Raw genomic sequence first — 230686 nt, forward strand, 5'->3', positions numbered from 1 at the left:
CGGACTCCAGGCGTTCATCCACTCGCCCTTCGGAACAAGCAGAAGCTGGCCGGCAGGGGGACAACGTTAGCGGGCGGTCTTCGGATCGCATTATTCATCTACCAAGACGCGCTTCGACGACCGCCCGTCTTCCCACAATGCAAGCAATGGCCAGACTCCGAGGAGGGCGTGGCAAGGGAGACCCTTAACATGGCTCGGACACCTGAAATAAGCCGCCATCCATTGCCACAGGAGCCCCTTTCGCCTACATACGGCGCAAATTCATGTCCCTAAAATCCCGAACATCGGAGTGACGCGCGTTATGGCACGCCAATTCATCTATCATATGGCCGGCCTGAACAAGGCATATGGAACCAAGAAGGTTCTTGAAAACATTCATCTTTCTTTCTACCCCGATGCCAAGATCGGTATCCTCGGACCGAACGGTGCCGGTAAGTCGACGATCCTGAAGATCATGGCCGGTATGGACAGAGAATATACGGGCGAGGCCTGGCTGGCTGAGGGCGCGACAGTTGGTTATCTCGCTCAGGAGCCTGTTCTCGATCCGACGAAGGATGTCATGGGCAACGTCATGGACGGGGTTGCCGACAAGAAGGCCATTCTCGACCGCTACAATGAAGTCATGATGAATTATTCCGACGAGACCGCCGACGAGGGCGCAAAGTTGCAGGATATCATCGATTCCAAGAACCTCTGGGACCTGGAATCGCAGGTCGAGATGGCCATGGAAGCTTTGCGCTGCCCGCCTGGAGACAGCGAGGTAACCAACCTTTCCGGTGGTGAACGCCGCCGCGTGGCTCTATGCCGTCTGTTGCTGTCGCAGCCGGACCTCTTGCTCCTTGACGAGCCGACCAACCATCTGGATGCGGAAACCACCGCGTGGCTGGAAAAGCACCTGCGCGAATACAAGGGTTCGGTGTTGCTGATCACCCACGATCGTTACTTCCTCGACAATGTCACCGGGTGGATTCTCGAACTCGATCGCGGTCGCGGAATTCCCTACGAAGGCAACTATTCGGCCTATCTCGGTGCCAAGGCCAAGCGCATGCAGCAGGAAGGCCGCGAGGACGACTCGCGCCAGAAAGCTCTGGAACGCGAGCGGGAATGGATTTCGGCAAGCCCCAAGGCGCGTCAGGCGAAGTCGAAAGCGCGTATCAAGGCCTATGACGCCTTGGTCGATGCGGCCAATGATCAGCGGCCAGGCGATGCACAGATTCTCATTCCGGCAGGCGAGCGCCTTGGTCAGGTAGTGATCGAGGCCGAAGGTCTCACCAAATCCTTCGGGGATAAACTGCTCATCGAAGACCTTACATTCAAGCTGCCGCCCGGTGGCATTGTCGGCATTATCGGTCCCAACGGCGCAGGTAAAACCACCCTGTTCAAGATGATCACCGGACAGGAAAAGCCTGATTCCGGATCCATCCGCATCGGTGAAACCGTGCATCTTGGCTATGTCGATCAGAGCCGCGATCATCTGAAGGCGGACAAGAACGTCTGGGAAGAAATTTCGGGCGGCAACGAAATCATCAAGCTCGGCAAGTACGAGATGAACTCCCGGGCCTATGTCTCGGCGTTCAACTTCAAGGGCGGCGATCAGCAGCAGAAGGTCGGCAATCTCTCCGGCGGTCAGCGTAATCGCGTGCATCTCGCCAAGATGCTGCAGGCTGGTGGCAATGTTCTTCTGCTCGATGAGCCCACCAACGATCTCGACACCGAAACATTGGCGGCGCTTGAGGACGCGCTGGAAAAATATGCAGGCTGCGCCGTGATCATCAGCCATGATCGCATGTTCCTCGACCGGCTCGCGACGCATATCCTCGCATTCGAAGGCGACAGTCATGTGGAATGGTTCGAAGGCAATTTCGAGGACTACGAGAACGACAAGATCCGCCGCCTTGGCCCGGACAGCGTCAACCCGAAGCGTCCCAGCTACAAGCCGCTAACTCGATAAACGGTAATGGGAGGCGGAGACGTTCTCCCATCACCATTTTTGACGAACCCATCAGGCTTATTTGCTGGTTTTCGTGGCCTGAATTTCTAGTATGCGGGGAATCTTCACGGAGTGGCGCAATGACTGACCTGTTTGAAACCGGAACCGAAATACTCCCTTCACGCAAGCTGAGCGGGCGGGTAAGGGGACTGTTCGAAGCTCTCGCAGGCGACTTTGTTACGACGCCTGCAGCGTCCCTTGAGCTCACGTTCGATGGCATCGTTGGCGATTTTCATGCTGGTCCGACGCGCAAATCCGGCGGGCGTGAGCCCTGGTATCCGCGCGGAACGGAAATGCGCAACGAGCGCCAGCTTTCCATTCTCGCATCGGACGAGCTAGAGGATGTCGCTGCTGGCATGGGATTGTCTGATCTGAAGGCTGAATGGATCGGCGGCAACATGGTCATTGACGGTATTCCGTCGCTTTCGATGCTGCCGCCACGGACGCTGATGTTCTTCGAAGGAGGCGTCACTTTGAGGGTGGACGGGCAGAATGCCCCCTGCAAGGTAGCGGGGCGCTCCATCGGCGAACATGCAGACACCGAAGATCATACGACGACAGCGCTCGATTTCGTCAGGGTCTCGAAACGCCTGCGCGGCATCGTCGCCTGGGTCGAGAAACCGGGCACCATTCGTGCCGGTGAAAAAGTCGATGTACGGGTTCCTGAGCAATGGATTTATCCGATCTAAGGCTTGCGCCAAGAGCTTTTCTATGGCGAATGGACTGAAGGTCCGGTGCCTGCTCGTTGCGGGAGAATCGGGAAGCCGGTGAGAATCCGGCACGTGCCCAACGCTGTAAAGGGGATGGGCCGCGCAGATGCCACGGATATACCGGAAGGCGCGCGGTTCAGATGAACCTCAGTCAGAAGACCGGCCGGACCTCATAGCTTAAACCGCGCGGACAGCGGGGAGAGTTTCCAAGCGTTGTTGGGAGCAAACAATGCGCGATGTTTTATCAGGTCCGGTTGCCGCCAGCAGTTTTTCCGAAAATGAACGCGCTGCAGTTTATAAAGCGATCTATACGAGGCGCGACGTGCGCGACCAGTTCCTGCCGCAAGCTGTACCCGACGAGGTGCTGATGCGGCTGCTGGACGCCGCGCATCACGCGCCTTCGGTCGGCTTCATGCAGCCGTGGAACTTTATTGTCATTCGCGATGACGTGCGAAAGGCGGAGATACATCGCGTCTTCACCCACGCCAACGAGGAAGCGAAGTTGCTGTTCAGCGACGAACGGCAAGCGCTTTATGCTTCGCTGAAACTCGAAGGCATCCTCAAGGCGCCGATCAACCTGTGCATCACCTGCGACCGCACTCGCGGGGGCAAGGTGGTGCTTGGACGTACGCATAATCGCCAGATGGATCTCTACAGTACGGTCTGCGCTGTGCAAAACCTTTGGCTCGCAGCGCGGGCCGAGGGTATTGGGGTCGGCTGGGTGAGCATTTACCACGATCAGTATATGCGCCGTGTCCTCGGCATTCCGGAGCATGTCGAGATCATAGCCTACCTCTGTATCGGTTATGTCGATGAACTCTACGACACGCCGGAACTGCAAAAGCGCGGCTGGGCCAAAAGATTACCTCTAGAGGACCTGATTTTCCAAGATCAGTGGCAGGACACGACCAGCATCAGCTCGGATCTTCCTCATCAGGATCCAGCAGACGCGTCGCCCGCCACTCCGTCAACTTCCGATTGATGGCAGCAAGCACGAAGAATCGCGCACTGTCCTTGTCATACCCTTCATCGCGCAGGGCGTCATAATCCGTGTGCTGGTGGCGGACGTGTGCCACCGCAGCAAGCCACACCGCGATTGGTGGCGGCAATGACCGCAGGTGCGGTGCGCCGGCAGCAGCCCTTATCGGTTCCGAATCCGAATAGGGCACTGCCGGAAGAAGCAGCGTCAGCGCCTTGTTGATCGCGCGCTGGCGATTTGTTCCTGTGCTCATGCGGATTCCTTGCGTGATTCTTCCCTGTATTTCAAACGCGGCAAAATTTGTCGTCAACGGCAAAAACAACTTGCCAAAATTTGATTTCTCACATAAACATATCTTTATGTCTTTTGAGGTGAATGATGGACAAGCGTGATCTCAATCTTGATCTGATGGTTGATACGTTGAAGGCAGCGGCCGAGCCAAGCCGTCTGCGCATTCTGGCGCTCTTGTCGCGCGGCGACCTGACAGTTTCAGACCTTACGACTATTCTCGGCCAGTCACAGCCACGTGTGTCACGCCACCTCAAGCTCCTGTTCGAAGCAAGCCTCATCAACCGTTATCAGGAAGGTTCCTGGGCTTATTTCCGTTTGGCAGAATCGCTGATCGTCGGCGACATCGCGCGCTCTCTTCTGGATCGCCTCGACAATGCCGATCCGCTGCTGGAGCGTGATCTTGAGCGCCTTTCGTCGGTGAAGCTGCAGCGCCGTGAGCGTGCGGCTGCTTACTTCAGCGCCAATGCCACCAGCTGGGACGCGATCCGTTCCCTGCATGTCCCGGATGGCGCTGTAGAAGATGCGCTGATTAAAATCGTCGGTCGCAAGCCTTTCCAGGCCATGCTTGACGTTGGGACTGGCACGGGCCGTCTGCTCGAACTCTTCGCACCGCTTTATGTGCGCGGTGTTGGCATCGACATCAATCGCGACATGCTGACAATTGCCCGTTCAAACCTTGACCGCGATGGGATTACCAACGCGCAGGTTCGCCACGGCGATGTCTACTCGCTGCCGGTCGATCGGGAATCCTTCGATCTCGTAACCATTCACCAGGTCCTGCACTTTCTGGATAATCCGGCGGAAGCAATCCGCGAAGCGGCGCGCGCGTTGCGGGCGGGCGGGCGAATGTTGATCGTCGATTTTGCCCCGCATGAGCTTGAGTTCCTGCGTGATGATCATGCGCATGTGCGTCTTGGGTTCAACAACGGCCAGATGCGCGACTGGCTGACCGATGCCGGTTTGATGCTTGAAGAGAGCCGCGATCTAGAACCGAAGGGCGATGACAAACTGACCGTCAAATTGTGGCTGGCTCGCGACCCACGCCTGCTGATCGCCGATCCCGATTTAACCTCCCGCATCACGGAGAGCGTATAATGAGTATTTTCCGCCAGTCCCGCCGTTCGGATCTTGGGTCAAATATCCGGGTTTCATTCGAATTCTTCCCGCCGAAGACCGAAGTCATGGAAGAGCGGCTCTGGGAAACGGTGACTCGTCTAGCACCGCTCAATCCCGAATTCGTGTCAGTGACTTATGGCGCCGGTGGCACCACACGGGAACGTACTGCCCGTACGATCAAGCGCATTTTGACAGAAACCGACGTCAATGCCGCCGCCCATCTGACTTGCGTCGATGCGACGAAGGAGGAGGTGGATACGGTTGTGCGCGAATTTGCCGCCATGGGCGTCAAGCGCTTTGTGGCGTTGCGCGGCGATCCGGCCGGTGGCGTTGGCGCGCACTACAAACCAACTCCAGGTGGTTATGAGAACGGCGCCGAGCTGGTTGCTGGGCTCAAAGCCTTCGCGGACTTCGACATTTCCGTCTCCGCGTATCCGGAAAAGCATCCGGAAAGTCCAGATTTTGCCACGGATATCGACATGCTGAAGCGCAAGGTTGATAATGGCGCGACGCGGGCGATCACGCAGTTCTTTTTCGAAAACGATCTTTATGAACGTTACGTTGAAAAGGTTCGCCGCGCTGGCATCTATATTCCGATCCTGCCCGGCATATTGCCGATCCATAATTTCACGCAGGTGACCAATTTTTGCTCGAAGGCCGGAACGCATATTCCCGCATGGCTTGCCGAGCGGTTTGACGGGCTGGACAATGACCCGCAGACGCATGCCTTGGTCTCATCAGCGGTTGCCGCCGAACAAGTGCTCGATCTGGTCGAGCGCGGTATCCAGGATTTCCATTTCTACACAATGAATCGGGCTGATCTACCCTTCGCCATCTGTCATTTGATTGGCATTCGTCCTGGTAGCAGCGATACGGTCGAGGCCAATCTGGCTGGCGCTGCCGCCTGAATTCTGCAACGAAAACGGCCCGGTTGCCATAACCGGGCCGCTACCTATTTTATTCGCTTAACGGTCAGAGACCATCTTCGTAGCGCTCTTATTTACAATTAGGGGATTAGTCCTACGACCATTGCACCAATAAATGCGAACGCTGCACAGATCATAAGGACATTCATCGATCGAGTTAGTCCCATCGCTCGTCTCCTGCAGTTAACCCATTTAGCATAGCGCAAATTTGCCACATAAAAAGCCCAAATATTGCGGTCTTGTGACATCGATGATAGAAAATTTTTGCCCTTTAAACCTAAGTTTTTGAATTTAAACCCATTTAGAGTGGAAAAAATATTGAAATCACGATAAAATGTTCGTCTACGCGGTATATTTTTGCAGTGCAGCAAAAAGGTCACACAGTAGGGATTGGCTCGAACTTTGCCACAATTAGGCCAGAATTAAGCCGCGGACCCAGAGCTATAGGACTAACGGTATATTGAAAACTTTAGGCTTTTTGGCGCTTTTGCAAGGCTGCGGGCAGCCTGCCATCAATCGTCAACAATCCAAGAGCGATCAATGCCATGCCAACGAAGTCCTGAAGTGCGAGCTCTTCGTCAAGAAAAATTGTTCCAAGCAGAATAGCGCTGACTGGAACGATCAAAGTGACGAGTGAAGCATTTGTTGCGCCGGCCGTCCGGACGATCGAAAAATAGAGGATATAGGCGAAAGCGGTCGACAGAAGGCCAAGACCGAGAATGGCCAACCATACACCGGTATCGATGTTCGCTACGGCAGGAGCGCCGTCGTAAATGAGCACCACGGGTATCATGATGAGCGTGGATGCGGTCATTTGACCGGTGGACGTTACTGTGGGTGGCACTCCCTTGAAGCGCTTCGCCAGAATGCCGGCAAAAGCATAGGAGAGGGTGGCGCCGATCACAGCAATTTCAGCCCAAAGCGGACCACCGAGACCCGTGAGAACACCAGGGCCGATCATGATGACGAGCCCGCATATGCCCAGGAGAATGCCGACAAGTTTGTTGATCGTGATCCTTTCGTCGACCGTAAGGACGGCGGCGACAACGACCGTCCAGATCGGCGTTGTCGCATTGAGGATCGACTCGACACCTGCGCCGAGAACTGTCTGCCCGATGAAGAGCAGGGAAAAGGGTATGACGTTCATCAGCAAACCAAGACCGACGAACTCAAATGCATGATCCCGGTAGTCCCAAAACCGGACGCCGCGGCCAAGCAGGTAGAGATGAAGTGCTAACGCTGCTATCACCACGCGAAAAAGCACCAACGTTAACGGGGGAACCACCTGAACCGCGACACGCGCAAAAAAGAATGATCCACCCCAGATTGCGCCAAGAAGGAGCAATTGCAACCATGCAAAGCTGGTCATGGCGAGAGGATTGGGCGACGTTGTTTGCGCGGTGGACACGGATAGATCCTTTCGACAGTGCTGTCTGATAAGGTTTTTAGCTGTTCACCGGTATAAAACCACCCGATTCCAGCTACGAGAAACCGACTTTCGTCTGTCACCTGTCCTTGATAAGAGTTTTGCATGACGCAGAACAAAACGATGCAACGATTCGCCTCGGCCCGTGAAGCCGCGCTTACCCTGCGGCCGGATCAGCCAGTCTACTGCTTTCGGCCGCAAGTTCTGATCGATGACGCGCACCAGTTCATGAAGATGTTCCCGGGCGAGACTGCTTATGCGGTCAAGACCAATGGCGAAAATCTTGTGCTCGAAACGCTGGCACGCAATGGCATCAGCGTTTTCGATGTGGCATCCCCGGGAGAGTTCGAAGCAGTGCGCAAGGTCGCACCGGATGCGCAGATGCTCTATATGCACCCGATCAAGGCGCAGTCGGATATTCGCCTGGCTCTCGAAACCTATGGCATTCGTGTTATGGCAGTGGACCATGAGGATGAGATCGCCAAGGTAACCCGAATTGTGCGTGCACTGGATATCGATCCAGCCAGCATAACGCTGTACGTACGGCTGCAAACCAAGGGACATGCGGCTTACGAACTGTCCAAGAAATTCGGCGCGGCTCCAGCACATGCGGTGGAGCTGCTGCAGCGTGCCCACAAGATCGGCTACATGGTTGGCCTGTGTTTTCATGTTGGCAGCCAGATCGAGGATCCCGACACCTATGAGCGCGCCTTGAGCTCGGCTGATTGGGTACGCAACCGCGCCGGGGTTCCTCTGGCGGGTCTCGACGTCGGGGGTGGCTTTCCCGCTGAGTATGGACATGACCCGAAACGCAAGCATGTCGAGATGCCTTCGCTTGGCCAACTGATGTCGCGACTGCGAGGCGATATCAAGGAGTATGGTTTTGGTGATTTGCCCCTCGTGGCAGAGCCGGGCCGGGTCATCGTCGCTCGGGCGTTTTCATTGATCGTGCGTGTTCTTTTACGCAAGGGCAGACGGCTCTACATAAATGACGGAATCTGGGCGTCGCTGTCGGATTCGTGGACCGGCAAGATCACGCTGCCTGCTCGGTTCATCCCCGATCCGGCCAAAAAGCACCGCAATGGCGATCCGAAGGAAATTGTGCCGTTCCGGGTGTGCGGCGCGACGTGCGACTCCGTCGATATCCTGTCACGCCCGTTCTGGTTGCCGGAAACGGTCGACACTGGCGACTGGATCGAGATCGGTAATATCGGTGCTTACTCGCTGTCGCTGCGCACCCGATTCAACGGCTTTTACCCCGACACGTTCGTCGAGGTGGAGACGCCCTTCGATGAAGGCGATCGACCAGAAGGTTTTGCCTCACTCGAGACGATGGCGCCTGCGCAGTAGGATTAGAGCTTGCCGAGAAGCTCCGGGGTCGGCCACGCATCGGCGGGCAGACCGAGGCGAATCTGTTCGTCGCGTACCGCATCGCGGGTAAGAATGCCGAATACGCCATCGATCTTCGGGCCCATGTCGTGGCCGCGCGCTGCAAGTTTGTTCTGCAATTCCTTCATTTGCTCGGGATTGAGCCCGGCTTCAGGATTGGTTGGCTCAAGCGGACCTGCTCCGGCCAGGCGGGTAGCAAAATAGGCTGCTGTCGTGGCGTAGATGATCGATTTGTTCCATTCGACGAAAATGTCGAAATTTGCATAGGAAAGGAAAGCGGGGCCCTTGCGGCCCATCGGAAGTAGCAGCGAGGCATCGCCATCGTCGGGACCGAGCGGTCCTTTCATACCGGTAACGCCCCAAGCGGCCCATTTGGAGTGGGGCAGACGGTTGGTGCGCATGGCATTTTCCCAAGGCAGCTCCTGTGTGAGCTTTACTTCCTCCAGCCACGGCTCACCCTTGCGCCAGCCCAGATCATGCATCACACGAGCAGCGGTCATGATCGCATCTGGTGCGCTGTGCTTCAGATCGACCTTGCCATCGCCATCACCGTCGACGCCGCGCTCGAGATAATCGGTTGGCAGCATCTGCATCTGACCGATCTCGCCAGCCCAGGCGCCGGTCGTCTTGGCGTCGACGACACCGCTGTCAAAAAGCTTTAGAAGCGCGATCAACTGCGGGCGGAAAAGTTCTGGCCGGCGGCAATCGAATGAGAGCGTCAGGAGTGCGTTCAATGTATCGAAATCGCCCTGAACCGCACCGAAATCCGTTTCAAGACCCCAGAATGCTGCGATCACCGGTCCTGGAACGCCGTACTCAGCTTCTGCCTTGGCAAAGGTATCAGCATACTTCTTGAGGTTCGCCGCGCCCTGTTTCAAACGGTAGTCGGACACCATGCGCGAGGAGAAAGTGAGGAAAGTCTGATTGAAGACGCCTTGGGCGCGGTCGCGCTCCAGTACCTTGTCATCCATCGAGGCCTTGAGAAGCTCACCCAAGCCCTTATCGCTTACACCGGCTGCTTTTGCCTCGGCGATCAGTCCATTGAACCACGGCTCCAGATCGCCCCCGCATGCTGGCTTCGCCACTACCGGTTGCGTCGGCGCTACCTGATCCAGGGCACGGGCAGTGCTGGATAGGGCAAAAAGGCTGACGGCAAGTGCAATCGATAGTTTGGTCATAAGGAAAATCTCATTGATAACGGTCGCGTATTCACTACACGCGGGATTTTTCCTGCTAATGCACGAATATATGGATGGCGTGAAGTCAAAGAAGTGCGAGAAAACACTCGCGCTGAGCTTTATCGCACCTTGTTGCGCACCAGCCACTGTTTCCAGCCACTTTCATTGCCCGCGAAAACATTGATATCTGCATCGCCGCGTATGCCAGGGACTGCTCCGGTCCCGGTATATTGCCAGAACGTCCAGGGATGCGGTCCGTACTTCTCATCGGGGTGACCTGCCACCGACCGCAACCAGAATGGATAATTGGCAAGCAGCCTCAGATCGTTGTCGTCGAAGAAATCGACGGTCGTATAAATGATCGGTCGCTTGCCGTAGTGCCGCTCGAGAATATCCAGGAAGGTACGCATTTCGCTGCGGACGACAGCAGCATTTGGCCTGAGCTTGCAGGTTGGAGAAGCGGCGTTCCACTCCATGTCGAGAACCGGGGGCAAGGCGCCGGGATCGTTAGGAACATGCTCGATGAACCAGCGCGCCTGTTCCTTGGCGGTACGGCAGAAATAGTAGAAGTGATAGGCACCGCGAGGGATACCTGCTGCGCGTGCCGCCGCCCAATTCTGGCCAAATCGCTCGTCGAACCTGTCGGCGCCCTCGGTCGCCTTGATGAAGACAAAGGAAATACGGCTGGTGCGAACCGTCTGCCAATCAATTGTGGACTGATATTTCGAGACGTCCGTTCCATGAATGGGATAGCGCCACGGCGTCTTGCCGTTCCATTCGTGAGGATCGCGATCACCGAAACGCGGCGCGCTCACATTGCCTTTCGGGGCGGCAATCTGTTGGACGGCCGAAGTTTGCTTTGGTGCGGAGAAGTCGTAGTCAACCGTCGTGCAGCCGGCAAGCAAGAGGGTCAATATACTGGCTGCAAGTCGTTTCATAGGGGAATTCCGTATCGAATCGTGGATCGTGCATCTTACACATCCCTACTGATGCTTCATTATGCTTAACAGATCATGAGCGCGTGCGCTTCTCAACATTCCAGGTGGCGAATGCGGTATTTTGCTAGCTGCGCGAATTCATGAGGCATGATACTCGTTACAACTCATGATTGGAGCCTAGTGGCGGTACTGGCATTTGAATGAGTCGGGGGACGAAACGTGATCAGAAGACTTGGCTTGCTGGTTTTGCTTGTCGGCTTCGTCGCGTTCGCAAATGCTTTTTTGAGTTCCTGGGTAACGATCGATCGCAATGATCTTGGCGTTTCCGTAGGCCAGACCGGAAGTTGTATCCGCCCTTCAATTCCAAGTTTCTGGCGCAACTACCGTGGCTATCCCGATTACGACAATGAACTGATCTCCGATTATTTCGGCATTTATGCTGCCTATGCGTCGAATGTCTATCAACCGATCCCGCGTGAGCGCTTCAAACTGCAGCCGGACTATTTCGGCTGGGCTCGGCAAGGCGAACCGATTGTAACGCCGGGTGGCTTCTACGCCGAAGTGTATTATCGCCGCGCTGCTGATCGACTGTCTGTGATGATGGTGTTCCGGGGCAAAGATGGTTCGACAAGTCTCAACGATCTCGTCAGTGAAAACACTTATTTTACCCAGATGATCAATCCCTGGGACCAATATCGCACCGCGCGCAAGGAGTTCGCCAAAGTTCGCAGGGAAGCCCAACGGAACGCGGCCGGCCTTCCGGTTGAATACATAATGGTAGGACATGGGCTCGGGGGCGGACTCGCGCGCCACATGGCAGCTGCATTTCCATGTACCGCTGCTATCGTCTTCAATTCGACCTTCATATCCAACAACCGCCGTCTGGCGGAGCCGTATGATGGCCAGGTCGTTGATCTTTTTGCCGATAATTCTCTTCCGTCAAGATTGGCAATCCTGTCCAACCCGCGCGCATTCTTCCGAATTTCACGTGTCCACCAGTGGTATCGCGTGCGAAATGCCGGAAACTTCGACGGGCCGCAGGGCATGCAAAGGGCCGCTGTTGCCATGGCCCGAATCCCGGTCATGTGCCTGCTTCGTGCCGATTGCGAATTGAACAAGACCACGAGCGGCGATGCGCAGGAGTCAAACCCGCAAACCAACCGGACGGCTGCGGACATGTCGATGCTCTATTGCCTCGCAGGTCCGAACTCAGAAGGCTCGAAGAGCGATCTGTGCAAGTAGAGCCTCGTGCGAGCTCTAGGTCTATTTCTTGCGCCGAATGACTGAAATCCAGGCAAAGCCGCGATAGAGCCGCCGCGCTTCGTTTGTGCATCCGGTCTTCGCAGCGACCATACCAGCTACATCGAAGAGATTGTTGCGCGGTGTGACGTGATACCATTCCAGCCATTTATACAGGACAGTCCTGGTGAAACCGGGCAGGTCCTTCAGGTCGCCAAAATCCACGATATGCAAGGCACCGCCAGGTGTCAGATGGCTCACAGCCTCGCGGATCACCTCTTGCCATTGCGGAATCATCGAAACCGCATAGGAAATGAAGATCCGGTCGAACTGACGCCTTCCGAAAAGCGCTTCCGGATCGAAATCCGCAGCATCGGCGTAAGCGAGGTGCGCGCGTTCGTCCAGTCCCGCTGCGTCTATTTTTTTGGTCGCGGTAGCGAGCATTTCATTGGAAATATCAATGCCGTAGAGCGAAGTGTTGGGATAGGCTTCGCCGGCCAGGACAAGATTCCGGCCCGTACCGCAACCAATTTCAAGGATGCTACCTTTCTCCGGGGGGGTGAGGCCAGCAATCATGGGGTCGCGTCCAAGAAGGTAATATTTGCGGGTCGCATCATAGAAATGACGCTGATGCCGGTAGACGCGATCCATCAGCGGACCATGTTCAATCTTGGCGAGCATCAAACTGATCCTTCAGCGTGTACAGATGGAAACCGCCGTAGATCGACGAGCGATCACGGGCGTGAAGGGCAAGTGACTGTTCATCCCGATAAGACCAGCGTTCGAGCAGGGCGTCATCGATACGGCCCGGCAGAATGGTAGGCTCGGCGGCGGTCCGGAATATGACGCGAGCGCCTGGTGCGGCGGTTCGGGTGATTTCGCTCCAAAGTTCGTTAAGTTGGGTGTCGTTCATCCAATCCTGCGCATCGAGGAGGATGAAGCGGTCGACGGATGCGACGGCCTTTGCTGCGAGAAACTCTGTCAGGGAGGCATTCACGACGCTCATCCGACCTGCGCGGTCTCGCACTGTGGCAAAGTTGTTGCGAGAGAGATACGGAGGCAGCGGGCCCGTTTCAGCGTTGTCGCTATAGCCGCGACCGAACGCCTGCCAGGCAAAATAATTTTCCGAAAGGGGGAAGCCACAAGCGAGCTTTTCAAGACGACCGCGCAAGACCTGCGCCATATTGCCGTTTCCGGCCGTTGCAAGAGCATCGTATTGCTGTGGTGGAATGCCGAGGCCAAATAGAGAAGATTTTCGCTTTGTCGCCCAGCGGATTATGCGCTTGTCAAAGAGCGGGGCGAGGGCGCTGTCGAAATAGGCGCGCTGCTCCTCCATGGTCGAGGATTTCAGAATATCACGCGGATCGATGCCGTAAAGTTTTGCCACGCGATGGCCCATGCCGATGAACAGACCGAGCAAGCCATGGCGATAGAGATCGCGTGAGAAGATCGTGATACGCCGGCGCCCGGACAACATGCGTTTTTCCCAATAGGCGCGGCTTGTGGAGTCCAGATGGTGGCGAATAAAGCGTTCATAGGCAGCAAGGTTGACCTTGTCATCGGCTGCGCCGTAGAAGCGATAGAACGCATCGTAGTTGGGCAGGTTTGCCACTGCAGCAAGCTTCAGGCGGTTAAAAGCGACGTGGGCAGTATTCAAATCTACAGCCTCGACGCTCGCAGGGTCAGCCGTCAGGTAGGACATGGCATTGCAACCGCCCGATGCGATTGTGACGATGCGATGTCCAGGGCGGATCTGCAGCGCCTCCATGTCGACTTCGGGGTCTTCCCAGATTTGGGGATAGACCAATCCCTTGAAGACATGAGCGAAAAGCCGCTCTGACATCCCCGCTTGCGATAGAAACCTGTTCTGACGGACCGCCTTGTTCAGCTTCGCGCTGCGTGGGAGAGTGGCATTGGTGGATTGTCGAGCAAACGGCATCTAATCGAATCCCCTTTGTTGGAAATTCCTGCTCGCCTAACATTTCGATGTAACAGAAGGGTGACGGTGCCGGTGCAACGAGTTATCAAATTGATTCAACTTGTAGTGGCAGCCCGTTGGGATTGCTTGTTCGCGCTATATGACATGATGCCGGGTGGGGCAGGAAAAATCTTTCCGGAAATGAATGTCCGCGGCCATTATCGCAGGTCCAACCGCAATAGTTCATCGTCATAGGATTGATCGTTGACGCGCAGGGCATCTTTTTCAAAGCCGAACACGGTGAAGCCGAGCCCCAGGTAAAGCGCGCGTGCCGAAACGTTGGTGGCCATAACCGTAGCGTGCAGCGTATCCACATGACCCCGAGCATATTCGATGACTGCCTCCGTCAATCGCTTTCCGAGGTTATGTCCGCGCCATTCCTTGTCGACGAAGACGCCCCACAGCAACCCCTTGTGTCTTTGTTTACTTTTGGTGTTCATGGCGAACCCGGCAACGCCGACAAGGATATCATCGGCGAATGCACCAAAGGCGGCATTGGGCCGGTCATCGAGGCGCCGGCGGACCTCCTCGATGCCGAGTTCGCGTTCCTCTTCGTAGCTCGAACCGAAAGCCTCTGGCGCACTGCGCAACCCATGCAGGCGCAGCGCGTGAAAGGCTTCGGCATCGCTACCGTCCAAGATCCTTATGATGGGAACGGCGGCGCGCACCATTGTCAGGCTCCGATCTTGCCGTAACCGCCGGGCGTTGGCGTTGTGACAATGACGGCTTCACCTGCCTCGAGCACAGTCTGGTCGCACGCCTTCAATGTTTCAATAGTTCCATCGTTGCGGCGCACTTCGGTTTTGCCAACCTCGCCGTCGCCCCCGCCATCGAGGCCCTCTGGGGGACGATTGCGATGTGATGAAAGGATCGAGCAATCCATCTGCCTTAGAAACCGGATGGTGCGTTTGGTACCGCCACCGCCCGGGAACTTCCCGATGCCTCCGGAATTTGCCCGGATGTGAAAGTCCTCAAGCAGGACGGGAAATCGCATTTCGAGTATCTCCGGATCAGTGAGGCGCGAATTCGTCATATGGGTGTGAACGCCGGAGGTTCCGGCAAAGCCGGCCCCACTATTGAAATGGCCGGCGGGAGACCCTGAACAGATTGTCTCGTAGTACTGGTACTCATCATTGCCAAAGGTCAGATTGTTCATCGTTCCTTGCGAATTCGCCATGGCACCAAGCGCTCCGAAAAGCGCATTGGTAACATGCTGCGACGTCTCGACATTACCGGCCACGACAGCTGCTGGATAGGCAGGCTTGAGCATCGAACCATCGGGAGTGATGATGTCGATCGGACGCAGACATCCTGCGTTCATCGGGATCGCGCCCTCAACCATGACGCGGAAGACATAAAGAACTGCCGCGCGCGCCACCGGTTCTGGCGCGTTGAAGTTGTTCTTCATCACTGGCGACGTGCCGGTGAAGTCGACGGTCGCCCGGCGCTCGCGCTTGTCGACAGTGATCTTGACCTTGATCGTCTGACCCGTATCGGTCTCATAGGAACATTCGGAATGCTCAGGCAATCGGTCGAGAACGCCGCGGACACTTTCGGCTGCGTTGTCCTGCACATGACCCATATATGCTTCGACCACATCGAGACCGAACTGAGCGATCATCTTCCTGAGTTCATTTACGCCCTTTTCATTGGCGGCGATCTGGGCTTTCAGATCGGCAATATTCTGGTGAACATTGCGCACAGGCCATGGATGGTTGGTCAAAAGCTCGGTCAGTTCCTTTTCGCGGAAGCGGCCCCGTTCAACGAGACGGAAATTGTCGATCAAGACTCCTTCTTCGTCCACGGTCGTCGCCAGCGGCGTCATTGAACCCGGCGCCGATCCACCGATATCCGCATGATGACCACGCGACGCCGAATAGAAGAGGATGTTCTTGCCGGCGTCATCGAAAACCGGAGTAACTACCGTGATATCGGGAAGATGCGTACCGCCATTATAGGGTGCGTTGAGCGCGAAAACATCGCCCGGATGGATATCGCCTTCATTTAACTTGATGATCGTTTCGACAGAACGATCCATGGATCCCAAATGCACCGGCATATGCGGGGCATTGGCCACCAGCGCGCCGTGGCGATCAAAAACCGCGCAGGAGAAATCCAGCCGCTCCTTGATGTTGACCGAATAAGCGGTGTTTTGCAGCGTCACGCCCATCTGCTCGGCGATCGACATGAAGAGATTATTGAACACCTCCAGCATGATCGGATCAGCTTGTGTGCCAAGCGCTGCAGCGCGTGTCTTCTTTTCGATCCGCCGCATCAAAACATGATTGAGCGCGGTGATTTCCGCCTGCCAGCCGGGTTCCACGACAATCGTTTGATGTGTCTCGATGATCAACGCCGGGCCACTGACCTTGTGCCCAGGCCTGAGATTGGCGCGCGGGAAGGTGACAGCGTCGTGGAAGGCTCCTCCGGTGTAGACGGTGCAGGTCTCACCGGCCTCGGGCTCCGAATTGTCCTGGAGTTGTTCGGTTTCAATCTGCTTGTGCCCGCGGCTATCGGACCCCTCGACGCCGACTGCTTCCACGACGATACCCTTGTTGTCGTAGATGAAGCCAAATTGCGCCTTGTGTGCAGCTTCAAAGGCAAAACGCGCTTCATCGATCGAGAAATTACTGAAATCGACCGGGATCGTCGTATCGGTGCCGTCATAGCGCAGATGCAGAATCGGGCGTGAAATAATGTGTTCAGGTGGTACGCGCTGTTCGGTGATTTCCGCGATGACAGTTCCGGAGAGACGGTCGGATAGCTGGCGTATGTCGCTCAATGTGTTTGGCGACAAGGCTTTCACCAACGCCTGCTGGCGGGAGGCGAATATGGACGACAAGCCGATACCATAGGCGGAAAGCAGGCCGGAAAAGGGATGGATCAATACGGCTTCCATGCCAAGTGCATCGGCAACGAGGCAGGCATGTTGGCCGCCTGCGCCACCGAAACAATTCAGCAGATACCGGGTGACGTCGTAGCCGCGCTGCACGGAAATCTTTTTCACCGCATTGGCCATGTTTTCGACCGCGATGGTGATAAAACCTTCGGCAACCTCTTCCGGTGTTTTGCCTTCACCAATTTCTGCGGCGAGAGCAGTGAATTTTTGGACCACCACCTCGTGGTCGAGCCGCTCATTCTGCCCCGGACCGAAAATCGCCGGGAAATACTCAGGCTGCAACTTGCCGAGCATGACATTGGCATCGGTCACGGCGAGCGGGCCACCGCGACGGTAGCAGGCCGGCCCAGGATTGGCGCCAGCGGAATCGGGGCCCGCCTGAAACCGGCCAGCGCTATAGTGCAGGATCGATCCGCCGCCCGCCGCCACCGTATGAATGCGCATCATCGGCGCGCGTATGCGCACGCCCGCCACTTCGGTGTCGAAGGCACGTTCGTAATCTCCTTCATAGTGCGCGACATCTGTCGAGGTGCCGCCCATGTCGAATCCGATCACCTTGTCGAAACCGGCGAGCTTTGCGGTTTCAACCATGCCGACGACTCCGCCTGCCGGTCCGGAGAGGATCGCATCCTTGCCTTGAAATAAATCTGCCGCGGTCAAACCGCCAGAGGACATCATGAAAGAAAGCCGGGGGCCGTCATCAGACTTGCCCTCTATGCCAAGCTCGCGCGCAACGTGCTCGACGTAGCGGCGCAGGATAGGCGAGAGATAGGCATCGACAACCGTTGTGTCGCCGCGACCAACGAGCTTGGCCAGCGGCGAGACCTCATGGCTGACGGAGACTTGGCCGAAGCCCATTTCGCGCGCAATTTTGGCCGTTGTTTGCTCATGCGCCGGATAGTTCCAGGCATGCATAAAGACAATCGCGACGGCATCGATGCCCGCCTGCCTGATATCGGTCAATGCGACGCGGATTTGATCGGCGTCGGGAAGGATTTCCACTGTTCCGTCGGTACGGACACGCTCGTCTATTTCGATCACGCGCTCATAGAGCTGTTCAGGGAGAATGATTTCCTTGGCAAAGATGTCCGGTCTCGCCTGATAGGCGATCTTCAATGCGTCACGAAACCCTTTGGTAATCACGAGGGCCGTCCTGTCACCCTTTCGCTCGAGGAGCGCGTTGGTAGCGACGGTCGTGCCCATCTTGACCTCTCCGATTCGCTGAGAAGGGATTGGGTCGTCCTTTTTGACACCAAGCAAATCGCGAATGCCTTGAATTGCTGCGTCTTTATACGCTTCAGGGTTTTCCGAAAGTAACTTGTGGGCTCGTATACCACCTTCAGGATCACGTGCGATGACGTCCGTGAACGTACCGCCACGATCGATCCAGAAATCCCATTTGTCGCTCATAATATTCGTCCGATCTCAAAATTGGTGATTTGCAAAATTTCGGCGAGCTTGCGCGCCGCCTGCCACAATAAACAGGCCCGGTTAGCAAGCGCAATCGGCTGCAGCATCTGGATTAAATTTTCTGCGTATGTATGGTTATCCACACAGGAATTAACCGAAAGCAAAAACAAAAATCGAACTTTGCCTTATTTTCGATAAGGTGGGATCGAGGGGCCATCTAGTAATTTCGGAGAGGAAACTATGAAGAACAAATTTGTTGTTTCGCTGGCAGCGGCTTCGCTTCTGGCGCTGGCCGGTTGCGGTGAGAGCGAGCAGAAATCTGAACAGCCGCCGGCAAAAGCCGAACAGCCCGCACCAGCACCAGCACCAACACCCGCCCCAGCGCCCGCGGCTGCGGAAGCGCCGGCGGCGCCAATGAACGCGGAAGAGACCTTGAAGAAGATCAAGGATCAGGCAGCGACAATGACGGCTGAGCAAAAGCAGGCTGCAGTCGCGACTGCCCGCAAGGCGGCTGAGGATGCCGCGACGGCAGCCGGTCAGACCGCGGATCAGGTGAAGGCTGCTGCGGACTCTGCAGAAAAGGCCATCAAGGACGCGCTCGGCGTTCAGTGAGAGACTATTCCATGAAACGGAGCGGCCAGCCATGCGCTGGCCGCTTTGCCAAAGGCATGCAAATACGTGCGTCAACCGGTCCCGGCAAAACGTGGTTTTCGACACTCGATCGCTCTCGCAATTGCGAAAGAATTTGAATAAAACGAATATATGTCGATTTGGCGCCGTATCAGCGATTTTATTACCAGTACAGCGATCGATGCCTTTTCGAGCATCATCGAAGCTGTGCGCACTGCTTTCGAAGGCGATCCGGAAACGCGGCGGCGCGTGGCATTTTCCATCGCCATGATTGCACTATCGGCCAAGATGGCGAAGGCCGATGGCGTCGTGACGCAGGTGGAGATCAACGCTTTCAACGACATTTTCCATGTGCCGCCACAATATCAAGATCAGGTCACACGCCTTTATAACCTCGCCAAGCAGGATGTGGCGGGCTACGAAGCTTACGCCGCGCAATTGGCGTCGCTGTGCGGTTCGGGCAAGCCCAACTGCAAGATGCTGGAAGACATCCTTGACGGGTTGTTCCACATCGCCAAGTCAGACGGCGCCCTGCACGACGAGGAACTGATTTTTCTCGGGACAGTTGCCGAGGTATTTGCGATCGATGAGGAAAAATTCGATATCATATTGGCACGGCATGTCGGTCGCAGTCAGGCGGATCCATATCTCGTTCTTGGGCTTCCACGGGACGTCAATTTTGAAACCGCACGCAAGCAGTATCGTGCCCTCGTTCGCGAAAACCATCCGGACATGCTGATGGCACGCGGAGTGCCGGAAGAGTTCATCGCCATTGCCAACCAGCGCATAGCCGCCATCAATGCAGCTTGGGATAAAGTCGAAAAAGACCTTAGGGCATATGAGCACGTTTGAGCCTGACCACCCGCGGGCTGACGTTCATGCCTCGCCAAATTTTGGTCCGCGCAAAGACGGCAAGCGTCCCTCCATCCTAATCCTGCATTACACCGGCATGGAAACTGGCGAGGCAGCGGAAAGCTGGCTGGCAAATCCACAAAGTAAAGTGTCCGCTCACTACGTCGTTTACGAGAATGGCCGTATCGTACAGATGGTGCCAGAAAGCGAACGCGCCTGGCATGCAGGGCAGAGTTCCTGGAAAGGCGAGACTGATATCAATTCCTGTTCCATCGGAATCGAGATTGTCAACGGTGGGCCGCTGCTCGGGTTTCCGGATTTCCCCGAACAGCAGATCAAGGCATTGATCGATCTTTGCAGGGGTATCGTGACGCGCCACCACATCCGGTCGGAGAACGTCTTGGCGCACTCGGATATCGCGCCGGCGCGGAAGATCGATCCCGGCGAGAAATTTCCCTGGCCAGCGCTTTACGACGCGGGCGTTGGCCATTGGGTCGGCCCTTCGCCGGTACGTGGCGGAAGGTTCTTTTCGCTTGGCGATGAGGGGCAACCTGTCGAGGCCCTGCAATCAATGCTAGCGCTTTATGGTTATGGTGTGCCTATTGATGGCGTCTTCGGTTCGTCGACACAATTGGGCATTTTGGCCTTCCAGCGGCACTTTCGCCCTGAAAAAGTCGATGGAGTAGCGGACGTATCGACCATTGAAACGCTGCACAGGCTACTTTCTGCATTGCCGGCGGTCTCGTCATAAGTTGTTGAACGAAAAAGTCTTTTCCCGATAGACTTTGTGCGCTGCAGCATATATATTTCAATGGGTTACACAAAGTTATTTGGCCGATCAATATTCGGCTGCATTGCGCCGTCAAATCCTTGGCCAATGTTCCGGGCATCGCCCTTGTGTTTTTTGGCACGGAACGGTCCCGGCGTGCACGTTCGTGCGGCCCAAGCTTCTAGACGGAAAAAGATGACAAAAAAATTTGGTATGATTTTCGCCCTCCTTGGGGCGATGGCCTTCTTCGGCACAAATTCAGCATTCAGCGCTCCAAAGGAGCCGACAAACCTCGCCGACTACATGAAGGCAAAACGAGTCGAAGCGGAAAAACAGAAAGCCGCTAACAAGTCTACGAAGCCAGTGCAGGCAAAGACCCAAGGTAAGCGCAGTGTAGAAAAGACAGTGGTCAAGAAAAGCGCAATCAAGTCGCAGCGGGTAAGCAAAAAGGCCTCGAGCCACAAACGCCCGGTGGTTCATGCCAAAGCGCGGGTCAAAACCGTCGTTCGAAATGAGACCATCAACCGCGTTGATACAATGACTACGGGTGGTGTCCCTTCAGCGATCGGATCGTCGAACTATTCGACGATTATCAATTCCTACGCCTCGTCCTATGGCGTCCCTTTTGCTCTGGCGAACGCGGTTGTCAGGGTGGAAAGCAATTATCGTCCAAACATGACCGGCGCCGCCGGTGAAATCGGATTGATGCAGATCAAGCTCGAGACAGCGCGGGGCCTTGGCTATACCGGTTCGCGGCAAGCGCTCTACAACCCGGAAACAAATATCCAGTGGGGCATGAAGTATCTTGCCGGCGCGCACAAGCTCGGTAACGGCACGACCTGCGGCACCATCCTGCGCTATAATGCCGGTCATGGCGCTACGCGCATGAACCCGGTTTCTGCCAACTATTGCAGCAAGGTGAAGTTGCAAATGGCCTCCATGTAAGGCTGGTCAAACCTCTGTTGAGTTCAAGGCCGGAAAGTCTCCGGCCTTTTTTCATTTGCGTTTTTCCTCCGAAACGCATTTATACGCATCGCCAGCTGGCCGGGCAGCCGCGCATGTCATACGCCGAAAGGCGGCATGTGAGGAAAGTCCGGGCTCCATGGAAACACGGTGCCGGATAACGTCCGGCGGGGGTGACCCCAGGGAAAGTGCCACAGAAAGGAAACCGCCCCGTCTTTCGTTGCGCCGCATACGGCTCGTATTGGACGCAAGGAATGACGGGGTAAGGGTGAAAGGGTGGGGTAAGAGCCCACCGCGCAACTGGTAACAGGGGCGGCATGGCAAACCCCACCGGGAGCAAAACCGAATAGGGACGGCGTGCCGGGCGAAAGTCCGGCGATCAGTTTCCGGGTCAGTCGTCCGGGTGGGTTGCAGGAGGCGGATGGCAACATCCGTCCAAGATGAATGGCTGCCGCGTTGGATGAAAATCCAGCCATACAGAACCCGGCTTACAGGCCAGCTGGCATTTTCAATTCATTGATTTCGCTGCACTCGTTCGGTCCGGTCGTGCGCGCTCGATTTGCGACTAATCCGAGAGTCCTAACTCTTCATTAAGCTTAATGAGCGATAAATTCAGAATCGCCGGAAGTGTGCCGGAATAGCGGCTCATTCCCACTCTGTGTCTTGTAATCCCATTGACGCCCATAGTGCCCCATGATATCGATTGATTTCATCAGTAGCGTTCAGTCGACACGGTGTTTCCCGAAATACGATTTGGCATGCCCAGGCTGGCGTTCGGCTCAGATTGCCGGTGCTTGGACATCTATTGGTGGGGCTCGCGCTTCGAAGCGATCGGAGAGCGAGACAGAGGTAGAGATGATCGAAGCCCAGGGGGCGGAAACGGCGGAGTTGCGTTTTGAACCGGTTCCTCGGACATGTGACGAACAGGATCGATGCGAAGGGGCGGGTGTCCGTTCCCGCGCACTTTCGTTCGATCATCCAGACGGCCGGCCATACGGACTCTATGCGCTCCGTTCTCTGCATCTGCCTGCGCTCGATGCAGGCGGCCCGGAACTTTTGACGCGCTTCGACAATCATCTGGACAGCGAGGATCCTTTCGCGGAGACGGCGGACGACATGTCGTTTTATCTTCACGCGGATGGCGGTTTCCTGAAGCTGGACGGGGATGGGCGGATAACAGTTACGGATTTCATGCGCGAGCATACGGGCATTTCATCGGATGTGACCTTTGCGGGCGCCAACACGCATTTTCAGATGTGGCACCCGGACCGGTTCGAAGCGCATCGGGCAAAGGTCCGGCAGCGACTGGCGGAAAAGCGCCGTCAGGAAAATCTGACCGCGGGGAAGAACTGATGGCGAGTTCGCCAGATGCGGGCAATGGCCGTCATATTCCGGTCCTGCTCGATGAAGTCATTGCCGCGCTCCAGCCGGCAAAGGGCCAGCTGATCATCGATGGTACGTTCGGCGCAGGCGGCTATACCAAACGCATCCTTGAAACAGGCGCTTCCGTAACGGCGGTTGATCGCGACCCGTCGGCTATCCAGGCCGGCCGTGCCATGGAAAAGGAATATGCCGGGCGATTGACCCTCGTGCAAGGTGCTTTTTCGACACTGGATCAGGTCGCGTTACTCGGTGCACCGAATGGCATCGTTCTCGACATTGGTGTTTCGTCCATGCAGATCGATGAGGCCGAGCGCGGCTTTTCGTTCCAGAAGGATGGCCCGCTCGACATGCGGATGTCGAGTACCGGTCCGAGTGCCGCCGACGTCGTCAATCGCCTGAAAATCGGTGATCTGGCGCGTATCTTCAATTTTCTCGGGGAGGAGCGCCATGCCGGGCGCATCGCCCGTATGATCGACAAGCGACGGGTGACCGAACCCTTCACCCGCACACGCGACCTTGCCAATGCCATCGAGGCGCTTGTCGGCAGAAACCCGAAAGTGCCGATCCATCCGGCGACGCGGGTGTTCCAGGCCCTGCGCATCTTCGTCAATGACGAACTGGGAGAACTCGTACGCGCGTTGCATGCGGCTGAACGCGTGTTGAAACCTGGCGGGCGGCTCGTCGTCGTCACGTTTCATTCGCTCGAAGACCGTATCGTCAAGCGCTTCTTTTCCGATCGCTCAGGTACTGGCGGCGGCTCGCGTCATCTGCCGCAACTCGAACAGCGCCTGGCAAGCTTCACCCCGGTCGGCAAGGGCATCGTTGCACCAAGTGAGGCAGAGGCTCTTCGCAATCCGCGAGCCCGCTCGGCGAAACTAAGAGCCGGCATCCGCACAGACAATCCGCCGCTGGCCGAAGATCATTCGATCTATGGCCTGCCCAATCTTCCGATTTTCCATGAAACCCAATCTCTCTTTGATAAAAGAATGGGGAGTTGATCCGTGCTGCGTACATTCGACGTCATTTTGATCGGGCTGATGATCCTGGCGGCCGCCGTGACCTATAAGATCAAGCACGATGCTGAAAAGCAGATGACGCAGGTTACCCGGCTCCAGCGCATGATAACGGATGAGAGGGATACGATCGATCTGCTGAAGGCCGATTGGAGCCTGCTGACCCAGCCGAACCGTCTGCAAAAGCTGGTTGAGACATTTCAAGGCCAGCTCGATCTGCAACAGGTGGAAGCGCAACAGATCATCAACATCGATGAATTACCGCAGCCGAAACCCGTCTCGCAAGATTTGGATGACGTCGCGAACATTATCACCGAAGCGGATGCAGGTGAGAAAATCAAACCAGACACAACCATGACCGGCAGCATCAACAAACCGAAGGCGGCGCCAAAGCCGCCCAAGCGAATTGTTCCGATTGCGGCGCCAAAGGCAGCGGGGCTCTATTGATGGCTGCGATCTGGATCAAACAGAAGAAAGCTGAATTGGTAACGGGTATCTCGCCTGTTTTCGCGCTGGACGCCAAAAAGAATAAATCGGGCAATCGCGCCCGCAATCGCGTCGTCATGGCGATAGCCTGTTTCGTCGGCATATACGGGATCATCGGCGGGCGGCTGGTTTATTACGGGATGCAGGAAGACACGACAGGCTATAATGGCCCGACCGGGGCGGTCCTTGCGTCGCGTCCCGATATTCTCGATCGCAACGGCGAAGTCCTGGCCACCGACATCAAGACCGCCTCGCTTTATGCCGAGCCGCGCAAGATCGTCGATCCGGACGAGGCCATCGAATTGCTTTCGACAGTCCTGCCGGATCTCAATTTCGAACAGACCTATAGCCGCCTCAAGAGCGGGACCGGCTTTGCCTGGCTCAAGCGCGGGCTGACACCGCAGCAGAAGAGCCAGATCATGGCGCTGGGTATTCCAGGCATTGGCTTCCGCACGGAGAAATCCCGTTTCTATCCGGGTGGTCCCACTGCTTCGCATATCCTTGGACTTGTCAATATCGACAATCAGGGTATTGCCGGCATGGAGAAATACATCGACGAACAGGGCCTGTCCGACCTGCGCGATGTCGGTCTTGCCGACGGTCGCTCCCTTGAGCCGGTGAAATTGTCGATTGATCTGCGTGTCCAGCATGTCGTGCGCGATGTGGTCATCACAGCGATGCAAAAATACCGTGCGATTGCGGCCGGCGCGGTAGTGATCAATGTGCGTACCGGCGAAGTGCTTGCGATGGCTTCGGCGCCGGATTTCGATCCGAACAATCCGTTCAATGCGCTGGATAAAGACCACCTCAATCGCATGTCCGCCGGCACATACGAGATGGGTTCCACCATCAAGAGTTTCACCACGGCGATGGCCCTCGATTCCGGCAAGGTCAATCTGCAGAGTACCTTCGATGCGAGACGCCCGATCACCATCGGCCGACAGACGATCCGCGATTTCCACGGGAAAAATCGCATTCTCACCATGCCGGAAGTCTTCATCTACTCCTCGAACATCGGCTCGGCCAAGGAGGCGGACGTTGTTGGCATCGAGGGGCACCGTGCATTCCTCCATCGCATGGGCCTGCTTGATCGAATGCAGACGGAATTGCCGGAAGTCGCACGGCCAATGGAACCGAAGGTTTGGAAGAAAGTGCATTCCATTACGATTGCCTTCGGTCACGGCATGGCAACGACACCATTGCAGACGGCGGTTGGCGCAGCCGCCTTGATGAATGGCGGCAAGCTCATTGAACCAACGTTCCTGCCCCGCACTATCGAAGCGGCAAACAAGGTCGCAAAACAGGTGGTGAGCGAAAAGACCAGCGAGGATATGCGCTATCTTTATCGCCTGAACGCTGAGAAGGGCTCCGGTGGCTCCGGCAACCGGGCATCGGTTCCCGGGTACCGCGTTGGTGGCAAGACCGGTACTGCGGAAAAAGTGATCAATGGCCGCTACTCGAGCGACGTGCGCTTCAACGCCTTTGTTGCAGCGTTTCCGATCGACAAGCCAGAATATGTGGTCCTGACTATTGTCGATGAGCCAAAAGCGGAGGAAGGCAAGGTTGGCGCTACGGCAGGATTTAACGCAGCACCAATGGTTGCAGATATAATTCGCAGATCGGCATCATTCCTCGGCGTTCAGCCTGATTTCCGCGAAGAACAAGAATCCGCTCCATTGATGGTTAATTTTGATCAATAACGATAGAACGCGAATCGTACCGTCGCGTTTTCGATGGTTTTTAAAGTGAAGATGGGTCCAGTCCGGCCATGAAACTGAAAGATCTGAACGGCATTCCAGCCTTGGCTATCTCTGAACTCGGAGAGAAGACAATCCGTGGCCTGACGTCGGACTCCCGTCAGGTCGAACGCGGATTTCTGTTTGCTGCATTGAAGGGTTCGAAGGCCGATGGCGTCGCCTATGCTGCCGATGCGGTGGCACGCGGCGCAGTCGTGATCGTGGCATCGCGCGGAGCAAAGCTTGGCAATGTCTCCGTACCCATCATTTATGTCGATGATCCACGCCGGACATTGGCACTCGCCGCCGCCAGTTTCTACAAACTACAGCCAGATGTGATGGTTGCCATTACCGGCACCAGCGGCAAAACGTCCGTCGCATCGTTCACGCGTCAGATATGGGCGCAGGCCGGCTTCGCCTCGGCAAGCATCGGAACGACTGGCGTCGTCTCACCCAAGCGCGATGACTACGGTTCGCTGACGACACCGGATCCGGTCGAACTGCATAAATTGCTGCGCGAACTGGTGGAAGAGGGCGTAACCCACGCGGCGATGGAGGCCTCCTCTCATGGTCTCGACCAGCGCCGGCTCGACGGCGTCAGGCTTTTTGCCGGAGCGTTCACCAATCTCGGCCACGATCACATGGATTATCACGCGACGGTCGAGGAGTATCATGTAGCAAAGCTGCGGCTGTTCACTGAGCTTCTGCCCAAGGGCGCACCGGCAATCATCTTTGCAGACGATCCGTTCTCAAAGCCCACTATCGCCGCAGCAGAGCAGGCTGGTTGTACGGTTTTGACCGTTGGGCGGAAGGGTGATTTCATCACCCTGAAGCGGGTCGAGCACGAGCGGTTCCGCCAGCACGTTGAAGTGCACATCGCCGGTGAGATCTTTGAGATCACACTACCGCTCGCTGGTGATTTCCAGGTGGCCAATGGTCTGGTCGCAGCAGGCCTTGCGATGGCCTCAGGTGTACCTGCCGCAGCAGCCATGCGCGGGCTTGAGCGGTTGAAGGGTGCGCCGGGACGGCTCGATCTTGTTGGCGCGACGGAAGATGGCGCTCCTGCCTATGTCGATTATGCTCATAAGCCCGACGCGCTCGAGAATGTGCTGACGTCAGTTCGGCCGTTCACGACGGGTCGTGTTATCGTGGTTTTCGGTTGCGGTGGCGATCGTGACAAGGGCAAGCGCCCGATGATGGGCGAAATCGCAACGCGCCTTGCTGATGTTGTCATCGTGACCGATGACAATCCGCGCTCTGAAGTTCCTGCGACCATCCGCGCCGAAATTCTTGCAGCCGCTCCCGGTGCCCGCGAAATCGCAGACCGCCGCGAGGCGATCCAGGAAGCCGTCGCCATGATGAAGACCGGCGATACGCTGATCGTTGCGGGCAAGGGGCACGAAGAAGGCCAGACCATCGGCGATGTTGTGCTCCCGTTTTCTGATCACGTCGAAGTTGCCGAGGCGCTGAGAGCGAGATGAGACCATATTGCACACGTTCTGTTTCTCGGATGACGAGACAATCCACGCGGAAGGTGGCGAGGCCGATGTCTTTCCATCGGACGAAGCTGCCTGACAAAGTGGGTGTCCGCCAGCCGGAAACCCAAAGGGCCGGGCGAATTTGGCCCAAATTCTTCGGGCTTCGGCTTCGTCCGATGCACACACATCGGCCTCGCCAAACCCGTCGACCTTGTTCCAAATTCTCTCCGGCAGAATGGTGCAATATAATTTCATCTCGCTCTCAAGACCGGCTGGCGCGGGAGAAGGGCGCATGAGCCTGCTCTGGACTTCCGATGCAATGGTCGAAGCGATGAATGGAAGGCCCGTCGGCAAATTGCCTGGAGGGATCACCGGAATTTCCATCGATACGCGCACCCTGCAGGCCGGCGAAGGGTTCTTTGCCATCAAAGGCGATGCGCTCGATGGCCATGACTACGCAACGGCTGCCGTTGCGGCTGGCGCTGCACTTCTCGTGGTCGCCGAAGCAAAACTGCCGGCGCTCGGAAAACTGAAAGCGCCGATGATCGTCGTTGATGACGTGTTGGCGGCGTTGACCCGGCTAGGCATTGCATCGCGGGAGCGCTCGCATGCGCAGATCGTTGCCGTCACAGGATCGGTCGGCAAGACAACCACCAAGGAAGCACTGCGGCATGTTCTTGCACAGGCCGGAAAAGTGCATGCTTCCGTCGCATCCTTCAACAATCACTGGGGCGTCCCGCTCACGCTCGCGCGCATGCCGGCGGACACTGATTACGGCATCTTTGAAATCGGCATGAACCATGCCGGCGAAATACGCCCGCTAGTCAAAATGGTGCGTCCGCACGTCGCGTTGATTACCTTGATCGCTGCTGCACATCTCGGGCACTTCAAAAATTTACAGGAAATCGCGATCGCCAAGGCGGAAATCTTCGAAGGAGTTGTACCGGGCGGATATGCCTTGCTCAACCGCGATGACAAGCACTTCAAACTTTTGGAAAAACTGGCGCACAATGCAGGTGTCGAGCACATCAAGAGTTTTGGCGAGAATGCGCGTGCTGACTACCGCCTGATGAAGCTTAAACTCCACGACGAATGTTCCTGTTTGACGGCGCGTCTTGCTGGCGAGGAAGCGGTCGTCAAAATCGGTGCTCCTGGCAGGCATTTCGTCCAGAACGTACTTGCAGTTCTTGGCGCCGCGCACCTGACGGGCGCGGATATGACCAAGGTAACGCTGGCGCTCGCGTCGTTGCGGCCGGAGAGCGGTCGCGGCGCGCGTCATCTCCTTGAGATAGCCAACGGAACGTTCACCTTGATTGACGAAAGCTACAACGCCAATCCTGCATCTATGCGCGCGGCAATCGAACTCTTGGCGGCCGCAACGCCGCACGGAAAGGGCCGTCGCATTGCGGTGCTTGGCGACATGCTGGAACTCGGCAAGCAGGCACCGAAGCTGCACGCCGAGTTATCTTCGGTGATCTTGGCCAATCCAATCAATATGGTTTTTATCGGCGGACCGGAGATGGCAGCGCTGAAATCGGCCATGCCGGTTGAATTTCATGCCGAATACAGGCAGACCGTAGACGAATTGCAACCGCAATTGCTGAACACTATCAGAGCCGGTGACGTGGTCATGGTCAAGTCATCCAAGGGGACCGGCTTCGCGCAGATCGTGAAAACGCTCTTGCAGAAATACAACACCGTAGAGCCGCTCGGTCCTGCCGAATAGCCTGCGTGTATGGGGAATTAACACATGTTGTACTATCTCGCCGGTCTGGCGGAACATATCCAGCTTCTGAACGTGTTCCGCTACATCACGTTCAGGACCGGCGGAGCGCTGATCACATCAGCGCTGATTGTTTTCCTGTTTGGCCCGCGCATCATCGACTCGCTGCGCATTCGGCAGGGACGCGGTCAGCCGATCCGCGCCGATGGTCCGCAGACCCATTTCAAGAAGGCCGGAACGCCGACGATGGGCGGCCTGATGATCATGACCGGCATCGTCCTGTCTTCGCTGCTATGGGCAAACTGGTCGAACGTCTATGTCTGGATCGTTCTTCTGGTCGCATTGTTCTTCGGAGCGATCGGCTTTTACGATGACTATCTCAAGGTAAGCAAACAGTCGTTCAAGGGCTTTTCTGCGCGTGCACGCCTCGGCATCGAATTCCTTGTTGCTGCCATAGCCGGCCTTGCCATCATGCGGGCAGGGCAGGAGCCGTTCTCATCCTCACTGACATTCCCGTTCGCCAAGGAATTCATCCTCAACCTCGGCATATTCTTCATTCCCTTTGCCGCCTTTGTCATGGTCGGCGCCGGCAATGCGGTGAATTTCACCGACGGTCTGGACGGTCTGGCGACAGTTCCGGTGATGATCGCAGCGGCTTCGTTCGGCGTCATCGCCTATCTCGCAGGTAACGCGATTTTTGCCGACTATCTGCAGATTCACTTTACGCCAGGCACGGGTGAACTGGCCGTTGTGCTCGGATCGGTCATCGGCGCTGGGCTAGGTTTCCTTTGGTTCAATGCGCCTCCCGCCGCCATTTTCATGGGCGATACCGGCTCCCTTGCGCTCGGCGGCCTCATAGGTGCAGTCGCCGTTGCCACGAAGCATGAGATCGTCCTCGCCATCATCGGCGGCGTGTTCGTCATGGAGGCAATGTCGGTGATCATCCAGGTGGCATCGTTCAAGATGACGGGCAAGCGCGTCTTCCTGATGGCGCCTATTCACCACCATTTCGAAAAGAAAGGCTGGACCGAGAGCCAGGTCGTGATCCGCTTCTGGATCATTGCCGTGATCCTCGCACTGATCGGCCTTTCCACGCTTAAACTGAGATAGGTTCTTGCATGATCGCTGCCCATTCCATGAAGGACAAGACCGTCGCGCTCTTCGGGCTCGGCGGTTCGGGCATTGCGACGGCGCAGGCGATTGTTGCTGGCGGAGCCAAGGTCATTGCTTGGGACGACAATCCGGAGAGCGTGACGCGGGCACAAAGCGCCGGAATCGAGACAGCTGATCTTCGGCAGGTCGATTGGAAGCAGTTCTCGTCATTCGTGTTGTCGCCCGGCGTGCCGCTCACTCACCCGCGGCCACACTGGGCCGTGGATCTCGCAAGGGCAGCAGCCGTCGAGATCATCGGTGATATCGAGCTTTTCGTGCGCGAGCGCAAGCTGGCTCACAAGCGCAGCCCCTTTATTGCTATTACCGGCACCAACGGCAAATCGACTACAACTGCGCTGATCGCTCATATCATCAAAAGTTCGGGTCGTGACATGCAGCTTGGCGGCAATATCGGCACGGCGGTGATGACACTGGAGCCGCCGACGGACGAACGCTTTTATGTCGTCGAGTGCTCTTCCTATCAGATCGATCTTGCGCCTTCGCTCAATCCGACCGCAGGTATCCTGCTCAATCTGACGCCGGACCACCTCGACCGGCATGGCACGATGCAGCACTATGCCGAGATCAAGGAACGTCTGGTCGCCGGTAGCGAAATCGCAATCGTCGGCGTCGATGACAGCTTTTCAGCGGCAATCGCCGACCGGCTGGAGCGGACAGGCAAATCCGTCATTCGCATTTCAAAACGCTTAGCCCTTCGCGATGGATATTTTGCCAATGGTGAGGAGCTGCTTTTTGCCAGAAAAGGCGACGAAACGGCGGTTGCATCGCTCGCGGGCATCGGGTCGCTGCGTGGCGAACACAATGCGCAAAATGCGCTCGCTGCCTTCGCCGCCTGCCGCGCCGTTGGCCTCTCCACGGAAGAGATCAATGCGGGGCTGAAAACGTTTCCAGGTCTCGCTCACCGCATGGAACAGGTCGCGCGGCTTGGCAGGACCTTGTTCGTCAACGATTCAAAGGCAACAAACGCGGAAGCTGCTGCGCCCGCTTTGTCATCGTTTCCGCGTATTTACTGGATCGCTGGAGGCTTGCCCAAAGAAGGCGGCATCGCTTCGCTATCCGGTTTATTTCCGCGCATTGCCAAGGCATATCTGATTGGCGAGGCGGCGCCGCAATTTGCGGCAACGCTGGGCGACGCTGCACCATTCGAGATATCCGGCACAATCGGCGCTGCTGTGGATCATGCCGCGCGCGATGCAGCCAAGGACGGTTCGAGTGAACCCGTGGTGCTGCTGTCGCCGGCCTGTGCCAGTTTCGACCAATTCCAGAATTTTGAAAAACGCGGCGACGCATTCCGCTCCGCCGTACTCGCGCTTGAAGGCGTATTGCCAATCGGAGGTGCTGCTCATAATGGTTAGTCGCGTTGACCGTGGTCCCGTTGCCGATTGGTGGTGGACGATAGATCGTTTTCTGCTCGCCGCATGTCTGGCGCTGATGGGACTTGGCATTTTGCTATCGTTCGCCGCGAGCCCCGCGGTAGCCGAGCGTATCGGCCTCGACAGCTTTCACTTCGTCAAGCGGCAGGCACTGTTCATGGTGCCGGCGGTCATGGTGATGTTCGCAGTCTCCTTCATGGCGCCAAAGACCATCCGGCGCTTTGCCATGATAATGCTCGGCATTTCGCTCGTGGCGATGGTTGGTGCCCTATTCTTCGGTATTGAGGTCAAGGGCGCCAGGCGCTGGGTCTCGCTTGCCGGCATATCCATTCAACCATCCGAATTCATGAAGCCGGCCTTCGTTATTATTTGTGCATGGCTGTTTGCAGAAAACGAGCGCCGCAAGGACATTCCCGGCAACTTCTTCGCCATGGTGTTGTTTGCAGTGGTAGCGGCATTGCTTGTTGCACAACCTGATCTTGGCCAGACCATCCTGACAGCCGTTACCTGGGGCGCGATGTTCTTCATGGCCGGTGTTCCATGGTTCTGGATTATCCTTCTCGGTGTCCTGGCCGTTGGCGGATTCTTTGGCGCCTATACCGTATTTCCGCACGTGGCTGGCCGCATCGACCGGTTCCTGACCGGCGAGGGCGATACCTTCCAGGTCGATGCCGGCCGTGAAGCGATCGTTCGCGGTGGCTGGTTTGGCCAAGGCCCGGGCGAGGGCACTATCAAGCGCATCATTCCTGACAGCCACACTGACTTCATATTCTCGGTGACCGCCGAGGAATACGGCATTGCCCTTTGTCTGCTGATCGTGCTGATCTTTGGGTTCATCGTTGTCCGTGGTCTGTCGATCGCATTGAAAGAACGCGATGATTTCACCCGGCTTGCTGTATCGGGTCTGGTGATCCTGTTCGGCTTCCAGTCGATCATCAATATGTCGGTCAACCTGCACCTGATGCCCGCAAAGGGCATGACGCTGCCGTTCATCTCCTATGGTGGTTCATCGCTTATCGCGGTTGCAATTTCGACGGGACTTCTGCTTGCGCTTACACGCCGCCGCCCCGAGGCACGTCGTTCTGCGACTTTGGCAAACTCGAAAATGCATCTGATGGCAAGTAGCACCTGATCGATGACCAAGGGGGTTATTTTTCTCGCTGCCGGGGGTACAGGCGGGCATCTGTTCCCGGCTGAAGCGCTTGCACATGAATTGATAGAGCGCGGGTGGGATATCCATCTGGCGACCGACGAACGTGCACAACGCTTCACGGGCGCGTTTCCAGCCGAGCAGATACATGTCGTGAGATCTGCCACGATTGCCGGGCGCAATCCCGTTTCCTTGGCGAAGACCTTCTGGACTCTTTGGCTCGGAAATCTCGATTCCCGCAAGTTTTTCCGGACGTTTCGGCCGAAGCTGGTTGCCGGATTTGGCGGTTATCCAACGCTGCCGCCGCTCTATGCGGCGAGCGGCATGAAAATACCGACACTCATCCACGAGCAGAACGCAGTGATGGGACGCGCCAACAAGGCGTTGGCGTCTCGCGTCAATGCAATTGCTGGTGGCTTCTTGACCGATACCGGTGGACCATTTGCGCAAAAGACAATCGCCACCGGAAATCCGGTGCGCCCGGCGGTCCTGGCAGAGGTGGATAAGCCTTATAGGGCGTCGCAGGCGCACCAGCCCTTTCATTTTCTGATTTTTGGCGGGAGTCAGGGCGCGCAATACTTTTCCACTGCCGTGCCGGCTGCCATCAAACTGCTGACGCCGGAAGATCGGGCACGCCTTGTCGTGACGCAGCAGGCGCGCTCGGAAGACGAGTCATATGTCCGCTCGGCCTATGACTCGCTCGGCATCAAGGCGGAGGTTGCGCCATTCTTTCTCAATATGCCGCATCGCATCGCCGAATCCCATTTCGTTCTGTCGCGTTCGGGCGCTTCCACAGTTTCCGAGATAGCCGCCATCGGCCGGCCAGCCATTCTTGTCCCCTTCCCGCATGCCCTGGATCATGACCAGGCGGCTAATGCAGCGGCGCTCCAGACTGCCGGTGGAGCGGACGTGATCAAACAATCCGAGCTTTCCCCGGAGCGCATTGCGTCCATCCTGACAAGTGCGATGAACGAACCCACCCGTCTGGCATTTATTGCGGAAAAAGCCCGCACCACCGGCAAACCGCAAGCCACAAGGTTGCTTGCGGACCTCGCAGAAGCTATTGCGTCCGGTCAACGGATTGAAGATTTCAAAAAAGGAGTGCGTCCATGAAGATGCCGCTCAATATAGGCCTTGTTCATTTCATCGGTATCGGCGGTATCGGCATGAGTGGTATTGCCGAAGTATTACATAACCTTGGCTACAAGGTTCAAGGCTCCGATCAGGCCGACAGCGCCAATGTGCAGCGTCTGCGGGAAAAAGGCATCGAGATCTTCGTTGGCCACAAGGCGGAGAACGTGGGCGACGCCGAAGTCGTCGTTGTTTCAACGGCCATCAAGAAATCCAATCCTGAATTGATCGCGGCCCGAGAGAAGCTGCTTCCGGTCGTCCGCCGCGCCGAAATGCTGGCCGAACTGATGCGTTTCCGCAAGGCCGTCGCCATCGGCGGCACCCATGGCAAGACGACGACCACCTCCATGGTCGCTACTTTGCTCGATGCGGGCAATCTCGATCCGACGGTTATCAATGGCGGTATCATCAACGCCTATGGTACGAATGCACGCATGGGCGAGGGCGACTGGATGGTCGTCGAAGCAGACGAGAGCGACGGCACGTTCCTGAAGCTTCCGGCTGATGTGGCTGTTGTCACCAATATCGATCCCGAACATCTCGACCACTACGGCACGTTCGACAGGGTCCGCGAAGCTTTCCGGCAATTCGTCGAGAATGTACCGTTTTACGGGTTCGGTGTCATGTGTCTCGACCATCCGGAAGTACAGTCGCTGGTATCGCGGATCGAGGACCGAAGGGTAATCACCTATGGTGAAAATCCGCAGGCAGATGTTCGTTTCGTCAATCTCGTCGTTGACGGCGCTGCCTCGCGTTTCGATGTTCATATCGCCAAGCGTAAGACGGGTGAGATCATCGAGATCACCGGCCTGCGCCTGCCGATGCCGGGACGTCACAACGTTTCCAATGCCACAGCGGCGATCGCCGTAGCCCATGAGCTTGGTATCTCGGCCGACGACATCAAGAAGGGCTTGTCATCCTTCGGCGGGGTCAAGCGCCGGTTTACCCATACGGGAACGTGGAAGGGTGTCGAGATATTCGATGATTATGGCCACCACCCGGTCGAGATCAAAGCGGTATTGAGGGCGGCGCGGGATTCCGCGAAAGGCCGCGTGATCGCTGTCGTTCAACCGCATCGGTTCACACGGCTCGCCAGCCTGTTCGATGAGTTTGCAGCGTGTTTCAACGATGCCGATACGGTTGTCCTGGCTCCCGTCTATTCGGCTGGCGAAGATCCCATTCCGGGAGTGAATTCAGAGGCGTTGGTTTCGCGTATCAAAACCGCCGCACACCGTGATGCGCGCTATATCGCGGGTCCGCAAGAAGTGGCTCCTTTGATCGCCGAGATCGCCAAGCCGGATGATTTTGTGATCTTTCTCGGGGCGGGCAACATTACCCAATGGGCCTATGCCTTGCCAAAGGAACTCGCAGCGCTCTAGATTTGGCGGTTGCTCCGACAGGAATGGTTCGGGCGGGAAGGATACAATGTCTCCACTTATTGACGGCGAAGCCCTGCTGAAAAAGCTGGGCGATAGATTTTCAAGTCTGCGCGGTCGGCTGACACCCAATATGGGCATGGAAAAGGTCACGTGGTTCCGCGCTGGCGGTCTAGCTGAAGTCATGTTCCAGCCTGCGGACGAGGAAGATTTGTCGGCATTCCTCAAAGCTGTCCCGCAAGAATTTCCGGTTCTGACTGCCGGCATCGGGTCCAATCTCCTTGTGCGAGATGGCGGTATTCCGGGCTTCGTTGTGCGCCTGTCTGCCAAAGGCTTCGGCGAGGTGGAACGCGTAGGCGATACGCAGTTGCGCGCCGGCACGGCTACGCCAGACAAACGTGTAGCGGCGGCGGCGCTGGAAGCAGGCATCGCCGGGTTCCATTTCTATCACGGTATCCCTGGCGGGATCGGCGGCGCTCTGCGTATGAATGCCGGGGCTAACGGCGTTGAAACGCGTGAGCGCGTGGTGGAAGTGCGTGCACTTGACCGCAAGGGCGAAGTTCGAGTTCTTTCAAACGCCGACATGGGCTACGCATATCGGCATTCCGGTGCGGCAAGTGATCTGATCTTTACTTCAGCGCTGTTCGAAGGCGTGCCGGGTGATCGCGGGGACATCCAGACAGCGATGGATGCCGTCCAGCAGCACCGCGAAACGGTGCAACCTATCCGGGAAAAGACGGGCGGTTCGACGTTCAAGAACCCTGAAGGCTCCTCTGCCTGGAAAGAGATCGACAAAGCCGGCGGGCGCGGACTGATGATCGGTGGCGCGCAGATGTCACCCATGCATTGCAATTTCATGATCAACACCGGCACTGCCTCGGGGCATGACCTCGAGACGCTTGGCGAAACCATCCGTTCGCGGGTCGTGCAGAATTCGGGTGTTCGCCTGCATTGGGAAATCAAACGCCTTGGGCTTTTCCGGCCCGGTCAAGAGGTCCACGAGTTTATGGGGCAGCTGCTCTGATCTGGATCCAATAGCTTTTTCAAATAATTCATTGCTTAAATTTCGTTGTGAATGGTACTAAAAAATGGTACTCAATTTATGAAGCATAGACACCACATTACCTTGGTGCAGATTTTCGCTCGTCCAGTCAGTGGTTCAGTTCGCTCGGTCGATGTGGAAGCATTGTTTGTCGGTCTCGGGGCTGAAGTCAGCGAAAGAGAAGGCTCGCATGTCGGTGTCGTTTTATTCGGCGAAGTTCGAGTGTTTCACCGCCCGCATCCATCGCCGGATACCGACAAGGGTGCAATTGCGAGCATCAGAAAATGGCTGGAGAGCCATGGAGTGAAGCCATGAAAAATGTGATTGATATCGACGGTCACAAAGCTGTCGTTTCTCTTGATCCGGAAATCGGCATGATCCGTGGAGAATTTCTCGGATTGTCCGGTGGGGCCGATTTTTACGCGAGGAGCGTCGATGATCTGATTGTCGAGGGTCGTAAGTCGCTCAAGGTTTTTCTTGAGATGTGTGCTGAGAAAGGCATTCCTCCATTCCGCGAATTCTCTGGTCGTTTCAATGTACGTCTTGCTGCGGAACTTCACGAAGCTGCCGTCTTGGCAGCTGCTGCAGAAAACAAAAGTCTCAATGAATGGGTAGCCGACGCAATCGAGGCAGCTGCTCGCGCCGCATGATCTGCCTCCTCCTGACATATTTTTTTACCTGAATTTCCATTGTTGAATCATTGGGGACTTGTCAGCGAATCAACTCTCTGATTCTTTAGGGACAAGCGTTAACTGATTTGAGTCGGCTGGTCTTGCCAGTCTCGGGTATCTGCGGTCTTGGCCGCCGGATGTGCCCGGACTCATGTCTGTTTTCAGCTTTGATGGGGAAGAGTGCGAGGGGTTGCCTTCATGGCGAAAAAGCATGTTGCGGTGCTGATGGGTGGCTTTTCATCGGAGCGTCCGGTGTCGCTGTCTTCTGGCAATTCATGCGCCGATGCTTTGGAGGCCGAAGGCTATACCGTAACCCGCGTCGACGTTACTCGCGATATCGCCAGTGTGTTGCGTGACCTCAAGCCCGATGTTGCCTTCAATGCGCTGCATGGTCCCTTTGGCGAAGACGGCACCATCCAGGGCATTCTGGAGTATCTCGAAATTCCGTACACGCATTCAGGTGTGCTCGCGTCTGCTCTCGCGATGCACAAGGAGCAGGCGAAGATCGTTGCCAAGGCAGCTGGTATCCCTGTGGCTGAAGCCAAGACCATGAACCGCCTGGACTTCACCTCAAAGCATCCGATGAAGCCGCCTTACGTCGTGAAGCCCGTAAGCGAGGGCTCCAGTTTCGGTGTCGTCATCGTCAAGGAGGATCAGTCTCACCCACCGCAGATTATTACCTCTGCGGAGTGGAAATATGGCGATAGCGTCATGGTCGAGCGCTACATCTATGGGCGGGAATTGACCTGTGCCGTCATGGGCAATGTGGCCATTGGAGTATGCGAAATCATCCCGGTCGGGCACCAGTTCTACGATTATGATTCAAAATATGTTGCAGGCGGATCAAATCATGTTGTTCCCGCTAAAATTTCACTAAAAATTTACCAAAAAATACAAACACTGGCACTCAAGGCGCATCAGGCAATTGGATGTAAAGGGATTAGCCGGTCGGACTTCCGTTACGACGACCGTTTTTCCGAGGATGGCGAGCTTATCTGGCTGGAAGTCAACACCCAGCCAGGCATGACTCCCACCTCTCTCGTGCCTGATATCGCCAAAGCTGCGGGGCATACCTTCGGTGAATTGTTGAGTTGGATGGTGGAGGACGCATCGTGTTTGCGTTGAAGGGCAAAAATGCGCACCCGCGAGGTGCTGTGCCGGTGTCTTCGGGCAGGTCGGCGACTTTTGGCCGTTTCCGGATCGTCCTGCCAAAAATCCTGCGCAAGCCTGTTCGCGTTCTTGCCCGCACCATCGAAGGCGAAGTTTCCATTCCGAACCATGTTGGGACATTCGGTGCCTTGGCTTTCCTGGCTTTGACCGGAGCTTACGGCGCGATCCTTGGCGGTCATGCGCCCGAAGTGGTCAAGGTTACAACCTCGACATTCGGCTTCGCCATTGAAGATGTGAAGGTCGTCGGCAACAAGGAAACGTCGGAGATCGACGTTCTCGGCGCTCTTGGCCTTGACGGCGAGACATCGCTGGTAGGCTTGAGTGCTGCGGACGCTCAAAAGGCCGTAGCGGGATTGCCTTGGGTCGAATCCGTCGATGTGTTCAAGGTCTATCCGAACACGATCCAGATTTCGATCCACGAGCGCACCGCATTGGCGGTGTGGCAAAATGGCGATCAGCTTTCGGTTATCGATGCTGATGGCCGAATGATCGTATCGTTCAATGGTGGTCGCAGCGCTTCGTTGCCGGTGGTGATCGGCGCTGGTGCTGACAAGCAGGCAAAGTTTCTCCTGACGCAGATGGCCGCCTTCCCGCAAATCGCTGCCGAGGTAAAGGCTTATCAGCGGGTCGGGGACCGCCGTTGGGATCTGGTGCTGAAAAATGGCGTAAGCCTGATGCTGCCGGAATCCCGCATCGACGAGGCCCTGACCGATATTGCCAATATGGACAGCAAGGCAGGGCTTCTGTCTCGCGATATCGCATCGGTCGATCTGCGCCTGACGGACCGCGTGGTTGTCAGGCTGACGCCGGAAGCAATGGTACAGCGCGTTGAGTATTTGAAGGCCCGTGACAAGGCGCCCAAGCGTTCGGAGAAGCGTGTATGAGTATTCTGAACGGAAAAGGTTCATCGACAGGAGCGCCATCCGCCAAGCGGACGCGCTCGTTGACAGTTCTGGATATCGGTTCGAGCAAGGTCTGCTGCATCATCGCGCGTTTGCGTCCGCGTGAGGAAAGCGCACATCTGCCAGGCCGTACACATCGCATCGAGGTTCTGGGAATTGGCCATCAGAAGTCGCGCGGAATCAAGTCAGGAGTCATCGTCAATCTGGATGCTGCCGAGCAGGCGATCCGTCTTGCCGTCGATGCGGCGGAGCGTATGGCGGGCCTCACGGTCGACTCGATGATCGTCAATATTTCGGCGGGACGCCTGAAGAGCGAGAGCTTTTCTGCCAGTATCAATCTCGGCGGCCATGAGGTTGATCAGTCGGATATCCGCCGCGTGCTTGCAGCCGGAGCCAAGCAAGCGCTTGCCGCTGAGCGTCATCTCGTGCATTCGCTACCGATCGCCTATGGCCTCGATGGTGAACGCGGCATTCGCGATCCGCTCGGCATGATCGGCGATACGCTAGGCGTTGAAATGCATGTTCTGACTGCCGACGCGGCGCCACTGCGCAATCTTGAGCTCTGCGTCAATCGCTGTCATTTGTCTGTCGAGGCGATGATCGCAACGCCTTACGCCAGCGGTCTATCGGCACTCGTTGATGATGAGGCCGAGATGGGCGCTGCCTGCATCGACATGGGTGGCGGTACGACGACGATTTCCGTGTTCTCCGAAGGCAAATTCATTCATGCTGATGCAATCGCCATTGGCGGCAACCACGTGACCATGGATGTGGCACGTGGCCTGTCGGCTCATATGGACGACGCCGAGCGGCTGAAGGTCATGCACGGCTCGGCCCTGCCAAGTGCTGCCGATGATCGCGATATGATCAGTGTGTCGCCGCTCGGCAACGATGCGCGCGATGTTCCCAATCAATATCCACGCGCGGTACTGACCCGCATCATCCGTGCCCGGGTTGAGGAAACGCTGGAACTCGCGCGTGACCGCCTCAATCAGTCCGGCTACGGCCAGATTGTCGGCAAGCGTGTGGTGCTTACGGGCGGTGCCAGTCAGTTGGCGGGATTGCCGGAGGCGGCACGCCGCATTCTGGCTCGCAATGTGCGTATTGGCCGTCCTCTTGGTGTCACGGGGCTTCCCGAGGCTGCCAAGGGTCCGGCTTTCTCTGCAGCGGTTGGTCTTCTGATCTATCCGCAGGTGGCAGGAATTGAGGAGCGTTCTGTAAAGGCTGGTTCATCGTCGTTGATGACGGGCACAGGTGGGCGTTTTCAGCGTATCGGCCAATGGCTGAAAGAGAGTTTTTGACTACTGCGCCGCGCGTCCTTCGGGACGCGTAAAGGTCGCAGTAGCGAGTTGAAACAGCCCATTCGTAGAATGGGCAGGCGGGGAAACCCAAAAAAACACCGCAGCGGCGAGGCGGTAGAGACGAAAAGGAACGAAACAAATGAGTATCAATCTGCAAAAGCCGGACATTACCGAGCTTAAGCCACGGATCACCGTATTCGGTGTTGGCGGTGGTGGTGGCAATGCGGTCAATAACATGATCAATGCCGGTTTGCGCGGTGTTGAATTCGTTGTGGCCAATACCGATGCACAGGCGCTATCGCAGTCGAAGGCTGAACGTCTGGTTCAGCTTGGTGCCGCTGTGACCGAAGGCCTTGGTGCAGGCTCGCAGCCGGAAGTTGGCCGCGCAGCAGCCGAAGAATGCATCGACGAGATCAACGATCATCTCCAGGGCACCCACATGTGCTTCGTCACTGCCGGCATGGGTGGCGGCACCGGTACCGGCGCGGCGCCGGTCGTTGCCCGGGCGGCACGCGAAAAGGGTATTCTGACCGTTGGCGTTGTCACCAAGCCTTTCCATTTCGAAGGTCAGCGCCGCATGCGCACCGCCGATATGGGAATTGCTGATCTGCAGAAGAACGTCGATACGCTCATCGTCATTCCGAACCAGAACCTCTTCCGCATTGCCAATGACAAGACGACCTTTGCCGATGCCTTCGCGATGGCCGATCAGGTTCTCTATTCCGGTGTTGCCTGCATCACCGATCTGATGGTGAAAGAAGGCCTGATCAATCTCGACTTTGCCGACGTTCGTTCGGTCATGCGCGAGATGGGCAAGGCGATGATGGGGACGGGTGAAGCCTCTGGCGACGGCCGTGCAATGGCTGCCGCTGAAGCCGCAATTGCCAATCCCCTGCTTGATGAAACCTCCATGCGTGGCGCCAAGGGTCTGCTGATTTCGATCACCGGTGGCCGCGACATGACGCTCTTTGAAGTTGATGAGGCTGCAACTCGTATCCGCGAGGAAGTTGACCAGGATGCCAATATCATCCTCGGCGCAACCTTCGACGAAAGCCTCGAAGGCATCATCCGCGTCTCTGTCGTGGCAACTGGCATCGATAAGCAGATTGGAGAGTCGGCGCCCGCGCCGATCGAATTTCGCCAGCCTCTGAAGCCGATTGCCAAGCCCGCGCAGCAGGCCGCCGCAAGTACGAATGCACGTCCGGTTGTTCAGCAGCCGGCCGCACGGGTAGCGGACCCTGTAGCCGATGCGATCCGCGCTGCGGAACAGGAGGTGGTGCAGCGCGCTCCACAGCCCGCCGAGGAGTTCCGTCCGCAGAGCCGCATTTTCCAGGCGCCAGCGCCAGAAGTGTTCGATGCTCCCTTTGCTGCCGCGCCTCAGGCTCCGGTGCATCAGCCCGCTCCGCAGATGCAGGCTGCACCCGCACCGCAACCGGCTGCCCCACGCATGCCGAATGTCGCTGATTTCCCGCCTGTGGTTCAGGCAGAACTCAACGCCCGCGACATGGGAAGCCGTGAGAGCAATCGCGAACCTTCCTATGACAACCAGGAAGATCGTGGGCCGATGGGTCTTCTAAAGCGCCTCACTGCCGGTTTGACTCGCCGCGAAGACGAGACCGCCCGGCTAGAGCCAGCGCAGCCGCGCGAACCCGCGATGCGTCCGGTCGAACAGCGCCGGCCGCTTTCACAGGACGCGTCGATCTATGCGCCGCGCCGTGGACAGCTCGATGAGCAGGGCCGCGTTCAGCCACACGCGCGCCAGGCGTCCGAAGACGATCAGCTTGAAATCCCGGCTTTCCTTCGCCGTCAGGCGAACTGATCTGATCACGGATTGTTAAAGAATAAGAATTCCGCCATTGCCTCAATGGCGGAATTTTTCTTTCAAGCCATTGAAAGGCCAAAGAAACGACTTAGCTGATGGCGCAGTGGTTTCGTTACAAACGTCGCGAAACCGTGATTTTGCTTCATGGGATGCCAACTGTATCTTGCGGCGCAAAATAACGATGAGCGATGCTGATTCCGAAAAGCGTGCAGCGCCGCAAATTCATACTGAAGACCGGTTGGATAATCCGGGGCGGTACATGGGCACGAGGTTTCAATTGCGCGACTACCAGACAACAATCGCCGAGCGAATAACGCTTTCAGGAGCTGGTGTGCACAGCGGTGCGCCGGTGACGATTGCTTTCGTCCCGGCCGATCCCGATACGGGTATCGTTTTCCACAGGCTCGACGGAAATAGCGCCAGCCACGAAATCAAGGCGCTTGTATCGGAAGTCGGGACGACCGATCTGTCGACCACGCTTGCCAACAGGGCAGGGGTGACGATCAGCACAGTCGAGCACGTCATGGCAGCAATTGCCGGTTCGGGCATCGACAATATGATCATCGAGATCGACGGCCCGGAAGTGCCAATTCTCGACGGAACATCCTTGGTCTTCCTCGACGCATTCGAGCAGGCCGGTTTCGTGCGGCAAGCGGCTAAACGCCGTTTCATCCGGATTCTCAAGACATCGCGCATCGAGGCCGGGGCATCCTGGGCCGAGTTCCGTCCTTATGATGGAACGCGCTATGAGGTAGAAATCGACTTTGAAACGCCGGTCATCGGCCGTCAGAAATTTGCCGCCGATATGGATGAGGCGGTCTTCCGCAAGGAGATTTCGCGGGCGCGCACCTTCGGTTTCATGCGCGACGTGGAAAAGCTCTGGGCTGCGGGCCTGGCGCTGGGTTCATCACTCGATAACTCGCTGGTCATCGGCGATGATCACTCTGTCATCAATCCGGGTGGCCTTCGCTACAAGGATGAGTTTGTTCGTCACAAGGCGCTGGACGCCATCGGCGATCTTGCCCTCGCTGGCGCGCCGTTCATTGGCTGCTTCCGCTCGTATCGCGGCGGGCACCGGCTGAATGCTGCGGCGCTCCGCGCACTGCTCTCCGACCATACGGCGTTCGAGATCGTCGAAATGGCTGGTAAACGCGGCCAATCGCGCGGCGCATCGCTTGTTGCCGTAAACGCTCCTGTTTTTGCACCTTGGGCGATCTGACTCTTATCAGTACGTCGGTATCGCATTGTGCACCGCTTGCAGCATGATCGATGCGAGGCGTGCGGTTGCCGGATCTGATTGCGCTTGCGATCGATGAAGAACAAGCCCGAGAGAAGGTAGCGGTGGTAGTCCGCTGTCAGCCGGTACCAGAGGTTGTACGCTTGGCGGTAGCCCGAACGGCGTGCGAACGGTTACGCCAAGGCCCGCGACGGTTGCAGCCCATAACCCCGCCAGGCTCGGACTGACAAACGACTGCCGCCACGGTATGCCGGCGCGGTCGAGTGCGCTTGTGGCGGCAGTGCGCAAGAGGCAAGGTGCTTCCAGCGACGCCAGAGGTAATGGTTCGTCCGCGGATACTCGCCAGTTCCTTGGCTCGCCGGCCGGGCCAACCCAGCACATTGGTAAATCCTTGATGTGGTCGGAGTGCGGTGTCCTCGCAGACGCGTCGCTCCACGCCAACGCCAGGTCAAGACGATCGGATGTGATGCGATCGATCAATTCGGCATTGCGTGCCACGCGTGCTTCGATCCGCACCTTTGGATGAGCGCGGGCGAACTGTCCAAGGACTTCCGGAAGAATGGTTTCGCCGAAATCCTCCTGCAATCCCAGCCGCACCCACCCTGCAAGCTCGCTGCCATGGATTGCCGTCGCAGCTTCATCGTTGAGGTCGAGCAACCTGCGAGCATAGGCCAGCATTGTCTCGCCGGCTTCCGTTAGCGCCAGCCCGCGCCCCGACTTGACGAAGATCGACGTTTCCGCCTGCTGCTCGAGTTTCTTCAATTGCGCGCTGATCGCCGAGGTGGAGCGGCCAAGCCGGACCGCTGCTTTGGCAAAACTGCCAAGTTCCATGCCGGTCGCAAAGGTGCGCAACACATCAAGATCGAAGGTAATTCGTCGCATGTTAATTATCCATATTTTTGGAATTGTTCGTCAAAAACTTTCTGATTTTCAGGATGATCATGCGGCGTTATAGAAATGACGTCAAGACTTTAAAAGAAAGGATAGTTCCATGCCCTTTACCCGCATTTCGCTTCTCGAAGGAAAATCCCCCGAGTATCTGAAGGCCGTCTCCGATAGTCTGCATCAAGCCATGGTCGAGGCATTCAATGTTCCGCTTGCTGATCGTTTCCAGGCCATTCACAAGCATCGCCCGGGTGAGTTCGTGTTCGACCGCAACTATTTTGGTGGTCCGCGCTCCGACGACTTCATGGTGTTCGCGATTGCCATCGGCAGACCTCGCGATGCCGCGACGAAGCAGGCGTTCTACAAACGTCTGGTCAAGCTGCTCAGCGAGGCGCCCGGCGTTCGACCGGAGGACGTCATGATCATCATCAGCACTTCAAGCCGGGATGAATGGTCCTTTAGTAATGGTGAAGCCCAGTTGCTTGAAAACGCCTAGTTGAAACAAAATAAGCGAATCTTAGGGATTTGCAGTTCATTTTCGGCTCCGCCACAAAATTGGACGATTACATGGCAATAAGATTGCTGATTCTCCTCGCTTGTGGTTTATGACCGCCCAACCGACGGTAGATTGACTATGCCTAGAGTGTGGATCGCAAACGTGATATCGGGTTTGCGATAATTGCTCTCAAATTATTATATGGGGCCGGAAACAGCATGGCGAATAGCAGAATGTCGATAAGTAAAGGCTTTGGGGGCAAGGCCAGGATGGCCTTTCTACTCCTTCCAGTCGCCAGCGCTATAGCCATTTCCGGTTGTGCTTCGAAGGACGACGACATCGATCTCAATGCTTATGTCGACACGATCGAACCTGCAGACGTTCTTTATAACCAAGCTCTGGCCAATCTGAATTCCGGCCGCCTCGATGAGGCCGCCAAGAAATTCGATGCTGTCGACCGCCAGCATCCCTATTCGGAATTTGCTCGCAAATCGCTCGTCATGGGTGCCTTCGCCAATTACCGTGCAGGCAAATATGACGAGGCCGTTGCTATGACCAAGCGCTACATTGCGCTGTACCCAACGCAGCCAGAGGCGGCTTATGCTTATTACATTACCGGCCTTTGCTACTATCGCCAGATCCCGGATGTGACACGCGAGCAAAGCATGACTCGCCGCTCGATTGCTGCGTTCAACGAGGTGGTCGAACGTTACCCCGACTCCGAATATGTCGAAGATTCCAAGCAGAAAATCCGCTTCGGCCGCGATCAGCTCGCCGGCAAGGAAATGCAGGTTGGCCGTTACTATCTCGAGCGCAAGGAATATCTGGCAGCGATCAAGCGCTTCCGCGGCGTTGTCGAGCAATACTCGAACACACGCCAGGTGGAGGAAGCCTTGGCCCGCTTGGTTGAAGCCTACTACGCCTTGGGCATCACCAATGAAGCCCAGACAGCGGCAGCCGTTCTCGGCCAGAATTATCCGGACAGCGAGTGGTACAAGGACAGCTACAAACTGCTGCAAAGTGGCGGGCTTGAACCTCGGCAGAACGCCGGCTCATGGCTATCCAAAGCCGCAGAAGCTATCACTGGTGGTAAAGACGGCGTCTAAAGCAATTCCAGGAAAAGTGGGAACCGGTTTTCCGTCCGGGATTGCGTAAAAACGAAGAAACCCTAACCTGAGCAACCATGCTTTCGCATCTGTCGATCCGCGATATAGTTCTGATTGAACGGCTCGACATCGAGTTTCGCGAAGGTCTGTCGGTGCTGACCGGCGAGACAGGTGCAGGTAAATCCATTCTGCTTGATGCTTTGTCGCTGGCGCTGGGGTCGCGGGGCGATGCCTCGCTGGTGCGTCATGGCGCGGAGCAGGGGCAAGTCACTGCCGTCTTTGATGTCGTGGGAAGCCATCCGGCCCGCACGCTGCTGCGTGAGAACGACATTGAAGACGATGGCGATATCATCCTGCGCCGCGTGCAGAATGCCGACGGCCGCAGTCGCGTTTTCATCAATGATCAGGCGGCAAGCGTCACGCTGCTGAAGGAGCTTGGACGCAGGCTTGTCGAGATTCATGGCCAGCATGACGACCGTGCGCTTGTCGATCTCGATATCCACCGTACCTTGCTTGACGCTTTTGGAGCGCTTGAAATCAAGGCGGCGCTTGTACGCACACTTCACAAGACCTGGCGCGATACGGAACACACGCTGGTCCGTCACCGTGCCAAGGTAGAAGCGGCGACCCGCGAGGCCGATTATCTGCGCGCCTCTGTTGAAGAACTAGCGACGCTCGATCCGGAACCGCTGGAGGAAGAGACACTGGCAATCAGGCGCACGGACATGATGCGTTCGGAAAAGATCGCGGGCGATGTCAACGATGCCAACGAGGTGTTGTCCGGCAACGCGTCTCCCGTGCCCTCGCTTGCCAGCCTCGTCCGCAGGCTGGAACGCAAGGTGCCGGAGGCTCCACAGTTGCTGGAGCCGGTCGTCAAGGCCATTGACGAGGCCCTGAATGCGTTGGCGGAAGCGCAAAACGGTATCGAAGAGGCGATCCGAGCAATCGATTTCGACCCGCGTGTGCTTGAGCAAACGGAGGAGCGGCTGTTCGCATTGCGTGCCGCCGCACGCAAATATTCCGTGGCTGTCGATGACCTTCCCGCGCTGCGTGACCGGATGGATGCGGACCTTGCCGATATCGACGCGGGGGCCGAACGGCTGGCAGCACTCGAAAAAGAGGCGCAGGCCGCGCGCGACGCTTATGATCTGGCCGCGCTCGCACTTTCAAACGACCGTCACGAGACTGCCGAGCATTTGAAACAGGCTGTCATGGCGGAACTGCCCGCCCTGAAACTGGAGCGCGCCGAGTTCATCGTCGAGATGACGACGGATACACAGAGCCGGACAGCGGATGGTATCGATACTGTCGAATATTGGGTGCGGACCAATCCGGGCACGCGCGCCGGTCCCATGATGAAGGTCGCGTCCGGCGGTGAGCTCTCGCGCTTTCTGCTGGCGCTGAAAGTAGCACTTGCCGATCGCGGCTCGGCGCCGACACTGGTGTTCGATGAGATCGATACAGGTGTCGGCGGTGCGGTAGCTGATGCCATTGGCCAGCGTCTGCGGCGGCTTGCGGGCACCGTTCAGGTTCTTTCCGTCACGCATGCGCCGCAGGTTGCTGCACGGGCTCAGACACATTTCCTCATCGCCAAGGCCGCCGCCGGCAATGACCGCGTGGCGACATCCATACGGGCGATGGAAACTGGCGACCGGCAGGAGGAAATCGCCCGCATGCTGGCCGGCGCGAGTGTCACCGATGAAGCGCGCGCCGCAGCGGTGCGGTTGCTCCGGGAAAACGCTCCCGCCGTACCTTAATAGCCGAAGCCCCTGAACGCGCGATATTGACGGCATTCCAGTGGTTTCTCACTGGTCACTTATCCACGCTCACTTTTGCGGCCGTATCATCGTCTCAACGCAACGGGACAAGACACGATGAACCCTCTCATTTCACTGGAATACCGCAAGGCTTTTAACGACTATCTCCGCCGCGGGGTACCGATACGCCTGTCGCTAAAGGCAGAAGACCTGGGCCACCAGACCACACGTTATATCTGGCGCACGCGCGGCGATCCGCAGGTGTGCCCCTCACATATAGAAAATAACGGGAAGCTATTCGCATGGGACAATCCACCGGAAACGGGACATCCGGGCGAGGGCTACGGCTGCCGCTGTACAGCGGAACCCTATGAACTCGGGACAAGCGAATATGCTAACCAGACGATCAGCAGCGATATCAATGACGCGACTCCGCAGTGGAACACAGGTAAGTTCTTGGACTATTTTAGAACTGGTGGCGGCGAGGCGGTCACACTCTCTAAAACAGGCAACTTGGCAGGTTTAATCTTCTACTTTTTCTACGCAGCATTGGTGATCGTATTAACGCGCAGATTATTGACGCAGCGAGAAAGGCGAAATTCGGTCATTTCACCTATGGGTTCGCCGGGACATATCAGTTTATAGGATATGTTTTTGCTTTCGGAAAAAGTGTCGTTAGTGGGCAGTTTGTTGGATCTGTCAAAACTCAAAACGGTATGATGTTCATTGAGGGCAGCATCTCTTACCAATACGCCGATGAATTTACCGATCCTGCAGATTTGCGACAGATGGCGACTGGTTCCTCTGCCTTGACACCCGAATCGTGGCAATGGACAGAACTAAGAGGCACACCGTTCTCGATTACAGATACATGGACCACCAATTTCAAAAGCGAAGCGAAATTGAGTGCGACCGAGAGCATGTATCGATGGCCGGAATGAGTGTCTATTTCCCATAAACGACGCTACGCGTCAAAAGTATGTAGTCGCCAAACGCATAGAAAAAAAATACAAGCGATAGAAAGAGCAATGCGGCAACGAGCGGAAAACATAAGAAGATAAATATGTTGCTTATCAAATGTTTCCTGCAAAATATCGATGTTGTGTCAAGAAGCTGGATGCGCCGAATGATTTCAAGGGAGGTGACATACCCAACGTTTGATATCCACGCAAAGTTTCCTAGAAAAATGTCTCGGACTCCGAGGAAATCATACTTTAATGATAGGCAATTGAAACGCATACGCTTCACCTCTTCACTGGAGGGAATGCGGGCGAGACATTCGGCATAAAACTCGGCTGCAATCCTTTCATCGAAATCCACGACAAGTTTACTAAACAACGCGGCCAGCGCAACTGCGCCGACCAATCGCCCCGTTTTAAGCCAGTCATTTTCCTCTGGTCTTGCGGTGAACACCAAAGCTGGGGGTACAACAACAAAAAGCCAGAACCAATAATTCACCAAGATGCTGGAATCGCTTTCTCTTCCGCCAAAGGATGGATAACGTTGCACGGATGACAATGCGCAACAATTAGACGTTAGATATGGCAGATATTCCCGTAGAACAATTAAGCGAGGCGGATGCCGCTGAGGAACTTGGCCGCCTTGCAGCCGAGATTGCCCAGCACGACTACCGCTACAATACGGAAGACGCCCCGATCATCTCGGATGCCGAGTATGATGCGCTGCGGCGCCGCAATCTTGCAATCGAACAGCGTTTTCCGCATCTGAAGCGTGAGGACTCGCCATCGAACAAAGTCGGTGCCGTCGCATCGGAAAAGTTTGGCAAGGTCACCCATTCAATTCCGATGCTGTCGCTGGATAATGCCTTCCATGATAGCGATGTCGAGGATTTCGTCGGCCGCATCCGCAGGTTTCTCAAGCTTGGAGCCGACGCAAAGATTGGCATCACTGCGGAACCCAAGATCGATGGCCTGTCGCTTTCGCTGCGGTATGAACTTGGTAGGTTGGTGACGGCGGCCACCCGCGGCGATGGCACCACAGGCGAAAATGTCACGCTCAATGCCCGGACAGTTGCCAGTATCCCCAATGTGCTCGGCGGCAAACCACCCGAGGTGCTTGAGGTGCGGGGCGAGGTCTATATGAGCCATGCGGATTTTGCCGCGTTGAACGAGCGGCAGGCCAAGGATGGCAAGCAGATTTTCGCCAATCCGCGCAATGCAGCGGCGGGTTCCTTGCGCCAGCTCGATCCCACGATCACTGCCTCGCGACCGCTACAATTCTTTGCCTATGCCTGGGGCGAGGTCAGCGACATGCCCGCCAAGACGCAAATGGGCATGGTTGAAGCATTCAAATCCTATGGCTTCCGCGTCAACCCGTTGATGCAACGGTTCGAGACGGTAGAAGCGCTGGTAAAGCACTATCACCAGATCGAGGAACAGCGGGCGCTGCTCGGCTACGATATCGACGGCGTCGTGTACAAGGTTGATGATCTGGCGCTGCAGCAACGTCTTGGCTTCGTCTCGCGCAGCCCGCGCTGGGCGATAGCGCATAAATTTCCGGCCGAGCGGGCGATGACCATCCTCAAGGGCATCGACATTCAGGTTGGCCGTACCGGCGCGCTGACGCCGGTCGCACGGCTCGAGCCTGTCACGGTCGGCGGGGTAGTCGTCACCAATGTGACCCTGCACAACGAAGACTACATCAAGGGTATCGGCCAGAACGGCCAGCCTATCCGCGAGGGGCGGGACCTTCGCACCGGCGATACGGTCGTGGTGCAGCGTGCAGGCGATGTCATCCCGCAGATTGTCGATATCGTCGCCGACAAGCCGCGCGGAACGACGCCCTATAAATTCCCGGATATTTGCCCCGCTTGCGGTTCCCACGCAGTGCGCGAGGAGGGCGAGGCGGTGCGGCGCTGCACGGGCGGATTGATCTGCCCGGCGCAGGCGGTGGAGCGCATCCGGCATTTCGTCTCGCGCAACGCCTTCGATATCGAAGGGCTTGGTGAAAAACAGGTGGAGTTCTTCTTCAAGTCGGAAGATCCGGCGCTGCATATCGGCACGCCCGCCGATATTTTCACGTTGAGAAAACGTCAGGCCGACTCGCTAACCAAGCTTGAAAACATCGATGGTTTCGGCGCAACGTCGGTAAAGAAGCTCTATGACGCGATCGACGACCGGCGCGAAGTTTCACTAAGCCGCTTCGTTTACGCGCTTGGTATTCGCCACGTGGGTGAGGTCAATGCCAAGCGGCTCGCCCGTGCCTACCGTTCCTATGATGCGTTGGCCAGTGTGGCTATGGCCGCAGAATCGCCTAGGGACAAAGCTGACAAGGGCAACTATGCGTGGCGCGAGTTGAACGAAGTCGAGGGTATCGGCAGCATCGTTGCCGAGGCGCTGGTTGATTTCTATGCCGAGGAACACAATCGCCATGCTCTCGATGCGCTTCTCGCCGAGGTAACGCCGCTCGATGAAGAAGTCAGAGCCGTGAGCCACTCGCCGGTGGCAGGCAAGACCATCGTCTTCACCGGGTCGCTTGAGAGGATGTCGCGTGACGAGGCCAAGGCAATGGCGGAACGTTATGGCGCAAAGACGGCGGGTTCCGTCTCCAAGAAAACCGATCTCGTGGTGGCAGGCCCCGGCGCGGGGTCGAAACTTGCACAGGCCCAGACTCTCGGCATTGAAGTCATCGATGAGGATTCTTGGTTTACACTGGTGGGCGCATGAGCGACGTGGTTTTCAAAGGCTTTGGCGAAAAGGCGTTGCCCTTTCTGAAAGCGCTCGATTTCCACCAGAACCGCGAATGGTTTCTCGAGAACAAGGATATTTTTGAGTCTCATCTTTACGAACCGCTGGGCGATCTGGTCGAAGATCTGATGGCCCGGTTCGAAAAGGCGGGCCTGCCATTCCGGGGCGATCGCAAGAAGTCGCAGTTCCGTATCAAGCGCGATGTGCGCTTTTCCAAAGACAAGAGCCCGTATAACCGCCATTTGTCCGCGCTTCTTTCGCCAGATGGCACAAAGTGGGCCGAAAGCGGCTGTTTCTACGTCTGCATCGGCCACGAAGATTATCGTGGCTGTTATGCTGCTGTCGCATGGTGGCAGCAGAAGCCGGAACTCCTGCTCGCGATGCGCAAGGCCATTGTCGACAAGCCGGAGAATTATCGCGCCATGGTCAAGGCGCTCAAGAAAAATGGGCTGACGATGAAAGATACGGATGCATTGAAGCGGACGCCACGCGGGTTTGAATCAGTCGCGGATGCTGATTTGATCGAAGCCTTGCGGAACAGAAATTTCGTCGTTCGCTATGCGATCGACCCCACCGATATCACTTCGCCAAAGCTTGCGGATGATCTTCTTGATTTTGCGGTGCGCGCCAAGCCCCTGATCGATTGGGGCAGGGCGATCGAGGGCACTGCAACTCCTTGATCCACCATGCCGTTCACGAAAATGAAATCCCGGTAAAAATCATATTATTAATGTTGACTTTGTTACTCAACTTTTAGTAGTGAACAGTTGTACAGCGTGAACACACGCTTTCATTTGCTCAGCAAGCCACTGACCCACAACGGTATTTTCGTGTGACGTAAGCCAGCCAGGCATTCTCTTTGGGTTTGGGGAACTGGGATATGGCTGGAAAGAATCTGCTTGCACGCCTCGTGTGTGGCGGCGCCGGTACATTGGTGATGGTCGGGCTGAGCGCTGGCGCATCGATGGCGCAAAACACCACAAAAGCTGGCGACAATATTGAACTGGAAACAATCGTCGTAAAAGGGGCGCGTCCGAAAGCCGCCGAGGGTGAAAAATCACCATTGACTACGGTGACTGACCGGCAAGAGATTCAGGAGCGCATGGTCGAGAGTTTCGAGGATCTTGGGCGCCGCGTCGATGCTGGCGTCAATTTCAACACGCAAAACAACAGCATCAACCTGCGAGGCCTCGATGAGAATCGTGTCCTGACGACGGTCGACGGCATACGTGTGCCGTGGCTGACCGACCCGCGGAGCAATTCGGGCGGGCTGAACGCGGTGGATTTCGATGGGCTTTCGGCGATCGATATTACCAAGGGTGCTGATTCCAGCCGCTACGGCTCGGGCGCTCTGGGCGGCGTCGTACAGCTGCAGACGCTCGATCCGGAGGACCTTTTGACGGACGGACGCAATTGGGGTGCTATAACCAAGGGCGTCTATGACAGTGCCGACCGGAGCTGGCGCACGAATGCTGCGGTCGCAGCGCGCGCCAACGATACGGAATTCCTGATCCAGGGCGGCTACAGGCAAGGCCATGAATTCGAAAATATGGGCGACGTTGGCGGTTATGGCGCAACGCGAACCGAGGCCAATCCATTAGACTTCGACCAAGGCAATTTTCTCGCCAAGATTTATCAGAATGTCGATGGCGGCCATCGGTTCGGCATAACCGGCGAATATTTCAAGCGCGATGCGGACATCGATGACAAGATCGGTTCGACGGCAAGCTACGTTCGAGGAAGTCTCGAATCCGGGGACGATGTCGAGCGCAAGCGGATATCTGCGAGTTACGACTATATCTCGCCGGATAAGACGGGCTGGATCGATGAGGCGCATGCCATAGCCTATTGGCAGCAGCAGATCCTCACCAAGACAACAGACGGCGTTCGCCTCCGCGATGGCCGGTCGTTCATCATCCGCGGAGACCCTTTCTTTTACGGCTATCCCTCCGGCATCTACACACGTGACAACGAGCTGAAGCAGGACAGCTACGGCCTCACCGGCAATGTTCTAAAAAGCACCGAGATCGGCAATCTTACACACACGTTCCGTGTCGGCGGAGAAATCTACCGCCAGGACCTGCACCAATATTCCGCGGGCGTCGACAATTGTCCCGATGTCGATTGGTCCACGATCCCACAACCTTTCGGTCCGCAATCGTGCCGGATGCTGCATTCAAATTCATCCGATATGCCAGACGTCGAATCCCTCGCAGTCGGTCTCTATGCCGAGGATGACATCGATGTCCTGAATGGCCGAGTGACAATCACACCCGGCGGACGTTTTGACTGGTATGATCATCGCCCGCAATCGACTGCTGCTTATGAGGCTGGTCCCAATTTCGACGGTACGATACCTTCCTCCAACAGCGACTCGCGCTTCTCTCCCAAGCTCCGCGCAACGTGGCATGCTGCTCCGGACCTCGACTTCTACGCTCAGTGGGCGCAGGGTTTCCGCGCTCCGACCGCGCTTGAACTCTTCCAGAATTACGGTGCGCCCGGCTCCTACGCCAGAATCGGAAATCCTGATCTTAAGCCCGAAACCAGCAATGGATTTGAAATCGGCGCGAAACTCGAAAACGAGACCTATGGTTTTGGCGGAAGCATCTTCAACAATTACTACCGCAACTTCATCGAGGAAGTGACGATCGCGCCGCCTGGCGGTGAATTTCCGGTCGGCGGTATTACGGGTTATGCCAATCTCGACCGCGTCCAGATTTATGGAGCGGAATTGCGTGGCCACGTGAATTTTGCCGATCATTGGCGCACCTGGGCCTCGGTCGCATGGACAGTCGGCAAGGATACCGAGAACGACGAATATCTGAATTCGGTGCCGCCGGTTCGTGCGATCGTCGGGCTTGGATACGCGGTAGAGGATTGGGGTAGCGACGTGTCGCTGACCATGGCCTCGCGCCGTGACAAGGTCAGCGACGGCGGTTTCGTTGCCCCCGGCTATGCGTTGGTCGATACTACCCTCTGGTGGGAACCAACGTTCGCCAAGGGAATGAAGCTTCAGGCGGGCATTTTCAATGTCTTCGACACGAAATACTGGAACGCGCTCGATGTGCCGGATTCAATTTCGCCTGCAATCGCAGATCGCTATACGGAAGTTGGCCGCAGTTTCCGTGTTTCGTTGACGCAGAAGTTCTAGATGCCTCTGATCTCCCCTCCAGGTGGGGGGAGATCAACAAATTTACTCAAGCCATTCGGTTACGAACACCTCGTTGGCGTGGATATCGATTGTCTCCAAAACGCCCGGCCCGAGGTTTTCAAACTTGTGCGGCGTGTTGGCGGGCGAGACGACGATCTGACCTTCATGAGCATCGATGATTTCATCCCCGACAGTAAACCGCGCACGGCCTTTGCGGATAATGAATGTCTCAGTGTAGGGATGTTTGTGCAGCCGCGGCCCTGCGCCAACCCGCTCCTGGTGATTGAAAATCACCGAAACGCTGGCTCCGTAAGGCTTGCCCGTGACCTCTCCCTGCCAATTCTCGGGATCGGTCGCCCAGACATCGCGTTCTATTATTTGCGGCATTTTTGGTCTCCTTGTCTCGCCGATGCAAAATAATCGTGGCACAATCACCTGACAAGAACCGATGTGTTCCCGATCACTGCAGTGACATTGATGGTATCAATCAACAAATGTGACGTGACAGCCAGTTGAAGCTGGCCTAGAGCAGATCAATGGACGAACAAATATATCAACGGCAATCGGTTCCCTCCGATCCAGGCCGTGCGCGCACCCAGTTCTGGGAAGGCTTCGCCAAAGGCCTGCCCATCATGATAGCTTCGGCGCCATTCGGGCTGCTGTTTGGTGCGCTGGCCGTCGATAATGGGTTCACCGTGTTTCAGGCCGTGTTGATGAGCGCCGCGATTTTTGGCGGTGCAAGCCAGATGGTCGGTATCGAACTGTTCGGCCACAATGTCCCTGCCTGGCTGATCGTCTTTTCCATTTTTGCCGTAAATTTCCGCCATGTGCTCTATTCGGCGGCGGTGGGACGGCGCATTGGCCACTTCAAACCGCTCCAGAGCGCTCTCAGCTATTTCCTTTTGACCGATCCCCAGTATGCGGAAACCGAGAAGCGCGCGGAATCCAGGAAGCCGGTGACCTTTATCTGGTACCTTGGCGTCGCCACGCCGATTTACGTAATGTGGGTCACAGAAGCCTGGATCGGGGGTTTATTCGGCAATCTGATATCCGACCCGCATGCTCTTGGAATCGATATGCTGCTGCCGATCTATTTTCTTGGGCTGGTCATGGGGTTTCGCAAGCGCGATAACTGGGCGGCGATCGTCACTGCCAGCGCCTTAGTCTCAATCATTGCCTATAAGACGATTGGCTCGCCCTGGCACGTCAGTATTGGCGCTCTTGCTGGCATTCTGATGGCCGTGGTTGTCGCCAAACCAGAACAAGCCAAGGAGCGGAACTGATGTCCTCGATAACGTGGATCATAATCGCCGGCGCAGTTCTGACGTTCCTGACGCGTATCGGCGGTCATCTGGTGCTCTCGCGCTTCGAGCGCATTCATCCTCGTGTCGAAGTCGCGCTCAATGCGGTGCCTGCCGCGGTTTTAACGACGCTTGTTGCCCCTGCCGCGGCAGAAGCCGACTGGCGCGGATTGATCGCGCTTGCCTTCGCCGGTCTTGTGGCTCTGCGCTTCAATGCGCTGACCATGTTTCTCGCTGGCGGAGCGGTGATTATCCTGCTGCGCCAATTCTCCTGATTACAAACTAGCTCTCATGACCGAAGGGCTCGGTCGCGCTGATCAGCCATTCGCGCGCCGGGCCATTCGTGTGCGGCAGCAAAGCCTCGCGAACCCTCGCGTGATACGCATCCAGCCAAATAAGCTCTTCCCGTATCAACAGGCTGGTATCGATCAGCCGTCTGTCGATCGGGCAGAGCGTAATCGTCTCAAAACCCATCATCGGGATATCGCCACCTTCCGGCACTTCCGGCTCCGTGACGATCAACAGGTTTTCGGTACGGATGCCATAGGCGCCGGGCTTGTAGTAGCCGGGCTCGTTGGAAAGGATCATGCCCGGCAGCAGTTCATGCGTGCCCCGTTTCGAGATACTCTGCGGCCCTTCATGCACAGACAGGAATGAACCCACCCCGTGCCCGGTACCATGGCCATAATCATATCCCTGTTTCCACAGAGCGATGCGGGCAAGCACATCGATATCCATACCGCGTGTTCCCTTCGGAAAGCGCGCAGTCGAAATGGCAATCATGCCCTTGAGCACCAGTGTGAATTTGCGCTTCATATCATCTGACGGCTTGCCGATCGGCAGCGTGCGGGTGATGTCGGTGGTCCCGTCGCGATATTGGCCGCCGCTATCGATCAGATAGAGCTCACCGTCCTCCAATGTGCGGTTTGAAGCTGTGCTGACACGGTAATGCGCAAAGGCTCCATTCGGTCCAGCCCCCGAAATGCTGTCGAATGAGAGATTTTCCAGTGGCATCTGGAAGCTCTCCGCCACAGTCTGGCGGGTTTCTTCCAGTTTCGTCGCCGCGATGATCTCATCGATTGTGCCCGGCGCCTGGCTATCGATCCAGGAAAGGAAGGATACCATTGCCACGCCATCGCGCTCGTGCGATTTGCGTGCGCCTTCAAGCTCGACCGCGTTCTTGAGCGCGCGCGGCAACCGCGCCGGGTCGAGGCCGTCCACTACTTTCCCGCCGGCTTTTTCGATGATCAGACGCAGCTTTTCTGCCGCCAGCGCCGGATCGAGCATCACGGTCTTGCCCTCGGCGGCAAAGCCCGCAACGTCTCCTTCAAGGGTCGACGGTGCGCGCAACGTCGAAAGCTGGGTGAGATAGGCTTCCGTTTCGATCGGCAGCTTGCGCTTGTCGATAAAAAGCAGCGGTTCGCCCGATGCCGGAATCAGCGCGAAGGCGAGGGGAAGGGGCGTGTTGCTGACATCATTGCCGCGAATATTGAAAGCCCAGGCAATAGAGGATGGATCCGTGAGGATCGTCGCATCGGCTTTGGCTTTGGCAACGGCTTCGGCCAGTTCATGCAGCTTCTGGCTTGCCAGCTTGCCTGCATATTTCTCCGGCTGGATCGTGACGGCTTCCAGCGGCGGAGCTGGCTGATCGTCCCAGATCAAGTCGACCAGATTGTCTTTAACCGCAACGAGAGTGCCGCCGTTTTTCTCAAGAGCCTCGCGTAACGCTTTGGTTTCGCTGATCGTGTGCAGCCAAGGGTCAAAGCCCATGGTGAGCTTCTTGTCGACATTGCGCAGCCACACCGAAGGTGGCGTATCGACAAGACTTTCGATAGTGAAAACATTCGGGTCGGTCTGCTCAACGGCCTGCAACGTATAGCGGCCGTCCACGAACAGATAGGCCTTGTATTTCATAATCAGAGCAACGCCGGCAGAGCCGGTAAAACCCGTCAGCCAAGCCAGACGGCGGGCGCGGGCAGGCACATATTCGCCCTGGTGTTCATCGGCGCGCGGCACGAGAAAACCATCGAGGCCAAGGTTTTCGAGTTCAGCGCGCAACTTGGCGACACGGGGCCCTCCGGTAGCAGGATTGCTTGCGACCTCAAACGACTGGAACATGGGAATTTGGACCTCTTTGGCTAGCGTATGACCCCAAAAATCTTTGCGATTTTTTGAACAAGGATCATGCGCCAATGATAGGGTCGAAACCTAGCCTCCCGTTTTCACGCACGCAATGGAGGAGTGCATTTGGCAACCGATTTAATCGGGGTTCAGATGCTTGTCCTGGACGAACATTGGATTGCTATCTCACCATCCAGCGTTCGAGCAAAGTGCGTGCGCCGTCTTGACTGCCGCTAATAATTTCAACCGATTCGATTCAACTAGTGATGTGTAGACAAGCATCGGATTTTCCCGACAATAAGCGCTGATCGGTGGGTTAAGGGATCTTTTTGATGCAAAAGTCATTGTTTAAGTTGATTGTTGCGCTGATCCCGATTTTTCTCCCTATATCGCTGGCTTTGGCCGAAACTACCAATGTGGAAATGCTGCTAGGGTATTGGGGCACCAGTCTACCCAATGGCAAAGGTGTAATCTATCATTTTACTCGAACGAAAATGATCGCTTCTCTCTACGACGAATCTAGAAATTTTGTATCAGAAGAACTGAATACAAGTGTTAAATATATGCCCTTTTTCCAAGTAGCAGGCATAGATCAATCAATTGGTATCAAGTTTGATAACGGCGGCGGCTTTTTGGCAATCTTCAAAGACGGCAATCGTGTATACCTCGACTTCATGGGCACTGCTGCTGATGAACCTGGTAACGCGGGCGGGCATTTCTTGGTCAGGCTCTCAGAAAAATCGCCGCACCGGCCTGTCAAAGATAAGTCGTTTTAGAACCAGCAAAATGGAGAATGCCGCATCGTCTATGCGACATCCGTTTTCTGGGCGGCCAAGTCAATGCTGCCAAGGATGAAATTCACCTTTGCTTTGACGAATGCGGTAACGCTTATTGAGTTCGTTGATTTTTGAGCGGTCTGTGACTTCGATTTGCTTGAGATGTTTGTCCCGTCGTTAGATGCATCGCAACGCTCCGACGTCGAGGGGTAGTTCATGTGCACGTAGTCGTCTATAGCTCCAGTGGAAACGGCGTCTGTTCCCATACTCTTTCGTATTTCAGGTTTTTGACCGTCTTTGCCTCGAGCTCATGCAGGATCCTCGCCAATTCCTGCCGGTCACGGGAAACCAGCGCCGGATAGAATGTAGGGTAGAACACGTCCATGGCCCGCCGAATCTCCATGGGTTTCATCAACGTTGCGTCGATGATTTCGATTGCCTGATCGAGATCGCCGGTCGCAACGGCCATGAGCAGCCGGGCATAGGGATAGACGCTCAATGGCATCAGATTATTCTCGGGCCGCGCGCAAAATGCGATCATCTGGTCAAGCGTAGTGATGGAACGCAGGGTCTCCAACGCAACGTCCATAACTCTTACCAGATGCTCCAGGCTGGGCGGGTTGTCGATCATCCAGTGAATGAATTTTGGGTCCGCCTTTCTCTGTCTCGCCAGATCATCGTCTAGTCCCTCGAACGAAAAATACGCAAGGTCCGTTCCCCAGCCCATGCCCAGTCTGGCGGAAGCATCGAATATCAATGACACACTGGTCGATGGAACGAACAGTTTCGGGTCACTGCCACGGTCGATGACAATGCCGCGGGTGAAGTGATGCACCGGCGTGATAAGGAGATAGCGCCCGACTAGCGCCAGGTCCGCGTGGCGCTGAAGGAGAGGCTGGACGATTTGGCGGACCTGGGCGATCGTCGTCATTCGAACGGTCTCATTCCGACGACAAAAAATTGCATGCCCTCGCCAAAATTGCGGGCCACAATCCCCCCGATTTCGTCGAGTCGGGGGAAGGTAATTTCGTTGTCTCCGGTCTTCGGATCATAGACGCAGACAAGCTTGTCGGACGCCCTGTCATACACGTCGATTCGTATCGTGTCAGGGCCGTGCGGCACCCAGGGCTCCTTCCCGGTCGAACGATTAGTCCCTCCAACCTGTGCAACTCCCGATTTCAGTAGCGACTTCTCCGCCTTCAAATTTGGATTCCCGATACTCCTTACCTTCAGCGCGACTTCATAATGGATGTGTGTGCCCCGATTTGCCATTGAATCAAATTTCGAAACCGCGTCGACCTCCGCGGTCGCCTGATTGAGCAGTTCCTGCACTGTCAAATAGTTCGGACAATGCTTGATTACCTCATCACGTGACAGCGTGCCAACGGCTACCTTCGTCTCATCCTTGTCGAGCGAATAGGAACGGGCGCGCGCCGATATAATGGGTATCAGGGTGGTGTCGGGTCCAATCTCCGTAGCCAGCCGGTTGTATTCCTGAATATGGCTGTCGATGTCATCGGTCCAATCCATGCCGTCGATGATTTCAGAAAGGGCCGATACTCCGGGAATCCTGCGCACACGTGGGCGTACAGCGCGCATCGCCTCGCCAATCCATGAACCGGTCGAAGGCCCCTTCGCGGGAGCGGTTGTGGCAGGCTGGCTATTGGTAGCAGCATCCGCCGTCGCGCCGGTTTTGATCGGATCGACAGATGGGCTGGATCGGCCCGAGCCAAAACCCCCACCGCCATCTGTCCACTGCCCGCCATCGGGATTTCCCGCCGGCACGCGTGGCTGGTCAGGGTGATACCGCCGTAAAATATCCTCCGTGATACGCAGCCTGCTACGCCAGAAATCGTAGCCGAGTTCTGCTCCCCGAATATCCTTCGGCAGATAGGAATTGGGCGGCGCCTGCCGCATCGCTTTCAGTTCAGCGGCGGCTTGTTCAACGCGAAATCTATGATGATAAACTTGGGAAAGGTCATATTCGTAATCTCTCATGAAATAAATCCTTTAAAAAGAATATATTCCTATAATCGATCAAGGCTGTCAATGGGAATGTGAGAATGCCACTCCAAAAAAGCTTCTAGTGCGTTGCTTTAGCCTTCAGATGCAGGGTAACCCAGCCCTCGCGGCGCAGTGTCTTCATATGAAACAGGCCCTGGACGCGGTAGGCGGCGAGGACCTTTTCCCGTTGCGTTTCGAGAATGCCCGAGAGGATGAGCGAACCACCCCAGGCGAGGTGTTTGCGCATCTCGGGAGCAAGCTGCATCAACGGCCGCGCAAGGATGTTCGCGACGATGAGATCGAAGGGCGCGGCGGCGCGCATTGCAGGGTGATGAAACCCCGTTGCGGTTTCGGTCTGTATCCGGGCGGCCACGCCGTTCTTCACCACATTCTCCTGCGCCACCGCGACTGCGACCGGATCGATATCCGTTGCCAGAATACGGATAGGCGCAAGCTTGGCGATGCCGATGGCAAGCACGGCGCTTCCCGTTCCAAGGTCAAGCGCATTGCGCGGATGTTCGCGCCGGATCACCTGGCTGATCATGTCGAGACAGCCGGAAGTGGTGCCGTGGTGGCCTGTACCGAACGCCTGTCCTGCATCGATTTCGATACCAAGCTCATTGATGCGGCGTTTGTCGCGATCATGCGAGCCATGCACGAAAAAGCGTCCCGCGCGCACCGGCTTCAGCCCTTCCAGCGAATGCGCGACCCAATCGATATCCGGCACCTGCTCACGTTTCAATTCAAGGCCGAAGGTGTCGCTGCCCGGAGCAATTCCAGGAAAAGTGCCAAGCGGTTTTCCGTCTGGAATTGCGACAAAACCAAGAGATAAAACATTGCGAATGCGTGGCTCGATTTCGTCGGGCTCGAATGTGTAGACCGACACCTCGAATATTTCACGATCCTCGTCGATTTCGGCGTTGGAGACCGGCAGTCCGTCCTCTTCGAATTCACGTTCGAGCATGGTGAAGATGCGCTCGGCTTCGATCTTGCCGGCGGTAACGAAAAGGCGGGTCTGGGTGGTCATTCAAACAAGTTCTCTGCTCTAGGGTGTGTCGAGTTCATGTCAGGCGTGAATACGACAGACCTAGCTTTTGGCGAGGCGTTTCAGTTTCTCGACAGCCGTATCAGGATTTTCGCCATAGGCAATGGTGCCGAAGAAACGGCCTTTACTGTCGAGAAGAAAGATCGAGGCAGTGTGGTCCATCGTATAGTCGCCGCCTTCAACGGGGACCTTGCGCGCAAAGACGCTATAGCCCTTCAGCATGGCGGCGATCTTGTCGGGATCGCCTGTCACGCCCGTGATCCGGTCAGATACATTGCTGACATAGGATTTCATCACGGGAACAGTGTCCCGCTCCGGATCTACTGTCACGAAATAGGCGTTGACGTACGCGCCCTCGGTGCCGAGTTTCTTGAGCCAGCCGTCAAGCTCGAACAATGTCGTCGGACAGACTTCCGGACAATGGGTGAAGCCAAAGAATATGGCGGATGGCTTTTGCCGGAATGCCGCCTCTGTGATCGGTTCGCCGTTCATCGTCGTAAGCTCAAAAGACGTGCCGAATGGCCCCTGATTGCCGGTCGTCGTCGTCTGGCGTGACGACTGGAAGGTGATCCAGCCCGCAGCCCCGGCAAGAAGTGCAATCGCCACGATCAAAAAAGGCAGCAGACGTTTGTTCATGGATGATTACTCAGGGACTGCCAAGCGTCTACATACACCAGGCCAATCCCGCATTGATGAGGGAAAGGAAGATGGAATCGCCCTTGTTGAACCATGCAGCAAAGGTGAGCCCCGAAGCTACGGATGCCGCAAGCGCAAGGGTCGTATAGAGCATCACTCTCGGTGTACTGATGGACGATGACGTTTTCATTGTTTGATTATAGGATTTCGCTTGGGTTTATGCAAAAGAATTGCCCGAGTTAAAATTTGGGAACATCATGGCCGCTGCTGACGATCCGCGCTTTCAGAATGACCAGCCGCGCATCCATCCGAGCGCGCAGCTAAAAGGCGTCAAGCTCGGCAAATATACCGAAGTGGGCGAGCGCGTTGTGCTGCGCGATGTGACAGCCGGTGATTTTACCTATTTCGAACGGCACAGCGAGGGTATCTATGCCGATATTGGGCGGTTTTGCTCGATTGCAGCGAACGTTCGCATCAACGCGCTCGAACACCCGATGGAGCGCCTGACGACGCACAAGATCAGCTACCGGCCCAACGAGTTCTTCAAATACCAGGGCATCGATAACGTCTTTCGCGCACGCCGGCAAGCGAAACGCGTCGGGATCGGCCATGACGTGTGGATCGGGCATGGCGCGGTGATCATGCCGGCAGTCCAGATCGGTCATGGCGCAGTCATCGGCGCCAATGCGGTGGTGACCAGGAATGTAGCACCCTATACGATCGTCGCGGGCAATCCCGCCCGGCCGATACGCCTTCGCTTCCCCGAAGAGATTGCCGCGCGGCTGCAGCGGCTTGCCTGGTGGGACTGGCCTGCGGAAACGCTATTTGAGGCCATCCCCGACATCCAGTCACTCGCCATCGAGGATTTCCTGGCGAAATGGGAACGTTAGAGCAATTCCAGCAAAAGTGGGAACCGGTTTTGTCCGGAATTGCGTAAAAACAAAGAGTTAGACCGTTGCAGTGACTCGATTGAAAACGGAATGCTCCAAACACCGCCCACCGTTTTGCTTGCAATCGTTCCGCGCAGTGTCCAACTGTGTTTTGCCCCAACGTCAAACCCTCGGGAGTTTTCTGATGAAGCGCACCCTTGCTGCACTGGCCCTTCTAGGCGCCGCAGTTCTTCCTGCACAAGCCGAGGAAGTCGGCAAGGTCGGTGTAGACTGGCTTGGCAATGACATTGTCATCGACGCCGTCACCGATCCGAAGGTGCAAGGCGTTACCTGCCATCTCGCATCTTTCTCGCGGGGTATGATCGACCGGCTGCAGAAAGGCAACTGGTTTGAGGATCCGTCCAATGCCTCGATTTCCTGTCAGCAGACGGGTCCCATAACGATCGCTGATATCGAACTGGGCGAAGGTGGCGAGCGGGTATTCTCCGAGCGCACCAGCCTCATCTGGAAGAAGCTCGTCATTACGCGCATCTACGACAAGCCAAACAACACGCTCATTTATCTTGCCCATGCCACGCAGGTTCAGGATGGCTCTGCCAAGACATCCATCTCGACGATCCCGCTCTTTGCGGGGAACGTGAGTTGGTCCAAAGGCAAGCCGGAGTAATCATTCTGGCTTTGGCGATTTGGTAAATAATCTTATACTATTGGCTAATAGGAATTTAATCTTATTTACGGCAAGGTGGATCGAGCATTTATCTGAAGGTTTGACCATGAATTTTCGCATTAAAAATCACAGACTCGGCACTGGCACATCGAATGTGAATTTCATCGGCTCGCCGAATATTGGCGGCGAATTGAACCCCAGATTTCTGATCATCCATTACACCGCGAGCGGACCGGACGCCGATATCGCCAGGTATTTTTCGCAAGAAGCTGCCAATGTTTCGGCACATCTCGTCGTCCGCCGCGATGGATCAGTCACGCAATGCGTGCCATTCAATGTTGTCGCCTGGCATGCGGGCAAGAGCCAGTGGACGGGGAGGGGCGGTACCAGATATTCGGGGCTGAACAGTTCGGCTATCGGCATCGAGATCGAGAACTGGGGACCGCTTGGCAAGAGTGCTGGAGGCTGGGTGTCGTGGACCGGAGTGGCCGTTGATGGGTCGAAGGTCATCGAAGCCCGCCATAAGTTCGGCGTGCCCGATTGCGGCTGGGAAGTCTTCACCACAGCGCAGATCGAGACCGTGATTGCCATCGCGCAAGCTATCTGTCGCGCATATGCCATCGAGGATATCATGGGTCATGACGATATCGCCCCCCGCCGCAAGTCTGATCCCGGGCCGGCGTGGGACATGGAAGCGTTCAAGGCGCGGGTGAAAGAGAAGACTGAATATAAGAAAACAAATGGTACACGGATGCTGCAACGGACTGAGCGCTAGCTCAAATGCCCTTCACGAAGCTGTCCAGCACACGCTTTTGCCCGGCCTTGTCGAAATCGATCGTCAGCTTGTTGCCTTCGATCGCCGAGACATTGCCATTGCCAAACTTGATGTGGAACACGCGGTCGCCCACATCGAAATTCGAGGGCGTCTCGCTGACGGATTTCGCCACCAGTTCGCCATCGATCGTGCGGCCCTTCACTGAACCGCGCCCTGCGCCGAGGACGGAATCCGTTTCGCCGTAGCCGATGCGCTCCACCTTTGCGCCGGAGCGCGAGCCCCAGTTGTTGCGGGTAGCGTCGGAGCGGTTTTGCTGGGCGCGTTGCCAGCCGGGTGTCGAGTAGGTATTTTCGAACGGATCGGCGCGATCGAAGCGCGACTGGCCGTATCCGCCGCCCCGGCCGCCATAGCCTCCATAGCTATCGCCGCCCGCTACCACATCCACATGCGCTTCCGGCAGCTCTTCGAGAAAACGGGAAGGGATCGTCGATTGCCACAGGCCATGGATACGCCGGTTTGAAACGAACCAGATATGCAGGTTCTTCTTGGCGCGCGTCAGCCCGACATAGGCGAGGCGGCGTTCTTCTTCGAGGCCCGAGCGGCCGCCTTCATCCAGCGCGCGCTGGTGCGGAAACAGGCCTTCCTCCCAACCCGGAAGGATGACCGTCTCAAACTCAAGGCCCTTCGCCGAGTGAAGCGTCATGATATTCACGGCATCGAGGTTTTCGTTCTGCTCGGCATCCATGACCAGTGCCACATGTTCGAGGAAAGAGCGCAGCGACTCGTATTCCTCCATCGAGCGGATCAGTTCTTTCAGGTTTTCGAGCCGCCCCGGTGCCTCGGCGGAGCGATCCGCCTGCCACATGGCCGTATAGCCGGATTCGTCGAGGATTTTCTCGGCAAGCTCCGTATGCGGGGTCGTGTCAATCTGCCCCTGCCAGCGCTGGAAATTTTCCACCACTTCGCGCAAGGCTGAGCGCGGCTTGGGCTTCAGCTCTTCCGTCTGGATCAGGTCGGCCGCCGCGTCGAGCATGCTGATGTCGCGGGCCCGTGCATAATCATGCACCTGCCGGATCGCTGCTTCGCCAAGTCCGCGCTTCGGCGTGTTGATGATGCGTTCCAGAGCGAGATCGTCAGCGCCTTGCGCCACGACGCGGAAATAGGCCAGCGCATCGCGGATTTCGAGACGTTCATAAAACCGCGGGCCGCCGACCACCCGGTAGTTCAGGCCGAGCGTGACGAAACGGTCTTCGAACTCGCGCATCTGGAACGAGGCACGCACAAGGATCGCCATGTCGTTAAGATTGTGGCCCTTGCGCTGGGCTTGTTCGATCTCTTCGCCGACAGCGCGGGCTTCCTCTTCGGAATCCCACGAGGCGTGCACATTGACCTTCGCGTCTTCAGGATTGGCCGCATCGGTGAAGAGGGTTTTGCCGAGACGGCCTTCATTGTGCGAAATCAGGAACGAGGCAGTACCGAGAATATGCGCTGTCGAGCGGTAGTTGCGCTCCAGCCGGATCACAACCGCGCCGGGAAAATCCTTCTCGAAGCGCAGGATATTGTCCACCTCCGCGCCGCGCCAACCGTAAATCGATTGATCATCATCGCCGACACAGCAGACATTCTTCGAACCCTGCGCGATCAGCCGCAGCCACATATATTGCGCGGTATTGGTGTCCTGATACTCGTCGACGAGGATATAGCGAAACTTGGCGTGATATTCTTTCAGCACATCCGGATAGGCGCGGAACATGCGGATCGGATGGCAAAGCAGGTCGCCGAAATCGCAGGCGTTCAGCGTCTTCAGGCGGTTCTGGTAGGCGCTATACAGCTCGCGGCCCTTGCCGTTGGCAAAGGCGCGTGCGTCGCCTTCCGGTATTTCGGAAGGGCCAAGCCCCTTGTTCTTCCAGCCGTCGATCATCAAGGCGAACTGCTTGGCGGGCCAGCGTTTGTCGTCGAGGCCCTCGGCCTGGATGATCTGCTTGATCAGACGGACGACGTCATCCGTGTCGAGAATGGTGAAATCGGACTTGAGGCCGACCAGCTCCGCATGACGCCGCAGCAGCTTGACGCCGATCGAGTGGAAGGTGCCGAGCCATGGCATGCCCTCCACTGCACCGCCAACCAGAACGCCGATACGCTCTTTCATTTCGCGGGCGGCCTTGTTGGTAAAAGTCACCGCCAGGATCTGGCTTGGCCAGGCTTTGCCCAGCGAAAGGATATGCGCAATACGGGAGGTCAAAACGCGCGTCTTGCCCGTACCGGCACCAGCCAGGACGAGCACCGGACCTTCCGTCGTTTCAACCGCCAGTCGCTGTTCAGGATTGAGTCCGCTAAGGTAGGGTGGCGCCCCACGCGCTTGCATAGCGCGCGCAGCTATACCCGAAGGCTGGCGCGGCGGCGCATCAGCTTCGTCGAAAAACGGCATATCGTCAGGTAATCCGGACATTTGAACCCAATGTAGTGATTCGGTACCGAAAAACCAGAAAAATGCGATACAAAAAGAGAACGGCGAGGCTTAGGCCAATCTTCTACACCTAAACTTGAAGTTGAAATATACGCCAAGCGATATTGCGTCCTTTGGATTTACGGCATACCCATTTTGATTGAGACGACTCTTTGACTTGAGCACACCCTGACAACCGCCGGCACGTTCGCAGCCGCGTGTCAGAGATCATTCGATCCTGATTGAGCTTGGAAAAGGACTCCCGCCCCATGGCAATCACTCTGACAGCCCTTGTTTTCCTCCTGATCGGTGCGGCGCTGGGTGCCGGCGGTGTCTGGCTCGCGGTGCTTGGTGGCAGCTGGTATTATATCTTCGCTGGGCTGGCTTTCCTGATCACCTCCTATCTTCTCGTCCGAAAACGCGCTTCGGCGTTGCTTGTTTATGCGATCCTGGTGATCGGTACGCTCGGCTGGGCTATCTGGGAGATCGGCTTCGATTGGTGGCAGCTCGCGCCGCGCGGCGGTGTCATCATCCTGCTCGGGCTATGGTTGCTGACACCTTGGATTCGCCGCGGACTGAATGCTGGCGCTGACGCACAGCGGACTTCGTGGGGTCCGGCCGTTCCTCTGCTTCTCACCGTTCTCGCTGCACTTGTGGTTGCAGGCTACGCTATGATGGGTGATCCGAAGCAAATCACGGGAGAGCTCAGCGAAGAGGTTATCACAACCGAGCCAGATCTTGGCGGCAACGTTCCCGCCGACGATTGGCACCAATACGGTCGCACCCCCTATGGCCAGCGCTATTCGCCGCTGAAGGAAATTACGCCAGACAACGTCAATAGTTTGCAGGTTGCCTGGACCTACCAGACCGGCGATGTGAAACTGCCCGATGATATCGGTGAAACCACCTATCAGGTGACGCCACTGAAAGTGCGCGACACGCTCTATATCTGCACGCCGCACAATTGGGCCATCGCGCTCGATGCCGCAACCGGCAAGGAGAAGTGGAAGTTCGACCCGAATGTCGGGCTCAATCCCGATCGCCAGCACCAGACATGCCGCGGCGTCTCCTACTATGCCGACCCGGCTTTGCAGCCCGGCCAACCTTGTGCTGAACGGGTCTATCTACCGACCTCTGACGCGCGATTGATTGCGCTTGATGCGGCAAACGGCCAGATCTGCCCCTCCTTCGCCGACAAAGGCACCCTGCATCTCGAAAAGGGCATGCCATACAACCCGGCGGGTTATTATTATTCGACGTCACCGCCCGTCGTCGCTGCCGGCAAGATCATTGTCGGCGGTGCGGTCAATGATAATTACTCGATACATGAGCAGTCCGGCGTCATTCGTGCGTACGATATCAATACAGGCGCGCTCGTCTGGAACTGGGATTCAGGCAATCCCGACGTGACGACGCCCTTGCCGGAGGGCCAGACCTATACCCACAATTCACCCAACAGCTGGTCGGTCTCAAGTGTGGATGAGAAGCTCGGCCTGCTCTTCGTCCCGCTCGGCAACCAGACGCCGGACCAGCTTGGCGCGGGACGGTCGGAGAATGTCGAGAAGTTTTCGTCGTCGATCGTTGCGCTTGACCTGAATTCCGGCAAGTTGCGGTGGGTCCGCCAGACGGTTCATCACGATCTCTGGGACATGGATGTTCCCGCGCAGCCAACACTTCTCGATATCAATACCGCAACGGGCGCCATTCCAGCACTCGTCGGGCCGACCAAGCAGGGCGACATTTATGTTCTCGACCGGCGTACTGGCGAGCCTATCCTGCCGGTAGAGGAAGTTCCGGCGCCGACGGGTGCCATAGAGGGGGATCATACCGCTCCGACACAGCCTGTATCTGCTCTCAACTTCATACCGCAGCGTTTGACGGGCAAGGATATGTGGGGCGTGTCGATGTTCGACCAGCTGGCGTGCCGCATCGAGTTCCTCAGGCTACGCTACGAAGGCCGCTACACGCCGCCATCGCTGCAGGGATCGCTGATCTATCCGGGCAATTTCGGCGTGTTCAACTGGGGCGGCATTGCTGTCGATCCCGGGCGCCAGATCATGTTCGGCATGCCGACCTATCTTGCCTTTACGTCAAAGCTGGTTCCGCGTGCCGATGTTCCGCCACCGGGCGACAATACCAAGGGCAGCGAGCAGGGTCTCAATCGCAATGAAGGCGCCCCCTATGCGGTCATCATGGGACCGTTCGTTTCGCCGCTCGGCCTGCCTTGCCAGGCTCCACCATGGGGCTATGTGGCCGGGGCTGACCTGCGCACCGGCAAGATCACCTGGAAGCACCGGAATGGTACAGTGCGGGATTCGTCGCCGCTGCCTTTGCCTTTCAAGGTCGGCGTTCCGGGTATCGGCGGTCCGATGATTACCGCCAGCGGCGTCGCTTTCCTCGGCGCAGCCGTGGATGATTATCTGCGCGCGTATAATGTCACGAACGGCGAGCAGCTTTGGGAAGCACGCCTCCCAGCAGGCGGCCAGTCGACGCCCATGTCCTTCGCTTTGAATGGCAAGCAGTATGTCGTCATGGTTGCCGGAGGGCACGGTTCGGTTGGGACCAAACCCGGCGACTATGTCATTGCCTATACCCTGCCACAATGATCGAAGGTTTCTCAACGTTGCGGGAGCTTCAACGGAGCTCCCGTTTTCACGGTGCGGATGGCGAAATTCGAACGGATGTCCGCAACACCAGGAAGCAATAACAGCTTTTCAGTTAAGAACCGCTCATAGGCGCTGAGATCCTCGACAACCACCTCGGCGAGAAAGTCCGCAGTTCCGGAGATGAGGAATGCGGCTGTCACTTCCGGCATGGCAATCAGCGCCGCCTGTTGCGCGTCCGAATTTTCGCGGCTGTGCTGCCCGACCTTGATTTCGACGAAAACCGTCAAGCCGAGACCGACTTCCTTGCGGTCGATATCAGCGCGGTAACCACGGATGATTCCGGCCTTTTCCAGATTGCGGATACGGCGCAGGCAAGGTGAGGGCGAAAGGTTCACCTTCTCGGCAATCTCGACATTGGTCGCCCGTGCGTCCTCCTGCAGAGCTTCGAGTATTCCGATATCGAATTTATCAAGGTTTGGCATAAACCGCCTCATAGTCCCATTAAACTTACCGAATATTGCTGATAACGTATCAACAGCAGCATCAACTTGCAAGGACATGCTCATGCCATGGGCGCTATCCTGCCTTTCAACCGAAGATGTTCGGGCATTTTTGAAAGGAAGTTCCGATGGTTGCTCTCAGTCCAGAATTCAGAAAATCCAATTCGCTTGCCACGGGCTATGCGGGTGCGCTGGTCACCGTTTTCATCTGGGCGACTTGGATCATTGCCACCCGCCACAGTAGCGGCACGCATCTGGGCACGATCGATCTTGGCCTCATCCGCTACGGTGTTCCCGCATTGGTCCTCGCACCGGTGTGGTTGAAGACGGGACTTGTTCCTCGCGATGTTCCACTCGCCGTTGTAACGATCATGGTTTGTGGTGCTGGTGCGCTGTTCTTTCAGATCACCACCTTCGCCATTCATTCGACGCCTGCTTCGGCAGTGGGTGTTCTCCTCGGCGGTTCCATGCCGCTTGCTGCCGCGCTGATCGGTGTCATTGTGTTCGGCGAGCGGCCGGATTTCACGCGCTGGCTGGGCCTCGGCTCGATTGTCGCCGGTCTTGCCATCCTTCTCGTGCTTGCCCTGAACAGCCATGAAATCACTTGGGTCAGCTTCGTCTTCCTGCCGCTCGGCGCCTTGCTCTGGGCTGGCTATACCCATGCATTCAAGCGTTCCGGTTTGACCGCAATGCAGGGCGGTGCGCTGATCGCGATCTGGTCTTTCCTCATTCACGTTGGCCTCGCGCTTACCTTCGGCTCCACGATTCTCGAGGTTCCACTGCCTGAACTCGGTTTGCAGTTCCTGAGCCAGGGCGTCCTGTCGGGTCTTGCCGCGATGTTGGCATATGGCATTGCCGTCCGTTCCCTTGGTGGCAGCCAAGCAGCCGCCTTCAGTGCACTGACGCCGGTTCTGGCTGCCCTTGGCGGTGCCATATTCCTTGACGAGCCGGTCGGCGTCTGGGAGATTGTGGCAGCATTTATCACCGGACTTGGCGTCGCCCTTTCAGCCGGTATCCTCTCGCATCGCGCCAAGGGCTGATGCGAGGGACGCACGCCTCGTCCTCCACCTTTGGAGAAAACAGTTATGGACAAGCCGACAATCACCCAGGCGATGGTCGAGGCCTACGACGAATATACCCACCTGTCGCTTGACCGCCGCGCCTTCATGGAAAAGCTGACCAAGCTTGCCGGTTCCGGAGCTGCTGCCGCCGTCATCGCCCCGATGCTGGCGGCAAACGCTGCGCAAGCCGGCATCATTGCGGTCGATGACCCGAGGCTTCGCACCAAGGATATCGTTTTTTCGACATCGGCAGGAGACATCAAGGGATATCGGGCAAGCCCGGCCGAACGCTCCGGCAAGCTCCCGGCTGTCATCGTCATCCATGAGAATCGCGGCCTGAACGAGCATATTCGTGATGTTGCCCGCCGCATGGCGCTCGAAGGTTTTGTCGCGTTGGCGCCGGACCTGCTTTCCGCATCTGGCGGAACGCCGGGCGATGAGGACAAAGCGCGGGAGATGATCGGAGCACTCGACCCAAAAACTGCGATTGCAGAAGGCATTGCAACCATCGAATATCTTAAGCAGGACAAAGGGACCACCGGCAAAGTGGGCGTCGTCGGCTTTTGCTGGGGCGGTGGCCTGGTCAATGATCTTGCCGTCAACGCTCCTGATCTCGGCGCCGGTGTGGTGTATTATGGCCGGCAGCCAAAAGCCGAGGACGTTGCCAAAATCAAGGCACCGCTGCTTTTGCAATATGCCGGTCTTGATACACGGATCAATGCAGGTATCGATGCCTACAAGAAAGCCCTCGAACAAAACGGCAAGAGTTTCGAGATCCATATTTATGATGGCGCGAACCACGCTTTCAACAATGATACGTCGGAGGCCCGCTATGACAAGAAAGCGGCGGATCTCGCCTGGAGCCGGACAGTAGCGTTCTTCCAGAAGAATTTAACCTAGTACGAAAAACAAAAGGGAAACCAAAAGCTTGCGGGACAGTTCCAAGGCGATTACTTCTGGCTGAAAGAAGGAATGCCCCGATGCGTATTGCTACTCTTATCCTGAGCCTCGCGTTTTTTCTGCTGGCCGCCGCCCATCCGGGTTTTGCACAGGAACGGGTTTTCCCTGGCGGTTCCGGCGTCGGGCTCGTGCCTCCTCCAGGTCTGGTCCTGTCTAGCAATTTCAGCGGGTTTGAAGATGCCGCCAAAGGTACATCGATCGTCCTGACGGAACTGCCGGTGGACGCCTATGCCGAGCTCGCGGCGAAATTCAATCCCGATGGTCTTCGCGCGACGGGGATCGAAGCTGGCCAACCGGAAGATTGGCCGGTCCAAGGTGCTGTTGTCTCAAAACTCATCCGCGGCAGCCAGGTCGCGGCCGGGGTGAGATACCGGAAGTGGGTGGTGCTGGTCGGTGCCACGACCACAACTGCCATGGTGACGGTACAAATACCCGATGGCGTCCAGGGAGGCTTGTCTGATGCGGATGTCGAGACCGCCCTGCGCACGATCACAATCCGCAACCCGCCAAGCCTCGACGAACAGGTCGCTGCCTTGCCGTTCAAGGTGTCCGATACGGCCGGGTTCCGCCCGGTGCGCGTCATAGCAGGGGCGACTTTTCTTTTGACGGAAGGTCCGAATGATGTCGCGGCAAACTCGGCCCAGCCCATCATCATCATTGCGTCCAATCTCAACACCGCGCCGGAAGCATCGGCGCGGATGTCCTTTGCCAAACAGGCATTCGCATCATTGACCGGCATCAAGGATGTGCAGTCGGACAACGAGACGAGCTCTGAAGAAAATGGCGCCGAATGGGTCGAGATCGACGGGAGTGCCAAGGATGCTGCCAGCGGAGATGCGCTGTACGTCGCGCAAATTGCTCGTTTTGAAACAACCCGTTACGTGCGCGCCATCCTGATCGTGCGGGATAGCGAGAAAGACAAGTTTTCCGATCGTTTTCGAAAACTAGCCAAATCCCTGACGATCAACTAAAATTGGCTATGGAGAAAAGCTACCGACTCACCAAGAACGAGATACGGCCATTGATCCGCAACTATGGCGGTTGCATCGCGACGGATACGATCACGATCGATGGCTATCCGGTGCGCTTCATGTACCGCGAGGATCCCGACAACGAGATGGATAGCGGTTGGCGGTTTCTCTCCGGCTTCGAGAGCGACGACTACATGGAAGACCCGGACAACAGCGGGATCTTCGAGGTCAATACCATCGCCAATTACGATCCCAGCATCATTCCGCTTCTGGACGCCCCTGTCGGCAGTGTGTTCGAAAAGACCGGCGAGCAGGAGCGCTTCATCCCCGTTACCGATTGGCAGCCGGGCGAAGACGATGATGAGGACGACGACGACAATTAGATCCCGCCTTTTCGCGTGCGGGAAGTCGTCACGGTAATCACACAGAGTTACAACTGGACAAGTCGTGTGCATTCCCCGAAAATGCACGCGTGGAAGACGTATATTGAAGGGTGGACACTGGAATGGCATTGGCAGACGCGGGAGCTTTGCTACGCAACGAAAACGGTATCGCGACGGTCGTTTCTATTCTGAAGAAACGCTTCGGCGACAATGCGCAGTCGGGCAAATCCATCCGTGAACAGCACGCGCATACGACGAGTTACGTGCCGAACCAGGCACCGGATCTGGTTGTTTTCGTTGAGTCGGCCGAGGATGTTCAGGAGATAGTGCGCCTGTGCAGCGAATGGGGTGTTCCGGTTATCGCGTTTGGAACGGGCACTTCCCTTGAAGGTCATGTCAACGCGCCAGCCGGCGGCATTTCCATTGATCTCTCGCGTATGAACCGCATTCTCAAGGTCTATAGCGAGGATTTGAATGTCGTTATAGAACCGGGGGTTACGCGCAAGCAGCTCAACGAATATCTACGCGACACGGGTTTGTTCTTCCCCATCGATCCCGGCGCCAATGCCAGCCTTGGAGGCATGGCGGCAACGCGCGCTTCGGGCACCAATGCCGTGCGCTATGGCACGATGCGCGAGAACGTGCTGGCACTGAAGGCGGTGATGCCGGATGGACGCTTGATCACCACGTCGAAGCGGGTCAAGAAGACATCGGCAGGCTATGACCTGACACGTCTGCTCGTCGGCTCGGAAGGCACGCTCGGCATCATCACGGAACTGACGCTGAAGCTTTATGGGATTCCGCAGGCGATTTCCGGCGGCATATGCGCGTTTCCGGATCTTGAAAGCGCCTGCAATGCGGTGATCGAGACCATTCAGATGGGCATACCGGTCGCGCGTATCGAACTGGTCAATCAGCTCGAAATGCAAGCGATGATCGCCTATTCCAAGCTGGATTACGAGCCTGCACCCTATCTCTTTCTCGAGTTCCACGGCAGCGAAACCAGCGTGGCCGAGCAGGCGGAACTCTTCGGTGAAATTGCCGCTGCCAATGGCGGCGGCGAGTTCAAATGGACAGTCAATGCAGAAGAGCGTGAGAAGCTCTGGTCGGCACGTCACAATTCCTATTTCGCATGCATGACGCTCGCGCCTGGAAAGCAGTCGCTTTCGACCGACGTGTGCGTGCCGATTTCGCGTTTGGCGGAGTGCATCGTCGAGACCGAGAAGGATATCGAGGAGTGCGGGCTAATCGCGCCGATCGTCGGTCATGCCGGCGATGGTAATTTCCACGTGCTGGTGCTGTTCGACGAGAAGGACCCGGCCGAGATCCAGAAGGTCGAGGCGTTTGTCGAGCGCCTCAATTTGAGGGCGATCGCGATGGATGGAACCTGCACGGGTGAACATGGCATCGGCCAGGGCAAGATCAAGTTCCTTCGGGCAGAGCTGGGCGGTGCTGTCGACGTGATGGAAGCGATCAAGCGCGCAATCGATCCGGACAATATCATGAATCCCGGCAAGATCTTGCGCCTCTAGGCTCGCAGATTGATTCCGGGCGCTAAACCATCGTGTGAGCGTTGCAAATTGACCAGAAAGACTGTCATGTCTTGCCGCCGCCAAAAACTGGTGCTTATGGTGCCCGGCACGTATCGATCGGAGTAGGACACTGGCACGCCTGTTCGTATTTATCGGCGGATTATTGGTACTGGTGCTGACAGCGGCGCTGGTCGTGCCGTATTTCGTCGATTGGGCCGGTTATCGGTCCTCCTTCGAGCGCGAGGCTTCGGCGCTGCTCGGGCGGCCTGTGACAGTCGCAGGCACTGCTAGTGCGCGGCTTCTGCCGTTTCCCTCCGTGACGTTTTCCGATGTGAAGGTCGGTGACCCGGGTTCCGAGCCGGTGATGACGATCGAGAAGTTTTCGATGGACGCCGAGCTTGCGCCATTCGTACGTGGCGAAATCCTGATCTTCGACATGCGGATAGAGAAGCCGACGGCAAGGGTTGCCATCGACAAGAACGGCGTCATCGACTGGGCGATCCGTCCGCGCGCGCCTTTCCATTCGGCACAGGTCCGGCTGGAGGATATGCGCGTTACAGATGGCTCGGTTGTCATTCGCGATGCCTCGACAGGAACCACCCGGACGATCGAAAACCTTAACGCGTCATTGTCGGCAACCGACCTTTCCGGGCCTTGGAAATTCGACGGCACGCTGTTTTTCAACGGTGCAAAGACGGCTGTTTCCGCTTCGACAGGGGCAGTGAAGCCGGATGGCACGCTGAACGTCCATGCACGCGTTTCCCCCGACCGCATTCCGGCGGCATTTGAGACCGACGGCGAATTGACTGTGAATGAAGGTGTGCTGAAATATGCCGGCAATATCGACATTCGTTCAGCTGACGAGGTGGCTGCCGCCGACGGTGCCAGAAAAGCCGAAAAACCGTTGCTTTCCAGCGTTCGCGTCACCGGGCGTTTTGAAGCCGATCACGCCAAGATCAACATCCCCGAATTTCGCATGGAGCAGGGGACTGTGGACGATCCCTACATCGTCAATGGCAACGCATTTTTCGATTATGGCAATAATCCGCGTTTTGAAATCAAGGCGGACGGGCAGCAGGTCACTTTTGCCAACCAGAATGAACAAGCCAAAGGCACGACACCCAAACCGGCTACCGCATCGGAACGGTTGGGTGTGTTCCGGCGTCTGATGGACCAGCTGCCAATACCAACCGTTCCCGGCACGATCGATCTGAAACTTCCGGCGATCGTTGCAGGCGATACGACGATCCGCTCGGTCACGATCGACGCGGCTCCGTCGAACGGGGCGTGGCAGATCAATCAGGTCAAGGCGGAGCTTCCGGGGCGGACCCAGTTCGAAGCCAAGGGTACGTTGCAGGTCGGAGAGGATTTTGGCTTTGACGGGCGATTATTGATTGCATCGCGTCAGCCCTCGGGACTTGCCGCATGGCTGACCGATTCGGTTGACGAGGCGATCCGCCGTCTGCCGGGAGCCGGTTTTTCCGGTGATGTGAGCCTGCATGACGAGTTGCAAAAGGTCGACAATCTCGAATTGGCGCTTGGCGGTGCATCGCTCAAAGGCTCGCTGGTGCGTAGCGCCAAGGGTGAATCCCTGCCGCTGACGCAACTGACGCTTGAGGGTGGGGCGCTCGACGCCGATGCGCTGGAGGCTTTCGCAGCGATTTTCGGCAATAATGAAGCGCCATCTGCCAATGGTTCGCCGCAGTTGCGCGGCCAGGATCTCGATGTGCATCTGAAGGCGGGACCCGTCACACATAACCGGCTGGTTGCCGAGACTCTGGACACGGCTTTCCGCCTGCGCGATGGCGTTTTCGATATCGATCGGCTGACAATCGGCAACGTTGCGGGCACTACCATAACAGCGACCGGCAAGCTTGAGCCCTTCAAGGCCGAACCTTCGGGGTCGCTCGACTCAACCATCCTTTCCGATAATCTCGCTCCCTTTGTTGCGGCGATGGCTACCCGGTTTCCGGATTTCCCGTTCATCAGGACGTTAAGCGAAAACGCCGCCCGGTTTCCGGGTCTCTTCGAGGAGACCAATCTCAATGTCATTGCCAACACTTTGCATGTCAAAGGCGGGTCCGAGTTTTCATTGAGTGCGGCCGGAAAAACCGGGGGGATGGACGTAACCCTGTCCGGCACGACGACGGAAAACGCTGAAAAGTTGCGCTCGCTCGAGCTGACGATGGATGCGCGCAGCGCACAGGCGGAGACGCTGATGGCGTTGATGGGGCTTCCGGCGCTGCCACTCGGCATGGCGGGTGAGATGGAGGCCGACCTCGCGTTCAAAGGTAATGAAAGAGATGGGCTGCAGACACAGCTTTCGCTGAAATCCTCGGATGGACAGGCGCTCGTCGATGGCAGTTTTCGCAATATCGGCGGCCAGCTGACCGGCGAAGGCCGTGCCTCGATCAAGGCAGCGGACCTCGAATCCTATATCGCAACAGCAGGTTATTCATTGCCCGGCTTTGGCAATGGCATGCCCGTGGACATCGCAAGCAGTTTCCAGCTCTCGAAGGGCAGACTGACCTTGCCAGATTTGAACGGCGAAGTGAGCGACACGAAGATCGCTGGCCGACTGGGCTTCGATGTCGAGAACGGTATACCGACGGCGCAAGGTGATCTGACCTTGGCACAACTCGACCTTCCGTCATTGGCGCAATTCATGCTGGGTGGGAACGCGCTCGAAACTGAAGGTCGCAATGCTTGGCCGAAGGCGAACTTCGCAGCCGCACCGCTTTTTCCGGTAAATTTCAATGTGAAGGTCAATGCCGCTGAAGCCTCTGCGGGGATTCTTGGCACAATGGGTAAACTCCAGACGATTGCTACCCTGAAGGACGGCTCTCTTCGTCTCGACGATGCGAAAGGCGATCTACTTGGCGGCCAGGTCCACGGCATGTTCGAATTGCGCAATACCAGCGGTACAGGTCTTGCGACCGGACAGTTTACGCTCGACCAGACGGCTCTCGAGGCCCTCTACAAGCCGGACGAAGACCAGACGCCGCTGAAGGGCAAGGCGAAGATATCGGCCTCGGTCAATGCGACAGGTACTTCGATAGCGGAAATGATGGAATCTGTCGCCGGTTCGGGCGTGGTTTCGGTCACCGATCTTGTGATCAATGCAATCAACCCCGGCGCGCTGAAGCCCATTCTTCAAGAGGCCGACGCGATGGAAGGTCCCGTCGCTGCCGCAGCCGTGACTGCCACGATTGGCAAATATCTGCATGAAGGCACGTTCAATGCCGGCGCTGCCGAATTTGCCTTCACCATTGCCGGCGGCATGGCGCGGACCTCGACATTCCAGCTTCAAAGCGACGCCGCAACGCTGGCCGCCGATCTGCGGCTGAACTTTTCCGACATGAGCGTTGCATCGCAAGGGCGTTTTGCCTTCGATCCCGGCAAGGCCGTGGTTGCCGGAGCCGACCCGCTTGTCGAGTTCAGTCTGGCCGGTCCATTGGACAATCCAAAATTGGCTTTGAACCGGCAGCCGCTTGAACAGTTCCTGACCCAGCGCACCCTGGAGCGCGAACAACAGCGTGTGGAAACCATGCAGGCCGCGCTTGTCGAAAAGCAGCGTCTGCGGCGCGAGGTGCAACTTTATCAGGCCCGCGCGAATGAGCGTGTGCGGCTTGCCGAAGAAGCCCGGATCAAGGCAGAACAGGAGGCGCGAGCAGCTGCTGAACGCGCCGAGGCTGAGAAGCGCGCGGCAGAGGAGCGGGCTGCCGCGGAAAGGCGTGCGGCCGAGGAGGCGGCACAAAAAGCGATCGAACAATCGCAACCGGCACCAGCCCGGGCTGCGCCACAGATGCAAACGCCACCCGGACCGGGTGGCGCTGCAGCAGCACCGCAGGGGACTGGAGCGCTCGACAAGCAGTCAGTCGACGAGTTCCTGAAAACGCTCGAGCCCAAGTCTCTGGACCCGAAGATTCAGTAACACTGTTAAACGCCGTTATAGGCGTCCTTGATCTTCTGGATGTCGATTTTGTACATCTTCATCATCGCTGCCATGACACGGTCGGCTTTCGCCTGGTCCTTGTCCCGCAGCATTTCGGGGAGAATGGTTGGAACGATCTGCCATGACAGGCCAAATTTGTCCTTGACCCAGCTGCAGGGGCGAATTTGCCCGCCACCGGCGGTGAGTTTTTCGGTCAGTCTATCCACTTCCTCCTGGGTACTGCAGTCGATGGACAGCGAAATACCCTCGGAAAACTGGAATTCCGGCCCCCCGTTCAAGGCAATATATTCCTGGCCTGCAAGCTGGAAAGTGGCGACGAGCAGAGAGCCTTCCTTGGATCCACCCTCTTTGCCCCAGTTGAGTTTATTGATAATTTTGCTGTCCTCGAAAATGGACATGTAAAAATCCATTGCCTCCTGGGCGTTTCCATTGAACCAAAGGCAGGGGGTAATCTTTTGTTTGGCAGGCATCGCTTTTCCCTTTCATAGCGGTTTGCGCTGACTACAAGACGAATGAAGTTTGACCGTTCCGACATTGCAGGATAATTTTTTCGTCGCGATCGATCAATCAAACAGATGGCTGGAGCCGAGGCTCTATCGCCTGTCGTTTCTCACCCAGTCCAGCGCATAGATGCGCAGCGCCGATGACAGGTTGGAATTGCGATCACGGCTTGCGTCGATTTCGGCAATCAGGCCCGCAAGCGTCATGCCGCGGCTTGTCGCGATCGATGCAATGATTTCATAGAACGGATCTTCGAGCGAAAAGCTCGTGCGGTGCCCGCGAATGGCGACAGAGCGCTTACGAACGCCGCTCACTTGCCGTCCGGATGATCTTCTGTGGAGGAAGGGTTCGTTTCGAGGCGGTGGTCGTCAAGAAACCGCTCTCTCTTGCGATCGGCTTCCCGGTCAAACCGTTTTTCGGCCTTGGTCCGTCCAAACAGGATCCTGTTTTCGGCTGCGATCTTCTCAGCAGCCTCCTTGGCCTTGCGCTTCTTGACCAGTCGGAGATTGACGATCTCGGCCATAGCCCAATTATTTCTTCTTGCGAAAAGAATCCAGCGACACCACGGACGCGGTGGCTTTATCTCCGCTCCCCTCGGTATCTGATTTGTCGCCAGCCTTGGCCGGCTTTTTCACGGTCTTCACCGGTGGCTTCGGCTTGGCGCTGGGCGTTGCAAGCTTGGGCTTGTCGGTTTGGGGGACAGGAGCAATGCTGGTTATGCCCTGATCATTGTCGCCAACAGTCTCTTCGACTTCGACATCGAATTCCAGTTCGAAATTCACCGATGGGTCGTAGAAGCCGCGAATCGCCGAGAAGGGGACGACGAGACGTTCGGGTACATCGCCAAAGGAGAGTCCGACCTCGAAAAGCACGTCGGTAACCTGCAGGTCCCAGAACTGATGTTGCAAAACGATCGTCATCTGTTCCGGATATTTTTCGTGCAGACGCGACGATATGCGAACACCTGCCGCACCGGTGAGGAAAGTGACAAAGAAATGATGGTTGCCGGGAAGGCCAGCCTTGGCGACTTCGCCTAGCACCTTCCGGATAACGCCGCGAAGCGCTTCCTGGGCAAGTATATCGTAGCGGATCATATCTTGTGGCATGCACTCTTATCCCATGGACTCACCCCTCCCTGTCAAGCGGAGATGGCTGTCATCATTCACCATTATGGCGCATGGCTAGCGGAATTGCGACCGCTTGTCTGCCGTACAAAAAAATTTAACGTTCGCCGGGAAATTGACGAACGTAAAATACAATTTAAACGTCGTTTGCGGCGAATTTTAAGATGAAAAATATCTCAGCGGGTACTAGCTGACGACAGCAAGGGCAGGCGTTCGCGGCGCCGTTTCGCTCGCAGTCCCTGAATAGGCGCGGATGAAAGTCTGCACTGCGTTGCGCGCAGCATTTTCGAGCTCTTCATCAGTCGGCGTACCGCCGAACAGCGTGATCATCTGCAGATCGGCGTTGACCAGGGCAAGAAACTGCCGGGCAGCAAGGTCGAAATCGTCGATCCGCAGCACGCCTTTGTGGCTGAGGCGCGCAAAAAGAGCACCCAGAGCGGTGCCGATCTTGCCGGGCCCATGCTGGCGCCATGTTTCAAAAAGATGCGGGTAACGCTCGCCCTCGGACTGCACAAGCTTGCGCAGGAATTTGCCGTCTTGATTGCACAGGCAATTTTTTGTGAGACGAACGGCAAAGGCGGTCAGATCGTCCTCAAGACGATCCGACTTGTCGGGAAACGTTGACAATATCGAGTACAGCATGGCGTTGGCACGGTCCATGACATCTTCGACAACCGCCGTGAACAGCGTCTCCTTTTCGCGGTAGTGGTTGTATATGGTCTGGCGGGAGACACCGGCCTCTACAGCAATTTCGTCGATACTAGTTCCCGAAAAGCCTTCACGGCAAAACACCTCGGCGGCGGCATCCAATATGGAAATGCGTTTTGCGCATTGACCGCGCTGGGTGTGGCCCATTCCGGCTCTTGGTTCGCTGCGATTTTTCATGAACTGAGGATAATGCGTCTTGACGTTTTAGACAATGGTGTCTAGTTTGACATCTGTGTCCAAATTTGTTGACACAGCTTTTGCCCTGTTGATGCGCTATCCTCCCAAGCTCGCGCACTCATATCGGCTCCCGAAAATCAGTTTGAACTCCTCCCGAGAGCGAAGTGGCGTGAAGACAATCCGGTTTTTTCGCCGCGGTTTTCTGAAAGATCACCATCATGACAAGCTCCTTCTTTCGTAGTGCCCTTATCCTTGGCCTTCTGACAGCCATTGGTCCCTTTGCGATTGATATGTATCTCCCTGCGATGCCTTCCATCGGACAGGACCTCGGCGCAGAAAACAATGCCGTGCAGATGAGCCTTCTGGCCTTCTTCATTCCATTTGCGGTCGCCCAGCTTTTCTATGGGCCCATCTCCGATATGTGGGGGCGCAAGGCGCCGCTCTATATGGGTATCGGTTTGTTCGCCGTTGCGAGCATCGGCTGTGCGCTGGCAAGCGATGTCGAAACCTTGATCGCCTTCCGCTTTCTGCAGGGTATCGGCGGTGCCGCTGGCATGGTTATTCCCCGGGCTATCGTTCGAGATATGCATACGGGCGTACAGGCCGCACGGCTGATGTCGCTGCTGATGCTGGTTTTCAGCATCTCGCCAATCCTTGCTCCGCTGACAGGCAGCGCCGTCATCGTACTCTTTGGCTGGCGCGGCGTATTCTGGGCGGTGATGATCGCTGCGTTTCTCGGTCTGATCCTCCTGTCGACGCAGTTGACGGAGACGCGGACCAAGGAAGCCCGCTCGGAAAGCGGTTTCGGCACCGCCATGGCGGCCTATCGCCTGCTATTTAAGGACGGCAACTTCCTGACGCTGACGTTCATCGGTGGTCTTGGCCTGTCCAGCTTTCTCGTCTATCTGGCCAACTCACCCTTCGTGCTGATCAACCATTACGGATTGACGCCGACACAGTACAGTTTTGCCTTCTCGATCAACGCCGTGTCGTTCTTTGCTGTCTCGCAGCTGACGGGTTGGCTCGGGGCGCGCTACGGCCTCGTTCGCGTGATGCGCAACGCTGTGACAGGCTTTTCGCTGGCCATGGTTGCCATGGTTGTCGTCATGAGCCTTGGCTTCAATCAGCTGCCGGTCATGGCGACCTTCCTCTTCATCGGCTATGGCTTCCTCGGGCTTGTCCTTCCGACAACCGGTGTGCTTGCGCTTGAAGACCACGGCGAAATCGCCGGCACGGCATCGGCACTGATGGGGACGCTGCAGTTCGTCACCGCCGCTGTCGCCATGGGTATCGCCGGCGCGTTCTTTGATGGTACCGCCTTGCCGATGGCGGCCGGCATTGCCCTTTGCGCCGTCGGTGCATTGATCGTCACGCAGACAACGGTTGCTCGCCGCCGCGTTGTCGAGGCGGAAGCCGCCGCAGAATAACCCTCCATCAGATGCAAAGAGAAAGGCCCGGACGATGTCCCGGGCCTTTTTTCATGTCGAATGTTTGATCGGGAGATCTGTCAGTCCTGCGCGAGCAGCTCTTCCAGCCGATCGAAGGCACTATTCCAGCCTTCCCGGTGACCGTCGCAATCTTCAGGCGTATCGAAGACACTCTGACGGAACGTCATCAGGGTCTTGTCGTTCTGGCCGTCGAAGGTGATGTCAACCAAGGTTTCCAGACCGGGGGTGCCATTCGCCTGATCCCAGGCGAAGGTGAATGCCAGGCGCTTGCCCGGCACGATCTCGCGATAGACGCCGCCATGCCACAGCTTCTCGCCGCTTGCCTGCGAATCAAGGCAAGCGCGCCATTTGCCGCCAACCCGCATGTCCGATTCGACGTAGCTTGCCGGGTAATCGCGCGGGCCGAGCCATTGCAACATGCGTTTTGGATCCGAGAAGGCATCGAAAACCAGCACGGGCGGCGCGCTGAAGATGCGCGTTATGGTTAGAACGCGCCCAGTTGAAGTGTTCGTTTCAACGTTGGTCTGTGCCATCGCTATCTCCATTTGTCTGAACCTCCTGCAGATATTCTTCCAGCCGGTCGAAACTGGTTTCCCAGAAGCGCCGGTAATGTTCGAGCCAGTCTCTGACTTCCTTGAGCGGAGCCGCATCGAGACTGCATGGACGCCATTGCGCCTCGCGGCCGCGAATGATGAGTCCGGCGCGTTCGAGCACCTTGAGGTGCTTCGATACTGCTGGTCCGGACATGCGAAATGGCTCGGCAAGCTCCGTCACCGAGGTCGTGCCCAGTGCCAGACGTGCCAGGATCGCCCTGCGCGTCGGGTCTGCGAGTGCCGAGAAGATGTTATCGAGACGATCAGGTGTCATACTGATAATAAACCATTCAGTTATTTAACTATTTGGTTTTATACACCGCAATAAAGTGCGCGTCAAGCCTGCCTGGAGCCAGGCGGGAAGGGTGAGGGAAGGAGAATGAATGGAGAGGGGGAAAGTGAAGGCTTCTGTTGCCAGGTGCCTCCGAACCCCGCCTAGAAGTGCGAACCCCTAGGACTTGATTTGAAGCTATCGCACCGCATTAAGCGGCGAGACGTGCTTCCGCATAGTTGTCGTTTGCAACTACTAGGTTAGCCCGATAACGGTGGTACAATGCCGGGCAAAAGTTCGATCTTTACACTCTTGTCGATCCTATTTCGCCCCCGCCACAAAGCAGCCAAACCTGCTGCGTTCTGGTGGAGGCGCCGGGTACCGCCCCCGGGTCCAATAAGCTTATTACATCGTCCGTTTATCGCCATAGCTGGCCGAAGCCAGCAGCTCTTATATAGGAGCTGTTTAGCCGAATTGAAAGAGTGGCCGAATTGAAACAGTGATTGACTTGGAACTGATGCTGGGGAATGTTTCGGGTGTCTAAAGGGCCATCGCCTCATGCATCTGCCAGTTTGTGCGATGTCTTCATTGTCAGGGAGGTTGCAATGCCACGCATTGAACCGAGCAATCAGGGGGTTTTTCGATGAGTGACTATCTAAAGGATGTTCGTCATTACGATGCGGCTGCCGATGAGGCGACTGTCGCGAAAATCGTCAAACATCTCGGAATTGCTCTGCGCAACAGGGATTCTTCGCTGGTTTCCTGCACAGATCCGGACGAATTGAAGCGTGTTCGCACCAATTGGGTCGAAAAGAAACTCGGTCTCACCGATACCGCCAAGTCCGATGCCGCCATCGAATCCGTGTGCGCGGCCATGAGCGCGGACAGCTCCAAGAGCCGTGTTACCTTCTATTACCTGACCGCCAAGGCCCTCGGCGCTCTCGGCAAGCTTTGAGCATTGGCGCCAGCGGATCCGAATCATCCCCGGCGAATCACCGGGGATTTTTCATTGAATACATAATTTCATCCACGCGGCCCTGTGGATCACGCACAAGTTCAAGTGTTTCGCCGGGCGAATCTGCTACAAGAAATCATGCGCACTTATCTTGATCTTCAGCATGTGTTCGATCCGGGCGCTGATTGCGGCGACCGGACCTGTATTCGGTCCGTTTTCGGCCGTCAGATGCGTTTCGGCGACACGAACATCGCTTATCTCGAGACTAGCCATTACTTTTAAGTACCACACGGATTTCATATGGCCCGCCACCCGGAATACCAGTATCTCGACCTGTTAGAGCATCTCCTTGAAAAGGGCGATCGTCGTATTGATCGCACAGGCGTCGGCACGCTGTCGATGTTTGGAACGATGATGCGTTTCGATTTATCCGATGGAACCTTCCCCGTTTACACAACGAAGAGGGTGTATTGGAAAACTGCAGTGAAGGAGATGCTGTGGTTTCTCACGGGGCAAACCAACATTCAATCACTCCTTCGCGAAAATGTGCGAATCTGGACTGACTGGCCTTTGGATAAGTACCGCAAGGCAACGGACGAGGCGATTTCGCAAGACGAGTTCGAGTCTCGCATTCTCTCGGACGATGAGTTTGCCTTGAAATGGGGCGATCTGGGTCCGGTGTATGGAAAGCAATGGCGGCACTGGCTCGACGCGAATGGAAACGAGCACGACCAGATCGCTGACGTCATCCAGACACTGAAAACCAATCCGGCGAGTCGTCGCATGCTGTTCCATGCCTGGAACGTAGGCGAGCTTGACCGCATGGCTCTGCATCCGTGCCATATGACCTATCAGTTTTATGCGAGCGAAATGGCAAGCGGCGAGGGCAGCGGTTCGCGTGGTAAACTCTCTCTGCTTGTTGGACAGCGTTCCTGTGACCTCGGCCTGGGGAATGCCTTTAATATATGTCAGCAGGCAGCATTATTGTACATGGTCGCTCAACAGGTCGATATGACGCCTGGCGAGTTGATTTGGGTCGGAGGCGATGTACATCTGTACCTGAATCACATCGAAATGGCGAAGACACTGCTGTCGAGAGAGCCGAGGCCCTTCCCAAAATTGCGGCTTGCAAGACGACCAGACTCCATCGATGGGTATCGGATAGAGGACTTCCAAGTAACGGGATATAACCCCCATCCGCCGCTCGAAGCGCCCGTAGCAGTCTAAAAATCTGCCAACAACACTTTAGTTTGCTTCTTGGGATATCACGAAGATAAGCGGGCAAAAATTTGAGAAGGCGTCAGGAATTCTCATTACAACCTCAATCTTGTTGCGTTACCGATTCCCTTGGCCCGCCCGCAGTTGTCGTCCAATAAGCGCGAACGACATTGCTGCCATTGAACCGATGGCGACGCAAATCAGCAGGGATGGTCCAATGCCCAGCCCATGCATGATGAAGGCAAATACAAAAGGTGCGCCCGACGATGCAACCAGACGGACGGCAGTGGACTGTCCAACTCGCTCGCCGTAACCCATGCTGCCGAACAGCGCCAGCGGAAGCGTCCCCTGCGCAATGCTGGCAAGCCCGCTTCCAAGGCCGAATATAACGGCAAACGCCAACGCCCCCGTTAGCCAACTACCGCTCCACAGCAGGATGGCTATCGCCGATGTCATCAGGGCCGTCGAAATGACTGCCAAACCGAGAGGTTGCAGTCTGTTTCCGCTCATGAGGCTGAACAATCGGCTGGCGACCTGTGCTGGACCGAACAAAGTGCCGACGAGAACATTGACGCTGCCCAGCCCGAGGGCCGTCAGGATTGGCAGCATATGGATCAAAATAGCAGCGTTGATAAAACCGAGAAGAGCGAAACCCGATACCATCAAGACGAATCCCTGACGAAGCCGATCTGTCGGAAGCGTACCCTCGACAATCGGCATCGCTGACGTTGTCGCTTGTTTGTGATGGTTGCGCGAAAGCACTGCCAACCAGAAGTGGATCGGGAGGCAAAGGAGCAAATGGGCTGCCGCGAACACATAGTACACCTCGCGCCAGGTCAGATGTTGATGAAGCGCCGTCGTGACTGGCCAGAATATGGTTGAGGCAAATCCGGCGATCAGAGTGAGATGAGTGATGCTGGTTTTTGCCGTCGCCGGCTTGATCTGTACGAGCAGGGCGAATGCGGCATTGTAAAGCACGAACGTCGATGCGAGCTCGATGACGACAAGGCCGATAACGAAGGCAATTGCATTTTGGGAAAGGGCACATGCCAGTAGGGCAATGGCAGCGCCAATTGAACCCAGCGCCATAACACGGCCCGCGCCAAACCTGTCAATCCATCGACCCACCCAAGGAGATGCCAAGCCGCTTGCAAGGAGTGATGCGGAAAACGCTCCGAACACCCAATCTGATGGCCAGCCGAATTCCCGGCCCATTGAAGCCGCCAACGGACTGAAGCTGTAGTAGAGTGTCCCATAACCGATAATCTGCGTCACTCCGAGCGCGGCGACGATGAGGCGGCTTTGGCTGAGCAGCGGTGCGTTTTGAAACGTCCTCAATTCGTTCCTACGCCTCGCAGGTCTGGGTGCAGGTGTCGGCAGCAGGATCACAGCGTCCCTGGCAGCAGTCCTTCATCAGGAACTCGATCAAACCGGAAAGCGCCGGATAGACAGCACTATAGATGATCGAACGCGCCTCACGACGCGATTGTATAAGCCCCGCCCGCTCGAGATGGCTGAGGTGGAAGGATATCTTCGACGAGGACGCCCCCATGGCATCGCCGACAGCGCCGGCCGGCATGCCGTCTGGTCCGGCAATGACGAGCAGACGGACAATGCGGAGCCGGGTTTCCTGGGAGAGCGACGCAAATGCATCGAGTGCTTGCAATTCGTTCATAAGTACCTCAATATCTCAAAAGATGTTGAAATGAGGATAGATCAACATGAACACCGTGACCAGCCCGGTTTCTCTTGAATTTTATGGTGAGGGTACCCTTTCAGCGATGCTTGCCGCAATGGAACCGCACGCCGACAAATCGTTGGTCATCGAGTATGGCGGACGCACGATCCAATCCGGCTATCATGTTACAGAAGTCAAGGCTGGGTCCTTCGTCACGCTCGATTGCGGTGGCAATCCCGATCAATGGCACGAAACCATTCTCCAGGTGGAAGACCTCCCTTCGGAAAGCGGTCGTGATTTCATGAAAGTGAGCAAATTCCGCGGGATATTAACTCAGGTCGCGAACCAGATCGAACTTGACGCCGGCGCCCGCCTGACATTTGAGGTGGGAACGCCTGACACGCCCATGCAGGTCTTTGATGTCAGCGCGCTGGCAATCGAGTCCCATCGCATTGTACTGGCCCTTGTCGCACGTCTTGCAATCTGCAAGCCGAGGCATCGCGCGGCAAAAGAGGCGGTCGCTGTATCGTGTTGTGGCTCAGCAGCGAAAAGCGCGGGATGTTGTCCCTGAGCGCCTTGACGATTTGACATAATATCGATATATCGCGATATATGGAAAAGAATGGTGCCATCGACGCCTTTTCGGCCATTGCGCAGCCAACGCGCATGGACGCATTCAAGCTCATCGTCATGCACGAGCCGGAGGGTATCGCGGCTGGCGAGGTATCCCGCATCCTCGACGTTCCGCAGAACACGATGTCGACCCATCTGGCGATCCTGTCGCGTGCCGGGCTGATTTCCTCGGAGCGGCAAAGCCGTTCCATCATTTACCGCGCCAGGTTCGAGAACCTGCGTGAAGCAATCAATTACCTTTTGAAGGATTGCTGCGCTGGCCATCCGGACATCTGCGCTCCATTGCTTGCCGACATCGTTCCGTGCTGCCCGCCGAAGGAGAACTTCAATGCATGATCGCATTTATAACGTCCTTTTTCTCTGCACCGGAAACTCTGCGCGCTCGATCCTGGCGGAATCAATCTTGAACACGGAGGGCAAGGGACGCTTTCGCGCGTACTCCGCCGGCAGTCAGCCGAAGGGCGAGGTCAACCCGTTCGCGCTCAAAGTTCTCGATGCTCTCGGTTACCCGGCGGAAGGTTTTCGCTCTAAGAGTTGGGATGAATTTGCCGAGCCGGGCGCGCCGGAATTGGATTTCATCTTCACGGTCTGCGACAGCGCGGCGGGAGAGGCGTGTCCGGTTTGGCCGGGCCATCCCATGACGGCTCATTGGGGCATCGAAGATCCGGCCGCCGTCGAAGGCGCCGACATGGAAAAGGAGAGAGCCTTTTCGCTTGCGGCCCGATACATGAAGAACAGGATCACGGCGTTCCTCAACCTGAGGCACGATTCCGTCGATCGGTTATGGCTGACAACAAGGCTGCAGGCAATCGGCCGCCGTGAGGGGTTGGAGGCGGAAGAAATAAATTCGATCGATACGGACTTCGAGAGGGCTCTTCAAGCGGCATCATTGCCGACCGGCGATCTTGCCGAATCGAACGGCACGTTCTTTCGCTTTGCTGACCGCCAAGGCAATCCCGTCGGATTTGGCGGCGTCGAATTCTACGGAAAGGATGCGCTCTTGCGCTCGATCACAGTGTCACCCGAGGCGCAAAAACATGGCCACGGCAGCGCCATTACACGTCTGTTGCTCCGCTATGCCGATATTCAGGGAGCCGAGACGGGCTATCTACTGACGACCAACGCCGCGCCATTCCAAGGCAAACTCGGCTTCCGCCCGGTCGACCGAAGCCTTGTGCCCGCCGCAATCCTGGCATCGCCGCAGGCATCCAGGCTTTGCCCCGCGACAGCGTCTGTCCTGACGCGGTCGGTTTCCATCTGAGGAAGAGCCATGTCCATCTTTGAACATTATCTCGTTATCGGGCTGGCCTTGCGCAGGGCCGTCGGTGTCGCATTCGGGTCCGGTGAAATTGGCCGCATTCAGGCGGGAATGGGTTAATGGCCGTGACGCCGGACCTGTCCCGTCGCCTCGCGGCAGAAGCGCTGGGCACGGCGATGCTCGTTGCGACCGTCCTCGGTTCGGGAATCATGGCCGACCGGCTGACGAACGATGTGGCGCTTTCGCTGCTTGGCAATACGATCCCCACTGGTGCGATCCTGGTGGTGCTGATCACCATCCTTGGACCGATTTCGGGCGCACACTTCAATCCGGCGGTGACGATGGTCTTCGCGCTTCGGCGGGAGATGGAGCCGAATGCAGCGGTCCTCTACATCATCGCGCAGATCGCGGGGGGTGTAGCCGGATCGCTGATTGCCCACGCGATGTTCGAGCTTCCGATCATCGAGATTTCGGCGAAAGTTCGCACCGGGACGGGACAGTGGATTGCGGAAGTCGTAGCCGCTTTCGGTCTCGTCTTTACAATCCTTGCGGGCCTTCGCTTTCGGCCGGATGCAATTCCCTGGCTGGTCGGACTCTACATCACCGCCGCCTACTGGTTCACCGCCTCGACATCGTTTGCCAATCCAGCCGTCGCGATCGCGCGAGCGCTGTCGAATACCTTCGCAGGTATCCGGCCCGTCGATTTACCTGGCTTTGTCATCGCAGAGATATTCGGGGCATTGCTTGCAATGGCCCTGGCAAGCTGGATGCTGGCGGAACAGACTCCCGCGCCGCAGGCGCCCAACAGATTGAAAGGTGCTGAACAGCCATGACCGTCACCATCTACCACAATCCGTCGTGCGGCACGTCACGCAACACGCTGGCTCTCATCCGAAACGCGGGCATCGAGCCGACGATCATCGAATATCTGAAGTCGCCGCCCGCTCGACAGGAACTCAAGGATTTGATCCGGAGAGCCGGACTGACGGTTCGCGAAGCGATACGCGAAAAAGGCACTCCATACGCCGAACTCGGTCTCGACAACCCGTCTTTGACCGACGAGCAGTTGCTGGACGCGATGGAGGCGCATCCAGTTTTGATCAATCGCCCCTTTGTTGTAAGCGAGTTGGGCGTACGCTTGAGCCGGCCATCGGAGGTCGTCCTGGACATTCTGCCAAACCCGCAAAAGGCGCCATTTGCGAAAGAAGACGGTGAGGTCGTCATCGATGCCGAAGGAAAGCGTGTTGTCTGATCTGCCTAATATTCTTCCCGACGCGCTGCATGTCCCGGAGCGTTCGAAGCTCTCTGCGCCAGAATCCACCCATCGTCCGCGTATCTTGCTGCTCCATGGCTCGTTGCGGAAAGTCTCCTACAGCCGTCTTCTGACGCAGGAGGCGGCGCGGCTGCTCGAGCATTTCGGGGCGGAAACCCGCATCTACGATCCAGCCGGATTGCCGCTGCCTGACGATGCACCGATTGACCATCCAAAGGTGCAGGAACTGCGCGATCTCTCTCTATGGTCGGAGGGCCAGGTGTGGACAAGCCCTGAGCGGCACGGTGCGATGACCGGCGTTATGAAGTCACAGATCGACTGGATACCATTGGCAATGGGAGCGATTCGCCCAACCCAGGGGCGGACGCTTGCCGTCATGCAGGTGTCAGGCGGTTCGCAGTCGTTCAACGCTGTCAACCAGATGCGCGTGCTCGGGCGCTGGATGCGCATGGTCACCATCCCTAACCAGTCGTCGGTTGCGAGTTCGACGAGCACGGCCGTATGAAGCCGTCCGCCTATTATGACCGCGTCGTTGACGTGATGGAAGAACTCGTCAAGTTCACGCTGCTGACGCGTGATGTTTCGGAATATCTCACGGACCGTTACAGCGAGCGCAAGGAAAGTGCGGCCACATTTGAAAAGCGCGCCAATCTCAAGAATGCTGTTTGAATTTCACCCGAGCATCAGGACGCCGATCGCGGTATAGACTCCGCGCGAATGTTTGTTTGAAACGGATGGATACCTGATGATCAGTTTTGTCGTTGCGATTGCCGAAAATGGCGTGATCGGCCGTGAGAATGGTTTGCCATGGCGGCTGTCCTCGGATCTGAAGCGGTTCAAGGCGACCACCATGGGCAAGCCCATCATCATGGGGCGCAAGACATGGGATTCGCTCGGGCGGCCGCTGCCCGGCCGAACCAACATCGTCATCACGCGCGATCCTGCTTTTTCCGTTGAGGGTGTTATCGCCGCCCGGTCTATCGATCAGGCACTGATGATTGCGGGAAGCCATGCCGGTGCCGACAAGGTCGACGAGATCTGCATTATCGGCGGCGGCGATATTTTTCGGCAGACCTTGAACCGTGCCGACAGGCTGTATGTCACCTGGGTGCTCGCCGAAGTCGAAGGCGATGTCGTTTTCCCCCCGATCGATCCGAAGGTATGGACCGAGGTTTCCAGCGAGGATTTCCCGGCGGGTGAAAAAGACAATTATGCAACGCGGTTTGCCATCTACGAACGCGGTTAATTTTGGCGTCCGTCGATATTCACGCCATAGCGAGGCGAAAACGGCGGATTTCGACCAACGAAGCGCAGCGTACATTTGGTACGTGAGCACCGGAGCGCAGAAAAACGTCGTTTGCAGGCCGCTATGACATGAATAAGCGTCCCCACGCGTTGAAAGCGTGCCTCGCCATCCCTATAAACGGGAAGTTGGATTAGCGGGAGGAAGCCACGGGGTGGCGCTTTCGTTCAAATTAAGAGGTAGGAATGCCCTGGAGTAATCAGAACGGTGGCGGCGGCCCATGGGGTGGCGGCGGTAATAATAGTGGCGGCGGTGGCCCTTGGGGTCAAAAGCCGCAAGGAGGTGGAGGCAAGACCCCTCCCGATCTCGAAGATATATTCCGCCGCGGTCAGGATCGTTTGCGCCAGGCGCTTCCGGGTGGTTCCGGCGGCAGTCCGGCGATCTGGGGCCTGGCCGCGCTTGCGCTGGTGGCTTTCTGGCTCTTCCAGTCGATCTATACCGTCCAGCCGGACGAACGCGCTGTGGAGCTGCGTTTCGGCAAACCCAAGCCTGATATCGCCGAGCCGGGCCTGCATTTCCATTTGTGGCCGATCGAATCCTACGAAAAGGTCGAGATCGTCGAAAAGCAGAAGAATATTGGCGGGCAGGGCACTCGCGGCGCCAAGGAAGGCCTGATGCTCTCCGGCGACCAGAACATCGTCGATGTCCAGTTCTCCGTGCTGTATCGCGTTTCCGATCCCGTCGCCTATCTGTTCCATGTCGAAAATCCGGAAAACCTCGTACAGCAGGTTTCGGAAAGCGCCATGCGCGAGATCGTCGGGCGCAGCCCGGCTCAGGATATCTTCCGTGATAACCGTGCTGGCATCGCCAATGATGTGCGCGCCATTATCCAGAAGACGCTCGACGATTACGGCGCGGGCGTTGCGATCAATGCCCTGTCGATCGAAGATGCGGCACCGCCGCGTGAAGTGGCCGACGCGTTCGATGAAGTTCAGCGTGCTGAACAGGACGAAGACCGTTTCGTCGAGGAATCGAACCAGTATTCCAACCAGAAGCTGGGTCAGGCCCGCGGTGAAGGCGCGCAGATCCGTGAAGATGCGGCTGCCTATAAGAACCGTATCGTCCAGGAAGCCGAAGGTGAGGCGCAGCGCTTTACCTCTGTCTATGACCAGTATGTCAAAGCACCGGAAGTCACGCGCAAGCGTCTCTTCCTTGAAACGATGGAGCGTGTACTGAAGGATTCGAACAAGGTGATCGTCGATCAAAGCGGACAAGGCGTCATACCTTATCTGCCGCTGCCGGGTTTGACTCCTAAACCTGCCCCCGCCACCACCACAGAGGGGACAAAGCCATGAACCAGAATCGTGTTCCGCTTCTCGTTGGCCTTATCGCGTTCATCGCCCTATTGGCCTATTCGTCGCTTTTCGTTGTCAGGGCCGGCCAGCAGGCCATCGTTCTGAGGTTCGGTGAGATCGTCGATGTGAAGGCCGACCCCGGCATTTACTTCAAGTGGCCTTTCGGCTTTCTCGAGGCAGACAACGTCCAGATGATCGAAGATCGTCTCCTGAGCTTCGAACTCGACAATATCCGTGTTCAGGTTTCGGGCGGCAAGTTCTACGAGGTCGATGCGTTCCTCGTCTACCAGATCACCGATCCGCGCAAGTTCCGTCAGACCGTTTCGGGCGATGTCACATTGGCCGAAGCCCGGTTGCGTACGCGCCTCGATGCGGCGTTGCGTGGTGTTTATGGTCTGCGCGGTTTCGAAGCTGCCCTGTCGGACGAGCGTGCCGGCATGATGAACGAAGTGCGTCAGCAACTGCGTCCCGATGCGGAATCGCTCGGCCTGCAGATCACCGACGTGCGTATTCGCCGGACGGACCTGACGCAGGAAGTGTCGCAGCAGACATTCGACCGCATGAAGGCAGAACGTCTGGCGGAAGCCGAGCGCCTGCGTGCCCGCGGCCGTGAAGCGGCTCAGCGCATCAAGGCCATCGCCGATCGCCAGGTTGTCGAAATCATCGCGGAAGCCCGCAAGGAATCGGAAATCGCCAGAGGTCAGGGTGAAGGCGAGCGCAGCCGTATCTTCGCCGACGTCTTCTCGAAGGATCCGGATTTCTTCGCGTTCTACCGCTCGATGACGGCCTATGGCACGGCGCTGGATAATACGGGAACGACGATGGTGATTTCACCGAATTCCGAGTTCTTCCGGTATTTCCAGGATTCGAATGGTGGTCTGCCTCCGGTCAGCGGTGCCACGCCGCCAGCCGGTGCGACGCCGCCTGCTCCCGCCACTCCCGCCCCTCAATAGGGGCGGGTTCATATCATGGTTGATTTCATCGATGCCGTAGGGCTGTTCCTCGTATTCGAGGGGCTGCTTTACGGCCTTTTTCCGCTCGTTGCAAAACGCGTTGCCCGCGATGTCAGCGAACAGCCGGACGGCTTTTTGCGCATCGCCGGCGTTGCCTCCGTCGCCATCGGCGTAGGGGTCGTGTGGCTGGCTCGGGGGTAGGCGCCGCGCGTTTGAGCCTATTTGATGCGTAGTGTCATCATTGATCCACCACCTGCCTTGCAGTTCGACCCCGTCGAGGGTTGGTTTCGGGGTGGAAAGCAGGCGGTTGTGCTCAGGCATTGTAAAAGCTTCGAACCGCAGACAAATCATCCCTTGGAACCCGCGTGTTGTTGAGCCGTTGCATGTAACCATGCAACCCTTTCAGCGGAGGAGAATATGGCTCGACAAGAAGGTCCCGGAGTCCCGGCTCCGTCTATGCGCGAACCTATGGGCGACTTCGATGTGGTCTCTGAAGATGAATGGAACCTTGCCCGCGAGAAGCTGCTCGCGGAGGAAAAGGCCCTGATGAAGGCCAAGGATCGCCTGGCCGCCAAGCGCAGACTGCTTCCGGTGACCGAAGTTGACCGCAATTACAAATTCATAGGCACGAATGGCGACAGGGATCTGCTGGGACTGTTCGAAGGCCGACGACAGCTAATCGTCTATCGTTTCTTCTATGCGCCCGATGTCGAGAATTGGCCGGATGGGGCGTGCAGCGGTTGCTCGCTGTTTGCGGACACCGTCGTTCATCCTGCCCATCTTGCAGCACGCGACACAACCCTCGCCTTCGTCACTGCTGCCCCCATCGACAAGGTCGAGAGCCTGCGCGAACGGATGGGATGGAACCACATCCCTTTCTATTCGCTGCCCGACGAGCGATTCTCCCGGGATTTCGGTGTTGAAGAAATGTTCGGCATTAACGTCTTCATCCGGCGCAGTGAGCGTATTTTCCGCACCTACTTTCTGAATGGACGCGGCATTGAGGAGATAGGCCCCGTCTGGTCATTTCTCGACATGACGCCGTTGGGTCGGCAGGAGAATTGGCAGGAGGTGCCGCACGGCCGTCCTCAGGAAGATCCCTACACCTGGTGGCGCCTTCACGACAATTACGGTCCGGCCGCTGCTCCCAACCCACCGCAACCGAAGGGGGACGCATGAGTTGGGGTCGCATCACGAAGCGAGAATAGGGCGAGTTCCGCAACCGCGGCCGGAAGCGCCGCCGCGTAGGCCAGTCCGTCTCGACACTCCTGAAGCGCGGTGGGCGGCCATCGATTGGTCGCCCGCCCTATCGCAAACCGGGCGGTCCTATTTGACCAGTTCGACTTCACTCAGCCGCCATTCCTTCGTGAAGAAGGGCTCGGTAGGGCTGTAGAGGCGCAGGATCGTGAACCAGCCCTTTTTGGGGTCGGACTGGATCCAGTTGCCAGGCTTCACCCCGTCGGGCTGGGTCGGGCCGAAGTAGATGGTCGTGGAGCCGTCGGCCGCGGCCTCGGCGGCAGGCGACGGAAAGCTCTGGCTGCCGGCGCGCGGATAGCGCTGCGGCGTATCGAGCATCGAGCGCGTCATGTTGTCATAGAGCGTGAGCGACCAGAAGTTTTCTTCGGGAATGCCCTTGGGCAGCGTTACCTTGTAGGTCTTGGCGCCGTCGAAGTGGTTCTTGTCCGCGTCCGTCATCGCCAACAGATATTGCGAGCCGATGCCCGTAAGTCGCATGGCCATGCCAGGCGTTATGCCGGTGACGCCATAAAAGAAGTTTGTTCGCGCATCCATGGTGCGGTAGCCCGTGGCTGGATAGGGCTTGACCCCCTCGGGCGTTATTTCAGGGATCGGTGTTTCGAATTCGTATCCGGTCTCGAACAGGTAGTTGAACCACGACGAGTTGGGATAGTAGTACCAAATCGGATCGCGCGGAGACATGAACAGGGTGCGCGAGCTGGCATTGGCGACCGCCAGCGCTTCGGTCATGATCTTCTTCATGCGTTCGTCGGGCGCGAAGGGTTTGCCCTTGACGATACCGATCGCCGCGATCGGGCCCATCAGCTCCGGGTCGAGCGACGTGGCCGGTTCCTTCTGCACGACCTCGTTGAGCATCTCGTAGAAGCTCCAGTCGTTGGGCGGAATGGTATTCATCACCTTGCCGCTTCCGTCGTGGAACACGGTCGGCGGAGGGGGGGTGATCTTGCCAAGCTTGGTCTTACCAGCCAGGAAGTCGGCGACGGGAGTGCCGATACCGCCGACTTCGAAAGGATAGACCTTGGTGAATTTCTTGATACCTTCGACTACTGGTTTGGGATCGTTGTGATTTTCAAGGAATGACCGGCCGAACCATACGATGGAATTGGTGCGGGCACGCGCGACGAAGAATCCTCCTTCCGGCAGCGGTCCGGTGTAGTCCGGCCCCACAATCAGATACTTGCCACCCTCCCCGCGGTCGGGCCCAGGCGCGCCAAGGTCGATCACCCAGCGGAACCAGGCGTCCTGCACAGCGCCAAGAAACTTGGGCGGAGTCTCCAGCACTACGGGCCCCTTGCTAAGATCGAGGCCACCCATCACGTAGATCGTATCGGCATTCGCGGTCAGGAACAGCGACTTGGCATCCATCAACTGTTCGAAAACAATGACCTCGTTGTCTTTGACGCCAATGCTTTCCAGACCCTCGCGGAAGGCCTGAATGCTGACGCCACGCAAGTTGTCCATGAAAGCGCGGTAGGCGTAGGTGAAGTCGAGGTTGTCGTAGAGTTTCTCGGCGGTCGCCTTGCTCGGTACGCCGTCCTTAAACTCTATCGTGCCTAGCCGGGACTCCACCTTGTCGGGAGTAACGAGCGATGGCGGTATTTCGGCGGTTTGTGCGAAGCTGGAAACCGGTAAGCCACCTGCCGTGACGAGCATCGCCAGTCCGGCGATGATGCCTCGAGTCGGATTGACGGCGCATTGCTTCGTTTTATCGTTGGTATCGATCATCGTTTCCCCCCTGTCTGAACTGAAAAAGGACGCCCTACAGCCTTTGGCTAACTGTCAGGACGGCCTCGCTTGGTTGCCCCGATGAGACCATTGAATGGGGTATCTGGCCAAGTACGTAACAGTAACTAACCCGGCAGATACGGGTCTGGCGTATCAGGCCGCTGCTCCCGAACACGCGGCGTACGGCGGTATCTTCTGGATGTTGCGATCAGGTGCGCTGTGGCGCGATCTGCCGGAGAGCTTCGGTCCCCATACTACCTGTTACAATCGCTTCGTTCATCGGCGTTGGGGCGAAAGCGGGGTAGAAGCCAATTCATCAACTCTTGAATTGACTGATCCGAAATAAATGCTGCAATAGCCGCTCGGTCATATTTATGTCGCCTCTCGCCGTTCTGTTGTATCATTCTGTTTCCGATAAGGGCCCGAACGCATGTTTTTCAAGACTGGTCGCCTCGCTCTCCGTTCCGCAACCGCGGCTACCGCGCTGATTGCGCTGACCGCGACAAGCCTCAACCCTGCCTATGTCGGCGCCGCCCGGGCGCAGGTGCAAGCGCCCATTGTGCCGAACAGTCAGCAGCCGCGAGCACAGGGGCCGGCCTCCGTTGCCGACCTTGCCGTGGGCCTGCTCGATGCCGTGGTCAATATCTCCACCTCGCAAACGGTCAAGGGGCAGGATGGGGAATCGGGGCCGGTGCCGATGCCGAAGGTGCCGGATGGCTCGCCCTTCCAGGAATTCTTCGACGAATATTTCGGCAAGCAGAATCCCGGCGAGAGCAATCCTTCCCGCAAGGTTCAGTCGCTCGGTTCGGGTTTCGTGGTCGACGCGGCCGAGGGCATCGTCGTCACGAACAATCACGTGATTGCCGATGCCGACGAGATCGAAGTCAATTTCAATGACGGTTCCAAGCTGAAGGCGACCCTTGTCGGCAAGGATACCAAGACCGATCTCGCCGTGCTCAAGGTCGATCCGAAAAAGCACAAGCTGGTTGCCGTCCAGTTCGGCGATTCATCGAAGACGCGCATCGGTGATTGGGTCATGGCCATCGGCAACCCCTTTGGTCTCGGTGGCACCGTGACCGTCGGTATCGTCTCGGCGCGCAACCGCGATATCAATTCCGGTCCTTATGACAATTTCATCCAGACCGACGCTGCGATCAACCGCGGTAATTCCGGCGGGCCGCTGTTCGATATGTATGGTCAGGTCATCGGTATCAATACCGCCATCATTTCGCCGACCGGCGGATCGATCGGTATCGGTTTTGCCATTCCGGCCGAGCTTGCATCCGGCGTCATCGCGCAAATCCGACAATTCGGCGAGGCTCGTCGCGGGTGGCTTGGCGTGCGCATCCAGCCTGTGACAGACGATATAGCCGAAAGCCTTGGCATGACATCCAGCAAGGGCGCGCTGGTCGCCGGGATCATCGAAGGCGGTCCGGTCGCCAATGGTGCGATACTGCCCGGTGATGTAATCACGCGTTTCGATGGCAGGGATGTCAACAACGTCAAAGACCTTCCGCGTGTTGTGGCGGAGAGCCCCATCGGCAAGGAAGTCGATGTCGTCGTTGTCCGCAAGGGCAAGGAGCAGACTGTGAAGGTTACGCTCGGCCGTCTGGAAGATGGTGATCAGGCGGACGCCAAGAAGGACGACCAGACAACCGGTGAGGACGGCGCTGCCCAGAACGTGGACGTGCTCGGAATGAGCCTTGGAAAACTCGACGATGCAACGCGCAAGACCTTCGGCATCGCCAAGGAGGTCGAGGGCGTGCTCGTGACCGAAGTGCAGAATGGCTCGATTGCGGCCAACAAGCGGATCGCGGCTGGTGATGTTATCGTCGACATTGCGCAGGAGACAGTTTCGACGCCCGAGGATGTGGCAGCGCGGATCGAAAAACTTCGCGACGAAGGTCGCAAGAATGCGCTGCTCATGCTGGCGTCGAAAACCGGCGAGCTGCGGTTTGTCACGCTCCAAATGGACTGATTTGAAGGGCTGGGTTCAACCGCGGCATTTTTCATTCAGAGGATTGAGGATCGCGTGCAAGTTTGCGCAAGAACTACGCGATCTTGCACAAGAACTCGTAAATCTGATGCAAGAGTTGTCGATTCTGGCGCAAGATTTTCAACCATTGCGAGAAAAATGGTTGTGGCGACGCGAGTTCAGACCACAAAATCGGTTTTTCGATAGCCCTGGATATAGAGAAGGGCGGTCAGATCACCATGGTCGATCCGCACCTTTGCCTGTTCCGCAACGATCGGTTTGGCGTGGAGCGCCACGCCTGTGCCGGCCAGTTGCAGCATGCCGAGGTCATTGGCGCCGTCGCCAACTGCTATCGCATCTTGCGGTGAAAGGCCGAAACGCTGGCAGATCGACACGAGTGCCGCGACCTTCGCCTCGCGGCCAAGGATTGGTTCCTTGACTTCTCCCGTCAAGACTTTTCCATTATCTATCAATGTGTTGGCGCTGTTTTCATTGAAGCCGATCATCTCGGCGATACGCTGAGTGAACACGGTGAACCCGCCTGAAACAAGCGAAGTATAAGCCCCGTGCTTCTTCATCGTGCGCACCAGTTCCGGTCCGCCCGGCATGAGTGTGATGCGGCCGGCAATCACCTTGTCGATCACTGTGTAGGGCAGGCCCTTGAGCAGCGCAACGCGTTCACGCAGCGCAGGTTCGAACGCGATTTCGCCATTCATCGCCCGCGCAGTGATCGCCGCAACTTTTTCGCGGAGGCCGGCTTCTTCGGCCAGTTCATCGATGCATTCCTGCCGAATCATGGTCGAATCCATGTCGGCAATCAGAATCTTTTTACGTCTAGTATCTTGATTTTGAACGATAATATCGATTGGCGCGCCATCGATAGCGCGGGCCAGTTCAAGGCGGGCTTCAGCGGCATCGGTGCCATCCCTGAGAGGCAGGTCACAGGCAATCCCATCGGCCAGCCAGTAAAGACCTGTTGCATTGACCGCCGCCGAGGCTTTAATCCCGAGCGATGGTACAAGGTCCGAAGTGGCGGGATTGGCAATGAGCGTGGCCATCAAGGGCATAGGGCAATTTCCGATTGGGCGTTAGCGTGGCGAAAAGACAGATAATCCTGATAGCTGGACCGACGGCAAGCGGCAAGTCGGCGCTTGCGCTTCGTTTGGCGGACAAAACAGGCGGTGTGATCGTCAATACCGATTCAATGCAAGTCTATGATGTCCTCAATCTCCTGACCGCACGGCCCGGTCCGGACGATCTCAAAGCCGCACCGCATTATCTCTACGGGCATGTTTCGCCGAGCAGCGCCTACTCGACCGGACGCTGGCTCGCGGATGCCGAAGAAGTGCTGGACAGGCCAGAACTAACTGAAAAGACTATGATTTTTGCTGGCGGTACCGGGCTGTATTTTCGTGCACTTCTCGGAGGGCTATCGGCAATGCCTGATATTCCGGCAGATATCCGGGCGCATTGGCGTCAGCAGGATGCGGAGCTGGGCTCTGTGGAACTACACGCGATTCTCACCGGGAAAGACCCGTTGGCGGCGTCTACATTGCGTCCGACCGATAGCCAGCGGATTGTACGAGCGCTCGAAGTCATCGATACTTCGGGTCGGTCCATCGTCGAATGGCAGAAGGCGACCGGCAGATCGCTGATTGACTCTGCAGCTGCGCGCAAGATTGTTATCGAGCCCGATAGGAAATGGCTTGGCGCCCGCATCGCATCACGCTTTGAAAACATGATGCGCACCGGAGCCATTGACGAGGTTAAGGCATTGTTATCACTTGGACTTTCGAGTGAACTCCCTGCCATGAGGGCGATCGGTGTGCGCGAAATTGCCGAGGTTCTTGCCGATCGGCTGGGCCCAGAGGAGGCCGCAGAGCTGGCGACGATCGCTACCCGTCAATATGCAAAGCGCCAGATGACATGGTTCCGCAACCAGCTCGGCGATGACTGGGAAAGGTTGCCTTATCCGTGACTCAGGTCTTGTCGTTGCGGAATGTGCGGATCAGGTCGCTGGCACGGAACCGGTCCGTGCCCTCCGTTTGCGCCTTGGGCGGTTCCTCTTTGCGGATCGCAGCATCGATGTTGCGCCACTGGGTTCTTACCGGCTCCTGGGCCAATGGAACCGTGTGCCTCTGGCTCGCGATCGGCTTGCCAATAGTTTCGACCACATCGAAGGCATCATCCTGATTGCTTGTGCTTTCTGCCGCGTTTAGCTGACGCATTCGCATCAAGATCGTGTCGAGAGAGAGGTGAGAATCGCCAAGCCGCACGGATTGCTGGCTTTTGGTCATATGTGCGGCCGGCAATTGGTCAGGCGCAATTGTCTCGAACATCATGCGCATCGGCGTCGGAACGGCCTCACCAAATGCTATCGCTTCTCGATTGGCAATCGACGACAAAAATCCGATCGTACTTTGCGATGCGCCGGTAATGGCGCCCCGAATGATCTCCTGATCGCGCTCATTTCCGAGGCGCATGGCAAACACGGTGCTGCATTGGGAAAGAATGGTTGCATCAAGCTCGCCGGGACGCTGCGTAATGACAGCCAGATAGACGCCATATTTGCGGCCTTCCTTGGCAATACGGGCAATTGCCTGACGGGTTGGCCAGAAACCCGCGTTAGCATCCGCGGGAATGTAACGATGCGCTTCCTCGCAGACGACGAGCGTCTGTGCGCGGCCGTCGCTAGACACCGCGAGGTCGAAAGCCATGCGGCAGAGTACTGAGGCGACAGAGTTCACCACTTCCGATGGCAGCCCAGCCAATTGAAAGACGCAAATCGGACGATCGTTCTTGGGTATGCGAAAAATGTGGCCAATCGTCTGGCGCATCGTGTCCATCGTCGTCGGGGCCGAGAACATGAAGCGATAGCGGGGGTCGGTAACCAGCGCCTGCAACCGCTGCCGCAGCGCCTTCATGATCGGCCGATCCGTCTTGCCTTCCAACTGGCCGATGCGCTCGTCGATCAGCTTGATGAGATCAGCGATACGATATGGTGTCGGTGTATCGGCGGTCATCGACGAATAATCGCGGTCTTTTTTGAGGAGCGATGCGGCGGTCGTCGCTTCGGAACTGGCAAAGCGCGCCCGTGCAATCGGGATCAGATCGCGCAAGGCATCAACTTCGGCTGGCACGGTCGGCCTGCCGCGGAAGACAGCCTCAGCAAACTCTTCCAGCCTGAACAGCCAATAAGGCAACTCCAAGGTGTTGTAATCGATCGAGATCGCGTGATCAGGAAAAGCGCTGGCAAATTCGTTGTGAGGATCGAGAATCAGCACGCGTAGATCGGGTCGCTGCGCGATAATCTTGCGCAAAAGCAGGGAAACAGCGCTCGATTTACCCACACCGGTGCTGCCAAGAACGGCAAAGTGCCGTGAGACCAGACTATCGATCGATATCAATGCCGGGATCGATGCATTCTGCGACAGATGCCCGATCGATACGGTGTTCTTCAGGCTGGCTGTGTAGATAGTTGCGAGATCTTTCGCACGAATCCGATGCGCTACAGCACCCATGTGCGGATAATTCGCGATGCCGGATGAAAAGGTCAACGAACCATCATCATGCTCATTAACCTGTCCGATGAGCTCGACATGGATGCGAATGTTCTGGTCGGCGTCGACGATCCATTGCGCTTCATGGGCATTGACTTCATAGACGAGCCCAACCACGCGGTTGTTTCCGACCTGAATGGAAATCAACTGGCCGACAGTCCAATAGTCCTCCGATGCTGCGACGGACGGCCCGGTCAACGCACAAATGACGGCTTTTTCACCGTTGCATTCAATGACATGCCCATCGGTCCGATTGCGAACAAAGGGCCTGGGTTGTTCAGCCGGCAAGGCTTCAGCGTTCATTGTTGGTGACATTCCGTGAACTGATAGCAGTGTTTTGACAAGACTTGTCGGGTCACCCTAATTCGAAGGCATTGAGATTATCTTAGCGTGATTATGACAATTGTTTCGACCGGTTCAGCGCGGGCATTCGATTTGATTTGCATTTTTGCCGTTGACGTATGGAATTTGCTTAACTATCGTCCGCGACCATGAAAACAGTTCTTATCGTCGTGGGATCGCGCATGGGCAGGGTGTAGCAAGCACCCGGCGAAAGCTCCCATGCGCGATACACAGGCTCCTTCGGGGGCCTTTTTTATTTCCAGCATTTCAGTTAGATCAAACACCTTCTGAGGGCCAAGGGCCGCAGAATACACGGGAAGAGACCGATGAAAGCAGACAAGCAGGATAGTGACAGGCAACCATCGCAACGACGTGAAATGACTGGTGCCGAGATGGTCGTCCAGGCGCTCATTGATCAAGGGGTAACCGATATTTTCGGATATCCGGGTGGCGCAGTGCTTCCGATTTACGATGAACTCTTCCAACAGGACAAGATCAATCACATTCTGGTCCGGCACGAACAGGGTGCGGGCCATGCCGCCGAAGGTTATGCCCGTTCTACCGGTAAAGTCGGTGTTATGCTGGTCACATCAGGGCCCGGTGCAACCAATGCGGTTACGCCGCTGCAGGATGCACTGATGGATTCCATTCCGTTGGTTTGCATCAGCGGACAGGTCCCGACGAGCTTGATCGGTTCGGATGCCTTCCAGGAGTGCGACACCGTCGGTATCACGCGCCCTTGTACCAAGCACAATTGGCTGGTGAAGGATGTCAACGATCTGGCGCGTGTTCTGCACGAGGCATTCCACGTTGCCAAGACCGGGCGACCCGGTCCCGTCCTCGTTGACGTTCCGAAGGACGTTCAGTTTGCGACCGGCATGTATACCCCACCGGACGTCTCCCCGCGCACCAGCTACCATCCCAGGATCCAAGGCGATATCGAGGCGATCAAGCAGGCTGTTGCTCTCATGTTGACGGCAAAACGCCCTGTGATCTACTCGGGCGGCGGTGTTATCAACTCCGGCAACGAAGCAAGCAAATTGCTGCGGGAACTCGTCGAGCTGACCAATTTCCCGATTACCTCGACGTTGATGGGCCTCGGTGCTTACCCGGCATCCGGCAAGAATTGGCTTGGCATGCTGGGCATGCACGGAACCTACGAAGCCAACATGACAATGCATGATTGCGACGTCATGCTCAATATTGGCGCGCGCTTCGACGATCGGATTACCGGTCGCATCAGCGGTTTCTCGCCAAACTCCAGGAAGATTCACATTGATATCGATCCATCTTCCATCAACAAAGCGGTTCGGGTTGATGTTCCGGTCATCGGCGATGTTGCCCATGTGCTCGAAGATATGATTCGCCTGCTGCGCGCGTCGTCGACAAAACCTGACGAAAAGGCGATCGATGCGTGGTGGTCGCAGATCGACAGATGGCGCGCACGGAAATCTCTGTCCTATACGCGGAACAAGGACGTCATCATGCCGCAATATGCGCTTGAGCGGCTGTACGCACTGACCAAGGATCGCGATACCTATATCACGACCGAAGTAGGCCAGCACCAGATGTGGGCGGCGCAGTTCTATCATTTCGAAAAGCCCAATCGCTGGATGACATCCGGCGGTCTTGGAACGATGGGCTACGGCCTACCGGCAGCGCTTGGGGTGCAGATCGCACATCCGGATTCGCTGGTTATCGATATAGCTGGCGACGCATCCGTACAGATGACTATGCAAGAGATGAGTGCTGCTGTTCAGTATGAGGCGCCGATCAAGATCTTTATCCTGAACAACCAGTATATGGGTATGGTTCGCCAATGGCAGCAACTGCTGCATGGCAATCGACTGTCGCATTCCTATACGGAAGCCTTGCCCGATTTCGTCAAGCTGGCGGAAGCTTATGGCGGTCACGGTATTCGCTGCGAAAAGCCTGGCGATCTCGACGATGCCATTCAGGAAATGATCGACGTCAAAAAGCCGGTTCTTTTCGATTGCCGTGTGGCTAATCTCGCAAACTGCTTCCCGATGATCCCGTCCGGCAAGGCTCACAATGAGATGCTTTTGCCGGATGAAGCGACGGATGATGCAGTCGCCAATGCCATTGATGCCAAGGGCAGACAGCTCGTTTAGGAAAACCGGAGAAAATAACAAATGAACGCTCAAAACCTGGCCTCCGGTTCGGCATATTTCATTGCCAAGGAGACTGAACTACCTGTCACGACAGTTCTGTCGGTCCTGGTCGATAACGAGCCCGGCGTCCTTGCACGTGTGATTGGCCTATTCTCCGGACGGGGCTATAACATTGAAAGCCTTACGGTTTCCGAGACCGAGCACGAACAGCATCTGTCGCGTATCACGATCGTGACGCGCGGCACACCGCACATTCTGGACCAGATCCGCCACCAGCTGGAGCGCATTGTGCCGGTGCACCGTGTGGTGGATTTGTCTGTGCGTGCAGACGAACTTGGCCAGAGCGGACCAATCCAGCGCGAACTGGCCCTGATCAAGGTCGCCGGCCTTGGCGAGCACCGCAATGAAGCATTGCGTCTGGCCGATGCGTTCCACGCCAAGGTAACGGACGCAACGACGGAGCATTTCATCTTCGAGATCACGGGCAAGGGTTCGAAGATTGACCAGTTCATCGCGATCATGAAGCCGCTTGGCCTTGTCGAGATTTGCAGGACGGGTGTTGCCGCCATGAACCGCGGTCCGGCGGGAATGTGATTCTGGCGCGTACCTAGCTTTGGTTACTATTGTCAGGGCGCTCGATTGTATCCCTGACAAGTCCACCCTTGAGCCAGATATCGCCAGACCCTATGGGTGCCTCTTTCAAAGGGTGGGATCATAATGACACTTGAGATTTTTCTAACCCTTTTGGTGTTCGCTTTCGTCACGTCGATAACGCCGGGACCAAATAATCTCATGCTGCTGACGTCGGGCGTCAATTTCGGCTTCAAACGCACGATTCCCCACATGTTCGGTATTGGCTCGGGTTTCTTTACTCTGCTTATTGGGGTGGGTTTGGGTCTTGGCGCTTTGCTGCAGACGTATCCCCTTCTTTATACGGCCCTGAAATTTGCTGGTGGTACTTATCTGATCTTTCTCGCGTACAAGATCGCCATGTCCCGCTCGCTGAACGCCGTCGACGGCAGGGCGCGACCGATGACGTTCCTGGAAGCTGCGGCATTCCAGTGGATCAACCCGAAAGCGTGGGTGATGGCTGTGACCGCCATGGCGACTTATACGTCGCCACATGCTTATTTTACGACGGTTTTAATCGTGGGGATCGCGTTTGCCATCGTGAATATCCCATCCGTTTCCAGTTGGGCAGCCTTCGGCCAGATTATGCGCGGCTGGCTTGCTGATCCGTCGCGGCTCAAATGGTTCAATATCACAATGGCCGTTTTGCTCGTAGCCACCTTGTGGCCGATGTTGAAATAGGTATCACTAGCTGAAGTGTGGCTTTGCTAGCATCAGCCACAAAATTCCGATAACTGCTGCAAAGGCCGGAAAGCCGCAAATAAACCAGATGAGGTAAAGTCTATAATAGCGCACAGGCAGTTCGCTTTTGCTTGCTACAGCTTCGGCGGCGAGGTTACGCAGTTGGACCTGTATCCACACCACGGGAAGCCAAAAAAGTCCTGTCAAGACATATAGACCGAGAGATAGTGAAATCCACGGAGTGTCCAGAGACCAGCCCGCAGACCGCGCAAGCAGGTATCCGCTGATTGGCTGCGCGATCACCGCGGATGCGGTGAATAGAGCATCGGCAAGAACGACGATACCAGCGACATGACTGATGATCGCCGGATTGCGCGTGCGATGCGCCATCACCATGAAGAACGCTATTCCGATTCCTGTACCGAAAAGTACAGCCGCGCCAATGACATGGATCAGGCGGAGAACGTCTTCATGCATCATGTATCAGCGTTCATTAAGGATAGAGAGACCAATAAGGGTGAGAAGTAATGATGGAAATATCTTGACGTACGATCCCAGAGGATCAAGCCAGAGTGAGGGCTCAAGCAGCGTCCCTCCGACAAGATAGACGATGCTCAAGCTCAACATGCCCAGCATTGCTCCTGCAGCGTGGCGTCGGAACAACACCAGACCTCCCAGCAGGATATCGGCAATGCTTGTCGCGATTGTCACTGACGCCGCACCGGCTTGTCCAAGATGTGCTGCGAGATGCATTGTTGCCGCATCAAGGCTCCACAAAGTGAGAGCTCCAGAAGCAATCCAAAAGAGGGACAGTGTAAGAATGACAAGTGGCTTGAGGAGATAGAGTCGCGCAAACCATAGGTCCTGAGCGCCAGCTGGGTTTGCCGCAAGGGTCTGCTCAAGCGTCAGTAATTGCGGCAGAGACTCTGTCGGAGGGGAAACGGAAATGACGCCGTCGGACATGATGGTAATCGCAGTGGATCGCAGCGGCGAACGCCACCCCAGGAACCCGGTGCAATCGGCCATCCAGGCAGCGACCGAAGCAAGTAGTTGTGGTATGCGCACAAGGTTGGCTGGAGGAAGTCCGAGCCAGGATCGATGTGCTGCAACCGCATCTGCCAGGGTGTGAACGTGCGATGCGGCCAGGCTCACATCGCTCCCCGGTAGAATTCGGCCTTCAAGGCAGGCACTGACCGCCCGTGCGACATCGTCAAGAGTAACGGTCTGTATGGGTTGATCTGCATAGATCAAAGGTGTGATCCTAGGAAAAGACGCCAGCGAGCGAAGCAGCGCTGTGCCGCCATGCGCGTTCCGTCCGATCACTAAGGCAGGTCGTAAAATGACATGCGGGATCTTCGATTGTCCCAGAATCTCATCGGCTGCGCGTTTGGTTGCGATAAAAGGCAAATTTGCGCCATTCCCCTTAACCGCTGCTGAAATCTGAACGATCAAACTCAGATTGGATAATTCGGCAGCTTTGTACAGCGCAAACATGGCGTCTTGCTGAACAGTCACCACATCATCTCTGCTGCTATCCTGCAAAGCGCCAGCACAATTAACGATAACGTCCATTCCCGCTATCGGCGCCTGCCAGCTGTTGGCGCTGGTAAGCGTGCCGATATCGATGGAGTGCCAAATAACGTTCTTCAAACGCTGGCTGGCTTCCGCGATATTCCGTCCGTAAGCCGTCACGGAGTGGCCCTCCGCCGCCAGCTTTTGGCAGACCGATTGACCGATAAATCCATTGCCGCCCAACACCAATATTTTCATGAGAGAGTACGTACACCCGTTTTTGAAAGCTACGCGACTTGCTGAGTCGTAAGCCTCGCATTACAGTCAATTCATGCCACATGATCATGACGACCACCACCACGATAATGAGCTCGATCCAATGGCGGCGCGCGTGCGCGCCCTGGAAACGATATTGACGGAGAAGGGCCTGATCGACCCGCAGGCGATTGATGCAATCGTTGATACGTATGAAACGAAGGTTGGTCCACGCAACGGGGCGAAGGTCGTCGCAAAAGCCTGGTCGGATCCGGAATATGCCGAATGGTTGAAGCGCGACGCAACAGCCGCAATTGAGTCGCTGAGCTACACAGGGCGCCAGGGCGAGCACATGCAAGCGGTATTTAATACGCCGGACACACACAATCTCGTCGTGTGCACGCTGTGCTCGTGCTACCCGTGGTCGGTGCTTGGCTTGCCTCCTGTCTGGTATAAATCACCGCCCTATCGATCGAAGGCCGTTATTGATCCGCGTGGCGTACTGGTCGAGTTTGATCTGACGCTTCCGGAAACGACCAGAATTCGTGTCTGGGATTCGACTGCCGAACTGCGTTACCTGGTCGTTCCAATGCGCCCGGAAGGTAGCGAAGGTCTGAGTGAAGAACAGCTTGCCGAGCTCGTCACGCGAGACTCAATGATCGGGACGGGTCTGGCACGGGCACCGGGGGCAGGATGAACGGGCCGCATGATCTTGGCGGACAGATGGGTTTTGGGCCCGTTGCGCCCGAGAAGAACGAGCCGTTGTTTCACGCCGATTGGGAAAAACGGGCGATGGGCATGACAATCGCCGCAGGTGCGATGGGGCATTGGAACATCGACGAGAGCCGTCATGCCCGCGAAAGTCTGCATCCTGCGGATTATTACGCCTCCACCTACTATGAAATATGGGCCAAGGCGCTGGAGGTCTTGCTGAAGCGCCATGGATTTGTCCAGTCGCAGGAACTCGAAAAAGGACGCTCACTTGGCAAAGGAACTCAGCCAAAGCGTGTTTTGAAAGCGGAAAATGTCGCTGCAGCCCTTGCGAAAGGTGGCCCTTGCGATCGTCCTGTGGCAGGTGAGCCGCGCTTCCAGCCAGGCGATCGCATCCGTACTCGTAATTTCAATCCGGTAACGCATACGCGATTGCCGCGCTATGCGCGCGGCAGGTTGGGGGTAATCGAGGCTGTCCGCGATGGCTTTGTCTTTCCGGACTCCAATGCTCACGGCAAGGGTGAGAACCCCCAATATGTTTATACGGTGGTCTTTACCGCGCCAGAGATATGGGGCGATGGAGCTGATCCTACTTTGACCGTCAGTATTGATGCCTGGGAGAGTTATCTTGAGCCTGCGTGAGCTGATCACTCACTCGCGCGGACTACCCGCGAGCGGTGACGGTCCGGTATTTGCCGAACCTTGGCAGGCGGAAGCCTTTGCAATGGCCGTTACCCTCCATGACCGCGGGTTGTTCACCTGGGAGGAGTGGGCGGCCACGCTTTCCGGCAAACTGAAACACCCTGGCGCGCTGGATGATGCTAGTGACTACTATCATTGCTGGCTTGAGGCGTTGGAGTCGCTCATTGCCTCCAAGAATGTCGCGGATAGCCATGATATCGATCAATTGGCCGCGGCCTGGCAACGCGCTGCTCATGCGACACCGCATGGCCAACCCATCCGCCTCGAAAATGATCCGGACCGATCCTGAGATGAATATACGCTCGCTCGCTACACTGCTGGTCTCCACTTTCATGTTGTTTATCAGTCATGCCTCGGCACAAGACACGTCTTGGTCGACGCCGAACGAAGACGATCTACGCAAAGTCATCACCGGAGCAACCCTGACCGGCGAAGTCAAAGCTGAGCCGCCCTTCAACTTCACTGAATTCCTTGGCCCGGATGGCAAGTCTCGCGGCAAGATGATCCAGTGCTGCAAGCCCGAGGAGGTTGCGACGAAGGGCATGCCCTATGCCGGCGAGTGGAACCTGGAAAAGGACAATCTTTGCCTGACCTATGAGGGCGAGGACCAGAAGATATGCTGGACATTGCAAGTTAATGGCGATCGTTTTCGCATGATGAATCAACAGTTCGGCCGTGTTGGCGAGGGACAGATACGGCCGGGAAATCCCGATAACCTATAGGGTCAGGACCTATTAGTGAGTCTTGACCCTAAGTCTAATGCTCCTCGCGTCCATTTTCCTTGCCCTTTGACGGCGAATCCTGCCACTCAGGACTATGCAATTATCACCGCAACAAGACGAAGCGCTTCGGGCTGTTTCAAAATGGCTGAAAGACGGGCGCAGCCCGATTTTTCGGCTTTTCGGGTATGCCGGTACGGGCAAGACGACGCTTGCCCGCTATTTTGCCGAGCACATCGAGGGTGACGTTCAGTTTGCAGCCTTTACTGGCAAGGCAGCGCAGGTGCTCCGTTCGAAAGGCGCTGCCAATGCCCGCACGCTGCATTCTCTGATCTATCGGCCGCGCGGTGAAGAGGCGGTGGAAAATGAGACCACTGGCAAAACCAGCATTGCTCCGACATTTTCCTTGAATCGCCAAAGTCCGGTTTCCAAGGCCAAGCTTATCGTCGTCGACGAATGCTCCATGGTCGATGAGCAATTGGGACGGGATCTCATGAGCTTTGGAACGCCAATCCTAGTGCTGGGCGACCCCGGTCAGTTGCCGCCAATTTCCGGCGGCGGTTTTTTCACCGAGCACGAGCCAGACTATCTCCTGAGTGAGATTCACCGGCAAGCGCGTGATAATCCCATCATTCGTCTGGCGCTCGATGTACGCGAGGGCCGTGAGTTCACGTTCGGCGATTTTGGAGCGGCCAAGGTGATTTCGAAGACGGACGTCACACAGGAACTGGTGCTCGGTGCCGACCAGGTGCTTGTCGGGACCAACCGAACGCGCCGGCGCTACAATCAGCGTCTGCGAGAGTTGAAGGGTTTTTCCGCGTCTTTTCCACAGGCTGGCGACAAACTGGTTTGTCTGCGCAACGACCCGGCAAAGGGCCTGCTCAATGGTTCGCTATGGAAGGTCATGACCTCGTCGCGTGAAACCGTGAAACCCGGGATCAATCTTTTGGTCGCTCCTGAAGATGAGGAGCCGGGGCGGGGTGTCGCCAAGATAAAACTGCTGAAATCTCAGTTCGATGACCCAGACGCCGAAATACCGTGGCAGACCAAGAAACGGTTTGACGATTTCGATTACGGCTATGCTCTGACGACCCATAAAGCGCAAGGATCACAATGGGATGAGGTCGTGCTCTTCGACGAAAGCTATGCTTTTCGTGATACACGTGAACGCTGGCTCTATACCGCAATCACCCGCGCTGCGGAACGCTTGACTGTCGTGCGATGAACCAAAGGACTCAATCTTTGAGTTTAGATGAAATAGCAATATTTAATGCCGCGTTTCTGCTGTAAAGAAAATGCCAGTGCTTCCGCGTATGGGTTAGATCATGACCGCATCACTCTCCGTCAACCTCAATGCGATCGCGATGCTGCGCAACAGACGCGATCTGCCCTGGCCCAACGTCATTAGTCTTGGACGCATCGCTTTGGCGGCTGGCGCATCCGGTTTGACGGTGCATCCGCGCCCCGACGAGAGACATATCCGTTTTTCCGATTTGCCGGCAATTCGCGCGCTTATCGATGATGAGTTTCCGCAGGCTGAATTCAACATCGAGGGCTATCCGACGCCGGAGTTTCTGGGCCTTGTCGCTGCAAATGAACCAGAGCAGGTGACGCTGGTGCCGGACGATCCGGCGCAATCGACATCGGATCATGGCTGGAATTTGGAACGCGATGCGGAATTCCTCCGACCGATCATTTCCCGTCTTAAAGCACAAGGTATTCGCGTTTCATTATTCATCGATCCCCACCCCGATGCGCCTGCCATGGCCAAGGTGCTTGGCGCTGACCGGGTTGAGCTTTATACTGGCCCTTATGGAGGCGCACACGATGATCCACGCCTCCAAGCCAGCGAACTCGCAAAGCTGGAATCGACCGCCTTGGCGGCGGCAAAAGCAGTGATTGCGGTGAACGCAGGGCATGATCTGACGGTGGCCAATCTGGCGGCATTGGTGAAAAAAATGCCAAATCTTGTTGAGGTTTCTATCGGTCATGGGCTTACAGCGGACGCTTTGGTGCACGGGATGTCTGGTGCTGTGGAAAGATTCCTCAATGCGCTTCAAGCCTAGGCCTTTGATTCGGGTGCAGGATTTGCTTTGTTATGCATTTTCGCATATCTCGGGCGATCAGCTATGAAAAAATGGCGATTGATATTGCGGTGCAACACGACTAACTCGTCCGCCCACGCTGTCAGAGCGAGGGAAAAGTTGTATGAGTGAACAACAGTTGGATGACGAGAACTGTGATAACGGTCCCGTCGTTCATGAATCGGAACCGCATCACAAAGAGGCCTTTCCGGTTCTTGTTCTTGGTGCTCTCGGCGTCGTCTATGGCGATATCGGCACAAGTCCGATCTATGCCTTTCGCGAAGCGCTCCATGCTGCCTCCCTCGATGGAACGTTGAGCCGCACCGATGTGCTTGGCGTTGTTTCGATGATCTTCTGGGCACTGACAGTTATCGTAACGATCAAGTATGTCTTGTTCGTTCTTCGCGCCGACAATGACGGCGAGGGCGGTATCCTGTCTCTGATGGCTTTGGCACGGGCGAGCTTCAAGACTCGCCCGCAGCTTATTTTGGCCCTTGGAATCGTTGGCGCATCGCTGTTTTACGGCGATGCGGTGATTACGCCGGCAATTTCGGTGCTTTCGGCTGTTGAAGGCCTTGAGATCGTCACACCGAGACTGACGCCGTTCATCGTGCCGATCACGCTGGTGATCCTTTTAACCCTTTTTTCCGTTCAGCGCTTTGGTACTGCGCGTGTCGCGACCATTTTTGGCCCGATCACGCTGCTATGGTTTCTCGCTATCGGGTTCTTTGGGTTATGGCACCTTGCCGACGACTGGAGTGTTTTTGCTGCCGTCAATCCCATCTATGCCGTTGAATACATTATAGATAATCCAGTTACCGCATTCCCCACTATCGGCACGGTGTTTCTTGCTGTTACGGGGGCAGAGGCCCTCTATGCCGATCTTGGCCATTTCGGGCGCAAACCGATCGCGACGGCCTGGATGTGGATTGTCTTCCCTTGTCTGCTGCTGAACTATTTTGGGCAAGGCGCGTTCATTCTGGCAAACGGGGAGGCAGCGAAAAATCCGTTCTTCGAAATGTTCCCGCACTGGGCTCTTTTGCCGATGGTGCTACTCGCCACGATGGCAACCGTTATTGCCAGTCAGGCGGTTATTTCCGGGGCCTATTCCCTGTCCCGGCAGGCCGTGCAGCTCAATCTGTTACCGCGTCTCAACATCGAGCACACGTCGGAGAAATTGTCCGGCCAAGTCTATCTACCGCGTATCAATGTATTGCTTGGTCTTGTCGTGGTCCTTTTGGTGCTTGGTTTTGAGCGGTCGTCCAATCTGGCGTCCGCGTATGGTATAGCGGTAACCGGAAACATGCTTGTCACGACGATATTGCTTTTCATCGTCATGAGCAGAATTTGGAAGTGGCGTTTGTGGGTGGCAATATCGGTGACCCTTTGTTTCCTCATCATCGATCTGACCTTTGTCAGCGCCAACCTTATCAAGGTCATAGATGGTGGTTGGGCGTCGCTGGTCGTCGCGTTCCTTGTGGTACTGATCATGTTCACGTGGGTGCGCGGCAGCCGTCAGCTCTTCGAAAAAACCCGCAAGGGCGAGGTGCCCCTCGATCTCATTTCGAGGAAAATGGCCGAGAACCCGCCGACGCTCGTACCAGGCACTGCTGTTTTCCTGACGGGTGATCCAAAGAGTACGCCGACCGCGCTGATGCACAGTCTCAAACATTACAAAGTGCTGCACCAGAATAACGTTATTCTGACGGTGATTACCGCTCCGACGCCTTTGGTAAAAAAGAGCGATCGGGTGCGTATCGAGCCTATAAATGACCTCTTCATGCGCGTTACTCTGACCTTTGGTTACATGGAACGCCCGAATATTCCGCGCACACTTGCGATCTGCCGGAAGCAGGGATGGAAGTTCGATATCATGACGACTTCTTTCTTCCTGTCGCGTCGATCCTTGAAAGCGTCGGCCCGATCGGAAATGCCGCGCTGGCAGGATCGGCTGTTCATTGCGCTCGCCCGGACAGCCAGCGATGCGACTGAATATTTCCAGATTCCCACCGGCCGCGTTGTGGAGATTGGAACGCAGGTCAACATTTAGGGTCCCTGTCGATCTTCATGCCATGGCTGTCTGCAAACGGCGTTTTTCTGCGCGCCGGTGCTCACGTACCAGTATGTACGCTGCGCTCCGGTGCTCGAAAACCACCGTTTTCGCCTCGCCCTGACATGGACCTCGACAAACCTTTGCGCGGGCATCCACTCTACCTGGCACACCAAAATTTCAATTTATGGTGGAAATTCTTATGCCGGATTCGCGCTTTCTTGTGCCAGTTTTGAGTATTCTTGTGTGGGTTTCGAACTTTCTCGCGCAAGATTTGAATGGGTTGGGCGAGAAATTGTCTCACTTTCGGTCTTGTCAAATACCTGGCGCCGTATTAGAACCGCCGCCGTAACGTACGGTACGGTACGGTGGAGGAGTTGAGGGTGCAATTGGCAGTCGACGTTGGCGAGAATGCATTGACGGAGCGTCAGAAGGACGTTCTCGATGCTGCGCTTGCACTCCTGGTCGAAGCGGGTGACGCGCTGACGATGACCAGCGTCGCGCGCCGCGCCAGCTGTTCCAAGGAAAGCCTCTACAAGTGGTTCGGTGACCGTGACGGACTGCTCACGGCGACCGTCCAATGGCAGGCTTCGAAGGTGAGGGCCGTCCCGGTGAATCCTGAGGCGTTTGATCTCGCTTCGCTGACCGCCGGTCTTCAGCGTTTCGCCTCAGATTGGCTGCACGTCCTCTCCGGGACCATATCCGTGGCGCTTAACCGCGTGGCCGTTGGTCATGCCGGCAGCGACAAGCACGACCTCGGCGTCATCGTGCTGGAGAACGGACCATTTGCCATGGCTCGCCGGCTCAAGCCATTGCTGCAGCTCGGTCGCAATACCGGTCTCCTGCATTTTGACGAGACAGATGAAGCGTTTCGCACCTTTTTCGGACTGGTTGTCCGGGACGTGCAAATCCGGTTGCTGCTTGGTGACCGGCTGGAATTGACTGATGCGTCGATTGAACGGGATTCCCTTCGCGCGACACAGCAGTTTCTGGCTCTTTACGGAGCTCAAAATGGCCACTAGGTCCTCACATTGGAAGGAATAAATCAATGCGCGTATATTATGACCGCGATGCGGACATCAACCTGATCAAATCGAAGAAGGTTGCAATCATCGGCTATGGTTCGCAGGGACGTGCCCATGCACTCAACCTGAAGGACAGCGGCGCCAAGGACGTGCGCATCGCGCTTCGCCAGGGTTCGGCTACTGCCAAAAAGGCCGAAGCGGATGGCTTTCAGGTCGTCAATGTGGCTGATGCCGCCAAATGGGCCGATCTCATGATGATGGCGACGCCGGACGAACTCCAGGCCGACATCTATAAAGATCACATTGCCGACAATATCCGCGATGGCGCGGCGATCGCTTTCGCCCATGGTCTCAATGTTCATTTCGGTCTTATCGAGCCGAAGAAGTCGGTCGATGTGGTCATGATCGCGCCAAAGGGCCCGGGCCATACGGTTCGCGGCGAATACCAGAAGGGCGGCGGAGTTCCGTGCCTGATTGCCATCCACCAGGATGCGTCGGGCAATGCACATGACCTCGCTCTGTCCTACGCTTGCGGCGTTGGCGGCGGCCGTTCGGGCGTCATCGAAACCAATTTCCGTGAAGAGTGCGAAACCGATCTTTTCGGCGAACAGGTCGTCCTCTGCGGCGGTCTGGTGGAGCTGATCCGCGCCGGTTTCGAGACACTGGTCGAAGCCGGCTACGCGCCGGAAATGGCCTATTTCGAATGCCTGCACGAAGTGAAGCTGATCGTTGATCTCATCTATGAAGGCGGCATCGCCAACATGAACTACTCGATCTCCAACACCGCGGAGTGGGGCGAATATGTTTCCGGTCCACGCATCATCACGTCAGAAACCAAAGCCGAGATGAAGCGCGTTCTGAACGACATCCAGACGGGCAAGTTCACTTCCGACTGGATGCAGGAATACAAGGCCGGCGCATCGCGCTTCAAGGCCATCCGTCGCAACAACGACAAGCACCAGATCGAAGAAGTAGGCGAGAAGTTGCGCGGCATGATGCCATGGATCGGCAGCAACAAGCTGGTCGACAAGGCCAAAAACTAAAAAGACCTATGCCAATCCGCCCCGATGGCCATCTGATGCAATTTTCTCGACTTCCGGTGCTCACGGACCCAAAAGTCCGCTGTGCGCCGGTTCTCGAAAATCACACGAGCTGATTCATCGGGACGAATTCTCAAACGGTCTTTAATTTGCCTGGAATGCCGGTGGAGCAATTCACCGGCCTTTTTGTGTGGAGACAACTCAACTGCACTAGTCCGCCTAGGTTGCGCGATTACATCCAGTTCCAGACAAGGTTGCGGGCTTAGACGCTGGAGATCAAATATCCGATTGGATGAACGCAAAATGGATATGAAGCGGCCGGCCAATACGAGCGACATGTCTGTGATTGCGTCTGACACCGGAACACTTCCATCGCGAAACTTCGCCTGCTGGTTTCTGGCGTTATTCGCGGTGACGCAGTTTCCGCTCTATTGGGTCCAGTACCCAGACATCACAGACTTTCCAAATCATCTGGCCCGCATTCACACACTAATACATCTTTCGCAGTCCGGGATGCTGCAGCGCTACTACGAACTTCGCGACCTGCAGATCGGCACCAATCTGGCGATGGAGGTCATCGTACCGGGACTGGCGCGCTGGATGAGCCTTGCGCTCGCACTCAAGGTCTTCGCCTCGCTTTCAACGTTGCTGTTGACCACTGGCGCCGTCATAGTCGGTCGCGCCATCACGGGCCGCTTCAGCTATCTGCTGCTTGGGGTGTTGCTGTTTGCCAACAATGCGATGTTCCAGCTAGGCCTGTTGAACTACCTCTTTGGCGTTGGTGTCGCCTTCTGGCTACTTTCAGCGTGGATCGTCGCGGGCCGGCTTCGCTTGATAGCCTTCTCGGCAGGTTGCGTCGTCGTATATTTGTGCCACTTGAGTGCGCTGGGCATCTACGTTATCGGCGTCGTGGGGTATGAACTGAGTTTTGTACGCAGCCGGAGCTGCCTGCCAACTCTTTTCACATGGCGCTCCCTGGTCTTGACACTGATGCAGTTCGTGCCGGCAGCCATCCTGCATGTGCTGGTGTCGTCGAATTCAGCGGGAAGCTATATACCGGCACCGAGCCCCTACACAGGAATGGGCATATCGATCGTCTATAAGATGATGCTTGTATTTCTTACACCGGGGATAGGTGTTTCCGGCTATCTGCTCGCACAGATTGCGATCGGCTTACCTCTGGTCCTGGCGCTCTATTTCAGTTTTCGAAGTGGTGCGCTGCGGCTGGTCACTCCAGCACGATGGATGGCGGGACTGCTGGCTATTGCAATCGCCTTTCTCCCGCCCTCCGGGTTCGGATCCAACCTCGTCGACATCAGACTGATCCCCGCTTGTTGCCTCCTTGCGTGGTGCGGGTTGGAAGCCACGGAGCGCAGCAGGTGGATTCCGGGCGCCGCGCTGGCGGTAATTGCGTCGGTTGTATTTCTGATCAGTTTGGAGACGACTTACGAGTGGGGAATACGAGATGGCGAGTACGGACGCGTCAGAAGCGCCTTGCATCAGGTTGCTGGGGGCTCAAGGATTGCCACGGTTACGCTGGACCACGGCGAAACCACTGCCTCCTCGATTTCGGTCCATGCCGGCGCCTGGAGTGTCATCGACGGCTCAGCATTCCTGTCGAATTTCTACATCTGGCCGTTCCAGCCATTTTGGGTTGCCTACCGCGCACCTTATGCCTCACTAGCCGCGTTAGCGCGAACCGATGATCCGGCTGCAGCGCCGCCGGCATATGAAACACTCAAGAACTCCTACGATTATGTTCTCGTATTTGGTGGAGATAGTGCGGCGCGCCTGCGCTACGCGCCAAACGCCGAGGCGATCTATGACTCGCGGTCGCTTCGGCTGCTTCGAACAGGCGCTATAGATCGCAGCGGCGTCGCGGGCCGGTGAAAGGCTGATAGGTATTGTCGAAAGCCCGATAGGACTGGTATTGCGCGCGACAACGTTGCACCTGTGTCCGACCGGATGGACCGATTGGGCGATGAATGCGGAAATCATAGCAGGCCGCCGATCCGGTGCAGTCGCGCAAAGCAGGATTGGACGGAGTTCCGCTGCCCGGAATATAAGGCTTTCTCGGGACCGCATCGAGCCCGCGCGGTGCCGGGCGGTAGCCCCGGATTTCCTGCGCAGATACGCTGACAAGCTGGGTTGTCAGAATAAAGCCGAGGGCCGCGAGTATGATCGTCAAGGCTTTCATCATCGTTCTGTCCTGATCTCGAATACATACATATAAGGACTTGTCGCGTGGATCGCTACTGGTGGGAGCCGGTCAATGCGGCTAGGTTGTCGTTCCCGTCACATGGTTCAACGCTCGAGTCTCCGCATGTCCGTTCGCATCGCCACTTTCAATGTCGAAAACCTCATGAACCGTTTCGATTTCTCGGGATTCAAGAACAATCTCAACAAGGACCGGACGTTGCAGCTGTTCCAGATCGACGATGAGGAGCAGTACCGGCAGCTCGAGCAGGCGCGGGCGATCGCGCATGCAGACGATACGAGGCAATTGACCGCGCTCGCCATCGCAGAAACGCATGCGGATATTCTTTGCCTGCAGGAGGTCGACAATATCGGGGCGTTGAACGCCTTCGAGTTCGGCTATCTGTTCAAGATGGTGGGAGAGGGCTACCGGCACAAATTCATGATCGAGGGCAATGATAGCCGTGGCATCGACGTGGCCGTTCTGATGCGCGATCACACCCGTTACGGCGAGCCGATCGAATTTGTCGACATGACCAGCCACGCGCATCTCACCTACAACGATCTCGGAATTCACACTCCCGAACTTGCGCTTCTGGGAATAGAACCGCATGAGCGTATCTTCAAACGCGATTGCCTGGAAATCGATGTGCGTATCGGCGGCAAGCCGCTGACGCTTTTCGTCAGTCATTTCAAGTCGATGGGCTCCCCGCGCAACGGCATGGACGGACGCGCGTCAACCATGCCTGTACGGGTGGCGGAAGCGACAGCAGTTCGCCGGATCATCGAGGACAAGTTTGCGTCAGGCGGCGGCGCGGCCAGCAAGCGCTGGGTGATCTGCGGAGACTTCAACGATTATCGCGAAAGAGTGGTCATCGGCGGGGATTCTCTCGTCGGGTATACCTTCGCGCCAGTGAGCGAACCGATCAGCAGTCTCGACATTCTGCTGAATGACGGATTTTGCGAGAACCTGGTGGAGCGGCGGCCGGTCATGGACCGCTGGACGCTCTATCACACGCGCGGACCAGAAGAGCGGCATCTGTGCCAGCTCGACTATATTCTCGCCTCACCAGCGCTCGTGCGCAGCAATGCCGATGCGGTACCCGACATTATCCGCCGTGGCCAGCCTTATCGGACGATTTTTCCGCCCGATCAGAAGGTGGAGCTTTTTCCGCGCATCGGCTGGGATCGCCCGAAGGCCAGCGACCATTGCCCGGTTTCCGTTACTCTAAGTATGGTTTGAATAGTGCACGATATTCCAGAGAAGACCGTCATCCCGCTCAATAAAGCGGTGATCCGCATCGACAGTGCGCCACTTGAATATGGAATTTCAAATGAGACGGCAATTGCTGCTGGATGGGTGAGCGCGACGGCAGCCAATCCTGCCATCTTCAATGGGCCGTTCTTCATGGCTGACGAGGCGGGAGTGGCGGACGATGCGTTTCAGGCGCGTTATCATCGCACGCGATTTGCGACGATGATGCACTGGAAGGCCGATGCAAGAAACGTGAAGCCTTGGCATATTTTCGCCGTCGGTGTGATCGTTTCAAGGGATAACAAGCTGATCGCCGGGCGTATGGCCGCTTCGACATCGGCAGCCGGCCGCATCTATTTTCCGGCGGGTTCATTCGACGAAGAGGATGTGTCGGGCGATTTCATCGATATTGACGCCAACATGCACCGGGAAGTCCAAGAGGAAACCGGCATCAAGCTCTCCGGGGCCGGAAGGCGTGACGATCAGCTATTCCTTGTCACTGCCAGTCGCAGCATCGCTTTGTTCCGGCGCCACTATTTCGATATGAGTGGAGAGGCGCTGCTGGAGCATATTCGTGGCCACATCGCGGCTGAAGTGGATTCCGAGCTCGACGACATCACCGCGATTTCCGCAGCAGGGGAAATGGGCGAGGCGACGCCGTGGACGTTTCGCACATTTGCCGACTGGCACTTTCGCCAAGGCTAGGGTCCCTGCACGCTAATGTCACCGTCACAAGGTTTGACTTGTACGGGCAGTACCATCAGATTTATGAGTTCACGACCTAATCGGGAGAAAGCAAATGGCCGGTCGCCGCTACGAGGTCTATGACGTCTTCACCGACGAGGTGCTGGCGGGGAATCCACTGGCGATCGTGCACGATGCCGACGGCCTCGACGATGTTGCCATGCAGCGGATCGCGCGGGAGTTCAATCTTTCCGAAACTGTTTTCGTCCTGCCAGCAAAGAACTCCGCGCATACGGCGTGGGCGCGTATTTTTACGCCCGATTATGAAATGCCGTTTGCGGGACATCCGACCGTCGGGACCGCTGTCGCCCTGGCTCAGAATCGATTTGGAGAAGTCAGAGATACTCAGGACGCGCTGATCATCCTGGAGGAGCAGGTTGGACCCGTTCGCTGCGGCGTCAAGCTAAGCGAAAACGGCGCCTTCGCCGAGTTTGATCTGCCGAAGCTGCCGCAGGAGGTTCCTTATAAATACGACAAGATCGCCATCGCCAATGCGTTGCGGCTCGAGCCAAAGGAAATCGGCTTCGAGAATCACGTTCCGAGCATCTGGGATGCGGGCGTACCTTTCATGCTGGTGCCGGTGCATGGACTTGAGGCGGCGGGGCGTATCGTTATCAACCAGATCGCGATGAAGGACGTGGCGCCGACCATCGGTCATCGCCAGCTGCCGGTCTATGCCTATTGCCGCGAAACGATGCTGCATGACAGCCATTTTCATTCGCGCATGTTCGTGAGCGATGAGGGCACCTATGAAGATCCGGCAACGGGTTCTGCAACGGCGGCGTTTGCCGGTGCAATTCATGCCTTCGACGAACCGCTGGATGGCGTCGTGCGCCTGTCGATCGAACAGGGATATGAAATGGGAAGGCCATCGCGCCTGCAGCTCGAGCTGGATATCGTCGACCAAAAGCTGACCGGGGGGCGCATCGGGGGCTCGGCGATCAGGGTCGCGGAAGGCCGGCTGTTCGTATAGTCCTCAACCGGACGTTGTTCCGGTGAAAGCCGTCATAAAGTTTTCAAGAAGGGCTGGACAGGCAAGATTTGCCCCGTTATAGAGCCCTCACTTGTCGCCGCCAAACGGCTGACGGGCACATAGCTCAGTTGGTAGAGCAGCTGACTCTTAATCAGCGGGTCGTAGGTTCGATCCCTACTGTGCCCACCAAATTAAACCAGCATCTTAGACGATTTTGTTAAAGATGCTGGTTTTCCTCCTCCGTCTTGTCGTTCAACCTCTCGGCATTAGCGACTCCACGATTTGGTCCACTGTGAAGCTCGCCGGCTTGGCGCGTGGCGGGAACTCCTTGAAGCTTTCCAGCCATTCGGCAACGAGTGCCTGCGCAGCATATTGCAGTGGGACGTGTTCCACGAACCATTGAGCATAGTAGAGATTGCTTTCTTCGCCACGCTCGAACGGATCGGACCGAAGATCGAAGAGCTTGGGAATGCGCATCTTTGACAATGGTTCGCGCCAGACATCGAGCCCTGTGCTTCGCTGCTCGCTGAATACCACTTTGTACTGGTTGATGCGCAGCGCCATCAGGTCACCGTCGTCGCTCCAATAGAGAAAGCCCTTGCGCGGGGATTCCTTTTCTTTTCCGGCCAGGAAGGGCTGAAGGTCGAAGCCGTCGAGATGAACCTTGAAGGTCTTGGTGCCGATTTTGTATCCCTTCCTCACTTTTGCGACGAGATCAGGCTCGCCCGCGGCGGCCGCAAAAGTCGGTATGAAATCCTGTAGCGAGCAAATGTCGTTGATGACACGGCCCGGCTTGATGACTCCCGGCCAGCGCATAACGCAGGGAACCCGCCAGCCACCTTCCCAATTGGTGTCTTTCTCACCCCGGAAGGGTGTTGCACCACCATCCGGCCACGACAGGACCTCGGCGCCATTGTCCGTTGTGAAGACAACGATGGTATTGTCAGCGACGCCAAGCTTCTCGAGTTTGTCCAGCAACTGGCCGACGTAGCCGTCCAGTTCCACCATGCCGTCCGGATAGAGGCCGTGCCCCGTCTTGCCGACCGACGAGGGCTTCAGATGCGTGAAGACGTGCATGCGCGTGGTGTTCATGTAGCAGAACCAGGGTCCGCCTTCCTTCGTCTTGCGCTGCATGAAGTCGAGGCCCGCCCCCATAAACTCTTCGTCCACTGTTTCCATACGCTTGCGCGTAAGCGGACCAGTGTTTTCAATCACCTGTTTGCCGACCTTGCCGTATTTTGGATCGACGGTCTTGTCGTCTTTGTCGGACGCCTTGCACTTGAGGACACCGCGCGGGCCGAACTTCTCGCGAAACTTTGGGTCCTTCGGATAGTCCGTATATTCTGGCTCCTCCTCGGCATTGAGGTGATAGAGGTTGCCGAAGAATTCATCGAAACCATGCACTGTCGGCAAATGTTCATTGCGGTCGCCAAGATGGTTTTTACCAAACTGGCCGGTGGCGTAGCCGAGGTTCTTCAGAAATTGCGCAATCGATGGGTCCTCGGCGCTGAGGCCCAACGTCGCTCCAGGCATACCGACCTTCGTCAGTCCGGTTCGGATCGGTGCCTGTCCCGTGACAAAGGCAGCCCGTCCGGCAGTGCAACTCTGCTGGCCGTAGAAGTCCGTGAACATCGCACCTTCGCGAGCGATTCGATCGATGTTTGGGGTTCGATACCCCATGATGCCGTGGTTGTAGCAGCTGACATTGAACCAGCCGATATCATCAGCCATTATGAACAGGATATTGGGCTTGTCGGATTTTGATGCCTTGGCCATTCGCTATTCTCCCGGTTATGGGCGAGATATTAGCCACGGCGGTGATGCCAAGAAGTACGTAACAGTTACAGACGCGATGCCGGCTCAGCTCACCAAATCCACGAGCACATCATAGGCGGCATCGATATCGGCTTGTATCGCGGCCTCGACGGCCTTTCCATCGTGAGCGCATAGCGCGGCGAACATGGACTGATGGTGCTCGTTGGCTTTGGTGTAGTTGCCGGAATCATGCAGCATGTTGAAGTACGGGCTGACCTGCAGCCAAAGATTCTCGATGATATTGAGAATGCTTTCCGATTTCGCCGCCTGGTAAATCGAGAAATGGAACGCGTAGTTTGCCCGCAGGTATGATTTGATATCGCCAGAGGCGTTGGCTTTTTCCAGTGCTTTCAGCAGCGAGCGCAGAGTTTCCAGTTCGCTATCCTCGATGCGTTCGGCTGCCCATTTGCCGGCAAGCGCTTCGATCTCAATACGAACATTGCGCAGATCCGTGAGCTTGGCCCGGCTCAACCGCGGTATGCCGATGGAACGCCCGGAAACCACGGTCAGTGCATTGGCCGCTGTCAGCCGCCGCAAAGCTTCCCGCACCGGCATGGCGCTGACGCCGAAGGCATCGGCAAGGCTTTGCACGGGGACCATCTCGCCCGGAACAATGCCGCCTTCGAGGATCAGGCTGGCAATCTGGCGATAGACGCGGTCCTGCAGCGTCTCCTTGGAAAGCGGGAGAATCTCAACACCTGGTCTCCTGTAACCGGCTTCAGCCATTGTTCACCTTTTCGTGGCGGGTGCCTTTAAACGTGGAATGCAGCGTCCACCACAGCGCGTCAAGAGTTTCTCCTTATCTAACAAATCTTATGCACGATCAATGGTATTTTATCATTGATCTTTGATCAAATGGTGATACGGTTGGCTGCAGGAACGACGAGAGGGAAGAGGAGCCCGCTCGGAGATGTTTTCCTGTGTCAGGGAGGAATTATAATGGGAATTGGATCAATCATCCGGCGCGCTGCCGCTTGCGCCTGTCTCGCGTCAAGCATGGTCATGATCGGCCACGCCGACGCTGCGGAAAAGCACAAGATTTTTCTTAGCATGAGCTTTATCGGCAATGACTGGCAGGCCGAGGCGGCCAACATGGTCAAGGCCATGGCTGCCCACAAGGACTACGCTGACAAGGTGGATTTGCAGGTCCAGGTTGCCGGTCCCAATGCCCAGCGGCAAATTCAACAGATCAACGCCATGGTCCAGGCCGGTGCTGAAGCCATTGTGATTTTCCCGATTTCACCGACCGCGCTCAATCAGGTTGTGAAGAATGCGTGCGACAAGGGCGTTAAGGTATTCGCCTATGATGGCGAGATCACCGAACCCTGCGCCTACAATATAGCGATCGATCAGGAAGAGGCCGGCCGCGTGACCGCGGAATGGTTGGTCAAGAAGCTCAACGGCAAGGGCAATATCATTGCGATTACCGGCGTGCCCGGAACGTCTGTCGACAATCTTCGTACAAAGGCAGCCAAAGAAGTTTTCGCCAAACATCCCGATATCAAGATCGTCGGCGAAGCGGTTGGCATGTGGAGCCAGGCTGTCGCGCGCACCGAACTCTCGAAGATCCTCGCAACCCGCAACTGGGACGACATTAACGGGCTGTGGATGCAGGTCGGATGCTTCACCGCAAATTCGATGCAGCTCGAAGCAGGCAAGAAGCCGGAACAGCTTCTTCCATGCGCAGGCGAGGGATCGAATGGCGGACGTATCCAGATGCTGCCCGCAGGAACCGAGGCAGAGGGTGCGACACCTCCCTATGCACCCATGGGCGCGCCGCGCATTTCCTATGCGTCCCCGCCATATTCTGGCGCTCTCGCGCTGAAGCTTGCCGTCGATGCGATCGAAGGCAAGGAAGTACCGAAAAAGACTGTGCTGCCGCTGCCTCTGGTCACCAACGAGACCATCAAGCTCTGCCAGGAAGGTACGTGGCAGGAAATGAAAGACGGCTGCAACGCATTCAAACCGTCCATCGTCTCCAATCCGGGCTGGTTTGCTTCGATCTTCTCGGAAAAGACACCCGAGATCGGTCTCAATGCAGCATTGGTCGGTCAGCCTGAAAACTAAGCGTAGGCTTGCGCGGAGTGGCTAGCACTCCGCGCAACTTGGCTTATCCCGATGATTTGAGCAGGACCGGTGGGATGAATTCACCATTCGAACAATCCGCCATTGAAGTCACCGATATTCGCAAGGCGTTTGGCGCCACGGTTGCCGTGGATGGCGTATCCTTCCGCATCGAGCCTGGAAGTACGCATGCGTTGCTCGGCGAGAATGGTGCGGGCAAATCAACGATTGTCAAATTGCTGTCGGGACTGCTGCGTCCTGACGAGGGGCACATATCGGTCTTTGGCGAAAGAGCAGCGCTCAATGCACCAAGGGCGGCGCATGCGCTTGGCGTCCAGACCGCATTTCAGGAAATGACGCTGGTCAAGGATTTGACAGTGCTCGACAATATGCTGATGCCTTATGCGCCGATCGGGATTACTGGCATGATCCGCCGGTCTGCGGCGCGTCACGCCATAGCCCGGCATTTGCAGGAGCTCGAATTTGCGGTCGATCTCGACGCTGAAGTCGGCACACTCGATCTTGCCATCCAGCAAAAGATAGAAATTGCCCGGGCGCTTTATCGCAAGCCCCGAATTCTTCTCCTGGACGAACCGACATCGACGCTTGCGGGCAGCGACGTCGAATGGCTGGGCCGGATCATCGCCAAGCTGAAGGCGGCAGGGACGACCATCGTTTTCATTACGCATCGCATGCGTGAGGTGCGCGCCTTTTGTGACACGCTGACTATCTTGCGCAATGGACGCCACATAACCACGTGCGCCGTTGCCTCCATTACCGACGGCCAAGTTATCGAGAACATTGTCGGGCGATCGATTGCCCAGACTTTCCCGGCGCGGCCCAAAAGCGATGCCGCATTTGGTGCCCCGGTGCTCGGGGTCCGCAACTTGCGGGCCGGCCACAAGTTGCGCGATGCGAGTTTCGATTTGCGGAAAGGCGAAATCCTCGGCGTTGCCGGATTGCAGGGCATGGGCCAGCTTGACCTTTTCCTGACTTGCTTTGGCATGACACAGGTGGCCCATGGCGATATCCTTGTCGATGGGCGCATGGTCCGGTTTGGCTCGCCTGCAGATGCGCTTAAGCCCAATATTGCCATTGGGCTGGTGCCTGAAGACCGAAAGACGGAGGGCCTGTTCCTGAAACTCAGCGGAACGCTCAACGCATCCTTGCCGGTGATTGACAGGTTCTCACGATTTGGACTGATACAAAGTGATCTTGAACGCCAGGCCGTGCGTTCTGCTTTCGGCACCGTCGAGGTTGATCAGCGCGCGCTGTGGACCAGGGCAGGAGCTTTTTCCGGCGGTAACCAGCAGAAGATCGCGATTGCAAAATGGCTTGTCGCCCAAAGCCGTATCCTGCTGCTGTTCGATCCAACCCGCGGTATCGATGTCGGCACCAAGCACGAACTTTACGTCATGATGCGCAACTTCACCGACGCTGGAGGTTCGATCCTCCTGCACTCGACGGAGATTCCCGAGCTCGTGCATTTGTGCGACCGGGTTCTGGTCCTTTATGATGGGCAGATTGCGGCATCGTTGTCGCGCGATCAATTGACCGAAGCCTCGATCATGCGGCCAGCTCTGGGCCATGACAGCGCAGCAAAAGAGGCCGCCGAATGACGATGATGACCTCGACTGCCACGAGCCGTAACTGGACTTCCCTGTTCAGCATGTCGCCTGAACGGCGCAGCGTACTCATCGCCATAGCCGTATTTCTTGGCCTGCTTGGTTTGGTAGATTTTGTCAGCAGCGGCCCGCTCAGCTATTTCGACATTTCGTTCCTTTCGAGCGGCGGAGCAACGTCGGCGATTGCTGCGATCGGACAAACGATCGTCGTTCTTTCCGGCGGTTTCGATCTGTCGGCCGGGGCGGTGATTTCGCTGGTCAATGTGGTGTTGGCGCAAGGCATGGACCCGGCGGCGGCACAGACGAGTGTGGTGTATTGGACCTGTGTCGGAATCGGCGTTGGCATGCTGACCGGGGCTTTCAACGGCATTTTCATCGCATTCTTCCGGTTGCAGCCCATCGTGGTCACGCTGTCGACCATGTTCATTATCCAGGGTCTGACGCTGCTGGTAATGGACAAGCCCGGTGGCTTCGTCGCGCCTGACCTTGGGACCTTCTATCTTGGTGATGCAATACCCGGCTGGCTGCCCATGCCGCTGGTGGTGATCGGTGTTGTTCTACTCGCCTGGCTCTGGCTGAAGAACACGCGGTTCGGTACGGCGATCTATGCGGTCGGCAGCGATCCGGACGCTGCTGCGGCAATCGGCGTGAGGGTCAAGCTCACCAAATTCCTGGTCTATGTCATCGCCGGCGGCTGCTATGGCCTGGCTGGTGTTTTCATCAGCGCGCAGACGGGCAGCGCCGATCCGCTGGTTGGCAATCCGCTGCTCCTGTCGATGTTTGCGGCGGTCGTCGTTGGCGGTACCCGCCTCGGTGGCGGACGTGGTGGGCCACTTGGCACCGTCTTCGGCGCCTATATCCTCATGATGGTCGTGAATATTCTCCTCGTCCTCAATGTGTCGGCCTACTATTCGACCATCGCGGAAGGAACCATCCTGATACTTGCAGTCCTCGCTGGATCGGTCTCGTACAGTTCGACCCTCGCCAAGCAATTGCGCAGTGCGCAGGCGCAGTTCGGCGCATGGCGTCAGGGCCTGCTGCCCTCGCAGCTCGATCGCACTGACCGGCGGATGAAGATGCCATCGTCCGCCGAGGGCAAACTGGTAGCGTCGTCATTCCTTTCGCGCAACAGCGAGACGATCCGGTATGCACTACCGGCATATTTGTGTCTGCTCGCCGTTGTAATAGTGACTCAACTCTGGCTTGGCCGGGCGATCCTGAACCCGACCTACTGGAACTCGCTGGCGGTCCTGTCCACCTTCCTCGCCATACTGGCTTTGGGGCAGGGGACGGTGATCCTGACTGGCGGCCTCGACCTCTCGGTTCCCTGGACTATCGGCATAGCGGGTATCCTGCTCGCAGGTATCGTCAATGGTTCCGACGCGGCTCTCGTCTACGCTTTGCCCGCCGTTCTTCTCATCGCGTGCCTTATCGGATTTATCAACGGCGTTGGAATCGTCGTACTCGGCATTTCGCCCATCGTCATGACCCTGGCTATGAACGGCATCCTGCAGGGGTTCGCCCTGGTCTATTCGCAAGGAACGCCGGCAGGATTTTCGTCGCCGATGCTTCGCTGGTTCATGACGGGAAAAATCTGGACTGTTACGCCGGTCGTTCCGTTCATGGTTTTGTTTGTCATCGCCGCCGTATTCCTGCTCGGACGAACAGCCTTCGGACGCAGGGTCTACGGCATCGGCAATGGATTGAGGGCAGCGCAGCTCTCGGGCATCGCCGTCGGACGCACGCTCATTCTTGTCTATGTGCTCTCCGGCCTTTGCGCCGGGCTCGTCGGGGTATTGCTCACCGGGTTCTCGGGACAGGCAAGTCTCGGCATGGGGGATGATTATCTGCTGCCGTCGATCGCGGTGGTAGTGGTTGGTGGAGCACTGATTACCGGCGGACGTGGTCACTATCTCGGCATGCTGGGTGGGGTGCTGCTACTCACCGCACTGCAAATGTTCCTGGCGGGAACAACGTTGCCCTATGCAACGCGGGCGATCCTGTTTGGCCTTGTGGTGCTTGGCGCAGTTATGGCGCTTCGCGAGAAGCGGTCTTAGGAGGATGAATGATGAATAAAATTGCACCGGCATCTGCGGAAGAATTCTTGGGTGGTTTGCGCGATCAGAGAGTGTTGGTCACGGCGGGGGCCTCCGGTATTGGCTACGCCATTGCCGCAACCCTTTCACGGCTCGGTGCCCGCGTCGCGATCTGCGACATATCCCAATCGCTGCTGGACGAAGCGCAGAATAGTGTTTCGCTGGCTCATGCGACGCTGGCCGACGTTTCGCGTGAACAAGATGTCGACCGCATGTTCGAGGAGGTGTCCTCTTCACTGGGCGGTCTCGACGCGCTTATCAACAATGCGGGCATAGCCGGTCCGACAGGCGGCGTCGATGAAATCAGTGCGGAGGACTGGCGCCGGTGCATCGACATCTGCCTGACCGGGCAGTTCCTTTGCGCACGGCGCGCGGTACCGATGCTCAAGGCATCCGGAGGCGGATCGATCGTCAATATGTCATCTGCCGCCGGCAAGCACGGCTATGCTTTTCGCACGCCATATTCGGCAGCCAAGTTCGGGGTGATAGGTTTTACCCAAAGTCTCGCCAAGGAACTCGGACCGCATGCGATCCGCGTCAATGCAATCCTCCCGGGTATTGTCGAGGGACCGCGTATTGAAAACGTCATCAGCAACCGGGCGAAGCAGCTCGGTATCTCACATGAGGAAATGACCGAACGCTATCTTGAGAATGTTTCGCTGCGGCGGATGGTCAGCCCCTACGATGTCGCGACCATGGTCGCTTTTCTGCTTTCCAATGCTGGTATCAACATTTCGGGCCAGTCGCTCGGTGTTGATGGCAATGTCGAAACCCTGTGAGGTAGCGATGCAAAAGACAGCGATCATCGGCAGCGGTTTCATCGGCAGAGCATGGGCCATCAGTTTTGCCCGCGCCGGCTATCAGGTGAGCCTGTGGGACCAAGCGCCGGACGCTGTGGCCAAGGCTTGCGGCTATATTGCAGATGTGCTCACCGATCTTGAGCGGAACGACCTGCTCAACGGGCATTCGCCCGAAGCGGTTCTGTCGCGCATCGTAGCTGAAACGGATCTCGCAAAGGCGCTGGAAGGCGCAATCCACATTCAGGAAAATACCCCGGAAAATCTCGAAACAAAGATCAAGGTGTTTTCACTCCTCGATGAGAATGCCGATGCGTCGGCCGTTATCGCGAGTTCGACGTCGGCCTTGCTGCCATCGAAATTCACCGAGCATCTGAAAAACCGCCAGCGTTGTCTTGTCGTTCACCCGATCAACCCGCCATATCTCATTCCTGCGGCCGAAATTGTTCCGGCACCCTGGACCTCGGGCGAGGTCGTGGAACGGACCCGCGCGTTCTTGATTGCCGCGGGACATGCGCCGCTGGTCATGAAGCGCGAACTCGACGGGTTCATCATGAACCGCATGCAGGGCGCCCTTCTCGAGGAGGCCTTTCGCCTCGTCGCCGATGGGTATGCGACAGTCGAGGACGTCGATATCGGTATTCGAGACGGACTTGCGCTCCGCTGGTCGTTCATGGGCCCATTCGAGACGATCGATCTGAACGCACCGGGTGGCGTGCGAGACTATGTCGAGCGCTATCAGATCATCTACGAGCGGTTGTTTCCCCAGATGCAGCGCCGCGTCGACTGGGCGGGCGATGTGCTCAAAACCGTAGAGGCCGGCCGGCGCGAAAAGCTGCCGCAGGAGAAGCTGGTCGATCGTCAAGTCTGGCGCGACCGCCGCCTCATGGCGCTTGCGGCGCACAAGAAGAAATCAACGCAGGAGTTCGGACAATGAGCGAGACGACACGAGTGAGAAGCGGCTCGAGCACGAAGGGCAAGGTCATCATAACCTGCGCCATAACCGGTGCGATCCACACGCCGACAATGTCGCCTTATCTGCCGATAACGCCCGATGAGATAGCGAAGGAAGCGCTCGCCGCTGCAGAGGCTGGCGCTGCGATACTGCACCTTCATGCCCGCGATCCGGAAACTGGCAAGCCAGACCAAACACCGGAGGCTTTCGCCAAATTCCTGCCGCGCATCAAGCAGAACACCAATGCAGCGATCAATATCACCACCGGCGGCAGCCCTTACATGAAGGTTGAAGAGCGGGTGAAACCGGCGGCAACCTTCAAGCCGGAGGTGGCGTCGCTCAATATGGGTTCGATCAATTTCGGGCTCTATCACCTCGTCGACAAATACAAGGAGTTCAAGTTCGATTGGGAGAAGCCGCATCTGGAGGCCACCCGCGATCTTGTATTCCGCAACAGTTTCAAGGACATCGAGTATATTCTTGCGACCTGCTACGATAACGGCACGCGATTTGAGTTCGAGTGCTACGACATAGCCCACCTCTACAATCTCGCGCATTTCGCCGAACGTGGATTGGTAAAGCCGCCGTTCTTCGTGCAGTCGGTTTTTGGGCTGCTGGGCGCGATCGGCACGCATCCGGAAGACGTCGCGCATATGAAACGCACTGCCGACAGGCTTTTCGGTGAGAATTATCGCTGGTCGGTGCTCGGTGCAGGATCGAGCCAGCTTCGCATTGCTGCACAGGCGGCGGCGCTGGGTGGCAACATCCGCGTTGGCCTTGAAGACAGTCTCTGGGCCGGCAAGGGCAAGCTGGCGAAGTCCAATGCCGATCAGGTTCTGCTCGCGCGCAAGATCATCGAAGGGCTCGGCATGGAAGTGGCGACGCCGGACGATGCGCGCGCGATCCTGCAACTCAAGGGCGGCGACAAGGTCGCGTTCTAGGAGGATAGGATGCTGCGGATCGAAGTTTTCAGCGAAGATCGCAATCAGCTGGGCGAGGGTCCCCTGTGGGACGTCGAGGAACAGCGTTTGTACTGGATCGATTCCTACGCACCTGCGGTCTATTCCTGTGATGCCAGAGGCGGCAACCGCAAGAGCTGGAACCTGCCGGAACCGGTCGGCTCGCTGGCATTGCGCGAAAAGGGTGGCGCTATCGTGTCGCTGCGCAATGGATTTCACACACTGGATTTTGAAACGGGTGCCGTCGAGCTGTTACATGAGACCCATCCGGGCGAGCTTCGGCCGCGCCTCAACGATGGAAAGGTTGACCGCCAGGGACGCTTTGTTGCGGGTTCAATGGATTTCGAGGAACGCGACCCGGTTGGAACGCTCTTTCGCCTTGATCCCGATCTTTCGCTGCACACGCTCGATACGGGAATTATTTGTTCGAACGGACCCTGTTTCAGTCCGGACGGAAAGACACTGTATTTCGCCGACAGTCACAAGAAGGCGATCTACGCTTATAGCTATGACACATCATCGGGTACGGTCGGGTCGCGGCGCGTGTTCACAAGCTTTGATAATCTGCGCGGCTATCCCGACGGTGCGACTGTCGATGCGGAAGGATATGTCTGGAGCGTCGAAGTGTATTCCGGACGGCTCATCCGGTTTGATCCGAATGGTGTGATCGACCGTATTGTCGGCCTGCCTGTGCAATCAACCACGAGCATCACGTTCGGCGGCCCGGAGCTCGATATCGCGTACGTTACGTCGATGGCCCGCCCTTTCAACAATCAATATCACCGCGAGCGCGAGGCCGGCTGCATGTTTGCCGTCCATGGACTTGGCGTGCGTGGTCTGCCGGAACCGCGTTTCAAGGGATGATGGAGGTAACATGAAAATCGATGTGGTGGTGGACGTAAAGACCACGCTGGGCGAGGGCCCGCTGTGGGACGTCGAGCAACAACGGCTTTACTGGATCGACAGTTTCGATGGGCGTGTGTTTCGCGCGACGGCCGATGGCCGGGAAATCCGCTCCTGGGATGTCCCGATGAAAATCGGCTCGATGGCGCTGCGCAAGGACGGAAATGGTGCCATCGTGTCATTGGCGCGCGGATTCCATCTGCTCGATTTCAAGACGGGCGACGTCGAGCTCATCCACGATCCCGAGCCGGACAAGTCGGAAAACCGCATCAATGATGGCAAGGTCGACAAGCAGGGAAGGTTTATCGCCGGCTCCATGGACACGATGGAGAGCGGTCCGAACGGCGCGCTCTACCGTGTCGATCCCGACCTCAGCGTGCACAAGCTCGACGATGGTATCATCGTTTCGAACGGCCCATGCTGGAGCCCCGATGGAAGCCTGTTCTATTTCGCGGATTCGTGGTCGGGCGAGATATGGGTCTATGACTATAACCAGTCGACGGGAAATGTGTCCAATCGCCGGACCTTTACCAAGATCGACACATCGAGAGGTGGTGCCGCCGATGGCTCGACGGTCGACGCGGAAGGCTGCCTTTGGAATGCACAGGTCTATGACGGCAAAGTCGTTCGCTACCGGCCCGATGGCACCGTGGACCGCGTCATCGACATGCCGGTGAAGAAGGTTACGAGTATCATGTTTGGCGGTCCGGATCTGGACATCATCTATGTGACATCCATGGCGAAGCCACCCTTGCCAAGATTTCCGGGAGACGGAGTCTTGCGCGGCAGTCTTTTCGCGATCACCGGGCTTGGCATCAAAGGTATACCCGAGCCGCGGTTCGCAGGCTGAGAATCCAGCCAACGCGATAGTGCAGATTCTAGAACCTTATTTGAGAGATGATCATTGCACGCTGTCGCGTCGCGACGGGCGCTGTCTCCTGCGGCAGGCGAAAGCTGCGTCTGGTCAGTCGGGATGAGCCGGGGATTGCCGCTTCTGCCGCGGCCACGTCCTCGGGCTTGACGATCAAATCCTTGCAAGCACCGGTCTCGTCCCACAATCTTTTGGCGACAAAGCTATCAACGGCTGTGGTGACCGCACCTGCGGCAAGGTCGTTAGACTGCACCCGTTTTTCTGCAATCAAAGCATGAATTGCTTCGCCCAAAATTTCGGCGGAATCGCGGAACGTCACACCGCGGACCTGGTCGAAACGCGCGTTGTCTTCACCATCGACGATGCAGTGACGGGCCGTAAAGATCCAGTCATGGATCATGTATGCCGGCGCGTAACCCCACGGAGACAATCCATTGAAGACCTGGGCGATCTTGGGGATGGAACCTCCATCCGTATACATCAAGCCAGGGCGAATGACCGAACCGGGGCGTTGGGGATCGGAACGCCGGAAAATAAGAGGGTCACCTGGATCCGGCACGAAAAGGAACCTCCCGTCGCCGCTTGATCCTCCTTCGCCGACCCACATGACGAAGAGACTGCCGGCAAAGCTCCCGGTCGGGAGTTTTGAATAGTCGACGGAAGCGCAAGCGCTCAAAGCGACAGACAAGAACAGCCAAACGACGATCCGAATGAACATAGGTTTGTTTCCCGCATGTGCCTGTGCGCCGTCTACTCAACGCTTTTCGGCAGAGTCGTCCTCGTTCGAGCTCAAGGCCGCAGCAATTTGTCCGGCGGTCACTCTTTCGCGCATCGTTGGTTTGGAGCCGTCCTCGGTTATGTCCCTGAACTCGAGGCTGATTTCCCGGTTGGCAGCGACGGCTGCGATGAGGTCTGGATCACGCATGCCCCGGTCAAAAAACATCATGACATTTCGTGCCAGGCGGTTGGCGCGCGGATCAGTCTTTGGCGACCTCTTCAGCAGCGCCGAAGCTTGGGCAAAGGCGTGCTCCATTATCTGCCAATCGGCGGACGAATATGTCAGTTCTTCCGTTCGAGAAAAAGGCATGGTTCCCCCAAAAGTCCAGCCGTCTCTTCACGTAATCAGATGATCATGGGCATTTCAATGGGCATTGCTTTAATCAAAGAGAATCAAATCACTTTTGATTCCATTTTCTTATGACGGGTTCAGTGAGGTCGTGTTCGTAGCCGAGGACACTTATGCTTGCGGTATCGAGGACGAAGAGTGCGCCAGCTTCAGGTTGTAATCCGAGCCAGCGTGCCGCAAGGACCCTCAAGAAATGAGAGCTCGAAAATATCAGAATCGTGCCATCGGTTTGGCGGAGCTGGCGGATTATCAAATCCGCCCGTGCGCCCACATCCGATGTCAATTCGCCGCCCGGGCAGCCATCCCGGAACAGATGCCATCCGGGGCGTTCGGCGAGAATTTGCTTCGTCGTCAATTCCTCGTATGCCCCGTAGTCCCACTCTGCCAATTCGGCTTTAGTCACAGCCTGTGAGCCAAATCCAGCAAGCGCGCAGGTCTTTGAAGCACGTTGTGATGGACTTGACCACACAGCGGAGAAATTCAGGCCCGACAAACGGGCGGCGATATGGCGCGCGGCCTCTTCCCCAGCGGGTGTCAGTGGTATGTCCGTACGTCCCGTGTGCTTGCCGGAGGCACTCCATTCTGTTTCTCCATGGCGAACGAGATAGATCTCCGGAAAAGCGCTGCTCATATGTACCCCTTTGACAATGCATGTCGAACTGATCGTTTAACGGATCCGCTCAATGTATTTGGTGTGGAACCGGATGTAGCCGTCCTCGGTCTGTCTAAGCTGCGTCTCGATTAGCGCATGGAATTCCGGCAGTCTGTAAAAAGGCACGCTTGGATAAGCGTGGTGTTCGGCATGATAAGGCATGTTCCATGCAAGCTTGCGCACCAGCCAAGTCGTAGTGGTTGTCCTGCTGTTCTCGAGCATGTTGGCGACATAGGGGCATCGTCCATGCTCGGCCAGAAGATAAATGCGCAAGAAAGGTTGTCCCAGTAGTGCTGGAAGGATCCAGATGTATACGAGAACCGCCGTCTCCAGGTAAACGGAGACAGCGATCATGCAGACATAGACCGCAATCATCATTTGTGCCTCGCTGCGGACTTTCCGATGACCTTTTGCTGGCACGAATGTATCGCTGCAACGCCCCGAAGCGTTTATTGCTAGTGTTTTGATGTGGCTCCACCAAACAGGAATACCCGACAGGTGCACGAGGTATTGCTGCATGGTTTCTGGCTTGGGGGACATCAGCTCAGGATCGTTCTCGGGATCCTGAGTGAAGCGGTGGTGGGCTAGATGAAAGTAGCGAAACCAGTCCGACGGCAGCACAAGGAGGACGCTGCATACACGCGCGACGCAGTCGTTCAACCACTGCGTCCTGAACGGCGTGCGGTGGACGGATTCGTGTTGAAGGGTAAACAGGAACACGATCAGAATGCCCTGCGGTATCACCAAAAGCGGCCATAAGGGCGTCCTCAAAGCAATCAACCACCCGAGAAGAATGATTGAGCCCCAATGAGCGGCGAGTTGAAGAAGGCCCGCAAGGTCTGATTTGGCGGTCAGACGATTGCGCTCCTCCGATGTCAACGATGCAATGACAGTCCGGTGATCCATGCGGCAATGATAATCGAACGAGGCACTTATTTATACAACGCTCTCGAACGTCTGGACGTGAAATTTGACTCTCCCGCATGTGCCAAATAATGTGGCGCCGAATCGACTGTTGTTGATGTTCATTGGTCGTGTTGCACGTCATTATGGGCAGAAAATCATTCAAAATCAAAGCGCTATGATGTTCAAATAATCCTAGTGCTCGATCCGCGGGTCAAGGGCCAGATCTGCACCCACGCTACTATCCTTTGAAAACAGGGCCGCATCGGCCCTTTTTCATGCACGCAAGGCAAGCATTGGATTGCCAGCAAATCGTTAGAGGAGATTTCCATGAGCATTCGCCGTATTGAAGTTGGTCCACGCATGAGCCAGGTCGTAATCCACGGCAACACGGCCTATCTAGCCGGCCAGGTCGGCAGCCCAGGCAAGAGCGTGACCGAGCAGACCAAGGACGTCCTGGCTTCGATCGACCGCTTGCTCAAGGAAGCCGGCACCGACAAATCCAAGCTGTTGCAAGCCATCATCTGGCTCGATGACATGAAGGATTTCGGCGAGATGAATGCCGTGTGGGATGCTTGGGTCGACCCGGCAAATACCCCGGCGCGTGCAACGGGCGAAGCCAAGCTTGCAACGCCGGAATACAAAGTCGAGATCATTATCACTGCCGCGATCTAGGATGTGTTGATATTCACGCCATGACGGTCTGCAAACGGCATTTTTCTGCGATCCGGCGCTCACGTACTTCAAGTACGCTCCGCTCCGGTTCTCGAAAACTACCGTTTTCGACTCGTCATGATCGCGAATCTCACTGCACCCCAGAATCTTCCCTGGTTCTGCATAGTCAGACTGAATCGGCTGACATTGACCGAACACAAAAATATCCCAGCTGAGTCACCAGAATAGTTGGCGTCGTGGCGGGAATACTCAAGTAAATTGCTTGAGCGCACTGGATTTTTGGCGCGGAAATGAATAAAGTCCGCGCTTCTCCGGATTGCCGTAGTGGCAATTCTTCAAACGCTTGTCTGATTGTGGCTCATTTCCTTCCGCAAGGCGAGACAAGCATGGGTAAGGAAAACGATTGCAAGTTCTCGTCCGTGATAACAATGTTGAACAGGCCCTTCGGGTCCTGAAGAAGAAGATGCAGCGGGAAGGTCTCTTCCGCGAAATGAAGGCGCGCCAGGCTTTTGAAAAGCCATCCGAGCGCCGTGTCCGTGAAAAAGCAGAAGCCGTTAGCCGTGCCCGCAAGGCTGCACGCAAGCAGGCTCAGCGCGAAGGCCTGTTGCCGGGTCCGAAGAAGAAGGAACGCGTTGCCCGTCCAGCCGGCAACAATGGCAGCGACTTCAACAACCGATAATTCATGACCGGGTTCATCCGGTCATTCATAAGCGCGACAGAACCCGCATGGTCCAGGCCGTAGCGGGTTTTCGTTTTTAAAGAGCTTTCGATAACTTCATTTTGATGGTCATCCGAAACCATATTGCCGGTTTCCAATAAGTGCCTGCTTGTGCTGTGGCAGCGGCTTCTATTCATAGGTCACAGAATCATCCCGTATGGAGACAGGTCGAAATGGCACTCAAGCTCAATATTATCATAGCTAGCACGCGGCCGGGTCGCGGTGGCCCAGCCGTTGCAAACTGGTTCAATGAATTTGCCAAACTGGATGGCCGCTTTGAACCTGTTCTCATCGACCTTGTTGAGATTGACCTGCCGATCTTCGACGAACCGAACCATCCCAAGATGAAGAAGTATGAACACGCTCACACGAAGAAGTGGAGTGCCATCATTGATTCAGGCGACGCTTATGTCTTCGTCACGCCGGAATATGATTACAACGCCCCGCCGTCCTTGACGAACGCGTTGATCTATTTGTTCCAGGAGCGGAGCTACAAGCCGGCAGGTTTCGTCAGCTATGGCGGCGTATCGGGTGGGTTGCGTTCCGTTGAGTCCGTGAAGGGACTGATCGCTGGCCTGCATATGGTGCCTATCCCGGAAGGTGTGCCTGTTGCGAACTATCGGCAATTCATCAATGACGAAGGCGTGTTCCAGCCAAGCGATCTGATGAAAACCGGTGCAACGGCGATGCTGACCGAATTGCTCAAGTGGGCGACGGCTCTCAAACCTTTGCACACTTCGTGATCTATTGACCCGCTTGACAAGTGCGTCATCAGCGGGTCACATAAACACATTCACCAGGGGAGTCCCGACAAGGGGCTGAGATACTGCTGGCTTTTGCAGCGCAGTGACCCGTTGAACCTGATCCAGTTCATACTGGCGTAGGGACGGTGCAAAAGTCTTCGCATAGAGTGTCTAGGCACTCGGTCTCTGTTCAGACTCGCGAACTCCTTTCATCCTTCCGGCACAGAACTGGGTTTCCACGCACTTGTTGCGCCATCCGTCCACTTGGATGGACGCATAATGGTCGCAGCAACACTTTTAATGGCTCATGGTCCTTATCCAAAAAGGAAGCACTTTTTGGGAGTCATGAGCGGGCAAAGGAACCTGATGATGACCGTTTTTAATCCAACTATTTCAAGCACGCCTGCTGTTTCGACCGGACCACTGCCTGCGTCGATCAAGATTTACAAAACCGGGCACATTCATCCGGATATCCGCATCCCCATGCGTGAAATCGCGGTTCATCCGACTGCGGGCGAGCCCAACGTCACAGTCTATGATTCGTCAGGTCCCTATAGCGATCCGTCAGCAGAAATCGATATCGCCAGGGGCATCCCGCGTGTTCGCGAAAGCTGGCTCGCCGCACAGGGTAATGTCCATTCCTATGACGGTCGCCGTGTGATTCCGGCGGATAATGGCTTTGCCACGGGCGAACGGCTGACGCCGGAATTCCCCATCCGCAACAATCCGTTGAAGGCAAAGGACGGCAAAGCCGTTACCCAGCTTGCTTATGCACGGGCAGGTATCATCACGCGGGAAATGGAGTATGTCGCGATCCGCGAAAATCTGGGCCGGGAGAGCGCCAAGAATGGTGTGATGCGTGATGGCGAATCGTTCGGGGCATCAATCCCCGATCACGTAACCCCGGAATTCGTTCGGGAAGAGATAGCGCGGGGCCGGGCAATCATTCCTGCCAACATCAACCATCCGGAGCTTGAGCCGATGATCATCGGGCGCAATTTTCTGGTCAAGATCAACGCCAATATCGGCAATTCCGCTGTGACGTCTTCGATGGCCGAGGAAGTGGAAAAGATGGTCTGGGCTACGCGCTGGGGCGCGGACACGGTGATGGATCTCTCCACCGGGCGCAACATTCATAATATACGCGAATGGATTATCCGGAATTCGCCGGTGCCGATCGGCACGGTGCCGCTCTATCAGGCGCTGGAAAAGGTTGATGGCATTGCGGAGAACCTCACATGGGAGGTTTATCGCGACACGCTGATCGAGCAGGCGGAGCAGGGGGTGGATTATTTCACCATCCACGCCGGCGTGCGGCTGCACTATATTCCGCTGACGGTGAACCGCGTCACGGGCATTGTCTCGCGCGGCGGTTCGATCATGGCAAAGTGGTGCCTGCACCACCATCGCGAAAGCTTTCTCTACGAGCATTTCGAGGAAATCTGCGATATCTGCCGCGCCTACGATGTGAGCTTCTCGCTGGGGGATGGCCTGCGACCTGGTTCTATCGCCGATGCCAACGACGCTGCGCAGTTTGCCGAACTCGAAACCCTGGGCGAACTCACGCAGATTGCGTGGGCCAAGGATTGCCAGGTGATGATCGAGGGACCTGGCCATGTGCCGATGCACAAGATCAAGGAGAACATGGACAAGCAGCTCGCAGTTTGCGGCGAGGCGCCATTCTATACGCTCGGACCGCTCACAACGGATATTGCGCCCGGTTATGATCACATCACGTCCGGCATCGGTGCTGCGATGATCGGCTGGTTCGGGACCGCGATGCTTTGCTACGTGACGCCGAAAGAGCATCTTGGTCTGCCGAACCGCGACGATGTTAAAGTCGGCGTGATCACTTACAAGATTGCCGCTCACGCCGCTGACCTTGCCAAGGGACATCCCGCGGCTCAATTGCGCGATGACGCGTTGTCACGGGCGCGTTTCGAGTTTCGCTGGGAGGACCAGTTCAACCTGTCGCTCGACCCGGAAACGGCGCGTCTCTACCACGACGAGACCTTGCCCAAGGAAGCGCACAAGGTGGCGCATTTCTGTTCGATGTGCGGGCCGAAATTCTGCTCCATGCGCATCTCTCACGACATCCGTGCCGAGGCGCAAAAGGAAGGCATGGCTGCCATGGCGGAGAAATTTCGTGAGGGCGGCGATCTCTATATGCCGTTGAACAAAGGTGCCTGAAGGAATGAATGTTCTCGTAAAGGGCGCCGGCGTGGCCGGATTGTCGGTCGCCCACGAATTGACGTCACGCGGCGCGCGCGTGACGGTGCTCGACCCGCAACCGGGCAGCCACGCGGCTGCATCCTGGTTTGCAGGGGGGATGCTTGCGCCCTACTGCGAGCGGGCGAGTGCTGAGCAGATAGTTGTCGAGCTCGGCGTTGGTGCCGCTGACTGGTGGGAAGCGGCGCTGCCCGGCTCAGTGAGATGCAATGGTACGCTGGTCTTGGCGCCAGTCCGTGACGCCAGGGAGCTTGAACGGTTCGGCTCGCGAACGTCTGGCTTTGAATGGGCTGACGATGACGCGATTAGGACGCTGGAGCCGGACCTTGCTGGGCGCTTCCGCAAGGGATTATTCTTTGAGGGGGAAGCGCATCTTGACCCCCGACACGTGTTGATCGGTCTTGCGGCGAAACTGGCGGAAGCAGGTGTCGCATTCGAAACCGATCCATTGCGGGCCGCAACAGCCGGTTTTGATTGGACCGTTCAATGCACCGGCTATTCCCGCGAAGATCAGACCATGCGCGGCGTGCGCGGTGAGATGCTGATCCTGCGTACCTCAGATATCTCCTTGTCACGTCCTGTCAGGCTCGTTCATCCGCGCTTTCCTATCTATGTCGTACCGAGGGCCGACCACACGTTCATGGTGGGCGCAACGATGATCGAAAGCGACTCTGCCGGTCCGGTCACCGTGCGATCGATGATGGAATTGCTGAACGCGGCCTATAGCCTGCACCCCGCTTTCGGTGAGGCCGAGATTGTCGAAACAGGGGTGGGCATTCGCCCCGCCTATCCGGACAATCTGCCGCGTGTCGTCCGCGAGGGTAAAACCACCAGCATCAACGGGCTTTACCGGCACGGTTTCTTGCTTGCCCCGGCGATGGCCATGCAGGTGGCTGATATGGTTTTGAATGAAAGGACAGCAACCCGATGAAACTGCTCGTCAATGGTGAACCGCACGAGGTGTCGGCGCAATCGCTCGATGCTTTGCTTGCCGAACTGGAATTCGAGGGCGAATGGCTGGCGACGGCAGTCAATAGCGAGTTGGTCCGGGCGACCGAACGGCAGGACTGCCTTTTAAGCGAAGGCGACCGCATCGAAATACTGACACCCAAACAAGGCGGATAGAATGAAGCGAGATCATTACATGGATTTATTGGCTGTATTGCCCATGTGCGTGGTTCGACAAGCTCACCATGAGGGAGATTTGTGGACTGCAAGCACAACCATCGATGCTTCAGGACCTGATTCCTTGCATACAAACCATTTCCCTCATGGTGAGCTTGTCGAACCACGCACCTGGGTGATGCGGCCAATTGCGAGCGCTGGGTGGATGCCATGTTGAGTTTGTATGGGACAAAGGTGTCCTCACGCGTGTTACTGGGAACAGCGCAGTATCCTTCGCCCGCTATCCTTATGGATGCAATCAGAGTATCCGGCACGGAAATCGTCACCGTCTCGCTGCGGCGGGAAATGGCAGGCGGCAAATCCGGTGACAAGTTCTGGTCGCTCATCCGGTCGCTTGGAACACATGTGCTGCCGAACACGGCGGGATGTCATACGGTGAAAGAAGCTGTGCTCACGGCACAGATGGCAAGGGATGTCTTTGCGACCGACTGGATCAAGCTCGAAGTCATTGGCAATCACGATACTTTGCAGCCGGATGTCTTCGCACTGGTCGAGGCTGCCCGGATATTGTGCGGCGAGGGCTTCAAGGTGTTTCCCTATACGACAGACGATCTGATAGTCGTCGAGCGGCTGTTGGAAGCAGGTTGCGAGGTTTTGATGCCATGGTGCGCGCCGATCGGCTCGGCTCTCGGACCGCTCAATTTGCATGCACTGCGTTCACTACGGGGCAATTTCCCCGACGTTCCAATGATTATCGATGCGGGTCTCGGGCGTCCATCCCATGCTGCGACGGTCATGGAACTCGGATTTGACGCCATCCTGCTGAACACGGCCGTGGCGAAGGCCGGCGATCCGGTGGCAATGGGCGGGGCTTTTGCCAAAGCAGTTGATGCGGGGTATGCGGCCTTTCACGCAGGCATGCTGGAGCCTCGCGACGTTGCCGTTCCGTCAACACCCGTGATCGGCCGGGCCGTTTTTACCTGATGGCGCGAAGTAGGCTTAGCTATCAAGCAACTCTGCGACTTTACGGTTATCGCCGTAAATGAGGCAATCGGCGATCGTCGTCTTGTCCAGGACCGCACGGGTGACATTGGCGACTTCATTGAAGACGTGGCGTATTTCACACGTCGCTTCGTCCTGGCAATCCTCGCAGCGGCGATAGGCAATCTTGCTCAGGCAGGGGAGAGGAGCAATCGGACCGTCGATAAGACGCAGTACCTCGCCGAACGTGATTTCTTCGGCCGCCTTTAGCAGGAGATACCCGCCCATCTTGCCGCGACGGCTTATCACTATACCCTGGTGCTTCAGATCCAACAGTATCTGTTCGAGAAACTTCTTCGGGATATTCTGTTCTTCAGCGATATCCGAGATGAAGAGAGCTTTCTCGGCATCTGCCCTGGCCAGAACGACAAGCGCCCGCAGAGCATATTTGGCCTTTTGCGATATCATTTCTTCTTTGCCTGACTACCAGTGTGGTGCAGTCATAGTCCCTCGCACACCATTTTCTAGTGTAAAAATGTTAAAAAATGAGTTTTTTTACGGCGGCGAAATGTCTTAAAAATGGTGTGTAAGACGCTGAAAAATAATAATTCGTTAAGAATGCGCTGCAGAAGGCGGTGCGGGAACGGAGAATCCAATACACGATTAAATCGGTAGAGATTGTTGACAAATGATTTCAAGGCGTCATCATTAGCTAACTCTGCAACCGGATTGTTTGATGGAGGTCGCAATGTACAGTGAAGTATCAGGCATATTTAACCGGGCAGAACGCCTGTGGCGGAACGTTTTTGTAGCTGAAACTTTCGGCCGGAATGCCAGCGATCCCAAGCTGCGTGATCGCGAAGAAGCTGCGGCCAAGAAAAACCGCAACTGGACCGAGGAGGATTTCCTCTGGTGCTGGCAACACCGCGGATTTTGGTGAGTCAATAATCTTTGACTGCGGCGCGGCAAGTGATGGCTGCTTGCTTCAAATTGCTTCTTTGGAGTATATGATTTCGGCATTTCCGGGCATATTGGAAAACAAATTCTTTCGCATTGGTGATTTTACCGCCACTCTCGCAAAAAATGTCCGGCACCTTCGTGCGGGCGAGGCTGTGGGAGTATCCAATGAAAAGACTGTTTGTATATGCTGCTCTGGCTCTCAGTGTGAGTTTGACGCCGGTCAAGGCTGCAGACGAACCCACCGAGATTCTCAATGTTTCCTACGATATCTCGCGCGAACTTTATGGGCAGATCGACAAGGCCTTCACTGCCGAATACAAACAGCAATCTGGCAAAGATATCACGGTCAACCAATCACATGCTGGTTCTTCCAAGCAGGCCCGCTCGATCCTCGAGGGTCTTGAAGCCGATGTAGTCACTTTTAACCAGGTGACAGATGTTCAGGTTCTGCATGACAAGGGCAACTTCATTCCCGCCGACTGGCAGTCGCGTCTGCCGAATAACTCTTCGCCGTACTATTCTTTGCCGGCCTTCCTCGTGCGAGCCGGCAACCCGAAGAATATCAAGAACTGGGATGATCTGATTCGCGATGACGTGAAGGTCGTTTTTCCAAACCCCAAGACCTCCGGCAACGCACGTTACACCTATCTGGCGGCTTATGCCTTTGCGCTTGAAAAGTTCAATAAGGACGACGCCAAGGCGCAAGAATTCGTGAAAAAGCTGCTCGCCAATGTGCCGGTGTTCGACACTGGCGGTCGTGGTTCAACGACGACCTTTGCCGAGCGCGGTATTGGCGATGTGCTGATCACCTTCGAGGCAGAAGTCCTGGGAACACGCAAGCAACTCGGCGAGGACAAGTACGAAGCGGTTGTCCCGCCGGTGAGCCTGCTTGCCGAGTTTCCAGTGACCGTGGTCGACAGGGTCGTGGATAAACGCGGCTCGCGCGCGATCGCGGAGAATTATCTGAAATTCCTCTATTCTCCGGAGGGGCAGGATATTCTCGCGCAGAACTACAACCGTGTGAACGACGAGACGGTGAAGGCGAAATATGCATCGCAATTTCCGGAAACTCGCCTGCTGACTGTCGAAGATGTCTTTGGCGGTTGGGCAAAAGTGACCAAGGATCAATTCTCCGAGGGCGGAACGCTCGACAAGGTGTTCACCAAGCGCTGACCTTGCCGGACGCAGTGCGGTTCAGAGCCGCACTGCTTACTTTTCAACCCGCGCTTGCGTTCATCCGAGCATAGGCTAGAAACTGCTCATGTTTTCAAGGTCCAGTCAGCGAGGAATATTGCCGGGTTTTGGTCTCACTCTTGGTGTGACCCTGCTGTATTTCGTCATCATCGTTGCGCTGCCGCTTTTGGCCATGTTGTATAAATCCATCAACCTTGGCTGGGCCGATTTCTGGAGTATCGTATCCTCGGAGCGCGCGGTTGCGACGTATCGCATTACGATCGGTGCAGCGGCGCTTGCGACAGTGCTCAACGCGATTTTCGGTGTCCTGCTGGCATGGGTTCTGGTTCGCTATGATTTTCCGGGACGGCGCCTTCTCGATGCGGCGGTTGATCTGCCTTTTGCGTTGCCGACTGCGGTTGCCGGACTTGCGTTGGTCACCGTATTTTCCTCGAACGGCTGGTTTGGCCAATATCTGGAACCGTTGGGAGTAAAGGTTGCCTATACGCCGCTGGGTATTGCCCTTGCGATGACGTTTACCAGCATTCCCTTTGTTATCCGGACAGTGCAGCCGGTGCTGGAAGACGTTGCTGCTGATGTCGAAGAGGCGGCACGATCATTGGGCGCCACCAACTGGCAAATATTTGCCAGGATCATATGGCCGGCGATTTTTCCGGCATTCATTGCAGGATGCAGCCTTTCTTTTGCACGCAGCCTTGGAGAGTTTGGCGCCATAGTCTTCATCTCCGGCAATTTGCCGTTCGAGACGGAGGTCATGTCTCTCCTCGTATTCATTCGCCTTGATGAATACGACTACCCGGCAGCCGCTGCGCTGGCGACGGTGATGCTGGTCACTGCGTTCGTCATGCTGTTCGTCACCAACTCAATTCAGGCCTGGCAGTTGCGTTATGCAGACCGCAACTAGTCTCGTTTCACCAGCGGCTATAGGACAACCGTCGCGACGGCATGGCATCAAGCCATCGCGACTGTCGCAGTGTTTGCTGATCGCGTCGGCGGTCTTCCTGTCGATCCTGTTCATCGGCGTGCCTATGGCGGTGATTTTCACCTATGCTTTCCGAGAGGGTATCGCTGTCTATTTCACCCAGATCCTGCAACCCGCGACACTGCACGCTGTCTGGTTGACGGTTCTCACGGCGATCGTCGTTGTGCCCATCAATATGATCTTCGGGATATGTGTGGCGTGGCTGGTGACGCGGTTTCGTTTTCCTGGGCGGCGGTTGCTGATTACCCTGATCGAGATACCGTTTTCGGTATCGCCGATCGTCGCCGGTGTGACCTACCTGTTTCTCTACGGGAGCCAAGGCCTTCTTGGGCCGTTGCTTGAGAGCTACGACATCAAGATCATGTTCACAGTTCCTGCGATATTTCTTGTGAGCCTGTTCGTAACGAGCCCGTTCGTGGCACGTGAGCTTATTCCGTTGATGCAGGCGCAGGGTAGCGAGGACGAAGAAGCCGCGATCACCCTTGGCGCGACTGGGCTACAGACCTTCTTCTATGTCACATTGCCGAATATCCGCTGGGCGCTGCTCTACGGCGCGGTCCTTTGCAATGCTCGCGTTATGGGCGAATTCGGTGCCGTTTCCGTCGTTTCGGGCGCCATTCGTGGTCAGACCAACACATTGCCGCTTCAGATCGAACTTCTGTTCAATGATTATAACGTTACTGGGGCATTTGCTGCCTCATCGACACTGGCTTTGATCGCCGTCGTGACGCTCATCCTCAAGTATTTGCTTGAACGCAAGCAAACGAGCTAGAGCCTTACGCTGCTCGTTGAGCGCGAAAATCCTGCTGCGGTCTGCGCATTGAATCCGCCAGAATGTACGCTTCCGGCCATGAGCCAAAGCCGCTTTCGATATTGATGTGTCCGGCATTTTTCATATCGACGAAGCCTGAGCCCCAAACACCGGCCAGAGCTTCTGCCTTGTTGAATGACATATAGGGATCGTTGCGGCTGGCGACCACGATTGAAGGGAAGCCAAGCTTGTGGCGTGGCAGGGGGGCAAAGCTGCGGAACCTGGAATCCTGAACGGCCATACGTTCGGCGTCGGCTGGCGCAACCAGAACTGCACCCGCGACATGCGCTGCCGATGGACGGCTGGCGAGATGCGTGACGAGAACACAGCCGAGGCTATGCGCGACCAGCACCGCGCCGGGTGTTTCGGCAAGGGTTGCTTCAAGAACGTGGAGCCATTGGCAAAGGACCGGATTGTCCCAATCGTCCTGCTCGACAAGGCGCGCTGTTTCGTCCTCCAGCAGCCATTGCTGTTGCCAGTGGCCTTTCTCGGACCCGCGATATCCCGGAATGATCAATGTCGTCATGCGCCACCACTCCTTTTGTGCCATTGCTTTGGAGAAGGATTCGTAATGTGGCCTCAAAATAGGGTAGCGACGCTGATCCATGAAGGAACTGCGCACTAAACTCAGTCAGAAATGGAAAATATTCCCTGCGCGAATGGTGATTATCGTAAAATGACCTGTCAGGTATCGCTGTCTTTCTTGTACCAGCGCAACAGCAACTGCGAGCGCTCAAAATAAAGTACGACAAGCAGCGAAAGGGCAAATGGAATCAACAGGTAGAACAAGCGGAAAATAATCAGTGCCGCCAATACGTCGGCCTGATTCATATCGGGCAAACCGGTGAGGAAGACCAGTTCCAATACGCCGAGGCCGCCGGGCGCATGGGAGATCAGCGCCGCGGAGAATGATACGAGAAAGATCCCGAGAATAATGAGAAAGCCGGGATTGCCTGCTGTCGGAAGCGTAAAGTAAATGATGGCGGCGGCACCGATGAGCTCCAATGGCCCGACGATCAACTGCTGGGCGACCACTGGCAACCGCGGATACTCGAGGGTGAAGCGCCGAATGCGCAGCGGCCGGAAATGCAGCCAACTGCCGAACACATAGAGTATGACGATTGCCAAGGCAGCGAAACCCAGCACGTAGCTTAAGGAAGGCGGCAGTTCTGCGTTGAAACGCTGAAGGAGATGCGGCTCCAAGAGCAGAACGACTGCACTCAGTGTCAATACTCCCAACATGAAAGTGAATGAACAGAAGGCTATGAGCAGCGCAATTTCAGGGCCGCTCATGCCTTGCGAGGAATAGGCGCGATAGCGAACCACAGCTCCAGAGAGAACCGAGGCGCCGATATTGTGCGAAAGTGCGTAGGTGGTGAACGAACAGAGCGCGATGAACAACCAGGAAATCTTGCGGCGCAGGTGTAGTAGCGCAATGCGATCATAGCCGGCCAGGGCAGTGTAGGCGACGAGAGATGCAAAGCCTGCCAGAATCCAACGATGTGCAGGAATGGCATAAAGGCTATGAATCACGTCATCCAGCGAGATGCTCCGCAGCTCCTTGTAAAGGAGCCATACGGAAATCCCGACGGCGGCCAGCCCAACGACCGGCCATACGTAATCCTTTAATTTCATGCTTTTTCCTGCTCGCCCATTCTTATTCTATACCGCTTTTGTTGCTTCGATACGGTCCGATTTCTCCGGCTTGGGGTCCTCGAGGTCGAGGATGTGGGCGACGATTCCGCGCGCTATTTCACGTTCACCCATGATGACCGCGTCCGCGCCAAGATCTTGCAAATGCTGAACCTCCGCATCTGAGTGAGCTCGCGCCAAAATGCTGATGACGGGGTTTGCGGCCCGGGCCTTGACCACAATCTGTCCGGCTTCAAAAGCGTTCGGAATGGCGATGATCAGTTGACGGGCCTGGGCAAGATTGGCGGCGGCGAGGATATCACCATTGGCTGCGTTGCCGACGATCGTTTCGATGTTCTCGTCATGCAGTTTCGCTACAGTTTTGTCGGCGTCCTCGATGACGAGAAATGGCTTGCCGACTTCTTTAAGCGCCTCACCGACAAGACTGCCGACGCGGCCATAGCCAACCAGAACGGCATGGTCAGTAAGTGTGGTCGGGCGGATTTCCACATCGGGCATTTCAACCGCTGCCAAATCTTCGGTAGATGGCTCTTCGGTTGGCACACGCTTTTCGAGCCGCGGCTTCAGGTACGTAACGCCTGCAAACACCAATGGGTTGAAGAGTATCGACAGGATGGCACCGCCGAGAATGAGGTCGCGGCCTTCCTCAGGCAACATGCCCAACCCGACGCCGAGCTCGGCAAGAATGAAAGAGAATTCACCGATTTGCGCCAGGCTTGCAGAAATGATCAGGGCAGTACCCGTTGGATAGCCAAAGGCGCGGACGATGAAAAATGCGGCAAGCGACTTTCCAACGACGATGATTGCGAGCGTTGCGAGCAGCGGCAAGGGATCATTGACGATTGTCATCGGGTCGAACAGCATGCCAACCGAGACGAAAAACAGCACTGCAAAGGCGTCGCGCAAGGGTAGGGATTCCTCTGCTGCGCGGTGGCTGAGTTCGGATTCGCTCATGATCATGCCGGCGAAGAACGCGCCGAGCGCCAGCGACACGCCGAATAGCTTGGCCGCACCGAAGGCGACGCCCAATGCGATTGCCAGCACAGCCAAGCGGAAAAGCTCGCGCGATCCGGTATGTGCGATCGCATGCAGGGTCCAGGGGATGACCCTGCGCCCGACGATGAGCATGACGGCAACGAAGGCAGCAACCTTGCCAAGTGTCAGTGCTACCACGCCGCCGATGCCAAGATCGAAATATCTGACGATTGGATCGCTCGCGGCCCGAACCATATCGCCCGTTTCACTACCGCCATTGATGGCGCCGGCAATAGCCGGCAGCAGGACGAGGGCAAGAACCATGGCAAGGTCTTCGACAATCAACCAGCCGACAGCGATACGCCCTCGTTCTGTCTCGATCAGCCGCCGCTCCTGCATGGCGCGCAGGAGAACCACGGTACTTGCAACCGAGAGTGCGAGGCCGAAGACAAAGCCGGCTTGCATGCTCCAGCCGAGAATCCAGGCAAGGCCAGCGCCAAGCAAGGTCGCAACCAAAATCTGCACGATGGCGCCGGGAATTGCGATGGCGCGAACCGAGAGAAGATCCTTCAAGGAAAAGTGCAGGCCGACGCCAAACATAAGCAGAATGACGCCGATCTCGGCGAGCTCGGAAGCCAACTCCTGATCGGCGACAAAACCGGGAGTATGCGAGCCGGCCAAAACACCGGCTACGAGATAACCGACAAGGGGAGGAATACGCAGACGATTGGCAATCGCACCGAAAATAAAGGCCAGAACCAGACCTATGACGATTGTCGCAATCAGCGGCGTTTCATGAGGCATAAGTCGGCGTCTCCCTCGTGAGGGTACGCTGTTATTCACGCCATGGCGGCCTGCAAATGGCAGTTTTCTGTGATCCGGTGCTCACGTACCAAAAGTACGCTCCGCTCCGGTTCTCGAAAACGACCATTTTCGGCTCGCCGTGACCTGAATCTCAACGCACCCTGAACTCTGTTACGTGTGATTCATGTCCTGCGAACAGGTGCTGTCGCGGCAGTATTGCGTACCTCCGGTGGCTTGCAAACCGATTTCGTCGGCTCTGCGGCGCAGGAAACGCGATTTTCTCCCTGCGCCGCAAATAGTTAGCGTTGAACGCTAAGTTGGGGACCGATCACCCCTGGACGACCGGCTTCTCACCCGAGCCGATGCGCGAAGCGTGATTCTTTTCCCACCATGTCCCGAGCAGCAAGAGAATCGGCGCTGCGATGAACAGCGACGAACTTGTGGCGATGACTACGCCAAAGAGCATCGGCAGAGCAAAGTTTTCCACGGCCTTGCCGCCCCAGATTGCCATGGGAAGCATGGCAAGGAACACGGTCAGCGAAGTATAGATACAACGTGCCAACGTCTGGTTGATACTCAGATCGATAATCTGACGCAGCGGCATCTTCTTGTGGATGCGCAAATTCTCGCGCATTCGATCGTAAACCACGACCTTGTCGTTGACCGAGTAACCGATGATGGTCAGCAGAGCGGCGATGGCCGTGAGGTTGAAATCGAGCCCCATCAGGGCAAAGAAGCCGACGGTTTTCGTCGTATCGAGGATCAGAGTGGCAATTGCGCCAAGCGCGAAGTGCCATTCGAACCGCCACCAGATGTAGAGCAACATGGCAAGGCTGGCGAGGGTAACGGCCAGGACACCTGATCGTGCAAGCTCCTGACTGACCTTCGGTCCGACGACTTCGGAACTCTCGATCTTCACACCAGGATCAAGCTGCTGAACGGAAGCCCTGACCTTGGTAACGGCCGCGGTCTGCGCTTCTTCGCCGCCGTCCTGACGCTGGACGCGGATAAGCACCTTGTTGTCGCCGCCGGCCTGCTGGAGGGCGACTTCACCGAGACCGAGGCCTTCAAGAGTGGAACGCATCGTGGCGAGGTCTGCGGGTTTGGATGTCGTAACTTCCACCTGGATACCGCCCTTGAAGTCGATACCATAGTTCAGGCCGGGATGGATGAAGAGGATGACCGAAGCGATCGACAGGAAGATAGAAACGCCGATACCGAAGAAGCGCGCGTTCATGAAAGAAATGTTGGTGTTTTCCGGTACGAGCTTGAAGAGGTGCTCGATACGGATCGTCTTCATCTTCCGACGGCGGACGATTGCCGTCATCATGACACGGACGACGGTGACCGCCGTGAACATGGAAACAAGTGCGCCAATGATCATGGTGATGGCGAAGCCACGTATCGGGCCGGTGCCGAAGAGGAACAGCAGTAGCGTCGCGATAAGATGCGTGGCCTGCGAGTCGATAATGGTCGAATAGGCAAGCTTGAAGCCGCGATCGACCGCAGCCATCGCGCCAATACCCTTGCGGGCTTCTTCACGGATACGTTCGTTGATGAGGATGTTCGCATCAACAGCAAAGCCGATACCGAGGATGATGGCGGCGATGCCGGGGAGGGTCAGTGTCGCTCCAAGCAGGCTCAAAATGCCGAACGTGAGAATGACGTTGAGAGCAAGCGCCAGATTGGCGATCAGACCCCAGCCGCTATAGAGGACGAAGATAAATCCGACGACGAGCGCGAAGCCGATGAGGCCCGTCAGAATGCCCATCTTGATGACGTCGCCACCAAGGTCCGGACCCACGGTACGTTCTTCGATGACGGTCAGCGGCGCCGGCAAAGCGCCAGCGCGAAGCAGCGCAGCGGTGGTGACCGTATCCTGAACCGTGAAGTTACCAGTAATCTGACCGGAGCCGCCGGTAATCGGGACCTGGATGACGGGAGCCGTCAGGACCTTGCCGTCTAGCACGATGGCAAAGGGGCGACCGACATTCTGGCTGGTGATATCGGCAAACTGACGCGCACCGACGTTATCGAAGCGGAATGAAATGATCGGCTGGTTGGTTTGCTGATCGAAGGCGGCGCGGGCATCGGTCAGGCGTTCGCCGCTGAGTGCAACGCGATCTTCAACCGGGTAGGTAATGGCGGGATCTTTGGCATCCGGCAAAATGGATACGCCGGGAGGCGGCGCATCGCCGGAATTGCGATCTGCAACCATGTGGAAGGTCATCTTGGCGGTGCTGCCGAGGAGGGCGCGCAACTGGCTCGGGTCCTGCAGACCGGGGAGCTGAACGACGATACGATCGGAACCGACGCGCTGGATGGAGGGCTCGGCAACGCCGACCTGATCAACGCGGCGACGGACGATTTCCAGACTTTGCGTTAATGCATTGTCGAGCTTGTCCTTCATTCCGGCTTCAGTCAGCGTCAGGCGTATCTGGTTGCCGTTCGTGTTGATATCGATGTCACTGACAGGTGCCGCAAACCCGACTTGCGCGACTTGAGTGCTCAGATCGCGTAGGGCTGCAACTGCTGCATCGCTTTGTGTCGCATCTGCCAGCGTTACGATGACACTATCACCCGCGACACGGACAGATTGTGGCTGGATTTTCGCCGTGCGCAGATGACCGCGCGTATCGTCGAGAATTGAGCGCATGCGGTCTTTTTTTAGTGCTGCCGCATCGACTTCCAGCACGAGATAGGAACCGCCGCGAAGGTCGAGGCCCAAGGCGACCTGTTTCTTGGGGAACCAGCTTGGCATAGCTTCGAGCTGTGCCTTGGTGAAAGCATTAGGAAGGGCGAGGACAATACCCGCCAGGATAATAGCAATGTAGGTCCAAAGGACCCATCTCGACGTACGCATATCTTAAATTCCGTTATGGAGTGCGGGCGCGCTGCCGAGAACTGATCTACGAGTTTGCCTGGCGGCCGCCGGAGTTTGTTTTCGTCGTTTCCCTATTGGAAACGGTGATGTCAAGCCGCGCTCGCCGGGGGAGCGCGGGCGTGGAAAACAGAATTGCAGTTTAGCGCCGGAGTGGTTCCGGACTGAACCGAAATGACGCTTTTCCCGTTCGCGATAACAAACGCATGCCCTTGAGGCACCAACGCAGCCAGTGAGCTGCTATCGGACCCGAGCCCACTTTTGATCTTCAGGTGTAAAGCTTCAAGCGCGGCGACGCGCATCGGGCTCTGCACGGGGGTGGACTGATTGTTGGCTTCGTGAGCCAAGCGCGTTTCATTGCGCGTTGGCGTACCGGCATCCTTTGCCGCAATATTGGTCTCCGCACCGGTCACATACACTGTGCCCAGAGCGGCGCTGATCGTGGATACAAGCCAGAAAATAGAAATCAGGAACGGAGCAGCGCTTCGCTTTCCTTTTTTGCTATTTCCGTGAACGCTCATCCTGTCATCCAATATCAATACGTCGCGGCGCAAAGCGCCTTCGCTGCGACTCTCTTTATGAAGTCTGAAAGCGTGAGTCACTCAAAATCGTCGCGTTTCGCCACCAATGGCTGGAAAATATGTCGTTTTGCAGGAACCGGGTGGAACGAAATGGCCAAGTTGTCCACTTTGCTGAAGATTAGTTCGAAATGGAGGTCATCATGGCTGACGCAATCAGCAGCACATCGACCATTCGATGGGATACGATAGAAGCGGAACTGGACAATTTCGGCTGCGCCATTTTGAAGGCGGTTTTGTCGAAGGCACAATGCGAAGGATTGGCCGAAGGTTATCCGGACGATAAGCAATTTCGCAAACGTATCGTCATGGCGCGGCATGGGTTTGGCCGGGGTGAGTACAAGTACTTCAGCTACCCTCTGCCCGATATCGTTAGTGACCTGCGCCAATCGCTCTATCCTCCCTTGGCCAGCATAGCCAATCGCTGGAACGAGTTGATGGGCATCACTGCGCGCTATCCGGACAAGCATCAGGCATTCATCGAGCGGTGCCACGCCGCCGGGCAGAATCGTCCAACACCGTTGCTGCTGGAATATCGCGAGGGCGACTACAATTGCCTGCATCAGGACATCTACGGAGAGCATGTGTTTCCGCTGCAGGTGGCGTTTTTGCTGTCGAAAGCCGGGGAGGATTTCACTGGTGGCGAGTTCGTCCTGACGGAACAGCGTCCGCGTATGCAATCCCGAGTGGAGATCGTACCGCTAAGGCAGGGTGACGCGGTGATTTTCCCGGTCAGCCAGCGTCCGGTGAAGGGTACACGCGGCTACTATCGCGTGAATATGCGCCACGGCGTCAGCCGCCTGCGCAGCGGAAAACGCCATACGCTAGGCATTATCTTCCACGATTCTCAATAGTTGCATCATGATTCGGGCCAGGACGGTCTGCAAATGGCGGTTTTTTTGCGCTTCGGTGCTCATGAACCCAAAAGTTCACTCCGCTCCGATTCTCGAAAATCACCATTTTCGACGCGCCCTGATCCGAATCTCAGCGCACCTTTTGTCTCTCCAGTTGCGTCGGTTAGTGAAGAACAGCATTGTAGCCTCAAATTTCAAATGGGGCCTCAATGGATTATCTGATTTTCTGGGAATGGCTGAGTTTCGCTGCGCGGTGGCTGCATGTGATCACGGCAATCGCCTGGATCGGCTCATCTTTCTATTTCATCGCTCTCGATCTTGGATTACGGAGGCACGCAAGTCTCCCGCAGGGCGTCAATGGCGAGGAGTGGCAGGTCCATGGGGGCGGGTTCTACCACATCCAGAAATACATGATCGCGCCGCCTCATATGCCGGAACACCTCATCTGGTTCAAATGGGAATCCTATTTCACCTGGCTGTCCGGATTCATGCTGCTCTGCATCGTCTACTATGGTAGCGCCGACCTATTTCTGATTGACCGCAATGTGCTCGATGTTTCGACACCTGTGGCTGTCCTGATCTCGCTCGCGTCGATTTCCATCGGCTGGTTGATTTACGACCTTCTCTGCAAGTCTCCGCTCGAGTCCAATGATACCCTGCTGATGCTCATTCTCTATGGCGTGATCGTATTCATGGCGTGGGGTTATACGCATCTGTTTACTGGACGTGCCGCACTCCTGCACCTCGGCGCATTCACCGCGACGATCATGACCGGCAACGTGTTTTTGCTGATCATCCCAAACCAAAAAAAGGTCGTTGCCGATCTGATCGCGGGCAAGACACCCGATCCCAGGCTCGGCAAACAGGCCAAGCAGCGCTCTACGCACAACAACTATCTGACGCTTCCGGTCATCTTCCTGATGCTGTCGAACCATTATCCGCTTGCGACGTCCACCGAGTTCAACTGGATAATTGCCGCGCTGATATTCATCATCGGTGTGCTCATCCGGCATTATTTCAATTCGAGACATGCAGGAACGGGCAATCCGCATTGGACATGGCTTGCCAGCGCAATTTTGTTTATGGTTATCATATGGTTGTCGACGGTTCCTAAGATCCTGACAGGGGAGGAGAAAGTTTCCAGCGCTGTTGCGCCCTTCCTGGCTGCGCAGGATTTCGGGCAGGTTCGCGACACCGTGTTGGGACGTTGTTCGATGTGTCATGCAGCGGAACCATCGTGGGAGGGCATCATGCTGCCACCAAAGGGTATTCGCCTCGATACGGATGACTTGATCGCCGCCAACGCGAGCCAGATCTATATTCAGGCCGGAGCGAGCCATGCCATGCCGCCTGGCAACCTGACGCATATCACCGATGACGAGCGCGCGCTGATCGTCGCGTGGTATCGCGGTGCGACGACGGGGAAAGCAAAGCCATGACAGAAGTATTGCTGCGCGGCCGCATCCTGAGCTTTCACGACGAGCCACTAAACGGCGAGGCAAGCACCGACACATTCACCTATCTTGAGGACGGCGGACTTCTCATTCGCGACGGCAAAATCACTGCGATAGATGACTATGCAAAGTTGCGGGCGGGCGACGGCCGCAACGTCGAAGTCATCGATCATCATCCGCATCTAATCATGCCGGGCTTCATCGACTGTCATATTCATTATCCGCAGATGCAGGTGGTTGGCTCCTATGCGGGCGCGCTGATGGAGTGGCTCGAGAAATATACCTTTGTCGAAGAGCAAAAATTCTCCAATCAAGGTCATCCGGACAAGATCGGCTCCGCGTTTTTCGATGAGCTGATCCGCCACGGTACCACAACGGCTGCAGCATATTGCTCCGTGCACAAAGCCTCGGTGCATGCATTCTATACGGAGGCGCACCGGCGCAATATGCGCATGATCGCCGGCAAGGTGATGATGGACCGCAACGCACCGCCGGGTCTGCTTGATACGCCACAATCGGGCTATGATGACAGCAAGGCGCTCATCGCGGACTGGCATGGCAAGGGACGTCAGCTCTATGCAATCACGCCACGTTTTGCTCCGACCTCCTCACCAGAGCAATTGGAAATGAGTGGCACGCTGGCGCGCGAGTTTCCGGATATGCACATACAGACGCACCTTTCTGAAAACACTGCCGAAATTGCCTTCGTTGCCGAACTGTTCCCCTGGAGCAGGGATTACACGAATGTTTACGAGCACTACGAACTGTTGGGGCCAAAGACACTGCTTGGCCATTGTATCCATTTGACCGATGCCGAGTTGAGCACGATTGCCAATAGCGGATCGGTTGCCGTCTTTTGCCCGACTTCGAATTTATTCATAGGCAGTGGGCTGTTCGATCTGGCTCGACTTCGGGCATCACACGTACGCAACGCAATCGCGACGGATATTGGCGGCGGTACGTCCTACTCAATGCTGCGTACTCTGGATGAAGGCTATAAGATTCTGAATATACAGGGCCAGCGTTATCATCCACTCCGGTCTTTTTATCAGGCAACCCTAGGCAACGCGCGAGCTCTTGCGCTGCAGGGTATTATCGGCTCGTTCGTGACAGGTGCGGAAGCTGACTGCATCGTTCTGGATGCCCGCGCCACACCCGCTATGCGCGTTCGTATGGAAACAGTCGAAACACTGGTGGAAGAACTCATGCTGATGCAGACCATGGGCGATGATCGAACAATCGCCGAGGTTTACATCGCCGGTGTCGCAGCCAAGAGCACTTTGAACTAGCGGACGAAAAGGAACCAAAGGGCACATTCGGCCGTTCGGCTCGACCATGTCTCGTCCCCGGAACCTTTCATGACAACACAGCATCGGAATCTGCGATCCGGCCAGCCCATCTGGCTCAGCCGACGGGCCTCTGACGTCGAGTTCAACCTGCTACTTGAGGATATTACAATCGACATCGCGATTGTTGGCGCGGGCATAAGTGGCTCTTTGATGGCGGAAAGCTTGAGTGAAGCCGGGTATTCGGTTGCGATTTTTGACAGACGAAAGCCCGTGACCGGTTCAACGCCTGCAAGCACTGCACTGCTACAATTCGAGATCGACACACCTTTGCATCACTTAGCGCAAAAGATTGGCCGGAATGATGCCGAGCGCGCTTGGCGGCGATCGAAACTTGCGGTTGATGCCCTGCGCGAAAGGACCCATGAGCTTGGCATACACTGCGAGATGCAAGATAGAGATTCGCTCTACCTTGCAGGCGATCTTCTCGACGAGGAGGGCTTGCAGAAAGAATTGTTGGTTCGTCGCCGGGCGGGCTTTGAAACAAGACTACTGCAGCATGACGAACTAAAAAACAGGTTTCACATTGATCGCCCGGCGGCATTGATGAATTTCGATAATATTGAAGCCAATCCGCGTAAACTGGCACTTGGTTATCTGAACGTCGCAATCTCGCGTGGCGCCAAGATCTTCGCACCGGTCGAGATCGTATCGGTTGAACCAAGGTCGCGCGATGTAATCGCGGCGACAAGGGAGGGGCGGAAAATACGCTGTAAATATCTGGTGTCCACAACGGGCTATGAAATACCCGAGCAAGTGCCGCAGAAAGGACACCAGATCATTTCTACCTGGGCGCTCGCAACACCACCACAAAAGCAAAAACTATGGCCCGAACAATGCCTGATCTGGGAAGCGTCGGACCCCTATCTCTATATGCGCACGACTCAAGACGGGCGTATCATCGTCGGTGGCGAGGATGAGGAATTCGAGGATGACGAAAAACGCGACGAGAAATTGCCAGCAAAGACCAAGGCAATCCTGGCAAAGCTCAAAAAGTTGTTTCCGCAGGTTACCGCCAAAGCAGATTACGCCTGGACTGGAAGCTTTGGCTCAAGCACAACGGGTTTGCCAACAATTGGCGCCATCCCAAAAATGGATCGATGCTTTGCCGTACTCGGTTATGGAGGGAATGGCATCACATTTTCGATGGTCGCGGCGCAGCTTGTTCGCGGGCTGATAACCCGGACGGGCGATCCGGACGAAGATCTGTTCGCTTTCAAATAATTCTATTCCACGCGGTAGCCGACTTCCTCCGCCGCATGTCCCAACGTTTGCCAAAACGAGCGGGCAAACGTGCGGAAAACGTAGATGTCGAAGGTCTCGTCATCGATCCGCTGAATGTTCGCATGAATGTCGTGATGCAACGTGGCACGTCCGTATGCGATGGGGAAGGTATGCTCGGAAAAGTCGATGGCAAAGAGTTTCGACAATATCCATTCCGAGCGTGGGCCGCTTATTCGAATGACGGTGCGGCCATGAGTAAGGTCAACCATTGTACCGAGTTCGGGAGAGATAGCCGAGCGTAATCGGGATTCGAGATCCGGTGTAGCGCTGACGACGAAATAACGACCGGGCGCAAAGCCAAAAACAGATTTTTCGCCTGCAACGCGGCCGAGACCGGGCTTATTCTGAAGAACAAGACCTGTTGCACTGCCGATAGCAGTCAGTACGGTCGGTATCGTATCGGCCCACGAGGTAACCTGAATGATCGAGAGGTTTTTTCGCTCGCGCAGTGTGACGCCAACACCGGCAGCGGAATTGCCATGATCGCCTGGAACAAAGGTTTTGCCGAGTGGAGATTGAGATTCAGCCATGCATCCGGCTTCCTTCTGGATCGAACATGTGATGACTGACGATCTCTACCGCGCAATGTTTGTCGCGGAGCAGGTCGGTCGCAAAAGCGCGATTGCCAATCATCGACGTCCCGTGCTTTACCAGTGCGAGTGCGATATATTTGCCAAGCGCCGGCGAGTAACACGCCGCCGTGACGTGCCCAAAACTGTCGGCGGGTTCGCGGGGGTTCGGGTCTGTTACGATGTGGCTGCCACCATTGATCGATTGATTGTCGAGCGAAATCAAACCCACGAGCGACAAGCGGTTTTCATCCTTGAGCCCTTCGCGATTTATCATGGCGGAGCCGATATACGGCTTCTTCTTCGACAGCATCCAGTCGAGATGCAGGTCATGCGCTGTGGTTCTGCCGTCAATTTCGGCGCCGGTCACATGGCCTTTCTCGATACGCAGCGTCCCGAGCGCCTCTAGTCCGTAGGGGATGATCTCAAAGGGCTTGCCGGCAGCGAGGAGCGCTTCCCAGACGCGTGTCCCATATCCGGCACCGCAATAAACTTCGTAGGCAAGCTCCCCCGAGAAGGAAAGGCGGCAGATCATAACCGACACACCGGCGATTTTGCCATGAACGATACCCATGAAGGGGAGGGCGTCATTGTCAACTTTTGATCCAGTCACGCAGGACTCGAGTACAGCGCGCGACTTTGGACCAGAGATGGCCGAACCCGCCCAGACGTCGGTGACCGAGGTCAGGTGAACCCGCAACTCCGGCCAAATACAGTCGAGATAATATTCCAGATGCTGCATGACAGGACCGGCATTCGCGGTGGTCGTCGTCATCAGGAACTGTGTTTCGCCAAGGCGCCAGGTTGTGCCGTCGTCGAAGGCAATACCATCTTCGCGCAGCATCAGACCATAACGCGCCTTGCCAACCGGCAGGGTGGAAAACATATTGGTGTAAACGCGGTCAAGGAGTTCCGCTGCATCGGGACCTTGTATGTCGATTTTGCCGAGAGTCGAAACATCGACGATGCCGACACTCTCGCGAACCGCCCGGGCCTCGCGAATATATGCCTGTTCGATTGTTTCGCCGTGGCTGGAATAAATCATAGGGCGATGCCAGAGGCCGGCTTCATAGGTCTTTGCACTGTTTGCCAGATGCCAATCATGCATGGGCGTCAGACGATGCGGACGCAAATCTCCGTACCTTTCGCCAGCCAAGGTACCCAGAGAAACCGGTGTGAATGGCGGACGGAACCGTGTCGTACCCGCTTCGGGGATCGAGATACCGCGCACGTCGGCCATGATGGCAAGGCCGGGAACATTGGAGGTCTTGCCCTGATCGGTCGCCATGCCGAGCGTTGTGTAACGCTTCAAATGCTCGACCGAGTGAAAACCTTCGCGGTAGGCGAGGCGAATGTCGTCAGCTGTGACATCATGCTGAAAATCGACGAAGGCTTTCTGGGATTTAACCGCGGGCTCGATTTCGAACACCGGCGCAGGCGACGAATCCAGCATGGGCGCTTCGACCGTAGGGAGAATGAGCCTACTCTTGGCGGAACCCTTGGTTGCCGCGTCGGACATAACGCTGATTGTATCCATATAACCGGCTGCGGAACCCGTCATCACCCAGTTCTGGTTTGGCTCCGGCGGCAGGAAAGCCTGAAGATCCTCATCCCATTCAGGCTTGCCGCCTGCCTGACTTGCGAGGTGGATGGCGGGCGACCAGCCGCCCGACACACCAAGACAATCGGTCCTGATTTGCCGAGGCGCGCCTGAAACACGGCCGGTCTCCGCGTTGAAATGCTGTACAGAGATCGAACTCAGCGTCTTGCCAGCATGGGTCGCTGTAACGGCATAACCGAGAAGCAGCTCCGCGCCGGCTACACTCGCGATATCCCTGCACGTACCGGATACGTCAGAGCGGACATCGATGATCGCGGTAACATTGACACCGGCAATAGAGAGCGCTCGGGCCGCATCATAAGCGCTGTCATTATTGGTGAAGAGAGTGATGTTATTTCCGGCCGCGATACCGTATTCGACCGCATAGCGGTGCACCGCATCGGCGAGCATGACACCCGGGCAGTCATTACCAGGGAAAACGATCGGACGCTCGAATGCGCCGGTCGCCAAAATCACCTTGCCGCTTCGAATCACCCAATGGCGCTGGCGTGGCAGGCCTTTCGTCCGGTTTGGCTTGTAATCGGAAACATGTTCGACGGCTGTGAGAATATTGCCGTCGTAATAACCCCAGACGGACGTCCTGGTCAGGAACCGTACATTCGGCAGGTTCGCCAAAGCGTCGGCCTTTTCGCGAGCCCAAACGGCGGGGTTGCGTCCATCGATCATCTCGCCGGAGCCAAGCAGCGAACCGCCGGGTAGCGGGCGTTCCTCCGCGATGATGACTCGCGCACCCGTTGCGGCCGCCGCCTCCGCAGCGATCAGGCCGGCAGGGCCACTGCCGACGACAAGAACGTCGCAAAAGGCGTTCATGCGCTCATAGCGGTCCGGGTCTGGGGCCGTGCCTGCTTTACCAAGTCCGGCCGCGCGGCGGATGAACCTCTCGCAGAACATCCAGAAGCGTGTGCCTTTCAGCGGGCCGATCGCCGGCCCCATGAATGTCTTGTAATAAAATCCTGCCGAGAACAGGGGGCCAGCCAATTGGTTGATGGCCATGAAGTCATGTTCCAGCGACGGAAAGCGATTTTGACTAATGGTGACCAGACCGTCAAAAATCTCAAGTTCCGTAGCCCGGACGTTCGGCTCGCGTACATCGCCAGAAAGAACGGTGACGAGAGCGTTCGGCTCATCGCTACCAGCGGCGAACACACCGCGCGGGCGGTGATATTTGAACGAGCGTCCGAAAAGCGTAATGCCATTGCCAAGGAGCGCCGAAGCAACCGTGTCGCCCGGATGTCCGCTATAGGCCATTCCGTCGAACGTGAATCGAATAGATTTGGAGCGGTCGATCCGTCCACCCTTCGATAGCCGTGAACCCGTCATGAACGGTCACCACTCACGGTGTCGCGTGCAAATACGACGGACGAAATCGTATGACTTGCCATATCCCGCGTGACAAGGAGATGCTGGCGGCAACCGCCCGTATGAAGCCAGAACTCTCGATGGGGACCGCTGGGGTTGGTGCGATCAAAGACGTAGGAATTCCATGCGTCCTGGTCGATGGATGCCAGATCTGGTCGTTTACGCGTTGCATCGCCTTGATAGGTGAACTCGATGACATCCCGAGGTCCGCAATAGGGGCATTTGATTATCATGATCTCATTTGTCTCGATGGCGAAACGAGTGACTCGCGAGTAGTTTGCTTCGAAGGACCAATCAACAGAATGTGTCGCGACTGGTCAAGGTTGACGACGGGAATATAGACGTTGGAATGCCCATAAAAAAAATACTTCACGCCCCGATTATATTCTTCATTATAGTAAGACTACCGTCAAATTATCATCCGCATCGTAACCATAACGTCAAGCAATGTCGTTTCGCCGACTGGTTTGGATGGGTGAGTTGTTGCGTCCAAATCGTCTGGATCATTGGGCATATCCACAATCGAAAATGGTTCATTGATGGTTACGGGCCGTCCGATCTGAAAAACCGCCGGCCGTTCAGTTGCCGTTCAACTTGATCCCGTTATAACTGTTGTCAAAGAGCCCGGTGAGGTTCCTTAACAGAGGCGGTGGAAACATCGTAGAAACATGAACAAGTTTGTTGTTGCCATTCTTCTGTCTGCAGTTTCCGCTGGATCAGCAGCTGCTGCCAGCGTCAAAAACGATGAGGCCAGCGCCCAGACCATCGTTGTTACTGAAGGCTCCAGCAAAACCGAATTGCAGGTTGGTGCCGGTGAGACTGTCGAGTTCTGCAACGGTGGTTGCTTCGTTACGTTTCCAAATGGTGATCGCGAAGCCCTGAAAGGCGGCGAGACCGTTGAAATCAAGGGCGGTAAGGTTTCGATCAAGTAAGTTGGCGATCTGCAGCGTTACACGCGAAGTTCACTAACCGGCTGGAACCAATTTTCAGCCGGTTTTTAATGCTTCATTCACTGTTTATATTAATTTTCAAATTATCGTTCGTGCGGCAAAACCAACTTCACTTTTCATTTCTACTTTCCCGATAAGTCATCGACTGATAGGCAATATTCTTGCCAGCTTGAATAGGCGCATGATTTCAGGGATATGTTGTGGTGGATGCTCGTTCTGACAACAAGACTGTTGACCTCGTAGTAGATCTCGACGGCACGCTTATAGCCACTGATCTTCTATGGGAAAGTACGTTTCAACTGCTCAAACAGAACATGCTGTATCTCTTTCTTCTTCCCCTTTGGGCTTTAAAAGGAAAAGGTCATCTCAAACATCAGATATCCCTTCGCGTCGCGATTGACCCCGCAATACTCCCTTACCGGGGGGAGTTCGTCGCTTACCTGCGCGAGGAGCACCGCAAGGGTCGACGGCTGGTGCTTGCGACTGGCGCGGCGCGCAAGTTTGCCGAGAGTATTGCCGCATATCTGGGTTTTTTCGATGCCGTCTATGCGACAGATGAAACGCGCAACCTGACGTCTGTGCACAAGACCAAATTTCTGCTGGAGACTTTCGGTGACGTCAAGTTTGCCTATGCGGGGAACAGCCGAGCGGACGTTCCGGTGTTTGATGCCGCAAGCGAAGCAGTCGTTGTGGCACCGGACCGGGCCGCAGCGAAATGGCAGCGTACACATTCCGCGAAATTGTTTGACGCGCCGAAGACTGATTGGAAAACCTTCGCCAGGATGTTGCGCGTGCATCAATGGATGAAGAACACGCTGATTTTTGTTCCGCCGATACTCGATCACGAGATCATGAACTGGCAGATTCTCATCAACTCGATCGTCGCTTTCTTTGCTTTCTCATTCGCTGCTTCGGCCATCTATATCGTCAATGATTTGTTTGATCTTCCGTTGGACCGCCAGCATGCGCGAAAGAGGAATAGGGCTTTTGCCAGCGGCCTGTTCTCTATTTCCTTCGGTCTGAAAGTTGCTATCGCGCTGCTTGCCTTGGCCGGTCTGCTTGCGACGCAATTGCCGTGGGTGTTTAGCGCCGTGCTGCTGGTCTATCTCATTTCGACGACTGCTTACTCGCTATCGCTGAAGCGCATGTTGCTGATCGATGTCCTGACGCTGGCAGGCCTCTATACGCTTCGTATCCTAGCGGGTTCAGCGGCCAATCAGATCGAGGGTTCATTCTGGCTGCTGGCGTTTTCGTCGTTCTTCTTTCTTTCACTCGCGCTCGTCAAACGTTATGTCGAACTGCAGAACACTGCACTTGTCGAAAAGAACCGCATTGCGGGCAGGGGATACCGACAGGCCGATCGAGAAGTCGTGGCGCAATGCGGCGTCTCGTCAGCCTTTGCTGCTGCACTTGTCCTGGCTCTCTACGTAAACAGCGATGCGGTTGTTAGTCTCTACTCATATCCTTGGTTGATTTGGCCGCTTTGTCCAATCGTGCTCTATCTCAACATCCGCATCTGGATTCTGGCGCATCGCGGTGAGATGCACGACGACCCTGTCGTGTTTATTATTTCTGACTGGCGTAGTCAGATCGTTATAGCAATCGGCGCGGCATTGCTGCTCTATGGTGGCATGCGCTCATGATGGCTGGCTATGACAGTTTCGGGCTTATCGACAGGCATCCGCGCACTGCGATATCGCTCGATGCCGCGCGACAGATTTTCGAGAGTGGCAATCCGGAGCGGGATGGGTTTCTGCCATTTGGCAATGGCAAATCCTATGGCGACAGCTGTCACAATGATCGTGGCACGCTGATCGATATGCGGGGAAACGATGCGCTGATCTCATTCGACCCGCAAACGGGTCTGCTCGCCGCCGAAGCTGGCCTGATGCTGTCGGATATCATTGCGCTCGCCGCGCCGCACGGGTATTTCCTGCCGGTGACCCCAGGTACGCGTTTTGTTACTTTGGGCGGCGCGATCGCGAACGATGTGCATGGCAAAAACCACCATCGCCGCGGCACGTTCGGTTGCCATGTCGAACGCTTCGACCTGTTGAAGTCCGATGGAACGGTCGTCACCTGTTCTGCATCGATGAACTCAAAATTGTTTGCCGCGACAATCGGAGGGCTTGGACTAACAGGCATCATCCTTTCTGCCAGCATCAGATTGCTGAAAGTGAATTCGCTTGATGTGGTGGAGCGTGTAAGGCCGTTTGCAAGCCTTGCCGAATATTTCGAAATGGCGCCGCAGGCCGACAATGACAATGAATATGCTGTTGCCTGGGTCGATCAATTGAGTTCAGGGAGACGTGCAGGACGTGGCGTTCTTCTCACAGGAAATCATGCTGACAATGGTAGTTTTGAAGCCAGCACGGAGGAATCCAGGCTGGGCGTGCCTTTCGAGCTTCCCATATCGGCACTGAATTATCCGAGCCTCAAACTGTTCAACGCGGCCTACTTTCATTTCAAAGGCCGTAAACGAGAACCTCATCTCAGTACCTATCAGACCTTCTTCTATCCACTCGACAGTGTCTCGAACTGGAACCGGCTTTATGGAAGGACCGGGCTTTACCAACATCAAAGCGTCATTCCGGAAGATGCCGCTTCAGCAGTAGTTCCCCAGATGCTGGCCGCCACGCGTGAAGCGGGACAAAGCTCATTCTTGACAGTGCTCAAACGCTTCGGAAACGTCGCTTCGCCCGGGATCATGTCGTTTCCGCGGGCGGGCTACACATTGACGGTTGATTTTCCCAATCGCGGAGCGCGCACGCTGGCGCTGCTGGAACGCCTCGACAGTATGACGATCGACGCGGACGGGCGGGTCAATCCCTACAAGGATCAACGCATGAGCTCCGCAGTGTTCAAAGCCGGATTCCCGGGATGGCAAGAACTGGAAAAGGAGCGCGATCCCGCATTCAACTCCAATTTTTGGGTGCGAACTGCACTGGCAGGTCGAACTGCTTGATGCATCAAATTTTAACAATGTGCTTGGGGTCTTTTCAACGCAGCTTTGCTATGCACTCGACGAACTAGAGGGGCCGTTCTGACATGACAAAATACATTCCATTTATCCTGTTCACCGTCATGACCAATGCGGCGGCACAAGTCATGCTGAAATACGGCATGATAACGCTGGGGCCGATCAGCTTCAGCGCCGATACGATTATCCAGCGGATATTCCAGATCATTTTCAACCCTTGGGTCTTCGCTGGATTGACCATGTTTGTCATCTCTATGGCTTCACATCTTTATGTGCTTTCCAAGGTCGATCTATCCTTCGCTTACCCGTTCCTCAGTCTGGCTTATGTGGCCGTCGCACTGTTCGCCTGGGCAGTGTTCAAGGAGGAACTCGGAACGTTCAAGATTGCGGGCATCGCCTTCATCATGATCGGAACCATTCTGATCGCCCAGAGCGGACGACACGAAACGCCTGGCGAGCAAACGCCACCTGCTTCCACAACATCCTCGTAAGTGAGTTGAAGAAATGAGACACATTATTTTTGGTGGTGACGGTTTTGTCGGGCGGCATCTGGCGCCGAAACTGGTTGCCGAGGGAGAGGAAGTCGTTGTGGCGGATATCGTCAAGGGCGATCTGTCCCACTATGGAAATGTGAACTTCGTCAAATGCGATGTGACCGAACCGAAGTCCATCGCCGCGGTCGGTATCAAGGCCGACGACATGATCTACAACCTGTCAGCCAAGATGCTTTCTCCATTGCAGGTGCGGGCGAAGCGGCACGATTTCTTCTTTCCGGTCAACTACTTCGGTACCGAGAACATTATCAAGGCGATGGACAAGGCGGGTGCCAGTAAGCTCGTGCACTATACGACCGACATGATCTATGGCCACACCTATGTCTGGCCCCAGACCGAAGACCACCCCGCGGCACCGCTTGGTGAATATGGAATGTCGAAATTGAAAACGGAGGAACTGGCAGCAGAATGGCGCATGCGCGGAATGAATATCTCCCTGTTTCGCCCACGCCTGATTATTGGGCCGGGCCGTCTTGGTATCCTCGAAAAGTTGTTCAAATTGGTCGACTACAACCTGCCGGTACCGATGATTGGCTCCGGCAAGAACCCTTATCAGTTCATTTCGGTCTTCGATTGTGCTGAAGCGGCACGTGCGGCATGGAAGGCTGGTGTGCCAAATGAGGCATATAATCTCGGCTCGCTGAACCCGCCGCCTGTCCGCAAACTGCTCAGCGACCTGGTGAAATTCGCGGGATCGAAATCGATCCTGCTACCAACACCCGCCTGGGCGGTAAAACGCACACTCGACTTCTTCGACTGGATGAACAAGCCGATCATGGATCCGGAACAATATCTGATCGCGGACGAAATGTGCGTACTCGACGTGTCGAAAGCGGAGCGTCAACTGGGCTGGATACCGCAATATCGCGATGAGGATATGCTGATTGCAGCATATAAGGAGTATCGCAACATCAAAGACGGCAAATCCGTGCAGCAACCATCGTCGATAGCGGCGGAATAACGGGGAATGGCGATGAATCAGGTTACAGCGGCATCACAGCACGAGGCGGTCCAGGGACTTACAGGCAAGCCGGATCTGCTTACGGTCGAAGAGGCAAAGGCCATGACGCTGCCGCGCATGACCGAGCTTTTCACCAGACATCTCAATCCCGGCCAGCTGCATTTCATGAAACTTCTCGGTTTTCACAAGGTGAAAATCGACCGTGCGGAAGGCATGTATTATTACGATCAAAACGGCCGTGCCATTCTCGATTTCTTCGGCGGCTTCGGCTCTCTTGCTTTCGGCCATAATCACCCGCGGATTGTCGGGGCGCGCAAGAAATTCCAGGATGAACAGCGTCAGGAAATAGCCATTGCCTTCATGTCGCAATATGCGACCGCCTTGGCGCACAACCTTGCCGCTTGCTCACCCGGCGATCTCGACATGGTGTTCCTCGGATCCTCTGGATCGGAGGCGATGGAGGCGGCTATAAAGGTTGCCGAGCGTGCCGCTGGCCCCAAAAAACCCAAGATCGTGTATGCCGAGAATTCATTTCACGGCAAAACCAAGGGCGTTCTCTCGATTACCGACGGAGGGCTTTATCGCGGTGAGTTCAAGCTGGTGGAGAATACGGTTCGTGTTCCATTTGGCGATATTGATGCCGTCGAGAATGCCTTCCGTTCTGATCCTGAAATCGGCGTCATTGTACTGGAAACCATCCAGGGCGGTGGTGGTATCATTCAGGCGCCGAAGGAGTACTGGCAAAAACTGCGCGCGCTATGCGATCAGTATGGCGTGCTTTGGGTTGCCGATGAGGTCCAGTGTGGCTTTGGTCGCTCCGGCCGGTTTTATGCTTTCGAACATGCGGGCGTCGTGCCCGATGTGACCGCCTTGGCCAAATCTTTGGGAGGAGGCAAGGCGGCAGTCGGCGCGATGATCGCCCGGCGCGAGGTTTATATGAAAGCTTATGGCACGCCCAAGACAGCAATGATCCATGCCATGGCCACATTTGGCGGGATTGGTGAGGCCTGCGTCACTTCTATCGAAGCGATAAACATTCTCTACGACGAACACTTGATCGATAATGCTGCAGCAACTGGCGACTATCTGTTGCAAAAGCTCGAAGAGCTGAAAGCCAAATATCCGTCGATGATCAAGGACGTACGTGGCAAGGGCCTGATGGTCGGTCTCGAATTCCACGATTTCTCCAAGACGGTTCCAATGGTGTTGCGCCCTGTGCTTGCTGTACTGGATGACAAGCTGAAGGGATCGCTTCCGGGATTTATCGGCAGCCACCTCCTGCGCGATCATGGGGTGCTGGTCGCATTCACCGAGTACAATCGAAATGTCATTCGTCTGGAACCGCCACTGATTTGCGGCCGGGAACACGTGGACGCATTCATCAAAGCGCTCGATGAAGTGCTGTCACGCGGGATCGTTCGAATCGTAAAAGACTTCGTCAAAGCGCAGGTAAAGTAAAATTCCAGGAGAGCCGGGCTTTGGTCCGGCTTTCTGCTGTCAGGATGGGCCGGAAAGTTTGATCCCTGGCCTCAGCAGCAGATCCCAGCAATCATCGAGCTTCACGACGATCCGGTCTGCCAAGGCTTTTTCATAGATACGCTGCAGGAAAAGCCGCGCGCTGGTTGTCGGGCAGGACGGACGCAAAACGCCATCCGTCTGACGTAGAGAAGTTTCTTCCGCTTCTGTCAGATCACCGACAGTGCGGAATGGGTCGGCACCAATCTGAATATTTCGGCTTGCATCGCGATCCAGTATCCACGGAAACGGATTGACGAAATCCAGTGTCATCAAACTGTTCAAATGGACGCCGTTCTGGCTTTCGAACTGCTTGAGCGCCTTGACAGCGCGATCGGCGGAGACCACCCAGAACATCTGGTAGTCGAGTTCGGAATAAAGCTGCCAGTTTGGAAGTTGTCCCGCCTCCGCCAGCTGGCGGTAGGCCCCGGCGTTCGAGGCATAATGGGCCCCCAGCAGGTTCACTCGTTCCATGATATCCTTGCGAGTGGAAACGAGGCCCATCGTTTTTACATCGGTGACTGGTGCTGTCACATAGGTCGGGGCAACGGCGACAAAGCGTAGAGCGCCCTGCATAACCTTGGTGATCGTCGGGATCGCGGTAAATGCGACGAGACAATAGACAATCAGTCGGCGTCTTTCGGGCAATTTCGGTGTTTTGAGCAGCACCGCGAGAAGAACCGGCCAGAGAAAGATGAATTCCTGGCTGCCGGTATTCTGTGTCTCAAGGAAAATGCCAGCGGCTAGTGTGACGCCTATCCACAGCCAATCGCGATCCAGCAGCGCAGCGACATTCGCTGTTGCCGGTTTCTTGAGAAGATTGTGCCAATGTTCCGTAAGGGGACCCCAGTCCAGCCAGAACAGGAAAAGTATCAGAGCGGCCGCCGCAAGGATGACGTCGAGCTTGATTGAAAAAACAGTCAGAAAGCGAGGCAGGAGCAGGCCCTCGTTTAACCTGACCAGCGCTGCGATGCTCTCGACATAGGCAGACACCATTCCATGATTGAACTCGAGTACCAGAAGCGCCACGGCAAAGATGCATAACGCCAGCAATACATGGCGCCACAGGAGACGGCCTGAGAGGGTCGCATAGAGACCGATCAGTCCACCTGCCAAAAAACCCGTTATCTTGGTGAAGAACAGCGCAAGCATCGTCAACGACGCGATGACGGCGAGCTTTCGGCCATTCGGCAAAAAAACCAGTGCGCTCACAAGAGCATAGAGCAGCAGGGAAGTATGGCGATTGTAAATGCCGAAACCGTTGACGCCGGGATAGGAATGAAAGCTCTGTGTGTTGGTCGGGCACAGCGCAAAAACGAGAAATGGAACAAGGATCGCAAAGGCGATCTTTCGGCTCTTCTTGTCGATTTCAGCGAGTATGATTGCCATCAAGGGTGCGGCAGACATCAGCACGGACCATTGTGCAATCAACGTAGGCTGCCCGCCGGGGAAAAGTTTTTGAAGCCAGTAGAACTGGTAGTATTCAACGGCGCCGACGGGTGCGAGAAAATCCACAGCCGGCACTTGGCCAAGATTTATGCGTTGGGCTGCATCGAGATAGATATAGGTATCCCAGTACATCGGGCCGATTGGAACGACCAAGGGAAGGGACAGAAGGACTGCCAGACACACCAGAACAAGCGCCAACAATGCCAACGGTGAGAACATTTGTGCTGAAGTTCTGGTGGAGCTTCTGGAAATATTCGGCATTCGACTTCGACTCAGGTTCCGCGGCGCGTGACCACTATCCTTAGAGCTTTAATCCTCCACATTGCGTTAAACGCCCGCCCGAAATTTATCGAATGCTCCTATAAAATACGGCCTGTTTATTACGCGTCGCGGCGTGTTTTCGCCATGTCGCAAACAGGCCTTAGCGATGGACATATGAAACGCCATAGTGCAAAAAATTGTTGGAGCCGTTCCGGCCATCGATCGATACCAAAGGACAGGGTGAAATGAAGACTGAGGCGCGTGTTGTCGTTATCGGCGGTGGGGTAGTAGGTGTTTCGACACTCTATCATCTGGCCAAGAAGGGCTGGAGTGATGTTGTCCTGATCGAGCGCAAGGAACTGACATCCGGTTCAACGTGGCACGCTGCCGGTCTGCTGCCCTTGTTCAACATGAGCTATTCTGTTGGCCAGATTCACAAATATTCGGTCAAGTTCTATCAGGAACTGCAGGAAGAGACCGGCATGAATGTCGGCTTCACCAATTGCAGTAATATTCGCCTCGCTCGCACGCAGGATCGTTGGGACGAATATATGTATTATGCGGGAGTGGCCGAAACGATCGGCGTTCCGGTGAAACTCTTGACGCCCGAACAGGTCAAGGAGATATGGCCGCTTGCCGAGATGGACGGAATTATTGGCGCTATCCAACATCCGGAAGATGGCTATATCCAGCCGGCCGATCTGACGCAGGCGCTCGCCAAGGGTGCGCGCGATCTTGGTGCAACAATCTATCGCTATACGACCGTGCTTGGCATCGAACAATTGCCGTCCGGCCAATGGCTGGTAAAGACCGACAAGGGTGACATCACCGCGGAACATGTGGTGTCCGCAACCGGCAACTTTGCCCGCAAGACCGGAAAGATGGTCGGCCTCGATGTGCCGGTTATTCCCGTCGAGCATCAGTATATCGTGACCGAGCCGCACCCGGCAATTCTTGAGCGGAAGGCAAAAGGCTTGCCCGAAATGGGTGTTTTGCGCGAAAGCGACAGTTCCTGGTATATGCGCGAAGAAAATGGCGGCTTGCTGCTTGGACCATACGAGCGCGGAGCCCCCGTCTGCTACGTCGATGGCCCTTCGGATGCCAGCGAATATGAATTGTTCCAGGAAGACCTCGACCGCCTCGAACCGCATATCGAAACCGCGATTGCGCGTGTTCCGGCATTTGGTGAAGTCGGTATCAAGAAGGTTTATAATGGCGCCATCGCCTATACCCCCGATGGCTCGCCCATCATTGGACCTGCGCCACGCCTTAAAAACTTCTGGTTGAATGAAGGACACTCCTTTGGTGTCACCGCTGCCGGCGGTGCCGGCTGGCAGCTGGCCGAGTGGATCGTCGAGGGCGAACCCTCCATCGACATGATGGGCGTCGATCCGCGCCGCTTCGGTCCCTACGCGACCGAAGGGTACCTGAAAGAAAAGAATGAAGAGGCTTATGCCGAGGTTTTCTCGGTTCATTACCCAGACGAGGAGCGAGGTGCTGCCCGGCCCTTGAAGCGTTCGCCCTCCTATGATCGCCAGAAGCAACTCGGTGCCGTGTTTGGAACTGTTTATGGCTGGGAGCGCGCCAATTGGTTCGCACCGCAAGGTTACGGGCTCGACGTTGCCAAACTCGACAAGCCGGATGTGCTGATGAACCACAATCATCCGAAACCTGATGCTGACGGCAAGGTCAAGGAGCTCTGGTCGTTCCGGCGTTCCAACTATTTCGAACATGTCGGTCATGAGATCAAGAATGTGACGAACAACGTTGGTCTTCTAGACATGTCGGCTTTCGCCAAGATCGAAGTGTCCGGACCTGGTGCCCGCGCTTGGCTCGACTCGATCCTGGCTAATCGCATTCCGAAAAAGCAGGGCCGTATCGCGCTTTGTCATCTCTTGACGCCACTTGGTGGGGTTCGTTCGGAATTCACAGTCTATGAGTGGTTGCCAGGGATATTCTATCTCGTCTCGGCGGGGGCTTACGAAAATCACGACCACGATTATTTGTACAAGCTGCTGCCGAACGATGGCTCGGTAAACTTGCGTCCTATTACACAGATGTATGGCGTTCTCGTTCTGGCAGGACCCAAGAGCCGCCAGGTTCTGGAGAAACTAACGCGTGTCGATCTGTCCAACGAGGCGTTTCCGTGGCTTTCCGGCAAGGAAATCAGCGTCGGTACGGGGACAGCGCATGCGTTGCGAGTCAATTTCGTTGGCGAGCTTGGCTGGGAACTACACCATCCAATTGAACAGCAGAACACTATTTATGATTTGTTGCTCGAAGCCGGCGCTGAGTTCGGCATCAAGCCCTTCGGTATCCGTGCAATGACAGCGATGGCGATAGAAAAGTCGTATCGCTTGATCCCGCGCGAATTGTCTATCGAGTACAATGCGTTTGAAAGCGGTCTCGATCGCTTCGTTCATCCCAACAAGGGAGAGTTCATCGGACGTGACGCTGTGGTGAAGGCGCGCGAAAACGGCTTGAAATGGAACTTCGTCACGCTGGAAGTGCATGTGCCAGGGATATCGGACGTCGATGCACGCGGCAGTGAACCGATATACGTGAATGGCGAACTGATTGGCCGGGCTACCCATGGAGGTTTTGGCTGGCGCCTGGGAAAAAGCATAGCGCTTGCGATGGTGAAGCCCGAGTACTCTGCTCTCGGCACTCAGGTCGAGATAAAGATATTGGGAAAAACACATAAAGCGACCGTGATTCCGGAGTCGCCCTTCGATGCCGAAAATGAGCGCTTGAAGGCTTAAACCTGTCGAAAACCGATCTTGAGAATGGCGCCAAAGGGCGCCATTCTTGCTTTAGCGCCTTGTTCAACAGAATGTGATCGCGCTGGAAGTGGCTTTGCGTTCCTGCGATTTGAGTTACACTTTAGTCTATGTCATCGCGAAGGAAGGCTTTCAGCAGTTTTCTAACACTGGCGGCGTTATTGGCCAGTTCTCAAACGCATGCTCAAACAGCAGAGACCGATGTCGATGTCGAGCTGGTTTTGGCCGTCGACGCATCCCGATCCATGGAAACTTTCGAGCAGAAGATTCAACGCGATGGCTATGTCGCGGCGCTTCGGCGCAAGGACGTCGTCGATGCCATACGCGACGGTATTCACGGCCGTGTGGCCATTACTTATGTTGAGTGGGCTGGATCGAACGTACAACGAATTATCGTTCCCTGGACGTTGGTTGATGGCGCCGACTCTGCGGAAAAGCTTGCGGATGCGCTCGACCAGCCAATTCCCGCAACGCAAAGTCGTACATCGATCTCAGGGGCTATCGATTTTTCCAGTACCCTCTTTGACAACAATGGCTTCAAGGCCTCGCGAAGAGTTATCGATATTTCGGGCGATGGCGCGAACAACAATGGTCGCCCAGTAGCTGACGCTCGCGATCAGGCGATTGCCAAGGGCATTACGATCAACGGGTTGCCATTGATGACACGTGGAGATTTCTACTCCGACTGGGCCGTGAAGGACCTCGATCTCTATTACAGCAGCTGCGTCATTGGCGGACCGGGTGCTTTCATGGTCCCGGTCAATTCCTGGGATCAGTTTCCGGAGGCTGTGCGCCGGAAACTGGTGCTGGAGTTGGCGGGGGATACACCTACCACGCAGAAAGCAGATTGGCTGCCGTCACAGACGCTGCCGCTGATCCTGGCCCAGGACAAACCGCAAATCGATTGCCTTTCAGGCGAGCGAATATGGCAGAGGCGGATGCAGGATTGGGAATCGAGATAAGCTACGCTGCAATCAACTGCTTGCGATCAGCGCGTTCCTGCTGCGGCGAACGGCCGTAGAGTTCACGGTAGCATTTGGAAAAATGCGATGCCGAGACAAATCCGCATGCAACTGCCACCTCTACGATCGGCATGGATGACTGAATCAACAGGTGCCGGGCGCGGTCCAAACGGATCTCCAGATAATAGCGGGCTGGCGAGCGCCCCATTTCCTGGCGGAACAGGCGCTCGATCTGGCGGCGGGAAAGGCCAACATGGTCGGCAATCTCGATCAAGGACAACGGCTCGGAAAGCCGCGCTTCCATCAATTCGATTATTGTCAGGACCTTGGAGTTTTGCACACCGAGACGCGCGCGTAACGGCAGTCGCTGACGGTCATGTGGGCTGCGTACACGGTCAGTCAACGCCTGTTCACAGACACGATTGACGATATTGTCGCCAAAATCATCGCCGATGAGCTTGAGCATCATATCCAGTGCGGCCGTACCGCCGGCGCAGGTGTAGATGTTGCCGTCAACCTCGAACAGGTCGGCGTATACATCGGCCTTTGGAAAGGCCTCAGCAAAACCTGGAAGATTCTCCCAATGGATCGCGCACCGCTTGCCAGAAAGCAGGCCAGCCGCTGCGAGAATATGCGCCCCGGTGCAGAGTCCGCCTACAGCGACGCCGCGGTTGAATTCTTCGCGAAGCCAGGCAAAGACTGATTTGTTGTGGAATTTCTCGACGTGAATGCCGGCGCACACAAAGACCATGGATGGCCTTTCTTCGCCGGTCAGGTACCGCCTCTCGTCTTCCAATGATGTGTTCGCGGCGCATTCCACGCCGTTCGAGGCCGTGACAGGCTTCGCATCCACAGAGGCCAGACGCCAGCGATAGGCTTCATACCCGAGCATGCGATTTGCGATGCGCAGTGGTTCGATGGCTGTCGCAAATGCGATCATCGAGAAATTCGGCACGAGAAAGAAAACGAATGAGCGCTTATTGAGACCGATGTGATCCATGGTAATTCCAGGTTCCCGTATTTGGCTTTAAGGCCATGTCGCAACTGAAGTAATACCTTCAACTTACGGGCGTGGTCTCGAGAGCTTTTTTGCAGATAGAACCATAGAATTATTCTAAATGGAAGGGCGATAACCTGTGTCGCAAAAGCGCAGGTATCACATATGATAAAAGGGAGCAGATAGATCGTTATCTGCTCCCTTGAGTCGACTGTTTCATGATTTTATGACCGCGAATTCTTTAGCTGGTTGCATTCGCCGACTTGGCGCTCATAGAGGTCTGGCCAGCCGATGTCGCAACGCATGTTCTCCGGAAGTCCGTCAAGTGCCATCTCGGTAGCGCGCAAGCGGCGTTCCCGGATGAAAACTTCGCGTGTGGTTCTGATTCGTGCAGCCAAGTGAGTCGTATAATCCGCGAGATAGGTCGCAAGGCGTTCGGCGAAACTTCTCGTGTCACTCTGATACAGGTTATCGCAAGTGCTCATTTTCCTTCTCCTTTTTTCAACAGGAGCACCATTTTGTTTGATGTCCTTTGATGAACTTGACTATCGCCCCAAGTTGATGTTCAATCAAACGAAATTACGAAACACTATGTTTCAGAAAAATTGATGAAGGAGAATGCGCCATGTCAGCCCCGATGCATCATCCCATTCCGATCCTCGACCTGGATGTGTTGCGTACCTTTGCAATGATTGCTGAGACAGGCAGTTTCTCGAGTGCTGCAAATGCTGTGTTTCGTACCCCTTCGGCTGTTTCCATGCAGATCAAGAAACTGGAGGAGACCCTGGGCCACGTGCTGCTCGAACGGGACGCGCGTTCGGTCAAACTGACGCCGAGCGGCGAAGTTCTCCTTGGTTATGCAAGGCGCATGCTGGCTCTCAATCGCGAGACAGTGGCGAAATTTATAGCACCGACGGTTTCGGGTGTCGTTCGGCTCGGTGCGCCAGACGATGTCGGCGAGCGGGTGCTTCCGTTTGTCTTGAAGCGTTTTGCCGAATCTCACCCGGATGTAACCGTCGATGTAGTTATTGATCAAAGCAATAGTCTGCGCAAACGCCTTGATGAGCAGCGTCTCGACGTCACGTTGGTCAATGTCAATGAGACACTGGCCAAGATGGATGACATAGAAGTTCTCATGACTGAGGAGATCATCTGGGCGGGCGCCAAATGTGGGACTGCCCATGAGCGCAACCCACTGCCGCTTTCAATGTGGGAAGAGGGGTGCATCTGGCGCGCCAACGCGATTAGTGCGCTGGAAAGTGCGGGCCGTGAATATCGCGTTGCCTATATGAGTGCCCATACGATGGGGCAGCGTGCGGCAATCGTTGCGGATCTTGCCGTTGCACCTTTTTCGAAGTTCCTTCTGGAAGACAACATGGTACAGCTCGGCGCTGAGCATGGTCTGCCGCCACTCGGCGAATCCAGGCTCGGCATGCTCGTTGCGAAGAATGCAGGTGCGCATGTTAAAGCTGTCGCACAGCATCTGCGGGTTTATTTTGAGGGATATGAGCGGACGGGCAAGCTTAGCTGCTAGAGACCTTTGCCAATCCATCCTGACAGCAATCTGATGCGATTTTCTGCGCTTCCGATGCTCACGGACCAATGCGTCCGCTGCGCTTCGGTTCTCGAAAACCACACCAGCTGACTCATCAGGTTGAATTCTCAAAAGGTCTCTTATCTGTTAGCGCAATAATGTTTCAATGCCCTGACGAGCTCCAAACTCGTCTGCTTCTGCGAGGCGGTTTCAAAACCGAGGCGCCTTGCTGCTTGGCTTACGAGCGGAGCAGCGACAGAACAGGATGAATGAATTTCGGAGAACGGAATGCGATCCCACAGCACACCGATATTGCCAATGTTCACGCCGGAACCGGGCATGATCTTGATCCTGCCAGCAGCAAGTTCGAATGTCGCTTCCAGGTCGTCGACTCCGTCACGCGCGGTCGGCGACCGTCCCGAAGTCAGGATTCGTTCAAATCCAAGCTCGATCGCCATGCTGACAGCCTCAGCAAGATCGGGGACGAGATCGAACGCGCGGTGCAGTGTAACACCGAGGCCACCGCATTGCCTGACGAGGCGTTCGAGCGTCGTATAATCCAGTTCACCATTGGTGAGGTTGGCGCCGAAGACCACACCAGCAAGCCCAGCGGCGCGCATCACATCGATCTCGCGCAGCATTGCGTCAATGTCGGCTTCATTAAAAACGAAATTGCCGGGACGCGGACGGATCATGGCGTATATGGGAATAGGGGAGACAGCAGCCTGTCCGATCAGTCCCGGTGTCGGCGTCAGACCGCCGAGTTCGAGCGCTGAACAGAGTTCAATACGATCGGCTCCTCCGTTGATCGCCGCCGCCAGTCCGGCGGGGCTGTCAACGCAGACTTCGAGCAGGATGCTCATTTTGCTATTTCCATCAACCCAAGAACGCCCGCACCGATGAGACCGGGTTCAATCTTCAATTCTGCAGGAACAACCAGTGGTTTATCGGTTGTTCGCAAGATACGTGCGCGAACTGCCTCATCCAGGCGTTTGATGAGCTCTACAGAGTTGGCGAGCCCGCCGCCAACGGGTACGATAGACGCGCCAACGATGTTGATCGTCATCGCGAGCGGGCCGCTGACGACATCTATATAGACCCCAATAGTGCGTTCAGCCGCTGCGTCCCCGGCATTCCACGCCGCTATAATCGCGGTACTTGGCAGACCAACGCCGTGCAAGTGAGCGTGCAGTCGTTCCATGCCGCGCGCCGCGCCCACTGCATCAACGCAACCAACCTGGCCGCAGCCGCAGGCATAGCGTGGAATGACGACGGGCGGATTGCCTGCAAGGGTGGCGGAGACCGGGCCGTGACCCCATTCGCCAGCAAAGCCGCCAGCACCTTCGTGAATTTTGCCGTTGATAATTAGGCCACCGCCGACACCGGTGCCAAGGATGACACCGAATACAATGCGATGACCGCGTCCCGCGCCAACAACAGCTTCAGATAACGCAAAGCAATCGGCATCATTGGCGACGAGAACGGGCCTTTGCAGTTTCTCGCTTAGATCGGCAACCAATGTACGGCCATGAATGCATGGAATATTGGCGCAAGTGATCTTGCCCGTATCGGAATCAACCACCCCCGCGATGGAAATCGATATCAAGCTTCTGGGGTCAGCGCCTCCATCCGCCGCGATCTTTTCGACGACTGAGGCGAACGCATCAAAATCGTTCAGCGGCGTCGGGATTTTGGGGAGCGGTCTTATATCTTCGGGTAAATAGGCGATTGCGCCTTTGATGGCGGAACCGCCAATGTCAAAGCAGGCTATCATGGCAAGCTGTTTCCGGAATCAATCATGGATTTGTGATAGCGGAAATTGACTGTAGGACAAAGTTATTCGCGGTTACGCCGTGCTGCACGTTCCTCGCGCGACCGCCGGCGTGGCGCCGCATCACCGGCAACGCCATCCTCGCTGACGTTTTTGCGCGGCGGCAGCGTTACGGCCTGCGACAGTTTCGGGAAGGGATCGATCTTGTTGGGCAGCGCCATTGCATTCACGAAGAGCTGCTGGAAGTTCGGTTCCAGCGCAGTCTCGATCTTCTCGATGCGGGCGACCTCCCTTTCAATCTCGCGACGATGATTGCGGTTGAGTAATGCCATCAGCGCGCCCGTGCCGGCCGCATTGCCGACAGCCTTCACTTCGGACAAGTCACAGTCGGGAATGAGACCGAGCACCATGGCATATTTCGGATCGATGAACGAGCCGAAGGCGCCTGCAAAACGAATCGTGTCGACCGTATCGACGCCCTGCTTTTCCATCAGAAGCTTCACGCCGGCATAAAGGGCGGCCTTGGCGAGTTGAATGGCGCGGATGTCGTTCTGTGTGACTGTAATGCGCGGCTCGCCGTCACGCAGGAGGTAGGAGAAGGTGCGGCCGTTAGCCATGATGCGCGGGCTCCGCTCAGCCATCGTTCCATCAATGACGCCGTCTTCAGAAATGATGCCTGCAAGATACATCTCCGCGACCACCTCGATGATCGCCGAGCCGCAGATCCCGGTGACCCCGATCGTTTTGGCGGCCTCCTGAAAGCCGTCCTCGTCGGACCACTTGTCGACTCCGATTACGCGGAACTTCGGCTCGAGGGTCTGCGGGTCGATGCGCACGCGTTCGATCGCGCCCGGGGCAGCGCGTTGTCCTGATGAAATTTCGGCGCCTTCAAAGGCTGGGCCGGTAGGTGAGGACGCGGCGACCACTCGGGTGCTATTGCCGAGCACAATCTCGGCATTGGTGCCGACGTCGACGAGCAGCATCATCTTGTCCTGCCGGTAGGGCCCTTCCGATAGCGTGGCACCCGCTGCATCGGCACCGACATGGCCGGCTATGCAGGGCAGCATATAGAGGCGCGCTCCGAGGGCGACCTCGATGTCGATCTCCTGCGCCCAGTACTGCAGCGGTCCAGAGACGGCAAGCGCGAACGGTGCCTGACCAAGCTCAGTCGGATCGATGCCGAGGAACAGGTGATGCATGATCGGATTGCCGACGAAGACACAGTCGAAGATATCGTGCCGATCGACATTGCCTTCCTCGCAGACCTTGCCGATCAGCTTGTTGACCGCCTCGCGGACAGCCTTGGTCATCGCCTCGCGTCCGTCGGGATTCATCATCACGTAAGAGACCCGGCTCATCAGGTCTTCGCCAAAGCGGATTTGCGGATTCGATGTGCCAGAGGAGGCGACGATGCGGCCAGACAGCAGCGAGACTAAATGCATGGCGATGGTTGTCGAACCGATGTCACAGGCTATGCCGTAGGCTTCGTTCTTCAGGCCTGGATACAATCCGATGATAAAGGGCCGAGAGGAATCCATGTCACGGTGAATGGCGGCGGTCACTCCCCAATTGCCCTTGCGCAAAATGCCCTGAACATGGGGGATCAGATGCGATACGATGAGCAGATCCTTCCAGCCCCAGTCTTTTTCCAGCACGGCTTTCAGGCGGTCGAGATCGCCTAAAGGTTTGTGCATATCGGGTTCCTCAACCTCGACATAGCAAAGCTGGACGGCCGCATTGCGCTCTATAACGCGGTCGGTGGCGGCTTTGCGGACCACCTGCGCGTTGACCTGGACATCCTGAGGTACGTCAACGACGAGATCGCCCTGTATCGTGGCGGAACAGGAGAGACGGCGCCCTTCGGGCAGGCCGCGCACCCGGTCGTAACGATCTTCCTTTGAACCTCTGGGGGAAATGTGGTCGAGTGAGGAGACGATCTTGTGCTTGGCAAAATTGCCTTCCTGCACTTCCACCTGGCAGCGTCCACAGGTGGCGCGGCCGCCGCAGACGCTCTCAACGTACACGCCAAGGGTGCGTGCGGCCTCCAAAATGGGTGTACCAACGGCGAAACGTCCGCGTTTACCCGATGGCATGAAGAGAACGAGCGCTTCCTTTGCCGACGCCTCTGGTGCTTTGACGGGTGCGTTCACGATCGATACTCCAAAACTTTCAGGCGAGGGGCAGTTTAGCTGCCTCCCGCCTTTCTATGCTGGTCAGTTTGCGTAACGCAAACCGTCAGCCTGCGGCGCCGCGCCGCGCCTCGCGTCCGCCACGACGGCGACCGCCGCCAGCCGAATCGGCAGGAACGGATACCGATGCAGCTGCACCAGGGGCAGCCGGCTGGTGATCGCGATATTTCTTGATCCAATAGGTGCAATTGGCGTCTGTGCCGTTGAGAACATTGGCGGCATGAACGGCTTCCATTTCCTGCGGACGGCAAGGATTCATGATCGCCGAGGTCATGCCCGCGCCAATCACCATAGGAATGAACCCGGCATTGATGCCGTGACGATGGGGCAGGCCGAAAGAGATGTTCGACAAGCCGCACGTGGTGTTGACTTTCAATTCCTCACGCAGACGGCGCAGCAGTGCGAAAACCTGACGACCGGCATCACCAAGCGCACCGATCGGCATGACCAGGGGATCGACCACGATGTCATGGGCCGGAATGCCGAAATCGGCGGCGCGCTCTACGATCTTCTTGGCAACGGCGAAACGAACGTCCGGATCCATGGAAATGCCGGTCTCATCGTTGGAAATGGCAACGACCGGAACATTATACTTCTTGATCAGCGGGAGAATGGCTTCGAGCTTCTCCTCTTCACCCGTCACGGAATTGACCAGCGGACGGCCCTTGGCGACTTTCAGTGCTGCCTCGATGGCAGCGCTTACCGAACTGTCGATCGACAAGGGGACATCGACGAGATTCTGAACGATTTCAAGCGTCTGAACAAGAAGACCCGGCTCTGTCGCGTTGGGATCCACCGCAGTAACACCCGCGTTGACGTCCAGCATCGTCGCGCCTGCGGCGACCTGCTCCAAGGCGTCCTTGATGACTGTATCGAAATTGCCCGTGATCATTTCGGCGGCCAGTTTCTTACGACCGGTCGGATTGATCCGCTCGCCGATGACGCAGAAAGGCTGATCAAATCCGATGATTATTTCTCTGGTCGCCGAAGCGACGATCGTACGGGTCATTCAAGAATCCTTAATTCGCGACTGCGTTTGTAGAATAGTGTGCGGTATTCAAACTCCATGAGCCGCGATCAACAAGCCATTCGGATGACTTCTTCAATCCACCGAACGGGAAGATATGAATTTGCTTGATGACAGATGTCGGGTTAGCCAAAACGTGCTGCTCGATGGGGCCGACAACACCCTCCGGTGAGTGGCTTGTGGCGAGCGCTGTCAGTGACAGGGCATTCTTCTTCAGGAAGCTGATCGAATTGCCGACACCGCACATGGCTGCATATTTGATCAGCGTCGTAATCTTGGCAGGGCCAGCAACGCCGAGATGCACGGGAAGGTCGACACCATGCTGGCGCAGCGATTCCGAATAGCGGATAAAGCGATCAGCATCGAAACCGAACTGGGTGACAACACGCAGCTTTGCACCAGTACGTTCGCCGAAGTCTTTCTTCAAACGCAGAGCTTCAATCGCAACGGCCTCGGAAAACTCCGGGCTGCCTTCGGGATGGCCGGCAACGCCCATTTCGGTGATGCCATACTTGTCAAAGAAACCAGTCTCCAACACTTCCATCGTCGAGGAGAACTCACCTGCCTGACGCTCGAGGCCGCCACCAATGACGAGAACGTCGGTCACGCCGGCTTCTTGCGCGGCTCGGCGGATACGAGTTTCGAGCGCTGCTTTCGTCGTCAGACGGCGTGAAGCGAAATGCGGGACCGGCTTATAACCAAGCTCATGAATGCGCTTTGCGGCCGCAGTCAGCGTATCGACGCTGTCCGTACCCATATCGGTGATGTAAACCCGGGTGCCTGTGGGGAACAGCCCCGGCAAATCCTGGGATTCGATAGCCTGGCGAGCCGCGACTTCAATGGATGCTGCGATCTTGGTCATTTGATCCTGCTGCGACTTCGCTTTGAATTCATGAATGCTCATGTCCACCTGCCTTTACGAGCGCCACAAGGCGTTCCCGATCATATTCATTGTCAATACGGGCGAGGGCGCTATCCGCCTCGGTCTCCAGATCATCACTCACAGGCACCGGAGTGCCGCGGCGCCATTCCGCCAGATAGGTATCGGAGTCTTTCGCACCAATGCGCATCGCACACATGTCGATGGCCTCGGTGAAACGAATCGGAAGCTCGCGCTTGGCTGCCTGACGTCCCTTTTTGACGGTCACTTGAGCGGGAATATCCCGCCAATAAACGACAATGAGATCAGCCATGCAATTCATCCTCCGATGAGGATCCTTTTGCCGGAATATCGGGGGCTAAGCTTGCTATCTCACGACGCGTGCGCACTCAAATGCGACGTGCGTCATTGGTGTTTTTGCGACAAGGATTTAGAGCAAGTTTTATCTATTTGGAGCCAGTTCTGTTTCACGGATGGCGAGACAATCCACGCGGAAGGTGGCGAGGCCGATGTTTTTCCATCGGACGAAGCCGTCTGACAAGGTGGGTGTCCGCCAGCCGGAAACCCGAAGGGCCGCGTGAATTCGGGCCAATTCCATCGGGCTTCGGCGTCGTCCGATGGAAAGGCATCGGCCTCGCCAAACCCCTTGACCTTGTCCGTGAATTCCCCCGGCAGAACGACTCCAAATAGACAAAATTTGCTCTAGTTCAGAAAGGCCAGAAGGTTGCGGCATAGGCAAGCACATTCGCGGCAACGAAGGCAAAGCCCGTGACAATGCCGATCGAGACGACACCGAGTATCAGTCCGCCCAACATCAATCTGCCGTCACGCTCGCAAAGTGCGATGCCGATAATCGCGGTTGCGAAAGCGGGCAGCCAGTTGGATAGCGGCATTGGCAGAACTACAGACAGACCAAGAATGGTGGTAAATGCACCAAGCCAGCGATCACCCTGCTTGCGGCCAAACGGCCAATTGCGCGGCCGGATAAACTTCTCCAGCCATTCCAGCCACGGAACGACTTTGGCCGATATCAAGCGGAACCGGTCAGGGGAAATGGTTTTCGTTCGCATGAAACTTGGAAGCCAGACAGATTCGCGCCCCATCACCATTTGTACCGAAACGAGCACAAGTGGAATTCCGGTAATGACCCCGGTACCTGGTGGAAGCGGGATAAGATTCAAAATGGCAAAAAATGTGAGGAGCGCGGCAAAACTGCGATCTGTAAACGCTTCTTCGAGCTCGTCGAAAGACACCGGGGCCGTTGCCGCAAGCGACAAATCCCTGAAGACTTGCGATAGCGTGCGCGGGTCATTGTCTGGTGTCAAAGATCGAGCCACGCGGTCGGGCTTTTTTCTTTCTTCTGCGTCGATTGCTGCCATCTTCTCGTCTTTGTTGAAATTTTGACGCATATGGCGCGAGGTAGGTAACATTACAATGACGAAAATACCTCAACGCTTCAGTTCGAGTATGTCCATGAGCGATTCGCGAGCGGGCGAAGGGAACTCAATTCGAAACTCATTTTTTTCCGTCCGGTATGCGTATCCGACTTGATCAACGTCAGGGCCAGCGCTGTAGTTCCGTGGTTTGTTACCCAAAGTATAGCCGACACCAAGATAGGTCAGGCGGTTGTCGCCCTCGGTATAAAAGTGTCCCTTCGTGCGTTGTGAACCACTCGTCTTTTCCAATATCCATCCTGATCCGTCATCGGTGACACGACATTTGAACCAGCCATAAAGAACCAGTGCTGGTTCCTTGCCCAGCTTTGTTGTCCGACATTTCCAATCGCCGGTCATGTCGAAATCTTCACCGAAAGCGAGATGGGGCTTTGCGAGGATTACGTCTAATTGCTTCAAATCGTCGGTGGAGCCGCCTTTTCTTGCGGCGTCGATTGCCGTTCTCCTCGTCTCTTCGTATTTGTCGAGCTTCGCTTGATCAGGCTTGGTAATAATCCGCGTTATCGCGCCGTCCGCGTGGGCGACAGTTGTGCAAGCAATAAGGATAATGGTGGCGAATCCAGCGCGAAGCATAATGAATTGATACCTGTCTCGATTTGGTATTCAGGCATACAGACGAAGAAGTCGTTCATCTGATGGCGATCAGGAGGAGAATCTAATCGGGAGCCGCAGCCGAGGTCAAGGCGGGAACGAGATCACCATAACCCGTCAGGCGCCGTTCGTAGGCGAGGCCTAGAAAAGCTGCCGCTCGCTCGGCCTTCGCGCTCAACTTAGGATCATCAGTCTGCGCGATGTAGATCATCTTGGTGTAGTTGCCAAAATACATGTCGCGCAGTTCAGGGTGCCGATCCAGTCCCAGCGGTTTGACCATGAACGTTTCGAAATGGCGGGCGAGGAAATCTGTCATGAAAAACGACGTCATGTCGTCGTCCCACTGTGAGGAGAAGGCTTCATTGCCGACATAGAACGAAAAGCAATGCGGGCCGGCGATGCGTTCGACGCCATGTTTCTCACAGACACGGTCAAGCATGCCACCCGTACCGCAATCTGCATAGCCGACAAATATGCGTGTTATGCCTTCAGCTTTGGCTTTGACGATTGCGCGATCTACCGATGGCGCAATCTTATCCGGATAGTGATGATAAATCGCGGGGAGGCACTTTAGATCAATATGTTCGAGGCCAAATTGTTCGCGTATCGCGAGGATTTCGCGCGCAATCATCCCACAAGCAATGACCCGCACGATCTCCGGTGACTTCGTCGACTTTCGGCTTGCATTCATGGAACTGATCTTGCTCTATCGCGTTGTTCCAGCGTTGGATTTAATTCTAGCAGAACGGGAGATACCGTCCATGAAACTATCACATATCGCTCCGATTGCCGCTGTACTTGCAGTCGTCGCACTTGCCGGCTGTGCCAATACGATTCGCGGCATGGGTCAAGATACGGCCAATACGGTCAATGCGACCCAGAGCGCTGGTCATCGCGTGGCAAAGTCAGCCAATTAATTAACGCTTAGGGCCGTCTGGGCCTCAGCCGTTTATTGATTTCTTGCTAACAAAACGGTCGCATGCTCATGCGGCCGTTTTGCATGCCATCAAGCTCCCGAAAGCTGATTGTGTTTGCGTTTCATGTAGGCCTTGGCTGTCTCAACAGCAACCGCCGCATCGCGGCAATAGGCGTCCGCGCCGACGGCTTTGCCGAACTCTTCGTTGAGAGGTGCACCACCCACGAGCACGATATAGTCGTCGCGGATGCCCTTTTCCTTCATCGTGTCGATAACGACTTTCATGTAGGGCATGGTGGTCGTGAGCAGTGCCGACATGCCAAGAATGTCGGGCTGATGTTCTTCTATTGCCGCCAGATACTTTTCGACCGGATTGTTGATACCAAGGTCGATGACATCGAAGCCAGCACCTTCCATCATCATACCGACCAGATTTTTGCCGATGTCATGAATGTCACCTTTGACGGTCCCGATGACGAGCTTGCCCTGCTTCGGTGCCCCGGTTGCAGCAAGGAGAGGGCGCAAGATGAACATGCCGGCCTTCATCGCGTTGGCTGAGAGCAGTACTTCAGGTACGAAGAGAATGCCGTCCCGGAAGTCTTCGCCAACGATGCGCATGCCCTCGACCAAAGCTTCGGTCAGAACCTTGTAGGGCGCCCAACCGCGTTCAAGCAGAATATTGGTGCCTTCCTCGATTTCTTCCTTCAGGCCGTCATAAAGATCGTCATGCATTTGCTCGACGAGTTCATCGTCAGAAAGCTCCGAAAGAATGATTTCATCATCGGCCATTTTTATGCTTCCTTTCAAGCGTTATGCAATGTCACTAACATAACTGGTGTTTCTTTAACATATCGGGCAAGTTGCTGAAAACGCATCGCTTAAATGCGACCTAGTAAATGACGAAAACGACCGGCTAGTGGTCCGATTCTAACATTCGCTAGCAATCTCAAAGTCCTAGTGGAACTTTTGGATTTGACTTTGGCTTCAGAAGCTGATGGCCAAGGCGTGCGAATGTCAAATCCGCTTCACTAGTTGTCTCCGATGCGCCACCCGGTGCCGCACACGGAAACGCTCTTGCCGGTGTCGCGTTTAGATTCGGACCTGCTCAAGAAGAAGTCTGCGCTTGTGAAGCGCTGAGGAGATAGAAAATGGTTGAGGAAACGTCAGTCGATGCACCTGCAGAAGCGGAAACAGGCAGTGGGCGTCGTGGCCGCGGCGCAGGCGCTGGTGCCGCTGCACGTCGTGCTGCGCGTTCGGGTGGCGGTCCTGGCAAGTCGCTGACCTATATTACGCGCAAGATACGTACCTTCGAAGTGTTGGACGAAGAAGGTTTGGCGATAATCGAGGCGAACGCCGATACGGTGCTGGAGGAGATCGGCATCGAGTTCCGCGATGATGCGGAAGCGCTCGCACTGTGGAAAGAAGCCGGTGCCGACGTCAGAGGCGAGCGGGTGCATTTTCCCAAGGGTTTGCCGCGTTCTCTGCTGAAGACTGCTCCGCCGATCTACACGCAGCATGCGCGAAATCCGGAACGCTCCGTCCAGATTGGCGGCGATGCTACCGTTTTTGCACCGGTCTATGGGCCGCCTTTCGTTCGCGATCTCGAGGGCGTTCGCCGCTACGCGACGATCGAAGACTTCAATAATTTCGTCAAGCTGGCTTATATGGCGCCGTCAATTCATCATTCGGGCGGTACGGTTTGCGAACCTGTCGATGTGCCGGTCAACAAACGCCATCTCGATATGGTGTATGCGCACATCAAATATTCCGACAAGCCTTTCATGGGATCTGTCACCGCACCCGAACGTGCTGAAGATACGATTTCCATGTGCAAGTTGGTGTTCGGCGAGGACTATCTCGACCAGAACACCGTTTTGACGAGCCTGATCAATGCAAATTCTCCCATGGTATTCGATGAAACCATGCTGGGTGCGTTGAAGGTCTATGCACGCAACAATCAGGCTTGCATCGTCACGCCGTTCATTCTTGCCGGCGCCATGAGCCCGGTTACGGTGGCAGGTACGCTCACCCAAGTCCTGGCCGAGGTTCTTGCAGGCGCGTCTTTTACCCAATTGATCCGGCCCGGCGCCCCTGTGATTTTCGGCACGTTCGCGTCGTCGATCTCCATGCAATCAGGTGCGCCGACCTTTGGTACGCCCGAACCATCATTGGTTTCCTATGGTGCTGCGCAACTGGCACGCCGCTGCGGATTGCCTTTCCGCACCGGTGGTTCGCTCTGTGCTTCCAAGGTTTCCGATGCTCAGGCAGCTTATGAGAGCGCGAATACATTGAATTCGACGCTTCTTGCGGGCACGAATTTCGTGCTGCATGGGGCGGGCTGGCTCGAAGGCGGTCTGGTATCTTCCTATGAAAAATTCATGATGGATATCGATCAGCTCGGCATGGCCCAGAAGATCGCCCAAGGCGTCGACCTCTCCGAGAACGGTCAAGCGATGGATGCTATCCGGCAAGTTGGTCCCGGCAGCCACTATCTTGGTTGCGACCACACGCAGGCGAACTTCCAAACCGCATTCTATCGTTCGAATATTGCAGATAACAATTCGTACGAGCAATGGCTGGCGGAAGGCGAAAAGCGGGCGGATCAGCGCGCCAATGAACTTGCTCGCCGTTGGCTGGAAACATACGAGGCGCCTTATCTCGATCCGGCCATCGACGAGTCACTCAAGGAGTTCATTGCCAAGAAAAAGGCGTCCATGCCCGACGCATTCACGTGAAAGAAGCCCGAAGACGGCCGGGCTAAAGTGGCCGATCTGATCCACCAGGAAGTCTGGGCCTCTGCTGTAAAGGGTTCAGATGCGGGGTGACTTTGCAGAATTGATACCGGATCAAATCGCCGCCGCGCTGGAGCCATATGGTTTGGTCCCGCGCGGCGGTTTTGTTTTCGACAAAGAGAACGCGCCTTCGCCCTTGATTCGAGGGACCTATTTTCGAAGCGTTGTCTTGGTTGGCCACTTCGGATCGGCCATTTGGCCGCATTTCACGCGGTGGTGGCAGGACCACACGGATTCCCAGGATCCGCTCGATCAATGGTCCAAGGATGTTCTGACTGCCGTTGCATTGAAATTCAGTGCGATGGCCGTGTTTCCCTCCGACCGGCCTTATCTGCCGTTTCAACAATGGGCGATGCGCGCTGAGGGACTGCGCCCTTCTCCACTCGGAATACTGATCCATCCACAATACGGGCTTTGGCACGCTTATCGCGGGGCGCTGCTATTCGATCGCGCGCTCGATTTTGCTAGCGGTAGTCCGCAAAATCATCCCTGCTACGATTGCCAGGACAAGCCATGCCTTTCGTCTTGCCCAGTGAATGCTTTTTCCGGTGACGGATACAATGTCGTCCGTTGTCGTTCCCATCTTGCTTCTGGAGAGGGGAACGAGTGCCTGAACGGCGGTTGTTTGGCACGCCGCGCATGTCCTGTGGGATGCGAGCACGCCTACAATACGCCGCAGATGCGTTTTCATATGAACGCTTTTGCCCGGGGCTGACATACTTTCCGCAAAAAAATACAGAGGCTAATTCAAACTCTTAGGCGGAAACCTCGTAAAAGATATATCTTTATCTTGATTAAAGATATATCTTTGCGTAGATATAGCTCATGAAAGATATAACCAGGAGAAATTCCATGTACGGTCATTGCAGAAATCACCACAGCTATGGCGGCGATCACTGGTCGCGCGTTGAGGCAATGTCAGGTTCGCAGGAGGGAGGCGGCCGCTTTGGCGGACGCGGACGCGGCGGTCCGTTCGGGCGGCATCGAGGCGGTCCGTTTGGCGGGCGCGGTCCGCGTATGTTTGATCCAGGTGCACTGCGCCTTGTCGTTCTCGGCTTAATCGCGGAAGAACCACGTCACGGCTACGACGTCATCAAGGCGCTGGAGGCGAGATTTCAGGGCGCCTATACCCCGAGTGCCGGCGCGATTTACCCGATGTTGCAAATGATGGAGGAAACCGATCTTGTTACCTCCACCACGACCGGCAACAAGCGGCTCTATACGATCACGGACCAGGGGCTTGCTTATCTCGATGAGAACCGGGCGGAGCTAGACAAGATCAATGGCCAACTTGACAACGCCTCCGGCGAGATACGTGGTGCCGCTTTGGGCGAGGAGATGCATGCATTGAGCTTCGCACTTCGCTCGAAGCTCCGCAGTGGTTCGCTGACGGCTGAGAAGGCCGAGGAGCTGCGCAATATCCTGAAGAGGGTCCGCCGCGAAATCGAGGACCTCTGAGGTCCAAAAGACTGTGACAAAAAGAACCGGCGGGTCAAACCGCCGGTTTTTGTGTCAAATTAGTCTATCCCCGCCGTCCGCGGCGTTCCCGCTTTGGCATATCATCCGCGTGAGCTGCGAGTTTGTTGCGCATTGGTCCGATGGTCTCGACGATTGTCTCGACAGAGGGCCGCGCGCCATGCGTGTGACTGTCGAGCGCTTTGCGCATTGCTGCCAGATGCTCGAACGATGTGCCACAGCAGCCGCCAATAATTTTCGCGCCGCCATTGATTGCAAGGTGGGCGTAGTCGGCCATCAGTTCCGGCGTGCCGGAATAGAAGATCTCCGCGCCGCGAAATTCCGGTATGCCGCAGTTGCCTTTGATAACAATCGTTGCGGAAGGATCGGCTTCACTCATGTCAAGAAGAGAAGCCAAAATATCCGACGCACCAACGCCGCAATTGGCGCCAACGGCAACCGGGCGTTGCGCGAGTCCGTCGACCACACCGTGAATGTCCTTCGGCGGTAGACCCATCATGGTCTTGCCGGCGGTATCGAACGATCCGGTATAGACATAAGGTAGGCCCACTTTAACGGCTGCCTCGGCAGCTGCGCGTATTTCGCCCGGAGCTGACATCGTCTCGATCCAGGCAACGTCGATGCCGCCAGCCTTCAAGCCTTCCAGCTGTTCCGTGAAAGCCGTCACCGCATCTTCTTCGGTCAAGGCACCCAGCGGCACGAGCAATTCGCCTGTCGGGCCGACGGACCCTGCAACAATGACCTTGCGGTCTGCCTTGTCAGCAACGCTACGCGCCAGCTCTGCGGCTTTCTTGTTGAGTTCGAAGACACGATCCTGTGCATGATGGAGTTTCAGACGATGGCGTGTGCCACCGAAGGAATTGGTCAGGATGATGTCGGCTCCAGCATCGACAAAGCCCTGATGTAATGCAATGATTTTCTCGGGCTGCGCTTCATTCCAGAGTTCCGGAGCTTCGCCTGCTTCAAGCCCGGTAGCAAAAAGATTTGTGCCTGTTGCACCATCAGCCAGCAAAACGCCCTTCTCAGCGATGAGATCAGCAAGTGGGTTTGCAATAGTCATGGCGCACGTTCCCTTTGGATAAGCTAAATAATGATATAAGGAAGTCTTTATATGTGGTCAATGATCATTTGCGACAAGGCCCGCCGCATGATCAACTGACCTTCAGCGATGAAACGTAACCAGCCACTTCGTGGGCATTGACTTTGGCGACCCGGATCAATCCGTCAAAATGCCGTTGCATGGTCAGCACCGCCTCAGTTGTGTACAGGACCAGATACATTTCCCCGACAAATATAGCGGCGCGGTATGGGCCAAAAACGGTATAGGGAACAGAGAAACGCTCGCGTCCGTCAAAGAGATAAAGCCGAAATGACGGATAGAGCTCATCAATCAATTCGGCCATGTGGTCGAGCTGTTCGAGACGGACCTTGCGCGAAAGATCGCTCCAGATGCTGCAACCGGCGGCAAAATCATTCAGCGTCTGGAAGGGCATACAGACCTCCATGTCGGTGCCCGGCTGGCGATTATAATCAAGCCGGAACGCGGTCTCGCTCAACTGGGTTGCGGGGTCCCGGTGGACCATGGAGGTCTCGTAAGCAACGACAGCTTGTGTACGCAACAAGTCCGGGATGCGCGCGGGGACGTAGCGGATTTTACTGCCGGTCGCTTCCGCGTGCCACTTGACGAGGAGCGTGCGTTCGAAGTTATTCGAACCTTCTTCTATTTCCATGCTTGGGCGAAGTTCGCCTGTAATGCCCTCATCCTGGCTCAATCCTAAAAGCCAATCGAGCGACACGGCGTGGCGTTCGGCAATGTTGAGCAGAGTCTCAACGCGCGGCAGTCTGGTAGACACGCCCGACAGCAGTTGTGACAAGGCTGAACGGTCAATACCAACTGATGCAGCAAAGGCTGACTGGTTTTCACCACTCCGGACAAGGAGACTTTTGATGCGCTCCTGGAATAGGCGGGAAAGGTCGCGTTTATCCATATTCGCACCACATTGTTCATAATGCACAACAATTGCGCCATTTGGTGCGCAAAATCAACACTTACTCACAAAAATAGCATTGCTGACAGCTCCTGACAATGAGACCATGAAAAACATGGAATCAGAACGACATAACAAAATACCCTCTTCACCATCCCAGCATTCGCGCAAGCGCACCGGCATTGAATGGCCAACCATTGGCTTGATGACAGCCTGCTACGGGCTTTGGTTTTTCTCCGGTTTTCACGTCTACGACACCATGCCATTGGTTGCTCTGGCCGCGATGGCCATTTCTGTCGCGTTGCATTCGTCCCTACAGCATGAAGTTCTGCACGGCCACCCAACGCGCAGTGGTCTTGTCAACGAAATCCTGATTTCGTTGCCGATTGGTCTCGTTTTCCCTTATCGGCGCTACAAGCATCTTCACCTCAAGCACCATGCGGATGAGCGGCTGACAGACCCCTATGACGATCCTGAGAGTTATTTCCGCGCCATGGGCGACTGGGAAAAACTGCCTGCATTTGTCAAATCACTCCTCAACTGGAACAACACGTTGAGTGGCCGGATTATTATTGGCCCGATTCTGATGGCGATTGGCTTTATCATCGCTGAGGTGAAGCTGGTTGCTGGAGGCGACAGGAAGACGCGCACGGCCTGGCTCTTACATTTCGCCGGGCTATTCCCAATGCTTACAATTGTATGGATGGTTTTCGGCATTCCCCTTTGGATTTACGCGCTGACAGCTGTTTATTGGGGTCTGTCAATCATCTCGATCCGCAGTTATTGCGAACACCAATGGTCGGAGCGCCCGGATGGGCGGACGATTATCGTGGAGAAATCGCCTCTCGCTCTCATTTTCCTTAATAACAACCTGCATTTTGTGCACCATAAACGGCCAACCGCGCCTTGGTATGATCTGCCGGAGCTCTATCGCGAACAGCGAGAGGAATGGCAGCGCATGAATGGTGGTTATGTCTTCCGCAATTATTTCGAGATTTTGCGTGCATATGCATTCCGCAAAAAACAGGAAGTCGTTCACCCCGTTCTTCGTCGTGAGCCGGCTCCAGGGCGGGCCTTCCGGCCACGCCGCCATGGCATCAGTCTGCAGGGCGGCTCAACAATGCCTATTCCCGCCGAGCCGCCGAAAGAGTAAACAAGCTCTATGACTCTGGTGGCGGCTTTGCCGATGTATGACTGGCCGGAACGGCGCGCAGAAGTTGACGCGCAGTGGGCGGCCTTGCGTGACACACTACGATCGAACGGCTTTGATGCACCGGAATTCCTTACGCGCCGCAATGCTGATCTGCCGGCGGTTCCTGGCGGCGTAAAAGATAAGACTGGCAATGTCATCGCGCCAGATCCAGCCGTACTTCCACCCGACGAGTTAGATCGGCAGACGCTGTGGTGTCATCCTGGTTTGCTCTTTGCCCAAGCTTGCTGGGGCCCCCTCGAATTGGGTCTTCAAGCTTATGTCCATGTTGTCGGGCAGGATGATTACTCAGGCGTTGATGGTGGAAATGGTGAACTTTATTCAAGTGCACTGGTTATGCGGCGAGGCGAGGGGATGCCCGTCAAAGCGCCCCCCGGCGAAGAGGCCAGGTTACCTCTGGAAATAATGCGGCAGAAACGGCTCGCGTTCAATAGTCACGACTCCATGTCCGGCTATCTCACTCTTCAGCGGGACCTCGAAGCCCAGGGAGAGACGCTGGACCTGTTTATTAGTCATACGGAGACCGGCGGGCATCGCCATTCCGTTGAAGCTGTTGCGGCTGGACGGGCAGACGTCGCTGCTATCGATTGCAAATCCTGGGAACTGGCGCAGCGTTATGATGAAGCCGCCAGCGCCTTGGTCGTCGTCGGCTGGACGGGGAAGCGCAAAGGCTTGCCCTTTATCTCGGCCTTTGAGTTACCCGCGCATCTTTTCGCCTGACGGGTCGAACGGCGGCTCCAGGTTTATCCGGGCGGCGCGGCGAACGCCGAGAATTTCCACCTCGAACAGGCCCTGTCGTTCGCTTCTGGCGAGTTCTGCCGGCACGTAGCCTTGAGCCATCGATTGGCCGACATAATGAGCATAACCGCCGGATGTGACCCAGCCAACAACGCGCCATTCGCCTTGCACGGCTCCCTTGTCGCCCTCATGGGAGACAATTTCACCAGTTGCGTCGAAGCGTGGCGCGCCGACACCATGACCTGCCTGAACCGTCCCGTAATCCTTCGAGGTTTTCGCCCAGATCGGTTCGTCCCCCATGACATCGGCAGCACCCTCGCCATGCGGCACGTCGATCAGGAAGGAGACGCGGCGCAGCTTCGTGCTGGTTCCGGCATCAAACTCAGCCTTCTCCTTGGCTGCCAATTCCCGACCGATAAACTCATTCTTCGAAAGCTTGATGAAGCGGTCCATTGAACCTTCATACGGACCGTAGATTGGACGCAATTCGCGGAACCACGTGGGGAAATTTTTCTCCAGCCGCATGGCGAGCAATGCGCGCATGCCGAAATCAACGATGTTGTATTCGGCGCCTGCGTCCTTGATCGCCTTGTACACCAGGCGCTGGTAAGCGGGCTCCATCCAGATCTCATAGCCGAGGTCGCCAGTGTAGGAGATGCGATTGACCTTGCACGGTGCTCCACCGACAGCCATCTCGCGGAAATCCATGAAGCGGAAAGCCGCGTTTGAAACGTCCTCGTCGACGAGTTTTGCAAGGAGATCGCGTGCTCTGGGACCGGCAATCGCCAGCCCCACCAACGTCTGATCGAAGCGGTGGATTCGCACCGAGCCGTCCCTCGGCTGCTGCTTCTGGAACCAGCGCATGTGATACCGCTGCGCGGCGGACGATCCCCAGATCAGGAACCGGTCGTCTGCTGCCTTGGCGATGGTGAAGTCGCCGATGAGTTTGCCTTCTTCGTTCAGCATGGGAGTGAGGACCAGACGTCCAGTCTTCGGCATGGTGTTGGTCATCAGATGCGACAGAAAAGCCTCGGCACCAGCGCCCGTCACTTCATATTTGGCGAAATTGGCGATTTCGGTGACGCCGACAGTTGTCCGTGTTGCCCGCACTTCGTTGCCGACATGCTCGAAGTCGTTCGAGCGATGATAGGAGACGATATCGCGGGCTTCCGTGCCTTTGGGGGCGAACCATAGCGGAGTTTCGAGGCCCCAGGAATCGCCCATGACTGCATTCTGTGCGACCATTGTGTCGTAGAGCGGCGTCGTCTGCTGAGGACGCGCAGCGGGCAGCTCTTCGTTGGGGAAGCGGATGGAAAAGCGGCGCGAATAGTTCTCGCGCACCTTGGCATTGGTGTAGCGCAGGGTCGCCCATTCGCCGAAGCGGGCGACGTCCATGCCCCAGACGTCGAAGCCAGGCTCGCCATGCACCATCCAGTTGGAAAGAGCGAGGCCAACGCCCCCGCCTTGGCTGAAACCAGCCATGACGGCACAGGCTGTCCAGTAATTGGTGAGACCAGGAACCGGTCCGACAAGCGGGTTGCCGTCCGGCGCGAACGTAAAGGGGCCATTGATGATCTGCTTGATGCCGGCCTTTTCGATACCCGGAAAATGCTTGAAACCCACTTCGAGTGAAGGAGCAATGCGGTCAATATCTGGCGCCAGCAGTTCGTGGCCGAAGTCCCATGGCGTGTTCACAGGCGACCATGGCTTTGCCGCCTTTTCATAGGTGCCGAGCAGAATGCCGTTACGCTCTTGACGGGTATAGATCTCGCCCTTGAAATCCATGACACCGATGAGTTCGCGTCCAGTGGATTTGTTGAACTCCATGACTTCGGGAACGTCTTCGGTAAGGAGATACATGTGCTCCATGGCAAGGACTGGCAGTTCCAGACCGACCATGCGGCCGACTTCGCGGGCCCATAGACCGCCGCAATTGACGACATGTTCGGCCTTTACTGTGCCTTGTTCCGTGACAACATTCCAGGTGCCATCAGTCTCCTGGGTCAATTCAACGACGCGGTTGCGGAGTGTAATTTCCGCGCCAAGCTTGCGCGCCGCCTTGGCGTAGGCATGAGTCGTGCCCGATGGGTCGAGGTGACCTTCGACCGGGTCCCACATGGCGCCGACGAAGTTGGTCTCGTCCATCAGCGGGAACATCGCCTTGGCTTCAGATGGCGTGATCAGTTCTGTATCCATGCCGAGATAGCGGCCACGCGCATGCGCGAGACGCAGGAAATCCATGCGCTCCTGGCTGTCGGCCATCATCACGCCACCTGTCAGATGCAGGCCGCATGACTGCTCCGAGAGTTCCTCGATCTCCTTGTAGAGGCTGACCGTATAGGCCTGCAGTTTGGCAACGTTTGGATCGCCGTTGAGCGTATGGAAACCTCCGGCAGCATGCCAGGATGAACCGGACGTGAGCTCCGATCGCTCGATCAGCATCACGTCTTTCCAGCCGGCGCGTGCAAGGTGATAGAGCACAGAGCATCCAACGACACCGCCTCCTATGACAACTGCTTTAACGTGCGATTTCATATTGTTATGCCTCGTATATGGAAATTTGATTCAACGCCGTGAGAGTCTGATTCAACTGGTCAGAAATCAGTGGGAGCACCACCCTCGGCCTTGCGCTTTGCAACGAAGGCATTGATTTCGTCTTCGATTGCTGGGTTGATCGCTGGTTTCACGTAAGTTGCCAATCGTTCTTTCCAGACTCGATTGGCTCGCTCGATCGCCGTTGGTGAACCGGCTTCTTGCCAGCTCTCGTAGTTGCGCCAGTCGGAAATGATCGGCGCATAGAAGGCATTCTTGTAGCGAGACTGGGTGTGGCCAGTGCCAAAGAAATGGCCGCCTGGACCGACATCGCGCATCGCATCGAGGCCTAGTGCATCTTCCGACAGATCAAGCGGCGTCAGGAATTCCGCCACCATTTGCAACAGGTCGAAGTCGAGCATCATCTTTTCATAGGAACAGCAAAGCCCACCTTCCAACCAGCCCGCGGAATGCAGCATGAAATTGCCGCCGCCCTGGATCGCGCCCCAAAGCGAGAACACCGATTCATAGGCAGCCTGGGCATCCACCGTGTTAGCTGCACACACATTGGATGTGCGGTAGGGGATGCCATAACGGCGAGCCAACTGACCGCCAACCATTTGGGCTTTCATGTATTCGGGAGTGCCAAAGGCGGGAGCACCCGATTTCATGTCGACATTGGAGGTAAATCCGCCGTAACCGACGGGCGCGCCCTTCTTGACCATCTGCGTGAAGGAGATACCGGCCAGCGCCTCGGCATTCTGCTGGACCAATGCTCCTGCAATCGTCACCGGGGCCATGGCGCCCGCGAGGGTGAAGGGCGTGACAATGACGATTTGGCCATTGCCCGACATCTGGATGATGCCCTCCATCATCGGGATATCGAGCTTCAGCGGCGAATTGGTGTTGATGATCGTATAGCAAGATGCTTCGCTCTGCAGCTGTTCGTGGCTGATGCCACGGGCGAGACGCGCAATTTCTATTCCATCCTGGTTTCGTTCCTTGCCGAGCGAATAGATGTGAAACGGCTTGTCGGTCAGTGTCGCAAGATCGCGTATGCATTCCAGATGGCGCACCGAGGGGTGAATATCGATCGGTTCGACCGGGTAACCGCCTGTCGCATTGATGATATTGTGCATCTGAGCCAGTTTCAAAAAATTGCGGAAATCGGCCTGATTACCCGAACGCCGGCCATTGTCCGTGTCAGAGCAATTCGGCGCCGATCCCATTTGGGCAAAGATCAGATTATTGCCGCCAAAACGCACATTATGTGCGGGGTTGCGAGCATGCAGCGTGAACTCGGATGGCGCGTGGCTGACATATTCAAGGATCATTTCCTTGTTGAAACGAACGCGCATTGTACCAGGAGTGACGTCAGCGCCGGCCTCTTTCATGATTTCGCGTGCACCGTCGTGCAGCACGTCCACCCCAATCTCCTGCAGCACTTTAAGCGATGCATCGTGGATCGATTCAAGTTCATCGTCGGAAACGATCTTTGTCGGTGTAAATGGGATTTTGAGCTGCCGAAACGGCGGCTGATCGAAAGCACCGCTTTCAACGCTACGTGGCCGCGCCCGCCCGCCACGTCTGCCATGGTCCCTGGCTGATGCGTTTGCGTCGGTCTCAACTGCAGGTTCACTCATTGCTTATGCCCTCATTCGCACCTGTCACAGGCGATGGTCCACTATCGCCAGAGCACGGCGCAGGGTGCGCGGCGTGAGCGACGCCGAGCGCAAGGGAAGCGACACCGACGGCGTTGACTATTCCGCCGCAGCTTTCGATGTCAGATGGCTGATAGGTGTGACCATCGCTTGAATCAAATTATTCATGCTGATGACGCCAGTGGGTTTCCCGTTATCATCAATAACCGTTGCATATTGCTGGTTGGCGTCGGTCATTGTCTTGGCAGCTTCTTCAAGAATTGTGCCGGTTTTGACTGTCACTCCGCCCGTTGCTGACGGCGCGCCGGATTGCGTGGCAATAGTGTCGACCATGATAACCCGGCCGCGATTGACCTCTTTCACGAAGCTTGAAATATACTCGTCTGCAGGTTTTAGAACGATATCCTGCCCGGTTCCTTGTTGGACAACTTCACCGTCACGAAGGATTGCGATGCGATCGCCCAGGCGCAAAGCCTCGTCGAGATCGTGAGTGATGAAAACGACCGTTTTCTTGATTTCCTTCTGCAGATCGAGAAGAACCGATTGCATGTCCATGCGAATAAGCGGGTCGAGCGCTGAGAAAGCTTCGTCCATCAGCAGGATAGGTGCGTCGTTGGTCAGGGCGCGAGCGAGACCGACACGCTGCTGCATGCCACCGGAAAGCTGGTTGGGATAATGATCCTCAAACCCTTTGAGGCCCACCCGGCCGATCCAGCGCCTAGCCTGCTCCTCCTGTTTTTCCCGCGACAGGCCCTGTATCTCAAGGCCATAGACGGTGTTATCCAGCACCGTGCGATGGGGCAGCAAAGCAAATTTCTGGAAAACCATCGCCGTCTTGTGTCGCCGGAATTGACGCAGATCGTTCTGGTTCATCTTGCACACATCGGCGCCATCGATGATGACTTCACCTGCCGTTGGATCAATCAGGCGATTGATGTGGCGGATCAATGTGGACTTTCCTGAACCTGAGAGCCCCATAACAACTTGGATGCAACCGGCTGGCATATCGATGTTGATGTCGCGCAAGCCAAGAACATGTCCATGATCTTCATTGAGTTCGGTCTTTGACATGCCTTTCTTCACCGCCTCGACATAGGCTTGCGGTCTCTGGCCGAAAATCTTGTAGAGATTCTTGATCTTGATGCCTGCTCCCTGAACCGAACGATCAGCCATGGACAACCTCCTGGTGCTTCTGAAGACGCTTGCCATAGGCCTGACTAACGCGGTCGAAGATGATGGCGATGCCAACGATGGCAAGGCCGTTGAAAAGTCCGAGCGAGAAAAACTGGCCGTTCACCGAACGCAGAACGGGCTGTCCAAGTCCTTGGACGCCTATCATCGATGCGATAACCACCATAGCGAGAGCCATCATGATTGTCTGATTGATACCGGCCATAATTGTCGGAAGGGCGAGCGGGATCTGAACGTTTCTCAATCGCTGCCAACTCGACGAACCGAATGCGTCAGCCGCCTCCAGGACGTCCTTGTCAACGAGCCTGATACCAAGATTGGTCAGGCGAATCATTGGCGGAATAGCGTAAATCACAACGGCGATAAGGCCTGGGACCTTGCCGATGCCAAGCAACATCACAACCGGAATCAAATAGACGAAGCTCGGCATTGTCTGCATGACATCAAGAATGGGATTGACCATTCGCTGGAAACCATCAGAACGCGCCATCACAATGCCAATCGGGATACCAACGACGATGGAAACGACCGTGCCGACGAAGATCATGGCAATGGTCTTCATCGCGTCACTCCACATATCGAAATAGCCGATGAGGAGAAGGGTCAGGATGGTACCACCTACGATCTTCCAGTTGCGGCTGGCTATCCATGCAATGCCGCCAATGAGAACGATCATGACCGGCCACGGCGTCGTCGTCATGAAACGTTCCGCCTGAATGAGAAAATACTGCAGGGGTTGAAAAAACGATTCAATGATGTCGCCATATTGACGGGTGAACGCCTTGAAACCCTCGTCCATCGTCTTTTTCAGGTTGCGCAGCGTGTCGTCATTCATATTGGGAAATGAGTAAAACCAATCCATTTGTCTGTGCCCCTTCTATAGCCACCCCAAGCGCTACGCTTTTTGAATGGCTGAAGTGGTTGAACGCTGTGACGCTCAACCTATCAAGAGTAGGATACGGCGAAGCCCTGCTTCGCCGTATCTGACAATTATTGTATGGCTGCCTTGATTTTCTCTGCGGCTTCCGGCGAGACCCACTTTGTCCAAACAGCCTCATTGTTCTTGAGGTAATATTTGGCGCCATCGTCACCCGTAGCTTGGTTGTCGACCATCCAGGCTAGCAGCTTGTTGAATTCTTCAGTCGAAAGCTGCCGCTTTTTCAGATAATCGAAGGCGGGGCCAGCAGCGTCAGAAAATTTCTTTGTGACAACAGTGTAGATATCAGACTTCGCCCATCCGTTAGGCTTTGGATCGGGGCAATCGGCAACGACAGTGCAGCGTTTCCATTCGGCTTCGTCAAATGGTACGCCATTGTCGAGCTTGACCATGGGATACTTACCAAGGATTGCGGTGGGGCCCCAATAGTATCCGAGCCAAGGCTCTTTGCGCTCGTACGCCTTGGCTATTGAGCCATCAAGACCCGCTGCTGAACCTGTATCGACAAGCATGAAGCCGTTTTTGTCGCCGCCATAGGCCTTATAGAAGTTGGTGGTCGTGATCTGGCAAGCCCAACCCGAAGGGCAATTATAAACTGCGCCTTTCTTGGGGTCTTCCGGAGCGGGGAACAATTCCGGGTGCTTCATCGCGTCCGCAATCGTCTTAATCTCCGGGTGCGCATCAGCGAAATATTTAGGGATCCACCAGCTTTCCGTGCCGCCTTCGGTAATGGCAGGCGCGGCCAGCACCAGTCTTTCTTCCTTGACAGCCTTCTCAATGAGGTCACGGACAGTATTGAGCCAGCCCTCCGGTGCTATGTCCGGCTGACCCTTTTCTAACATCGACGTGAAAGTTGGAACCGTGTCGCCAGCCACCAGTTCGGCGTCGCAGCCATAACCTTCTGATAGTATGATCTTGTCCAGGTTGGCCAAAGCTTCGGCGGAGGGCCAGTTCATATTGGCGATTGTTACAGTGCCGCATTCTGCAGCCGATGCCGATCCAGCGTAGCCGAAAAGACCAGCGGCGAGTATAGTTGAAGCGAGTAGCTTCTTCATGTGCTTTATCTCCCACTCTTTGACAGTTCACCCGAATACGAATTCTAACTTGGTACTGTCCTACCCAGTTGTTCGCTTATGTGCCATTTGGCATCCTTATCCCGGCAGAATGCAATGCTTTCTTTGAATAAATGCGGTGCATCGCGACAAGGCCTGTCGATATAACGACGCCGGGACAATGAATGCGAACCAAGGCACAATGTTCATCCATGCATCGTAACAAACCAATCGATGAAAGATCAACGTTTTAGACAATTTCCTTTATCGATTCATTTGAAACGGCCATGCCTTGCCGCGTGGTGAGGTGTGGCGTCAATTGTCGTGACGCTTTTCTGTTTGCGCCACGCTGTTGTTTGGTCGCAAAACGGCGCAATCTAGACCGACAGGCGATTTGCGCATGCCTGCCATGCGAATTTGCGAGGCTGAATGCAGAAAATGCGACACCCCATGGCGAATTTTCCTGATCAAATTTCAGGCAAGTAGCGCATTTGAGAGGCAACAATAGTTTTCTCTTCGAGGTGCAGGAATGCTCTATATTTTTAACCGCAATAACCGCGTCCATATTTCGTGGAATGCCACTGAAAAGCGCAACGCACCATCGAACAACGCGAAGAGCGGCGTAGCGTCGGCTCTTTCGTTCATATGGACGCGTTCGGCGGGCTGATCTACCAACGTGATTTATGCAGAACCGCTGCCTTTTCAGGTGGCGGTTTTTCTTTGCATTTCGGAACCGGAGCATTTGAAAAAAACCGCCCTGTCCCAGAGTGGAGCAGTGCGGTCTTTGTATACTGGATATAGTCCGAAGAAGGTGCAACTCCGGTACGCAGTACCTGATCCGGAGCAGGCAAGCAGGGTCTTGGTCTGCTTACCTGTAAAGTTTTAACCGGACATCGTTACCGCGAGGTTAGCAAGTGCTTAAGCAAATCTAAATTTGGAAGATTTCTGGGGCTTTGCTCTGTGTTTTCAGTTATCGCGTTTGGATTCGCGCAAGAAATTTACAATTCCTGAAAAATCAGAACCCTCATTGCCAGCCGAATTGAACGCCGCATAGAGCTCCTCGGCATGGGCGCCAAGCGGCGTCGCTGCTCCTACGCTCGCGGCGGCGTCCTGCGACAGCTTGAGGTCTTTCAACATCAATGCAGCGGCAAATCCCGGCTTATAGCCATTATTCGCTGGAGACGTGGCAACCGGGCCGGGCACCGGACAGTATGTGGTCAGCGACCAACATTGCCCGGATGAAGTCGAGGCTACGTCAAATAGTGCTTGATGCGAGAGGCCAAGTTTTTCTGCCAGCGTGAAAGCCTCGCTAACGCCGATCATCGAGATACCGAGGATCATGTTGTTGCAGATCTTTGCGGCTTGTCCGTTGCCGGCTTCGCCGCAATGCACTATGCGGCCCGCCATGGGCTTAAGAATGGGTTCAGCTTTCGCAAACGCTTCAGCGCTGCTGCCAACCATGAACGTCAGCGTACCGGCTGCTGCGCCGCCAATACCGCCAGAAACAGGTGCATCGACCGAAAGCAGCCCATTCGCTTGAGCAATCTCGTGAGCATTTCGCGCCGAATGGACATCGATTGTAGACGAATCTATGAAAAGCGCGCCTTTTCGCGCTTTTTTTGCAACAGCTTCATAAACCGTCAATACGTGTTTGCCTGCAGGAAGCATCGTGATGACGACATCGGCTTCAGCCACCGCTGTTTCAGCGCTGTCTGTAACATCCACGCCGTTACCTCGGGCTGTTTCAAGGTTTTCCGGCAGTATATCGAAGCCCAGCACCTTTTGTCCCGCTTTGACAAGATTGGCCGCCATAGGATTGCCCATGTGCCCGAGACCAATAAAAGCGACAGTCGCCATTGCAGTTTTCTCCTGATGAAATTGTTTAGTGACTGGTCATATGCCTTGCGATGATAACGCGCATGATTTCATTCGTTCCCTCGAGTATCTGGTGAACGCGCAGATCACGAACGATCTTCTCGATGCCATAATCGTGCAGATAACCGTAACCACCATGGATCTGCAGCGCGTCGTTGGCGACATTGAAGCCAACATCTGTAACGAAGCGCTTGGCCATGGCTGACCATTTCGACGCGTCATGGGCCTTTCGGTCGAGCTTCGATGCAGCCGTGTAGAGCAGCATTCGTGCCGCAGAAAGATCGGTCTCCATGTCAGCAAGCTTGAACTGTAACGCCTGGAACTGGTTAATCGCCCTGCCAAAGGCCTTACGCTCGGAGGCATAGGCTACGGCTTTGTCCAGTGCCGACTGTGCACCGCCGAGAGAGCAGGCCGCAATATTGAGACGTCCGCCATCAAGGCCACCCATGGCAATCTTGAAGCCGTCGCCTTCCTCGCCAAGACGGTTTGACACAGGAACCCGGCAATTGTCGAATATGACCTGCCTTGTCGATTGAGCGTTCCAGCCCATCTTGAACTCATTTGCACCGAACGAAAGACCGGGGGCGTCTTTCGGGATTACAAGTGCTGAAATGCCTTTCGGTCCGTCCTCGCCGGTCCGTACCATTGTCACGTAGACGTCGGAGTCGCCGGCGCCTGAGATAAACTGCTTGGCACCGTTGAGCACATACTCATCGCCGTCACGCACCGCGCGCGTCTTCAGTGCTGCAGCATCGGAACCAGAATTGGGTTCGGTCAGGCAATAGCTGGCCAACCACTCCATGGACGTCAATTTCGGTACAAAGCGCAGACGTTGCTCCTCGTTGCCAAAGAGATCAATCATCCATGTCCCCATATTGTGGATGGAAATAAACGCCGAGAATGCAGGGCAAGCCGCCGACAGGGCTTCGAAAATCAGAACGGCATCAAGCCGCTTCAGCCCTGAACCGCCCACATCTTCACGCACGTAGATACCGCCCATTCCAAGCGGACCGGTTTCACGAATCACATCTGCGGGAAAATGCTTTTCGCGGTCCCAGGCGAGCGCATTGGGTGCCACACGATCAGCGGCAAACGCCCGGGCCATGTCCTGGATTGCCAGTTGGTCCTCGTTCAGCTCGAACTGACCGGTAGCCGAATCGACCAGCGTGTCCATGGTAACCTCCCTGCATTCTTGTTCCGTCCACTCTATCCCAAGCACCAAGTGGCGCAACGTCTTCGGGTGGGACTAGGAAGAGAAAGACATATCCGCTACTCAAAGCCCATGACGCACGCAATCATGTTGCAGGGAACTGGCTCTGATGTTGGGAAATCGGTCCTCGTGGCGGGACTTTGCCGGCTAGCGCGCAATCGCGGCTTGAAGGTGCGCCCCTTCAAGCCGCAGAACATGTCAAACAATGCCGCCGTCAGCGACGATGGCGGGGAGATCGGCCGGGCGCAATGGCTGCAGGCACTGGCTTGCGGCGTGCCTTCATCGGTGCATATGAACCCGGTGCTTCTAAAACCGCAGTCTGAAACCGGCAGCCAGATCATCGTGCACGGCAAGGTCTGGGGACAAGCCAAGGGCCGCGACTATCAGAAATTCAAGTCACAGCTGCTCGATGCGGTCATGGCGTCTTGGGATATCGTGCGGGAAGGTACGGATCTTGTTATTGTAGAGGGTGCGGGATCGCCTGCGGAAATCAATCTGCGCGCTGGCGATATTGCCAATATGGGTTTCGCCACCCGCGCCAACGTTCCGGTTGTGCTGGTGGGCGATATCGACCGTGGCGGGGTTATCGCATCGATCGTCGGCACACACGCGATTCTTCAACCGGAGGATCGAGACATGATCATTGGCTACATCATCAACAAGTTTCGCGGCGACATTTCGCTGTTCGATGATGGGCTCAAATCTATAACGCAATTTACCGGCTGGCCATCCTTCGGTGTCGTTCCGTGGCTGCGCGATGCCTCACGTTTGCCCGCCGAAGATTCCGTAGTGCTTGAGCGGCTGGTCAGGGGGGAGGGGCGGGCCTTGAAAATCGCAGTACCTGTCCTCGACCGCATTGCTAATTTCGATGACTTCGATCCGCTAATGGCAGAGCCGCTGGTGGACGTGGTCATGGTAAGAAGTGGCGAGCGGCTGCCTCCGGATGCCGGACTTGTGATCATTCCCGGTTCCAAATCCACGATTGGCGATCTCTTGCGCTTCAAGGAAAATGGCTGGGACCGGGATCTCGATGTGCACAGGCGGCGCGGCGGTCATATCATTGGCATCTGCGGCGGATATCAAATGCTCGGCCGCACTGTCCGCGATCCCGATGGAATTGAAGGAAATATCACGGAAGTAGAAGGTCTCGGTCATCTCGATATCGATACGGTCATGGAACCGGAAAAGACGGTGCGCAACGTAGAGGCACATTCGCTGCAGTTCGATTTGCCATTGAAGGGCTACGAGATTCACCTTGGTAGAACAACGGGACCGGACTGCGAGCGACCAACAGTTCGCATCAACGGCACAGCGGATGGTGCCACCTCCAGGGACGGCAAAGTTTTTGGCAGCTATTTGCACGGGCTATTCGTAGACGATGGTTTCAGGGCGGTATTCTTACAATCCATGGGTATTGCTGCGGACGCGCTCGATTATCATGCCGGGGTAGACCAGGCTCTCGATTCCATAGCCGGCCAACTGTCGGTCGTGCTTGATATCGACCGGCTGCTCGCGCTCGAATCACAGCGATGATGCGGCAGCAGCGGTTGGTGTCGCAGTTTCGTTTGACATTCGTGGCGCTTGGTGAATAACGTCACCACATGATTGGTTCCCGATATCGGCCAAAGGCCAAGGGATCAAAAGGGAATGCGACGGCCGTACCCATCAGGGCGACCTAACCGCAGCCGACCCCGCGACTGTAGAGCGGCGAGGGTCAATGTCAGCGCCAGAAGCGAAAGCTGATGGCAGCCACTGGGAAACCGGGAAGGCGGCATTGATCTTTTGACCCGCGAGCCAGGAGACCTGCCAGTCATAGGGCAATCGTGCCCAAAACCGAAGGGGATTGTCCCTTCTGGCCCTGCACGGAGGTTGTTATGGCTGCTACTCGTACTTCGACTACGATTTCTCTCCCGCTCGCATCGCGTCTAACCACGGCGGTGTTTTCGCTTATGCTCGGCGTGTTCATCATTTACGGTGTCGGTCTTTCGCATTCCGAAACGCTGCATGATACCGCGCACGACACCCGCCATTCATATGGATTTCCCTGCCATTGAGCTTTTCACTAGCTGAATAGACGATTCAGCTATCTGCTCTTACGCATTGAAAAATTACAATTTGTTTGGTCCGGGGCCTTTTCAGGTACCCGGCATCTCGCTTTAGGGATGGGGGAGTGAATTCATGTTGGTTAAGTATCTATTGGCTACCATAGTAGCTGGTCTTTTTGCCGGTATTCTTTTGACACCGGCAATGTATGTGCGGAACGTTCCGCTTATTCTGCATGCCGAGGAATATGAAAACGCCGGCGGTCCTGAACATAGCCATGACGCTGCAGGGGCGACGTCTGAAGCTGCACCTGCTGCCGTAGCGCCGCACGAACATGAAAAAGAGGTAAGCCCTGCGCTTCCATTTGGCCGCTTTGGCAATACGCTGCTGATCAATCTCGTTGCCGGTGCTGGCTTTGCCCTCATCACAGGAGCTGCCGCGCTTTTTCTGGGTCGCAGGATCACGCTTCAAAATGGTATTTATTGGGGTCTTGCAGGCTTCTTTATTTTCAATCTTGCGCCGGCATTCAGCCTTTCACCGGAACTCCCGGCAATGCCTGCCGCCGATCTTGCCACAAGGCAGGCATGGTGGCTGATTACAGTTCTGCTGACGGCAGGCGGCGTTTATCTCATCGTGCTTCGCGACGAGATCTGGGCAAAGGTGCTGGGCATTGCGCTGATCGTGGCTCCGCACGTTTATGGTGCGCCTGAAGCCGATGATCTGACCTCAAGCGTACCGCCGACATTGGCTTCCGAATTTGCGGTGTCGACACTGGCAACCAACCTGTTCTTCTGGGTGGTGCTCGGAACAGCGCTTGGTTGGGCCATTCAACATTACGCGCAATCGGAGCTGGATGCCTGATGCAACTCGAACGCAGAGCAACCTTTGTTTTGGGCGGCGCGCGTTCCGGTAAATCCTCTTTTGCCGAGGGGTTGATCGAGGCATCTGGTATGGATGCAGTCTATCTTGCTACTGGCAGAGCATGGGACGATGAAATGTCGGAGCGGATCGGGCTGCACAAGGCGCGGCGGGGTCCGAATTGGACAACGATCGAGGAACCTCTCGATCTTGCGGGCGCTCTGGAAAAAGAATGTGCCGACAACAAAGCGATCCTCGTCGACTGCCTGACATTATGGCTCACCAATCTGATGATGTCTGAGAAAGATATCGAAACAGAGACAGCGCGGCTTGTTGCGGTGCTGCCCACGTTCAAAGGTGCCGTGGTGCTCGTCTCCAATGAGGTCGGCCTCGGCATCGTGCCGGAAAACCGCATGGCGCGCGACTTTCGCGACCATGCAGGCCGGCTCCATCAAGCCGTGGCTGCTACTGCGGCTCAGGTCTATTTCGTGGCAGCAGGACTGCCGCTCAAAATGAAGGGATAACACCATGCAGGGTCAAAAGATTCCGGCAACCGTCATCACCGGCTTTCTCGGTTCTGGAAAAACGACGATGATCCGCAACCTCCTTGAAAATGCCAACGGCAAGCGTATTGCGTTGATCATCAACGAATTTGGCGATCTTGGCGTTGACGGCAACTTGCTTAAAGGGTGCGGTATCGAGGCCTGTCGCGACGAGGATATGATTGAACTGAACAATGGCTGCATCTGCTGCACCGTTGCGGATGATTTCATTCCAACGATGACCAAACTCTTGGATCGGCCGGATCGCTTCGATCACATTGTCATCGAGACGTCGGGATTGGCTTTACCGCAGCCGCTGGTTGCCGCGTTCAACTGGCCGGAGATCAAGACACAAGTTACTGTCGATGGTGTGGTGACTGTCATCGACGCAGCCGCGGTTTCGGAGGGACGTTTTGCCGACGATCATGACAAGGTCGACGCGCAACGGGAACGGGATGAATCGCTTGATCATGACAGTCCGCTGGAAGAGCTGTTCGAAGACCAGATCCGTGCTGCCGATCTAATCATCCTCAACAAGTCCGATCTTATCAGTGATGCCGAGCTGACGAGTGTTCGCAGCGATGTGCAGAGCCGATCCTCGCGCTCGCTCAACATGGTTTCAGCAAGCTACGGCAAGCTTAGCAATGAATTGCTGCTCGGCCTTGGTGTCGGCACCGAGGAAGACATCGCCAATCGCCAGTCGCATCACGAGATGGAGCATGCGGCAGGCGAAGCGCACGATCATGATGAGTTCGAGAGCTTCGTCGTCGGACTTGGTCCAGTGGTCGAGCCCAAATCATTCGTCGAAAAGCTCAAAGCAGTGATTGCCGATCACGATGTCCTGCGGCTCAAGGGCTTCGTCGATGTTCCCGGCAAGCCGATGCGTCTTGTGATTCAGGCCGTCGGTTCACGTATCGAACATTACTTCGATCGCAGTTGGAACCCTGGCGAAGAGCGTCAGACGCGGCTCGTTGTGATTGGTTTGCACGATATCGATACGGCGGCCATCTCAACGGCAATGAACGCTGCCGCGGCCTGATAGGAAACTGAATGCATCTCCTGCTGGCCCAGAAAGGCACGATCGCTGAAGGCGCCGAGGCCATAGACCTTGGCCAGACGCCGGGAGATGTGTTGTTTCTTTCCGCGGCCGATACGGAACTGGCAAGCCTTAGCTTTGCCCGGCGACAAAACGACGTCGTATCGTTACGTCTTGCCAATATGATGGCTCTGGCACATCCCATGTCGGTCGATGCCTATGTTGAGCGTACGGCGCGCCATGCAAAGCTTATTGTTGTGCGGATTATCGGCGGCGAAAGCTATTGGCCTTACGGGCTGGAAGCGTTGCATGCTTGCGCGATCAATCACAAGGTACAGCTTGCGGTGCTGCCAGGTGACGATAAGCCGGACCCGGGGCTGGACCGGTTTTCCACGATTTCACGACAGGATCGCGATGCGCTCTGGCACTATCTGCTGGAGGGTGGCGCGCAGAACGCCCTACGTTTCCTCGATTATTGTGGATCACTGATCGACGGCAAGGATAAGCCGCAGGAAGCAGCGCCGCTTTTGAAAGCCGGGTTGTGGTGGCCGGGCAGCGCCGCGCCATCGCTGGAAGAATTGCGTGGACAATGGCAGGATAATGCATCGGTCGTTGCCGTCTGTTTTTACCGCGCACTGGTGCAGAGCGGGCAGACACAGCCGGCCGAAGCTTTGATCGATGCGCTGAAAGCCAAGGGGCTCAATCCTTTACCGGTGTTCGTTTCCAGCCTGAAAGATCCGGTATCTGTGGCGACGCTAGAGAGCATTTTCGCCGAGGCGCCGCCTTCTGTCGTGCTCAATTCGACTGGCTTTGCCGTTTCCGCGCCGGGCAGCGCACGCAAAGCTACCGTGCTCGAACACGACGGCGCGATGGTGCTGCAGGTGATCTTTTCCGGATCGAGCATCGAACAATGGCGCGGCTCCGATCAGGGATTGTCAGCCCGCGACCTGGCAATGAATGTGGCACTACCGGAGGTCGACGGACGTGTTCTTTCGCGCGCGGTGTCATTCAAATCCGCACGGCACTATGACGATAGCACCCAGGCCAATATCGTCACGCATGAACCGATGGCCGACCGCGTGGAGTTTGTTGCTGCGCTGGCAGCGAACTGGGCGCGGCTTCGTGCTGCGAAGCCTGCTTCACGCCGTGTCGCGCTGATTATGGCAAACTACCCTAATCGCGATGGGCGGCTTGGCAATGGTGTGGGTTTGGATACGCCTGCTGGTACCTGGCATATCCTGCATGCGATGCGCGAGCAGGGCTATCCGGTTGCCAGCGTACCAAGCGACGGCGACGCGCTGATCAACCATATGATGTCGGGCCCGACCAACGCAGCCCACGATGGGCGGGAAATCCGCGAAACGATTTCCTTGGATCAATACAGAAGCTTCTTCGAAAAGCTTCCGCAATCGATTCAAGACATTGTCACCTCGCGCTGGGGGCAGCCGGAGGCCGATCCGTACTTCATGGAGCATGCCGAGACGTTTGCCCTGCCGCTGGCGCGCTTCGGCGAAACGCTCGTCGGCATTCAGCCGGCGCGCGGCTATAACATCGATCCGAAAGAAACATACCATTCGCCGGACCTTGTGCCGCCGCATGGCTATCTCGCGTTCTACGCCTATCTGCGGGAGGTATATGGCGCGCATGCCATTGTGCATGTCGGCAAGCACGGCAATCTTGAATGGTTGCCGGGCAAGTCGCTGGCGCTTTCGGAAAACTGTTATCCAGAAGCCGTGCTTGGGCCCGTCCCGCATATCTACCCGTTTATCGTCAACGATCCGGGTGAGGGAACCCAGGCCAAGCGCCGCTCGTCGGCAGTGATTATCGACCATCTGACGCCGCCGCTCACCCGCGCCGAGAGCTATGGTCCGCTCAAAGACCTTGAAGCGCTGGTGGACGAATATTACGAGGCATCCGGTGTCGATCCGCGCCGTCTTGTGCGTCTTAAGGCGCAAATTCTCGATCTGGTGCGCGATATCGGGCTGGACAGTGATGCGGGCATTCACGACCATGACCCGGACGATCTCGCTCTGCAGAAACTCGATGCGTATCTTTGTGATTTGAAGGAAATGCAAATCCGCGATGGCCTGCATGTTTTTGGACGATCGCCGGAAGGGCGTCTGCTGACCGATCTCGTGGTTGCGCTGGCGCGCGTGCCACGCGGGGCCGGCCATGGCGCCGATCAGAGCCTGCAGCGGGCGATTGCGCTTGATCTCGGGCTGGAGGGCTTCGACCCGCTGGATTGTGAGATGGCCAAGCCATGGGACGGGCCTCGCCCCGATATCTTGCAAGCTATTTCGGATGAGCCTTGGCGCATCGCCGGCGATACCGTCGAACGTGTCGAGCTACTGGCCGCCAAATTGGTGGCCGGAGAGGTGGATTGCACTCAGGATTGGGCAGCGACAATTGCCGTACTTGACGGCATCGGCACCAACTTGCGTTCTGCCGTTACCGCTTGTGGCGATGCCGAGATGAACGCGTTGCTGACGGCACTGGACGGACGTTTCGTTGTGCCGGGGCCGTCGGGGGCGCCAACTCGCGGGCGCCCGGATGTCTTGCCGACTGGGCGAAACTTCTTTTCGGTCGATAGCCGCGCCGTGCCAACGCCGGCCGCATGGGAGCTCGGGCAGAAATCCGCCGAGCTTCTGATCCGACGCTACACCCAGGATCATGGCGAATGGCCGACATCCTTTGGCCTTACGGCCTGGGGCACGTCGAATATGCGCACCGGCGGCGACGATATTGCGCAAGCGCTGGCACTGATCGGTGCCAAGCCGGTGTGGGATATGGCCTCGCGCCGGGTTACCGGTTACGAGATCATCCCGACGGCCATGCTTGGTCGTCCACGCGTCGATGTAACCTTGAGAATTTCGGGGTTCTTCCGTGATGCATTTCCAGACCAGATAGCGCTGTTCGACACGGCAGTGCGGGCAGTGGGCGCTTTGGATGAAGATGCCGAGGATAATCCTATCGCCGCACGCATGCGCAGCGAGCAGGTGCGGCTCATTGGAGAAGGCACAGAAGAAAAGCTGGCCAGACAACGCGCCGGTTTTCGCGTATTCGGCTCCAAGCCGGGTGCCTATGGTGCTGGCCTGCAAGCACTCATGGACGAAAACGACTGGACAAAGCGCGACGATCTGGCCGAAGCCTGGCTCGTCTGGGGCGGCTATGCCTATGGCGCGGGCATCGAGGGCAATGCTGAGCGGGGCTTACTCGAAGAACGGCTGCGGGACGTCAACGCAGTCGTGCAAAATCAGGACAACCGCGAGCACGATCTGCTCGATTCCGACGATTACTACCAGTTCGAAGGCGGTATGTCGGCGGCGGTGGAACTTGTCTCGGGCGAGCGCCCCGCCATCTACCACAATGACCATTCACGTCCGGAAAAACCCGTTATCCGCACGCTTGAAGAAGAAATCGCCCGTACGGTTCGTGGCCGCGTGACCAACCCGAAATGGATTACTGGCGTGATGCGCCATGGCTATAAGGGTGCATTCGAGATGGCGGCGACCGTGGATTATCTTTTTGCCTTCGCCGCTACCACCGGCGCTGTCGGCAACCACCACTTCGAAGCTGTCTACCAGGCATTTCTGGTAAACGACGACGTGCGGAATTTTCTGGCCGAGAAGAACCCGCATGCCTTGCGTGATATTGCGGAAAAGTTGGAACAGGCGGTCACGCGCGACTTCTGGAGGCCGCGTTCCAACTCGGCGCGCTACGATTTAAGCAAACTTGCCGCTTGATAATTTGATTCGGAAGGGAAAGCCAAATGGCTGAAAAGTCACAAAAATTGCAGAATCTGACCGAAGCGGAAATCAATGAGCGGCACGCCGACAAGATGCGCAAGAAGAAAGCGGTGCGCGACAAAATTCTGGCAACAAAGACCGACGAAAAAGGTCTGGTGATCGTCAATACCGGTAAAGGAAAAGGCAAATCCACGGCCGGTTTCGGCGTTGTATTCCGGGCGCTCGGCCATGGCATGAAGATCGGCGTCGTCCAGTTCGTCAAGGGATCATGGGATACGGGCGAGCGTTGGGTTCTGGAGAAATTCCCCGAGCAGGTGACGATTTCCGCCATGGGCGAGGGATTTACGTGGGAAACGCAGGATCGTGCCCGCGATATCGCCATGGCGCGCGATGCGTGGGAACAGGCCAAGATGATGATCCTCGACGACGAAACCGAGTTGGTTCTCTGCGACGAACTGAACATTGCCCTGCGTTATGACTATCTGCCGGTGGATGAAATCATCGAAGTTCTGAAGCAGAAGCCGCATATGAAACATGTGATCATCACTGGCCGTAACGCCAAGGATGAGCTCATCGAGTTTGCGGATCTTGTCACCGAGATGGAAATGATCAAGCATCCGTTCCGATCGGGCATCAAGGCTCAAAAGGGCATCGAATTTTAATTTTGTAGATGCTGGCCTGAGGCGTTTCGCTACTTGAATTCGGCTGTCTGTACTGCAATCAATCAGTAGAGACAATTTTGGGGGTAAAATGAGCGAAAGCATTTTTGATCGGATCGCGACATTTCTGGGTACGAAAAGTGCGGTGCAGAAGGTTGCCGATGACCCGGTGTTGACAGCAGAACTTTTGCTGCTGCTGCACATAGCATTGGCGGATGGAAAGACTGATAAAGCCGAATATGGCGCGATTCTGCGTGTCGCTTCGAATGATTTCGGAATTTCGCCTGAGGAGTTCGGAGAAGTCGCTGAATACCTCAAGGACTTCGGTTACGAGACCACAAGTACCCAAGCGGCGCTGGCCTTTGCGGACGTGTCGTTTGAACGTAAGGTTCAGTTGCTGCGTCATCTTTTGGCGATTGCGAATGCCGACGATGAATTGGATGCCAAGGAAGCCAATCTGATCCGCAAGACGGCCGATCTTTTGGGCGTAACACCGGAAGAACTGCACAAGAAGCACGTATGACTTCGCCAATCTATGCGCTGGGGGTGGGGTGCGAACGGGGATGCGCGCCCGACGAGCTCTTCGACCTCGTCAACAAGGTCTTGCAAAACGCGGCCATTGAGCCATCGAATCTAAGCGGCATACATTCCATAGACTTGCGACGTGGCGAGCCAGCCATTGTAGATGTGGCGCGGAAATTCAGCCGCCCTGTTTGCTACTTCAGCGCTTCCTTTCTGGAAGAACAGACACCGAGTTTGCTGAACCCGTCCGATCGCGTTTTTGCACTGATGGGATGTCACGGCGTGGCTGAAGCCGCCGCCCTTGCAGGTGTTGGACCGACAGGCGTATTGGTCGTTGGAAAAACAAAATCGGCTCATGCCACAGCAGCATTGGCTGTAACAAAGAGATAAAAAATGACGGTCCATTTTATTGGAGCAGGCCCCGGCGCCCCCGACCTTATTACTGTCCGCGGATTAAAACTGATTCAATCCTGTCCAGTCTGTTTGTATGCAGGTTCATTGGTTCCAGTGGAGATGGTCGCGGAAGTGCCCGAAAACGCGCGCGTGGTCGATACATCATCGCTCACGCTCGATGAGATCATTGCGGAGTTCGAGAAGGCCCACGCGGAAGGCAAGGATGTGGCGCGGGTTCATTCCGGCGATCCGTCGATATACGGTGCGGTGGCAGAGCAGATGCGGCGCCTCGATGCTTTGGGTATCCACTATGATGTGACGCCGGGCGTTCCGGCATTTGCGGCCGCTGCTGCCGCCTTGAAAAAAGAACTGACGGTCCCGGAAGTATGTCAAACCATCATCCTGACGCGTACTTCGATAAAATCATCCTCTATGCCGGAAGGCGAAGATCTGGCAACTCTTGCGAAATCGGGTGCGACGTTGGTTATCCACCTTTCGATCCGCAATCTGGCACGTATCGAAACCGAACTTTCCCCGCTCTACGGCGCTGAGTGTCCTGTTATTGTTGCCTATCGCGTGGGCTGGACAGACGAACAATTTATACACGGAACGCTTGCCGATATTGCCGGCAAGGTAAAAATGTCGGGCTTGGATCGTTCAGCGATGATTTTCGTTGGGCGCGGTCTAGCGGCAGATACTTTCCGGGATTCGGCTCTTTATCACGAGGGCCACACGCACTCGCTGCGCAAGCCATCAGGCTGAGCCAAAAAATCTATCAACAAACAGAATGACGCTTTCGATATCGGCCACACTATGGATGCTGGGGCGATGCGGACGATCGATCATGATCACAGGGATACCGAGATCACGCGCCGCCTTGATCTTGGTGTAGGAGGCGGTGCCGCCGGAATTACGGCAGACGATATGTGTGAGGCGTTTCGTCGTCAGGAAAGCAGTTTCGTCATCAACTTTGCCAGGCTTCGACAATTCCAGTTCGAAGTCCACAAGATCAAGCGGCGCTTCAGGCGGATCTATCATTCGCACGACAAAATGTACGTCGCCGCGACTGGAGAACGGTGCGATGTGTTGTCGTCCAAGTGCGAGCAGCACGCGTGCCTTGGCGGGGATGAGGGAAACCGCGTCTTCGAGCGACGTGACGCTTGTCCAATTGTCGCCCGGTTTCGCGTGCCACGCGGGGCGTTCCAACCGGACGAAAGGCGTTTTTGTTGAAGCTGCTGCAAGGATGGCATTGTCAGAGATTTGCGTTGCGAAAGGGTGAGTTGCGTCGATGAGCAAATATATTTCCTGTTTCACGATGTATGCAATAAGGCCCCTCGCACCACCAAAACCGCCGACGCGAACTTCGCCCTTGAGTGTTGCCGGATTGAGCGTGCGTCCCGCCAAAGATGAAATCACGCGGTGACCCTGCGCGGCGAGACGAGACGCGAGTTTTGACGCCTCGGCAGTACCACCCAGAATGAGAATCGGACGATTAGACACGGGAAAGAACTGTACCCTTGCGATCGGTGACGATGACCTCTACTTCAACCGGGGCGCCCTTAAGTGTGGCAAGAGCTGTTTGCCTGGCCAGTGTGGCAATGAGACCGGCGAGATCGATTCCCATAGATTGTGTCAATTCAAGCACTTCCTGCGCAGTGTTGGCATTCAGAATCCGCTCCCTCACACTGGCATCGAGCCCCAGCTTTTCAGCTTCATCAGCAAGAAAAGTCATGCTGACCTGACTGCGGCCGGAATGAAGATCGAGCGCACCCTGTGCCAGTTTTGTCAGCTTGGCAAAGCCGCCGGCGATTGTCAGTCGATCGATTGGATGAACGCGCAGGTATTTCAGCAATCCACCGGCAAAATCACCCATGTCAAGAAGCGCAATCTCCGGCAGATGATAAATGGCTTGCGCCGCATCCTCGGAGGTGGAGCCGGTTGCGGCGAGAACATGCTTGAGGCCTGCTGCACGTGATACATCAATGCCGCGGTGGATCGAATGTATCCAGGCCGCGCAAGAAAAGGGGTGAACGATGCCAGTGGTTCCCAGTATCGAAATACCGCCGACAATGCCAAGACGCGGGTTCCAGGTTTTCTTGGCCAACTCTTCGCCCTCAGGCACAGAGATTGTGATGACGATATCTGCTGGAAGATCATATTGCGCACAGATTTCCTCACAAATCCGGCTCATCATTGCACGCGGTACGGGATTGATGGCGGGTTCTCCGGGCGCGATGGGGAGTCCCGGCAGGGTAACCGTGCCCACGCCTTCGCCTGCGACAAACTGTATGCCGCTTCCGGGCGGGGCGGGAAACACCGTCGAGATTATCGTTGCACCATGCGTTACATCGGGATCATCACCGGCATCTTTGACGATGCCCGCCATTGCATAACCGTCGCCGATCGATTCGATCGCCAGCTGAAAGTGCGGTACTTCTCCTTTAGGCAGGATGATCGCTACGGGATCGGGAAATTCGCCTGTGATCAGCGCGATCAAAGCCGCTTTGGTCGCAGCGGTTGCACAAGCACCCGTAGTCCAGCCTCTGCGCAAGGGCCGGTCGCTCGTCTCGTCGGGTTTCCGCTGTCCTGCATCAGTTTCATCGCTCATGTAGGTCTTATAGACCAGCTTCTGCACCCGTTGCATGATTTTTCCGATAAGGTCATGGTTACGATCAGAAAAATTGTGCTATGCGCAAAAGATCGGAACGAGCGATGAGCGCAATGAATTCGAAGCTGCCAGTTTTTGAAACCGGCCACGTCTGGCTGGTAGGAGCAGGGCCGGGAGATCCTGGCCTACTGACCCTGCATGCTGTCAACGGGCTCGAACAGGCCGATGTCATCGTCTACGACGCTTTAGTCAATGACGATTGCCTTTCTTTCGCTGGTCCTGGGGCAGTGATGGAATATGCGGGCAAACGGGGCGGGAAACCATCTCCGCAACAACGCGATATATCGCTTCGACTGGTCGAACTCGCCAAGTCCGGCAAACGAGTGCTGCGCTTGAAAGGCGGTGACCCTTTCGTCTTTGGAAGAGGCGGTGAGGAAGCGTTGACCTTGGTTGAACATCAAGTGCCATTCCGGATTATCCCCGGCATTACGGCCGGGATTGGTGGTCTTGCCTACGCGGGTATCCCCGTCACTCACCGCGAAACCAACCAAAGTGTTACCTTCCTGACCGGACATGATTCTAACGGCCTCGTTCCCGACTCGATGGACTGGAATAGTATCGCCAAGGGTTCTTCGGTCATCGTGATGTATATGGCAATGAAGCATATCGGACTGATTGCTTCGCGCCTGATTGCTGCTGGTCGCTCCAGGGATGAACCAATCGCCTTTGTCTGCAATGCCACCACGGGCCGTCAGAAGGTACTTGAGACAACACTCGAAAGAGCCGAGGTAGATGTTCAGCAGTCGGGCCTCCGCCCTCCCGCCATCGTGGTGGTGGGACAGGTTGTCCGCTTACGCGCGGCGCTCGACTGGCTCGGCGCGGGAGAAGGTCGTGTGCTTACGCAGGATCCGCTTGGAACCCGCCGGGAAAAGGATGCGGGATGAAAGGCATGATTGTTGCCGCTCCGTCATCTGGCAGCGGCAAGACGACCGTCACGCTTGGATTGTTGCGCGCTCTTCGAAATCTCGGTGTAGAGATAGCGCCAGCAAAAGCGGGGCCAGATTACATCGACCCGGCTTATCACGCGGTGGCGAGCGGTAGCCCTTGCGTCAATCTCGATCCTTGGGCGATGCGGCCGGATTTGATCAGTGCGCTGGCTTCGCGTCATACCGAAGGAAACAAGATGCTCGTGGTCGAAGGTATGATGGGCCTTTTCGATGGTGCCAGCGACGGGCGGGGGTCTGCCGCCGATCTTGCGACACATCTGTCGCTTCCCGTTATTCTTGTAGTCGACTGTGCGCGGCAATCGCATTCGATCGCCGCGCTTGTTAGCGGTTTTCGAGATTTTCGCCGCGACGTCATGATTGCGGGCCTGATCCTTAATAGGGTTGGCAGTGTCCGCCATGAGACCATGCTGCGTTCTGCATTGGAGTCCGTCGGCGTACCGGTTCTCGGTTGCTTGCCGCGTGACCAGGGGTTGCAATTACCGGAACGGCATCTCGGGCTCGTTCAGGCCGGCGAGCATCTCGATCTTGAGGCTTTCATCACGCATGCAGGTCATCTCGTTGCCAACAGGATAGATCTCGAACAGATCCAGAAAATCGCCAATCGCTACGGTCCCGCTGGTTCGATGGCGAATGTTTCCCGCATTCCGCCTCTTGGACAAAGGATCGCTGTTGCGCGTGATAACGCCTTCGCATTTTCCTACTGGCATCTGCTGGACGGTTGGAGGCGGCGCGGGGCCGAGATAAGCTATTTTTCACCGCTTGCGGATGAAGCGCCAGCCGGAGACAGCGATGCGATCTATTTACCTGGAGGTTATCCAGAGCTTCACGCTGGACCCCTCGCCCAAGCATCTAACTTTGCTTCTGGCATCAGGGATGCTGCGACCAATGGTGTTACCATCTATGGCGAATGCGGAGGTTACATGGTGCTGGGTGAGAGCATAGAGGATGCTATGGGCAAGGCACATCCGATGCTTGGGCTACTGCCTGTCGAAACAAGTTTTGCAAAACGAAAGATGCATCTCGGCTATCGCCGCTTAGAACCACTTGCGACGGCTCTGTTTCAGACGGAGGTTACCGGTCATGAATTTCACTATGCCAGTATTGTCCGCGAGGGCGTCGCCGAACGGCTCTTCCGCGTTCGGGACGCACTGGGTGAAGATCTGGGCGAAGCCGGGCTGCGCATCGGATCGGTGAGCGGCTCCTATATGCACATAATTGATTTGGCGGGATAATGCAGATTGAACATGGTGGCGCGCTCGATCGCGCTATGGACCGTTTCGGTGGTCCGCTATCCGACTGGATTGATCTTTCGACCGGTATCAATCCTGAGGTATTTCCATTGCCGTCGATCGGTCTTGAAATCTGGAACCGCTTGCCGGACGAAAAACTGCTCACGTCAACCATTAACGCCGCCCGAAAATATTATGGCGCTGCGGCTGAGGCCGGAATCGTTGCAGCGCCAGGCACACAATCGCTGATTCAGATACTGCCTGATCTTATGGCAACCAAAGGCGACGTTGCGATTGTTGGTCCGACTTACCAGGAACACAGTGCGTCATTCCACAATGCAGGCTGGCGAATTTCGAACTGCTCGAGCATCGATGAAATTCCGCCATCCTCGAAGGTTGCGGTTGTGGTCAATCCGAACAATCCTGACGGACGAATTGTCTCAAGGGAATCTTTGCTTGAACTTGCTGGACGATTGGGGAGCAGAGGTGGCGTCCTGATTGTAGATGAAGCCTTTGCCGATCCCCATCCAGAAGCAAGCATCGCAGACCACGCAGGGATAAGTGGGCTGATTATCCTGAAATCTTTCGGCAAATTCTTCGGCTTGGGAGGGCTGCGATTGGGTTTTGCGTTGACGGCGCATGATGTTGCGGACGCCCTCAAGCTGCGGCTGGGTCCGTGGGCCGTATCGGGTCCCGCCCTAACCGTCGCATCCCATGCGTTCTCCGATGAAATCCTCCTTGCAGGTTTTGCGAAGCGGTTGAGCGCACGTCGTGAGTTGCTTGGACGCGTCCTGGCAGAAGCGGGTCTTTTCCAAGTTGGTGGCACAATGCTGTTTTCATTGGTGGAGTTTGAACAGGTTCAGAAGCTCCACGAAGCATTATGCGAGCACCAGGTACTGACAAGAAAATTTGACTACGCGCCACAATGGTTGCGTTTTGGTCTGCCATTGGATGAGAATGCAGCTGAACGATTGCAGCAACGTCTTCGTACTGCGCTAAGTGTAATATCCCGCTGATTTTTGATTCAACAGGATCGAATTATTCATGGAAATCAATCTATTGATTCTGTTTCTTGCCTTGCTGGCCGATCGAACTTTCGGCGATCCTGATGGGTTGTGGCGGAAAATCCCCCATCCTGTCGTTCTATTTGGCAAAGCGATCGAGCTGGCCGACAAACGGTTCAACAAGGCTAGCGGTTCGGACGATGAAAGACGGCGTGATGGTTTCCTCGTGATGCTGGGTTTGTTGGTGCTGGCAGCGTTCATTGGCTTTCTCGTGCATCTCGCGCTGCAGACGATTCAGCCCTTTGGCGGTCTGATCGAAGCATTGATTGTTGCGATATTTCTGGCGCAGAAGAGCCTCGGCGAACACGTCGAACGTGTCGCGATAGCCTTGCGCGAGGAAGGTATCGTTGGTGCTCGTCGCGCTGTGTCGATGATTGTCGGACGTGACCCCGAAGCCCTCGATGATGCAGCGGTTAGCCGCGCCGCCATCGAAAGTCTTGCTGAAAACACCTCCGACGGCATCATTGCACCGGCGTTTTGGTATGCCCTGCTGGGGCTTCCCGGGCTTTTTGTTTACAAGATGTTAAATACGGCGGATTCGATGATAGGCCATTTGAACGATCGTTACCGTGATTTCGGTCGATTTGCGGCCAAATTCGATGACGTTGCCAACTGGATACCTGCGAGAGTGACAGGCCTTCTGATCTCGGCAGCAGCTTGGGTCGTGCATGGTTATGATGCGGCGCTTCGCTCGTTTGATGTGATGATGCGCGATGCGCGGCTGCATCGCTCGCCCAACGCAGGCTGGCCCGAGGCGGCGATGGCGGGGGCGATCGAAGTGGCACTTGCAGGCCCCCGCATTTACGGCGGCGTGATAGCGAATGAACCGATGCTGAACGGTGCAGGGCGCCGCGATGCCGGAGCCGAGAACATCGAGGACGCGCTTAACATTTTCAGCGTGACAACCGGAATTTTTACAGCCGCAATCCTGGCGCTGTTTCTGCTCGGGTTGCTCTTGTAACGGCTATCACCGAAATCTTGGGTCAAGCACATCGCGCAAACCATCGCCAAGCAAATTAAGCCCGAGGACTGTGATGACAATCGCGAGACCGGGAAACAGGGCCATGTGCGGTGCCAAGCCAATCATAGTCTGGGCTTCGAATAGCATTCTACCCCAGCTCGGCATGGGAGGTTGTGAACCCAGTCCCACATAAGAAAGACCTGCTTCTGCAAGGATGCCCAGGGAAAACTGGATGGTGGCCTGCACGATCAAAAGAGACGCGAGATTTGGCAATATGTGATCACGCGTAATGCGGGCCGGGCTTTTACCAATAGCGCCCGCTGCTATCACAAACTCGCGCGACCACAGGGAGAGGGCGGCGGCACGGGCGACACGCGCAAAAACCGGGATGTTGAAAATGCCGATCGCGATAATTGCGTTAATCGCGCCCGGGCCGAAGACTGCCGTAATCATGACAGCCGAGAGCAATGCCGGAAAGGCGAAGACAAGATCGTTGAAGCGCATCAGAACCTCATCGATGTAGCCACCGCTCGCCGCACCCCACAAACCAAGCGGTACGCCAATGCCAGCGCCAATGGCTACGGAGACAGATGCTACAGCGATGGAATTACGGCTCCCGACCATGATCATCGACAGAATGTCCCGACCAAAATGATCTGTGCCGAGCCAATGCGCTGCGGAGGGCGGTTTTAGCTTGCTTGCGATGTCGAGGGCTGCGACCGGGTAGGGCGTCCAGACAAATGAGGCTAACGCCACCAGCGCGATCATGCCCGTGACGATGAGGCCGACGCAAAATGATCTATTCGCCAGTGCCTTACCGATGTTCACGAACGCCTCCTCAATCGAGGATCTACTGCGGCGTAGGACAGATCGACCAGCAGATTGACGAGGATGAGAGTAGCAATGAGCAGCATGACGACGCCCTCCACCACGATCAGATCCCGCTGGGTGATTGCCTGGAACACCAAACGACCGAGGCCCGGCAGATAGAACACGTTCTCAATGATGATCGTACCCGCAAGCAGGAATGCAAATTGCAAACCAAGAATGGTAAGGACGGGAATAAGAGCATTGCGCAGTGCGTGACGGTATAAAACCTGTCGCCGGCTCAGACCCTTGGCGCGAGCCGTGCGGATATAGTCCTCCCCGAGTACTTCGAGCAGAGCAGAGCGGGTGACGCGGGCAAGGATCGCGGCTTGGGGGAGAGCAAGTGCAATGGACGGCAGGATCAGTGACTTAAGGCTCACACCGAAGCCTGCACTCCAGCCCGGGAAGCCACCGGCCGGTACAAGCCTCAGCGTCACTGCGAATACATAGACTAACAGTAGCGCGAACCAAAAATTTGGTATCGCTACACCCATCTGCGCAACTCCCATGGCTAGCGTATCGGAGAACTCGCCACGTTTTGACGCGGCAAAAATGCCGACAGGAAGTGCGATCAACGTGGATAGTGCCAACGAGATCGCAGCGAGTGGCAATGAAACAGCAACCCGCTCCTTGATGAGGTCAAACACGGGAACCGAATACGTATAGGATTTGCCGAGGTCTCCTGTCAGCAGCCCGCCGAGCCAGCTGAAATATCGTATAGCGAGCGGTTGATTGAGCCCCATCTGCTGTTGCAGGTTATGGACCGCGTCTTCGGTGGCGTTCATTCCCAACATCAGTCGAGCGGGATCGCCCGGCACGATTTCAAGCATCGTAAAAACAACAAGAGATGCGACGAGAAGCGTGAAAATGGCAATCAACGCTCGCTTCGTGGCATAGCTCAACATCGGACGGGCGCGCCGGATCGCATTAGTCCAGCCACTTCACAGCGGTTAAATCATTGGCTTGGATCGGCCCATTTTCCCAAAGTCCTTTGATCTTTGCGTCCCAGATTCCCGTTTTGGGAAGCTGAAACAGGAACGCCGCAGGTACGTCTTTTGCGAGCAATTTTTGCGCCTGCTGGTAAAGTCCGGTGCGTTCGGCGCCATTGGATGTGGCGTCTATTTGTTTGATCAGATCCTTGAAGGCCGGACTGTCATAATTGAAATAATAGTCGTCGCGGGAAAAAATATTCAGGTCGTTCGGCTCGGTATGAGAGACGATCGTCATGTCATAGTCTTTATTCTTGAAGACCTGATCCAGCCATTGCGCCCATTCCACCGGGATAATTTCCGCCTCGATGCCGATTTCACGCAGTTCGGCCGCGATAATTTCACCGCCGCGCCGGGCGTAGGTGGGTGGCGGAAGTTTGAGCGTTGTCTTAAATCCGTCAGGATGACCGGCCTCGGCTATTAGCTTCTTCGCAAGTTCCGGATCATAAGCAGTTTCCGCTGTCAGATCGATATAGGCGGGGTGATGGGGCGGAAAGAATGATCCGATGGGCATCCCAAATCCGAACATAGCCCCATCGATCAAGGACTTCCGATCAATGGCGCGGGCGACGGCTTGACGGACCTTTGGATTATCAAAGGGCGGTTTCTTGTTATTCATGCCGAGAACGGTCTCGCCTTCCGTCGTGCCGATGACAACCTTAAAACGGGGATCAGCCTGGAACTGCGGGATGCTTTCGTAACTCGGAAAAACCGGAAAAGCCTGGACGTCACCCGCCAAGAGCGCCGCCGTTGCGGCAGCCGGATCTGGGATGACCCGGAACGTGGCTTTGTCGAGCAATGCTGGTTTTCCCCAATAATCGGGATTTTTCGCAATGACAATCTGCGAGCCCTTCGCCCAGCTATTGAATTTGAATGGACCGGTTCCAACAGGCTTGTCCTTGTTGGTCCCGGCGCTTTCAGGCGCGACGATGACCGCATCGCCCCAGCCCATATTGTAGAGGAAATCACCGCTCGGCTGTTTCAGGGTGACTCTGACCGTTGACGGATCAACAACGTCGACGGTATCGATGGCTGCAAACAGGCCCTTTTGCGCATTGGTGGATGTATTACCGCGAGCGCGATCGAGCGAAAATTTGACATCATCGGCGTCGAACGCTGTGCCGTCATGAAATTTGACGTCCTTATGCAGCTTGAAGGTGTAGACCTTGCCGTCCTCCGATTGTGTCCAGCTTTCGGCGAGGGCGGGGAGAACGTCTCCCTTTGGGCCAATGCGTGTCAGCCCTTCAAAGATATTCGCATAGACGATCTCGTCGATAGCTGCCGCGGCGCCCGCGGTCGGATCGAGGTGCGGAGGTTCCAAAACGATGCCGAGGACAAGATCGGTCTTCGCGGCATAGGATGCCGAGGACATCACCAAGCTTACTGCCACACCGGCGATGACTAACTTCCATGATTTCATCCAGTAACTCTCCAGCTTTTTGGCAATCAGACCGATCCCGACAGTAGCACCTTTAAGCCGAGCGCCATGACTTTGGCGGACTCGATCATGTCTTCGATGCCAACATATTCATCCGGCCGATGGGCGAGGTCCAGTATGCCCGGGCCGTAGGCTATGCAGTCGTGCAGTAGCCCGATGCGTGCAATATGTTTTTGATCGTAGGTACCGGGTGATATCACGTACTGCGGTTCCCGTCCGAAAACTGAGCGGATTCCCTCGGCAACTGCGATCACGACCGGCGTATCACGCTCGGTCATCAATGGTTGCACTTCCATGATGTCGCGAATGCTGTACTGAAATTTCGGACGCTCCCACTGTAGCCTGTCGAGGATCGAAACGACCTCTCGTTTAACCTCAGAAATGTCTTCCTCGAGCAAGAAACGGCGATCGATAGTCAGGCGGCAACTATCGGGCACGTTAGGTGAGGGCAGTCCTGAATAATCGTCAGTCTGTCCACCATGGATGGAATTGAGATTCATGGTGGATCGCCGCGCACCATCGGGAACCACCGGCATAGAGGTTTGCTTGCTATCCAGGACGGGGAAAAGTTCGTTTTCGAATGCTTCAAGCACCGCTCCCATATGGCGAACGGCGCAATCCCCCAAAAACGGCATCGATCCGTGAGCGATTTCGCCCTTGGTTTCGATTTCTGCCCACCAGACGCCACGATGACCGAGACAGATCCGATCCTTGTTGAGCGGTTCGGGAATGATGACGTGATCGACGCGGGGCTTCGAGAAGAAGCCCTTGCTGGCAAGATAGGCAACACCACCGAAGCCACCGGATTCCTCATCTACCGTACCAGATATTTCTATGGCGCCCGCGAAGTCTGGATAAACGTCGATAAATGCTTCCGCTGCAATGATTGAGGCGGCGAGACCTCCCTTCATGTCACAGGCGCCGCGGCCGTAAACCTTGCCGTCCTTAACGATGCCTTCGAAGGGGTCAACGGTCCAGCCTTCACCGGTTTCCACGACGTCGATATGGGAATTGAAGTGCACGACCTCGCCATGGGTGCGACCGTCAAAGCGGCCGACGACATTGGTGCGCGGGTAGCGATCCGTATCGCCCGGCGCGCCTTCACCCCGAATCAATTGCGTTTCGAAGCCGATCGATTGCAACCGCTTCGCGAGAAATTCCGCGCAGGGCGTATACGCCTCGCCGGGCGGATTGATAGTAGGGAAACGGATGAGATCGCGCGTCAGTGCGATCAGGTCATCACGCCGTTTCTCAATGGCACGGGAAAGCTTGTCATCCATGCCTTATCAAATCAGCACCACTCCCGATTTGGCAAGTAGCAACTTCTTGTCTGTCCGTCATGCCGCTTTCCGGGTGGGATGTCGCTTGTGTGTTTGGTGGTTTGGAATTGTTCTTATAAAACGATTCTGAAAGAATATAATCCGCGGGGATATCGAGAATGAATTCAGAACCAGTCCTTGCTTTATCAGAGCCGGTTGGTGATGAGATTCGGAAAACGACCTGCTATATGTGCGCCTGCCGTTGTGGCATCGATGTCCATCTGAAAGACGGCAAAATCCGCTATATCGAGGGCAACCGCGACCACCCGATCAACAAGGGGGTTTTGTGTGCCAAAGGATCAGCGGGAATTATGCAGCACTATTCGCCAGCACGTTTGCGCGCACCGCTGTTACGAACAGGACCGCGCGGTTCAGGCGAATTCAAAGAAATCAGCTGGGAAGAAGCGTTGGCGTTGGCTGTCGATTGGCTGCAGCCGCTGCGGGAAACCGCGCCGCAGAAGCTCGCTTTCTTCACGGGCCGCGATCAAAGCCAGGCTCTGACCAGCTTTTGGGCGCAAAATTTCGGCACACCGAACTATGCTGCACATGGCGGGTTTTGTTCCGTCAACATGGCAGCCGCAGGGATTTATACCATCGGTGGCGCGTTCTGGGAGTTTGGAGCGCCCGATTGGGACAAGACCAAGCTCTTCGTGTTGTTCGGCGTGGCAGAGGATCATGATTCCAACCCGATCAAGATCGGGATTTCCAAACTCAAGAAGCGTGGAGCGCGTTTTGTTTCGGTGAATCCGGTGCGGACCGGCTATTCGGCTATCGCTGATAACTGGATCGGCATTCGGCCAGGTACTGATGGACTGCTCATTCTGGCGGTCATTCATGAACTTTTTCGCACCGGCAAGATCGATCTCGATTATCTCCAGCGCTACACCAATGCCCCGTGGCTGTTGATCGATGATGAGGGCAAGGAAGACCATGGGCTTTTCCTGCGCGACGATCTTGGCAAGGCTTTGGTGCGTGACCGGAGGTCGGGTGCGGTTGTCCGGTTCGATGAACCGGGTCACGTCGCGGATGTCAATGCTGACTTCGTTACACAAGATGGCCGGAAGGTGCGCAGCGTCTTGCGTCTGATGGCTGAGAAGTATCTCGATCCGAAGTATGCACCCGATGCGGTCGCGGAGGAGACCGGGATCGGGGCGAGTACCATCCGTGGGCTGGCTTCGGAAATCGCCCGCGTCGCTTTTGAGGAAGAGATCGTCCTCCAACAACCGTGGACCGACATGAAAGGCGAACAGCATGAATTCATGGTCGGACGGCCGGTGAGCTTCCATGCCATGCGCGGCATCTCCGCTCATTCGAATGGATTTCAGTCGGCGCGTGCGTTGCATATTTTACAAACGATCATCGGCTCCATCGACTGCCCGGGCGGCCATCGGTACAAGCCTCCTTATCCCAAACCGGTGACGGCTCACCCGAGACCACATGGCAGAGCGGAACATGTGAAGCCCGGCCAACCGCTTGCGGGGCCGCATCTCGGCTATCCACTTGGACCTGAAGACCTGTTGGTAGATGGCGAAGGCAAGCCGCAGCGGATCGACAAGGCGTTCTCATGGGAAGCGCCGCTCTCGGCTCACGGGATGATGCATATGGCTATCGCCAATGCGTGCGCTGGCGATCCTTATTCTGTCGACGTACTGTTCCTGTATATGGCCAATATGGCGTGGAACTCGTCGATGAACACGCGTGGCACGATCAAGATGCTTGAGGAGCGCGACGACAACACCGGTGAATACAGGATCCCGAAGATCATCTATTCGGACGCCTATTCATCCGAAATGGTAGCCTATGCCGACCTTGTTTTGCCAGACACGACCTATCTGGAGCGTTACGACTGCATCTCGCTGCTCGACCGGCCAATTTCCGAACCTGATGCCGCCTGCGACGCGATTCGCTGGCCCGTATTGGAGCCTGACAGGGATGTACGCGGGTTTCAGTCCGTACTGATTGATCTTGGTGCACGGTTGAAGCTGCCGGGCTTCATCGATGACAATGGAGCGGCTCTATATAAGGACTATGCCGACTATATCGTAAACCACGAACGCAAGCCTGGAATTGGACCGCTGTCCGGATGGCGTGGCGCGGACGCCGTGGATGAGGGCAGGGGCGCACCCAACAAAGATCAGCTGAAGGATTACATTGACCACGGTGCGTTCTGGATGAAGCACATTCCCGATGAAGGACTGTATTTCAAGCATCACAATGCCGCTTATCAACAGTTCGCCATCGACATGGGTTTCTTCGATGCGCCGCAACCGGTCACGCTTCAGCTTTATGTCGAGACGCTGCAGAAGTTCCGGCTGTCGGCGATGGGTGTCCGGCAACCGTTCGCGCCTGAACAATATCGCAAACGCCTGCTCGATTGTTTCGATCCGCTACCGGACTGGTACCGGCCCTTGGAAGAACAGGGCGTCGATATCGCGGAGTTCCCCTATCATGCGATCACACAGCGGCCGATGGCGATGTATCACTCCTGGGGCTCGCAGAATGCATGGCTGCGACAGATACACACGAAAAATCCATTGTATGTCCCTGGTACGATTTGCGACGAGCAAGGGTTGAAAGATGGCGATTGGGTTTGGGTCATTTCGCATCATGGCCGGATCAAAGGCGAAATTGCGCGGACCGATGCGGTGAATGGCAAAACAATGTGGACATGGAATGCGATCGGCAAACGCAAGGGCGCTTGGGCACTTGATCCGCACGCGCCCGAAGCAACCAAGGGATTCCTCCTCAACCATCTTATTCATGAACTTCTCCCACCGAAAGCTGATGGGATGCGCTGGTCGAATTCCGATCCGATCACCGGGCAGGCCGCCTGGTATGATTTGCGCGTGCGGATTGAAAAGGCCGAGGCTGGGGTGGAGATCAGCGAACCGTATTTCGCTGCAATCAAACGGCCCGGCAGCCAATCGCAACCGGTCGATGAACTGCGTTACGGGCAGGAATGGTCTCCAAAATGACCAGCCTTCCGCAAAATCGTACCGCGAAAAAACTCGGGCTGGTGATCGATCTTGATGTGTGCGTCGGCTGTCATGCCTGCGTGATCAGCTGCAAGGAGTGGAACACCGGCGGCTATGGCAGTGCGTTGTCGGACCAGCATCCCTATGGCGAGGACGTTTCGGGTACGTTTCTCAACCGCATCCACAGTTTTGAAGTCACGCCAGAAGGCGGACAAATTATCGGTGAAGCTGGCGACGCCCGCGTTGTGCACTTTCCAAAGTCCTGTTTGCATTGCGAAGACGCGCCGTGTGTCACGGTCTGCCCGACTGGAGCGTCTTACAAGCGTGCCGAGGACGGCATCGTGCTGGTGGATGAGGACAAGTGCATCGGATGCGGACTCTGCGCCTGGGCCTGTGCCTATGGTGCGCGGGAAATGGATATTGCTGCCGGCGTGATGAAGAAGTGCACACTGTGCGTCGACCGCGTTTACAATGAGACACTGAAGCAAGAAGACCGCGTGCCTTCCTGTGTCAGGACTTGTCCGGTCAACGCCCGGCATTTTGGCGACCTTGGCGATCCGAATTCCGATGTGGCCATCATGGTGGTCGAACGCGGTGGTTTCGATCTTATGCCGGAGCAGGAAACACGGCCCACCAACAAATATCTCCCGCCGCGCCCTCGCACGTCCCTAAGCGATAGCGCGCCAATTATTCCGCTCGCCGAGAATACCGAAGGCGCACGCGGATTTTTCGCTTGGCTCGACAAGACGCTGGACCGGATCTAAACGATGCATCCAGCGTATTCGATTATTGTTTTCACGACGCTGTCAGGTCTGGGCTACGGACTTGCGGTCGTGCTGGGGCTCGGATTTCTGGATCCATCGCTGCTAATGACCAAGCTTGCCTATTTGACTTCGCT

Annotated in this window: 211 protein-coding genes, 1 tRNA gene, 2 other RNA genes, 4 pseudogenes and 3 riboswitches (1 of these 221 cut by a window edge); of the genes and pseudogenes, 139 read left to right on the forward strand and 79 right to left on the reverse strand. The window is 56.2% G+C overall.

Going from position 1 to position 230686, the window contains the following annotated elements; translation table 11 throughout:
* Positions 1-301 precede the first annotated feature (301 nt).
* The 3 genes from ettA to bluB all read left to right on the forward strand — a co-directional run bounded on the left by ettA (position 302) and on the right by bluB (position 3682).
* Positions 302-1951 (forward strand): energy-dependent translational throttle protein EttA, encoded by a 1650-nt coding sequence (ettA, locus tag C7476_RS03645; protein WP_114428569.1) that lies wholly within the window; start codon positions 302-304, stop codon positions 1949-1951.
* Between the two features lie 119 nt (positions 1952-2070).
* Complete coding sequence (locus tag C7476_RS03650) at positions 2071-2679, forward strand: MOSC domain-containing protein (RefSeq protein WP_114428570.1); 609 nt, start codon at positions 2071-2073, stop codon at positions 2677-2679.
* Between the two features lie 26 nt (positions 2680-2705).
* Positions 2706-2882, forward strand: a riboswitch (cobalamin riboswitch).
* A 47-nt stretch (positions 2883-2929) separates the two neighbouring features.
* The gene (gene bluB / locus C7476_RS03655) at positions 2930-3682 is read left to right on the forward strand and encodes a 5,6-dimethylbenzimidazole synthase (protein ID WP_114428571.1); all 753 of its coding nucleotides are present in this window, start codon (positions 2930-2932) and stop codon (positions 3680-3682) included.
* Here the strand turns inward: bluB and C7476_RS03660 are convergent.
* Positions 3615-3932: a DUF2293 domain-containing protein gene (locus C7476_RS03660; RefSeq protein ID WP_114429007.1), complete on the reverse strand. Its 318-nt coding sequence runs from the start codon at positions 3930-3932 to the stop codon at positions 3615-3617. The genes bluB and C7476_RS03660 overlap by 68 nt on opposite strands.
* Before the next feature lie 125 nt (positions 3933-4057).
* Between C7476_RS03660 and C7476_RS03665 the strand changes: the two genes are divergently transcribed.
* Both C7476_RS03665 and metF read left to right on the forward strand, forming a co-directional pair.
* Positions 4058-5065 carry an ArsR/SmtB family transcription factor gene (locus tag C7476_RS03665; RefSeq protein ID WP_114428572.1) on the forward strand — a complete coding sequence of 336 codons (1008 nt, stop codon included), beginning with the start codon at positions 4058-4060 and terminating at the stop codon, positions 5063-5065.
* Positions 5065-5994: a methylenetetrahydrofolate reductase [NAD(P)H] gene (gene metF / locus C7476_RS03670; RefSeq protein ID WP_114428573.1), complete on the forward strand. Its 930-nt coding sequence runs from the start codon at positions 5065-5067 to the stop codon at positions 5992-5994. The genes C7476_RS03665 and metF overlap by 1 nt, the downstream gene beginning before the upstream one ends.
* Before the next feature lie 487 nt (positions 5995-6481).
* Here metF and C7476_RS03675 read toward each other — a convergent pair whose 3' ends face one another.
* The gene (locus C7476_RS03675) at positions 6482-7420 is read right to left on the reverse strand and encodes a DMT family transporter (protein ID WP_245426094.1); all 939 of its coding nucleotides are present in this window, start codon (positions 7418-7420) and stop codon (positions 6482-6484) included.
* A 141-nt stretch (positions 7421-7561) separates the two neighbouring features.
* On the opposite strand from C7476_RS03675, the gene C7476_RS03680 reads away from it, so the two are divergent.
* Complete coding sequence (locus C7476_RS03680; RefSeq protein ID WP_114429008.1) at positions 7562-8788, forward strand: alanine racemase; 1227 nt, start codon at positions 7562-7564, stop codon at positions 8786-8788.
* A gap of 2 nt (positions 8789-8790) precedes the next feature.
* Here C7476_RS03680 and C7476_RS03685 read toward each other — a convergent pair whose 3' ends face one another.
* Together C7476_RS03685 and C7476_RS03690 are read right to left on the reverse strand one after the other, a co-directional pair.
* Entirely contained in the window at positions 8791-10005 is a 1215-nt protein-coding gene (locus C7476_RS03685; RefSeq protein WP_114428575.1) for a lytic murein transglycosylase, read from the reverse strand.
* Between the two features lie 119 nt (positions 10006-10124).
* The gene (locus C7476_RS03690; protein ID WP_114428576.1) at positions 10125-10943 is read right to left on the reverse strand and encodes a glycoside hydrolase family 25 protein; all 819 of its coding nucleotides are present in this window, start codon (positions 10941-10943) and stop codon (positions 10125-10127) included.
* Between the two features lie 219 nt (positions 10944-11162).
* On the opposite strand from C7476_RS03690, the gene C7476_RS03695 reads away from it, so the two are divergent.
* Positions 11163-12185, forward strand: coding sequence for a Tle-like phospholipase domain-containing protein (locus C7476_RS03695; RefSeq protein ID WP_147274607.1), 1023 nt, complete (start codon positions 11163-11165; stop codon positions 12183-12185).
* A 21-nt stretch (positions 12186-12206) separates the two neighbouring features.
* Here C7476_RS03695 and C7476_RS03700 read toward each other — a convergent pair whose 3' ends face one another.
* The 4 genes from C7476_RS03700 to C7476_RS03715 form a co-directional block, all read right to left on the reverse strand.
* On the reverse strand, positions 12207-12863 hold the full coding sequence (locus C7476_RS03700; RefSeq protein WP_114428578.1) for a class I SAM-dependent methyltransferase: 657 nt from the start codon (positions 12861-12863) through the stop codon (positions 12207-12209).
* Positions 12847-14121, reverse strand: a complete 1275-nt coding sequence (locus tag C7476_RS03705; protein ID WP_114428579.1) for a BtaA family protein — start codon at positions 14119-14121, stop codon at positions 12847-12849. Before C7476_RS03705 ends, C7476_RS03700 begins: the two co-directional genes overlap by 17 nt.
* 197 nt (positions 14122-14318) lie before the next feature.
* Positions 14319-14831 carry a GNAT family N-acetyltransferase gene (locus tag C7476_RS03710; protein WP_114428580.1) on the reverse strand — a complete coding sequence of 171 codons (513 nt, stop codon included), beginning with the start codon at positions 14829-14831 and terminating at the stop codon, positions 14319-14321.
* Positions 14832-14833: 2 nt separating this feature from the next.
* Complete coding sequence (locus tag C7476_RS03715) at positions 14834-18469, reverse strand: hydantoinase B/oxoprolinase family protein (protein ID WP_114428581.1); 3636 nt, start codon at positions 18467-18469, stop codon at positions 14834-14836.
* 240 nt (positions 18470-18709) lie between these two features.
* On the opposite strand from C7476_RS03715, the gene C7476_RS03720 reads away from it, so the two are divergent.
* From C7476_RS03720 to lpxC, 24 genes and pseudogenes are all read left to right on the forward strand, one after another.
* On the forward strand, positions 18710-19081 hold the full coding sequence (locus tag C7476_RS03720; RefSeq protein WP_114428582.1) for a hypothetical protein: 372 nt from the start codon (positions 18710-18712) through the stop codon (positions 19079-19081).
* Positions 19082-19231: 150 nt separating this feature from the next.
* The gene (locus tag C7476_RS03725) at positions 19232-19951 is read left to right on the forward strand and encodes a J domain-containing protein (protein WP_114428583.1); all 720 of its coding nucleotides are present in this window, start codon (positions 19232-19234) and stop codon (positions 19949-19951) included.
* Positions 19938-20702, forward strand: a complete 765-nt coding sequence (locus C7476_RS03730; protein WP_114428584.1) for a peptidoglycan recognition protein family protein — start codon at positions 19938-19940, stop codon at positions 20700-20702. The genes C7476_RS03725 and C7476_RS03730 overlap by 14 nt, the downstream gene beginning before the upstream one ends.
* A gap of 213 nt (positions 20703-20915) precedes the next feature.
* Positions 20916-21665 carry a lytic transglycosylase domain-containing protein gene (locus C7476_RS03735; protein WP_114428585.1) on the forward strand — a complete coding sequence of 250 codons (750 nt, stop codon included), beginning with the start codon at positions 20916-20918 and terminating at the stop codon, positions 21663-21665.
* A 91-nt stretch (positions 21666-21756) separates the two neighbouring features.
* An RNA gene (gene rnpB, locus C7476_RS03740) (RNase P RNA component class A) lies at positions 21757-22190 on the forward strand.
* A gap of 388 nt (positions 22191-22578) precedes the next feature.
* Positions 22579-23036, forward strand: a pseudogene (gene mraZ / locus C7476_RS03745) (division/cell wall cluster transcriptional repressor MraZ).
* Positions 23033-24064, forward strand: a complete 1032-nt coding sequence (rsmH, locus tag C7476_RS03750) for a 16S rRNA (cytosine(1402)-N(4))-methyltransferase RsmH (protein ID WP_425373946.1) — start codon at positions 23033-23035, stop codon at positions 24062-24064. Before mraZ ends, rsmH begins: the two are co-directional and overlap by 4 nt.
* A 3-nt stretch (positions 24065-24067) precedes the next feature.
* Positions 24068-24526, forward strand: a complete 459-nt coding sequence (gene ftsL, locus C7476_RS03755; RefSeq protein ID WP_114428587.1) for a cell division protein FtsL — start codon at positions 24068-24070, stop codon at positions 24524-24526.
* On the forward strand, positions 24526-26265 hold the full coding sequence (locus C7476_RS03760; protein WP_114428588.1) for a peptidoglycan D,D-transpeptidase FtsI family protein: 1740 nt from the start codon (positions 24526-24528) through the stop codon (positions 26263-26265). Before ftsL ends, C7476_RS03760 begins: the two co-directional genes overlap by 1 nt.
* A gap of 68 nt (positions 26266-26333) precedes the next feature.
* Positions 26334-27782, forward strand: a complete 1449-nt coding sequence (locus tag C7476_RS03765; protein ID WP_114428589.1) for a UDP-N-acetylmuramoyl-L-alanyl-D-glutamate--2,6-diaminopimelate ligase — start codon at positions 26334-26336, stop codon at positions 27780-27782.
* Positions 27783-28071: 289 nt separating this feature from the next.
* Positions 28072-29505, forward strand: coding sequence for a UDP-N-acetylmuramoylalanyl-D-glutamyl-2,6-diaminopimelate--D-alanyl-D-alanine ligase (locus C7476_RS03770; protein WP_114428590.1), 1434 nt, complete (start codon positions 28072-28074; stop codon positions 29503-29505).
* Positions 29506-29529: 24 nt separating this feature from the next.
* On the forward strand, positions 29530-30612 hold the full coding sequence (mraY, locus tag C7476_RS03775) for a phospho-N-acetylmuramoyl-pentapeptide-transferase (protein WP_114428591.1): 1083 nt from the start codon (positions 29530-29532) through the stop codon (positions 30610-30612).
* Positions 30613-30620: 8 nt separating this feature from the next.
* A complete protein-coding gene (gene murD / locus C7476_RS03780) occupies positions 30621-32030 on the forward strand; it encodes a UDP-N-acetylmuramoyl-L-alanine--D-glutamate ligase (RefSeq protein ID WP_114428592.1) in 1410 nt (469 codons plus the stop codon).
* Positions 32023-33180, forward strand: coding sequence for a putative lipid II flippase FtsW (gene ftsW, locus C7476_RS03785; RefSeq protein WP_114428593.1), 1158 nt, complete (start codon positions 32023-32025; stop codon positions 33178-33180). Before murD ends, ftsW begins: the two co-directional genes overlap by 8 nt.
* 3 nt (positions 33181-33183) lie before the next feature.
* On the forward strand, positions 33184-34311 hold the full coding sequence (gene murG / locus C7476_RS03790) for an undecaprenyldiphospho-muramoylpentapeptide beta-N-acetylglucosaminyltransferase (protein ID WP_114428594.1): 1128 nt from the start codon (positions 33184-33186) through the stop codon (positions 34309-34311).
* Positions 34308-35708 (forward strand): UDP-N-acetylmuramate--L-alanine ligase, encoded by a 1401-nt coding sequence (murC, locus tag C7476_RS03795; protein WP_114428595.1) that lies wholly within the window; start codon positions 34308-34310, stop codon positions 35706-35708. The genes murG and murC overlap by 4 nt, the downstream gene beginning before the upstream one ends.
* Positions 35709-35754: 46 nt before the next feature.
* Positions 35755-36729, forward strand: coding sequence for a UDP-N-acetylmuramate dehydrogenase (gene murB, locus C7476_RS03800; RefSeq protein ID WP_114428596.1), 975 nt, complete (start codon positions 35755-35757; stop codon positions 36727-36729).
* 78 nt (positions 36730-36807) lie between these two features.
* Complete coding sequence (locus C7476_RS03805; protein ID WP_114428597.1) at positions 36808-37062, forward strand: type II toxin-antitoxin system HicA family toxin; 255 nt, start codon at positions 36808-36810, stop codon at positions 37060-37062.
* Positions 37059-37397: a type II toxin-antitoxin system HicB family antitoxin gene (locus tag C7476_RS03810; protein WP_114428598.1), complete on the forward strand. Its 339-nt coding sequence runs from the start codon at positions 37059-37061 to the stop codon at positions 37395-37397. The genes C7476_RS03805 and C7476_RS03810 overlap by 4 nt, the downstream gene beginning before the upstream one ends.
* Positions 37398-37616: 219 nt before the next feature.
* On the forward strand, positions 37617-38543 hold the full coding sequence (locus C7476_RS03815) for a D-alanine--D-alanine ligase (protein ID WP_114428599.1): 927 nt from the start codon (positions 37617-37619) through the stop codon (positions 38541-38543).
* The gene (locus C7476_RS03820; protein WP_114428600.1) at positions 38531-39472 is read left to right on the forward strand and encodes a cell division protein FtsQ/DivIB; all 942 of its coding nucleotides are present in this window, start codon (positions 38531-38533) and stop codon (positions 39470-39472) included. The genes C7476_RS03815 and C7476_RS03820 overlap by 13 nt, the downstream gene beginning before the upstream one ends.
* A complete protein-coding gene (gene ftsA, locus C7476_RS03825; protein ID WP_114428601.1) occupies positions 39469-40791 on the forward strand; it encodes a cell division protein FtsA in 1323 nt (440 codons plus the stop codon). The genes C7476_RS03820 and ftsA overlap by 4 nt, the downstream gene beginning before the upstream one ends.
* A 139-nt stretch (positions 40792-40930) precedes the next feature.
* Positions 40931-42610: a cell division protein FtsZ gene (gene ftsZ, locus C7476_RS03830; protein WP_114428602.1), complete on the forward strand. Its 1680-nt coding sequence runs from the start codon at positions 40931-40933 to the stop codon at positions 42608-42610.
* Between the two features lie 262 nt (positions 42611-42872).
* On the forward strand, positions 42873-43832 hold the full coding sequence (lpxC, locus tag C7476_RS03835) for a UDP-3-O-acyl-N-acetylglucosamine deacetylase (RefSeq protein WP_114429009.1): 960 nt from the start codon (positions 42873-42875) through the stop codon (positions 43830-43832).
* 6 nt (positions 43833-43838) lie between these two features.
* Here lpxC and C7476_RS03840 read toward each other — a convergent pair whose 3' ends face one another.
* A complete protein-coding gene (locus C7476_RS03840; RefSeq protein WP_114428603.1) occupies positions 43839-44732 on the reverse strand; it encodes a LysR substrate-binding domain-containing protein in 894 nt (297 codons plus the stop codon).
* Positions 44733-44841: 109 nt separating this feature from the next.
* On the opposite strand from C7476_RS03840, the gene C7476_RS03845 reads away from it, so the two are divergent.
* From C7476_RS03845 to C7476_RS03860, 4 genes are all read left to right on the forward strand, one after another.
* The gene (locus tag C7476_RS03845; protein ID WP_114428604.1) at positions 44842-45231 is read left to right on the forward strand and encodes a tautomerase family protein; all 390 of its coding nucleotides are present in this window, start codon (positions 44842-44844) and stop codon (positions 45229-45231) included.
* Between the two features lie 269 nt (positions 45232-45500).
* Positions 45501-46337 (forward strand): outer membrane protein assembly factor BamD, encoded by an 837-nt coding sequence (locus C7476_RS03850; RefSeq protein ID WP_114428605.1) that lies wholly within the window; start codon positions 45501-45503, stop codon positions 46335-46337.
* Positions 46338-46414: 77 nt separating this feature from the next.
* A complete protein-coding gene (recN, locus tag C7476_RS03855; RefSeq protein WP_114428606.1) occupies positions 46415-48094 on the forward strand; it encodes a DNA repair protein RecN in 1680 nt (559 codons plus the stop codon).
* A 117-nt stretch (positions 48095-48211) separates the two neighbouring features.
* Positions 48212-48739, forward strand: a complete 528-nt coding sequence (locus C7476_RS03860) for a phage minor head protein (RefSeq protein WP_114428607.1) — start codon at positions 48212-48214, stop codon at positions 48737-48739.
* Positions 48740-49039: 300 nt separating this feature from the next.
* Here the strand turns inward: C7476_RS03860 and C7476_RS03870 are convergent, their stop codons facing one another.
* The gene (locus C7476_RS03870) at positions 49040-49603 is read right to left on the reverse strand and encodes a hypothetical protein (RefSeq protein ID WP_147274608.1); all 564 of its coding nucleotides are present in this window, start codon (positions 49601-49603) and stop codon (positions 49040-49042) included.
* Between the two features lie 32 nt (positions 49604-49635).
* Here C7476_RS03870 and ligA point away from each other — a divergent pair, with 32 nt between their 5' ends.
* The 3 genes from ligA (at position 49636) to C7476_RS03885 (ending at position 54952) form a co-directional block, all read left to right on the forward strand.
* On the forward strand, positions 49636-51780 hold the full coding sequence (ligA, locus tag C7476_RS03875; RefSeq protein WP_114428610.1) for an NAD-dependent DNA ligase LigA: 2145 nt from the start codon (positions 49636-49638) through the stop codon (positions 51778-51780).
* Entirely contained in the window at positions 51777-52481 is a 705-nt protein-coding gene (locus tag C7476_RS03880) for a DUF2461 domain-containing protein (RefSeq protein WP_114428611.1), read from the forward strand. The genes ligA and C7476_RS03880 overlap by 4 nt, the downstream gene beginning before the upstream one ends.
* A gap of 200 nt (positions 52482-52681) precedes the next feature.
* Positions 52682-54952 carry a TonB-dependent hemoglobin/transferrin/lactoferrin family receptor gene (locus C7476_RS03885; RefSeq protein WP_114428612.1) on the forward strand — a complete coding sequence of 757 codons (2271 nt, stop codon included), beginning with the start codon at positions 52682-52684 and terminating at the stop codon, positions 54950-54952.
* Between the two features lie 42 nt (positions 54953-54994).
* Here C7476_RS03885 and C7476_RS03890 read toward each other — a convergent pair whose 3' ends face one another.
* The gene (locus C7476_RS03890) at positions 54995-55339 is read right to left on the reverse strand and encodes a cupin domain-containing protein (protein ID WP_114428613.1); all 345 of its coding nucleotides are present in this window, start codon (positions 55337-55339) and stop codon (positions 54995-54997) included.
* Between the two features lie 149 nt (positions 55340-55488).
* Between C7476_RS03890 and C7476_RS03895 the strand changes: the two genes are divergently transcribed.
* Both C7476_RS03895 and C7476_RS03900 read left to right on the forward strand, forming a co-directional pair.
* Positions 55489-56235, forward strand: a complete 747-nt coding sequence (locus C7476_RS03895) for an AzlC family ABC transporter permease (protein WP_114428614.1) — start codon at positions 55489-55491, stop codon at positions 56233-56235.
* A complete protein-coding gene (locus C7476_RS03900; RefSeq protein ID WP_112530090.1) occupies positions 56235-56528 on the forward strand; it encodes an AzlD family protein in 294 nt (97 codons plus the stop codon). Before C7476_RS03895 ends, C7476_RS03900 begins: the two co-directional genes overlap by 1 nt.
* Before the next feature lie 7 nt (positions 56529-56535).
* Here the strand turns inward: C7476_RS03900 and C7476_RS03905 are convergent, their stop codons facing one another.
* On the reverse strand, positions 56536-58371 hold the full coding sequence (locus C7476_RS03905) for an aminopeptidase P family protein (RefSeq protein WP_114428615.1): 1836 nt from the start codon (positions 58369-58371) through the stop codon (positions 56536-56538).
* 335 nt (positions 58372-58706) lie between these two features.
* Between C7476_RS03905 and C7476_RS03910 the strand changes: the two genes are divergently transcribed.
* Positions 58707-59150 carry a hypothetical protein gene (locus C7476_RS03910; RefSeq protein ID WP_147274609.1) on the forward strand — a complete coding sequence of 148 codons (444 nt, stop codon included), beginning with the start codon at positions 58707-58709 and terminating at the stop codon, positions 59148-59150.
* Positions 59151-59382: 232 nt separating this feature from the next.
* Here C7476_RS03910 and C7476_RS03920 read toward each other — a convergent pair whose 3' ends face one another.
* From C7476_RS03920 to C7476_RS28060, 5 genes are all read right to left on the reverse strand, one after another.
* Positions 59383-60081 (reverse strand): hypothetical protein, encoded by a 699-nt coding sequence (locus C7476_RS03920; RefSeq protein WP_114428618.1) that lies wholly within the window; start codon positions 60079-60081, stop codon positions 59383-59385.
* A complete protein-coding gene (locus C7476_RS03925) occupies positions 60078-61148 on the reverse strand; it encodes a hypothetical protein (protein ID WP_114428619.1) in 1071 nt (356 codons plus the stop codon). The genes C7476_RS03920 and C7476_RS03925 overlap by 4 nt, the downstream gene beginning before the upstream one ends.
* 85 nt (positions 61149-61233) lie before the next feature.
* A complete protein-coding gene (locus C7476_RS03930) occupies positions 61234-62181 on the reverse strand; it encodes a 50S ribosomal protein L11 methyltransferase (protein ID WP_114428620.1) in 948 nt (315 codons plus the stop codon).
* A gap of 60 nt (positions 62182-62241) precedes the next feature.
* Positions 62242-62835 (reverse strand): SCO family protein, encoded by a 594-nt coding sequence (locus C7476_RS03935; protein ID WP_114428621.1) that lies wholly within the window; start codon positions 62833-62835, stop codon positions 62242-62244.
* Positions 62836-62863: 28 nt separating this feature from the next.
* Positions 62864-63025: a hypothetical protein gene (locus tag C7476_RS28060; protein WP_181872343.1), complete on the reverse strand. Its 162-nt coding sequence runs from the start codon at positions 63023-63025 to the stop codon at positions 62864-62866.
* Positions 63026-63092: 67 nt separating this feature from the next.
* Between C7476_RS28060 and C7476_RS03940 the strand changes: the two genes are divergently transcribed.
* From C7476_RS03940 to C7476_RS03950, 3 genes are all read left to right on the forward strand, one after another.
* Positions 63093-63725: a DapH/DapD/GlmU-related protein gene (locus tag C7476_RS03940; protein WP_114428622.1), complete on the forward strand. Its 633-nt coding sequence runs from the start codon at positions 63093-63095 to the stop codon at positions 63723-63725.
* Positions 63726-63909: 184 nt separating this feature from the next.
* Positions 63910-64392: a CreA family protein gene (locus C7476_RS03945; RefSeq protein WP_114428623.1), complete on the forward strand. Its 483-nt coding sequence runs from the start codon at positions 63910-63912 to the stop codon at positions 64390-64392.
* Positions 64393-64498: 106 nt separating this feature from the next.
* Positions 64499-65167, forward strand: a complete 669-nt coding sequence (locus tag C7476_RS03950) for an N-acetylmuramoyl-L-alanine amidase (protein WP_114428624.1) — start codon at positions 64499-64501, stop codon at positions 65165-65167.
* 1 nt (position 65168) lies between these two features.
* Here C7476_RS03950 and C7476_RS03955 read toward each other — a convergent pair whose 3' ends face one another.
* Positions 65169-67616 carry an ATP-dependent helicase gene (locus C7476_RS03955; protein ID WP_114428625.1) on the reverse strand — a complete coding sequence of 816 codons (2448 nt, stop codon included), beginning with the start codon at positions 67614-67616 and terminating at the stop codon, positions 65169-65171.
* Between the two features lie 266 nt (positions 67617-67882).
* Between C7476_RS03955 and C7476_RS03960 the strand changes: the two genes are divergently transcribed.
* Positions 67883-70219: a glucose/quinate/shikimate family membrane-bound PQQ-dependent dehydrogenase gene (locus tag C7476_RS03960; protein WP_114428626.1), complete on the forward strand. Its 2337-nt coding sequence runs from the start codon at positions 67883-67885 to the stop codon at positions 70217-70219.
* Positions 70220-70230: 11 nt separating this feature from the next.
* Here the strand turns inward: C7476_RS03960 and C7476_RS03965 are convergent, their stop codons facing one another.
* Positions 70231-70701, reverse strand: a complete 471-nt coding sequence (locus tag C7476_RS03965) for an Lrp/AsnC family transcriptional regulator (protein WP_114428627.1) — start codon at positions 70699-70701, stop codon at positions 70231-70233.
* Between the two features lie 146 nt (positions 70702-70847).
* Between C7476_RS03965 and C7476_RS03970 the strand changes: the two genes are divergently transcribed.
* The 6 genes from C7476_RS03970 to C7476_RS03995 all read left to right on the forward strand — a co-directional run bounded on the left by C7476_RS03970 (position 70848) and on the right by C7476_RS03995 (position 79560).
* Positions 70848-71759 (forward strand): DMT family transporter, encoded by a 912-nt coding sequence (locus tag C7476_RS03970; protein ID WP_114428628.1) that lies wholly within the window; start codon positions 70848-70850, stop codon positions 71757-71759.
* Between the two features lie 45 nt (positions 71760-71804).
* Complete coding sequence (locus C7476_RS03975; protein WP_114428629.1) at positions 71805-72680, forward strand: dienelactone hydrolase family protein; 876 nt, start codon at positions 71805-71807, stop codon at positions 72678-72680.
* A gap of 80 nt (positions 72681-72760) precedes the next feature.
* Entirely contained in the window at positions 72761-73711 is a 951-nt protein-coding gene (locus C7476_RS03980; protein ID WP_114428630.1) for a hypothetical protein, read from the forward strand.
* Positions 73712-73719: 8 nt separating this feature from the next.
* The gene (locus C7476_RS03985; RefSeq protein WP_112530052.1) at positions 73720-74094 is read left to right on the forward strand and encodes a DUF2185 domain-containing protein; all 375 of its coding nucleotides are present in this window, start codon (positions 73720-73722) and stop codon (positions 74092-74094) included.
* Between the two features lie 122 nt (positions 74095-74216).
* Positions 74217-75626 carry an FAD-binding oxidoreductase gene (locus tag C7476_RS03990; protein WP_114428631.1) on the forward strand — a complete coding sequence of 470 codons (1410 nt, stop codon included), beginning with the start codon at positions 74217-74219 and terminating at the stop codon, positions 75624-75626.
* A gap of 130 nt (positions 75627-75756) precedes the next feature.
* Positions 75757-79560 carry an AsmA family protein gene (locus tag C7476_RS03995; RefSeq protein ID WP_483466854.1) on the forward strand — a complete coding sequence of 1268 codons (3804 nt, stop codon included), beginning with the start codon at positions 75757-75759 and terminating at the stop codon, positions 79558-79560.
* A 5-nt stretch (positions 79561-79565) separates the two neighbouring features.
* Here C7476_RS03995 and C7476_RS04000 read toward each other — a convergent pair whose 3' ends face one another.
* From C7476_RS04000 to C7476_RS04020, 5 genes are all read right to left on the reverse strand, one after another.
* Positions 79566-80051, reverse strand: coding sequence for a VOC family protein (locus C7476_RS04000; RefSeq protein ID WP_114428633.1), 486 nt, complete (start codon positions 80049-80051; stop codon positions 79566-79568).
* 123 nt (positions 80052-80174) lie between these two features.
* Positions 80175-80396 (reverse strand): ribbon-helix-helix domain-containing protein, encoded by a 222-nt coding sequence (locus tag C7476_RS04005; RefSeq protein ID WP_114428634.1) that lies wholly within the window; start codon positions 80394-80396, stop codon positions 80175-80177.
* A complete protein-coding gene (locus tag C7476_RS04010) occupies positions 80393-80605 on the reverse strand; it encodes a DUF4169 family protein (RefSeq protein WP_114428635.1) in 213 nt (70 codons plus the stop codon). The genes C7476_RS04005 and C7476_RS04010 overlap by 4 nt, the downstream gene beginning before the upstream one ends.
* A gap of 7 nt (positions 80606-80612) precedes the next feature.
* The gene (locus C7476_RS04015; RefSeq protein ID WP_114428636.1) at positions 80613-81188 is read right to left on the reverse strand and encodes an SspB family protein; all 576 of its coding nucleotides are present in this window, start codon (positions 81186-81188) and stop codon (positions 80613-80615) included.
* A 204-nt stretch (positions 81189-81392) separates the two neighbouring features.
* On the reverse strand, positions 81393-82091 hold the full coding sequence (locus tag C7476_RS04020) for a TetR/AcrR family transcriptional regulator (protein WP_114428637.1): 699 nt from the start codon (positions 82089-82091) through the stop codon (positions 81393-81395).
* 218 nt (positions 82092-82309) lie between these two features.
* Between C7476_RS04020 and C7476_RS04025 the strand changes: the two genes are divergently transcribed.
* On the forward strand, positions 82310-83518 hold the full coding sequence (locus C7476_RS04025; protein ID WP_114428638.1) for a multidrug effflux MFS transporter: 1209 nt from the start codon (positions 82310-82312) through the stop codon (positions 83516-83518).
* Positions 83519-83598: 80 nt separating this feature from the next.
* Here C7476_RS04025 and C7476_RS04030 read toward each other — a convergent pair whose 3' ends face one another.
* The 3 genes from C7476_RS04030 to ssrA all read right to left on the reverse strand — a co-directional run bounded on the left by C7476_RS04030 (position 83599) and on the right by ssrA (position 84887).
* Positions 83599-84072: an SRPBCC family protein gene (locus C7476_RS04030; RefSeq protein ID WP_114428639.1), complete on the reverse strand. Its 474-nt coding sequence runs from the start codon at positions 84070-84072 to the stop codon at positions 83599-83601.
* A complete protein-coding gene (locus C7476_RS04035) occupies positions 84053-84406 on the reverse strand; it encodes an ArsR/SmtB family transcription factor (protein WP_112530034.1) in 354 nt (117 codons plus the stop codon). Before C7476_RS04035 ends, C7476_RS04030 begins: the two co-directional genes overlap by 20 nt.
* Positions 84407-84529: 123 nt before the next feature.
* Positions 84530-84887: a transfer-messenger RNA gene (ssrA, locus tag C7476_RS04040) on the reverse strand.
* 159 nt (positions 84888-85046) lie between these two features.
* Between ssrA and C7476_RS04045 the strand changes: the two genes are divergently transcribed.
* Positions 85047-85358, forward strand: a complete 312-nt coding sequence (locus C7476_RS04045) for a DUF2853 family protein (RefSeq protein ID WP_114428640.1) — start codon at positions 85047-85049, stop codon at positions 85356-85358.
* 126 nt (positions 85359-85484) lie between these two features.
* On the opposite strand, the gene C7476_RS29340 is transcribed toward C7476_RS04045, so the two are convergent.
* Positions 85485-85631, reverse strand: coding sequence for a hypothetical protein (locus C7476_RS29340; RefSeq protein ID WP_181872344.1), 147 nt, complete (start codon positions 85629-85631; stop codon positions 85485-85487).
* Between the two features lie 27 nt (positions 85632-85658).
* Here C7476_RS29340 and thyA point away from each other — a divergent pair, with 27 nt between their 5' ends.
* Positions 85659-86585, forward strand: coding sequence for a thymidylate synthase (gene thyA / locus C7476_RS04055; protein ID WP_114428641.1), 927 nt, complete (start codon positions 85659-85661; stop codon positions 86583-86585).
* Between the two features lie 108 nt (positions 86586-86693).
* Here the strand turns inward: thyA and arsK are convergent, their stop codons facing one another.
* Together arsK and C7476_RS04065 are read right to left on the reverse strand one after the other, a co-directional pair.
* A complete protein-coding gene (gene arsK, locus C7476_RS04060; RefSeq protein ID WP_245426099.1) occupies positions 86694-87914 on the reverse strand; it encodes an arsenite efflux MFS transporter ArsK in 1221 nt (406 codons plus the stop codon).
* 7 nt (positions 87915-87921) lie between these two features.
* Positions 87922-88251 (reverse strand): ArsR/SmtB family transcription factor, encoded by a 330-nt coding sequence (locus C7476_RS04065; RefSeq protein ID WP_114428642.1) that lies wholly within the window; start codon positions 88249-88251, stop codon positions 87922-87924.
* A gap of 46 nt (positions 88252-88297) precedes the next feature.
* Here C7476_RS04065 and C7476_RS04070 point away from each other — a divergent pair, with 46 nt between their 5' ends.
* The 11 genes and pseudogenes from C7476_RS04070 to C7476_RS04120 all read left to right on the forward strand — a co-directional run bounded on the left by C7476_RS04070 (position 88298) and on the right by C7476_RS04120 (position 96148).
* Positions 88298-88825: a DUF6428 family protein gene (locus tag C7476_RS04070; RefSeq protein ID WP_114428643.1), complete on the forward strand. Its 528-nt coding sequence runs from the start codon at positions 88298-88300 to the stop codon at positions 88823-88825.
* Positions 88826-88866: 41 nt separating this feature from the next.
* Complete coding sequence (locus C7476_RS04075) at positions 88867-89223, forward strand: ArsR/SmtB family transcription factor (RefSeq protein WP_114428644.1); 357 nt, start codon at positions 88867-88869, stop codon at positions 89221-89223.
* Complete coding sequence (gene arsN2, locus C7476_RS29345; protein ID WP_181872345.1) at positions 89216-90148, forward strand: arsenic resistance N-acetyltransferase ArsN2; 933 nt, start codon at positions 89216-89218, stop codon at positions 90146-90148. Before C7476_RS04075 ends, arsN2 begins: the two co-directional genes overlap by 8 nt.
* 116 nt (positions 90149-90264) lie before the next feature.
* Positions 90265-90978: an aquaporin gene (locus C7476_RS04085; RefSeq protein ID WP_245426101.1), complete on the forward strand. Its 714-nt coding sequence runs from the start codon at positions 90265-90267 to the stop codon at positions 90976-90978.
* Positions 90975-91397, forward strand: coding sequence for an arsenate reductase (glutaredoxin) (gene arsC, locus C7476_RS04090; protein WP_114428645.1), 423 nt, complete (start codon positions 90975-90977; stop codon positions 91395-91397). Before C7476_RS04085 ends, arsC begins: the two co-directional genes overlap by 4 nt.
* A pseudogene (gene arsH / locus C7476_RS04095) lies at positions 91372-92087 on the forward strand (arsenical resistance protein ArsH). Before arsC ends, arsH begins: the two are co-directional and overlap by 26 nt.
* 76 nt (positions 92088-92163) lie before the next feature.
* Entirely contained in the window at positions 92164-92664 is a 501-nt protein-coding gene (locus C7476_RS04100; RefSeq protein WP_114428646.1) for a dihydrofolate reductase, read from the forward strand.
* 242 nt (positions 92665-92906) lie between these two features.
* Positions 92907-94016, forward strand: a complete 1110-nt coding sequence (gene hflK / locus C7476_RS04105) for an FtsH protease activity modulator HflK (RefSeq protein ID WP_114428647.1) — start codon at positions 92907-92909, stop codon at positions 94014-94016.
* Positions 94013-94969 (forward strand): protease modulator HflC, encoded by a 957-nt coding sequence (gene hflC, locus C7476_RS04110; protein ID WP_114428648.1) that lies wholly within the window; start codon positions 94013-94015, stop codon positions 94967-94969. The genes hflK and hflC overlap by 4 nt, the downstream gene beginning before the upstream one ends.
* Before the next feature lie 15 nt (positions 94970-94984).
* Positions 94985-95170 (forward strand): DUF2065 domain-containing protein, encoded by a 186-nt coding sequence (locus tag C7476_RS04115; RefSeq protein ID WP_114428649.1) that lies wholly within the window; start codon positions 94985-94987, stop codon positions 95168-95170.
* A gap of 267 nt (positions 95171-95437) precedes the next feature.
* Positions 95438-96148 (forward strand): DUF899 domain-containing protein, encoded by a 711-nt coding sequence (locus C7476_RS04120; RefSeq protein WP_114428650.1) that lies wholly within the window; start codon positions 95438-95440, stop codon positions 96146-96148.
* 147 nt (positions 96149-96295) lie between these two features.
* On the opposite strand, the gene C7476_RS04125 is transcribed toward C7476_RS04120, so the two are convergent.
* Positions 96296-97879, reverse strand: coding sequence for a DUF1254 domain-containing protein (locus C7476_RS04125; RefSeq protein ID WP_114429012.1), 1584 nt, complete (start codon positions 97877-97879; stop codon positions 96296-96298).
* 166 nt (positions 97880-98045) lie between these two features.
* Between C7476_RS04125 and C7476_RS29070 the strand changes: the two are divergent.
* Together C7476_RS29070 and C7476_RS04135 are read left to right on the forward strand one after the other, a co-directional pair.
* Positions 98046-98255 (forward strand): annotated as a pseudogene (locus tag C7476_RS29070) (transposase); the annotation flags it as partial.
* Between the two features lie 126 nt (positions 98256-98381).
* Entirely contained in the window at positions 98382-99929 is a 1548-nt protein-coding gene (locus tag C7476_RS04135) for a DegQ family serine endoprotease (protein ID WP_114428651.1), read from the forward strand.
* Positions 99930-100105: 176 nt separating this feature from the next.
* Here C7476_RS04135 and serB read toward each other — a convergent pair whose 3' ends face one another.
* Positions 100106-100993, reverse strand: a complete 888-nt coding sequence (gene serB / locus C7476_RS04140) for a phosphoserine phosphatase SerB (protein ID WP_114428652.1) — start codon at positions 100991-100993, stop codon at positions 100106-100108.
* Positions 100994-101019: 26 nt separating this feature from the next.
* On the opposite strand from serB, the gene miaA reads away from it, so the two are divergent.
* The gene (gene miaA, locus C7476_RS04145) at positions 101020-101904 is read left to right on the forward strand and encodes a tRNA (adenosine(37)-N6)-dimethylallyltransferase MiaA (protein ID WP_114429013.1); all 885 of its coding nucleotides are present in this window, start codon (positions 101020-101022) and stop codon (positions 101902-101904) included.
* A gap of 1 nt (position 101905) precedes the next feature.
* Here the strand turns inward: miaA and C7476_RS04150 are convergent, their stop codons facing one another.
* Positions 101906-103789: an ATP-binding protein gene (locus tag C7476_RS04150; RefSeq protein WP_114428653.1), complete on the reverse strand. Its 1884-nt coding sequence runs from the start codon at positions 103787-103789 to the stop codon at positions 101906-101908.
* 365 nt (positions 103790-104154) lie between these two features.
* Between C7476_RS04150 and C7476_RS04155 the strand changes: the two genes are divergently transcribed.
* The 3 genes from C7476_RS04155 (at position 104155) to C7476_RS04165 (ending at position 107271) form a co-directional block, all read left to right on the forward strand.
* Positions 104155-105960 (forward strand): acetolactate synthase 3 large subunit, encoded by a 1806-nt coding sequence (locus C7476_RS04155; RefSeq protein WP_114428654.1) that lies wholly within the window; start codon positions 104155-104157, stop codon positions 105958-105960.
* A 21-nt stretch (positions 105961-105981) separates the two neighbouring features.
* Positions 105982-106554, forward strand: coding sequence for an acetolactate synthase small subunit (gene ilvN / locus C7476_RS04160; protein ID WP_114428655.1), 573 nt, complete (start codon positions 105982-105984; stop codon positions 106552-106554).
* A gap of 123 nt (positions 106555-106677) precedes the next feature.
* Positions 106678-107271 (forward strand): LysE family translocator, encoded by a 594-nt coding sequence (locus C7476_RS04165; RefSeq protein ID WP_114428656.1) that lies wholly within the window; start codon positions 106678-106680, stop codon positions 107269-107271.
* A gap of 6 nt (positions 107272-107277) precedes the next feature.
* Here the strand turns inward: C7476_RS04165 and C7476_RS04170 are convergent, their stop codons facing one another.
* Both C7476_RS04170 and C7476_RS04175 read right to left on the reverse strand, forming a co-directional pair.
* Positions 107278-107748, reverse strand: a complete 471-nt coding sequence (locus C7476_RS04170; RefSeq protein WP_114429014.1) for a DUF2269 family protein — start codon at positions 107746-107748, stop codon at positions 107278-107280.
* A 6-nt stretch (positions 107749-107754) separates the two neighbouring features.
* On the reverse strand, positions 107755-109041 hold the full coding sequence (locus C7476_RS04175; protein WP_114428657.1) for an SDR family oxidoreductase: 1287 nt from the start codon (positions 109039-109041) through the stop codon (positions 107755-107757).
* A gap of 73 nt (positions 109042-109114) precedes the next feature.
* Between C7476_RS04175 and nthA the strand changes: the two genes are divergently transcribed.
* From nthA to C7476_RS04225, 10 genes are all read left to right on the forward strand, one after another.
* Entirely contained in the window at positions 109115-109735 is a 621-nt protein-coding gene (nthA, locus tag C7476_RS04180) for a nitrile hydratase subunit alpha (RefSeq protein WP_114428658.1), read from the forward strand.
* Positions 109732-110391: a nitrile hydratase subunit beta gene (gene nthB, locus C7476_RS04185; RefSeq protein ID WP_114428659.1), complete on the forward strand. Its 660-nt coding sequence runs from the start codon at positions 109732-109734 to the stop codon at positions 110389-110391. Before nthA ends, nthB begins: the two co-directional genes overlap by 4 nt.
* Positions 110378-110740 (forward strand): nitrile hydratase accessory protein, encoded by a 363-nt coding sequence (locus C7476_RS04190; protein WP_281032675.1) that lies wholly within the window; start codon positions 110378-110380, stop codon positions 110738-110740. Before nthB ends, C7476_RS04190 begins: the two co-directional genes overlap by 14 nt.
* Positions 110697-111173, forward strand: coding sequence for a hypothetical protein (locus C7476_RS04195; protein ID WP_210207780.1), 477 nt, complete (start codon positions 110697-110699; stop codon positions 111171-111173). The genes C7476_RS04190 and C7476_RS04195 overlap by 44 nt, the downstream gene beginning before the upstream one ends.
* A 94-nt stretch (positions 111174-111267) precedes the next feature.
* Entirely contained in the window at positions 111268-112395 is a 1128-nt protein-coding gene (locus C7476_RS04200) for an ATP-dependent DNA helicase (RefSeq protein ID WP_114428662.1), read from the forward strand.
* Between the two features lie 100 nt (positions 112396-112495).
* Positions 112496-113236 carry a pyridoxine 5'-phosphate synthase gene (locus C7476_RS04205; RefSeq protein ID WP_114428663.1) on the forward strand — a complete coding sequence of 247 codons (741 nt, stop codon included), beginning with the start codon at positions 112496-112498 and terminating at the stop codon, positions 113234-113236.
* A gap of 142 nt (positions 113237-113378) precedes the next feature.
* Positions 113379-115304: a potassium transporter Kup gene (locus tag C7476_RS04210; RefSeq protein ID WP_114428664.1), complete on the forward strand. Its 1926-nt coding sequence runs from the start codon at positions 113379-113381 to the stop codon at positions 115302-115304.
* A gap of 383 nt (positions 115305-115687) precedes the next feature.
* On the forward strand, positions 115688-116326 hold the full coding sequence (locus C7476_RS04215) for a TetR/AcrR family transcriptional regulator (protein WP_114428665.1): 639 nt from the start codon (positions 115688-115690) through the stop codon (positions 116324-116326).
* Between the two features lie 26 nt (positions 116327-116352).
* Positions 116353-117372, forward strand: coding sequence for a ketol-acid reductoisomerase (gene ilvC / locus C7476_RS04220; RefSeq protein ID WP_114428666.1), 1020 nt, complete (start codon positions 116353-116355; stop codon positions 117370-117372).
* A 300-nt stretch (positions 117373-117672) separates the two neighbouring features.
* Positions 117673-119259 carry a hypothetical protein gene (locus C7476_RS04225; protein ID WP_147274611.1) on the forward strand — a complete coding sequence of 529 codons (1587 nt, stop codon included), beginning with the start codon at positions 117673-117675 and terminating at the stop codon, positions 119257-119259.
* Here C7476_RS04225 and C7476_RS04230 read toward each other — a convergent pair.
* Positions 119228-119569 carry a BA14K family protein gene (locus tag C7476_RS04230; protein ID WP_114428668.1) on the reverse strand — a complete coding sequence of 114 codons (342 nt, stop codon included), beginning with the start codon at positions 119567-119569 and terminating at the stop codon, positions 119228-119230. The two genes, C7476_RS04225 and C7476_RS04230, sit on opposite strands and share 32 nt — an antisense overlap.
* A 123-nt stretch (positions 119570-119692) precedes the next feature.
* On the opposite strand from C7476_RS04230, the gene C7476_RS04235 reads away from it, so the two are divergent.
* The 4 genes from C7476_RS04235 to C7476_RS04250 all read left to right on the forward strand — a co-directional run bounded on the left by C7476_RS04235 (position 119693) and on the right by C7476_RS04250 (position 122726).
* Complete coding sequence (locus C7476_RS04235) at positions 119693-120808, forward strand: endonuclease/exonuclease/phosphatase family protein (protein WP_114429015.1); 1116 nt, start codon at positions 119693-119695, stop codon at positions 120806-120808.
* A gap of 3 nt (positions 120809-120811) precedes the next feature.
* Positions 120812-121525, forward strand: coding sequence for an NUDIX hydrolase (locus tag C7476_RS04240; RefSeq protein WP_114428669.1), 714 nt, complete (start codon positions 120812-120814; stop codon positions 121523-121525).
* Positions 121526-121604: 79 nt separating this feature from the next.
* Positions 121605-122537: a PhzF family phenazine biosynthesis protein gene (locus C7476_RS04245; protein ID WP_181872364.1), complete on the forward strand. Its 933-nt coding sequence runs from the start codon at positions 121605-121607 to the stop codon at positions 122535-122537.
* 113 nt (positions 122538-122650) lie between these two features.
* A tRNA-Lys gene (locus tag C7476_RS04250) sits at positions 122651-122726 on the forward strand.
* 63 nt (positions 122727-122789) lie between these two features.
* On the opposite strand, the gene C7476_RS04255 is transcribed toward C7476_RS04250, so the two are convergent.
* Together C7476_RS04255 and C7476_RS04260 are read right to left on the reverse strand one after the other, a co-directional pair.
* The gene (locus C7476_RS04255) at positions 122790-124313 is read right to left on the reverse strand and encodes an arylsulfatase (protein WP_114428671.1); all 1524 of its coding nucleotides are present in this window, start codon (positions 124311-124313) and stop codon (positions 122790-122792) included.
* A gap of 84 nt (positions 124314-124397) precedes the next feature.
* On the reverse strand, positions 124398-125078 hold the full coding sequence (locus C7476_RS04260; RefSeq protein ID WP_114428672.1) for a GntR family transcriptional regulator: 681 nt from the start codon (positions 125076-125078) through the stop codon (positions 124398-124400).
* Between the two features lie 213 nt (positions 125079-125291).
* Here C7476_RS04260 and C7476_RS04265 point away from each other — a divergent pair, with 213 nt between their 5' ends.
* The 8 genes from C7476_RS04265 (at position 125292) to C7476_RS04300 (ending at position 134601) form a co-directional block, all read left to right on the forward strand.
* Positions 125292-126419, forward strand: a complete 1128-nt coding sequence (locus tag C7476_RS04265) for a sugar ABC transporter substrate-binding protein (RefSeq protein WP_114428673.1) — start codon at positions 125292-125294, stop codon at positions 126417-126419.
* Positions 126420-126493: 74 nt separating this feature from the next.
* The gene (locus C7476_RS04270) at positions 126494-128035 is read left to right on the forward strand and encodes a sugar ABC transporter ATP-binding protein (RefSeq protein ID WP_114428674.1); all 1542 of its coding nucleotides are present in this window, start codon (positions 126494-126496) and stop codon (positions 128033-128035) included.
* Between the two features lie 5 nt (positions 128036-128040).
* Positions 128041-130098 (forward strand): ABC transporter permease, encoded by a 2058-nt coding sequence (locus tag C7476_RS04275; RefSeq protein ID WP_425373947.1) that lies wholly within the window; start codon positions 128041-128043, stop codon positions 130096-130098.
* A gap of 11 nt (positions 130099-130109) precedes the next feature.
* Positions 130110-130916: an SDR family oxidoreductase gene (locus C7476_RS04280; RefSeq protein WP_114429016.1), complete on the forward strand. Its 807-nt coding sequence runs from the start codon at positions 130110-130112 to the stop codon at positions 130914-130916.
* Positions 130917-130923: 7 nt separating this feature from the next.
* Positions 130924-131871 (forward strand): 3-hydroxyacyl-CoA dehydrogenase, encoded by a 948-nt coding sequence (locus tag C7476_RS04285; protein WP_114428676.1) that lies wholly within the window; start codon positions 130924-130926, stop codon positions 131869-131871.
* Positions 131868-132830: a 3,5-dioxohexanoate:acetyl-CoA acetone transferase gene (gene kce / locus C7476_RS04290; RefSeq protein ID WP_114428677.1), complete on the forward strand. Its 963-nt coding sequence runs from the start codon at positions 131868-131870 to the stop codon at positions 132828-132830. Before C7476_RS04285 ends, kce begins: the two co-directional genes overlap by 4 nt.
* A 9-nt stretch (positions 132831-132839) precedes the next feature.
* Positions 132840-133712 carry an SMP-30/gluconolactonase/LRE family protein gene (locus C7476_RS04295; RefSeq protein ID WP_245426103.1) on the forward strand — a complete coding sequence of 291 codons (873 nt, stop codon included), beginning with the start codon at positions 132840-132842 and terminating at the stop codon, positions 133710-133712.
* Between the two features lie 10 nt (positions 133713-133722).
* Entirely contained in the window at positions 133723-134601 is an 879-nt protein-coding gene (locus C7476_RS04300; protein WP_114428678.1) for an SMP-30/gluconolactonase/LRE family protein, read from the forward strand.
* Between the two features lie 28 nt (positions 134602-134629).
* On the opposite strand, the gene C7476_RS04305 is transcribed toward C7476_RS04300, so the two are convergent.
* From C7476_RS04305 to C7476_RS04320, 4 genes are all read right to left on the reverse strand, one after another.
* Positions 134630-135340, reverse strand: coding sequence for a hypothetical protein (locus C7476_RS04305; RefSeq protein WP_114428679.1), 711 nt, complete (start codon positions 135338-135340; stop codon positions 134630-134632).
* 36 nt (positions 135341-135376) lie between these two features.
* Positions 135377-135709, reverse strand: a complete 333-nt coding sequence (locus C7476_RS04310; protein ID WP_114428680.1) for a hypothetical protein — start codon at positions 135707-135709, stop codon at positions 135377-135379.
* Between the two features lie 88 nt (positions 135710-135797).
* On the reverse strand, positions 135798-136379 hold the full coding sequence (locus C7476_RS04315) for a histidine phosphatase family protein (RefSeq protein WP_114428681.1): 582 nt from the start codon (positions 136377-136379) through the stop codon (positions 135798-135800).
* 36 nt (positions 136380-136415) lie between these two features.
* Positions 136416-137306, reverse strand: coding sequence for a fatty acid desaturase family protein (locus tag C7476_RS04320; RefSeq protein WP_114428682.1), 891 nt, complete (start codon positions 137304-137306; stop codon positions 136416-136418).
* A 327-nt stretch (positions 137307-137633) separates the two neighbouring features.
* On the opposite strand from C7476_RS04320, the gene C7476_RS04325 reads away from it, so the two are divergent.
* From C7476_RS04325 to C7476_RS04355, 7 genes are all read left to right on the forward strand, one after another.
* Entirely contained in the window at positions 137634-137978 is a 345-nt protein-coding gene (locus tag C7476_RS04325) for a RidA family protein (RefSeq protein ID WP_114428683.1), read from the forward strand.
* A 403-nt stretch (positions 137979-138381) separates the two neighbouring features.
* On the forward strand, positions 138382-138657 hold the full coding sequence (rpsU, locus tag C7476_RS04330) for a 30S ribosomal protein S21 (protein ID WP_114428684.1): 276 nt from the start codon (positions 138382-138384) through the stop codon (positions 138655-138657).
* Between the two features lie 212 nt (positions 138658-138869).
* Complete coding sequence (locus tag C7476_RS04335) at positions 138870-139439, forward strand: NADPH-dependent FMN reductase (protein ID WP_114428685.1); 570 nt, start codon at positions 138870-138872, stop codon at positions 139437-139439.
* Between the two features lie 45 nt (positions 139440-139484).
* Positions 139485-139601, forward strand: a riboswitch (TPP riboswitch).
* A gap of 207 nt (positions 139602-139808) precedes the next feature.
* Positions 139809-141629, forward strand: coding sequence for a phosphomethylpyrimidine synthase ThiC (thiC, locus tag C7476_RS04340; protein WP_114429018.1), 1821 nt, complete (start codon positions 139809-139811; stop codon positions 141627-141629).
* Between the two features lie 4 nt (positions 141630-141633).
* Positions 141634-142599, forward strand: a complete 966-nt coding sequence (gene thiO, locus C7476_RS04345) for a glycine oxidase ThiO (RefSeq protein ID WP_114428686.1) — start codon at positions 141634-141636, stop codon at positions 142597-142599.
* Entirely contained in the window at positions 142596-142793 is a 198-nt protein-coding gene (thiS, locus tag C7476_RS04350; RefSeq protein WP_114428687.1) for a sulfur carrier protein ThiS, read from the forward strand. The genes thiO and thiS overlap by 4 nt, the downstream gene beginning before the upstream one ends.
* A 210-nt stretch (positions 142794-143003) precedes the next feature.
* Positions 143004-143777, forward strand: a complete 774-nt coding sequence (locus tag C7476_RS04355; protein WP_114429019.1) for a thiazole synthase — start codon at positions 143004-143006, stop codon at positions 143775-143777.
* 15 nt (positions 143778-143792) lie between these two features.
* Here C7476_RS04355 and C7476_RS04360 read toward each other — a convergent pair whose 3' ends face one another.
* Positions 143793-144242, reverse strand: a complete 450-nt coding sequence (locus tag C7476_RS04360; RefSeq protein WP_114428688.1) for an RrF2 family transcriptional regulator — start codon at positions 144240-144242, stop codon at positions 143793-143795.
* 280 nt (positions 144243-144522) lie between these two features.
* On the opposite strand from C7476_RS04360, the gene C7476_RS04365 reads away from it, so the two are divergent.
* From C7476_RS04365 to cysW, 4 genes are all read left to right on the forward strand, one after another.
* Positions 144523-144714, forward strand: coding sequence for a hypothetical protein (locus C7476_RS04365; RefSeq protein WP_114428689.1), 192 nt, complete (start codon positions 144523-144525; stop codon positions 144712-144714).
* Positions 144715-144899: 185 nt separating this feature from the next.
* Entirely contained in the window at positions 144900-145907 is a 1008-nt protein-coding gene (locus C7476_RS04370) for a sulfate ABC transporter substrate-binding protein (RefSeq protein ID WP_114428690.1), read from the forward strand.
* A gap of 88 nt (positions 145908-145995) precedes the next feature.
* Positions 145996-146832 carry a sulfate ABC transporter permease subunit CysT gene (gene cysT / locus C7476_RS04375; protein ID WP_114428691.1) on the forward strand — a complete coding sequence of 279 codons (837 nt, stop codon included), beginning with the start codon at positions 145996-145998 and terminating at the stop codon, positions 146830-146832.
* On the forward strand, positions 146816-147682 hold the full coding sequence (cysW, locus tag C7476_RS04380) for a sulfate ABC transporter permease subunit CysW (RefSeq protein ID WP_114428692.1): 867 nt from the start codon (positions 146816-146818) through the stop codon (positions 147680-147682). Before cysT ends, cysW begins: the two co-directional genes overlap by 17 nt.
* Before the next feature lie 4 nt (positions 147683-147686).
* Here the strand turns inward: cysW and C7476_RS04385 are convergent, their stop codons facing one another.
* From C7476_RS04385 to C7476_RS04405, 5 genes are all read right to left on the reverse strand, one after another.
* A complete protein-coding gene (locus C7476_RS04385; RefSeq protein WP_114428693.1) occupies positions 147687-148247 on the reverse strand; it encodes an alpha/beta hydrolase in 561 nt (186 codons plus the stop codon).
* Between the two features lie 158 nt (positions 148248-148405).
* Positions 148406-149356: a lysylphosphatidylglycerol synthase domain-containing protein gene (locus C7476_RS04390; protein ID WP_114428694.1), complete on the reverse strand. Its 951-nt coding sequence runs from the start codon at positions 149354-149356 to the stop codon at positions 148406-148408.
* 27 nt (positions 149357-149383) lie between these two features.
* On the reverse strand, positions 149384-151153 hold the full coding sequence (gene ybaL / locus C7476_RS04395) for a YbaL family putative K(+) efflux transporter (RefSeq protein WP_114428695.1): 1770 nt from the start codon (positions 151151-151153) through the stop codon (positions 149384-149386).
* Between the two features lie 328 nt (positions 151154-151481).
* Positions 151482-154016 (reverse strand): protein translocase subunit SecD, encoded by a 2535-nt coding sequence (gene secD / locus C7476_RS04400; RefSeq protein WP_114428696.1) that lies wholly within the window; start codon positions 154014-154016, stop codon positions 151482-151484.
* Between the two features lie 110 nt (positions 154017-154126).
* Positions 154127-154555 carry a hypothetical protein gene (locus tag C7476_RS04405; RefSeq protein WP_114428697.1) on the reverse strand — a complete coding sequence of 143 codons (429 nt, stop codon included), beginning with the start codon at positions 154553-154555 and terminating at the stop codon, positions 154127-154129.
* 200 nt (positions 154556-154755) lie between these two features.
* Between C7476_RS04405 and C7476_RS04410 the strand changes: the two genes are divergently transcribed.
* From C7476_RS04410 to C7476_RS04425, 4 genes are all read left to right on the forward strand, one after another.
* Positions 154756-155466, forward strand: coding sequence for a 2OG-Fe(II) oxygenase (locus C7476_RS04410; protein ID WP_245426106.1), 711 nt, complete (start codon positions 154756-154758; stop codon positions 155464-155466).
* Positions 155467-155675: 209 nt separating this feature from the next.
* Positions 155676-156905: a urate hydroxylase PuuD gene (locus C7476_RS04415; RefSeq protein WP_114428699.1), complete on the forward strand. Its 1230-nt coding sequence runs from the start codon at positions 155676-155678 to the stop codon at positions 156903-156905.
* Positions 156902-158209 (forward strand): guanine deaminase, encoded by a 1308-nt coding sequence (gene guaD / locus C7476_RS04420; protein WP_114428700.1) that lies wholly within the window; start codon positions 156902-156904, stop codon positions 158207-158209. The genes C7476_RS04415 and guaD overlap by 4 nt, the downstream gene beginning before the upstream one ends.
* A 69-nt stretch (positions 158210-158278) precedes the next feature.
* Positions 158279-159490: an NAD(P)/FAD-dependent oxidoreductase gene (locus C7476_RS04425; protein WP_114428701.1), complete on the forward strand. Its 1212-nt coding sequence runs from the start codon at positions 158279-158281 to the stop codon at positions 159488-159490.
* A 2-nt stretch (positions 159491-159492) separates the two neighbouring features.
* On the opposite strand, the gene C7476_RS04430 is transcribed toward C7476_RS04425, so the two are convergent.
* Genes C7476_RS04430 through C7476_RS04440 form a run of 3 tightly spaced genes read right to left on the reverse strand, consistent with a single transcriptional unit; the run spans position 159493 to position 163332 of the window.
* Positions 159493-160080 carry a sarcosine oxidase subunit gamma family protein gene (locus C7476_RS04430; protein WP_114428702.1) on the reverse strand — a complete coding sequence of 196 codons (588 nt, stop codon included), beginning with the start codon at positions 160078-160080 and terminating at the stop codon, positions 159493-159495.
* A complete protein-coding gene (locus tag C7476_RS04435) occupies positions 160073-163060 on the reverse strand; it encodes a sarcosine oxidase subunit alpha family protein (protein WP_114428703.1) in 2988 nt (995 codons plus the stop codon). Before C7476_RS04435 ends, C7476_RS04430 begins: the two co-directional genes overlap by 8 nt.
* A complete protein-coding gene (locus C7476_RS04440) occupies positions 163057-163332 on the reverse strand; it encodes a sarcosine oxidase subunit delta (RefSeq protein ID WP_114428704.1) in 276 nt (91 codons plus the stop codon). Before C7476_RS04440 ends, C7476_RS04435 begins: the two co-directional genes overlap by 4 nt.
* A 435-nt stretch (positions 163333-163767) precedes the next feature.
* Between C7476_RS04440 and C7476_RS04445 the strand changes: the two genes are divergently transcribed.
* The 6 genes from C7476_RS04445 to C7476_RS04470 all read left to right on the forward strand — a co-directional run bounded on the left by C7476_RS04445 (position 163768) and on the right by C7476_RS04470 (position 170002).
* The gene (locus C7476_RS04445; RefSeq protein ID WP_114428705.1) at positions 163768-164031 is read left to right on the forward strand and encodes a hypothetical protein; all 264 of its coding nucleotides are present in this window, start codon (positions 163768-163770) and stop codon (positions 164029-164031) included.
* A 221-nt stretch (positions 164032-164252) separates the two neighbouring features.
* Positions 164253-165692 carry a UbiA family prenyltransferase gene (locus C7476_RS04450; RefSeq protein ID WP_181872346.1) on the forward strand — a complete coding sequence of 480 codons (1440 nt, stop codon included), beginning with the start codon at positions 164253-164255 and terminating at the stop codon, positions 165690-165692.
* On the forward strand, positions 165689-167014 hold the full coding sequence (locus C7476_RS04455; protein ID WP_114428707.1) for an FAD-binding oxidoreductase: 1326 nt from the start codon (positions 165689-165691) through the stop codon (positions 167012-167014). Before C7476_RS04450 ends, C7476_RS04455 begins: the two co-directional genes overlap by 4 nt.
* An 83-nt stretch (positions 167015-167097) precedes the next feature.
* Positions 167098-167520, forward strand: coding sequence for an EamA family transporter (locus C7476_RS04460; protein WP_112528718.1), 423 nt, complete (start codon positions 167098-167100; stop codon positions 167518-167520).
* Positions 167521-167533: 13 nt separating this feature from the next.
* The gene (locus C7476_RS04465; protein WP_114428708.1) at positions 167534-168544 is read left to right on the forward strand and encodes an NAD-dependent epimerase/dehydratase family protein; all 1011 of its coding nucleotides are present in this window, start codon (positions 167534-167536) and stop codon (positions 168542-168544) included.
* A 12-nt stretch (positions 168545-168556) separates the two neighbouring features.
* Entirely contained in the window at positions 168557-170002 is a 1446-nt protein-coding gene (locus C7476_RS04470; protein ID WP_114429020.1) for an aspartate aminotransferase family protein, read from the forward strand.
* A 39-nt stretch (positions 170003-170041) separates the two neighbouring features.
* Here C7476_RS04470 and C7476_RS04475 read toward each other — a convergent pair whose 3' ends face one another.
* Positions 170042-171727, reverse strand: a complete 1686-nt coding sequence (locus C7476_RS04475; RefSeq protein WP_114428709.1) for a hypothetical protein — start codon at positions 171725-171727, stop codon at positions 170042-170044.
* A gap of 287 nt (positions 171728-172014) precedes the next feature.
* On the opposite strand from C7476_RS04475, the gene C7476_RS04480 reads away from it, so the two are divergent.
* Together C7476_RS04480 and C7476_RS04485 are read left to right on the forward strand one after the other, a co-directional pair.
* The gene (locus C7476_RS04480; RefSeq protein WP_114429021.1) at positions 172015-174531 is read left to right on the forward strand and encodes a GcvT family protein; all 2517 of its coding nucleotides are present in this window, start codon (positions 172015-172017) and stop codon (positions 174529-174531) included.
* A gap of 179 nt (positions 174532-174710) precedes the next feature.
* Positions 174711-175511, forward strand: a complete 801-nt coding sequence (locus C7476_RS04485) for a DUF1194 domain-containing protein (RefSeq protein ID WP_245426109.1) — start codon at positions 174711-174713, stop codon at positions 175509-175511.
* Position 175512: 1 nt separating this feature from the next.
* Here the strand turns inward: C7476_RS04485 and C7476_RS04490 are convergent, their stop codons facing one another.
* The gene (locus C7476_RS04490) at positions 175513-176511 is read right to left on the reverse strand and encodes a GlxA family transcriptional regulator (RefSeq protein ID WP_112528712.1); all 999 of its coding nucleotides are present in this window, start codon (positions 176509-176511) and stop codon (positions 175513-175515) included.
* A 221-nt stretch (positions 176512-176732) separates the two neighbouring features.
* Positions 176733-176993, reverse strand: a complete 261-nt coding sequence (locus C7476_RS04495; protein WP_114428711.1) for a hypothetical protein — start codon at positions 176991-176993, stop codon at positions 176733-176735.
* 140 nt (positions 176994-177133) lie between these two features.
* On the opposite strand from C7476_RS04495, the gene C7476_RS04500 reads away from it, so the two are divergent.
* Complete coding sequence (locus tag C7476_RS04500; RefSeq protein WP_112528708.1) at positions 177134-178042, forward strand: LysR family transcriptional regulator; 909 nt, start codon at positions 177134-177136, stop codon at positions 178040-178042.
* 140 nt (positions 178043-178182) lie between these two features.
* Here C7476_RS04500 and C7476_RS04505 read toward each other — a convergent pair whose 3' ends face one another.
* From C7476_RS04505 to C7476_RS04550, 9 genes are all read right to left on the reverse strand, one after another.
* Positions 178183-178905 carry a copper homeostasis protein CutC gene (locus C7476_RS04505; protein WP_114428712.1) on the reverse strand — a complete coding sequence of 241 codons (723 nt, stop codon included), beginning with the start codon at positions 178903-178905 and terminating at the stop codon, positions 178183-178185.
* Positions 178902-179816, reverse strand: a complete 915-nt coding sequence (locus C7476_RS04510) for an ROK family protein (RefSeq protein ID WP_114428713.1) — start codon at positions 179814-179816, stop codon at positions 178902-178904. Before C7476_RS04510 ends, C7476_RS04505 begins: the two co-directional genes overlap by 4 nt.
* A 62-nt stretch (positions 179817-179878) precedes the next feature.
* On the reverse strand, positions 179879-181906 hold the full coding sequence (locus C7476_RS04515; RefSeq protein WP_114429022.1) for an ASKHA domain-containing protein: 2028 nt from the start codon (positions 181904-181906) through the stop codon (positions 179879-179881).
* A gap of 142 nt (positions 181907-182048) precedes the next feature.
* On the reverse strand, positions 182049-183011 hold the full coding sequence (locus C7476_RS04520; protein ID WP_114428714.1) for a methyltetrahydrofolate cobalamin methyltransferase: 963 nt from the start codon (positions 183009-183011) through the stop codon (positions 182049-182051).
* 10 nt (positions 183012-183021) lie between these two features.
* Positions 183022-183933, reverse strand: coding sequence for a methylenetetrahydrofolate reductase (locus C7476_RS04525; RefSeq protein WP_425373941.1), 912 nt, complete (start codon positions 183931-183933; stop codon positions 183022-183024).
* Positions 183920-184222 carry a virulence factor gene (locus tag C7476_RS04530; protein WP_114428715.1) on the reverse strand — a complete coding sequence of 101 codons (303 nt, stop codon included), beginning with the start codon at positions 184220-184222 and terminating at the stop codon, positions 183920-183922. Before C7476_RS04530 ends, C7476_RS04525 begins: the two co-directional genes overlap by 14 nt.
* 394 nt (positions 184223-184616) lie before the next feature.
* Positions 184617-185288, reverse strand: coding sequence for an exopolysaccharide biosynthesis protein (locus C7476_RS04540; protein ID WP_114429024.1), 672 nt, complete (start codon positions 185286-185288; stop codon positions 184617-184619).
* A 69-nt stretch (positions 185289-185357) separates the two neighbouring features.
* Entirely contained in the window at positions 185358-185936 is a 579-nt protein-coding gene (locus tag C7476_RS04545; RefSeq protein ID WP_114428717.1) for a DUF4893 domain-containing protein, read from the reverse strand.
* A gap of 82 nt (positions 185937-186018) precedes the next feature.
* Positions 186019-186645: a DUF1638 domain-containing protein gene (locus C7476_RS04550; RefSeq protein ID WP_114428718.1), complete on the reverse strand. Its 627-nt coding sequence runs from the start codon at positions 186643-186645 to the stop codon at positions 186019-186021.
* A gap of 70 nt (positions 186646-186715) precedes the next feature.
* On the opposite strand from C7476_RS04550, the gene C7476_RS04555 reads away from it, so the two are divergent.
* A complete protein-coding gene (locus C7476_RS04555) occupies positions 186716-186871 on the forward strand; it encodes an entericidin domain-containing protein (protein WP_112528692.1) in 156 nt (51 codons plus the stop codon).
* Positions 186872-186960: 89 nt separating this feature from the next.
* Here C7476_RS04555 and C7476_RS04560 read toward each other — a convergent pair whose 3' ends face one another.
* Positions 186961-187659 carry a corrinoid protein gene (locus C7476_RS04560; RefSeq protein WP_114428719.1) on the reverse strand — a complete coding sequence of 233 codons (699 nt, stop codon included), beginning with the start codon at positions 187657-187659 and terminating at the stop codon, positions 186961-186963.
* A 359-nt stretch (positions 187660-188018) separates the two neighbouring features.
* Here C7476_RS04560 and C7476_RS04565 point away from each other — a divergent pair, with 359 nt between their 5' ends.
* Both C7476_RS04565 and C7476_RS04575 read left to right on the forward strand, forming a co-directional pair.
* Positions 188019-189605 (forward strand): trimethylamine methyltransferase family protein, encoded by a 1587-nt coding sequence (locus C7476_RS04565; protein ID WP_114428720.1) that lies wholly within the window; start codon positions 188019-188021, stop codon positions 189603-189605.
* 909 nt (positions 189606-190514) lie between these two features.
* The gene (locus C7476_RS04575; RefSeq protein WP_114428722.1) at positions 190515-191120 is read left to right on the forward strand and encodes a PadR family transcriptional regulator; all 606 of its coding nucleotides are present in this window, start codon (positions 190515-190517) and stop codon (positions 191118-191120) included.
* Positions 191121-191184: 64 nt separating this feature from the next.
* Here C7476_RS04575 and bmt read toward each other — a convergent pair whose 3' ends face one another.
* Positions 191185-192198 (reverse strand): betaine--homocysteine S-methyltransferase, encoded by a 1014-nt coding sequence (gene bmt, locus C7476_RS04580; RefSeq protein WP_114428723.1) that lies wholly within the window; start codon positions 192196-192198, stop codon positions 191185-191187.
* A 91-nt stretch (positions 192199-192289) separates the two neighbouring features.
* Entirely contained in the window at positions 192290-193126 is an 837-nt protein-coding gene (locus tag C7476_RS04585; RefSeq protein WP_114428724.1) for a helix-turn-helix domain-containing protein, read from the reverse strand.
* Between the two features lie 115 nt (positions 193127-193241).
* Here C7476_RS04585 and C7476_RS04590 point away from each other — a divergent pair, with 115 nt between their 5' ends.
* Both C7476_RS04590 and C7476_RS04595 read left to right on the forward strand, forming a co-directional pair.
* Positions 193242-194279, forward strand: coding sequence for a fatty acid desaturase (locus C7476_RS04590; RefSeq protein ID WP_425373942.1), 1038 nt, complete (start codon positions 193242-193244; stop codon positions 194277-194279).
* A 9-nt stretch (positions 194280-194288) separates the two neighbouring features.
* The gene (locus C7476_RS04595) at positions 194289-195056 is read left to right on the forward strand and encodes a phosphate/phosphite/phosphonate ABC transporter substrate-binding protein (protein WP_114428725.1); all 768 of its coding nucleotides are present in this window, start codon (positions 194289-194291) and stop codon (positions 195054-195056) included.
* Here the strand turns inward: C7476_RS04595 and C7476_RS04600 are convergent.
* The 7 genes and pseudogenes from C7476_RS04600 to C7476_RS04630 form a co-directional block, all read right to left on the reverse strand.
* On the reverse strand, positions 195033-197609 hold the full coding sequence (locus tag C7476_RS04600) for a GcvT family protein (protein WP_114428726.1): 2577 nt from the start codon (positions 197607-197609) through the stop codon (positions 195033-195035). The two genes, C7476_RS04595 and C7476_RS04600, sit on opposite strands and share 24 nt — an antisense overlap.
* A 59-nt stretch (positions 197610-197668) precedes the next feature.
* The gene (locus C7476_RS04605; protein WP_114428727.1) at positions 197669-199249 is read right to left on the reverse strand and encodes a trimethylamine methyltransferase family protein; all 1581 of its coding nucleotides are present in this window, start codon (positions 199247-199249) and stop codon (positions 197669-197671) included.
* 117 nt (positions 199250-199366) lie between these two features.
* Positions 199367-200440 (reverse strand): quaternary amine ABC transporter ATP-binding protein, encoded by a 1074-nt coding sequence (locus tag C7476_RS04610; RefSeq protein ID WP_114428728.1) that lies wholly within the window; start codon positions 200438-200440, stop codon positions 199367-199369.
* A complete protein-coding gene (locus tag C7476_RS04615; protein WP_114428729.1) occupies positions 200433-201320 on the reverse strand; it encodes an ABC transporter permease in 888 nt (295 codons plus the stop codon). The genes C7476_RS04610 and C7476_RS04615 overlap by 8 nt, the downstream gene beginning before the upstream one ends.
* A 128-nt stretch (positions 201321-201448) precedes the next feature.
* On the reverse strand, positions 201449-202450 hold the full coding sequence (locus tag C7476_RS04620) for an ABC transporter substrate-binding protein (protein ID WP_114428730.1): 1002 nt from the start codon (positions 202448-202450) through the stop codon (positions 201449-201451).
* Positions 202451-203413: 963 nt separating this feature from the next.
* A pseudogene (gene mmsB, locus C7476_RS04625) lies at positions 203414-204316 on the reverse strand (3-hydroxyisobutyrate dehydrogenase); the annotation flags it as partial.
* A gap of 13 nt (positions 204317-204329) precedes the next feature.
* On the reverse strand, positions 204330-205496 hold the full coding sequence (locus tag C7476_RS04630) for an isobutyryl-CoA dehydrogenase (RefSeq protein WP_114428732.1): 1167 nt from the start codon (positions 205494-205496) through the stop codon (positions 204330-204332).
* Positions 205497-205604: 108 nt separating this feature from the next.
* Here C7476_RS04630 and C7476_RS04635 point away from each other — a divergent pair, with 108 nt between their 5' ends.
* From C7476_RS04635 to cobM, 10 genes are all read left to right on the forward strand, one after another.
* Positions 205605-207065, forward strand: coding sequence for a cobyric acid synthase (locus C7476_RS04635; protein ID WP_114428733.1), 1461 nt, complete (start codon positions 205605-205607; stop codon positions 207063-207065).
* Positions 207066-207121: 56 nt separating this feature from the next.
* Positions 207122-207357: riboswitch (cobalamin riboswitch) on the forward strand.
* A gap of 49 nt (positions 207358-207406) precedes the next feature.
* Complete coding sequence (locus C7476_RS04640; RefSeq protein ID WP_112528662.1) at positions 207407-207586, forward strand: CbtB domain-containing protein; 180 nt, start codon at positions 207407-207409, stop codon at positions 207584-207586.
* A 124-nt stretch (positions 207587-207710) separates the two neighbouring features.
* Complete coding sequence (locus C7476_RS04645) at positions 207711-208436, forward strand: CbtA family protein (protein WP_114428734.1); 726 nt, start codon at positions 207711-207713, stop codon at positions 208434-208436.
* Complete coding sequence (gene cobU, locus C7476_RS04650) at positions 208436-208957, forward strand: bifunctional adenosylcobinamide kinase/adenosylcobinamide-phosphate guanylyltransferase (protein ID WP_114428735.1); 522 nt, start codon at positions 208436-208438, stop codon at positions 208955-208957. Before C7476_RS04645 ends, cobU begins: the two co-directional genes overlap by 1 nt.
* A gap of 4 nt (positions 208958-208961) precedes the next feature.
* On the forward strand, positions 208962-210014 hold the full coding sequence (cobW, locus tag C7476_RS04655; RefSeq protein WP_114428736.1) for a cobalamin biosynthesis protein CobW: 1053 nt from the start codon (positions 208962-208964) through the stop codon (positions 210012-210014).
* Between the two features lie 11 nt (positions 210015-210025).
* Entirely contained in the window at positions 210026-213754 is a 3729-nt protein-coding gene (gene cobN / locus C7476_RS04660; protein WP_114428737.1) for a cobaltochelatase subunit CobN, read from the forward strand.
* 26 nt (positions 213755-213780) lie between these two features.
* Positions 213781-214419 (forward strand): cob(I)yrinic acid a,c-diamide adenosyltransferase, encoded by a 639-nt coding sequence (gene cobO, locus C7476_RS04665; RefSeq protein ID WP_114428738.1) that lies wholly within the window; start codon positions 213781-213783, stop codon positions 214417-214419.
* Positions 214420-214507: 88 nt separating this feature from the next.
* Positions 214508-214939 (forward strand): tellurite resistance TerB family protein, encoded by a 432-nt coding sequence (locus C7476_RS04670; protein WP_112528650.1) that lies wholly within the window; start codon positions 214508-214510, stop codon positions 214937-214939.
* Positions 214936-215328, forward strand: a complete 393-nt coding sequence (locus C7476_RS04675; RefSeq protein ID WP_114428739.1) for a cobalamin biosynthesis protein — start codon at positions 214936-214938, stop codon at positions 215326-215328. The genes C7476_RS04670 and C7476_RS04675 overlap by 4 nt, the downstream gene beginning before the upstream one ends.
* Before the next feature lie 3 nt (positions 215329-215331).
* A complete protein-coding gene (gene cobM / locus C7476_RS04680) occupies positions 215332-216093 on the forward strand; it encodes a precorrin-4 C(11)-methyltransferase (RefSeq protein WP_114428740.1) in 762 nt (253 codons plus the stop codon).
* On the opposite strand, the gene C7476_RS04685 is transcribed toward cobM, so the two are convergent.
* Together C7476_RS04685 and C7476_RS04690 are read right to left on the reverse strand one after the other, a co-directional pair.
* Entirely contained in the window at positions 216085-216831 is a 747-nt protein-coding gene (locus tag C7476_RS04685; RefSeq protein WP_114428741.1) for a cobalt-precorrin-6A reductase, read from the reverse strand. The two genes, cobM and C7476_RS04685, sit on opposite strands and share 9 nt — an antisense overlap.
* Entirely contained in the window at positions 216824-217939 is a 1116-nt protein-coding gene (locus C7476_RS04690; protein WP_114429026.1) for a cobalt-precorrin-5B (C(1))-methyltransferase, read from the reverse strand. The genes C7476_RS04685 and C7476_RS04690 overlap by 8 nt, the downstream gene beginning before the upstream one ends.
* A 104-nt stretch (positions 217940-218043) precedes the next feature.
* Here C7476_RS04690 and cobA point away from each other — a divergent pair, with 104 nt between their 5' ends.
* The 4 genes from cobA to cbiB are packed head-to-tail and all read left to right on the forward strand — an operon-like array spanning position 218044 to position 222200.
* Positions 218044-218883, forward strand: a complete 840-nt coding sequence (gene cobA, locus C7476_RS04695; RefSeq protein ID WP_114428742.1) for a uroporphyrinogen-III C-methyltransferase — start codon at positions 218044-218046, stop codon at positions 218881-218883.
* Positions 218880-220178: a cobyrinic acid a,c-diamide synthase CobB gene (locus C7476_RS04700; protein ID WP_114428743.1), complete on the forward strand. Its 1299-nt coding sequence runs from the start codon at positions 218880-218882 to the stop codon at positions 220176-220178. Before cobA ends, C7476_RS04700 begins: the two co-directional genes overlap by 4 nt.
* Positions 220178-221191, forward strand: a complete 1014-nt coding sequence (cobD, locus tag C7476_RS04705; RefSeq protein WP_114428744.1) for a threonine-phosphate decarboxylase CobD — start codon at positions 220178-220180, stop codon at positions 221189-221191. The genes C7476_RS04700 and cobD overlap by 1 nt, the downstream gene beginning before the upstream one ends.
* Before the next feature lie 28 nt (positions 221192-221219).
* Positions 221220-222200 carry an adenosylcobinamide-phosphate synthase CbiB gene (gene cbiB, locus C7476_RS04710; protein WP_114428745.1) on the forward strand — a complete coding sequence of 327 codons (981 nt, stop codon included), beginning with the start codon at positions 221220-221222 and terminating at the stop codon, positions 222198-222200.
* 6 nt (positions 222201-222206) lie between these two features.
* On the opposite strand, the gene C7476_RS04715 is transcribed toward cbiB, so the two are convergent.
* From C7476_RS04715 to C7476_RS04730, 4 genes are read right to left on the reverse strand one after another with little or no spacing between them, the layout of a single operon-like run.
* On the reverse strand, positions 222207-222968 hold the full coding sequence (locus C7476_RS04715) for an ABC transporter permease (RefSeq protein WP_114429027.1): 762 nt from the start codon (positions 222966-222968) through the stop codon (positions 222207-222209).
* Positions 222969-223024: 56 nt separating this feature from the next.
* Entirely contained in the window at positions 223025-223972 is a 948-nt protein-coding gene (locus C7476_RS04720) for an ABC transporter permease (RefSeq protein WP_114428746.1), read from the reverse strand.
* A gap of 22 nt (positions 223973-223994) precedes the next feature.
* Positions 223995-225476 (reverse strand): ABC transporter substrate-binding protein, encoded by a 1482-nt coding sequence (locus C7476_RS04725; protein WP_114428747.1) that lies wholly within the window; start codon positions 225474-225476, stop codon positions 223995-223997.
* 26 nt (positions 225477-225502) lie between these two features.
* Positions 225503-226774 carry an acetylornithine deacetylase/succinyl-diaminopimelate desuccinylase family protein gene (locus C7476_RS04730; RefSeq protein WP_114428748.1) on the reverse strand — a complete coding sequence of 424 codons (1272 nt, stop codon included), beginning with the start codon at positions 226772-226774 and terminating at the stop codon, positions 225503-225505.
* 158 nt (positions 226775-226932) lie between these two features.
* On the opposite strand from C7476_RS04730, the gene C7476_RS04735 reads away from it, so the two are divergent.
* The 3 genes in view from C7476_RS04735 to C7476_RS04745 are tightly spaced (at most 3 nt apart) and all read left to right on the forward strand, a layout consistent with a single transcriptional unit that may run on beyond the window.
* Positions 226933-229788: a molybdopterin oxidoreductase family protein gene (locus tag C7476_RS04735; RefSeq protein ID WP_114428749.1), complete on the forward strand. Its 2856-nt coding sequence runs from the start codon at positions 226933-226935 to the stop codon at positions 229786-229788.
* The gene (locus C7476_RS04740) at positions 229785-230552 is read left to right on the forward strand and encodes a 4Fe-4S dicluster domain-containing protein (RefSeq protein ID WP_114428750.1); all 768 of its coding nucleotides are present in this window, start codon (positions 229785-229787) and stop codon (positions 230550-230552) included. The genes C7476_RS04735 and C7476_RS04740 overlap by 4 nt, the downstream gene beginning before the upstream one ends.
* A 3-nt stretch (positions 230553-230555) precedes the next feature.
* Positions 230556-230686, forward strand: the 5' portion of a protein-coding gene (locus C7476_RS04745; protein WP_114428751.1) for a dimethyl sulfoxide reductase anchor subunit family protein. It continues 775 nt past the right edge of the window; the window shows 131 of its 906 coding nt (coding positions 1-131); it begins with the start codon at positions 230556-230558; the stop codon falls past the right edge of the window.

It is taken from the genome of Phyllobacterium bourgognense (assembly GCF_003337575.1).
GTDB classification, from domain to species: domain Bacteria; phylum Pseudomonadota; class Alphaproteobacteria; order Rhizobiales; family Rhizobiaceae; genus Phyllobacterium; species Phyllobacterium bourgognense.

What these genes read in the sequence shown, in the direction of transcription:
- murC (WP_114428595.1), top strand. Translation starts at nt 34,308, where the DNA reads ATGAAGATGCCGCTCAATATAGGCCTTGTTCATTTCATCGGTATCGGC.
- cobD (WP_114428744.1), top strand. Translation starts at nt 220,178, where the DNA reads ATGCAGATTGAACATGGTGGCGCGCTCGATCGCGCTATGGACCGTTTC.
- C7476_RS04360 (WP_114428688.1), bottom strand. Translation starts at nt 144,242, where the DNA reads ATGATATCGCAAAAGGCCAAATATGCTCTGCGGGCGCTTGTCGTTCTG.
- C7476_RS04715 (WP_114429027.1), bottom strand. Translation starts at nt 222,968, where the DNA reads ATGATCGCGCTGGTGGCGTTAGCCTCATTTGTCTGGACGCCCTACCCG.
- murG (WP_114428594.1), top strand. Translation starts at nt 33,184, where the DNA reads ATGACCAAGGGGGTTATTTTTCTCGCTGCCGGGGGTACAGGCGGGCAT.
- cobA (WP_114428742.1), top strand. Translation starts at nt 218,044, where the DNA reads ATGAGCGCAATGAATTCGAAGCTGCCAGTTTTTGAAACCGGCCACGTC.
- hflC (WP_114428648.1), top strand. Translation starts at nt 94,013, where the DNA reads ATGAACCAGAATCGTGTTCCGCTTCTCGTTGGCCTTATCGCGTTCATC.
- C7476_RS04370 (WP_114428690.1), top strand. Translation starts at nt 144,900, where the DNA reads ATGAAAAGACTGTTTGTATATGCTGCTCTGGCTCTCAGTGTGAGTTTG.
- C7476_RS04565 (WP_114428720.1), top strand. Translation starts at nt 188,019, where the DNA reads ATGGTTGAGGAAACGTCAGTCGATGCACCTGCAGAAGCGGAAACAGGC.
- C7476_RS04100 (WP_114428646.1), top strand. Translation starts at nt 92,164, where the DNA reads ATGATCAGTTTTGTCGTTGCGATTGCCGAAAATGGCGTGATCGGCCGT.
- C7476_RS04495 (WP_114428711.1), bottom strand. Translation starts at nt 176,993, where the DNA reads ATGAGCACTTGCGATAACCTGTATCAGAGTGACACGAGAAGTTTCGCC.
- C7476_RS04155 (WP_114428654.1), top strand. Translation starts at nt 104,155, where the DNA reads ATGAAAGCAGACAAGCAGGATAGTGACAGGCAACCATCGCAACGACGT.
- mraY (WP_114428591.1), top strand. Translation starts at nt 29,530, where the DNA reads ATGTTGTACTATCTCGCCGGTCTGGCGGAACATATCCAGCTTCTGAAC.
- C7476_RS04690 (WP_114429026.1), bottom strand. Translation starts at nt 217,939, where the DNA reads ATGAGCGATGAAACTGATGCAGGACAGCGGAAACCCGACGAGACGAGC.
- ettA (WP_114428569.1), top strand. Translation starts at nt 302, where the DNA reads ATGGCACGCCAATTCATCTATCATATGGCCGGCCTGAACAAGGCATAT.
- C7476_RS03845 (WP_114428604.1), top strand. Translation starts at nt 44,842, where the DNA reads ATGCCCTTTACCCGCATTTCGCTTCTCGAAGGAAAATCCCCCGAGTAT.
- ilvC (WP_114428666.1), top strand. Translation starts at nt 116,353, where the DNA reads ATGCGCGTATATTATGACCGCGATGCGGACATCAACCTGATCAAATCG.
- C7476_RS04435 (WP_114428703.1), bottom strand. Translation starts at nt 163,060, where the DNA reads ATGACGGGTTCACGGCTATCGAAGGGTGGACGGATCGACCGCTCCAAA.
- C7476_RS04085 (WP_245426101.1), top strand. Translation starts at nt 90,265, where the DNA reads ATGGCCGTGACGCCGGACCTGTCCCGTCGCCTCGCGGCAGAAGCGCTG.
- ybaL (WP_114428695.1), bottom strand. Translation starts at nt 151,153, where the DNA reads ATGCCTCATGAAACGCCGCTGATTGCGACAATCGTCATAGGTCTGGTT.
- C7476_RS04445 (WP_114428705.1), top strand. Translation starts at nt 163,768, where the DNA reads ATGAACAAGTTTGTTGTTGCCATTCTTCTGTCTGCAGTTTCCGCTGGA.
- C7476_RS03660 (WP_114429007.1), bottom strand. Translation starts at nt 3,932, where the DNA reads ATGAGCACAGGAACAAATCGCCAGCGCGCGATCAACAAGGCGCTGACG.
- C7476_RS04045 (WP_114428640.1), top strand. Translation starts at nt 85,047, where the DNA reads ATGAGTGACTATCTAAAGGATGTTCGTCATTACGATGCGGCTGCCGAT.
- nthA (WP_114428658.1), top strand. Translation starts at nt 109,115, where the DNA reads ATGCCACATGATCATGACGACCACCACCACGATAATGAGCTCGATCCA.
- C7476_RS04460 (WP_112528718.1), top strand. Translation starts at nt 167,098, where the DNA reads ATGACAAAATACATTCCATTTATCCTGTTCACCGTCATGACCAATGCG.
- C7476_RS03770 (WP_114428590.1), top strand. Translation starts at nt 28,072, where the DNA reads ATGAGCCTGCTCTGGACTTCCGATGCAATGGTCGAAGCGATGAATGGA.
- C7476_RS29340 (WP_181872344.1), bottom strand. Translation starts at nt 85,631, where the DNA reads ATGGCTAGTCTCGAGATAAGCGATGTTCGTGTCGCCGAAACGCATCTG.
- ftsA (WP_114428601.1), top strand. Translation starts at nt 39,469, where the DNA reads ATGAGTATTCTGAACGGAAAAGGTTCATCGACAGGAGCGCCATCCGCC.
- C7476_RS04065 (WP_114428642.1), bottom strand. Translation starts at nt 88,251, where the DNA reads ATGAACGAATTGCAAGCACTCGATGCATTTGCGTCGCTCTCCCAGGAA.
- C7476_RS03890 (WP_114428613.1), bottom strand. Translation starts at nt 55,339, where the DNA reads ATGCCGCAAATAATAGAACGCGATGTCTGGGCGACCGATCCCGAGAAT.
- C7476_RS04675 (WP_114428739.1), top strand. Translation starts at nt 214,936, where the DNA reads ATGACTTCGCCAATCTATGCGCTGGGGGTGGGGTGCGAACGGGGATGC.
- C7476_RS04525 (WP_425373941.1), bottom strand. Translation starts at nt 183,933, where the DNA reads ATGAGCATTCATGAATTCAAAGCGAAGTCGCAGCAGGATCAAATGACC.
- C7476_RS04600 (WP_114428726.1), bottom strand. Translation starts at nt 197,609, where the DNA reads ATGAAATCGCACGTTAAAGCAGTTGTCATAGGAGGCGGTGTCGTTGGA.
- cobN (WP_114428737.1), top strand. Translation starts at nt 210,026, where the DNA reads ATGCATCTCCTGCTGGCCCAGAAAGGCACGATCGCTGAAGGCGCCGAG.
- C7476_RS03735 (WP_114428585.1), top strand. Translation starts at nt 20,916, where the DNA reads ATGACAAAAAAATTTGGTATGATTTTCGCCCTCCTTGGGGCGATGGCC.
- bmt (WP_114428723.1), bottom strand. Translation starts at nt 192,198, where the DNA reads ATGACTATTGCAAACCCACTTGCTGATCTCATCGCTGAGAAGGGCGTT.
- C7476_RS04595 (WP_114428725.1), top strand. Translation starts at nt 194,289, where the DNA reads ATGACTCTGGTGGCGGCTTTGCCGATGTATGACTGGCCGGAACGGCGC.
- C7476_RS04405 (WP_114428697.1), bottom strand. Translation starts at nt 154,555, where the DNA reads ATGAGCGTTCACGGAAATAGCAAAAAAGGAAAGCGAAGCGCTGCTCCG.
- bluB (WP_114428571.1), top strand. Translation starts at nt 2,930, where the DNA reads ATGCGCGATGTTTTATCAGGTCCGGTTGCCGCCAGCAGTTTTTCCGAA.
- C7476_RS04205 (WP_114428663.1), top strand. Translation starts at nt 112,496, where the DNA reads ATGACCGCATCACTCTCCGTCAACCTCAATGCGATCGCGATGCTGCGC.
- C7476_RS04475 (WP_114428709.1), bottom strand. Translation starts at nt 171,727, where the DNA reads ATGTTCTCACCGTTGGCATTGTTGGCGCTTGTTCTGGTGTGTCTGGCA.
- C7476_RS04075 (WP_114428644.1), top strand. Translation starts at nt 88,867, where the DNA reads ATGGAAAAGAATGGTGCCATCGACGCCTTTTCGGCCATTGCGCAGCCA.
- C7476_RS03805 (WP_114428597.1), top strand. Translation starts at nt 36,808, where the DNA reads ATGAAGCATAGACACCACATTACCTTGGTGCAGATTTTCGCTCGTCCA.
- C7476_RS04030 (WP_114428639.1), bottom strand. Translation starts at nt 84,072, where the DNA reads ATGGCACAGACCAACGTTGAAACGAACACTTCAACTGGGCGCGTTCTA.
- metF (WP_114428573.1), top strand. Translation starts at nt 5,065, where the DNA reads ATGAGTATTTTCCGCCAGTCCCGCCGTTCGGATCTTGGGTCAAATATC.
- C7476_RS04515 (WP_114429022.1), bottom strand. Translation starts at nt 181,906, where the DNA reads ATGCCATCGGGTAAACGCGGACGTTTCGCCGTTGGTACACCCATTTTG.
- C7476_RS04270 (WP_114428674.1), top strand. Translation starts at nt 126,494, where the DNA reads ATGAATTCACCATTCGAACAATCCGCCATTGAAGTCACCGATATTCGC.
- C7476_RS04195 (WP_210207780.1), top strand. Translation starts at nt 110,697, where the DNA reads ATGGCCAACCCATCCGCCTCGAAAATGATCCGGACCGATCCTGAGATG.
- C7476_RS04070 (WP_114428643.1), top strand. Translation starts at nt 88,298, where the DNA reads ATGAACACCGTGACCAGCCCGGTTTCTCTTGAATTTTATGGTGAGGGT.
- thiS (WP_114428687.1), top strand. Translation starts at nt 142,596, where the DNA reads ATGAAACTGCTCGTCAATGGTGAACCGCACGAGGTGTCGGCGCAATCG.
- C7476_RS04505 (WP_114428712.1), bottom strand. Translation starts at nt 178,905, where the DNA reads ATGAGCATCCTGCTCGAAGTCTGCGTTGACAGCCCCGCCGGACTGGCG.
- C7476_RS03680 (WP_114429008.1), top strand. Translation starts at nt 7,562, where the DNA reads ATGCAACGATTCGCCTCGGCCCGTGAAGCCGCGCTTACCCTGCGGCCG.
- C7476_RS03900 (WP_112530090.1), top strand. Translation starts at nt 56,235, where the DNA reads ATGTCCTCGATAACGTGGATCATAATCGCCGGCGCAGTTCTGACGTTC.
- C7476_RS04325 (WP_114428683.1), top strand. Translation starts at nt 137,634, where the DNA reads ATGAGCATTCGCCGTATTGAAGTTGGTCCACGCATGAGCCAGGTCGTA.
- C7476_RS04010 (WP_114428635.1), bottom strand. Translation starts at nt 80,605, where the DNA reads ATGGCCGAGATCGTCAATCTCCGACTGGTCAAGAAGCGCAAGGCCAAG.
- C7476_RS03720 (WP_114428582.1), top strand. Translation starts at nt 18,710, where the DNA reads ATGAAGAACAAATTTGTTGTTTCGCTGGCAGCGGCTTCGCTTCTGGCG.
- C7476_RS04125 (WP_114429012.1), bottom strand. Translation starts at nt 97,879, where the DNA reads ATGCTCGTCACGGCAGGTGGCTTACCGGTTTCCAGCTTCGCACAAACC.
- guaD (WP_114428700.1), top strand. Translation starts at nt 156,902, where the DNA reads ATGACAGAAGTATTGCTGCGCGGCCGCATCCTGAGCTTTCACGACGAG.
- C7476_RS03930 (WP_114428620.1), bottom strand. Translation starts at nt 62,181, where the DNA reads ATGACCACCCAGACCCGCCTTTTCGTTACCGCCGGCAAGATCGAAGCC.
- C7476_RS04545 (WP_114428717.1), bottom strand. Translation starts at nt 185,936, where the DNA reads ATGCTTCGCGCTGGATTCGCCACCATTATCCTTATTGCTTGCACAACT.
- C7476_RS04165 (WP_114428656.1), top strand. Translation starts at nt 106,678, where the DNA reads ATGACACTTGAGATTTTTCTAACCCTTTTGGTGTTCGCTTTCGTCACG.
- C7476_RS04720 (WP_114428746.1), bottom strand. Translation starts at nt 223,972, where the DNA reads ATGTTGAGCTATGCCACGAAGCGAGCGTTGATTGCCATTTTCACGCTT.
- C7476_RS04120 (WP_114428650.1), top strand. Translation starts at nt 95,438, where the DNA reads ATGGGCGACTTCGATGTGGTCTCTGAAGATGAATGGAACCTTGCCCGC.
- C7476_RS04465 (WP_114428708.1), top strand. Translation starts at nt 167,534, where the DNA reads ATGAGACACATTATTTTTGGTGGTGACGGTTTTGTCGGGCGGCATCTG.
- C7476_RS04670 (WP_112528650.1), top strand. Translation starts at nt 214,508, where the DNA reads ATGAGCGAAAGCATTTTTGATCGGATCGCGACATTTCTGGGTACGAAA.
- C7476_RS04210 (WP_114428664.1), top strand. Translation starts at nt 113,379, where the DNA reads ATGAGTGAACAACAGTTGGATGACGAGAACTGTGATAACGGTCCCGTC.
- C7476_RS03905 (WP_114428615.1), bottom strand. Translation starts at nt 58,371, where the DNA reads ATGTTCCAGTCGTTTGAGGTCGCAAGCAATCCTGCTACCGGAGGGCCC.
- C7476_RS04550 (WP_114428718.1), bottom strand. Translation starts at nt 186,645, where the DNA reads ATGAATGCAAGCCGAAAGTCGACGAAGTCACCGGAGATCGTGCGGGTC.
- C7476_RS03990 (WP_114428631.1), top strand. Translation starts at nt 74,217, where the DNA reads ATGGCATTGGCAGACGCGGGAGCTTTGCTACGCAACGAAAACGGTATC.
- lpxC (WP_114429009.1), top strand. Translation starts at nt 42,873, where the DNA reads ATGGGCACGAGGTTTCAATTGCGCGACTACCAGACAACAATCGCCGAG.
- C7476_RS04390 (WP_114428694.1), bottom strand. Translation starts at nt 149,356, where the DNA reads ATGAAATTAAAGGATTACGTATGGCCGGTCGTTGGGCTGGCCGCCGTC.
- thyA (WP_114428641.1), top strand. Translation starts at nt 85,659, where the DNA reads ATGGCCCGCCACCCGGAATACCAGTATCTCGACCTGTTAGAGCATCTC.
- nthB (WP_114428659.1), top strand. Translation starts at nt 109,732, where the DNA reads ATGAACGGGCCGCATGATCTTGGCGGACAGATGGGTTTTGGGCCCGTT.
- hflK (WP_114428647.1), top strand. Translation starts at nt 92,907, where the DNA reads ATGCCCTGGAGTAATCAGAACGGTGGCGGCGGCCCATGGGGTGGCGGC.
- recN (WP_114428606.1), top strand. Translation starts at nt 46,415, where the DNA reads ATGCTTTCGCATCTGTCGATCCGCGATATAGTTCTGATTGAACGGCTC.
- C7476_RS04300 (WP_114428678.1), top strand. Translation starts at nt 133,723, where the DNA reads ATGAAAATCGATGTGGTGGTGGACGTAAAGACCACGCTGGGCGAGGGC.
- C7476_RS04740 (WP_114428750.1), top strand. Translation starts at nt 229,785, where the DNA reads ATGACCAGCCTTCCGCAAAATCGTACCGCGAAAAAACTCGGGCTGGTG.
- kce (WP_114428677.1), top strand. Translation starts at nt 131,868, where the DNA reads ATGAGCGAGACGACACGAGTGAGAAGCGGCTCGAGCACGAAGGGCAAG.
- cobO (WP_114428738.1), top strand. Translation starts at nt 213,781, where the DNA reads ATGGCTGAAAAGTCACAAAAATTGCAGAATCTGACCGAAGCGGAAATC.
- C7476_RS04315 (WP_114428681.1), bottom strand. Translation starts at nt 136,379, where the DNA reads ATGAGCAGCGCTTTTCCGGAGATCTATCTCGTTCGCCATGGAGAAACA.
- arsN2 (WP_181872345.1), top strand. Translation starts at nt 89,216, where the DNA reads ATGCATGATCGCATTTATAACGTCCTTTTTCTCTGCACCGGAAACTCT.
- C7476_RS03925 (WP_114428619.1), bottom strand. Translation starts at nt 61,148, where the DNA reads ATGAGAGATTACGAATATGACCTTTCCCAAGTTTATCATCATAGATTT.
- C7476_RS03860 (WP_114428607.1), top strand. Translation starts at nt 48,212, where the DNA reads ATGAACCCTCTCATTTCACTGGAATACCGCAAGGCTTTTAACGACTAT.
- C7476_RS04585 (WP_114428724.1), bottom strand. Translation starts at nt 193,126, where the DNA reads ATGGATAAACGCGACCTTTCCCGCCTATTCCAGGAGCGCATCAAAAGT.
- C7476_RS04015 (WP_114428636.1), bottom strand. Translation starts at nt 81,188, where the DNA reads ATGCCACAAGATATGATCCGCTACGATATACTTGCCCAGGAAGCGCTT.
- C7476_RS03730 (WP_114428584.1), top strand. Translation starts at nt 19,938, where the DNA reads ATGAGCACGTTTGAGCCTGACCACCCGCGGGCTGACGTTCATGCCTCG.
- C7476_RS04115 (WP_114428649.1), top strand. Translation starts at nt 94,985, where the DNA reads ATGGTTGATTTCATCGATGCCGTAGGGCTGTTCCTCGTATTCGAGGGG.
- C7476_RS04645 (WP_114428734.1), top strand. Translation starts at nt 207,711, where the DNA reads ATGTTGGTTAAGTATCTATTGGCTACCATAGTAGCTGGTCTTTTTGCC.
- C7476_RS04490 (WP_112528712.1), bottom strand. Translation starts at nt 176,511, where the DNA reads ATGGATCACATCGGTCTCAATAAGCGCTCATTCGTTTTCTTTCTCGTG.
- C7476_RS04725 (WP_114428747.1), bottom strand. Translation starts at nt 225,476, where the DNA reads ATGAAATCATGGAAGTTAGTCATCGCCGGTGTGGCAGTAAGCTTGGTG.
- C7476_RS03920 (WP_114428618.1), bottom strand. Translation starts at nt 60,081, where the DNA reads ATGACGACGATCGCCCAGGTCCGCCAAATCGTCCAGCCTCTCCTTCAG.
- C7476_RS03965 (WP_114428627.1), bottom strand. Translation starts at nt 70,701, where the DNA reads ATGCCAAACCTTGATAAATTCGATATCGGAATACTCGAAGCTCTGCAG.
- C7476_RS04635 (WP_114428733.1), top strand. Translation starts at nt 205,605, where the DNA reads ATGACGCACGCAATCATGTTGCAGGGAACTGGCTCTGATGTTGGGAAA.
- cysW (WP_114428692.1), top strand. Translation starts at nt 146,816, where the DNA reads ATGCAGACCGCAACTAGTCTCGTTTCACCAGCGGCTATAGGACAACCG.
- C7476_RS04020 (WP_114428637.1), bottom strand. Translation starts at nt 82,091, where the DNA reads ATGAAAAATCGCAGCGAACCAAGAGCCGGAATGGGCCACACCCAGCGC.
- ligA (WP_114428610.1), top strand. Translation starts at nt 49,636, where the DNA reads ATGGCAGATATTCCCGTAGAACAATTAAGCGAGGCGGATGCCGCTGAG.
- C7476_RS04510 (WP_114428713.1), bottom strand. Translation starts at nt 179,816, where the DNA reads ATGATAGCCTGCTTTGACATTGGCGGTTCCGCCATCAAAGGCGCAATC.
- C7476_RS04520 (WP_114428714.1), bottom strand. Translation starts at nt 183,011, where the DNA reads ATGACCCGTACGATCGTCGCTTCGGCGACCAGAGAAATAATCATCGGA.
- C7476_RS03690 (WP_114428576.1), bottom strand. Translation starts at nt 10,943, where the DNA reads ATGAAACGACTTGCAGCCAGTATATTGACCCTCTTGCTTGCCGGCTGC.
- C7476_RS04425 (WP_114428701.1), top strand. Translation starts at nt 158,279, where the DNA reads ATGACAACACAGCATCGGAATCTGCGATCCGGCCAGCCCATCTGGCTC.
- C7476_RS04255 (WP_114428671.1), bottom strand. Translation starts at nt 124,313, where the DNA reads ATGGCCAAGGCATCAAAATCCGACAAGCCCAATATCCTGTTCATAATG.
- C7476_RS04700 (WP_114428743.1), top strand. Translation starts at nt 218,880, where the DNA reads ATGAAAGGCATGATTGTTGCCGCTCCGTCATCTGGCAGCGGCAAGACG.
- murB (WP_114428596.1), top strand. Translation starts at nt 35,755, where the DNA reads ATGTCTCCACTTATTGACGGCGAAGCCCTGCTGAAAAAGCTGGGCGAT.
- C7476_RS04575 (WP_114428722.1), top strand. Translation starts at nt 190,515, where the DNA reads ATGTACGGTCATTGCAGAAATCACCACAGCTATGGCGGCGATCACTGG.
- C7476_RS04170 (WP_114429014.1), bottom strand. Translation starts at nt 107,748, where the DNA reads ATGCATGAAGACGTTCTCCGCCTGATCCATGTCATTGGCGCGGCTGTA.
- C7476_RS03975 (WP_114428629.1), top strand. Translation starts at nt 71,805, where the DNA reads ATGGACAAGCCGACAATCACCCAGGCGATGGTCGAGGCCTACGACGAA.
- serB (WP_114428652.1), bottom strand. Translation starts at nt 100,993, where the DNA reads ATGCCCTTGATGGCCACGCTCATTGCCAATCCCGCCACTTCGGACCTT.
- C7476_RS03955 (WP_114428625.1), bottom strand. Translation starts at nt 67,616, where the DNA reads ATGTCCGGATTACCTGACGATATGCCGTTTTTCGACGAAGCTGATGCG.
- C7476_RS03700 (WP_114428578.1), bottom strand. Translation starts at nt 12,863, where the DNA reads ATGCTCGCCAAGATTGAACATGGTCCGCTGATGGATCGCGTCTACCGG.
- C7476_RS04285 (WP_114428676.1), top strand. Translation starts at nt 130,924, where the DNA reads ATGCAAAAGACAGCGATCATCGGCAGCGGTTTCATCGGCAGAGCATGG.
- C7476_RS04175 (WP_114428657.1), bottom strand. Translation starts at nt 109,041, where the DNA reads ATGAAAATATTGGTGTTGGGCGGCAATGGATTTATCGGTCAATCGGTC.
- C7476_RS04640 (WP_112528662.1), top strand. Translation starts at nt 207,407, where the DNA reads ATGGCTGCTACTCGTACTTCGACTACGATTTCTCTCCCGCTCGCATCG.
- C7476_RS04000 (WP_114428633.1), bottom strand. Translation starts at nt 80,051, where the DNA reads ATGCCTGCCAAACAAAAGATTACCCCCTGCCTTTGGTTCAATGGAAAC.
- C7476_RS04590 (WP_425373942.1), top strand. Translation starts at nt 193,242, where the DNA reads ATGGAATCAGAACGACATAACAAAATACCCTCTTCACCATCCCAGCAT.
- C7476_RS04415 (WP_114428699.1), top strand. Translation starts at nt 155,676, where the DNA reads ATGGATTATCTGATTTTCTGGGAATGGCTGAGTTTCGCTGCGCGGTGG.
- C7476_RS03705 (WP_114428579.1), bottom strand. Translation starts at nt 14,121, where the DNA reads ATGCCGTTTGCTCGACAATCCACCAATGCCACTCTCCCACGCAGCGCG.
- C7476_RS03960 (WP_114428626.1), top strand. Translation starts at nt 67,883, where the DNA reads ATGGCAATCACTCTGACAGCCCTTGTTTTCCTCCTGATCGGTGCGGCG.
- C7476_RS04410 (WP_245426106.1), top strand. Translation starts at nt 154,756, where the DNA reads ATGGCTGACGCAATCAGCAGCACATCGACCATTCGATGGGATACGATA.
- C7476_RS04555 (WP_112528692.1), top strand. Translation starts at nt 186,716, where the DNA reads ATGAAACTATCACATATCGCTCCGATTGCCGCTGTACTTGCAGTCGTC.
- C7476_RS03850 (WP_114428605.1), top strand. Translation starts at nt 45,501, where the DNA reads ATGGCCTTTCTACTCCTTCCAGTCGCCAGCGCTATAGCCATTTCCGGT.
- C7476_RS03880 (WP_114428611.1), top strand. Translation starts at nt 51,777, where the DNA reads ATGAGCGACGTGGTTTTCAAAGGCTTTGGCGAAAAGGCGTTGCCCTTT.
- C7476_RS03650 (WP_114428570.1), top strand. Translation starts at nt 2,071, where the DNA reads ATGACTGACCTGTTTGAAACCGGAACCGAAATACTCCCTTCACGCAAG.
- C7476_RS03885 (WP_114428612.1), top strand. Translation starts at nt 52,682, where the DNA reads ATGGCTGGAAAGAATCTGCTTGCACGCCTCGTGTGTGGCGGCGCCGGT.
- C7476_RS04430 (WP_114428702.1), bottom strand. Translation starts at nt 160,080, where the DNA reads ATGGCTGAATCTCAATCTCCACTCGGCAAAACCTTTGTTCCAGGCGAT.
- C7476_RS03985 (WP_112530052.1), top strand. Translation starts at nt 73,720, where the DNA reads ATGGAGAAAAGCTACCGACTCACCAAGAACGAGATACGGCCATTGATC.
- C7476_RS03910 (WP_147274609.1), top strand. Translation starts at nt 58,707, where the DNA reads ATGCAAAAGTCATTGTTTAAGTTGATTGTTGCGCTGATCCCGATTTTT.
- C7476_RS03760 (WP_114428588.1), top strand. Translation starts at nt 24,526, where the DNA reads ATGGCTGCGATCTGGATCAAACAGAAGAAAGCTGAATTGGTAACGGGT.
- C7476_RS04615 (WP_114428729.1), bottom strand. Translation starts at nt 201,320, where the DNA reads ATGGATTGGTTTTACTCATTTCCCAATATGAATGACGACACGCTGCGC.
- C7476_RS28060 (WP_181872343.1), bottom strand. Translation starts at nt 63,025, where the DNA reads ATGAAAACGTCATCGTCCATCAGTACACCGAGAGTGATGCTCTATACG.
- C7476_RS04630 (WP_114428732.1), bottom strand. Translation starts at nt 205,496, where the DNA reads ATGGACACGCTGGTCGATTCGGCTACCGGTCAGTTCGAGCTGAACGAG.
- arsC (WP_114428645.1), top strand. Translation starts at nt 90,975, where the DNA reads ATGACCGTCACCATCTACCACAATCCGTCGTGCGGCACGTCACGCAAC.
- cobM (WP_114428740.1), top strand. Translation starts at nt 215,332, where the DNA reads ATGACGGTCCATTTTATTGGAGCAGGCCCCGGCGCCCCCGACCTTATT.
- C7476_RS03935 (WP_114428621.1), bottom strand. Translation starts at nt 62,835, where the DNA reads ATGAACAAACGTCTGCTGCCTTTTTTGATCGTGGCGATTGCACTTCTT.
- C7476_RS04230 (WP_114428668.1), bottom strand. Translation starts at nt 119,569, where the DNA reads ATGATGAAAGCCTTGACGATCATACTCGCGGCCCTCGGCTTTATTCTG.
- C7476_RS03665 (WP_114428572.1), top strand. Translation starts at nt 4,058, where the DNA reads ATGGACAAGCGTGATCTCAATCTTGATCTGATGGTTGATACGTTGAAG.
- C7476_RS04025 (WP_114428638.1), top strand. Translation starts at nt 82,310, where the DNA reads ATGACAAGCTCCTTCTTTCGTAGTGCCCTTATCCTTGGCCTTCTGACA.
- C7476_RS04260 (WP_114428672.1), bottom strand. Translation starts at nt 125,078, where the DNA reads ATGGCTGAAGCCGGTTACAGGAGACCAGGTGTTGAGATTCTCCCGCTT.
- C7476_RS04440 (WP_114428704.1), bottom strand. Translation starts at nt 163,332, where the DNA reads ATGATAATCAAATGCCCCTATTGCGGACCTCGGGATGTCATCGAGTTC.
- C7476_RS04135 (WP_114428651.1), top strand. Translation starts at nt 98,382, where the DNA reads ATGTTTTTCAAGACTGGTCGCCTCGCTCTCCGTTCCGCAACCGCGGCT.
- C7476_RS04735 (WP_114428749.1), top strand. Translation starts at nt 226,933, where the DNA reads ATGAATTCAGAACCAGTCCTTGCTTTATCAGAGCCGGTTGGTGATGAG.
- C7476_RS03715 (WP_114428581.1), bottom strand. Translation starts at nt 18,469, where the DNA reads ATGAGCGACAAATGGGATTTCTGGATCGATCGTGGCGGTACGTTCACG.
- C7476_RS04605 (WP_114428727.1), bottom strand. Translation starts at nt 199,249, where the DNA reads ATGAGTGAACCTGCAGTTGAGACCGACGCAAACGCATCAGCCAGGGAC.
- C7476_RS03765 (WP_114428589.1), top strand. Translation starts at nt 26,334, where the DNA reads ATGAAACTGAAAGATCTGAACGGCATTCCAGCCTTGGCTATCTCTGAA.
- C7476_RS04365 (WP_114428689.1), top strand. Translation starts at nt 144,523, where the DNA reads ATGTACAGTGAAGTATCAGGCATATTTAACCGGGCAGAACGCCTGTGG.
- secD (WP_114428696.1), bottom strand. Translation starts at nt 154,016, where the DNA reads ATGCGTACGTCGAGATGGGTCCTTTGGACCTACATTGCTATTATCCTG.
- C7476_RS04335 (WP_114428685.1), top strand. Translation starts at nt 138,870, where the DNA reads ATGGCACTCAAGCTCAATATTATCATAGCTAGCACGCGGCCGGGTCGC.
- C7476_RS04540 (WP_114429024.1), bottom strand. Translation starts at nt 185,288, where the DNA reads ATGGCAGCAATCGACGCAGAAGAAAGAAAAAAGCCCGACCGCGTGGCT.
- C7476_RS03815 (WP_114428599.1), top strand. Translation starts at nt 37,617, where the DNA reads ATGGCGAAAAAGCATGTTGCGGTGCTGATGGGTGGCTTTTCATCGGAG.
- C7476_RS04730 (WP_114428748.1), bottom strand. Translation starts at nt 226,774, where the DNA reads ATGGATGACAAGCTTTCCCGTGCCATTGAGAAACGGCGTGATGACCTG.
- thiO (WP_114428686.1), top strand. Translation starts at nt 141,634, where the DNA reads ATGAATGTTCTCGTAAAGGGCGCCGGCGTGGCCGGATTGTCGGTCGCC.
- C7476_RS04320 (WP_114428682.1), bottom strand. Translation starts at nt 137,306, where the DNA reads ATGGATCACCGGACTGTCATTGCATCGTTGACATCGGAGGAGCGCAAT.
- ilvN (WP_114428655.1), top strand. Translation starts at nt 105,982, where the DNA reads ATGAACGCTCAAAACCTGGCCTCCGGTTCGGCATATTTCATTGCCAAG.
- C7476_RS04500 (WP_112528708.1), top strand. Translation starts at nt 177,134, where the DNA reads ATGTCAGCCCCGATGCATCATCCCATTCCGATCCTCGACCTGGATGTG.
- C7476_RS04150 (WP_114428653.1), bottom strand. Translation starts at nt 103,789, where the DNA reads ATGAACGCTGAAGCCTTGCCGGCTGAACAACCCAGGCCCTTTGTTCGC.
- C7476_RS04455 (WP_114428707.1), top strand. Translation starts at nt 165,689, where the DNA reads ATGATGGCTGGCTATGACAGTTTCGGGCTTATCGACAGGCATCCGCGC.
- thiC (WP_114429018.1), top strand. Translation starts at nt 139,809, where the DNA reads ATGACCGTTTTTAATCCAACTATTTCAAGCACGCCTGCTGTTTCGACC.
- cobU (WP_114428735.1), top strand. Translation starts at nt 208,436, where the DNA reads ATGCAACTCGAACGCAGAGCAACCTTTGTTTTGGGCGGCGCGCGTTCC.
- C7476_RS04265 (WP_114428673.1), top strand. Translation starts at nt 125,292, where the DNA reads ATGGGAATTGGATCAATCATCCGGCGCGCTGCCGCTTGCGCCTGTCTC.
- C7476_RS03840 (WP_114428603.1), bottom strand. Translation starts at nt 44,732, where the DNA reads ATGCGACGAATTACCTTCGATCTTGATGTGTTGCGCACCTTTGCGACC.
- C7476_RS03950 (WP_114428624.1), top strand. Translation starts at nt 64,499, where the DNA reads ATGAATTTTCGCATTAAAAATCACAGACTCGGCACTGGCACATCGAAT.
- ftsW (WP_114428593.1), top strand. Translation starts at nt 32,023, where the DNA reads ATGGTTAGTCGCGTTGACCGTGGTCCCGTTGCCGATTGGTGGTGGACG.
- C7476_RS04200 (WP_114428662.1), top strand. Translation starts at nt 111,268, where the DNA reads ATGCAATTATCACCGCAACAAGACGAAGCGCTTCGGGCTGTTTCAAAA.
- C7476_RS04225 (WP_147274611.1), top strand. Translation starts at nt 117,673, where the DNA reads ATGGATATGAAGCGGCCGGCCAATACGAGCGACATGTCTGTGATTGCG.
- C7476_RS04610 (WP_114428728.1), bottom strand. Translation starts at nt 200,440, where the DNA reads ATGGCTGATCGTTCGGTTCAGGGAGCAGGCATCAAGATCAAGAATCTC.
- C7476_RS04305 (WP_114428679.1), bottom strand. Translation starts at nt 135,340, where the DNA reads ATGTTCATTCGGATCGTCGTTTGGCTGTTCTTGTCTGTCGCTTTGAGC.
- cbiB (WP_114428745.1), top strand. Translation starts at nt 221,220, where the DNA reads ATGGAAATCAATCTATTGATTCTGTTTCTTGCCTTGCTGGCCGATCGA.
- C7476_RS04620 (WP_114428730.1), bottom strand. Translation starts at nt 202,450, where the DNA reads ATGAAGAAGCTACTCGCTTCAACTATACTCGCCGCTGGTCTTTTCGGC.
- C7476_RS04310 (WP_114428680.1), bottom strand. Translation starts at nt 135,709, where the DNA reads ATGCCTTTTTCTCGAACGGAAGAACTGACATATTCGTCCGCCGATTGG.
- C7476_RS03940 (WP_114428622.1), top strand. Translation starts at nt 63,093, where the DNA reads ATGGCCGCTGCTGACGATCCGCGCTTTCAGAATGACCAGCCGCGCATC.
- C7476_RS04235 (WP_114429015.1), top strand. Translation starts at nt 119,693, where the DNA reads ATGTCCGTTCGCATCGCCACTTTCAATGTCGAAAACCTCATGAACCGT.
- murD (WP_114428592.1), top strand. Translation starts at nt 30,621, where the DNA reads ATGATCGCTGCCCATTCCATGAAGGACAAGACCGTCGCGCTCTTCGGG.
- C7476_RS04470 (WP_114429020.1), top strand. Translation starts at nt 168,557, where the DNA reads ATGAATCAGGTTACAGCGGCATCACAGCACGAGGCGGTCCAGGGACTT.
- cobW (WP_114428736.1), top strand. Translation starts at nt 208,962, where the DNA reads ATGCAGGGTCAAAAGATTCCGGCAACCGTCATCACCGGCTTTCTCGGT.
- C7476_RS04295 (WP_245426103.1), top strand. Translation starts at nt 132,840, where the DNA reads ATGCTGCGGATCGAAGTTTTCAGCGAAGATCGCAATCAGCTGGGCGAG.
- C7476_RS04385 (WP_114428693.1), bottom strand. Translation starts at nt 148,247, where the DNA reads ATGACGACATTGATCATTCCGGGATATCGCGGGTCCGAGAAAGGCCAC.
- C7476_RS04355 (WP_114429019.1), top strand. Translation starts at nt 143,004, where the DNA reads ATGTTGAGTTTGTATGGGACAAAGGTGTCCTCACGCGTGTTACTGGGA.
- C7476_RS04480 (WP_114429021.1), top strand. Translation starts at nt 172,015, where the DNA reads ATGAAGACTGAGGCGCGTGTTGTCGTTATCGGCGGTGGGGTAGTAGGT.
- C7476_RS03970 (WP_114428628.1), top strand. Translation starts at nt 70,848, where the DNA reads ATGGTTGCTCTCAGTCCAGAATTCAGAAAATCCAATTCGCTTGCCACG.
- C7476_RS04530 (WP_114428715.1), bottom strand. Translation starts at nt 184,222, where the DNA reads ATGGCTGATCTCATTGTCGTTTATTGGCGGGATATTCCCGCTCAAGTG.
- C7476_RS03895 (WP_114428614.1), top strand. Translation starts at nt 55,489, where the DNA reads ATGGACGAACAAATATATCAACGGCAATCGGTTCCCTCCGATCCAGGC.
- C7476_RS04560 (WP_114428719.1), bottom strand. Translation starts at nt 187,659, where the DNA reads ATGGCCGATGATGAAATCATTCTTTCGGAGCTTTCTGACGATGAACTC.
- C7476_RS04035 (WP_112530034.1), bottom strand. Translation starts at nt 84,406, where the DNA reads ATGACACCTGATCGTCTCGATAACATCTTCTCGGCACTCGCAGACCCG.
- cysT (WP_114428691.1), top strand. Translation starts at nt 145,996, where the DNA reads ATGTTTTCAAGGTCCAGTCAGCGAGGAATATTGCCGGGTTTTGGTCTC.
- ftsZ (WP_114428602.1), top strand. Translation starts at nt 40,931, where the DNA reads ATGAGTATCAATCTGCAAAAGCCGGACATTACCGAGCTTAAGCCACGG.
- C7476_RS03980 (WP_114428630.1), top strand. Translation starts at nt 72,761, where the DNA reads ATGCGTATTGCTACTCTTATCCTGAGCCTCGCGTTTTTTCTGCTGGCC.
- C7476_RS03685 (WP_114428575.1), bottom strand. Translation starts at nt 10,005, where the DNA reads ATGACCAAACTATCGATTGCACTTGCCGTCAGCCTTTTTGCCCTATCC.
- C7476_RS03725 (WP_114428583.1), top strand. Translation starts at nt 19,232, where the DNA reads ATGTCGATTTGGCGCCGTATCAGCGATTTTATTACCAGTACAGCGATC.
- C7476_RS03945 (WP_114428623.1), top strand. Translation starts at nt 63,910, where the DNA reads ATGAAGCGCACCCTTGCTGCACTGGCCCTTCTAGGCGCCGCAGTTCTT.
- C7476_RS04280 (WP_114429016.1), top strand. Translation starts at nt 130,110, where the DNA reads ATGAATAAAATTGCACCGGCATCTGCGGAAGAATTCTTGGGTGGTTTG.
- C7476_RS03710 (WP_114428580.1), bottom strand. Translation starts at nt 14,831, where the DNA reads ATGGTGCGCGCCGCCGTTCCCATCATAAGGATCTTGGACGGTAGCGAT.
- C7476_RS04275 (WP_425373947.1), top strand. Translation starts at nt 128,041, where the DNA reads ATGACCTCGACTGCCACGAGCCGTAACTGGACTTCCCTGTTCAGCATG.
- C7476_RS03810 (WP_114428598.1), top strand. Translation starts at nt 37,059, where the DNA reads ATGAAAAATGTGATTGATATCGACGGTCACAAAGCTGTCGTTTCTCTT.